Consider the following 230,686-nt stretch of genomic DNA (forward strand, 5'->3'; position numbering starts at 1 on the left):
ATATTTTCAAAATATTCTTTATCACAAAGTACTACCTTTTGTGACTCTGGATTGATTGATAGCGTTGCATACTCTGTTCCTATCCACAGGTAGTTTGCTTGAAGCATCAAGTTACAGAAATGCAACTCCTGACCTTGGGGTATGCCACATATATCTAGAGTTAAAACTACAAACTCTCGGCTGTTCTCTTCATGGTGATAGATATGCATATCAATATCATCCCAAGAAATACGACATGAATCTTCTACCGGCTCCATTAATGGTTGCTGTAAGTTAATTGATAAATCCTGGATCAGTCTTTGAAAATCTAAATTCACAGTGAGTACTCTTTATAAGATCTCTAAATAGTTAAACTTGTTTTTCATGAGCCCTCAGCCAACGAATAACATCAGCTACAGGTTCAACAAATTCATCGGTTATACTTTGATCAACGCCTATCTTAGAATATAGCGCCCTTGCTAAGGGTACATTTTCAATAATTGGGACATCATTCTTGCTTGCTAAAATTTTTATCTTCCAGGATAATATAAATTCACCTTTCATAGTTACATACGGAGGCCCCGTGCTTGTATAGGTCAGCATACATTCTTATGATCTATGCCGGCTTCGTCAATTAAAGACCTGGCACCATACTCTAAAATACCTCCTTTGAATTCAAATGATGATAATACTGGCTCCTGCTCTCTATCAACTTTCTTCAATATTTTCGAATTACTAATCGAAGCACTTGCTGACTCCGAAAGTTGTGACCTCAATGAAAGAAGGGCTATTCCCTTCTTTGTTATATCTAAAGAAAAGTGTATCGAAAACCTCTTGAACTCTTCTAGAGTTCCAGCTTCAGTAAACTCATCCTTGTTAATTGCGCTCGCCAGCTCAGAAACCCTACTCACATCCTTCACATTTAAAGAAGCTTTTGTCATTTTTTAATGTTCTAGCATCAATATCCTTTCGGGATAACTTTAGCTCTATTTTGGTTTAGATTCTTATATTTATGCAAAAATGATGAAAATTCTTTAAGGCTATTATCTATTGTCTGAAGCATTGATTCCCCTAAAGGGGGCAGCTCAACTTGACGTTGGATACTATCTATAGCCTTGGGATTTTCAACGATACGAGTGACAACAAGTGGCGGACCGTTATATGAGTTCATTTAGCCCCCTTAAGTATAACAAAATAAATTAATGGCTATGCGTACAATTAATTATCGTGCATTGCTGTCAAGCAACTCCTATTTTCCTGAAGCTTACTAAAATTATTCATTATCGTTTCTCTCTCTTCTGGAGAAAGACTTCGAGGATTCAAGCCCATATAGAAACATCCAGGCTCAAAAAATTCCACCTCGTATAACTCTAAATCATATTTCCGAACCGTATGCTCCATGTAATGCATCGAGTCCCAACTCTTGGTTGCAATAACATCTACATCGCCCTCTTTAAGCATGTCTATACACTTACTTATAGATTTACAGTCAACAAATGCAAAAGCATTTGGATGTAAATTTATCAAACTTGGATCAACTCTCAAGGACGAGTCATCAGCAACATGGCTTATAGTTTTTACTTTCGAAAAAACATCCCTGCCAGAAATATTTGCTAGGTTATACCTTTCCTTGAGAGTAAAGCAATTAATAGATGCCTCACCAATCAACCTTTTTCCCAGCTTGTTGCACCCCCTGATCTGAGATAATCCATTGACTAATGACAACATCATAATTACCTAACGCTAGCTTTCTTTGAAGATCTCTAGCTGATAGTTTGTCAATTGAAAAAGGGGCGAATCCTTCTAAGCAATTATATTTTTAAAACAAAACATCTGACGCTTTACTTGATATTACGCTTTCAACTTGCACTCCAATACTTAGTGTCGAACTTATCTCTGCATCACTTGTCTTTTGTACAGCACCACCTATTATTATAGAACCAAATAGACACGATAAAAAATATCTCAGGTACATTTTTGTCGAGCCTCAGATGGAGATATTCCATATTTTGACTTATACAGCTGGGTAAAGTACGACTGACTAGAAAAACCGCTCTCTAGGGCAATATCCACCAGTCTTCTATTGGTAGTACGAATTTGGATATCTGCGTGTCGGAGCCGCTTTTCGTTAATCCAGGCTTTTGGTGAATTTTCTTTATAAACTTGTCCAAACATTTTTTTAAAAGATGTCAAGCTCATGCCTATTTGCTTCGCATATGTAGCCACAGACCAGTTCTTCGTAGTGTTGGACTCCATGAATCTTCTAAATTTCTCATGTGTAGGATTAACCCTATTTAGCAGTTCGTCAGCAAGAATTTCCCCATGCTCACTATTTAGTTTCAAGAGAAGCAGTTCTTCCAGCTTAAGAGCATTTAACCCATCATTGTCTAATCGGCCTAGCAGCCTAAAGGAGTCCAAAGTTATTCTCGTTAGCTCACAGCTTGGAAAGATGATTGGGGAAGCATACTTGGGTAATGAGGACTCCACCATTTTAGCAGCCTGTTTCTTGAGAATAAGCGCATTGTCATACCTCTCATAGAACCTGGCTAACATTGCTTCACGAATACGAACGCAAATAGCTACAATATCCTGGGACTCACTTTTATTACTCAAATTAAAGTCTGTATCAGAACCAACAAGCCAAACCTGCCCAACTGATAACTCAAATTTGGACTGGTTATATGTAATACTTGCAGAACCGGCTACCATCAAGACTAAATTAATAACCGGTGCAAATATGAAGGCAGCAGATTTTCCTTGAGGAATTGAAATAGTAATCAATTCTATTAAATCACCACTATGGTGACTTTCAATAGTTATTTCCCGTTCTGAACAGCATACCTGCCCTTTACTCAAGGCAATATTCATACTTTCAACAACTCACTAAAATTATTTCTTTAAATATACCGCTCAAACTCAACATCTATACAATAGACTTTGATAGTGCGTTAATTGTTGTACTATTATGAGAGTGTAGATCATCAATCATAGATTGAAATGCACTATTTAGGTTATCGACTAAGTTTATCTGCGCATTATTAGGAAAAGTTTCTGAGGAAAATTTACTTAGCGGGGTTTGGTAGTCCCCTACACCTCTCCAATCAGCAATACTTGCGTTATTTTTGTATGATTTTTTCCAGGGCATGGGATTGTAAGCAGGGTCCAGAGTATTCAATTTCCTTTGCTCAAAATAGAGTCTTTCATGTAGGTCATACATTACGACCATTTCAATTTCGCCTTTTAGTGAAAGCTGCTCCTGAAACCAACTATCTACTGCATTTATCCTGCTTTTTAAATCTGTAACAGCTTTTTGTTTATCCACTAAATGTTCAACAAGTAGCCCATTCATCTCAAAAACAATTTTCTCTGGTGCAACCTCAATATCATTATGATAATATCTACCTGCATCATAGACCGAAAATACACCCGCGTTGATATCCGCCCTCATCTTATTTCGCAAAGCTTCTCTTGCCGCACGAACCTCCTCACTTATTTGCTCGGGTGCTTGATCATCCTGAGTATAGAGCTTCGCAATTGCATCCACATCTTGTTCGAATGCACCATTCGCATCAAACAGAAGTAACTTGGACCCTTCTGATAGCACAGCAATCATAGCTGTAGGCGAACTTCGAGTTTGACCTAGAATCTCACCTTCTGTTGCTTCACGTACATTCCCATCACTGTCATAGCGAAATTTCGATGCTCCAAAAAGCCAAACATCCCCACCACTATCAGATAGGTTAGTTTCTTCACTTTTGGTCGCTTTCATACTATTCTGGGAGGCCATACTAATAACCCTTAGGCTCGCCCCCAATTGATTCCGGTCATACTGTCTCCTTTGAGCCTACACCAGTTTTGTATACATCTTGTGCGAAATCTATATGTTATCGAGTGACCCAGTAAGAATTTTCGGTTTTGCTAAATGCCCCGGGGAAAATTCTTGTTTCAGTACAATATTTAGTAGCCATGTTACGTAGTATCAGAATTCACGCTTTAGATTTTCCTGTTTTTTTTTTTGATTTTAGACTTTTTTCCCTGTTTCGTGGCACAGTGCTTCATCTAGCTTAGCCCCCTCAATCACTCCACTAATATGTGTGTCTGACTTCGCGTATTAAGTGTCCTGCAAGGCTTAAAGTTTATTCTGCTTCACATCTATCGCTCTAAATTTGATTTAACTCATGCTGAAGTAGTACATTTTTTTGAAGCGAGACTTCCCAGTTTATTGTTCTTCGCTGGATATCTCTCAAAGTTATTTATGCTGACCTATTTAAGCCTCATTCAACTTAATCCTATTAAACCCTGTATCCATTTGATCTAGCGTTTGAAGTATCGTTTAATCTATCAGTTGATTGTTCTGTGCCCTTCCATTTCCGTTTTCAGCCCCGACTCAGTCATCGACCTCACAAACATCCACACCCTATCGGTGATCAACAATTGGGATCAGCTCTTTACGAGCTTCTGTCTGCTATACGGCCGATAGCTGAAAATTTTTATCACTCCTTGATTGCCCCGCCTCCCCGCCAAGTTATCAGTCTTGATGATGCGACTGATTTATACTCTACTTACTCAGCGTGACATCAATACTGTTCATGTGTTTCCATTTGGCAGGTTCTACAAAGATAATCTTAGCTTCCTTAATCTGCGGATTTCTTTATGATTTGTATTTAAAACTGTCACTCTCTATCATCAGTATCTCCATATGGATACCACATCAGCTGCCAGCTCTTTGGATTTGCATCACCTAAGGTGATTCTGGATACATCGGTATGGTAAAGCGGGAATATCTGAAAGAGACAATGGTGGGCTGGTACATAGCGTTTAGACCGAACAAGCTAAATCCCTTCCAGGTCAAATGTCACTTCGTAAAGTTGAAAAGAAAGAGATGCAGGTTAGGGTCACCCCTTCCGCTATATCAAGTGTCAGCTTGGCTACAATAATGCTCGATAACGCGGGTTGGTGAAAAATACTTGACACCTGTAATTACAGGTAGGCTTTACGATTTTATGGATAGGGAGAAAATATCTTGCTGCCTTGGGATATTGCGCCTGAAATCCGTACACAGAGGAATTCAGACAAAAACTTGGGAGATTTGTGCAAAAGTTAAAGCTATCTTCGTGAGAAGCCCAATTTTTATCCAGCCCAGGCTGGTCCGATAATAAGACCTCCTTAATCAGAAGTCTCTTCGAGAGTCTCTGAACAACTCCGCAATGTCTCTGCAGGCCTTGAATATTGCAGGGTTAAGCGTAGATCGCCGTGAATGGCTGTACAGCTGTGGCCTTTAAGACCTGCCCTTCGGGGCTTGCGTAGCGATTCACACTCCGCGCTGCGACTTATTGAAAGATCTAGCGATTCCTGCCAAGCCGCGCCTTGATTGTGAACCGCTCTGCATCCAGAGGTATCATGAAGTTGTTCAGAGGCACCTAATTCTTGATGGCGGAAGCCTCCCACGAAAGTTGCCGTAAAATATTTTGCGGAATATTGGTTAATCAACGCTAGAATTTTTTTTATTTAATCGATATATTTTTTACAAACTTGAAATTGGCATCTACTGTAACCAGAGGTACTAAAAATGACCAGAACTAATAATTTCGTCGAAGAATTCTAAAGCAGGAAAATCTGCATTTAGTTACCATAACTCAAGTAAATGACTTATAGGATTTTCACTCTATGATAACTAGGTTCCACCTATATATACCTTTTGTATGGATATAGAGGGCCGTAAATTGTTTTTTAATTTGTAAAATACCCGAGATCTTCATAGGATTAGCTTAGCAGGTCTTATAGTTAAGGTTTGAAATTACTACTTTATGTCTAAAATAACTCATGTAAACCAGACAATTAGCACAGGTAAAATAGATTCTAAGTACTCAGCTGACATTGCTGTCGACCAGTATCAGGGGGAGTTCTGCCATGTGCGTAAAGATATGCAAAGATTGATAGATATAAACTTTAATCGCTTACCTCTTTCCTCCCCCAATTTTATTACTGGGGGCGACGCGCCTATTGATGCAAGTACTTCTAAACGAGCACTAATTCGTTTTTTACAACAACTAAGTACAATAACAGGAGCGGCCAGCACTTTAAATATTGCAGAAAAACTCACTGAAGTTGTAAAAATTGTAGAGAATGTTGAAAATGATATTTTGCATAGCAAATCATAAGGGTAATTAGCACAACGGTCAATTTATTCAACCGTATATAGATTTACTACTTTTGATTACCCAAAAATCGCTGAACTGATTAATTTTATACCACCCTTAAAGAATCTAATAATTATGAACAGGATAAATTATGCTGTCCTTTAACTTTAGTCCACCTAAGATTTTCCATACAAGTAAACCATCCAAGAAATCTCTACAGTGCACACTAGAACCTAACACTGCATCAAGCTTTGAGAGACTTCGTAGATATACTTTTAAATCGTATATTATAGTTTTTGCTGATACCAATGGAGTATATAGTGGTTGTAGTGGTCTAATCCTTCCGGACACTTCGCTAAGATGGTAAAACTACCAAGCGAGGTGAAGTATGACAACAAAAGGTACACGTCGGCATTTCAAGCCGGAATTTAAGAAAGACGCCGTAGCGCTAGTCTCTGAGCAAGGGTATTCAATTTCTAAAGCAGCAGAGGTTGTAGGAACAACAGCCAATAACCTGCGACGCTGGATAAAGGAACTGAAGCAGGAAGAAGACGGTGTGAGGTTGGATGTAGGTGAGCGCGCAGAATTAGAGCGATTACGACGTGAAAATAAGCAGTTGCGGATGGAGAAAGAAATCCTAAAAAAGGCCAGCGCCTTCTTTGCGAAAGAAATGAAATAAAGTACAGCTTTATTGAAAAACAGCAAGGCAGCTTTCCTGTTAGGGTGCTCTGCCGGGTAATGCAAGTAAGTAAAACTGGTTATTACGATTGGTGTTGCCGTGGTAATAGCTCAATAGATGCTCAAACATGGCAACTATGCCATCGTTTGAAGGCCCTATTTGCAGAATCTAGACAGAGCCTGGGAAGTCGTCGGTTAATGAAGCTGTTACGTAAAGAAGGCTTTGAAGTCGGGCGCTATCGAGTCCGCAAGCTCATGAAAAAGCTAGGCTTGGCAGTAAAGCGTAAGAAGCGATTTACACTGACGACAGACAGTAAACATCACCTGCCGGTCGCAGAGAACCTTCTGAATAGGGAGTTCTCACCGAGCGCTAAAAATCAAGTTTGGACGACTGATATTACATATATTTGGACTTCGCAGGGCTGGTTGTACTTGGCGGTAGTGATTGATCTCTATTCGCGCCGGATTATTGGTTGGCATCTAGATCGCAAGATGGAAACGGCCCTGGTAACTCGTGCGTTGATGATGGCTGTCAATTTGCGTTCGCCCCCAAAAGGTCTCCTGCATCACTCTGATCGTGGCAGTCAGTATGCCAGCCATACCTACCAAACGTTATTGAGTCAGCATGGGATGGTGTGTTCAATGAGCCGTAAGGGAAATTGTTGGGACAACGCACCGACTGAACGTTTCTTCAGCAGCCTGAAGCGGGAGTGGGTAACGGGAAACCTTTATCCGACAAGGGAGGATGCGGTAGCAGATGTAAGAGCCTATATTGCTTATTACAACTCACGCAGAATACATACAACACTGGGAGACCTAGCCCCTATCGAATTTGAGAAATGTGCTTAAAGAAGTGTCCGGTTGGAGTTGACCACAACAGGTCAGCATATGGAAACCCCCTCAGAAATAACATCTTCTGCATCGATCGAAAAGCCACCCTCTCCGATACAAAAAAAATCAGCTTTACATAAGTGTGTAAATGATATTAAGAAGCGCGGAGCTTGGAACACCAAGCTTTTAGATATGCACCCATCTCTTTTGCCTCAATGTATAATAAGGCCTATCAATATAATTTCTCCTGGCTACAACCAGGTCTTGGCGATAGGTGAAGAGTTTTCTAGTTCGTCTGCAGTAAATTTATTCCTAGACAACAATCACTATCAACTAATTAACAATGTAGTCAAGAATCCATCAGATTTGATTGAGTTAGAAAAAGCAAAGCAGCTAGAATTAACTAATGCCCCAGAAGATGGAAATTGCTTATTTGCAGCAACAGCTAAATATTTAAATAACCTTCAGATTAATTATGCATCTCTTCGACAGAAACTTGGTGACTGGGTAGCAGATAATCCTAACCACTCATTAGCTCAAGGTTTTGTCATTAATGAAATTATTTAGTCTGCATTGCTGCGTTGTGTTTCCAATCTGTCCAGGAAGGCTTGCCTCCCTCTTTGATCCGTCAACCTTATACTCGAAATGAAACTTTCTCATGCATTGAGATTTACAAATCTGCGCCTCCTTTGAGCTAAGTAGAGATGAATTCTTTCACTGCATTTACAAAAACCTTAGAAGCCGGTTCACGCCCAAGCAAAAGGTGGCCATCGCTATTCAAACCCACGAACTTGCAATTTGGGATGCTTGCTGCAATATCAATCCCTTGCTGTATTGGTATTCTTTGATCACCCAGCGAGTGGATAACCAGTGTCGGTACAGTAACCATTTTAAGTTTATCGCGAACATCTATACTACCAAAAACTGAAAGAAATCGGGCTGCATTATTCGCTGATGTTGTAAGTCGCTGAAATTCGTCGAACCAATCTAACTCATCAGCTTTCGCGCTAGGCATAAAGGTGGACGAAAAGATGTGCCTGTATGCAGGGTTGTCTTGCCCCCAACCTGACTCTGTAAGTGTTATTATAGCTTCACGCTCTTTAATGATCTTATCAGTTGCCCCAGTCCGCCAACCTGCTGCATACCCTCCAAAAAGAATCAGCTTATTAACGCGCTCCGGATGGCGTACTGCATATTCAATAGAAACAGCTGCCCCTTGAGAAATCCCGAGTAAGGCGAACTTATCAACACCACTTGCTTCCACAACCGTCTCTAAATCAGTTACAAATGATTCAAATGAAATGGTATCCACATTCCAATCGGATAGACCATTTCCACGTTCATCATAGCGTATAAACTGGTGTTCAGCGGATAAAGCTTGGAACAAAGGGCTCCAAATTGGGGATTCCCAATCATACTCTAAGTGGCTTAACCAGTTCGCAGCTTTTATGATTGGAGTTCCCCTACCGATAGATGCGTAGGCAATTCGAGCACCATCTGATGCTTTACAAAATTTAACTTTCTGGCTCTTAATTAATGTACGTTCTAATGACTGCTTCTTAAATCCTTTTTCATAAGTTATCGCAAAGTTATTCTTTGGTGCCCATGATATGCCAGCCCTTTTAAATCTTTCTAAAAGTTTTGGGCGAATACTATCAGCCTCCTCAATACGCCCTAACATTTCTAGCTTGTTTAGTAATTGAGTTGCTGCGTTAGGATTAAATGGCTCTAGCGTTTCCCAATCTCGCGCCCACTTTAATTGCTCTGGAGGCGGGCTGTTTTTATGGGATGACAAGCGCGATAAGGTTTGCCCTCGCAAGCGTCCCACCTCCTCCCTCTCTGCTACTAACCACTGCTGAAAAAGCTCCTGATCAGGCAAATCTATACCGTCTAGGAAAGTCTCCTTTAGCTCATCATGAATTGACAGAAGCTCACTGTAAGATAACTCAGGAGCTTTAAGCTTTGAAGCTAGCTCCCTCACATCAATATGAATATCTTCCGTATTCATGCGAACCCTTTCTCGATCTGCATTTAAGCGCGCATTGTGCGGGTCATTCACAATAGGCCTGATCTTACTAAGAGACCACCTTAGCGATGCCCTAGGATCATCTGGCAGATCCCAGAAGAGCTCACACAAACGATCACGACGGTGTGGCCTTGAAGCCAATAACAAGAACGCGAGGATTGCTCGGGTTTTTTTGGAGCGAGGTAAACTTATCGCTGAACCATCATGGTAGACAGCCAACTCGCCAAACATTTGAATTGATATATTCACAACAACCTATTTACCAATTCTTGTACAAAGTCCTAAGGAGTCCCAAATTACCTCAGATCATCTTTGGGCTGAAGCGTAAAGCGCAACTCGCCACACCTAGCCTTAGCCCTTAAGAAGCGTCTATACAATCGTAGCAGCCATCAAAAAGACATATTTAATCCAAAGTAATTTTTTGACCCATTGGTTCTACTCGAATAGCTGACTACCCGTAATACCTATGAAAATATCCAGTTAGTGGCTTTCCTATTAGCCTGATATAAATATTTTGTACCACGAACTTGAGGAGCTCGGATGCTCCTGCCTGACTAAGAGCAGTCATCGTATGCTAGTAATAGATGGTACTAAAGTCACGTTAAAAAGGAAGAAACTACACATTGTCTATTTTTCATGCATTATTAGGCTTAAAGTATTATAGAAAGTCGAATATCTTGATTTTTATCTCCCTCTTACTACTCCGCGCATCAGACATGATCGATGATGTCTCAAAGAAAAGTTCTCAGAGTATTACTTTTTTGGCATCACTTACTTGATTGTTGTTAGATACAAAGAAACATTAATCAGGGGGCTCTGGATACGCCTAGACTTCCCGTCGGACCTCAAAGAATATCGGTGATAGGCTAAGCTTTAAAGGAAATAGCTTTTTAGTCATTGCAAGTGTTATTACGCTGGCCCTACGGCATCCTATGATCAATTCATAATCCGCAACAAGGCCTCCAAAAAACCTAATATTTTTAGAAAGCTATCCTCAGGCTGCACCCGCTCTGAGAGGCACTTGCATCACCTGTCCCCTCCCAGAAAAGTGGCCCAAAGGCTAACCTAAAACTATCTATGCCCTACCAAGCCAACTCCAAATGTGACCAGTCGGCCAACAACCTCTCTATGTATCTTCAGCACCCAACATCTATATATGGCACTATCTACCTTGGCACTCGTGCCCAGACCAATCATTGAAAAGAACCTATGGAACTAGAGTACGACTGTAGCGACCAACTGTTTCCGGAAAATAAGTTAAGTTTTTCTTCCGCTTTTGCAGTCGGGCCCCCATCATTGCGGTGGTGGGGGCGCTCCCAGTTATAGTAAGTCATTAGATAATGACTGATATCTCGGCGCGGCGGACCTCCAGAATGACTTTATACTACCGTTTTATGCCATACATGATCTTCCAGTGCTGCGCATCCTAACTGATCGTGGTACCGAGTATTGTGGCAAATTGGAACAGCACGATTATCAGTTATATCTAAGGAGCCTCTGAATAACTCCGTAATGCCTCTGCGGGTTTTGAAAGCTGCAGATGTTAGGCGCAGCTTGCCGCGAATGGCCGTAGCCCTTTGCAAAAGCTGCAACGCAGCAGATGCGGCCTTCAAGACCCGCCCTTCGGAGCTTGCAGAGCGATTCACACTCCGCGTTGCGACTTCTTGAAAGGTCTAGACATTCCTGCGAAGCCGCGCCTTGATTGTGAACCGCTCCGCATGCCAGGGGTATCACGGAGTTATTCAGAGGCTCTCTAAGTGTGAACGAAATAGAACACACTAAGACAAAAGCCAGGCATCCACAAATAAATGGGATCTGTGAATGCCTCCATAAAACCATTTTACAAGCGTTCTACCAACCTTCATACGCCGCAAGATCTATGGATCAATAGAAGAGTTACAAAAGGATCTGGACGAAGGCTCACATATTACAATAATTGGAGAACCCATCAGGGTAAATAGCACCTCCTGAAAAACCGGTAACTGTCAGATCAAACCTGAGCTACTATAGTTGAAGGGTAGGATCACTCGGACCCTTTTAGCTACCCGCAACTTTCTAATAGCGCTAGAAGATACCAGTCTCCCAAGCCACCAATAATAGTCCAATCTTGAGAACCTTAAACACCGACACATCAAGTTAATCGAGAATAGCCCTACATGCTCCTGTATCAGTGCGTACTTTACTCTTAGTGGTTCGCAAAGTACGCAGCTGCCTTTTTAGACACTCGCCCCCCTTACGCGCCTCCTGCAATTCCTTCGTGAGCCTGCGGACTACTGCACTTTCCTACTTGGAGTAGTCGATACCATTTAATCTATTGAGCTGCTTATCTGAGAGACGATTAAATTGACCGCGCCAGCTATAGATCTGCTGTGCACTGACACCCAGCTCGCGTGCCACAGAAGCCGTTGTCACTCCAGGCTTTTCCGCCCTTTTTACTGCCTCGATTCGGAATTCCTCTGTATACGCCTGAGTTCTTTTGTTTCCCATGATACAAGGCCGAAACCTAACTATACAGGGTGTCTACTTAACCTGGGTAAGTCTTATATCGAGCGCCGCTGAACTTGACCTACTAGCTATTAGTTAAAAAGTCTGATTGATTAAAAGCATTTAAAAAATATGGAAGCAACGAATAAAGTGTACCAATGGAAGGACTGTTTCTGAGCCTGGGATTTGAATGGATTCCTTCTCCAGGTTATACATTTATAAAATTAAAATCAGAACCTAATGGCTTACAGCAACTGTGAGCATTCCCACCGGCACAATGGGGATATCTCGCCTAGAGATGGAAAGTAAAATTAACATATTATCCGAAAATAGTTGCAATACACATCATTTAATCCTTAGATATTAATGATCCTTGATTTTAGATAATAAGTGTGGCTGGGAAAGTAGGGTTCAGTTGGTAGAGTCAGCACCTCTCCCGACTAGAAGATGGGCACTGATGGGAGTGTTTTGAAGAATAACTACAGGGGTCGAATATCCTCAAGTAATTTACATCTGTGGACGATCTATTGAGACCGAAGAACACACAACGCCTGGCTACTAGGAAAGACACAGTATAAACAGCCTGCACACTAGATAACAACTAAAATATTTTTCAGAAAAACTTGGAAGGAATTATTTTGGATTAAAGATGTGAGTTTTCGAACCAGAAAGCCCTTATTCATGCAGAGAAATAAATACCGATCTCTGTGATCCAAAAGTCAGAAACAGAGAGAAAGAATGGTAATTGGTACATGCATACCCCCAAAGGGAAGTGACCTATCCATTCATGAAAAATGCAGACATAAACGATAACCATAAAGAAAATTAAAAATAAAATTAAGACCCCTAGAAGCACTATATTCACAAAAAAGGTTAGGGGGGGCAACATTTCATCCATCGTCCGAACTCACACAGACAAAGTTGATGAACTTATACTAATGATCTGATCATTATTATTCACCCCAACACTCTACCTATGCTTTTTTCTTTTTCTAAAGTAGAAAGCATATCCATATCTCTTTGGTAAATACGAAAGTATTACCAGTCACAGACCGAAGACAATACGACCCCATGAAACTTTGAATATTAAGCAAACACTACCGCCACACATAAAGCACCCAAAGAAATAACAACTTGCTTTATAAAAGACCACCTTCGCCCCCCATTAAACAAATACAATCGATTACATTCCCAAAAAAAAAGACCAATATTGATAGAACCAGAAACCCCAAAATATATAGTTAAAACACCAATAAGAAACAACACCTAAAATAAAACATAATTACAATAATTACTGATTTTCATCCCCCACACGGGGACTTTCAGAGCAAGGAAAGGAAGGGGGTGGACATGTTTAATATATTTAAATTAATCAAGGAGGGACAACCATATGAGATAACACTGATACTGGCCAATAGATTCAAAATTCCTCTAAGCAACTGTATTAAAATTAATGATTATGTTACCAAAAGATTACTTAATTTTGAAAAAAATACCTCAATCGCTAGCTTATTTAAGCTGCATTATAATGACACTAAGCACTCAAAGTTTCGCGAAGGATTCCGATGGAGATGGGCTCGAAGATCATGTTGAACAACTAATAGGGTTAAACCCCAATAATTCCGATTCTGATCAAGATGGCATTCTTGATCCAGATGAATTTTATGAATTTAGAGATTTTATTGAGGCCGATACTGGTCGCACAATTAACCGGGATCATTTTCTAGTTAACCCATCTATCGATAGCGACGAAGACCAAATTACAGATTTCACTGAAGTCTACGGGTATTATAATGATGGAAACTTATTGAGAGGGGCACAAAGAGCTGTTCCCTCAGATATATGGCTAGATATGAGAGATAACTCCTCACATAATGTCATTTTAAACGGCATAACTATTCGAACTACAAGGTGGGCAATTAAAGCACTCGAAGCTGCTGGAAAGGTCACTACACAACAATTATCAAATCTCGATACAGGAGGCGAGCAAGACTTCAGAGTTCTCATCGTTGATGGGATGTACGATATTATCCGCTCCCATGTTATCAGTAAATTAGATGGACTTGGTGTTGCCAACCCGGAAACACATCAGGTAATTACCGGGTCTCCCCGCGAAGATGGAACCATCGCATCCGTAATGGCGGCGATCATGATCAATAGTGATTCTTTTGGCCCCGCTAGAGAAATCTTCTTTACAGACCCTTTTAGATACAGCACAGATTTTGACCCTTATAGTGACCGAGAAGAGGCAATTGGTATTTTTGGAGCCTCCCAACCGGTCCATGGAGCATCACACCCACTAATTGGAGCAATGCCACAACTTGTAACAACACTCGAGGGCATAACCCTTTATGATATGACTACAATTGGTGAATCTAACGGCACCGAAGTCGGCGAGGAAATCGGTGAGTATCAGACAAGGGAAAATAGTCAAACCAAAGAAAAACTATGGTTTGTTACATTAAACTTTGAAGGCAATGCTGGTACCGATGGCCTAAGCATCGGAGTAAATACCGGTGGGGGTTACGGTCAAAGCACCGGATGGTCCTCTAGTGAGGCAATAGAGACGGGCTCAAGCACATTTGAGTCTTTAAGCAGTGAAACTTCTACTGAAGTTTCAAATAGCTGCTTTTCCTCAATGGCACTGACTTTAAAGGTAACAAATACTGGGTCAGACGCGGCCTCTCAAATATTTCCATTCTGGGATATATATTTTGGCGATCAATTATGGGGAACCGTTGACTATGAAGGCAATGGGTTCTCACTAGCTGCTGGTCAGAGTGAGAGACTAGTTGTACTTGGAAGGAGTGAAGAAGGATCATGCTTAAGTGTGGAGGAAACAGATTACTTAGCGAATGGTGGTGCAGTTGGATTAGCCACAAATATTGCAAGTGCAAAAGTGACTCTCTTCAACAATGCTACAGGTCAACTCAATAACAATGCGGACTGGTCAGCCCTTATTAACTCATTCAATTCTGATCTCGCACGTATAAGTGTAAAAGGCGTGTCTGCGAACGGTAGTGACTTCAATCACAATATCTGGGTTCATGCCTATGATGAAGGTAGTTTATTACCAGACATGTCGGTAACCATTAAGGAAGCATTTGATATAGCCTATACCCAGCTAGACTGCAAGAACAGTGGCTATACAGATGCAGCCTTATGTTATCGTACTTCAGAAGGTGATTTTATTATTGGCGGCGACAATGATCGCGCATCCAGTTTTGAGTTCACATTTACAGATAGCAATTTTAACGTAATTAATGACCCAAATTTTGTAGAGCAACTAACCTCAAAAAATAACAGCTCTAATTTTTGGGATATACGATTGCCACCCAAAACAACTGTAACCATTACTCAACAAATCCCACTGTATCCAATAGTGAAAAACTATGATATTTTCCAGCTATATGGTGACAATGGAATTACTAATAATATAGAAGTGCACGCAGTCATTAATGATCATTTGGGAATAAAGAGTGTCGAGATATGCGATGGCAATCAATGTAACCCATTAAAACCCAAACTAGAATCCGGAGAACGAAGTAATAACTACTTCAAGTCTGTAAATAATATTTCCGATCTAGGTAACTTAACCCTGAAAGTAGAAAATACTTTAGGGAACATCTCAGAAACACCGGTTAGCCCCACGGCTGTAAAATATAGCAAAGAAACACAAAGAAGAATCACTTTTGCAGAAAACTATGCAATTAGCCTTAGTCAGCACCTTAAATACTATGAGGAAGAGATTAGCAGTACCGATAAAGATTACTATATAAGAATGGGATTAATATCAGATATTGACACCTTGCGAGAAAAAGTAGACGGCATCAATAATGATGCATTTTATCTTTCATCCGTATGTGATAATAACCTGAATACAATAACCCAGTGTTTCGACTCAATAGATAAATTCGATAAAACTTATCTGTCAGAAGAGCAAGTTCTTTTCAACTTGAACAAAATGCCAATTCGAAACCGATTACTAATGCCACGCGGTCAAACCCCTTCTTTTTCAGGTGATGTAGATTGTGCGATTCCCTCAAACTCCATCATTGTGGGAATGAAGGCCAAATCAGTAATTAGAGCTCCTGGTACGGATGCCAACCTCAAAATAGGTATATTTTCACGAGAAATCCTACCTACATATAAACCACAAGAGCCATTCTTTATTTTCAACTCAACTGTTGAATCATGTGATAAGTATAGCGGTAATGGCAATATGCATTTTTATGATTTTAATTTTGTAGATGGTGACAACACTAAAGCATATGCTTTCACCAATTTTGGCCTTGATGTTGATAATGGTCAAGTAAATAAACTTTGCGTGGGAAGGCACAAGGTAGACCTATCAAAAAAGGGACCTCTCACATCCACTGGAAGTCATTATAGTTCAATCTGTGGTAATAGTGATAGCTGGAGTGGCATCGAACGTAGAACGTCATCTACCCCAACAACTACGAGAGGACTGCCGTACCACTTAACTGCTGAAGCAGTACGTGCCACCGCAAAAAGTGCATCTTTTTATCGGGTTCAAATGTCTGAAATTGTTTTTGCCCAGCCCTACACTAGCGGGTTAACCAATGGTTACAGGTATCGAATTAAAAATGTTGAAACGGGAAATTATTTAGACAAGAGATCAGGAGACAATGATATTGTCGATATATCGCCGCGCAATGATGATGATCTTTCACAAATATGGATACTCGATGCCGTCAACCCACTCGAGTTTCGAATAATTTCTGCTAGCCAGAATACAATCCTTACTCAACCTAACTCATTAACGGAGAAATTTTTTACTAGGGCTATTCCCAACAATGACCAAGAGCTTGAATCAAATTATTCTCAACACTTTAGGCTCGAGTCACTTAGCGGGGGAGCAAATACTATTAAGTCTGTCTATATGAACAACAAATATATGTCAGCTGCTGGGAATCTATCAAATGCTTCAACAAGCACTAAATGGCTTTTTGAACGGGTAACTGATTAAATATTCTTATACCTCATTAAGCGCTTATGAGTTCGTTAACAAGAGGTTTCATAAGCGCATCTTAAAAAGGTGCTAGCAGCAAACTGATCTGACGAATTTGAATTCCCGATATAGTAACTAGCAACAGTTCTCTTGAGGCAGGGGCTAGTGATACAACCAGCCAGCACTATGGTGATACTATTGATTTATTTTTAACTGTGTAACTAATTGCTTTCCAACACTCAACACCTAAGTGTCTCATGAGTAAAATAATGACTGAAAACACCCTTAGTTGACTCACCCAGATGCCTATCAACATAATAGGCGGTTTTGGCTGAGCGCACCCCCTCTGTTCGAGGTTTTGACAACAACCACAGCGGTAATAACTCCACTCACCTTAAAGGGCAACATAGTAGAGTTGAAATAAGTGGTCTCAACTGTCAAACCGGATAATTTAAAAGTCAACTTGTTAATACAGGGCCAACCCATCTAACACAGATCGATAACCGGATTTTGGCTCAGTATGCACCCGCAATATCGTCAATACCCATGAGGAAACTGTGGATCTATATTTCTGCAGATTTTGCGCTATAGGGTACTAAGCTGCTTATGAAGTCGAGATAGGTCGGCACACACATCCTCTGGATTGGAAGTCCGCAGTTATCCATCTCAAAGAAATTGCGCTTCACGCTGCCCCAAAAAGCACTAAGCGTCAGTATGGAAGGCCAGAGGGTCCCTCTGATCTTATATCTCAGAGGAACAGTGGATGTTAAATTCTGGTTGTTCGTGTAGTATTCATCGAGTTGAAGGTATTTTCCGTAGCGACTGCAGGAGAATATCTTACATCACGTTGATTCGCATCAAGTATAAACTGGGGTAGGATTCATCGACAGACTTCGAGGCGGTTGCCGCTGGTCTAAAAAATAGCTCCGGGAATAAGCCACTCTCTGCTGAGAATTGAGGCAGCAATTACCCACAGACTAGCAAGTCCAAGAGCAGTACACTAGCCAAACTTTTATATTCTGTTTGGAAATCCGTACGGGATTCATAAATTAACTTATACAACGAATATACTAAAGCGCCACAACAGCATGATCGGATAAACTAAAAACACATAAATTTCAACCACCTAATGAACCTTCAATGCAGGGAATATATCGAAAAGTCGATAATTTTATCCAAAACTGGAAGCCGATCTTATACCGACTTATAATCGAGCGTAGAAAGCAGCTTACCGACTTCCAGCAATATATTAGCATGATTGATTAAATCTAATCATCAATCTCTACTTTATATACATTTCGTACCTAATGATATACTTCATAGCAAACTAATATGTCTAACCTCAACAATCTGAGAACCCTCATATTCAGCATCAATACTTATACGATCTCCGTGCTTCACACTAAGGCCTTTTATTTTCTTCTTATCTAAGAAAAAATAGTTTCCAGAAACCTCATCTTTAATCAAAAAAAGATGCTCAACCTTACTAAAGCTTTTATCTTCTACAGTGACTTCCTCTAGCTTTCCGACTATAAAATCTTCAGCCGTGACACTCACCGACAAAAAAATTGAAATCGCCATCAGTAGTATTCTAAACATAATTTACACCAAAAAAGATCTGTATTTAAAAATTAATTACTATATTTTACAGTAAATTTTGCAAACTTTCTCATAGCGTCCACCGATTCAAATTTAATAGACAGGCCATTCCTGGAGTCTGTGAAAGACTCACCGACCTTTACAATCGCCACATCATTATATGCCCCACCATCAGCATAGCTGATAAATAACTCATCCTCAATTTGGTAGGGATTCATTATGGGGTGGGAAGCATGATAGTTAACATAATAATATTCTTTTCCATGACTATGACCTTCACCTCCTATTTTTACTTGCTGAGGAAGATTTTTTGAAAGCTCTCCGGGACCAAGATAAATTGACTGAATTTCTATTTCTTGTAATCCACCCAGATATGGTGTGACTACCTTTGTATACTCAGGGAATTGCTCATACCACCCTAAAAATTCACGCTGGCCACTCCCAAATAGGTTAGACCACCCTAAGCCCATTATTCCTCTTCCCCCATAATAACTTTCAAGATTTCCATCGTTATTCTCATCAAAATTTGCATGGCCTAGTCCAAAGTTATGACCCACCTCATGCTTAATAGTGGCTAAGGCTGCAACTGGCCCGCCCTCTAACCCTACAAACGACCAGTTCCCCCAAGTTGCGGCCACTCCAGCCGCACCAAATATAGATATCGGATAAAGATATACTCGATGGTCCCATTTTGTTAAATCCAGAGGTTCATTATTTTCATCTAATAAATTTTCTCTGGCCCATTCGTCAGCTTCATCTCGAAAGGTCATACCTTTATCTGTATATCGACCACCAAGGTGTTGTCTATCGAGTAACTCCTGGTAGCTGAGCATGTCGCCATTTATTTCATCGGGCACATTGTAGATTACACAATCAATTGATGAGTTTTCCTGGCCAGAGGTTCCATAGCAATAATTATCTAGAGAGCTATCATTAACACGATGCCGTACAAAATTATGCTGACCTAAAGAGTTATAATAATACACTCTATTCATTGAATTTGGGTTATTAAAAACACTATTAGCCAAATCAGATATACCGAGACTATCTAAGGATGAATTGCCATCGAACTCCATGTAAACAAATACAATACTACTTTCCTTTACCTTTATCGTATTAATAGAAAGCAATACTACCTGAGAAGTATTATCGCTTAATGACAGACTTATCGTTTCAGTAGCTGACTCTCCTGAGGCAATATTTTCAACTCCATCATTAAGGCGGTACTCCCAGTCACCATTCTTATCTACACTAAATTCACCATATTCACCATCAATGGTATCTTCAGTAAATGTTGGGGCATTTCCGTCGACATCAGTAATAGTTACTGTTCCAGATAAGTACTCTGTATCGCCAACGACTAATGTACCAATTGGAGACTCTACGTTAAATTCGTATGGATCATCAAAACCTACAATAGTAATCGTAATAGGTGTTGTTTCACTACTTGAGTCAATACCTATAACAAAATTATCTCTGACAACTTCCTCTCCCTTAATTGGATCTGATAGAGCCTCATCAAGTACATACACCCAACTCCCATCTATACTTACTTCAATCTCCCCATATGCTCCCTGAAAACTGCCTTGAGCGAATTGAAGGCCGCTATTTGTATCACTGATGAGCTTTCCAGATATTTTCTCTTCGATATTTTCTGAAATTCTACCGGTTCCACCTGTTATTTGATACGAACCTCCGCCTCCAGAGTTACTACCACCTCCTGAGTTACTACCACCTCCTGAGTTATTGCCACCTCCTGAGTTATTGCCACTTCCTGAGTTATTGCCACCTCCTGCGCTATTGCCACTTCCAGCAGAACTTTCATCGGTAGCTTGGCCTGAGCTTTCCCCACCACCTCCACATGAGGCTATAAGAACAGACAACAAAATGCTAACGGCGATCTCTCGTATATTTTTCACATATTCTCCAAAGTACTATCTCTAGGGTTGTTTGGCTTTGTCCTACATTATTTTCTATAAACATAAACCTATCAGTAAGTAAATACTGCGAGTGTTATAGAAATAAAAACTTCAGATAGAACAATTAACCATCTATATACAACCCTTATATTGCGTATACAACCACTCATTCGACGTATATTGATTAAATGCTTATACCTGATGTCAAATGGTGAAGGCGTCATTATTTTATATAACCCATTATTTTCATTATTTTTTGGTCTGATAATTTTAGGAATTGGTCTTTATTGACGGGTATTTGGTATTTTTTCTTACTTTTGTGAACTTTATTCAGTTATCGATATCCTCGCCGGAACCCAACACCCCCTCATATATTCGAACTTATTCGATTATATATTCCACAACCGCTACACAATAAGTTTATCGACTCATGTTATTTAACCAGGGAATACTCCAGCTTATTTACATTGGTCTACTTTTCCACATTTTTATTTACATAACCACCATCTAGACAATATGGAAAAATCTTTACACGATGATTAATTTTTATTCCAAGGAATAACTACGATTCTTTATTCCACAAGTGGATCACCATGTGGCCTGGCAAATAATTCATTTGACGGCCATCCTCTTTTACTCGCTCCTGATCTACTGTTCAAAAGATCCATTACAAATTGATCCTGCTCGGCCATCACCTTATTAAAACCGGCATCCTTTGGGAAATATTTTCGCTCCAAGCCGTTTGTATTCTCACTGATTCTTCTCTACCAAGATAAATATGGGTGAACAAAGTAAAATATCTACTTCTAAGCAATCTACAATTGTTTCTTGTTCAGCGAATTCGAGACTACTATCAAAGGTAATCGTTTTGATTTTATCTTCGAAACTTACCTTGCGACTAATCGCTGCTTCAGCCAGCAAGTCTGATTGTTTACATATCAATGTAACAATAACAGTAAATAGTGTCTTGCGTTCAGGCATAGTCAGTAATTAACCGCGTCGATCACACCTATCGTAGCACTTGCCATGGGACTTTGATGCAATCCTAAGGTGCTTGTATTAGCTTCATAATTTTCCGATCTAAATAAATTTGTTGGTAGATCATCTCACCGTGTAACGACAACCCCGTACACCTCTTCATATAGCTTACGACTTGCTGTGGTCTGAGTTAGGGCCTCTATTTGTTTCCACATGCCATCAGTCACCCTCTGTGCTTTATACACTTGCTAGCGTCTTAGCGCTGCAAGCTTATGTTCTTGTCCCGGGCGATATCCTAAGTATTACACTGCAGCTTTTAGTCGATCATTGCGAGATACCTCTCTAACGGTTTTGCTATTGTTTTCTAAGAATGCATGGATGTTCTAAAACTGTAAATCTGGCATCGTTCGATCTCGCTCCGTTGGTAGCAGCTCATCATTTTCTTTCACTTGATTGAGATAGATTCCGGCTCTACCAACTGAGCCCACTCTTACCAATTACTCTTATTATCCGAAACCAACAATTTGTGTCATTGCAGGTATCAATTTAATTAAAGCAAAACAGTTTAATGGTTTCAAAACTTAGGGCGGGATCCTGTGGCGTACTGGGTATGCTTGATACGGCAGGTTCCTCTTTGTGATTACTAGAGTCAACACCAGAATGGATTGCGGGGGTATAGTGCTGGAGTCTCTTGGCTTTTAAATGTAGCTTATGAAGTGACCCACTAACCCCGGATACCATAATGACTTTATGCTTTCGGGCATTTTCATAGGTTGTAGAGTCCAAATGCGATAGGCCCGGATTTTGGTTGGCATTTCAGCGTATCGGGTGAACGCCTGGCGAGAACTCTTTATAGAAATATTAAAGGGGAGCTAGCGAAGGCAGACTCAAGGCCAGTCCACCACTTCAGCGACGCGGCTGTTGAGCGAAAAAATGAGGATGTGATTTTTTAGAGGTACCCTCGAGTATAAACAGCACGGCGGAGGGGATGTGCATATGGGATTGCTCCTATACCTTTCTGAAAACTGTAAGTATTAAGAATACCAGTAACCTGTTAATAATCATACAACTGTCTGTCGCATGCTAATCCCCCCCGCTTTAATGTGAGGGGGTATTAGAGTCGCGAGCAAAAATAATTAGTAAGTATAGATCTCTATCGCTGAGGATCCATCCGGGTCTACTGGGTATTCATATGCGCTAACAGCCAGCGTTTGCCCATCGCCACTGAGGCTGATAGTCGTTCCGAAAGAGTCACCCTGCTCAGTATTGCTACTCTTGAGATAAGCCTGCTGCTGCCAGGTATTGGCCTGCCGTGCAAACATGTAAGCTGCACCAGAGCTTATAGCACCATTATTGTGTTGATCACCATTGATACCTTGGGCACTGCTGCCCTCAAAAATAGCGCCAACAGCCAGAGTTTGGCCATCGGCACTGAGACTGATAGGGAACCCGAAATGATCACCCTGTTCAGTATTGCTGCCCTTGAGATAGGCTTGCTGCTGCCAGATATTGGCCTCTCGAACAAACACGTAAGCTGCGCCAGAGCTTATAGCATCATTGCTGTGTTGATTACCATTGATACCTTGGGCGCTGCTGTCCTCAAGATCAGCACCGACAGCCAGAGTTTGGCCATCGGCACTGAGGCTGATAGCCATTCCGAAAAAGTCATCCTGTTCAGTATTGCTGCCCTTGATATAGGCTTGCTGCTGCCAGATATTGGCCTCTCGTACAAATACGTAAGCTGCCCCAGCAAATGGGGCATCATTGTTGTGTTGATCGCCATTGATACCCTGGGCGCTGCTGTTCTCAGAAACAGCACCAACAGCCAGGGTTTGGCCATCGGCACTGAGGCTGATAGAGCTCCCGAATTCATCACGCTCTTCAGTATTGCTGCCCTTAAGATAGGCTTGCTGCTGCCAGATATTGGCCTCTCGTACAAATACGTAAGCTGCCCCAGCAATTGGGGCATCATTGTTATGTTGATCGCCATTGATACCTTGGGCGCTGCTGCTCTCAGAAACAGCACCAACAGCCAGAGTTTGGCCATCGGCACTGAGACTGATAGAGCTCCCGAAAGCGTCACCCTCTTCAGTATTACTACCCTTGAGATAGGCTTGCTGTTGCCAGGTATTGGCTTCTCGTACAAACACGTAAGCCGCCCCAGCAATTGGGGCATCATTGTTGTGTTGATCGCCATTGATACCTTGGGCGCTGCTACCCTCAAAATGAGCACCAACAGCCAGAGTTTGACCATCGGCACTGAGACTGATAGAGCTCCCGAATTCGTCACCCTCTTCAGTATTATTGCCTTTGAGATTGGCATCCTGCACCCACACTCCCCCTCTCTGATAAACAGGAAGACTGCATTTTCACTGTGATTAGCTACGGCCAGGGTGTGGCCATCACCACTGAGGCTGACAGAGAAGAGCTCTTCGGTATCATCGATCTTGAGGTAGCCAATGGCAGCGACCAATGCGTCGCTCACTGAGATAAGGTCTGAGTCACTGCACTGCTCCAATTCACCCTCCCCGTTACAAGCTTGTAGTAGGTACTGAGCATTTGCCCGCGCGTAGAGCGGCACTTCTAGCGTTATGGTTTCACTCCCCTGGGGAATATGCTCTGCGACAGGAGTAAACCCAGATAGCCCATCTGAGTTTTCCAGTAAATGGTAATGACTGGCGTTGCCGGTATCGGTCCAACTAAAGCGGAACAACTTAACGGGCTCAAAGCTTAGGGTGAAATCCTGTGGTGGATTAGGAATATCGGGTGTCTCTTCTACGGCAGGTGTCTCTTCTACGGCAGGTGTCTCTTCGTTGTTACTCTCGTTGCTACCGGACCCTCCACTGCTGCAAGCAGTAAGGAGGGAGAGGATAGTTATTATAAAGATGGCTTTAATGGACTGCGGGGGCATGGTGATAGGATCTCTACGCTTTTTAATACAACAGCTCAATTATTCATATCGCCCGTGCTGTTTCTTTAGGATTTGGGCATTTTTTATAGGTCACAGAGTCACAAAACTAATAAGACGGCACTGAGCAGTGGGGTCTTAGGTTCAATGTACCTGTCAAGATGATGATCCGAGGAGTTGGGTGCACACAGGCGCAATTCCCAGTCCGGGTATTGCTTACGGAAAACCAGCAGAACAGGTACAGGGCAGCAATTGTGGCAATGAGAGTGGAGTAGTGAACCCAGGCTGATTCTGCCCCACCGGGTAGAAAGTGTTTTTCTTCAACGCTGCGACGGCGATATAAAATTAGCGCATAAAAAATGACTGTCGCAATCACAAAGATGCGGGACCAACGGGTTTATTGTTCGTCAGATCCCACCTGGGCCACAAGACAGCACACCGCTGAATCAGCATAATCACAGTAAACAGACAGTGCTGCTGATGCGGCATTTTGTCAAACGGCTGACTGACTGTTGGAAATATGGTAGTAAGCATCAGTTGGATTAGTTCAGACCAAATCTGAACTACTACAGTTTAGTCGTCAGTGGGATCGATAGTTATCTTCTTACAGAGTTTTTTCCATATTGCCTGCATGTTAATTACGCTAAAGAAGTTATGAAACAGTTTCTAGGGGAAAGGAGCATCTGCGATATTTCATCTACAGATGCCTACCCCCTTAATTATTAGAGTCAATATTAGCTAAAATGAAAATTTCAAAGCTTAGGTATCAGCTATTACCTTCTAAATTTATGCACCTAAAAAATTTAGCAGCATATCCCCTCTTGTCCGATAATAATCTTCGTTCGCACCCTTTCCTGTATGCAGCACCCTAATATCATCCAATATTTTTTTCTTGTGCTTCACCACCGAGCCTACTATAGAAATCTTTCACCTCATGTGCGCAGTTTTCACCAAGCTTCCCTTTGTCCAGTAAAACTGCATTGAAGTGTATCAGAGATTCCTTTTCTTTATAGCTAATTTCTCCGCACAACTTATCTGCCAATGCACCCAAGTTATTACTTCGAAGGTTTACCAACAGCTTCAACTGCCGATCAGGAAATAATTGTTTGAAAATATTATGTTGCTGTTCAGGTTTCAGCTGGGTAGATAAAATTGCAGCGAGCGCAAGGTTTTGCTTATGGATCATCACAGACATCAGTGCTACTGAGCCATCAAAAAGATATGATACGAGCCCAAAGAATAGATTGTTATCGGATTTAATCCTATGAATAAAGCATGTATAGTTCCGTCTCAGGTACTTTCCATCGGTTGCGTTTAGATATCCATCAAAAATTTGACTGTTGTTCAAATTTTGACAAAGCTTGTCCGCGAGCTTATCCATTCCTGGGTCCCGACAGCCTCCAAGTAACTTCATTTGCTGGCCTGGATCTAGCTGTTCAATCATGCCATTCTGTTGATCGGAACTCACATGTGTAAGTAATAAGGCTGCACGGTGAGGACTTTTGTAAATTAATGTGGACATAACCGTAGGTTTTATGTCCCCTAGGCTTAGTGACTTAGTCTTTATTTGATTCGGACGGACGGCTTTGGGGCGTGATCAGTTTGTTTTCTGCCACAGAATCTAGTAAAAATTCGGCCGCAGAGATCGGCCCTGCGCGCTTCGATTAATCTTTTTCGACATGTATTACGCTCAGCGGATCGCTTACCTTGTGTATTATTTTTATGCTGAGGCGCTCCACTTGTTGCTCTTGTGCTACCGACTGAATTTACACCCATTGTTTTCACTTCTTCTTATGATGCTAATAATTTCTATATTTTATCTTGAGGAACCTCTAAATGCTTTATTTTATGGGCTTTAGTTTTTAACTCCTTGGTTTCAGATAATAATCCACCATATCCTTACCCCCCAATAAGCATGATCGTTATTGTAAAATACGGGGCATTCGTCCAGATACACCTGAAGACCCCCAACAAATCCATAGATAATCACCAAATAATGAAAACAGGCAGAATTCCTATAAACTAGTTATACCATAACGCATATAGTTATTATTTTGTTTCAGATGTCCGCTTTTAAGTGTCCCCCATCTCATTCATGTTCAATATTGCTCATATTCATATCCCCCTAATTTACTTCGATACCTCGCTTCCTAGACAGTTAGGATGTGCATCAATAGAATATTAGTTATTGGATGCAATAGTAATACAGGGTCCTTCAGAAGTTCCTCCACAGTAATGTGGTATTTTGATTGAATACATCCGATCATGAGGCAACTGCGCATAACTATTAATTAGGTTTCCTTAGCAATCCGGCATAATGAAGTATCCTATGGGCCTAGATAGCCTGGGTGCTGGGTACCGATGTCATCACAAGCTTCGTCATGCTGCTTTCGCGCTAAAGCCTGGATTTGCAATTAAGGTAAGATGAGCCTCTCCTTTAACACCTTTGCCTCAAGCTAATCGAAATTTGAAGCTCCCCAGGTCAAGCAGCCACAACCAGGTGCACTGTTATGCCCTAGACCCCATAATCGACTCAATGATATGAGCGCTAGTTTCTAAATCTTGGACATAAGTTGAAGACAGCCCAATAACGGGAAATAAACTTAGAGAATGCAGAAAAAAAGAAAATTGATGGGGGGAGCTCTGCTCAGCACAAAACAGGCAGCATTCAACGCGCCGCCGGCTTCTGCAATCTAACAATTTTTAGTCGTACATTGGGTTGCGAAGAATAGGGCAAACCGCATCTTCACTCTTAGCCATATAATGGCTCTTTGATGGTATTGCCATTTACAAAGTCGGCCTCATTGGGTACTGGATAAATATTTTTAGGTTTTAGGCGCTTTTCGACATAGGGTAATTAAAGGTAAGTTAAGGGGACCGGCCTCCAAGAGCCCCTGATAACCGAGGGAACCTTTAAATAATCTCACAATATCTCTACGGATTGTGATTACATTTAGCGGACTTACAGCAGTGGCGACCCATTACACCTAAATTAATTTCTATCGGTAACGGCGGGCAAGTTGCCGGCCTCCTATCCCGACAGCTGGATCGACTATTGTGCACACCAGTGAACTCACCCTCAACAAGTCGCGATTAAATCAGATTTATTCTTGCCATTTCATTACCTGAAACTCAACACTACTTACTCAAAACTAAAAATTATTACCAAGCGCTTATCTTGTAAGCATTAACATTCCATTGACCCGAGTAAGCTTGCCAACGTGACAAATAAGCATGGCGATAAAAAGCATCAAAAAAATTAAGAAAATCATTTTTTGATGGGAAGCGGTATTCACCATAGTTTGGGTCAAAGAACAGAGCACCAACCTCAGTGGGAATACGCTCATCCGCGATCCAAACAGCTATTGCATGTCCAGCACGCCGTGAACTAATAGAAACATATCCATAGGTTTCTTGAAAGCGTCCAAATGCATTTACAAGACATCTATTAACCGGTGGAATGGGGTTCGCAGGTGGCTGCGGATTGCCCGGTACTATTGGTGCAAGGTTTTGTAGGGCTAAATCTGCCCAACTAGTGCAATACTCATTCGCCTTAGTAAGACCATTGTGAATTAACCAATTATCGATATTATCCCTCTGCCTACCTCCCCCTTAGTCCAAAAATGAAAATCCTTTGCCACCTTGACTAATTCACCTGTATTAAGCGATCTATAAGTGGGATATCTTATTGGACCTAGAGTTATAGAGCATGGAGTTAATCCAAGCTTGTCTGGTAGGCTTTTATCATCTACCGCATGAGTCTTGATCCAGTGCGCACTGAGCGCGGCACATATTCCACGCGGACCATACTTGGCATAGTGCACCCAGCTCCGAGGTGAACTTTGCGAAAATCCCCAGGTTTTAACCCCTCTATGTGCTCTCGCAATTCTATTTACCCACATTATCTCTCCTTAAACCTGCTATCGTATTTCATTACTATGTCTCTGTGCCTAAGTACGCGGCTAAAGCGAAACTTGTAACCTGTTCCTATATTTAAGCCACCGCTACATCAAGTAATGAAGCGTTCCAAGGCACTCTCTACGCTAACCTAGAGATAAGACTTTACGCGCCGAGAGCGCAGATAACTTTAGATTGCAGGCTTAATTTTTTAGACTTTGGCCAAAACTTGTCTACATCCAAATGCAGGAAAACTAACTTGGTGAAGGTAGGTGGGAAAAAGAAAGTGACGGGAAAGTAACTGTGCCAAGCATCACAAAAACAGGCAGCAGTCACCGCGCCGCCTGCTTCTGCAATCTATCAATTCTTAGTCATGCATTGGGTTGCGAAGAATTGGGCAAACCGCGTCTTCATTCTTAGCCATATATTGCTGGTGGTACTCCTCGGCGTAGTAGAACGGTTGAGCCATGCTAATTTCGGTGGTGATTGACCCACGATCTTTGGCGTCCAACGCTTCTTGCACAGCCGCCCTGCTCGCTTCCGCCTCCTGTTTCTGGCCTTCGTTCAGACAGAAAACACAGGAACGGTACTGGGAGCCGATATCGTTACCCTGGCGCATACCCTGGGTTGGGTCATGGTGATCCCAAAAGACCCGCAGGAGTTCTGCGTAGCTCACCTTTTTGGGATCAAAGATTACTTTCACCACCTCTGCGTGCCCTGTACGGCCGGTGCAGACTTCATCGTAGTTCGGGTTTTCGGTGGCGCCATCAGTGTAGCCAACGGCAGTGGCAAACACACCATCCGTATCCCAGAACACATGCTCTGCGCCCCAGAAGCATCCCATACCAAAAATGGCGACTTCCAGGTGCTCAGGGAATGGCTCTTTAATGGTGTTGCCATTTACAAAGTGGGTGCCACTGATCTCCATCGGCTGGGGCCGACCGGGCAGCACCTGGTCCGCATCGGGTATCTGAAATTTGTCGTATTGCATACTGTTTTCTCAAGTGCAGGTATTTTCTTTTGTCAGGATAGCTCTAAGGCGCTTATCCTCCCAGATCAAGTAATATTAATCCGCGAATCAAGTAGTTAAGAGGACTCTATGATACGCAGAACAAACATTGGCAGATCAACACTATAAGGAGTCGTCATTGGCGCGCTTAATCTTACTGATTTTAATCGCCATCGGTGCCTGGTATCTCTGGCAAAAAATCAAATCTAGCTCACCGCAGGAGCGGCGCAAGCAGATTTTTATGGCCAGCATCGCCGGCGTCGCCGCAATAGTGGTTGTGCTGGCTATTACCGGGCGCCTGCATTGGGTAGGAGCAGCGCTGGTGCTCATTCTTCCTGTGTTGGGCCGCTTACTCAGTCAGCTCTCCCGTTATTTACCCTGGTTGATGCCACTGTTTGAAAAGTATTCAAACAGGCGCCCAAACCCAGGGGCCACTCAACATCCGCCGCCACACAACACCGAGGGCCCGCCACTCTCGGAACACGAAGCGCGCCGTATCCTTGGCGTTGATGCCGATGCTGGCAGAGATGAAATCATTAGTGCACACCGCAAATTAATCCAAAAACTCCACCCAGATCGCGGCGGCAACGATTACCTGGCATCGCGTATCAACGCCGCCAAGGAGTTGCTACTGAGCATTCTTGGTTAAACCTTACAAAGCAGGTGGATATACCTGGCCAATTGCCGATAGGGGTCCACCTGGGAGTATTCAAGCTCCTTTTCCACAATGGCCGACGCGGGCAACTTTTCCCGGATTGATGGCGTCATAAAGTCGTGGAAGCAGCGGATGCCGCTGTGACAAACCACGGAAAAGTCCGCTTCGGTCAACCAGTCTTCCACCCATTCCGGCAAAAGTGGATTCTGTGGAGTGAGGCTGCCAGGGTGGCCACCCCAGTTATCCCCTTCAATATTGCGGTCCAGCTGGCGAAAGCTGCCCCGCTGTAATAGACGGAACTCAAGGGCACGCCGATTGTAGAAAGTGAGCGAAAGATGCCCTCCAGGCTTTAACAGGCTGCGCAGCTGCTGCAATGCCTGTTGCGGCTGTTCCAACCATTCCAGCACAGCGTGGCAAATTACCAGGTCTGCGCCCTTTAACGCTTCTATTTGCGGCAGTTCTTGTAGGGGTTTATGCAGCAAGGTCATTTGCTTTTGCAGATGGCGCTGGCGAATTTCCGCATCTGCGAGTTCAAGCATCTGCGCAGAAATATCTGCGAGAAAAACCTCGTGCCCAGCCTCAGCCAGATCCATGGCAAAGTGGCCCTGGCCACCCCCAGCGTCAACGATTTTTAGAATGCGCTGCTCGCTCCCCAACAGCGGCGCCAGATCCCGGTTGAGCACTGCCAGGCGGATATCCCCTTTAAGGCCGCCATAGATACGGTTGCGAAAACGGTGAGCGAGATCGTCAAAGTTTCGATCTTTATGCAGGCTGTCACCCATCGGAGCCCTCACCTTGCAAAGCCTCATTGCATCGGCGGCGGTTCTCAGCGAATTTGCGCTGTAGCGCCTCTTCCATATCAACCCCCAGTACAGCGGCCAGTTTGCTCAAGTACATCTGAATATCCGCCAGTTCAGCGGCAACTTGCTCGGCCTTGTCGCCTGCCATTAGATTCTGGATATCTTTATCGCTGCACCATTGAAAGTGTCGCCCTAACTCTGCAACTTCCACAGATAGCGCCATGGCCAGGTTTTTTGGGGTATGCAGTGACTGCCAGCCGCGCATTTCAGCGACTTCATCAAAAGCCGCCAGGATTTCACGGTCTTTCATCAAATTTTTTCCTCTGCTGGCGCTCCAGCCCGCCCTCCCGGGCCGCCAAAATTGAATTCAGTGCGCGGGACAGAAACTCACGCCTGTATAAAACACAGACAACAAACAAATATCCGGCAACAAACAGGATTGGGTGTATAAACCAGCCCAGCACTGACATTGAGAAATAATAAGAGCGCAGACCGTAGTTGTAACTGTGGCCCGCATGGTCGATCACCTTGGCTGTACTGATGGCAAACCGGCGTCGCTCTTCCTCGGATAGATCACCAGTTTCCGGCGGCGGTGCTGCACCAATGAGTACATTGGCGAAGGAGTACTGGCGCAGTGACCAGGTAAAATTGAAAAAGGCGAAGATAAAAATCAGGATCAACAACATCACCTTGAGCTCAAACTGCTCAACGGTGGTGGGCTCCGCAAAAGGCAAACTGGTAAGCACTTCGATGGCGGCCTTGTTCGCCGTCAAAGCCGTCACTAAACCCGCCAGGATAAGAATACTGGTGGAGGCAAAAAAACCAATGACTCGCTCCAGGTTACTGAGAATAGCGGTATCGGCCATGCGCATATCCCTATCGAGCATACGCATCATCCATTCAACGCGGTACCACTGAAGGGATGAAGTAAGGCACCAGGTTTCTTTGGCTTTTTTCGCGCAAAAACAGTGTAACCCACCCATGTGATAAAAAAGCCAATGACACTGGCAATATCCAACCAGGACAACCTCTAATATCTCCGTGTTCGTCTACATTTATGCCGTAGCTTCGGCAAGCGAAGTCTTCGCCCTACTGGCATCCTTGTCAACACTGTCTTTCCGATGTGTGCAAGCGGTAGAATAGCGCCCTTTCGCCGGCAGCAGTGGCCGGCCAGAAAATTCATATAACTCCAGGGAGCTGTCTTTTGAGCAACTCACATCCTGCATTTGAACTGGTTACCAGCGCAGATATTGATTCTCTCGGCGTGCGCGTCGAGGAATACCGACACATTACGACCGGTGCCCAGCACCTGCACATCGCCGCAGACAACTCGGAAAATGTTTTCCTTGTCGCCCTGCGCACCGTGCCCGAAGACTCCACCGGTGTCGCCCATATTCTTGAACACACAGCCCTGTGCGGCAGTGACAAGTACCCGGTGCGCGATCCCTTCTTTATGATGATCCGGCGTTCACTCAATACCTTTATGAACGCCTTCACCAGTTCAGATTGGACCGCCTACCCGTTTGCCAGCCAGAACCGAAAGGATTTTGACAACCTTCTCGACGTCTATCTGGATGCGGTATTTTTTGCGCGCCTGGACCCGCTGGACTTTGCCCAGGAAGGCCATCGCCTGGAATTTGCCGAAGCGGATAATGCGAGCAGCGAGCTCGTCTACAAAGGTGTCGTGTTCAATGAGATGAAAGGCGCCATGAGCTCCGTCACCTCGCAGCTGTGGCACACCCTGAGCAAATATCTGTTCCCCACCACCACCTATCACTACAACTCCGGTGGCGAACCTACTGATATTCCAAAGCTGAGTTACGAGCAGCTGGTTGCCTTCTACCGCAGCCACTACCATCCCAGCAACGCCACCTTTATGACTTTCGGTGATATTCCCGCAGCGGAACACCAGGCCGCGTTTGAAGAAAAAGCGCTGCACAAGTTCGAGAAACTCGACAAGACCATTTCCGTTGGGCGCGAAGACCGCTACCAGGCGCCGCTGAAAGTCGAAGAGCACTACCCGTTAAATGGCGAGCCTCTGAAGGCCAAGACCCATATCGTATTGAGCTGGCTGCTGGGTGATGTCACCGATCTTGAAGAAGCCCTGACCGCACACCTGCTCGCCGGCGTACTGCTGGATAACAGCGCTTCACCTTTGATGAAGCTGCTGGAAACCACCGACCTGGGCACTTCCCCTTCTCCGCTGGTTGGCCTGGACGATTCCCAACGCGAACTGGTGTTTGTCTGTGGCATTGAGGGTAGCGAACGCGAAAGTGCCGACGAGCTTGAGCAACAAGTTCTCGACGTGCTGAGGGACGTGGCGGAAAACGGCATCCCCTACGAACAGGTAGAAGCCAGCTTGCACCAGCTGGAATTGCAACAGCGGGAGATTGGTGGCGACGGCTACCCCTTCGGCTTGCAATTGATTCTCACCGCATTGACCGGCGCCACTCACCGTGGCGATGCCATTGGCCTGCTGAATATCGATGCCACCCTGGAGCGACTGCGCGAGCAGATCAAAGATCCGAAGTTTATCGCCAATAAAGCCCGTGAACTTCTGCTGGAGAACCAGCACCGCGTACGTATGGTACTGAGTCCCGATGAGCAGCTGGCTGCGCGCCGCGAGCAGGCGGAGAAAGACCAGCTGGCGGAAATCAAAGCCGCTCTCAGCGAAAAAGAAAAAGCACAGATTGTCGAAACCGCCAAAGCCCTGGCCGATCGACAAAACCGCGAGGACGACGCTTCTATCCTGCCCAAGGTCGGCGTGGAAGATATTCCCGCAGAGCTTCCGGATGTCGAAGGCGAAGCAATAGACTTGGGCCCCCAGAAGTTGACCCGCTATAGCGCGGGCACCAACGGCCTGGTTTACCAACAAATGGTCTGCGCGCTGCCGGAATTCACCGAAACCGAAAAACAACTGCTGCCCTACTACTGCCAGGTACTGAGCGAAGTTGGCCTGGGTGAAAAAGACTACCTGGAAGTCCAGCAGTGGCAGACCAGCGTGGTTGGCGCCCTGCACGGTTTCACCAGCAGCCGTACTGCCATCGACAACCTGGATCTCTTGTCCGGCCACTTTATCCTGTCCGGTAAAGCGCTGGCTCGCAATCAGGGCGGCCTGACTGAACTGATGCAAGCCACTATGGAGCAGGTGCGTTTTGACGAGCACGCCCGCATCAAGGAGTTGCTACTGCAAACTCTCGCCCGCCGCGAACAGGGTGTTGTCGGCAACGGCCACGCCCTCGCCATGGCTGCCGCCAGCGCCGGCTACAACCGCGCCGCCTGGGAGAGCCATGCCAGCGGTGGTCTGCTGGGATTGCGCAACCTGCGAGCCCTGGTTGCCGGACTGGAAAAAGAGGAAGGCCTGCAAGACCTTTCCACCCAATTCCAGGCTATCCACCAGAAAATCCTCGCAGCACCGCGCCAGTTCCTGCTGGTGGGTGAAGAAGAGAAAATTGGCGATTTCAGCCAGACACTGATGCCACTGACCTCGACTTCCAGCATCGCCGCAGCCAACCCCGCTGCACCTTTCGAACGCAAACAAATCGAGGAACTCTGGGTTGCCAACAGCCAGGTGAACTTCTGTGCCAAGGCCTACGCTACTGTACCTATGTCCCACCCGGATGCGGCCCCGCTGTCGGTTTTGAGCGGCTTCCTGCGCAACGGCTTCCTGCATCGCACCATCCGCGAACAGGGCGGCGCCTATGGCGGCGGAGCCGGCCACGACAGCAATATCGGCGTATTCCGCTTCTACTCCTACCGCGATCCGCGTATGGGTGAAACCCTGGAGGACTTCGACGCATCCCTTAAGTGGTTGGCCGAAGAGAAGCACAAGGAAGAACAGGTTGAGGAAGCGATCCTCGGCGTCGTCGGCGGTCTGGATAAACCCGGCTCCCCCGCTGGTGAAGCCAAGAAGAACTTCCACTCGGGCCTTTACGGTCGCACCCACGAGACGCGCCAACAATTCCGCAAGCAGGTTACGGAAGTTACCCTGGAAGACCTGCAACGCGTCGGAGCCACCTATCTGGACCCGAGCAAGGCCAGTACCGCCATTGTTACCGGTCCCCAAGGTAGCGAAGCGGCAGCCAAACTCAACCTGAAGGAAGAGAAGCTCTAACTGGAGCTCGACGATTCCCCGGCAATTTGTCCGGGGAAGCTCTGCGGCGCCGGCCAAAAACCGGCGCCGATCTATCGCCGTTATCCTCTAGCGAAGTTCCAATGAGTAAACACGACAATATTTATGCAAACCCACTGGGCCAGGTAGCTGGCTTCGAGTTCGATCGCCTGGTGGTGCAAGTTTTTCCCGATATGATCAAGCGCTCCGTGCCCGGCTACACCACGATCGTAGCCATGATCGGCACGCTGGCAGAGCGCTACGCCCAAGCCGGAAGCCGCTGCTATGACCTGGGCAGTTCCCTGTGCGCGGCAACCCTGGCCATGCGCCATCGCATTCCCGCTGCCGACTGTGAGATCGTCGCTGTAGACAATTCGCAAGCCATGGTTGATCAGGCGCGCACGGTCCTCGAAGCCGATAGCGGTGAGGTTCCCGTTCAACTTATCTGCGACAACCTGCAAAACGTTGCTATCGAAAATGCCTCGGTCGTAGTGCTCAACTTCACTCTGCAATTTATTCCGGTGGAAGAGCGCGAAGAAATCCTGCAGAAAATCCACGATGGTTTACGCCCCGGCGGCATTCTGATTATTTCCGAGAAAGTGGACTTCGCCGATAAAGCCCATAACGAGTTAATGATCGAACTGCACCACTCCTTTAAAGCCGCCAACGGTTACAGCGCGCTGGAAATCGCACAGAAGCGCTCTGCCCTGGAGAATGTATTAATTCCGGAAACTCTGGATACCCACCGCACACGACTGAAAAATGTCGGCTTTACCAGTGTCGATGTCTGGTTCCAGTGTTTTAATTTTGCCTCTTTAATCGCCATCAAAGGCGCGCCGGAAAAGTAAGTACCCCGTGATCGACTACACCCAACTCTATCAAGGCCTGCAACACGTTCCCGCCCTGCGCACCTGGCTGGCCCAGCTGCCAACACAGGTGGCTGAAAACCTGAGCCCTCATCGCTGGGGCGACCTGCCCGATTGGCGCGCAGCGGTGGAAGCCCTACCGGAAATCACGCCCTCCGCTATCGAACTCAACAGCAAAGTCAGCGCGGGCACTGCCGCCGATGCCAGCCCGGAACAACTCGAAGCCCTGGAGCGGGAGCTGCGCAAATTACACCCCTGGCGCAAAGGCCCCTGGGAGTTATTTGGGCTGAATATTGATACTGAGTGGCGCTCCGATTGGAAATGGGATCGGGTACTTCCGCACTTGGCACCACTGAAAAATCGACTGGTGCTCGATGTGGGCTGTGGCAATGGGTACCACTGCTGGCGATCCTACGGTGCCGGCGCGCGCCGCGTAATCGGTATTGATCCTTCCGCCAAATTTGTCGCACAATTTTATGCGCTGAAAAAATACCTGGGCCAGGAAGCACCGGTGGATTTGTTACCCCTGGGTATTGAAGCGCTCCCGGCAAACTTGCGCGCTTTCGATACCACTTTTTCCATGGGGGTGCTCTATCACCGCCGCTCACCCATGGATCACCTGCGCGAATTGCGCGAGACCCTCCGCCCCGGCGGCCAGCTTGTACTGGAGACATTGGTTATCGACGGCGGACTCGGCGATTGCCTGGTACCCGAAGACCGCTATGCAAAGATGCGCAATGTGTGGTTTTTCCCCAGCTGCGCCACCCTGGAGAGCTGGCTGCGCAAGTGCGGTTTCCGCAACCCCAGGACCGTGGATTTGAACACCACCAGCCTGGAGGAACAGCGGCGCACCGACTGGATGCACTTCGAATCCCTGGCAGATTTTCTCGACCCGGAATCGCCAGACAAAACCGTGGAAGGTCACCCCGCGCCCAAGAGAGCGGTTTTGGTCGCGGAAGCGCCGTAGCTTGTCTACACGCATAAGGTCTGGGAACTCATAAATTCCGCAAAATTTGCTGCTAATAGAATTTTGTACGGAATGGGGAGCACCATCTTGATTGTTGCGACTCATAAGGCAAAGTGCGCCCCTAAATAGTGCAACTATATCCTTTAGGGAGGGCTGCCGCAGGATGCAGCCCGGCGCAGAGAATATTTATGAGTATTAGCGTTTTTGAGCTTTTCAAAATTGGGGTTGGCCCTTCCAGCTCCCACACGGTGGGCCCCATGGTCGCTGCCCGCCAATTCGTGCAGGATTTGCAAGACCGGGACCAACTGCCCCGCACAGACCGCGTACAAGTCCATTTATACGGCTCACTGGCCCTGACCGGGGTTGGTCACGGTACCGATATGGCGGTACTGATGGGGCTTCTGGGTCAATCTCCGGACACCATTGATGTCGACTCGATTGACGAGAAAATGGCGCAAATCCAGAGCGAGCGCCGCCTGCTATTAAACGGTGACCAGGATATCGAATTTATTCGCGAGCGCGACCTGGTTTTCCATATGGAGGAATTTCTTCCCCAGCACTCCAACGGAATGACCTGCCAGGCTTATGCTGGCGAAGAGCTGCTGTTCGAGCGCAGCTACTTCTCCATTGGCGGCGGCTTTGTGCTCTCAGAAGAAGATTTCGCTCATAAAGAGGAGATCGCTACCCTGCTGCCCTATGACTTCAGCAATGCGGAACAGCTGATGAAGATCTGTGATCATCACGGTTGGACCATTGCCGAGCTGGCCATGGAAAACGAAAAAGCCTTCCGCAGCGAGCAGGAGGTCAAAGACCGTTTGTGGAATATCTGGAAAGTAATGGATGCCTCTATTGAGCGAGGCTGCCACCAGAATGGCATCTTGCCCGGCGGCCTCAATGTTCGCCGCCGCGCTGCTGAACTCTACCGGGAGTTGAGCAAACAGAGTCCGGAAGAGCGCAACCACGGCCTCGCCATTCTCGACTGGGTTAGTCTATTTGCCCTCGCCGTCAATGAGGAAAATGCCGCGCGCGGGCGCATCGTCACCGCACCCACTAACGGTGCCGCCGGTGTGATTCCCGCCGTTATCGCCTACTACGTGGAATTTGTCCACGACAGCAATATTCACGGTGAATTGAAAGACCAGGTAGTGAAATTCCTGCTCACCGCCGGTGCTATCGGCATGCTGTTTAAAAAGAATGCCTCTATTTCTGCCGCTGAAGTGGGCTGCCAGGGAGAAATTGGCGTCGCCTGCTCCATGGCTTCCGCCGGCTTGGCTGCCGTAGAGGGCGGCACCAACCAGCAGATTGAAAACGCTGCTGAAATTGGAATGGAGCACAACCTCGGCCTTACCTGCGATCCAATCGGCGGGTTGGTGCAGGTCCCCTGTATCGAGCGCAACACCATGGGTGCAGTAAAAGCCATTAACGGCGCACGCCTGGCCCTGCGCGGTGATGGCGCTCATATCGTACCGCTGGACAGCGTTATCGAGACGATGCGTCAAACCGGTATCGATATGCAGAGCAAATACAAAGAGACCTCTCTCGGCGGGCTCGCAGTAAACGCTGTGAACTGCTGATATTTTTCGGCAGGAGCACAAATCCGCTCCTGCCGCTTACTTAGGGAGCCTCTGAATAACTCCATGATACCTCTGGCGTGCAGAGCGGTTCACAATCAAGGCGCGGCTTCGCAGGAATGTCTAGACCTTTCAAGAAGTCGCAACGCGGAGTGTGAATCGCTCTGCAAGCCCCGAAGGGCAGGCCTTGAAGGCCACAGCTGCTGCGTTGCAGCTCTTGCCAAGGGCTACGGCCATTCGCGGCGAGCTGCGCCTAACATCTGCAGCCTTCAAGACCCGCAGAGGCATTATGGAGTTATTCAGAGGCTCCTTAGCCCTAAAGATACCAAATTCTTTTTGTCGCATATCTCCAACGAACCCCCACCGGACTTTAAAAGTCACTGGTTAAATATCAGCGAGCGATGAGCCCCAACACCTGCCATGGTACCGGATGCAATCGCAAAGGTTCCGCTTTGCATCGGGTTGGATAAATCCCCAGCAGCAAAAACTCCCTTTACAGAAGTTTCCTTAAAGCCATCCACCTTCACAATCCGCCCGGTAAAAGACTCCTCCAGCTCCAACCCCAATTGATCGATAAACGGAGAGGTCAACTCCGCTTTGGGGCTCACGTAGAGACCCTCCAGTGGCAATTTGCGGCCATCCGCTAAAACAACTTCACGTAAACTATCCCCCTCTCCCTCCAACTGCGTAATCGGGGCTTCTTCCAGCATTACTCCACGAGCCAGCAGATGATCGAGCACTTCCCCCTGCGGATTAAACTGGCCCTGGGTAAACAAGGTAGTTGCGCCCCAATCGGGAATCATCGCCGCCTGGTGGAAAGACAGCTCACTGGTAGCCAGCACACCTAAAGGGCGATCACTCAGCTCATAACCGTGGCAATAGGGACAGTGAATCACACTCTTACCCCAGCGCTCTTTCACACCAGGGATATCCGGTAGCTGGTCCGTAATGCCGATTGCCAGAATTAGCCTCTTCGCTTTAAAGGTGGTACCTCCCTGTGCAGCAACAGCAAACCCCTCTTCATGAACATCCACAGTATCCGCAGTGTCTTCAACCACCTGGAAGCTCGAGTAAGCCTGTAGCTGGGAAAGCGCCGTGCTACGAATTTCCTCGGGCGTCTTACCATCCAGGCAAAATACTCCATGGGACGCTTTTGCAAAGCGGTTTCTAGGTCTTTTAGCATCCAGTACAACGACCTTACGCCTGCCTCGAACCAGCTGCATCGCCGCAGACAGACCGGCAAAACTTCCACCGATAATCAATACATCCGTATCCATAGCCACCCCTCCGATATCATGTAACTTTTATTGTTACACAAAAATTCAAAACCGTACAACACACGTAACAGCAAAAGTTTCGTGATAAACTGCAGGGTCGGAAACTTAGGTGAATTATGCGCAAAGACAGCCGATTATCCCGGGCACTTCATGTCCTTATCCATTTGAACATGACCGACAAGCCGGTTACCTCAGACAAGATGGCAGCTATGCTCCTCACCAATCCTGTGGTGGCTCGCAGAACTATGGCGCTATTGCGGGATCAGGGGTACGTGCGCTCCAGTAAAGGGCACAATGGGGGCTGGTCACTCGCGAAGCCCTTGGATGAAATTACACTTCTGGATATCCATAAAGCGCTGGGAGACAGCTCAGTTTTTACCATTGGCCTCACAGACGAACACACTAACTGCGTTATTGAACATGCCGTTAACGCCACATTAAAAGACGCAATGGATGAGGCAGAAAATATTTTGCTCACGCGATTTGGTGAGATCACTCTAGACCTGCTCGGGCGAGATTTCGAACCACCAGGAGCCTCGAAATAACTACTATAACCAGACGGCCAGCGAGGCTACGTTGCCTATAATGCCCCCCAAACACCCACTTCTGCCAGAAATTTAGCAAGCGACTTGCCCCTCAAATTGAAAGCCTGGAGGCTCATTAAATATTTTTTCCGTCAAGAGACTTTGGAAACCCCAGGTATTCCTTAAGAATAATAAAACTAAATTTATGGCATCCCTGTTATCTAGTTTACATAGCAGGCTGCAACTATCCAAATCGGAAAAATAGTATAAACATTTTCAAGGACCTTAGTATAAGTTAAATTATTTTGCAGCAAAAACCCAAACACACCCTTAAAAATCCCCACAAAGAAACTAGAACTTTGACCATTAAAACAATTAACCCCCCAAAACCAACCAAAATATGAGCAGACTCACCTAGCAATCACCCATTAAAAATGGCTTATAAAGATTTATTGTAAAATAGTCGCCAATAAGAGCCTCACCTAATAACTACAATATATCCTACCCTGCCAAACCTTAAGAAACCTAACTTTAGAAACCCGAATAAAATCAAATAAAAAACAGATAGTAAATTACCAATCATACTTTTAAGAAAAACGACTATTGAGACAGAATGCAAAATTGATGCGAGATCTAATTAGCCAGGAAACTTACTCGCCATCAATAACTTTCAAATCAATAAAGGAGATACAAATGATTAATTTTCGAAAATCGTATAAAATAAGCACTTTTACCGCAATTCTGTTTGTTGCATCCAACAGCGCAACTGCTGTCAATTGTGGTGATACTATTACAACCCCTACTGTACTTACAGAGAATCTTACCTGCCCGATAGACATAGATAACCAAAATGGTCTCATTGTTGAAGGTCCTTCAGGGAGTCTATATATGAATGGGTATACGCTAACATGCAATCTTGACAACCTCCCACTATTTACCGATGCAGCGGGTATTCGTATCACCGGCATGGCATCTCTTGTTACTGATGGAACGGTAAACAACTGCAATTATGGAATATTTGTAGTTGGCACTGGATTCCATACCATTTCAGATATGACAATCACTAACAGCTTAGAAGATGGCATAGATCTAAGAAGCGACAATAATACCGCCATAAAAAATCATATACAGTTCAGTGGTGAAGATGGTATCGACATGCAGGGAGATTTCAGTAGCGTTATACAGAATTATATTGAATTCAGTGACCGTGACGGCATTGAGGCCGATAATGATTTCGGTACAGTGGCTTTTAACTTCGTAACAGGCAGTCAGAGAGCTGGAATAGAGATGGAAGCCTCAGACAATAATACGATAGTACAAAATACAGTAATGAATAATGGTGATGGTATTTCCGGAGATTCTGGAGGGATTGTAATTACCAGTCAATCTTCATCTAATAACTTAATACTTGGGAATACTGCCGAGAACAATCTACCCTTCGACCTAAAGGATAGAATAGATCCAAACTGTACAGGCAGCAACCAATGGGTTGCCAATAATTTCGTAACTGCTGATCCAGCCTGTCTGGAATGAACTACCTGTATTTCGAAATCCAGCATCACCACTTATTAGAGGGGTGGTGATGCGGTTTTAAGTATTATTAAAGCGACACATTCTACCCAAATGAGGCAACAATCACCCACCTAACTAATCTTGAGTCAATAACAATACTAGGAGCTAAGTGTGACCAACTGCAGCAATGGATTCAATCGCCACTTCGCAAGCTCCCAAAGACTAAAAAATCGCGCAAAGCAGAGAGTTCCAAAATTCTCCTATGAGTACTTAATAGAGGGCTGTATGGATGATATTGGTTTATGCCGCAATCGCCAGGCATTCGATTCTGTAAAGTTCACTCCCCAATATATCCGTCCAAACTCTACTCCGAATTTAAACTGTGAGCTTCTTGGGAAGTTATACAGTGCTCCATTTGGCATAGCCCCCATAGGGCTACAGGGGCTTATGTGGCCAAATGCACCCGTCATACTCGCTAAAGCTGCATACGAGCACAATATCCCATTCATTCTCAGCACTGTATCCTCAGAAGCACTGGAGCGTATTTCTGAAGTCTCACAGGGAACAGCCTGGTACCAACTCTACAACCCAACAGATCCAGCTATTCTTTCTGACCTACTATCCCGACTAACCTCTGCCCAATACCAACATTTAGTCATTACCATTGATGTTCCTACATTTGGCTTACGCCCCAGAGACTTCCACAACGGATTGGCAATGCCACCGAAATTGAATGTAAAAAATATCTGGCAAGCGATACTCAGGCCAAATTGGAGCCTATCCACATTGCGATACGGTCTCCCTAAATTTAAAAATCTAGAGCCTTACATTGATACCGATAACAAAAAACTTGAACTAACTGAGTTTATGAACACCACAACTATGGGCCCACTGGATTTTGATAGTGTCAAACGTATAAGAGATCTATGGCCCCATAAACTTATTATTAAAGGGATAATGAGTGAACCCGATCTTCAACAAGCGATTAAACTCGGAGCGGATGGAGTCATTTTATCCAATCACGGTGCACGGCAACTTGATTTAGGCGAAGCGACTCTCCCCTTACTGGGACGGTTTTCCAGCTATCAGGATAGGATTTCCTTGGCTATCGATAGTGGAATAAGATCCGGTGTAGATATCGCAAGCGCTTGTGGCCTAGGGGCAAAGTTTTGCTTTCTGGGAAGATTTTTTATGTATAGCGTCTGTGCCCTTGGCAATGAAGGAGCTAATCATGCAATTTACCTACTTAAAGCTCAGTTAACTCAGGTTATGCAGCAAATCGGAGCTAGTAATCTTGAAGGCATTTGCGGCAAGGTAGAACTAACCAACAGATGAAAAGCTCAGGCAGTTCATCCCGCCGAGTCGTGTAAGCCGAAAGCTTATACTGTTACCGCATTTTCCAATTCTTTTGGATACCCTTCCCCCTAGAAATAGTGCTCTTCGGCCAATACGCTGGTCAATTCAATCAATGGTTTGCATAATTTTACTGGCCTTAAATGGCTGCCCCAAGCAAAACAAATCACCTCGCCCCAATGAACAGGGAATTAACCCCACTCCAGCTTTAAAGAATCGACAAACCTGTCGAAATAGCCCCGGCACAGCCCGCTCTACTAGCCGCACTATTTGCCAGGTATCATCGGTTGGATATGGGGTTTATACTACAGAACTACAGCTGTAATAGGTGGATTCGTGAAGAACATGAAGGAACTATGCCTTGCATTGGCTCAGAAGAGTTTACCAACTAGTGAAACCTCTCCCAGTTAATTAACAAATAGGTAAACCACCGCCTCAGGCGGTGAGACTAGACAAGGCTCCGCCGTTCCGGCGTGCAGAGTAAAATATGGCCTCCATGAACCGGCAAGTTCTTTAAGGGGGCCATATGCTAGATTGGCAGTGCCATGCTCACGTGAAACATTATTGCAGGTACCATGTGGCATTTGTGCCCAAGTATAGAAAGAATGCGTTATTTGGAGCATTGAGACATGAGATTGGAGCAATATTCCGAGACTTATGTCGTCAAAAAGGTATTGAGTTGGTCGAGGGGTACGCAATGAGGAATCACATTCATATGTTGTTAATGATTCCTCCAAGGTTAAGTGTTTCCAATACGGTTGGTTTTCTGAAAGGGAAATCTGCGATCCAGATATTTCGGAAGTACAGGCATGTGCAGAGAAATTTCACAGGAAGACACTTTTGGGCTCAGGGTTACTGAGTGAGCACAGTAGGTCTTGATGAGCAGATGATTCGAGAGTACATCAAGCATCAAGAGGTTGAAGAACGCCGGCAAGTGCAGATGCAACTGGCGGGGTTGTAAATAGCCCCCTCTGGGGGCTTTCACCATACCACCCGCTATGCGGGTGGTTGCTGATTCATCAAGACTAATTATCTCTCTCTATCATTAACTAGCTTAGCCTGATAAAAGTATGATTCATCGTATCTGTCACACCTAAAATAATCCCCCCAAAATAACACTTGCTGCAGATTATCTTTTGGTGACACACTGCCCCTCTGATAAATCACTCGCATACTCGTACATTTGCATAACAACTTCAGGACAAAACCCAGCTAAACGATAACCTTGAGTTTCAGCCAGCACTCCAACTATGCGATACTTCCGCCCCAAAAGAAGTGAAAAGAAAACAGGGAAGACCCATGACCAAATTCACACTAACTCTGGCAGCGGTTTTATTGGCTGGCTGTAGTTCAGTCACTCAGCTCTCGGAAAAAACGGCAGGGGAAATCAGACAGGCGGTATCTATCCAAGCTAGTGGGAAAAATTCTGGTACTCAGTTCTCAGGGCCGAAATTACAGGCCACTACTGATGGCTCTGACCTGAACCTCTACTACTACAACCTCCGCGCATTTGAACCCGCTACTAACGAATCAACGAAGTACCACCTACAGATCCATATCACCTATCGCAAGGCATGGCGTCACTATGATTCTGCGGAGTTAAATGGCGGACAGCCAGTAGAGACGGCTCCTATTAACAAAAATGTCCTTCAATGCGTAAGTGGCAATGAATGTATGCTTGAAGAAATTCTGGATATTGCTCTCACTGAGGAACAAATACTGGCTTCAGTGCGCAATCGAGATAAACTCAAACTTAAACTGAGAGCAAGATCCGGGCACAGCTCTACCATTGAGGTTCCAGCAACCTACTTGCTTGGTTTTTACGCTGCGGTTGCCAATTACGAGGGGTGACTACCCCTCTCCGTAGGCAATAAATGTTGACTAAGTGCTCTTTTGCGGGGTCTGAGAGCTTCCTGCCTGGCAATATGCCTGTGCCGTCTCCACCAGACCTTCACCTAAGGCCACTGGGGGGGTCCAGTCAAGCAACTCTTTGGTTTTAGTGATATCCACTTGTAGTGAACCGCACAAGCGCTCGGCAACTGCCCCCATTCCTATTAGCTTCAGCCCACTGGTGAGTACGAATTGGGGAAGAGGCAATAGTCGAGCATCACATCCCATGGCATGGGATAAACCACGCAACAAATCTGTTACCGATACATCCATATCATCGGATACCAGAAATACCTGGTTTGCCGCATTGGGATGAGAAATACAAACGCGGATCAGGTCGATCAAATTGCCGATAGATACCAAGCTTCGGCGATTATGAATAGCCCCTAGTGGCAGCGGGATCCCCTTGGTAAGCCAACGCATCATCGCTTGGAAGTTCGCCTTGACCCCAGGCCCATAGACCAGAGGTGGTCGGATAATAACAACTTCCATCTCCGTAGACTCAGCCAGCTCAAGCAGTGCGTCTTCGGCCTCCTTCTTTGAAATCCCATAGGGATCCGTAGGATCACATTGTTCATCCGCATTAAATGGTAAGCGGTTGTCGGTTGACTCCCCGTTAACCTTAATAGAACTAAGATAAATAAAACGTCTAGCACCGGATGAAGCCGCCTGCTGTGCCAGCTTGATAGTGCCTCCAACATTCACCCGACGGAATTCCTCCAGAGGGTTAGCGGAGGTCTCCTCCATTACATGGACGCGCGCAGCGGTGTGAATGACTGTATCTATATCGACAAGCGCCTGTGCCCAATCCGTATTGCTTGACAGGTCACCGATCTGAAAGCCACCCTCAACATCGCGGCGATACACCGGCAAAACCTGGTAACCGTCTTTGCGAAGCTGCGGCAAGAGTGCGGTTCCCACAAAGCCACTAGCGCCGGTTAGTAATATACGTCCTTTCAATGGGGGCCTATTTCTCAGCTGTAGAATTCACGTTAGTTTACACGGACCACTTTTTCGACACACCTTTATCTCGTCAACTACATAGTGAGCATGACAAACTATCCAAGCATCGCTGGCTATTAGAATTCTATTCAATACCACAAAGGCGTTCTTTGTCAGTAATAGCATTTTTAAGCCGAGCCCGGACATTCTTCAGGGCTCTCCCATGTGGAGCTTGAGTATCCGGCCTGCCCCAGCGGGCTTCCCAAGCCTCCCTGGCTTGTAAACAGGCTTTCGCTTGCTTGTACTTCCAATTCGCCTCCTCGCAAAGAGACAACCCTTTAGGTGACTGCCGATCGCAAATCTGGTGGTATTTTTTATGGGCTATCTTCTCCTGAAAGTTCTTGGCAGTAGCACCTTCAAAGTGGCGGATCGGTGGTGTTTGGATTTTTCTATCCGGGCGCACCTGCTTATCCATAGTACTTTCCAGATGGAGCATTCGAAAAAATGTAACTCCCAATAGCTCCTCATTAGCATATTGATCATCATTGGAGCTGGTTAATAGCCCTGGAGGATGGGGAGTTGCAAGAACAAGAAGTGGCACAGCCAGCATGAAAAGTAGCAACGTCAACAGCAACAAGAGTGGCCGCCCAGTCAAAATCTGTGTTGGCATTGAAGTCTGGAGCCTCCCTAAATAATCTACCTACGGCTGTGAATTCCGTACTGTGAAGGCCAAATGAACAACACACAGAAGTTTAGTGAACCACCTTATCACTCCCAAATAGCCTGAAGCTCAGGCACTAGCTATGAACTACTGTACCCAATAAGTCAACACAACAGGCAAAATAAAAATGCTCATAATAGTTGAGAGGAAAATAATACCGGATATCTTCGGGGTATCTTGGGGGCGATAAATAGATATCCAGAGGTAAGTACTAACAGCGCATGGCATCAGGGATTGCAGAATTAGCACCCCTCGCATAGCACCAGTAAAGTTAAACAAGTTTGTCAAAATAAGCGCGACGGCACCACCGAGAATTATATGCCCAATAGCAAAGACCAATCCAATCTTAGTATCACCCAGCTTAATTTGGGCCAAGCTATGTCCGAGGGTCAACAGCATTAGAGGAATTGCCATACCGCCCAAGATATTAAGAGAGGACATGACAGGCTTTGGTAAGCTAATATTGAAGATCAATGCGACTATAGAAAAAGCCACACTGTAAATGGCTGGGCTAAGCATAATTTCCTTGGCAGACCAACTACCCGAAGTTACTCCAGGAGCAACCACAAAGAAGAAAATCATTCCCACAACAACAAAAGCAATTCCGTATAGAACTCCCGCATGCCCAAATGCTAAGGCACATACTGCGAGGCCGATATTGCCTACATTATTCATACTAAGACAAGAAAAATAAGTACGTATATTTTTCCTAAATAAAGATAAGAGCAGAAAGGTTAGCACCGACATCAACGAATACATAAGAAAGGCTGCCAGCAGCATCCACAGGAACTTACCCAATACTATCTTCTGACCCAGCATTTGATCCAATATCAGCGCAGGATATCCAATATGGGCCATTAATTTGGATACCATTTTAGAATTTAATTCTTGCCTACCTGCCGCGAAGAGGTATCCAATGAGAACGCAGATAAATACGGGAATAACAACTTCAAATACGTTCTCAAATAGGGTTGTCATCGAACGTTAAACTCCCACTGCCCTACTTTTCAGTACAGTGCAACAAGTATCCTTTTAATGTGCTAATAGCATTAGCCCACCAGAACGCACCCACAGAAGTACGCTGGTGAAATTGCGATGTTCTGACGACCTTCTAGATGAAAAACCCTAATTATATATATCTATAAATTCAGCTGTAATTCTCTAAGGTTTAGAGTCGGAGTTATCCATATTTCAGCATCAAAGGCAGCAAAAAATTTTTCATTATAGGTCATCAGCTGATCTTGACAGTTCTCTTCAAAAATAAAAATTGCTGCACGCTTTCCTTGCTCCAAAAAGAAGTAGGAAGCCTCAGGATTGGCTGAGGCGATAAAATCATTCATCGCCACAGACATACTATCATCAGCAATGGACTTGTTGCCGGCCTTTGCCGGTATCAGGATTTTCATTAATAAGCGCATTTTGATCCTAGCAGTTGTTGAGGTTGCAGGATCAAAACATAGTCTTTTCACTGTCCAGCTGCGCTGTATTAAGCGACAATTCTCGGAGTATATCAGTGGTAATTTACAACCGATATTCAGTAAGTAGCCATTTCCTTCTTGCCAATAGTATTACTACCTGAAGGCGTCATCGAATCTCTACAACATTCCCCAGGGAAGGGAAAACATGACTTAGGTAGTCACCAAGTCACTGGGATCGCTCCCTTTCTTTGGCTTACGCTCAGTCCACTTAATCCATTTTAAGTCCTCTACCATAGTTGTATAGATGACCGGCACCAAAAATAGTGTTCCAAAAGTGGCCAAGATAAGGCCGCCAATTTGCGCAAAACATAATGGCCGCCAGAGGGGGCCTCCGTGAATAGCTAAGGGAATCAAGGCGAAGGTAGTCGCCGCAATAGTGATTAAAATGGGGCGCAGTCTAAGAATACCTGCATCAAGTAATGCCTGACGAAGCGAATCTCCTGCAGTATGACGCATCTCAATAAAATCAAATAGGACAATAATATGACTGACAATGACGCCTATTAGACTCACTATCCCTAAAAACGCCATAAATCCAAATGGCTGACCAGATATAAACAACGCTATTAGTGCACCCACCATACCTAATGGAACCGTGGCGAACACTACCAGAGGCTTTATCAAACTACTAAATTGGAATACCAAAGCAAGGTATATTGCACTGGAGGAAACAGCCATGATCATTAGTAATTGCAAGAATCCATGACGAGTACTGGCTGCATCTCCAGATATCTGCAATTGATATCCAGCAGGCAAAGAATTTGAGAGTTCTTTTAACTCTTTTTGAACACCAGACATAATATCTGATGAAATGAACCCGGAATATGGAAATGCATAAACAGTAATCGTTCGAAACTTTTCCAATCTATATATTCTTTCTGTCGAAAAGAGAATGGAAGTGGTTGCCACTTGTCGCAATGGAATATGAATATCGCTATCAGATGCGAATACATATAGATTATTGACATCCTCCAACTGTCCACGTTCCGCCAATCGAAGCTGAGCAACAATAGGTATTTCCTTATCTCCCTGACGCAAGGTATCCACTGTAGACCCAGTAAAACCTGAAGACGATGCCAGAGCGATATCAGCATTGGTTACGCCCGACATCTCAGCTCGATCTTCTAGCACATTCATATTCATTACTAGACTTTTTCCTGCCCAATCAGCGCGAACCACGCGAGCATAGGGAGACTTCTCAATAATTTCTTTAACTTTTTCAGCATATTCTCGCAGAAGTGCTATATCCTTCTCCTCCTCCAAAGACCCAACAGCAACTCGCCCAGAAACTCTTATCTCAACAGGGTGATCAACTGTACTTGTTTGTAGCTGGCGAACATCTAACTCCGCTCCAGGAATTCGTTCAGAAAGAGCAGCCTGGATAATTGGAACCAGAATAGGTGTCAGATACTTATCACTTAATCGAACGATAATCTGCCCATAATTGGATTGCTTTTGTTGAGGATTGGAGGTGTACCAAAAACGTGGCGCTCCACCACCTAAAGTGCTGCTAATCCCCTCCAATATGGGTCCGTCACTATTTTTTACATGCTCCCGCTGATACTCTTCGATAGTTTCTCTAATTATTTCCTCTGCGACCTTTGCTACATTATCCGTTGCATCAATACTCGCATCATTTTGCAACCAGATATCAACATAAAATAAATACTGAACATCAGCGGGAAAGAATGCATTCCTCAACTGGCTTTTTATAACAACACCCAATACAAGGATGCCTAAAGCAATTAATATAACAATCTTTCTGTTACTAATAGCCCAATCTGCTGTTCGGTAGTAGTGCCCGGTAAGCCCCTCTTTCCGCCGCACCTCCAAGCTGCGCTCCGTTTGGTCCGGCGGGCGTAATAACGTATTCCCAAGAAAAGGGATAAATGTCATGGAAACAATGCGGGATGCAACCAAAGCACAAACCATCACAATAGGAAGACTATGCAGAAAATCCCCCTGATTACCCGTTAGCAATAAAAACGGCAAATACGCAACAATATTTGTCAATGTCGCAAAGAAAATCGCCTTAGCCAGCAAAGTTGGGCCCAACCAAGCAGCAATAATAGAGGGTTTACCGGATGCCATTTGTCGTTTAATCGCGTCACTCGCAACTACTGGATCATCTACCAAAAGGCCCAGAGCTATTATTAACGCAGCAATTGACACCTGTTGAATATCAATCCCCAGCAGTTGCATAAATCCAAAGGTCATTGTCAGTGTTACTGGTATAGATATCATTAACAGTACAGCAGATCTCCAATCTGAAAACCCGATAAACGCAATTATCACCACTAAAATAATTGCCTCTATCAAAGCTTCTAGAAAGAGGCTTACACTCTCTCGCACTTGACGCGGCTGATCAGAAACTCTTTCAATAATAAGGTCTTTTGGTAAATCAACCTTAACCTTTTCCAAGACTGTGCTTACATTGCGACCAAGCTCGCCTATTTGTTTGCCATCCAACATCTGCACAGAGAGATTTATGCTGCGGCTACGCTGCCACTCTCCATTTTCATCTTTATTTACATAGTAATTTAACAGGGGCGGTGGTGCTTGATACCCCATAATAATATCGATAATTCCTCGCAAATATACCGGCGTTCCTGTATCACTCAAAGCTACCGGGACATTGGCAATTTCTTCATGGTTATTAAATTCACCACTGGGCATAATCGCGATACCCAGATCATCCGAAATAATGGTACCGCCGGGAATAGTTGTATTGCGGGCATTGAGAATAGGGGCAATCATGTCAGGTCGCAACCCATAGGAGGCCAGCCTTTCCTGCGAATACAGTAATTTTACTTCCTGAGTCAGCACACCAGTTCTTAGCACCCTTTTTACTTCCGGAATGGCCCTTATATTTGCTGCAATAAGATCAGAGAAATCATCAAGTTGACGATAGCTATATTTCGCACCTGCCACTTTCATTAAATTGTCACGAGTATTGGCCAGGTTACGAACTACGAAAGGGTCCCAAGCATCGGGAAAAAAGCGCTGGGCACTTAGCCTATCGGATAGGTAGAGCTTTGTAGCCGCTAGTATTTCACTGTTACTTTTATCAGATAAAAAATCCACCCCAAGGTAGCCAGCCCCATTTAATACTTCAAAATTCGTTCCGTATCCTTGGGCCTCCAGCCAGTTAGCAAAAATCCATAGGCCTGTAGCAGAGTACGTATCTGCTAAAGACAAAGGAAGGGCAACAACAATACTCACCCGTCCCTTACTATTTGACTCTTGCCCTCGAACCTCTGAAATACCTTCCCTAATATCCTCCGCACGTAATGTAATTTCAGTTGGCCCTGCACGGGGGCTAGCAACACTGAGTAATATAGCTGCAGTATCACCAAACTCCGAGTTCAGAGAAATTTTGCTAGCTCCAGATGGCAATTGCTGCTGAGCATCAATCAGCTTCAGATTAAGATCATTAAATGCCTTGGTAACATCGGTTTTCGGTGCCAACTGCGCTTGTACGATAGAGACACCATTTAATGTAAGGGACTTTATTGCAAAGGTCCTTGAGTCTGGCTCGTGAAGATATTCACTCTGCGCTATCGCCTCTTCAACTTTTCGAGTTACCAACTCTTCAACTCTTACTGCAGATTGTCCACGCCAATGAGTTGTTGCTACAGCAATACGCACAGGAATATCTGGATCTTTGCTTTTCGGCATAAAGAGATATGCAACTACCCCCCATATCAGGATAGTAACCAGTAATGCAGCGGAAATACTTGGATTGTCTACAAAAAAGCGGGCAGTATTGAAGCGGTGGTGACTTTCCGCCTCAATAATTTCCGCCTGTCTTTTTTCTTCCTGATCTGCCATTCCCTAGCCCTCAAGGCACGACAATTATGGCTTCCCCATCTCTGAGCTGGGCAGCACCGGTTGATACAACCTCCTCACCTTCGGTTAACCCTTGGATAATGACAATATCATTGCCAACTACTTGCCCCGGGAGAACTTTTCTTAGTTTTGCGCGCAAGACCTTCCCATCATTTTCCAGTACAAATACAGCGAACCCTTCAGATTTACCAGGATGGGCTACTAAACATGAGAGAGGTATAACGACCCTATCTGGAGGTATCGGTATTTTATCCAAGGCCAAAGACATAATCATTCCTACCCGTAATTGCGCCTTAGGGTTGTCAACGGTAACCGTAATCGCAAATACTCTGGTGCGGGGGTCAGCCATGGGCGAAACTTCAGTGATCATCCCCTTGAATGTAAGGTCTGGCAGAGACTCTGTGCGCAATGACACCACACTTCCCAGAGGCGCAAAACTCAACACTATGTCAGGCACTGAAAACACCACCTTAACTCGGGAGATGTCGGCCACAACGAAACCAACCGACTGCGAATGAACCAAAGTCCCCACTTCAATATTGCGCTGCAGGATAATTCCGGTAAGCGGGGAGCGCAGTACCGTATCTTGCAACTCTTCCTCTGCCCGATCTAAGTGGGCCTTGCTGCCAACCACCGAAGCCTGCGCAATTTCATACTCTTCCCTAGCTGAATCGTAATCAGGAGCGGTAATACTGGCAGTGGCAAAAAGCGCAGTTGCCCGTTTGTAATTGAGATCAGCTTTACGCCGTTCTGCCTCCGCTTTACTCACATTTGCAGCGGCCTCTACCACGCGATCTCTATATTGCTCGTCATCAATCTTAGCCAGTACTTCATGGCGTTTAACGTAGTCCCCTCCTTGCAGTAAACGCGTCTGCCCGAGCGCCTTTCGAGAGGGAATTACACGCACATAGCCTTCTGTACGAAATGCCACATCAACTTGCGTATAAGGATTGACGACTGCGGAGTAAGGATAACCAGCTGCTGCGTCTTGCGAGCGGGCAACAAAAACTTCCACCGGTGTGGGCTTTCTCTCCGGTGGTTGGCGGTGGCAACCACCGACGACCACTAATATAGCGATAATATAGAGGCTGATAACGCGCATTTATCACACCTCCCCCACCGACCGTTCATATTCAGCCAGTGTTCCCCATACAGACAGTACCGCTCGATTGTAGTCGCTATTCGCACGAAAAAGCTGTTTTTCCGCCTCCAGGACATCACTCAGGACGGCAGCTTGTTCGCGGTAACGATTTGTCATTACCCGTACTTTTTCCCGATAAGCGGCTTGTAATTCCCGCGCAACCCCTACAGACTCTTGGGAGGTACGCAGACGCCGCAGGCTTTCACGAACCTCTATTTCTATTCGATTTCGAACCTCTTCAGACTTTTTTTCCGCTTCGAGAATTTTATTGGCACGACTGGAAAGTTCATCCCGTTTCCGCCCCCAATCAAAAAATTCCCAGCGCATCTCCAGGGCAATGAAAGCTTCAGCATCGGGTATTAAACTGACGTCATAAAGCTTTAGGTATTCAATATTCAAATCTACTTCGGGGATATACTCGGACTTCTTCACATCGTAACTATATTCAGCCCGCTCAATCGACAGCTCTGATTCAGCGAGATCTGGACGCTGCTCAAAGGCAAGTCCTAAAGAGGTTTCGACATCGAACGCTAAATGATGTGGGTTTGGTAGACTCTGAATATTGAAGGGCGTTTCAACATCCCGGGCCATCAACGCATTGAGACGCTCCTTCGCTGTCGCCATCTCATCGATAAGGCGCTGGCGCTCCAGCCTGCGCTGGGCCAGGCGTGCTCGCACATCCAAAAGTTCATACTCAAGGGCAACTTGTTGTGCAACATAATTCCCTACAAGTTCACTCAAAGAAGTCAGGAAGATAATGGCTTCATCCACGGCCTGTAAATCACCAAGGATTCTGCCAATTTCAAAATACTGGATCTTGGTGAGGTAGCCTATATCCTGCTGCACCAAGCGAACCTTTTCCTCCGCCATTTCAGTGACAACGTAGCCCTCACAAATCTCTAGCTCTATTGTGTATAGCTGTGTGATAGGTTGGGTCGCGCTGACAGAGAAGGTCTTGGTCACACCTTCCTCTGATGTGATCTCTATATCCCTAGGAGGGATAGGGCCTATCGGAGAATTCTGCACAAAAACGCCACGATCAAAGGTGTACCTCTGGCGTGTTAGGTTATCGATTATCCCTGCATTCATTTCCAGCCGGGGATAGCGCTTTGTTTTTAATGCCTCGACGTCATCCCAAACCTCATTAACTTCAATCGCAGCCGCCTGAACCCGTAAATTAGCTGTCACTGCCAAATCGACGGCATCTTCCAGGGTCAAAACCGGCTCGCTGGCATAGCTCCAGGCTCCGCCGCCAGTCAGCAGTATTGCGAGCGCGCACTCGAACAACGGCCACCTCTATTTCCAGCAACAATTTAAATCTGCTCACTGCGCAAATAAATTTAGGATCGAGTAAGTATATCTGTTGACAGCCACTGGCCGGACTGCTGGCCCCAGACTGGCGGATTCCTATTTATCCCCTTGGACAATATTCATATTTTTAATAACTTAGTAAGTTTATATTCCACCGACTGGCGACTAGAGATTCATTTTCGAAAACACCAGCACCTCTTAGAGCGGGCAGCCCCCTCCCATCAGTTTTCCGAACAGAAACTGTGTAGACGCCATAAAGAAGCATCACCTGTCGTGATCCTTTAGCTAGGCTAGTTAATGGCGGCAATCAAAACCGTATTTCTTTGGTTCCGTGGAAAACCCTATGGCGGTGAAGTTTATTCCTCTATTGATTCTCGCGGTTTGCACTATCGCCGTGGCTGGGGTGTTGAGCTTATTGGTTTATTTTGACCTGGATGATCAGATTATTGAGCTGATGCAGTGGCTCAATGAGCAGGGCTGGCAGACAAGTTTGCTATTTATCTTAATTGTGGCCGCAGCAATCGTCTTTTTACTCCCTGGCGTCATTTTTACCATGGGGGCGGGGTTCGTATTTGGCGTTATAAAAGGAACTCTACTGGTTATTGCCGGCACCGTACTTGGGGCAACCCTCGCATTTCTTATCGCCCGCTACCTTCTTGGCGAGAAGCCCTCTCGGTGGGTTATGTCTCATATCAAGCCCGCGACTGTTGGCGAAGTGATTCGTCGCGAGGGCTGGCAAATGATTATGTTGACCCGACTGGTTCCCCTATTTCCCTTCAAGTTGTCGAACTACTTCTTTGGACTGACTCCAGTTCGACTGCGTGACTTTGTGATCGGAAATTTCCTTGGAATTATCCCCCTTACACTGCACAACGTTTACATCGGCTCCATCGCAGCAGATCTCACCTCCCTGGGCAAGGTTGAGGAACGCACTCCAGTTCAGTGGGGATTTTATATTGCCGGATTCGCCCTGGCCGTCATCGCACTAATCGGGCTCACTCGAATGGCTCGTCGTGCATTGAAAAGAATTATTAAAGAAGAGGACCTCTGATGCCTTGGATGAAATGGCTACCTTGGCGCTTCTTCGTACGCCGCTTTGCCACCGCTCACGGTTTCCTTGATCCACTCACATTGATGGCGCATCTACAGCGCTTTGCCGAGCCTTCAGAGGTGAGTGAACCCATCGAGCTGCTACGCGCAGGGGCGGTATTTCACGCTCGAGCACTGATCAACAGTAAAGTCATACAACACAACCTGGACTGGGTGTGGCCCTACTGGATTCAGCGCCAGTTCGACCCCTATGACAAGTCGTTTATCCCTCGGGCTTTTTCCATTAGCCACTGCAATTTGAGCCACCGCAATTGGACCGCTGTAGGTATACCCGACTGCGAAGAACTGCCGATTGTCGACCCCCGAGGCCTGCTTACACCTCACTACGATGGCTGGTCTATTGATGTCTGGGTCATCAGTGATAGCGGTGAAGAGCTAACGCCTTCCACCCTCGGCTTCTGCAACCAGCACCAGGAGCTGGGAGATGATATTGCGATAGTCACCGAATCCCATCGTCGGGGTCTGAAGTTGCACAATAGGGCCTCAGCAAGCCTGCTCCAAGGCCATCCCCGCTGTGTGCTTGAACTCAATGCCCAATGCCCGGGAGGCGGCTGGCTAATGGTGGTCTTGCGCCCCTGCAATCCTGAGGGCGTCAGCTTTGTTCACAAGGTTCGCCTGGGCGATAGCGGGCGCAATTGGCTTATTGAAGACAAGGCCGCCGTAGAGTTCAGCCAGCCGGTAGACAAACACCTGGCATCCAATTACAAGCGGGGCGATATCTACCTCCATCTCCGGGACAAGGAAAGCAATCGCGAGGGGCTCTGCGATATTGGCATGGCCTCTGCGGCCGCTATGTTTCGTATCGAAGACCGAAAATCCCGCAAGGTTGAAGTTGCTATTCCACTGGTTACAGAGGAGAGTAAACAGCGCTCTCCCCTGTGCTGGGAACACGTCCTGGAAGGTCACTGCGCCCTGACTGTTCCCGACGAAAAATTTCAGTTTCTCTACGACTCGGCAATACGCACCCTTATTCTCCACTCTCCCAAAGATGTCTACCCGGGGCCTTACACCTACAAGCGGTTTTGGTTTCGGGACGCGGCATTTATGATTCAATCGCTGCTTTATGCCGGACTGACAAACCGCGCAGAAAGAGCTCTGGAGCAATTTCCCCACCGGCAAAAGCGGGATGGTTTTTTCACTCCCAGGACGGCGAGTGGGACTCCAATGGTGAAGCCCTGTGGATCTTCAACCTCTATTGTGAATTAACCGGCAAACCCTTAAAGCAGCCGTGGTGTGAACCTGTCGTCAGGGGTGCCAAATGGATTATCAACAAGCGCCTTCCGAATGATGGCAGCCCCTGTGGGGGCCTGCTCCCTGCGGGATTCAGTGCAGAACACCTGGGGCCCAACGACTGCTACTACTGGGACGACTTCTGGGGCGTCGCCGGTCTGCAGAGTGCCGCCAGTATTTGCACGCGCGAAGGTATGGATGACAACGCCCATCGCTTCAATACCGCGGCCAGCGACTTCCAGAGCACTATTGATCAAAGCTTGCAGGATGCACAGGACCGTCTGGGCCGCCCCGCGATGCCAGCCTCACCAAACCGGCGCCTGGATGCCGGTGCCGTAGGATCGATCGCCGCAGGCTATCCCTTGCAACTCTACCCACCAGAGGACCCGAGGCTGGTAGATCTGGCGGAATACCTGATGGAAAAGTGCTTTGTGAGCGGCGGGTTTTTCCAGGACATGATCCATTCCGGTATTAACGCCTACCTCACTCTCCACATTGCCCAGGTATTGCTTCGCGCTGGAGATGCCCGCTGTATTGACCTTATGCGCAGTGTGGCAGAACTGGCATCGCCAACAGGGCAATGGCCAGAAGCCATCCACCCCCATTCTCTCGGCGGATGCATGGGGGATGGACAGCACGCCTGGGCAGCGGCTGAGTGGGTGGCGATGCAACGCAATTGCTTTGTCCGCGAAGAGCAGGACGCTTTGGTTCTCATCTCCGGGCTACCCCCCGAGTGGCTCAAAGGTACTGACTCAGATCAGCCCATCCGCTTTGGGCCCGCGCCCACCCGGTTTGGCTTGGTTACCCTGGAAATTCAACCAGGCTCCACGCCAACGGTCTCTTGGGCTGCCGATTGGCATGGGAAGCCCCCACCTATCGCCATTAAGGCCATCGGCTTCCGGCCAGTGCTGATCACCGACGAATCGCAGAGTGCGGAGTTGAGCCCCAAGTGAATATCGTGATGCTCACCAACACCTACTTGCCTCACGTGGGCGGCGTTGCGCACTCCGTCGCCGCGTTCAGTGAGGAATATCGCAAACGTGGGCACAAAGTACTGGTCATCGCACCCGAGTTCCCGCAAAAGTCTGACGATGAAGAACATGTTCTGAGAATTCACTCAATCCAGAATTTTAATGGCACCGACTTTTCCATGGCACTGCCATTCTCAGGCGTCTTGAATGATGCGCTGGATAAATTCCGTCCGGATATCCTTCATGCCCACCACCCTTTTCTCCTGGGACTGACAGCCCTACGTCTTTCGCGAGAGCGCGAGCTACCGCTCGTTTTTACCCATCACACATTGTACGAACACTACACCCACAACTTGATGGGAGATTCACAAGCACTCAAACGCTTTGTAATGGAAGTTGCCACCCGCTTCGCCAATAAAGCTAATCTGGTCCTGGCCCCAAGCCTGAGTGTTGTGAGACTTCTCCGGGAGCGAGGGGTACAAACTCCAATCGCGGAAGTCCCTACGGGAGTACACCCAGAGCAATACGCCCATGGAGAGGGAAGTAAGCTCAGGAAAAAACTGAAAATACCCGCATCAGCATTCTTGTTGGGACACTTGGGCCGCTTTGGGAAGGAAAAAAACCTGGTTTTTCTTTGTCAGGCCGTCGCCAAATTTTTACAGGAATATCCATTCGCACACTTTCTTCTCGCTGGCAGCGGCCCACTGGAAGATCAGCTTCAGCAGTTTTTTACCGACAAAAAATTAATGCAACGTGTACATATGCCAGGGAAAGTCATTGGTGATGCCCGCCGGGATATTTACAGCGCAATGGACACCTTTCTATTTACTTCCACCACTGAAACCCAAGGTCTAGTGCTGTCTGAGGCAATGGCCTCTGGAGTTCCCGTGATCGCCCTGGAAGCCAATGGATCGAGAGATATATTGAAGCAAGGTATTAACGGCTGCCTGGTAACCAAAGAATCGCTCAATGATTTTGTCGCCGCGATACGTTGGTTCCACAACCTGCCTGATGACCGCCGCCAGCAGATGATTAGGGAAGCCAGAATTACGGCCCAGGATTTTTCCATGAATAGTTGCGCCCAGCGAGCACTGGATCTCTATCAACCCCTCGTGCACTACAACTGGCCGCTTGATAACTCTATTTATGCGCGATGTATACGCACTGGAAAATTAATCACCATACAGTGGGAGATTTTCGAGGGCTTCACAGAAGCCGCAGGCGCAGCCTTGAATCAACCACCTAAGCGTTAAGTCCAGAAACTATGTTAAGCCGTATCGGACTATCAATCAGACGCTGGCGCCGCCGACTCAGTCGCAGCGAATGGATTACTCGCTTGCTCGGACTATCCACCAACCCAAACAGCCCCCATGCCCCAGGGCTAATTTTGATCCAGATTGACGGACTGGCCTACCCCGAACTTCTCAAAGCACTGGCACGAGGGCGAATGCCATTTCTGAAGCGGCTAATTAGAAAAGAACACTATCGCCTGGAGCATATGTACCCGGGAGTCCCCTCGACAACTCCTGCGGTGCAAGCCGAACTTTTTATGGAGTGCGCCAGGCCGTACCTGCATTTGGCTTCCTCGTCCACGAAACGCAAAAACTCGGACGGATGTACGATCCTGAGGTTGCCGCCCTGGTCGAAAAAAGAATTAAGACTCAACACCGCGATCCACTGTTGCGTGGGGGCAGCTGTTATCTCAGCCTATTTAAAGCCGGCACAAAAACCGGTGAAGCGCACTTCTGCCCCGCCGACCAGGGATGGGGCCCGGCCCTGCGCGAAGCCAGCCCCATGGCAATCGCCATTCTGATTGTCACCAATATTTGGAGCCTTGTTCGCACTACCGCGTTAATTTTGATCGAGCTGGTTTTATCTCTAGTCGATTGCGTGCGCGGGATAATCGGCGGCCAAAACCTACTTAAGGAATTGATGTTTATCCCCACAAGGGTCGGCATCACCATTCTCACTAGAGAGCTGTGCACCATGGGGGTGAAAGTTGATATCACCCGCGGCCTGCCGATTATATATATCAACCTGCTCGGTTACGATGAGCAGTCCCACCGGCGCGGGCCGCAATCGGCCTTTGCCCACTGGGTATTGAAGGGGATAGACAGTGCGATAGCCAAAATCTGGAAGGCCGCTCACGGCTCTGAGCGACGGCACTACGACGTATGGATTTTTTCAGACCACGGCCAGGAACAAACAGTGGCCTATGAAGAGGTCAACGGGCGCAGTCTTGGCGATGCCCTCTCGGAAGCTCTATCCAATTTACCTTCAGCGCCGAAGATCAAATCTACCACTATCCCCAAAAAGTCCGCTTCGAAAGAGCTCGACTGTTCGGCAGTGAGTGGATGGACAAAAGCAGCATCGAGGAGGAATCCACGCAAGAGGGCGATAGAACGCCTACTGCCATAGCGGCCCTGGGCCCAATCGCGATGCTGTACAACATTGATCTGAACGGTACCAGCCGGGCAGATGCCGCCAAAAGGATGGTGGAGCAAGCCAAAGTGCCCCTAGTGCTCTATCTGGAAGACCCATCCTCCCCCGCTTCCTCACCAGTGCATGGGTGGTGGAAAGATGGCCCCATCAAGCTTCCTGAAGACGGCCGCAAATTGATGGGGGACGAACACCCCTACCCGGTTGAAGCCGCAGAGGATATGGCCAGCCTGTGCCGGCACCCGGACTCTGGCGACTTTATGATGTACGGCTGGTGTGCTGGTATGCGGCAACCCATGACTTTCGCCATGGAAAATGGCAGTCACGGCGGCTCTGGCCCCAATGAGACCCATGCCTTCGCCCTGATGCCAGAGGATATCCAGCCCCCAGACCCCAGTCGGGGCTACTGGCGCCCGCAGGATCTGCGCTCCACAGCCCGCGCCTACCTCCGTGGCGCCCGCCCCATGAAGGTAGATAACCACAGGATGCCAAAAACTGTTTTGCGCATCATGACCTACAACGTGCACAGTTGCCGAGGGCTGGATGGCAAGCTCTCCCCACAGCGAATTGCCCGGGTAATTGCCCGCTATCGCCCGGATGTGGTGGCATTACAAGAACTGGATGTCATGCGCAAACGCACCGGAGGCCTCGACCAGGCCGAAAGACTTGCTCGCCTACTGGCAATGGACCTGCACTTCCAGCCCACTATAAATATGAAAGAGGAGCGCTACGGTGATGCGATCCTCACCCATCTCCCCGCCCGGCTCATCAAGAAAGGGATTTTGCCCGGCCCTCCCTCCGGCAAAGGGGGACTTTTTAACCCCGCTGCAGACGAACCGCGTGGAGCAGTTTGGGTGGAAATCGAAGCCAATGGCAAACCTATCCAGATTATCAACACCCACCTGGGGTTATCCCGTGCAGAGCGGCTGCGCCAGGTGGATGCCCTTCTCGGCCCCGAATGGCTCAGCAATCCCCGCTGCACCGGAGAGCGAGTGCTACTGGGAGACTTCAACGCGCTACCCAACTCTGCCGAGTGCAAGCGACTCGGAGGCTACCTCCGGGATGCCCAGGAACAGGCGCCCCGCCACAACCCCAAAGGGACCTTCCTAAAGGTCCGTATTGATCACATGTTCCTAAGTGCCGGACTCAATGTGAAACGGGTGCGGGTGCCCAGGACATCGCTGACCCGCCAAGCCTCAGATCACCTGCCATTGATCGTGGATATCGACCTACCCATCAAGGGTGGAAAGTAATCGATCTCGGTTTATCGAGCCCCACACTCTTCGCACCCTCCAACCCGAGCGATAACACTTGAAAAATGCCCCAGAGCCCCCACAATAAGCGGAGAATATTTGAATAAATCCTTTAAAAATATAGGGTTTTTGTGAATTCATAGAGACTGGCAGACGGACGCTAAAAGGGTTTTCCCGACTTGAAGGTCCCCACTGCGAGCTATATGATTCTTCTATCACTTAATAGCAGGAGTCGCTAAATGCAACCGCAAGCTTATACTCAAACCCGCGCACTGGATCGCTCGGAATCGGCGAAGGTGTTGCGCAATACCTATGCCCTACTGGCAATGACCGTTCTCTTCAGTGCCATTACCGCCGGTATTTCCATGTCTATTGGCATGGGTCGTGGCATGAGCCTGGTCTGCTCCCTCGGAGCCCTGGCCCTCATCTGGTTCGTATTACCGCGCACAGCAAACTCCGCCGCAGGCGTTGGTGTTGTATTCGCATTTACCGGCTTGCTGGGTGCCTCCATTGGCCCATTGCTTAACCACTACCTGGGCATGGCTGGCGGCGGTCAGATCGTTATGCAAGCCCTGGGCACCACTGCCCTGATCTTCTTTGCCCTGTCTGCCTACGTACTGACTACCCGCAAAGACTTCAGCTTTATGGGCGGCTTCCTGGCCGTTGGCTTGATCGCAGTACTGGTATGTTTCCTGGGCGTTATCATCGCTGGCTTCTTCGGCATCCACATGCCGCTGTTTAGCGTGGCCCTGAGCGGCGTTGTTGCCCTGCTGATGTCTGGCTTCATCCTGTACGACACCAGCCGCATCATCAATGGTGGCGAGACCAACTACCTGATGGCAACCGCCTCCCTGTACCTGAACATCTTCAACCTGTTCACCAGCCTGCTGCACATCCTTGGATTCGCATCCTCTGACGACTAAGCATAAGCATCAGCTTTGTTGAGCAAGTCACAATGCCCCGCACCGCGGGGCATTTTACTATTTGGCCCCCTATGAAGTTTTCCCTAGCCATCTACTCAGCCCCCCACAGCACCCAGTCTTCATCCAGTGCACTCCGGTTTGCCAAAGCCCTTCTAGAGCAAGGCCACGAAATTTATCGAGTGTTTTTCTACTGCGACGGCGTGCAAAACAGCAATGCCATTGCCGCACCTCCCCAGGACGAAACTGATCTGACTTCAGAGTGGCAGGCACTGGGCCACCAGCACCAATTGGACCTGGTAGTTTGTATTGCCGCTGCCCAACGTCGCGGCGTGCTGAATCAGAGAGAGGCCGAGCGTCTGGAAAGACCCACCGCCAACTTGGCAGAGGGTTTTGAGCTGGCTGGCCTCGGCCAACTCACCGACGCTGTCGCCAATTCCGATCGCCTGATTACCTTTGGAGGTTGAGCATTGAGCACTAAATCATTGGCCCTATGCCGCACCGCCCCCTACGGCAATGCCCTGGCACGAGAAGGTATCGAGGCCGTACTGGCAGCGGCGGCGATGGAACAGGACATGGACCTGCTATTTCTCGGCGATGGGGTATTCCAATTGCTGGACCAGCAATCACCTGCGGATATCGGCCAGAAAAGCCTGCGACGCAATTTGCAGGCTCTGCCGATGTTTGGCATTGAGCAGTTTTTCGTTTGTGAGAAAAGCCTCGCTGAACGCAATATCACCCTGGAGCAGATCCAGGTTGCCGGCGCAGAGACTAAAGCCGTAAAAGATACCGGCTCACTGATCGCCGCCTACCCCACCGTATTGAGCTTCTGATATGACTTTGCATATTGTCAGTAAATCCCCTTATACCAGCAGCGCCCTTAAGGAATGCCTGGGTGCTTTTACTCAGGATGACTCGCTCCTGCTCATTGAAGATGGTGTATATGCGCTGAGGCATGAGGCTCTGGAAACAGTGCCAAGTACCCAAATTTTCTGCCTTGAAGCAGATGCCACTGCCCGAGGCCAGCAGCAATTTGCAGTAAACATGGATAGGGTGGAAATGATCGATGATGCGCGCTGGGTACAGCTCTGTACCGAGCATCAACCCATAGTCAGCTGGTTTCGGTAACAAAAAATGAGCAACCTAGTAGTCAATGGCCAGGAAATCCCTTTGGACAAGGAGGGTTACCTGTGCAACCTCAGCGACTGGAGCCGGGACGCCGCCCTTCAGTTAGCCAGTGCTGAGGGCATCGAGTTAACTGAGGAACACTGGCAAGTTATTGAGCTGTTGCAAGAGTTCTACCGCGAGTTTGAACTCTCCCCCGCTATGCGCCCGCTGGTAAAATATATTGGCCAGCATCTCGGCGCAGAAAAGGGCCGCAGTATTTACTTGATGCAGCTCTTCCCCCCAAGCCCAGCTAAAGTGGCCAGTAAAATTGCCGGCTTACCTAAGCCGACCAACTGCTTGTAATCCCCTCGCAACACTTGGCCAGGTAAGCTAGAAACAACCTGGCCGGCAGACCACCTAAGTGAACTTAATCTAACCAACCTATAAGGCCAGCTCTCTTTCTTGAGTTATTTGCCCCTTGGGCTCAAATCCATATGTGCTGCAAACAACGCCCATGACTCAGGGTCCCAGCGATTTGCTAAACCTTACCGGGCAGAGGGCTTCCATCTCCAATCTTTTGCCGATTTAACTAGGCGCACGGGGTGTCCAAATCGTGTATCCCTAAAGCTCCAACAAACTCTTATCATCCACGTTAACCGTTGCCCCACAAAGTACCAAAGCCTCACGAAAAACTTCAAGACCGCGGTGAAATCCGGTTGGGCCTTCAGCGTGGCAGCGTAGCCGATTACCCTGCTGTTCAAATTCATAAAAAGTAGGACAACTATAGTTACACCAGTCGTCCAGCACTTTATCCATTAAAGCCAGGGAGTCTGGGTTAAGAGCTTCCAACCGCTCTTCGAGGTAAGCGCCCAACTGTCCATCACACAAACCTTGAATTAAAACTACCCAGTCTGACAATTGGGCCTGTGGGACACTGATATCAATAGCAAATTGATTATCACTCATACTCAGCAACCACTTCTTGCCAGATTTTTTTAATACTAGGGTCTACTGGGTTATTAGCGATATGATTATAAAAACGTTTTAAAAAATCTATTTGCTGTGATTGATCATCCAATATGACTTTCGGGTTAAAATCAAAATAATTATTCAAGAAGCGTCTTATAAAATATATACAATACTCAACAGCCTTGGAATCGGAATTGTTGAGGTCACCAAGAGCATCTAGACAAGAAAAAAGTAGTCTAGGCGCTCCATCAGGAGAGTTGGATAACCCTTACGCAAGTAACTCCCTATACATCCACACATTCGATCAAATAAATCATAAGGGTCAACATCCAACTCTACTACCTTCTGCTCTCTACCGATAGGGACCCGACTTTTAATCAATAACCGAAAATCTTTAGAGTGAAAATAATCAAAAAACCTTAACCGTGATTCCTGATCCCAAAAAAATTCCTCATAATCACTTGCTAAACTACTGTAAAAAAACCGCTTGAAAGCTTCAGACTTAACCCTCTCATCCATAAAAGCAAAGTCCCAGCCCTCTGCCTCTTGTAGTGGAAAATACAAAACCATAGACCCACTACGAGCTAACTCAAAATCTTCACATACCCCTGATAAAAAAGCATTTTTTATTTTTAAAACCCTTTCTCGGCGGTTGTCCTCTTTTAAAAATGCTTCAATGGGCTTCCAACGTTCTAAACGTTGAGATATCCACTGAGGGTCTTTTGTAAATTCTAAATCGGGCTGAATCAACATATCTAATCCTCTGCAACGGCCACATCAGCAACTTCACCAAAGCCTAGACTGGCTAAACTACTGATCACTTCGTTCGATAAAACCTGGCATTAGTCTTCTCCACATCCCACCGAAACCTGAGCTAAAAAATACTCCCGCACGTCATTTGGCAATACAGCTAACCATTCGATTAAAGCGGCATTGTCATCATCACCTTCCCGGCTAAACTCCCCCAAAAGCGCAGACCCTCTCGCACGGCATAGTATTCAATATTGCCGCCATCCCGCTCAATCACGCCATAAAGCTCTATATCTCTACCCTGCTCCACTAGCTTTTTTGCAAAATACATCCAGGCATCGGACAAACTATAAATCACTACACCATCAAAAGCCTCCTCTGCACCTTGCGTAGGCAGGGCTTCATTAACGAGGAGGGAATAGTCTAATTCCTCTAACGGTTCTTTAAACCCCGCTAATTGATAAAGCTCGGTCAGCGCTGACCAGCTAATACAATTGAAAGTTACCAATAGCTTGGGTAAAACCACTTTAGGATTCAGTATTAACAGCGTTCCATCAGCTTCCATAACCTAAGGATCCTCTGATCAACGAAGCATTTTTCCAGAATTAAGCTGAGCTGCTTGAAAAATTCACTTTATTACGCACAAACGCGTAATTTTCGCGTAATAGTCCCCTAATTTTTCATCTGAAACCCTCAATAGGTGGGTTTCAGGCGAACCACCCCTAGGCAGCCAAGTATTTTCTCCCTATTAATAAGTTGGTAAAGCCTGCCAGTAAGCACAGCCTCTCAGTATTTTTTACCAGTCCCCGATAGCGGACCTTGTCATAACCAAATACCCGTTTGATGTAGCGGAAGGGGTGCTCGACCTTCGCTCTTATCTGCGCCTTGATCTTTTCCGCTTTACGGAGTGCATCACGCCCTGGAAGAGTTTTTAGCTTGCTCGGCTTCATTGCTATATACCAATCCGCCTCCCGCTCTTTCAACTCTTCACGTTTCTCCGCACCAATGTACCCAGAGTCTCCCCAGATTCTTTTCTCCTCCCCGTGGAGAACTCGCTCTGTGGTTGTGACATCATGCGAATTCGCTGCTGTTGTATCTATGCTATGTATTACTCCGAGCACATCATCAACCCCGATATGCATTTTCATCCCAAAATGCCACTGATTGCCTTTCTTTGTTTGATGCATTTCCGGGTCACGTTCTTTCTTTTCATTCTTAGTTGAAGTTGGCGCAGAGATAATAGTGGCATCTACAATCGTGCCTTCACGCAGTACCATCCCATTCTCAGCAAGGTGTTTGTTGATTTCATCAAAAAGAGCTGCACCTAGCTGATTGAGCTCCAGTAAGTGGCGAAAGTTAAGAATCGTTGTTTCATCGGGAATTGGGCTACTCAAAGTCAATCCAGCAAAACTACGCATGGATTCAATTTCATACAGTGCATCTTCCATAGCGGGATCACTGAGATTGTAAAATAGCTGCATGCAATGAATACGAAGCATGACACTCAATGGATATGGCTGTCGGCCACGTTTACCTTGTGGGTAACAAGGAGTGATCTGAGCTTCTAGTCGCTGCCATGGGACGAGGGTTTCCATTTGAGAAAGAAACTTCTCTCGGCGAGTTATACGACGCTTTAGCTTATATTCTGCTTCGGCAAAGGTGACTTGGTGCATGATTCATCGTAGTCTTGATGGGTAGGTGAATATTACCAAATTGACTCAGAATTATTCAGAGGTTCCCTAACCCCCCTACTCTTCTTCCAAGGCTTCGGCGATAAAGCGCGGGAAATCTTCACCCAGCTTGTCACTATGAGCATCAAATACGTCAAAAAAGTTTTTAGCCACTGTCACTTTATAATCACGTTTTTTATCGGTCGGATCTATCAGACCATGGGCATTACGGATTAATTGTTTCATACGGGATTTAGCCGGCCCAATACGCACCGGCAACTCAGGGGATAGTGTCTGCCTGATCTTATAATTCTTGAAATCAAATAACCGGGCGTCTAATAATGGCGGCATGGCATCCATAAAGCGTGGTAGATATTCTAAATAGCTTCCAACACTGTTATTGTCCGTATCTTTTAACCAGCCCGTAAGGTTTCGCATAGCACAACTATAGGCAAAGCTTGCGTCAAGCGGGACTATCGGTTCTTTTATCGGAATCTCTATGTCTATAATTGAATCTGGGAGCCAAGTATCACCCCAAAAGTTCCAAACATAATAGGCATCATCTTGAGGGTGAGCATACTCCCCAATCCTCCCCTCCAATAAAGCTTGTTGCAAGTCAGCAACCTGGTAAGGCTTTAATGGGTTGTCTTTAAAATAACTAAAGTAGTCTTCCCAGCCGGCAATCGTTTTCTTTGGATACAGCGCAAGGTTACCAACATGATGAGGTTTAACCTTACGCCAATCAGTTTCATCAAATCCGTTATAGAAAAACGCCTTATCTTTTTGATTATAAACTTCTGCTCTTCCATCTTCCCGCTCAGAGGCCTCAATTCTGTCCCACTGAGCATTTCTATCGGTTTTAAACTGGTAATTGTCGAACATTTAGCCCTCTAAGATAAATTCTTCAGATGCGTCTTTTATCAATTCTGAGCCTAAGCCCTCAAGTGCATCTTTAATGGCATCAAAACTACAGTGGCAAACAACATTTTGGGACACCCATCAAACATAAAGTATAAACCACCAACACCATTGACAAAAGAGCGCAAGTCCACAAAACACTGGATATTCCCCCCATATCAATACGTTTGCAGTCGATAACTCTACCGCGAAGCACCCAAATATCTCTTGGCGCAACGCCTTATTACCACTGCCTATCCCGCTAAGTACAGCGAGCATTCCTCTGCGGCCGGGATAGTGTATCCGGCGAGAACCGACGCAAGTGGATTGAAAATCGTATGCATAATTTGGCTGAGATTTTTGCCCTGGACCTTGCCACCTATACAGTAATGAGCAACCACTAACATGTGGCACTCTACATTGACAAAAACTCTGCCGATAAGTGGTCTCTTTTTGAGGTGATTGATCGCTAGCAAAAATATTCAAGGCCTCTAATTTGGCCCGGCGCTATCTAAACGGCCATAGTTTGAACGCTACGAGCTTAAGACACTAGATCATGTCGCTTCGATATGGCGAGAACGCTTAACAGGTGTCAGCCGGTTCATGCGCTGTTTAAACGAGCCTATCGCTTACCAAGCTAATGCTGAAGACAAGTGCACGGGTCGCTGGAGCCTTAGCCAGTAAAGCTTCCCCCAACAATCTCTCTACAGGTCGTATCGCCCAGCAACAACCGGGCACTCTTAATGTAAACAAATTATTTAATATAATATTAGTTAATTATACTTTTAAACAACAAGATAGATTAAGGCTCTATAGAGCGCACTCAAATAGGACAAATCCTCTTCAAACACACGACAACCCCACTTAAAAAGAAAATATATTTTAATATAATTTTTATATAGCAATTAGACTGCAAACTTCACATGAACTTATAGCCTTAAATGCAAAATGACATTAGACTTGAACCAATAAACCTCAGAAATTAACCATTCAAAATTGCAGTAAGCCATCATGATTGACCGACGACTATTTATTAAGATGAGTTCCCTTTTGTTCGGAGGCTCCTTACTCACAAAAAAACAATAGCCTCGCAGAGCTTAGCCTATAGCTCGCTTCACATGCCTGATGAAAGTGGCCAACACAAAAGAACATGGATGGCTTTTGTTGCGAACAATTACATTTGGTCTCACAAGCAAATTCCTGAGGTGAAAAGAAATCTGGCATTAATTGCAAATACAATTGCCAACTATGAGCCTGTATCTATCCTGGTGAGCAGAAAAGACTTACACGAAGCGAAAACACTACTGGATTTAGATAGCTCAAATTATGAAATTGAGCTACACACTTTTGAAGTTGATGACTTGTGGCTCCGTGACACTGCCCCTATCTTCGTAAGATCCAGCTATGGAGAAAAAGTCGCTTTAAACTTCAATTTCAATGGTTGGGGCAACAAACAGGAGCACTCACTAGACAAACACGTCGCCAAGTATATCGCTAATCGATCTGGAGCAATCCACGAGAGAGCAAATATCGTACTGGAGGGTGGATGCTTTGAAGTCGACGGCAATGGCACCGCAATAATGACTGAGAGCTGCATTCTCAATGAAAATCGCAATCCAGGATGGTCAAAGTCTGATATTGAGGAGGAACTCAAGGTACTACTCGGATTACGGAAGATTATTTGGCTCAAAGGTATTAAGGGTAAGGATATAACAGATGGCCATACCGATTTTTATGCACGCTTTATTAAGCCAGGTGAAGTGATAGTTAGCCGGGATAATTATCAATCCTCCTATGACTATTGGGTTACTCGTGAAAACATCAAAACATTTAGCAATAGTGTCGACGCAGATGAAAACCCACTTAAACTGCATATTTTGGATACGCCAGAAATTATTAACGAAAGGTTTGGCACTAGAGACTTTGCCGCAGGCTATATTGGTTACTATATTTGTAACGGTGCAATAATCTCTCAAAAATTTGGTGATAAAAACGCAGACGCGAAAGCCAGAGCTATTTTACAAGAGGCCTTTCCAAATCATAATATTGAGCAAATAGCAATTGATGGAATTGCCTCTGGTGGTGGCAGTGTTCACTGTTCTACACAACAAGAAATAATAATTTAAGCATCAAGTTATCAGGCGTTCATCAAGCATAATGTATAGATCGCTAACATTATTGATAAAGAAGCACAAATCTGCAAAACACTAATACTCGAACAGCCAATGACTCCACCACAAAGCACCCAGATATCTCTTGACGCAACACCTTATTACCACTGCGTACCCCGCTGTGTACGACGAACATTCCTTTGCGGCCGGGATAGTGCATCTGGAAAAGATTATGATTATCGGCGTGAGTGGATTGAAAACCGTATACATAAGTTGGCTGAAGTTTTTTCCCTGGATATTGCCACCTATGCCGTAATGAGCAATCACTTCCATATGGTACTCTATATTGGCAAAAAATATTCACAGCCTCTAATTTGGCCCAGCGCAATCTAAACGGTGATGCTCTTGATCCCCACGAGCTTAAGGTACTAGAAAATGTTGCTTTGATATGGTGAGAACGCTTAACGGATATCAGCTGGTTTATGCACTGCTTAAATAAGTCTGCCGCTCGCCAAGCTAACACTGAAGACAAGTGCACAGGTCACTTTTGAAAAGGCCATTTAAGCTGGATCAAGGCGCTATCGCTGCCTACATGGCCTATATCGACCTCAACTCTATCAAAATGTTACACTAGTCGTGTAACTAAGTGCTCACCAGAAAGCAATACTCCCTCTCCATTAAACAAGTAAAAATTCAAGCATGTTAAAAGGGCTTTTACGAGTTCGATCTCTACAATTATTTGCAGTACTTCTTAATGTGATTGTTCCTGGTGCAGGCCTAATGCTGATCAGGCGTTGGCAAGCAGCACTTTTTACCCACGCTGCGCTCATTACTCTAATCGTTACTCTATGCTGGTCTCGATGGGTCTTTGAACCCTTTGAGATTGTAATATTTCTTACTCTGGCGGGACTGGTCTATTTAGCTTCTACTGGCTTGTGTCTCAGTATATCCACCTTCCCTTCAAATAGGCTTATTCGCCAGTTTTTGCACACTAGTATATTCACATTCGCTTGCCTACTCGGTCTTACTGCGGGATTTCTTTACAAAGATCGTTGGCTGGGTATACATATAAACTATGTACCGAGCATGTCCATGTACCCAACACTAAAACCGGGGCAGTTCATTGTATTGGATACTTGGATATATCAGGACAGAGCACCCCAACCAGATGATGTGGTGGTATTTCATAGGGGAAATAAAGGTCTCAGGCTTGTCAAACGTGTAGCTCTATGTGTAGTGGTCTAATCCTTCCGGACACTTCGCTAAGATGGTAAAACTACCAAGCGAGGTGAAGTATGACAACAAAAGGTACACGTCGGCATTTCAAGCCGGAATTTAAGAAAGACGCCGTAGCGCTAGTCTCTGAGCAAGGGTATTCAATTTCTAAAGCAGCAGAGGTTGTAGGAACAACAGCCAATAACCTGCGACGCTGGATAAAGGAACTGAAGCAGGAAGAAGACGGTGTGAGGTTGGATGTAGGTGAGCGCGCAGAATTAGAGCGATTACGACGTGAAAATAAGCAGTTGCGGATGGAGAAAGAAATCCTAAAAAAGGCCAGCGCCTTCTTTGCGAAAGAAATGAAATAAAGTACAGCTTTATTGAAAAACAGCAAGGCAGCTTTCCTGTTAGGGTGCTCTGCCGGGTAATGCAAGTAAGTAAAACTGGTTATTACGATTGGTGTTGCCGTGGTAATAGCTCAATAGATGCTCAAACATGGCAACTATGCCATCGTTTGAAGGCCCTATTTGCAGAATCTAGACAGAGCCTGGGAAGTCGTCGGTTAATGAAGCTGTTACGTAAAGAAGGCTTTGAAGTCGGGCGCTATCGAGTCCGCAAGCTCATGAAAAAGCTAGGCTTGGCAGTAAAGCGTAAGAAGCGATTTACACTGACGACAGACAGTAAACATCACCTGCCGGTCGCAGAGAACCTTCTGAATAGGGAGTTCTCACCGAGCGCTAAAAATCAAGTTTGGACGACTGATATTACATATATTTGGACTTCGCAGGGCTGGTTGTACTTGGCGGTAGTGATTGATCTCTATTCGCGCCGGATTATTGGTTGGCATCTAGATCGCAAGATGGAAACGGCCCTGGTAACTCGTGCGTTGATGATGGCTGTCAATTTGCGTTCGCCCCCAAAAGGTCTCCTGCATCACTCTGATCGTGGCAGTCAGTATGCCAGCCATACCTACCAAACGTTATTGAGTCAGCATGGGATGGTGTGTTCAATGAGCCGTAAGGGAAATTGTTGGGACAACGCACCGACTGAACGTTTCTTCAGCAGCCTGAAGCGGGAGTGGGTAACGGGAAACCTTTATCCGACAAGGGAGGATGCGGTAGCAGATGTAAGAGCCTATATTGCTTATTACAACTCACGCAGAATACATACAACACTGGGAGACCTAGCCCCTATCGAATTTGAGAAATGTGCTTAAAGAAGTGTCCGGTTGGAGTTGACCACAACAATGGCCAGATGGCAAGCTGCAGCACGAGGGTTTATGGTATGTATTAGGCGACAATCAAGGTGCCAGCCATGATAGCCGATACTTTGGAGGGATTCACACCGAGCAGCTTGCGGGGCAGGTTAAACTAGTACTACTAACCATTGATCACCAGCATCAGTTATTGTCAGACGACACCTTGCGGGTGGTGCATTAGCTTACAAGATTAACTCTTTCAGGGGGGGCGGGGCCAACCTCCCCTGCTTTGACCTTGGCTCACACAGTTTTGATCTATTCTACAAACTCACACTCCTCAAACACCTCTGGCATAAGCACTTTCATTGCACTTATTTTGATATCTTTCTTAATCTGTGGATGCCCCTAATCTATGCTAAGCAACATACTCTGCTTTAAGTTGAGTCAGCTGATTTTTATCCGTACACGAATAAAAACCTCTATCTTCAGCCCATTTTGAAAAACGTTTTTCCATAACGCTCAGATGCTCTTCAACCAACTCCTTCGATTGGCTACAGCCTGAATATTGAAATCGGATAATGCCATTAAAACTCGGCTCAGGAGTAAAGGGCCTATCCTGAAACCTCATCTCCATATAGTTGAAACTATAACGCTGGGCTTCATCTCGAGTATAGATTTCACCAAAACGTAGAGCGTCATCCAGACTTTCGCAGGCAATTCTGATAACAAGTTCTTTCTCAGCGGTATTATCTGGCGAGTAGTCTAACTTGATATCCATGTCAGGCTTCGATTCAAACTCCAGCACCTCATCTAAATGTTGAGGGTCAACTTCCAATACTGGGCCTTGAGCGACATACTGCGTATGAGTAACCAGAGAAAAATACTGCTTACCTGAGACCCTATCATGAAAGTCATGGCCTCCGACATAATAGCCTTCAGGAAGATCAATACGGCGCTGCAAAGTTAAACTATCTATATCGTAAATTAGAATCACTCTATCATCAAAATGACTGTAATAAATATAGGAGTCATCAATATAAATAGATGGACCCCAGCGCCGATTAAGCGGCACTGTGGTTTCGGTGTCAATTCGATTGATCAGCTCACCACTGACAGCATTAATCAGCAGAATCTCCTTCAACGAAACCACATAAAGTACAACCCCAACTAACTGATAGATATCAACAGCATTGGGCATCTCACGCTCCCATACCACGCTGCCATCTTCATCGTTTATCCCCACCAATACACCGCCACTAAAAGCATAGTGGCTACGCCCCTCAACCTGCTGACGGGACTCTACTTGCGGCCCAATAAATGTAACGATTGTACCCTCTACAAGTATCGGAAGATTAGCCCTCTTGGATACAAAGCTCGGTTTATAAGTCCATACATCTTCCAAAGCAGAGTCACATTTAAAGAATTGCTTTCTTTTAACATCAAAACCATATACAAAATTATTGATTAAAATATTAGAAACTGAACGCATCTCTTTTGAAGTAAAGGTCTTTGAGCAAACATCAAAAAGACCCAAGCTATTTTTAAATTTTTCTGGGCAATCTAAGATAGTAGCTACGAACCTATCTACCTCCCCATCCAAAGGGTAAGCAGGAAAAATAACACCCAAGAATTCCTGCGGCAGATTCAACCTCCCTTCAGAACCACCTAAAAACAAAGTTTGACCTGATGTAATGTGTCGCCTATAAACGCCACCAGAAATCGGATAAAAACGAAAACGCTGATCATCACTTAAATACTCTTCATAAGTGACCTCACCATTTTTCAACTTGAAATTCCCTCCCACTCCTGCTGCCAGGTACAGAGTGTCTTTCTTATTTGGATGACAGTGGACATGGGCTCTTTCACAAAAACTATATATCTTCATATTTTATCATCCGATTTTATAATATTTTTATATTCAAATATCTCAACAAATCTCTGTCCATCCGGGCCCTTACCATCAAGAGCGTCATAGAGTTCAGGAAGCACTTCATTAGTACACTGGCCTCTATCTAATTTATCTGTTAAATCTAAATTATCAAAATCCATAGCCAAATTGTCCTGGTGCTTAACAATCAGCCCTTTAATATGTTTGCACAACAAATTCTGGACACCCATCAAAGAAGAAGTATAAACCGCCAGCACCATTGACAAAAGAGTGTAAACCCACAAAATACTGGACATTCATCCAGCAAACACATACACAACCAATGACTCTACCGCGAAGCAGCCAGATATCTCTTGACGCAACACCCTATTATCACTGCGTATCCCGCTGTGTACGGCGAGCATTCCTTTGTGGTCGGGATACTGTATCTGGGAAAGATTATGATTATCGACGTGAGTGGATCGAAAACCGTATGCATAAGTTGGCTGAAGTTTTTGCCCTGGACCTTGCCGCCTATGCAGTAATGAGCAATCACTACCATGTGGTACTCTACATTGACAAAAAATCTGCCGATAAGTGGTCTCTTTTCGAGGTGATTACTCGCTGGCAAAAAATATTCAAGGCCTCTAATTTGGCCCAGCGCTATCTAAACGGCGATGCTCTTGATTCCTGCGAGCTTAAGGCACTAGAAGGTATCGTTTCGATATGGCGAGAACGCTTAATGGATATCAGCTGGTTTATGCGCTGCTTAAATGAAGCTATCGCTCGCCAGGCCAATGCTGAAGACAAGTGTACAGGCCGCTTTTGGGAGGGCCGGTTTAAGTCCCAGGCTTTGCTGGACGAAAGAGCCCTCGCCGCTTGTATGGCCTATGTAGACCTCAACCCTATCCGTGCCAATATCGCCAAGACTCCTGAAGATTCTGATCACACATCGATTCAACAACGTATTCGTGCAGCAATCTCAGGTGAGCAGCACAAAAGTTTGCTGCCGCTTGTGGGTGACGAGCGTCAAAATATGCCAAAGGGTTTACCCTTTCAGTTAGATCACTATCTGGAGCTAGTCGATTGGAGCGGGCGGCATCTAGACCCTAGAAAGCGCGGAGCCATCGCCGAAAATATCCCACCCATCCTCGAACGGCTGGGAATTTCATCTGAACACTGGCTTTATCTCAATCGAAACTTTGAAAGCCGCTTTAAAGCTTTGATAGGGTCTGCTGAGGCCGTACGACACGCTTGTAGGCGACTCAATAAACGTTGGGTACATGGCATAAGAGACTGTCGGTGCTACCTTTCTGCAACACCCTGCTAACTCCCCTCCACTCTCTCGATACTATTTTCCACTTTATCTAAAACCGCAGTTAGTCTAAGCCCAAGCATAACTCTTCAGCACTTCACATCTACTTAACTAGCAAACAGAAAGAAACAGATACTGGGACTAGCCCTAACAACACTGTTAACGCCTTTCGCCAATCTATGGGTGTCCTAAATTAATGTTTGGGAGGGCCGGTTTAAGTCCCAGGCTTTGCTGGACGAAAGAGCCCTCGCCGCTTGCATGGCCTATGTAGACCTCAACCCTATCCGTGCCAATATCGCCAAGACTCCTGAAGATTCTGATCACACATCGATTCAACAACGTATTCGTGCAGCAATCTCAGGTGAGCAGCACAAAAGTTTGCTGCCGCTTGTGGGTGACGAGCGTCAAAATATGCCAAAGGGTTTACCCTTTCAGTTAGATCACTATCTGGAGCTAGTCGATTGGAGCGGGCGGCATCTAGACCCTAGAAAGCGCGGAGCCATCGCCGAAAATATCCCACCCATCCTCGAACGGCTGGGAATTTCATCTGAACACTGGCTTTATCTCAATCGAAACTTTGAAAGCCGCTTTAAAGCTTTGATAGGGTCTGCTGAGGCCGTACGAAGCGCTTGTAATCAGCTGAATAAACGCTGGGTACACGGCATAAATGATTGTCGACGATATCTTTCTGCAACACCCTGCTAGCCCCCTCCGATTCTCTCGATACTGTTTTCCATACTTACCCATAACCGCAGTTTTTCTAAGGCCGGCATTGATCTTCAGCACTTCATCTCAACTTAACTAGCAAACAGAAAGAAACAGATACTGGGGCTAGCGCTAGCAACGCTGTTAACGCCTTTCTCCAATCTATGGGTGTCCTAAATTGATCGTACTTTTCTCTAATCTATGGGTGCCCAGAATAATTCTTAGTAATACTGAGCCTGCACCTTCCCCTGTCAACGCTTAACCCTGGCCGTTACCGGACAACGCCCATGACTCGGGGCCCCAGCGGTTTGCTAAACCTTACCGGGTAGAGGGCTTTCACCTCCAATCTTTTGCCGATTTATCTCGGCGCACTGGGTGTCCAAAACATTTCAATTGGCTATGAGGTAACAGATAATTTGCTCAATATTCTTATCAGTGTCATCCAGCCATTTTAGATTACTGAGCGGAAGTAAGTCTGACATATTGTCAGCTGTCAAGCGTTGCATTTCACCTTCTGTTTGCAAGTAAAAATAGCCTAGCCTAGAATCCTCCCCTGAGCTAGCGTCTTCTATTAACGGATCTTCTGCAGTATGCATAAAAACTATAGAAGCACCCATTTTCTCCAAGTTCTTTTTCAACGATAATAAGGAATATGGAGCCTCAAACCATTCCAGCCATAAATAATTTTTTCTCTCACCAATTTATCAGGTGGAAATAAAAGCTCAACTAATTGAAAAATCCGCTTCCAGCCCGGCTTCACATCTTCAGAAAATGCTGGGCGACCTTTTGATGGTAATAGTGAACTCAGAGCTTCGATGATTTTATCATCGTCCGCATGTAGCAAAAAAGTAATAGCTAAGCTCATTCTTCCTGATCGCTTATTGCGTTTTCCAAAGCTTCAGCTAATAGTGAAGGGGCATCATCAGCTTTAGCTACGGCAATTAACTTCCGTTTAAGCTCTAATCGATATGGACTTAACTCCGTATCATCGAGCCGCAACAAAACTTTGTACATATCCGACAAGGCATTTTTGTGAACAGGCGCCTTGACTAAATCGTGCAAGTCGCAATAGCGCACGCAATCCATAAAATAATCAAAGGTAAAACAACTGTAACTCCATTTATACTTAAATTCATCAGCAACCTCCCAGACTCGAGTAAAACCAACCATAAACCCCAATGGACTAACGGTAATCGCTCTTTGCTGAGAATTTTTCAGCATAAAATAATCTTTATTGAATAGAGCCTCAGCCACCATTTTTACCATTTTATCCCGCTCAGGAAAGCCATCCAGACAACCTGAAACATAACGTGCAGCACCATGCTGTTGTTCGCGCGCATAGCGTTTTGTAACGGCCTCACTCCAAAACTTTTGCACCTGATCAACTGTCTCAAATGGCATGTAAGAAATACGATGCTTGAACTCAAACTTAATTATTTCACGCTCACCAGTATCTTCATCCTCTAAAAAACTGACTGGTTCCTTGCCAAACACATAAAACTCTCCTAAGTACTTGTTCAGCGGAGAGCCTCCCGCCACTTCAACATAGCGACGCCAATTTTCTTTACGCTTTTCTATCCATTGTGGGTCATCGGTTTTCCATAAATACTGGAACTGACCATAAACTTCACAGTCTTTTTGATAACTTTGATCATAACCTGGCTTCATTCCACTATTTCCTCACAAAACAGATCATCAAATGGCTCATGAATTTCAAAGTTCACTAGAGTCTCTCGAACATCATCACCAATAGCACCAGCCAAACGACTTTGCACATCGTCTTCAATCTCCAACCACCAATCCGGAGTAACCTCATCAATACCCTGCAAAACATCGCCGACAGCCCCCATCTGATCGATGACTTTGTCTTGCACGTTCTTCCGTAATGCCTCTATCTCTGCTCTCGACATCTCGCCTGCATTTTAATAATTAGCAAACTCACTATTAGCAACTTATTCTGACAATTTCTTTGCTACGTCTTTGGCTTTATCCGCACCCACCTCAATAGTCAGCATATTCATTAGCGTGAATGGCGCTACGGTACTTTTATTTTTGCCCACCTGTTTATCCACATAATTATTCTCATGCTTTGATTTTTCGTATCCAACAGTGGTCTCAAAGGCATCCGCTTTCATTTCACCTGGAGCTTGGGTTAAAAAGCCTTGAACATTATCAAATCCGCTTGCCTTAATCTGTGAGTCCGTAACAATTCCTTCCTCATCAATCCAGGGTATATTACGATAAGTCGACACTGTCTTAGTTGACCAATGCCACTTACCATTTTTATCTCTCTCAAGTGGCTGATACTCTCGAGCTTTATCGTACTGTTTCCAGGTTTGTATCCAGGTGCGATTGGTAGCAGCACGTAGTCTTAAATTTTCTGCGCGATCTATCCTATAGCCCCCACGTGTAATAGGTACGGTTTGGAGCCATTCGCTCCTCAACTTTCCCTGTGTCGCCACATAATCCAAAAAATGTTGCTTATGAGCGTGAGGATATTGATCACTGACTTCGATTGCCAGATTCCAGGGTTCAATTTTTTCGATAGCAACCTTTTCTTTAAAACCTTTTTTCTTACGCCAGGACTTAAACTCAATCCCAACAAATTCTGGACACCCACCAAATAAGAAGTATAACCCGTCAACCTTATTGACAAAAGAGCGCAAACCCACAAAATACTGGATATTCATACATGCCAATGCGCGTGCAATCAATGACTCTACCGCGAAGAACCCAGATATCTCTTGAGGCAACACCTTATTACCACTGCGTATCCCGCTGTATACGGCGAGCATTCCTTTGTGGTCGGGATACTGTATCTGGGAAAGATTATGATTATCGGCGTGAGTGGATCGAAAATCGTATGCATAAGTTAGCTGAGGTTTTGCCCTGGATGTTGTCGCTTATGCAGTAATGAGTAATCACTACCATGTGGTACTCTACATTGACACAAAACTGCTGATAAGTGGTCTCTATTGGAGGTGATTACTCGCTGGCAAAAAATATTCAAAGCCTCTAGTTTGGCTCAGCGCTACCTTAAAGGCGATACCCTTGACTGCCGTGAGCTGAACACACTAAAAGAAATCACTTCAATATGGCGGAAACGCCTAACAGATATTAGCTGGTTTATGCGCTGCTTAAATGACTCTATCGCTCGCCAGGCTAATACTGAAGATAAGTGTAAAGACCGCTTTTGCGAGCGGTCAGATAAAATCCCCGGCTTTGCAATAAGAGTCCTCACTTCCTGCATGGCCGATGTAGATCTCAACCCCATTTGTGCCAATATCGCCAAAGATTCTGATTACACATCAAATCAATAGTGTATTCGCACAGTATTCACCGATTAACAACCCAAATGTTTACTATCGCTTGCAGGCGATGAGTGGGTGCCTTAATCGCTGCCCAAGGTGGGGCTATCGACTTATCTAAACTGGTTCAGTTTTTTTAAGCTCCCCTTTCATCCAAACGAACTGCTACAACTTTGTTTTCTCCAGCATTATCACTGAAGGTTTCTGCAAAAGCGCCTCCTATAATTTACTCTAAACATCACTAGACCGGCGCTCAATTGCTCTCGCCCCCATCTCAAGGCAATCATCAATGGTAAACATACGCTTCGGAATTATTGGCACAGGAAAAATCGCTGACTTTACCGCCCGAGCCATCAACCAGGCAGACAGTGCCAGCCTTTCCTCCGTCGCCAGCAGACGGCACACACGGGCCAAAGAGTTCGCCTGCGAACACGGGATTCCGAATGTCTACCCGGATTGGAGGTCACTGGTAGAGGCGGAAGATTCGGATGCCATTTACGTGGCTAGCCCCACCACCAGCCGCGAGGAAATCTGCTTCGCGGCACTGGCCAACCATAAGCATCTTCTCTGCGAAAAATCTTTTCTCAATACTGCCTCGGTCGACAAAATTGCCGCCAAGGCTCAGTCTGAAGGATTGGCATTTATGGATGCCACACATTTCACCCATCACCCCCGTACTGCCAAGATTATTCAGCAGCAAAAAAATTATCTGGGTCAAGTTAATAGAGTTCACAGCGCCTTTTTTGTCTCGATGATGGACCGCAACAATATTCGCTTTGATTCACACAAAGAACCCACTGGCGCAATCGGGGATATCGGCTGGTACAACATGCGTGCAATCGTCGAATATATGCGCCCTACAGGAGCAATAAAGACAGTTTCAGGAGCGATAAAGCGGGACTCAGAAACAGGGACCATTCTTAGCGGTGCGGGCCTGATTGAATTTGCCAGCGGGCAAACTTCAACTTTTGAGTTCGGATATGACTCAGGCGTTTGGCAAATGGACCTGGACATTCTGGGAGAAAGCGGCCTGATCCAGCTAGACGACTTTGTACTCGACTGGAGAGACAGCGCAGCCTTTTACAATCCTGAATATACGCCAGAATTTGTGGTTCGCCGGGGGCAGGCATCGCCAGATAAGTTCGAACACCAGCAAGTACCAATAGAGCAATCGCAGGCCGTACAGATGATCGAAAACTTCTGCTGCTTAACAGGACCAGATAATCAAGTTGACCGTATCCAGGCAATCGAGAGGGCCCGCGCAACCCAGTCATTGATCGACCAGTACTGCCAGGCAGTTGGCGTAGCCGTCTAGCTATCGCCACCAACGCGCGGTATTGAATCAGATATGCAGGATAACGTGCCGAGCCCCATGATGATGGCGGTGCTCCCAAAGGTAGATCCCCTGCCAGGTACCCAGCATCAGCCGCCCCTTTTGCACTGGAATGGACAAGCTGGTCGCAGTAAGGCTGCATTTGATATGGGCCGGCATATCATCTGGCCCTTCAAGGGTATGGGTATAAAGCGAGTCATTTTCCGGCACCAGTCGATTGAGCCAGCTCTCAAGGTCACGGCGCGCGCTGGGGTCGGCATTCTCCTGGATCAGTAAACTTGCAGAGGTGTGCTGTATAAAAAGCGTACACAAGCCTTCATCGAGGGACTGTTCACTGACCCAATCAACTACACTGCCGGTAAACTCGTGAAGCCCCTGCCCATGAACCGGAATTTTTATCTCACCTATTGCCATACGGTTTCCTATATAATTCGCGCCCGCTTTTTGTACTGACACCGCATTGTAATATGGCACTGTACCGCGTTAATACTGACGACTACCCACAACAGCTTCAAAACAAGGCCGAGCGCCTGCAAGAGGCTTACAGCAAGTTCACTGACCTGGAGCCGGAACTTTTCCCCTCCCCACCCATTCACTACCGTCTGCGCGCCGAATTCAAGGTGTGGCATGAGGGAGGTGTAGCCAATTACGCCATGTACCGCCAGGGTGAGTACAAGAAGCCCTTTATCATCGATGAGTTTACCGTCGGCTCTGAGCTGATGAACCAGTTGATGCCGAAGGTGCTGGCTGCTGTCAATAATAGCGAAGTCCTACGCAAACGCCTGTTCTCCGCCGAGTTTCTTACCACGCTGAATGGTGATGCGCTGATTACGCTGATCTACCACAAGAAACTGGATGAGACCTGGGAGCAGGAAGCCAAAGCACTCCAGGCACAGCTGGGATTCCCGATTTTGGGGCGCTCACGCAAGCAAAAAGTGGTTTTGGAACGTGACTTCGTTACCGAAAAACTGGATATCGATGGGAAAACTTACCAGTACAAACAGGTAGAAGGCAGCTTTACCCAACCCAATGGAGAGATCTGTCGTTCCATGATCCAGTGGGCGAGAAGTGCCTGCGGAGACAGTGATAGCGATCTGCTGGAGCTCTACTGTGGCAACGGCAATTTCACCATCCCGCTCAGCGAAAAATTCCGCAAGGTCCTGGCCACTGAAATCTCCAAGGTATCGGTAAATTCGGCCCAGGAGAATATCGCCAACAACCAGATCACCAATCTGGATATCGTACGCCTATCCAGTGAAGAGTTTACCCAGGCCATCGATAAGGTACGCCCCTTTCGCCGCCTTAAGGATATAGATCTGGATAGCTACGACTTCTCCACCGTCCTGGTTGATCCCCCCGAGCGGGTTTGGATGAAGACACCTGTGCGATGGTCGCCCGCTTCCCGAGAATCCTGTATATCTCCTGCAATCCGGAAACCCAATTGGAAAACCTGGAGTCGCTGACCAAAACCCATCGCATCGAGCGCTTCGCGCTCTTCGATCAGTTCCCCTATACCGACCATACTGAAACAGGTTTATTGTTGGTGAAGAAGTAATCGCTTCCGTTATTCCCCTACACCACCCCGGCGTGCTATTATTTCGGCGCGCTGGGAGCTTCTAAATAAGCTGCTCCCCATTAAGCGAATCTGCGATCCAAATTCAAGGCACCACAGCCCCGGCAGTGTTTTATAAACGCCTCTTCTATGCCCAGGGGCTCCTGGCAGCAAAAACAGTATCCCACTCTCATAGTCAAATGATTAGCAAAATTTTTGCTGTAGAGCATGGGCAGCTTAAGTTCCCTTCTCAGCGCCTTTACTAAGCTTGCAGTAATGCGCCCCTCAGGAAAATCCCGTGCTATTCCTTGAATGTTCGACAGAGTCTTAGCAGAAAACTCCCAAACTTCACCACAGTGGTCACAGGAAATTATCATTTTCCAATTTACTCCGCCTTTCCAAAGATACAATTATTTTAGTCCCAAAGGCTGAAGTATTTTTTCCATCTGTTTAAAGGAAAGGCGACACAGCAAAGAGGGAAACAATCTTTCCAGCCACCACAGCAACTTAAGTTTTGCTGGCACAACAATAATTTCTTTGTTCTTTGCTATTTGAGACAAAGCCTTTTCTGCAAAAGCACTAGCAGATATTGGCCCCAGAGGCTCGAACATTTCTGCCTGCTGTTGAGGAGGAATGGGGGTTGGCATCCGCCCATTGACGCCACCTCCCTGCAAAATCGGCGTTGATACTGCCCCGGGACACAAAACACTCACTCGAACACCGCAGGACTCAGCTTCAGGGCGAATAGCCTTTGATATTGTCACCACAGCACTCTTGGAGGCTGAGTAGGCGGCCATTGCTGGCGACGGAACTAAAGCCGCCATTGAGGCAGTATTGATAATATGGCCAGAGCCTTGACGCTTCATAACCTGGAAACCACATTGGAGCCCATGAATAACGCCAAACAAATTGATATCAATCGCCACTTTCCAATCTTCAAGATTATGATCGGAAAAATATCCACCCACCCCTATACCAGCATTGTTAAAAAGGAAATCTAACGGAGATATTTCACTAATGACCTGAAAAAATTGATCAAAGTTACGAACATCCAAGTGAACAAACGATGCTCTCCCACCGGACTCCTGTATTTGGCTGACAACCTGCGTAGCGAGGTCCTGCTGGATATCCGCGATAATGGCTTGAGCCCCAAGTGCTGCCAGTCGACAGGCCAAGGCCGCACCAATTCCAGAAGCACCACCGGTAATCAGTGCCGTCTTGCCACTGAAGTAAGATACCTGATCCATAAGCGCTTTCCCTTCCTTGCTTTTACCACTTTATATCCCAGTTTCTGCTATCATCGCGCCCGCAAAACCTAAGGGGTGGCCTTGCCTGAGATGTCCGGGGATCAAATTGGTCTGTCGCGACAAACCCTTGAACCTGATCCGGTTAATACCGGCGTAGGAATAGGTAGACAAAGCAAAACCTCCCCACGTCGCACTCCGGGTCTCTTTCACTGCCGTTATTCGAGAGAGAACCATGAAAAAACAGTTTCCCACCCACCCTATTGCCTGGTCTGTCAGCCTTGCCAGCAGCCTGTTCGCCGGTATCGCCACCGCCAATACCGCAGAGACTGGGCTTGAGGAAGTGGTGGTTACGGCACAGCTACGGGAAACCAACCTTTTGGAGCTTCCTTCCAGTGTTACCGTACTGGATGAAAGCGCGATCGATGCGCGGGGCGCGGCCAATCTGGACCAGCTTTTGAACATGGCGCCCAATGTGAATTTTTCGTCTGGCGCCTCCAGGGGACGATTTGTACAGATTCGCGGCATTGGTGAGCGCAGCCAGTTTATCGATCCAGTAAACCCCTCTGTTGGCCTGATCATAGACGGTATCGACTTTACTGGCCTGGGGCTCGCAGCCAGCACCCTGGATATCGATCAAGTGGAAATCCTGCGGGGCCCACAAGGCACAGTGTACGGCGCTAATGCCCTGGCCGGCCTGATCAACATGACCAGTGCAGCGCCCACCAGTGAGTCGACCACCAAGGTGTCCGCCGAGCTAAGTGAGTACAATGGACAGAGTCTGTCCGCGGCTACCAGTGGTTCTTTGAGCGATGCTCTTGGCTATCGATTGGCTGCCAGCAAACGCAAATCCGACGGCTATACCGAGAATGTGTACCTCAACCGCGATGACACCAGCAATATTGATGAGTCTGTACTGCGCGGTAAGCTGGCCTACTTCCCGTCCGACGATTTAAAGCTGGGCGTTACCCTCTTCTATATCGACGTTGATAACGGCTACGATGCTTTCTCTCTCTATAACACTCGCGAAACCCAATCTGACCAGCCCGGCTGGGATCGCCAGGAAACATTTGCCGGCGCATTGACTGCTCAATGGTCTGGCAACGAGAACTTTACCCTAGAAGGCACTCTCAGCCTCGCCGATTCAGATACAGAATATGGCTACGATGAGGATTGGAGCTATGTCGGCTTTCATTCCTGGGAATACAGCTCCACGGATAATTACCAGCGCGATAAAGACAATATCAGCATTGACCTTCGCGCACTCTCTACCGAAGAGTCCAAGTTATTCTGGGATCGCAGCCACTGGGTTGTAGGCCTTTATGGCCGCACGGAGCGGGAGGACCTTAATCGCAACCAGAGCTTCCGCAGCACTTTTGATACTGAAAACTCTGCCATCTACGGCCAGCTCTCTACGGAAATCACCCCTGCGATCAACTTGATCACCGGTCTGAGACTGGAAAGACGCGAAGCCGATTACTCAGATTCCTATAACATCGATGCAGATAATGGAGAAAACCTGTGGGGCGGCAATATCTCGCTGCAATACCATTACACCGACAACACCTTGCTCTACGCTACGATTTCCCGGGGCTATAAAGCCGGCGGTGTAAACGGCAGAATCATCTCAGAATCAATAAGCAACACTGAGATCAACAGTGACATGTTCGAGTTCGATACCGAACATATGCTCAACTATGAATTAGGTATTAAGGGCAGCTGGCTGGAGAATCGTTTGCAAGCCCAGGTTGCGGCTTTCTACCAGGATCGAGATGACGTTCAGGCCAAGGTTTCTATCTTTAACCCTGCCGACTACTCATTTAGTGACTACCTTGCCAATGCTGCCGGCGGAAGCACTACTGGTCTTGAGGTGGAACTGAACTATCAGGCTACCGACGCCCTGCGCTTTTTCGCCTCTGCTGGCTGGCTGAATGCAGAATTTAAAGACTACGAAAGCAGTTCCCATGTCGATGCCCGCGATGACTACGCAGGAACAGTGTTGGCTGCGGTTGATCTGGATGGCCGCGATATCGCTCACGCCCCCAACTACCAGTTCTTCACCGGTACAGAAATCGATCTGCTTCCCAACCTGATCTTGCGATTGGAGCTCGAGGGTAAAGACGAATTCTACTTCTCAAACAGCCACGACGAAAAATCCACAGCCTACGAACTGGTCAATGCTCGCCTGACCTACCAGGGAGATAACTGGGATGTTGCCCTGTGGGGAAGAAACCTGACTGACGAAGATTACTATGTGCGCGGGTTTTACTTCAGTAACCAATATGGCAACAACCCGGCCAATGGCTACGCAGCCGAGCCCTACTATCAGTATGGTGAGCCCCGAATTGCCGGGGTAACAGGCACCTACACCTTCTAATCACTCAGTGACTTTGGGGCAGCGCTTCGCTGCTCCAGAATCTCTATCAAGCGGGAAATTATGCAGCTCTCTGTCGAAATCAGTATGTATCCGTTAAAGGACGAGTACATCCCGGCTATTCAAGCGTTTATCGCACAGTTAAACAGCCACCCAGAACTCAAGGTAATCACCAATACAATGAGTACTCAGGTGTTTGGCGATTACGATCTGTTGATGGATGTGCTCAAGTTGGAAATGCGAAAATCCTACGAACAGTTTGGCCGCGCCATTTTTGTATGCAAGTTTATCGACGGCGACCTGGCCCCGGGAGAAGCGCATGTTTGACCAGGATATCAGCACCGCAATCAGCGCTTCGATTGCGGCCATGTCCCTCTGGGAAGTAGCCGCTGTAATACTGGCTCTGGCCTATTTGCTTCTAGCCATGAGGGAGAAAATCAGCTGCTGGTATGCCGCCTTTGTCAGTACGGCGATCTACCTGTTTCTGTTTTGGGATGTCAGCCTGTTAATGGAGTCTGCGCTACAGGTTTTCTATCTGCTGATGGCAGTTTATGGCTGGTGGCAATGGCGAAATCACCGCAACCAGCAGGACGATTTAAAAATCCATCGCTGGAGCGGAAAAACCCACTCAATAGTTATTGGCGCTACCCTGATACTGACTTTACTAATCGGCTACCTGCTGGATCGCAACACCAGTGCCGCCCTCCCCTACCTAGATTCATTCACGACACTGGGGGCAATTGTCACCACCTATATGGTCACCCGGAAGGTACTGGAGAACTGGCTTTACTGGATTGTCGTAGACGGTGCTTCAATCTATCTCTACCTGGACAGAGAACTCTACCTTACTGCCGTATTGTTTATGCTGTACCTGGTGCTGGTTGTGATTGGCTATTTCCAGTGGTTGGCCATTTTCCGAAAAGAGAAACAACAACCCGATAGCGCTCCTCAAACAATGGCAGCGGCATAGTGACCAACTGATATGAGCCAGGACTTGATCAACATCATCCCCAACGATTGGCATCATTGGAGCAAGGCCCGGCCCACGGTGGTCAGGGCCCTGGCTGGGGGGCTGACCAATAACGCCTTTCTGGTTGAGTCCGCTGATCAGCGGATGGTGCTGCGAATAAACTCCAGCATCAGTGATCAGCTCAATCTCGACAGGGCTGCTGAACAGCAGGCGCTGCAAGCTGCCACATATTCCGACAGCTGTGCCCCTTTGGTTTACTGTGACCCACATTACCGATATTTGGTGACCCGCTATATTGAAGGCACTCCCTGGGATAAAAATGTCGCCCACAGTTTGGAAAAACTTGCCGATCTGCTGCGCCGTATACACGGTTCCCCTGCAATTGATGCCCAATTAAACATCGGTGAGAAAATCTCAAGTTACAGGCAGTTTATCGACAAGCGAGCCAGTTATTTCCACTTGCTCGACACACTGCAAGAGAAACTTCCGCAATTAATTGATGCTGCTTATCGGATGGGCGACGAAATTTGCCTATGTCACAACGATCTAACGGTTGGCAACCTGATCTGGGCTCCCTCTGACAAGCTATACGCTATCGACTGGGAGTACGCGGCAATGGGGGATAAATTCTATGACCTCGCTGTTTTGGTAGAGGAACACAGCTTGAATCAGCGAGAGCAAAATAGTTTGCTGGAATGCTATCTTAATCGCACCGTGTCACCTGAGGACAATCAGCGTTTGGAGTTATGGCAGCTGATCTACGGTTACCTTTGTATTCTCTGGCACGGGGTACAATGGAGTAACCAAACCCAAAGGTCCCCGGAGCAAGGGAGATATATAGGGAAAAAAGCCCAGCAGTTATTGAAAGGCCTATCAGCTCACAGCCTCAGCTGAGTAATCCCTGCTAGAATAGGCCCAATCCCCAAGAAGCGACTTTCAGTCACTGCGGCGCAATCCAAGTTGCTTTCGAAGTTACTGTCGAAGTAATTCAACTAGGGCCCGACTCGGCTAAAATACCCCCCATTTTCACACCCCAAAAATAACCACAGAGGTACTCCTGTGATCAGATCATTTTTTGCAATACTACTTACCTTGATCGCAATCAACGCACAAGCGGTAGAGAAACCCGAGGGTTTTAAAACGATAGATGGGCTGTTTGCTGCGCTTTCAAACCTGGACCACCAGGCTATGCGAGACGGCGTCAGCGACGATTTTATACTCCTTGAGCACGGTGAAGTCTGGGATATTGAAGACCTTATCGCCGTAATGAAGCCCAATCCCTCAAAGCTGGAAAGAATCAACTACTTCAGCATTATCAAATTTGAAGAGCATGAGAACCTGCTGACCATCAATTACTGGACCAAGTCCATTTTTAAATCCGAGGATGGCAATAAAGAAGCGGTGTGGTTGGAAAGCGCCGTTGTTAAGAAAATCGATGGCAAGTGGCTAGTAGCCCAATTGCACTCAACCCGCCTGCCCGCAGAGAAATTCCCCAAAGACGTCCAGTTTGAGCAGCAAGTTCTATAATAAAGTGCCTTACAGGCCCTGATCGCACAGGGCCTGTATCCATTTGATCGCTCTCAGCCCCCCCAACTGGAACAACTACCGGATTTCAAAGCTTCCAAGTGCTAGTATGTGACTCTAAATCACATATTAGTCTCCAGTTCTACAGGGCCACTCAATGAAGCTTAAAGTTTACCTCTCCGGCGAAATCCACTCCGATTGGCGTGCGCAAATTATCGAAGGTTGCCAAAAAGAAGGGCTGGATATCTCCTTCTCTTCCGCAGTCACCAACCACGATGCCAGCGATGCCGCTGGTGATGGCCTGGGTGAGGAGCAGAACGCTTTCTGGAGGGATCACAAATCTGCCAAAGTTAACGCAATCCGAATCAAGCACCTGATTAAAAACTGTGATTTGGCGGTGATTCGATTTGGCGAGAAATACAAACAATGGAACGCCGCATTTGATGCCGGCTTTTGTGCAGCCTTAGGCAAGTCCTATATCACACTTCACGATGAATCCTTGGTGCACGCACTCAAGGAAGTGGACGGTGCCGCCCAGGCCTGGGCACAGACTCCCGCACAGGTTGTCGATATCCTGAAGTACTTAACCACTCAGGCCTAAAGAGCTTCTGGATAGCAAGCCGGCAGGCATCTACTGACAAAACTGCACAATCAATAGGTGCTGCCAGCTAAAAGCCGTAATTAAGGACACCGGCATAGTTCGGCCGAGAGGCTGCCTCTGCTGATGGGTTGTGCACTAGCTCGCCGCTACGATTGATCGCATAGATTTCTGCACCGCAGTGCTTGCAGAATGCCTTCTCCCGTAAAGCCCCCTCTTTAAAGTGGTATTTGCGCAGTGACTTTTCAGGATCGCTGATATGGATAGCGACTTCAGTATCAGCGTGCCCCCTTTGGCCCGCTGGTACAAACAGGGCATCTATAAGCTTGTTGAAATGAATCGCTCCACAATGACAAGTTAACGGATTCATAGCCTTATCTCCCTGGTCGATTAGTATGGGGAAGCAGTTTACTATTTACTTTAATTTAACAAAGGGGATATATTGAAAAGATCTTTTAGCTTTAAGGAAACAGTCTGTGCGCAGAGAGTACGACAAATACCACTTGATCAACGTTTTTTGCAGTGTTGTTGATCACGGTTCCTTAAGCAAAGCTGCCAAGCACTTGGGCCTGTCTACGCCCACCGTAAGCAAGACTCTCGCCCAACTTGAACAGGCCCTTGGCCAGGTATTACTCAATCGCACCACCCGGGCAATCGCTGTCACAGACGCCGGAAGGATTGCTTACCAGAAAGGGCAAAAAATAATCAGCTCATTCACCGAGCTGGAAGACCAGATTGCAGAGGCGGCAACGCTCACCCGAGGAAAATTAAAAATCACTTTTCCGGAAACCCTCGGCTTAAAAGTATTCAGTCATATCTGCAATGATTTCCAGAAAGCATTCCCCGATTTCAGCTTGGAGCTTATCTTCAGCCCCTATCACCTGGATTTAATCGAGGACGATATCGACATTGCTTTTCGCGTCTGGGAAACCCTGCCCGATTGCCAGTTTTACGCCCAGCCCCTATTTAGTATCCGCCCTATTTTTATTGCCGCACCGACCTATCTGGAAGAACACGGCTGCCCCAAATCCATTGCCGAGCTCAGCCAACACAACATCATGCTAACCCGCCTTGACGGCCTGGAAGATGGCTGGTCAATTGATGGGAAGTTCTATCAATTCAATGGAAATTTAATATCTAACAAAACTTTCCATACCCGAGCAGCCGCATTAAACGGGAATGGCATTGCCAAGCTTCCCTCCTATTTTTGCCAACGGGACATCAAAAAGGGGCGACTGGTAGAGGTACTCCCTGACCTGGAGCGAAAAGATAAAACTGTAGGTGCTATCTATAAAGTAAAGCGAAAAGATTCAAAGAAAATTGACGTGTTTTTGAACTTTGCACAAGAGCGCTTGCAGGAGTATGACTTTAGCCTGTTTGATGAGTGAGAATGTGCCGCTAAAGAACTCTGCAGCGATTAGAGATCCTCTGTGAAACACTCAGCTGTTTAGCACCACAATAGGTGGTACCATAGAACAATAATAAGCGGCTTGCTACTGGGGCTGAAGAGAGTGAAAACAATACTCTCGAAATACACTGTAGATACATCCCCTCTCCTTTATTGGTAAAGCCGCACAACAGTCATACATTGGAGATTGAAGTGACAATCACTAAAGAGGTCGAACAAGGCCAAGCTGTCTATTCCAAACCCGTACTTTGGCTTTATGATATGTGGGTTCTGGGCATATCAAACCGCTTTATTTGGAAGTGCCCAACTCCTGGAATACTAGAGCACTTCAATCGAAATATATCTTCCAACCACTTGGATGTAGGTGTCGGAACGGGCTACTTTATGGATAAGTGCCATTTCCCCTCCAACAAAGTCCGCCTCGCCCTGATGGACCTGAACCAAAACAGTCTGGATATCTCAGCGCAAAGAGTGGCTCGGTATAATCCAACACAGTTCCGCTGCAATGTCCTGGATAAAATTACTTTAGAGGCTGAAGTTTTTGATTCAATCTCCTTAAATTACCTATTTCACTGCCTTCCCGGCAAGCTGTCAGAAAAACTGGTTGCGCTAGATAATGTCGCAACCCTGCTATCGGAATCAGGCACCGTATTTGGTTCCACCATCTTGTCTGAAGGCGTACCGAAAAGTGGAGCTGCCAAGAAATTAATGGCTATCTACAATAAGAAAGGGATATTTTCTAATACCCAGGATTGTGAAGAGGACCTCAATAAATTCCTTGCCAGTCGATTTAAGGAGTACAAAATAGAAGTTCGCGGGTGTGTAGCACTATTCAGTGCGCGGCATAAAATCACTGGCTAGAGTATCTACAGGGCACTTATGAGGATGAAGTTCTCGTTTAAACTGGGGCTGAGAAATCCGCTGATATTCGTTACCTTGTCAGCTTTAGCAGTAGTTCCCAATTATTGCCTGGGCCTGCATTTCAGTGTGTTTGAAGATAAATTTGAGTGCATTGATATTCATAATTCTCTAAACTGTGCACGGTCAATCGAAAGTGGATTGAGTGATCAAGTCAACCATATCCAGCGGACGCAACCAGGGCACCTGACTATAGCCCTGAATAGCGAAAAATCACTGACGTACACAGACATCCTTCCCGCTAATAGCCCCGCAGAACATATAGCCTACTCTGCAATTGAGCAAATAACTGATAACCTGCTACTGATTCATCAACAGCTCTGGGAAGCACATTCCTATATTTTGCTCGACTTGAGAAACGGCCATGAATATTCTCTTGCCGGCTACCCTTTGCTGTCTCCACAAGGCGGCTACCTTTTTGTTGCCGAACAAGACCTGGATGCCGGTTTTAATGAAAATGCCTTACAGGTTTACAAGCTATCTGAAAATACTTTGGACTTACTATACGAGCTAAAGCCTGAAAACTGGGGACCAGAGCAAGCTTACTGGACAACAGAGAATGCGGTCTCTTTCATACAGAAGCAGCTTAACCCCAACTATTTTTCAAATGAAAATCAGCCCTTTTATATTGAGACTAAAGCTGTACTTTCTATTGCCCCTGATAGCCAACGTGTAAACATTCGATATTTTGATTAAAATACCCCTCTTTAATTTACCCGAAGTATCTTGGAGCTATTTTGACAGCCAATTCAGATCTCTCGATATTATTTGTTTGCCTCGGTAATATTTGTCGCTCTCCCTTAGCGGAAGCCGTTTTCCGCACCAAGGCACAGCAGGCGGGTATTCCTGTTTCCGTCGACTCCGCGGGTATCATCAGCTACCACGCGGGTAAGCGACCAGATCCCCGAACTTTGGCTATTGGTGAAGAAAATGGCTATTCGTTTGAAAATAGCTACGCTCGCCAGGTAGCCACTACCGACTTTACAAAATATGATCATATCTTTGCGATGGACAAAGATAACCTGGAAGCACTGCAATCCTTGCAGCCTGACTCATCAGAGGCCCAACTAGGGTTATTTTTATCAGTGTTGCAAGATTGTGATTTAGCTGAAGTACCCGATCCTTACTATGGTGGTATTGAAGGGTTTCAACATATTCTCCAGCTTATAGAACAAGCATCTGATACATTTATCGAGCAGCTTAAAAGCAGAGAATAAGCAAAGCCCCCACAAATTCTACCGAGCTTGTGGGGGAAACTTTCCTCTAAGGCAGACCTATCCCACATTCCCTTATCGGCTGCGGCTTCATAAGTACTCTGCAAAAAATCAAACAGCGCCTCATCAGGGGAGCGTGAAGCTCTCACCGCATCATAGGGCAGCAAGAACTCACCCAAATCTTTGGAATAGTAAGCTGAGGCGGGCGCCACCCTTGCTTCGGAAAATCCCTGGGGCTCTGGGTAAGTATATGAATAGAAGCAAGCGCCATCTACACCGCCGCCACCAGGCCAAAAACCGGCACTGCTAACCTCATGGGAGTAGGCTTCCCTGGCCACCCAATCGGGAAAATGTGGAACGCCTCCAGGGTGCGGAGGCGCCTCCCTGCCAGAAAAACGGGTAAGAGCTAAATCAAAACTTCCCCAAAAAAATGAATTGGACTGCACTTGCCAATAAAACGACTGCGAAATTCAGTGAAAACCCGATGAATTTGCACCAACGCCTGCCAAAGCTGTCTAGCATAATCCGGATCATACTCGTAGTTATCCTGATCCCTCTCAAAGGGTATCGCATCCGCCACTTCGGATGGCATAGTGTTAATCTCAACCGGTATACCTAGCTGCTTGAGTGCAGCCATCACTTCCCAGTAGAAATCAGAGACTGTGCGGGACTCCAAGGGTAATACCCATTCTCCCCCCTCAGTGGTCAATAGCTTCAGTACGTGATGATAGAAATCAAAGCCAATAGAAAACGACCGCCCTCCATAAGGGATAAGGGATGTCTCCAGCCCTCTGGCGGTAATATATAAAGGAACATGCCAGGAGTGATTGATCCAAGGGGTTTGTACCAGGCGAATCTTGCCAATAACCTGCATCCACATATGCAGGGTGGCAATCGTATTTACCGACTCAGCGTAGGGTAACTCTGGCCAGTCTTTACTCTCAGACCGATTCTTTAAGTTGCTCACTATACGTGCTCCATCTATCCTTTGACTCGCTCGATACCTAGTGCCTTCTGTTAACCGCCAAGCTTAGACCACTAAAAATACCCCGTCCGAAAAAAACTAAAAACAGATAAACAGCTCTCTTTTGATCATCATGAAAGACTACTTTAAATTCAGGCTCGACAGCCAAGCAACAAGTATTATCGAGACCCCATAGAGAACAGTAATGATAAGGGTTTCGATAGTGTTAATTTTTGTTAGCTGTCCTGACTTGTCAGACAACCAAGTATTAAAAGCTCTAGTTATCAGCGGCATCGCCACCCAAGTAAGCGACGCAACAATTAATAAGTTGATAAAGAAGTTAGTCGTCGCAAAAGGCCAACTCTCTACCAAAGGTAACAACCACATCGTAATAACCATAACTATCGGATATAACATCAATAAAATGAGCATGGCCATTTTCCACTGCGAGGGCGCGGTGTCTTGAGCTCGGCCACGAGCCCGAGAAAACCAATCCTCAAAGCCATGCCCTATCCGCTTTATTTTTACATCTTCAAAAAATCCTTCACCACGTTTTACCAATCGCTTATGCTCATCTGAATTAAGCCAGTTATCTAAATGCTTATTGGAGTCAAATCGAAATATTGCAACCCACTCCTCTTGAACCCCCTTTATTGGCTTAGTTAGACCAGCGCCCAAGAAGCCTGGATATTTTTTAAGTGCTTTATCAATTTCTTTCTGCCACTGCATATATTCACGAAAAAATTCAGGCTTCACTTTTTTGGATATCACAATCGTTACGGGCACTGTTAGTTGATCTGCACCAGCGATAACTTGAGATACTACTTCAACCGAGAATTTCTTCTCTAAAAAAGCAATTAGATCTTTTAGTAAATTATTTCCAAGAAACGTTTCAAGGTGAGCAACTGTATCAAATTGAAATATTTGAACCCACTCATTTTGGATATTAGAAACGGGCTCTAACAAATTCACCTCGAGCAGCCCATCACAATCTAGCGCAACATCCACCAGCTTCTGATGCCATGATCGATACTCATCCCCCAGGTACTTTGGCACCTCCTGAGACAATACAAGACAAGCACTGGAACCCTCTTCCATTATCTGGCAGCAGCCTCCGGCGGATGAACTAGAGATCAAAGTATTATGCAAGCAGAATGTATTTGTGTTCATTTTTGCGAACGAATGCTTTTGCTGAAAACTATCGCAACAAACAAACTTAGACGAAATGTCAGGACTGACATCAAGGGTAGCATTTGGGAAGTAACGCTCCGTACGAATGACGGAGCGGTCTGCAGAAGTGTCGCCTATTTGGGTGACACTTCCGCTAGAAAAATAAATGCGCGAGCAATCAGCTAGTCAGGCTTTCACTAACAACCAGTACTTTGCCGTCACGCCCGCCTGCCGCAGCTATTCGTACCGCTTCTTTAATTTCAGACAGAGGGTATGTGCCATGAACTGGTGCAGATAACTTACCTTCCGCTACAAGCTTTGTGATAGTGCCAAAAACTTCCTGTTGCCGCTCTGGGGATGCCGAGCCGAACCATTTGGCCAACCAGAACCCGCGCACGGTGATATCTTTAAAGATGATCATCCCCGGTGCGATAACGCAAGGTTCCCCACTAAGCGCGCCATAATTCACTAAGGTTGCGCCATTTGACAGAGCTTCGCCCATACGAGCAGTTGCCATTCCACCAACAGCATCAATGCCTAGCTTGATCTCAGCACCACCAGTAGCCTCAGCCACTCGCTTACCCAGGTGCTCACCATCCACGAGAACCACATCAGCGCCTGCGGCCTTCATCGGCTCAATCAAAGACTCACGGCGGACAACATTGATCACTTTCAGGCCCCGCAACTTGGCCAGGGTTGTCAGATAAGACCCCACACCGGAATTTGCGGCATTCTGAATAACCCAATCCCCCTCCTTGAGATCTACAAATTCGCTCAACAGCAAGTAAGCTGTTGGCGGATTAATCGTTATCATGGAAAGCTGTAGGGGGTCTACATTATTCGGGAGCGGAATCAGCCCCTGGGCATTGGCCACCATATGTGTAGCCCAGGTGCCGCTTCCTACCGGCAGGAGAACGACCTGGCCAATGGCTGGCGCGGTAACATTAGGTCCATGTTTGACGACCTTGGCAACACCTTCATTGCCTCCAACCGCAGGAAGAGGAGGCAACATCCCATAATCGCCCGTCAGGGTCAGAACATCTGAAGGGTTAATTGGAGCTGCCAGCATCTCCAGCAACACCTGCCCCTCTTGAAGTTCAGGGGTATCAAAGGACACCGCCTCAATAACATCCTGCGGCACTGGTCCGCGCTCTTGATATTCCGCCTTTAACATATCGCCGTATCCTTTTTCCGATTGATTATGAACAACGACCTTCACTCTGTACAAAATGTACCATGAACACTAGAGTTTGACGCTTATTAACAGTGGGGCCATTTAGCTTCCTCCTGATAAATCAAACCCATTTACAAATCGCCATTTGGATCTACTTATGTGTGGTTCAAGCTAGCAATTTCAAGTCAGCCACTTGAAGATACTAAAAAGGGAGAAGGGAAGAATACACCGCGCTTGGGACCCTATGAGGCATGGATGCCGATTAGGAGCTTACAGGGATGTATTCACAGCGTGTCTCGAGTGCGGTGTATTCTTTCCTTCCACCCCAGTAGTAAGTCCAATGAAGCAAATTGCAGCAGCGATAACAATAAGCAGAAAAGAAGTTAAATTAAGCAGGCCGAAGTAAATAACGGCACTTTTGTGTTCTACCCGATCAATTACCGCCTTAAGCACCGGGTCCGCAACAGCAAATGCAGGGTCAGGCTCTATCACAGAAGCTAGAATGGTATAATTCCTGCCCTTTATTGTTTCGAATACATGCAGTGTTTTTCCCATTGTTGACCCCCAAAATCCTGAGGCCTGTCACCGCTCTTACCCATTGCAACCTCGATCCCCTCCTCTAAAATTGCCCAATCGATAGCCAGCGTTTCAGAATGATCTTTATACTTTTCCTTATCAAGAAATTGAATACTCAACCGACAATTTTACTCGCGAAAATCAAGCACCCTTTCTGTCTGCAACTCCAGCTCGTAGGGCACACTTAGTTGCGATCGGAAGTTAAATTCACTTATCCCTTTTTTTGTAACATCAACAGGATACTCAACCGCTATCCATTTATATTTTTTATAGGAAACAGTTGCATATACCAGAATCAAAACCGCAACAACAACTAACACCAGCGCTGATTTAATGGTTAATCCCACACCTCCCCCAAGATACCTTCCTTAATACGTCACAGCTACACCCCTTGAGACCCAAGCAGAACCAAGAAAACACACAATGCAAGCCAAACTTACCATTTCGCAGTACCCAAAAGCAGGCAAGCCCATACTAAAAAGGGAGAAGGAAAGAATACACCGCGCTTGGGACCCTATGAGGCATGGATGCCGATTAGGAGCTTACAGGGATGTATTCACAGCGTGTCTCGAGTGCGGTGCATTCTTTCCTTCCACCCCAGTAGTAAGTTGCCAAGTAGCGCTCTCCAACACTGCTCAACGGACAATTATTTAAATTTATTAAAATAATCATCATGGAAAATAAAATATATAGCAAAACGTACCAGTTGGGAGTAGAGTCGTAGAGGCATCCCTAAAATAATCATTTAGATAGTTACAAGATGTATTTCAACAAAATTACAAAAAAAAATTTAATTTTCCAGGAATTCATCCTGCCTCGCTTGCAAAATATACAACCTGACCAAAGAGAACTTTTCAGTTCAAAAATTCTAAGCAAGTACAGAACACTATTATCAAAATCATATCGATTAATACCGTTAGCTTTATACTGCTTACGTATTAATTTCCACTTAAAAAACTTCAAAAAGTCACAATTTTTCTCAGCCACGATAATTCGTATTGCGAGCAGGACAGGAGAATAACAATGGGACTCTGCATTGACTCCAGTAATATCACGTTTATCACACAAGTAAGGGCTGCCCTGAATACTCTTGTCGGCGGTGTCGGTACCGCGCTTACCTATACACAGGAGCGATACCGAACAGGGGGGCGACATGTGCTGCGAATTACAGAGGGAGTTGGTATTTTGACTGCAGCTGGCTTGAGGGCAAACAGCACCACTCTGCTACGCCGACTAATTACCAGCCGCCACGACACCAGAATTACTGAGCACCACGCTCTCGGATTTCGTCCCGACCAGTGGCTGATGGATCAGGTATGGAGCGGCTTTAAGAGCTACCTCCCACTAGTAAGCCCGGACAGAGGCTTTATGGCCAAAGTGATGAGCAGCGGCTCCAGCGGCGTTGTAATGTGGAACAATACAGCCCTGCAAACCGCCAACCTGGCCAACAACGGCACCGTGGCAATGGGTAATTGCCCAAGCTATATCACCCTGGCCCATGAATTGGTCCACGCTGACCGCTGTAATCGCGGGCGATACCTGTCGGGAAGTGCAAATTCCACTTTCCTGGCCGATGAACGCCAGGCTCCCATGGGTAGAGTGCTCCGCCAGCAAAATGCTCCCTTAACCATGGCCCGCATTGCCAATGGCGGTCTAAATATTGTTTATAACAATATAACTATCCCAAACCGCAACAACCTGATCTCAACCAGGACTAGCGGCTGGATTTGGGTAGGTGGCTCCATGGAATTGCGTGAGGAGATCGCCACTGTCGGGCTCAGTGACGATGACGGTAATGTACCTACTGACCCGCTAGCCATTAACGAAAATATGATTCGGGCTGAACATGGCGTAGCCCAACGGATGAAGTATGGCCAGATCAGAAACCTGAACTAATCTCGCGCATATGGGCCCCGCCGGCACCAAAACCTGAGGCCGGTCCACCAAAGCAAACTGACAGATATGATCTGTACCTACTGCTAGCGGTATTAACTTATTTGATTTCTCTAGCAGTAGGTTTCTTGCCTTCCCCGCTTTGCATATTGCATCCGACCACAGCATGTCGTTATGCTTTGGCGGCTAGAATCACACCTTCCCTCTGTCTGGAAGGCACACAGAACACCTTGGTCAACATACAGCCAGATCATAACCATGATTGATTATGCCCTTATAAAACACGTCCACATGACCGCCGCAGCGCTCAGTATCCTGCTGTTTACCATCAGAGTGGGATTGGAGTTCAGCCACAACACGGGCTGGCGAAATGGCCCCCTGCGCTGGGTGCCACACCTCAACGACACTTTGCTGTTAGCTGCGGCTGCCGGACTGGTGGTTCTCGGCAGCTGGAACCCGGGTACATCACCCTGGCTAGGAGCGAAAGTAGCCCTGGTATTTGGCTACATTATTGCTGGCGTCTTTGCTTTGCGCCCCAACTTTTCCAAGCCAATCAGAATCACTGCCTGTGTACTTGCCTTCCTGCAAGTAGTCGCTATTTTCTATCTGGCGATGCACAAGCCCAGCTTGTAACTGGATGGCATTGAGCACTCTTGGTATCAACCTCAAATTGGAATCAACCCCAAACATCGTGCTCAATGCCTTTTATTTTAAATTTACTCCCATTGAACACCGGCTCACGCACCCCGGAAGACAACTGACTCTCGTAATCTGCCATTACCTTAAAGGCCACACCAGACAAAAGTAAGATAGCTATAAGGTTTGCCGATGCCATAAAACCCATCGAGACATCGGCCATACGCCAAAGAAAGACAAAGTTTTCCGCACTTCCCGTATCTGCCACCCAAGCCCCAAAAAGCACGAACATTAAAAACAATAGCCGATAACATAAAATGGATGTTCGGGTATGGTAGAGGTAATAAATATTGGTCTCGCCGTAATAGTAATTACCGATAATTGATGTAAAAGCAAAAAACATCAATGCCGTAGCAATAAAACTACTTCCCCAGGTACCCACCTCGCTCGCCAGTGCGTCTTGAACCAACTCAACCCCTTCCAAATTACCGACCATAAAGACATCTGCCACCAAGATAATGGCTGCCGTGGAAGTGCAGATAATAATGGTATCGAGAAATACCGATGCCATTTGCACGTATCCCTGCACCATTGGGTGTTTTACATCTGCAGCAGCAGCGACATTGGGCGAGGAGCCAAGTCCAGCTTCATTGGAAAACAGGCCCCGCTTGATTCCATTGGCCACCGCCGCACCAAAGGCCCCCGCCCCAGCCTCCTGAAACCCGAAGGCATTTGCCAGAATTTCCAACAGCACCCCAGGTAATTCAGCAATATTGGCGACCAACACATAGAATGCTACCAACAAGTAACCTATTGCCATAAAAGGGACAACAATACCGGCAAAGCGCGCAATTGAACGAATACCGCCAAAAACAATAATCCCGGCAAAGAGCGCAATAAAAAAACCCACCCATAAAGGGCTTACACCCCAAGCCCCATACAATGCGGCAGCCATCGTATTTGACTGCACAGCATTAAAGGTAAATCCGTAACAAATCATGAGAAAAACTGAAAAAGTCAGGGACAGCCATTTCCACTGTGGTCCCAGCCCCTTTTCAATATAATAGGCAGGCCCGCCGCGAAACGCCCCGGGAACATCGCCGCGCTCTTTGTAAGTTTGCGCGAGAGTATTCTCCACCAAACTGGTAGCCATCCCCAGCAAGGCCACCAGCCACATCCAAAACACCGCTCCGGGCCCGCCAGCGGTTATAGCCACAGCCACACCAGCAATATTCCCGGTGCCGATTCTCGCAGCTGCGCTAGTGGCAAATGCCTGAAATGCGGTTACTGAATTTTCATTTTCCTTATGGATGCCACGAATCATGACTTTGACCATATGACCAAAGTGACGAAATTGTATAAAGCGAGTGCGAATAGAAAAGTAGAGCCCCGCCGGCAGCAATCCTAAAATCAAGATTCCAAGCCACCAGATGCCACCGACGCCACCCCAGGCGAGCAAGTTTGCCCACTCTATTAGGGTAGTGAAATGATCCAGAAAATCTTGCATTACCTAACCCATTAACCGCTTATAGTTATAAATGCCGCCAGCCCGCTGGTAGTAAGATTAGCAGATATATGAAAAGTTAATTTTGAGCAGAAAATGGATCTGTAAAGATATATGACAGAGTTGGCGTAGAAATTATGCCAACCTCAAAACCTTCCTATTAACCTTGGAAGGTCTCAGAGAACGATATGTTACAACACTTTAAGCACAGCTAACTGCTAATTAGACTTAACAAGCTTTAAAGAATAAGATTTAGCAACTATAGCCACTTCAAAAGACTTTCAGTAAATCATCAAGAGCTTAAGAAGAACTGAATAGTAAAAAATTCATTCAATTAAACGAGAGCTACGTTCAACCAGAGGAAGCAGATCACAAGGTCTATTTGAATATTTCAATGCACTAAGCAAGGTTACATATTGGTGAGCTTTATTAGTTATATAGACGCTTTTTCACTCACTCCTTAGAAGCCCAAACCATGATTGAGCTTAACTCCCCAAGTGCCAGGACTGCCCTTTTATCATATTAAAAACCATCTATTTATATCAAAATTCAACCGCCTCAAAAGACATAATACTGAGGGGAAATACAAAACTAGTAAAATAAAATGATAACCAGAGAAGCTGTCAAATCCATGAGCCCTATTAATGCGCTGAAGATCATTCATTAAAACGACACTCCAACACCCTCAAGCGCGAAACCACTATAAAACTGACTTAGAAGACCAAATAAATATTTCGAATAAGAGTGGAAGTACCCTCACAGATCACATTTGAATTTCCTTCAATCTTCACTTTCTTCCCGGCCATTACAGAAGAAAGCAGCATTGAATATTGGGCCGCACCAGCTTCAGACGTCAAATAACCAGTCCACTGTCCACCACCACAAGTATCGTCAGACATATCTCCATCTAGTCTGACAATAAATCTATTACCTGAGGATGAGTCTGACTCAGGCGTTTTATGTACCTGTAGAAAATTAATCTCACCCTGCTCTTCAGGAAAGTCCGCAAAAACACTAGCAGAGAAAAAAATCAAAAATAACGAAAAAAATCTCACATTAACACTCCAATAAAAAATTATTATGCTTCTATCTACAAACGGGACAAAGTTAATTGTCCCGTTTAAAAAATCAGCAATACCTATCGCAATCTAAAATTACAAAAATCAGTTTGTCAACTGTAAAACCTGACCGTTTATACGGTGCGCTTAGCTTGATTCAATTTGCCTTACAGCTGTCGCACCACCTCTAGCCTAGACATATATCACTTTTACTTTTATTAATTATCTAATCAATAGAGAAAGCAATCTAATATTACCGCCAGCTGAACAGTTTTCATCATCGATTACCAGGTTTACTTCTTTTCCTGCTGAATGAGCGGTGAGAGCAATAGAAAGGATATGATCTAAATTCGGTGCATTTTCATCTGCCTGCACCATTGAGTTAGCATCACTACAATCAAGTGGATCAGGCATCTCATCCTTTAACATTAAGTTTACCCTTTTACTTCCCCATCCAAGAGAGATTTGCTCGATGCTTGTCCATCCGGAGTATTCTGCTGCATAGCTATTAGCACTCAGCAAACCTGCCACTATAATTGCTGCTAACTGACGTTTCACTATAAATCCTTATTCCTATTTTGGAATGATAACTGTTTCATTTGTACCAGTTATAATAACTTTGCCTCATTTTTTTACAAATGAGGTAAAATCCAACTTATCTATTTTATACACAGTGAATTTGTTCAGCAACTTATACGAAAGCAAATGTTAGAACCATATTGTAATTTTATAGATTCGAACCCCCTAACCACCTAACTAAACCTTAAGGTTAATACCCACTGACAGCGACTCTTGAAAGATTACAAATTAGCCCTGCGTTTTTAAGAGAGTAATCCATTTAATCGCAGTGAAATAGAAACGTCCAAATTCCATTGCACCTTTTTGGCGGACAGCTCTGTAGAAGATCAATTGATCTACTTGCTGTTGAGGCTGACGCTTTCACGTGCCAGGCCAGTCCCGAAGGTGATCGTGCAGCACTCTTTTAAGTCCCAGGATTTGGTGGATGTATATGCCCTTGCCAGCTGTATGACCGACCCATATCACCTTTTAACCAATAGGTGTCCTGAATTTTTCGCTTACTAAATCCTACTAATTTCCACCCAATATCCTAACACTATCTGTTCTGTTTTCATCCAAACCCACCGTTTCGAGCCCCAAGTAGAACTCCCCACGATTTCATAGCGCTTAACTCTAAACCAGAAAGAAATGGCCATTAGAATAGGCATCAGAAACAAAAACCAGAGAAGGCGACCCCGTCAAATCCGCCACTCGCAAAGTCTAACTATTACCTTTAAGAAGCTTTTAACCTTATTCGATTCGCCTTACAGTAATCGTTTAAAGCAGTAGATACTTTAAACTGTATAGATACCGGAAGCCCCATACTGAAAGCAGTCAAAAGAGTACTATAAGCCGCTGAACTGTTAACCGAATTCTGCTCAATGTAAAAGCCATCGGGGCAGCCTGCATTGGGCTCTGTACTTGGCACAATCGATATCGCCCACGCATTACTACCAGAAGGCCAAACATCTAACTTCTCAATCGTATCCGTATGAGTTACCCAGTCTTCAGCTAGCGCAGATGTACTCATTAAGAGTACTGCTAACATTGCAGTTATACTTCTTCTCATCAATATATCCTAAAAATCACTATAATAAAAAGGTGAGGCTTGCGTATCATAGCGCAATTTTGCACCTCTCCTACCCGGCACTCAACAATAAATTAAGCAGAATCAACGCTTCAATTAGAGTAGCAATCATCATAAGCTTTCTGTTTTAAAAGGCAAATACATTTTATTCACCATTCTATATAACTCACACAACAATTACCTTCTGGGTAGCTTGCTGCCCAAATCAAATATTTTCACATCGTTAAATTCACACTATTAACTTCAAATAGAGCTGATGCACCAACAATTAAAGGCATCAATACTTACACCAAATTCTGAGATGAATTAACACGGAACCAAAAGAAAAACAACGAACGTATTTCCGGACATCCATCAAAGAAGCATACTTGGTTTGCGATATCCAACTACATTACGAGCACAAATCTATAGACCTCAATATCGAACAAACAATCTACTTATATAGCACCAGTTAGTACTATCATCAAAATTAATTGTAACCTCTTTCCCTGCTGCCGCTCCTGCCAAAGCTGCACTAAACATCAATTTTAGCCCTTGTTGTGTAACACCATTCTCCCCCAGCACCACCCAATGGTGCTTTGGGTCATTACCATTAATACAAGCACTAGAATCGTCATCAAAAGTTACAACAAACCGACCATCCCCGTGAGGGTATACTTTCGTAATCGTTGAAGTAAACCAAACCTCCTCCGCAACTGCAGGAAATGAAAAAACAATTAGAAAAATAAAAGCATTTAACCTTAACATACAACCGCCCTAAACCCAGAAACTAAAAGCCAAAATAATTTACTGAAAAACCCCAACAAAGGCTGCGGGATTACAAGAATTACCGTACGCTCCACACCTTGACCATTTACCTACCAAAAGCCTATGTATTTACTAAATACAAAGCGAAAAAAATAACAACGCCTTGTCAGTTTTACTATATAGTTAAAGACTGCTCGCAAAATGCTAGCACCTTGCGAGTACAGCCCTCAATATTTAACAAACAATCTATTTATATAACAGGTGCTACTGCTACCATCAAAATTAATTCGAACTTCCTTCCCTGCTGCAGCTCCCGCTAAAGCCGCACTAAACATCAGGTTTAACCCTACCTCAGTCACACCATTCTCCCCAACTTTTACCCGATGGTACTTGGGGTCAATACCGCTTGGACAGCCGGGAGAGTCGTCGGCAAAAGTTATAACGAAATGACCATCTCCATGGGGATATACCCTTGTGATCGTTGAAGTAAACCAAACTTCCTCCGCAACAGCAGAAAAAGAAAGTAAAAACAAGCAAATAAAAGCTTTAAGCCTTAACACACTATCACCCTAAACTTACTAAATAAAACTAAAACAATTTACTTAAAGATTTCAATAAAGGCCGCGCGATTGCAAACTGAAGAGTCCTCATAGCTATATATAGAAACTTTTTTACCAGTGGTCAGCGCAGTAAGGGCAGCAGCGTAAGCCCGACTATGAATCTCCTCATTATTCCCTGCATTACCTGCCACTGATAACGGAAAGGTTATGGACTCACCGCTACACAAGCCATTACCATTAGCAGTCTTCACCGTAAACGACATACCATTTGCTGCGGTATTTGCGACTGCCGTAATCTCGACACTTTGGGCTATATATCCACCGGAAGCCCAACCATTTACCGAACACAGGGCGAAAAATTATAGCAACGCCTTCTTCATCACAATATTTCCTTTTTCTAAAGTTTCAACTTAAATAAAAATTTTTGCATACTACCACCATTCCCAGCACATTTATATCAATTAAGATTTATTGAACTCTAAACAACACCGTCGATTTAGCAGTAATTAGATAGACCCACTATCAATCTGCGCGGTGATACAAGCTCATTAGAATAATATACTAAGAAAGCCAGCAGGTATTCATACATCGCACCCAGGAACCATAAATGGAGAGCACATCTATATCCTGGGAGAAGCATAGAATTTATACCCACAATAGCTCCTCCTATACAACGACTGGCAAACCCAATTCTATTTGTGTGGCAATCTCGGAAAGGCAGGTAAAGATCCCCGACCGCCTGTTGGTAACGAGCGTCTAGGTATGCATAAATGATTATCCTTTCAGCTGGATCACTACTTGGAACTGGTGAACTGGAGTGGTCGACATTTAGCCCCAGAAAGCGCGGCACCATTTATGGAAATACTCCCCCTACTCTTAAACGGCTAGGCATCTCACCAAAGCACCGGCCCTAACCCAGCCGAAACTTTGAAAGCCGCTTCAAACGCCTAGCGGGAACAGCAGGAGCTGTTCGACAAGACTGGATCCTTTTCGATAAACGCTGAGCACAAAGTATAAACGATTGCCGGTGCTCCCTTTCTAGCACACCCTATTAATTTACACCCAACACCCTAACACTACCCCCTTCCGTTTTGATCCAACCCCTCCATTTCAAGCCTGAAGGAAGCTCCCTGTGACTTCATAGCACTTAGTACTGAATAAAATAAAACAATTACTAAAAATCGACCACAGCAGTTTGCTGGGGCTTACCGAGCAGGGGTGCCACTTCCAGTCTTTTCCCGTTTATCATGGCATGTTGGATTTCTGGATTGGCTCTTTAAACAACTCTTCATCCATCAGAAAAATCAGGACTCTCAGCTTTCTTTCAATCGAAGATGATAAACTCCTTGAGACCAAACCTCCCCCCATGACTGTGAGCAGGAAGAAAACTGATCCTCCCGAAACCATAGGGTCACCTCCTTTCCTGTCGCATGTGCAGTTGTTAGAAGGGTTAAAGCTGCCTTACAAGATTCTTCAGCAAACTCACCCACGGTCTCAGTAACCCTGCAAACTCCTACACTATAAAAATTAGTATCTCCAGTACTATCTTTTATACTAGCGTGAACATTTCCATTTGCAGCAACTTCTACTGTAGTAACATTGCCAGTACAGGTCTGGCCAGCAGAATAAGCGTTAACAGAGGCAAGAAGACACCCAAGCAATAAGTAATTTCCGTTATTCAAAATTCATCCCCAAAATATATATTTTCATCAGCATTCATCATAGTGAATTTATTGAGGCTATACGCCTCCAAATTAACTAAAGATTTATTATTTTGATTTTATATTACTATAGGTTTTTGGTAAACCACAGGCTCATAACAATTCATAGGCATACCAAGCATCGATTAGAATTCTCACTCAACCCCCAAATCAAACAATTCGTTACCGATTCATAGGGGGCACATCAAGCAATCCGATATTGCACTTACATAATGCAAGCGGTTATACACAGCCACCCTAACAAGCACCATATTAAAATTCCGGAAAACAACAAACAACCCCAATAAAAATGCACCCACCTTAACCCCACTTACGAAAGACAAAGAAATATTTATAGCTTCCCCGTTATATTACCCGCCACCAATAACCGCCCACATGATATCCTTACCTCAAAAATCACCACGCACGGACAGCATACATAATAGAAACAACGCAATAAGAGAACTCAAAACTAAGAAAAAAGATTAAATTAATAGCAATGATGCAGCCTTAACCATTACTTTCCTTATGACCAACTAAAAACTAGCGCCCCCATACCTTTGCGACACTATATCTCACATTAGAAAGAAAAGTACTTCTGCACAGTTATGAACCACGCTGAAACCCAGACTAGCACCTTTTGGGAAAGGCTATTCAAGATTTCCAGCATGGCCGAGCGTTCAGTTCAGAAAGCCTCACCAGATTACAATGAAGGAAGAAAGTGCGAAGAGTGAATTAGCCTAAAGCAAGAAGACTTATTGGATATCAGCTGGTACAAGCACAGCCTAATGAACCTATCATCACTAAGAATCTAGAGCTTAAATTTTATAGACGAGCCTAGATGCATCGAGAATGCACCTAGGCCGATAAGCTTATTTAAGCAACTTAATATGTGCTGCTCCACTACATATTGAGCTGTCAGAATAGCTATATATGCTGACTCTTTTCCCGGCAGTTAAGGCTGTAATGGCTAAGCTAAATGCTCTGTTATGAATACCTTCATCCCCGCCTTCGTTGCCTGCAGCACCAAGAGGAAAACCTATTGTTGTATCTTCACATGGATAATTTCCATCACCATCAGTCACAACCACTGAAAAGCTTTGGCCATTAGAATTGGTATTTGTAACAGCTGTTACCTCAACATCTGTAGCAATCCAACCTTTATCTGCAACTGCCTGCATGGAAAGCGCCATTAAGCTAGTGGCTATAATTTTCTTCATCATTACTTCCAGTGTAGTTTCTTAAATAGAAGTGAAAATCTTATTATTCTTGCCGGACAAGGTCAACTTGACTGCCCGGCGAGGTGGCTTATCTACCCCTAATCGCCACCAAGAAAACTAATGTTCTACTTAGCACAAACCCGCCTTCCAATAAGCTTACCCAAAGGAAGCGAACAGCGTCTACTTCTAGTTATTCAAAATATAAGAAGTCTCGACTAAATCACTACTTGGAGCTTATAGGCTGAAGTGGTCAACACTTAGGTTCCAGAAAGCGCGTCTCCATTTCTAAGGACGCCCCCTATACTCGAACGCCAGGGAGTACCACCAAAACACTGGTTGTATCTCAGCCGTAATTTTGAATACCGTTTTAATGGCCTGACTGGATCGCGACAAGCTTGCATCAAACTCGGGAAACGCTGGGTACACGGCATCAGCGATCGCTGACGCTACCATTCTGGAGCACCCTGCTGATTATTTTCTCCATCCCTAGCTACCCCCACTCCTCTTGGCTTTTACCTAAAGCCTCAATTTTTAAAGCCAAAACCTAATTCTTGCTCCTTTCAACCCACGGGCGTCCAGAAACACCTTCCACATCTCACCCAATTAAAACTAAGTTATAATCTTTCTAAAAATGAACTTAATGTTGACGGATTGGTAGCAGGGCTCACCAACCAAAAACCAATGCTTGAGAAATAAAAACAATCTTAGTTATAAGCGCCATGGAATTGAAACAAGGATCAAAGGCTTTCTCGAACCTACATGCACAACCAAGCAGACTAAATAGATGGGATGGCAAACGATATAAATTTGCACCTGCTAGCGCAGCGTAGTCAAAGTATTGTATCATACAGCCTCTACACTAACACCTTTATATTTTTTACAATTTACTACAAGGAAATCAAAATGAGAATTTTGGTAGTGATTTTGCTGGGATTTTATTCCGCATTCAGCAATGCTGAGTTTACTTATTCAGGAAAGATTTCCCAAATTCATACAGGCCCCCAATATACAAGCTCCGAAGATGAAGGAAAAGTCTTTATTGAAACTGAAGACGCTCCAACCGGAGAAGTAGCCTGCTCAACAAATACCAGTTTTTCATTTGCTTTCATAGGAACCACTGAAGAGGGGAAGATGTATTTAAGTATTCTTTTATCAGCACTGGCAGCAGGAAGAGATGTGGTAATAAAGAGCACAGATGACTGTAGTATTTATTCAAATGTTGCTGATTTAAGAAATCTGTCTATACATTAATTTAAGCAGCAAAGACAGGTTAGCATATTGATGTACTGGGGGATGGCTACTTCACCATCCCAATTAATACTATTAAAGTCACCTTAAGGCTGAGCGGGCTCAGTTCAGGCGGTACGACAACCTCGGTAAACTCTTAGTACAAGGTATAACCGACTAGTTACACTTTCTTATGTGGAACTTTTGAACCAATACAGTCGGCATATAGTCTCTAGAAAACGCGGTGCTATTGCCGGCAGCGCTCTTCCTGCCCACGAGTGATTGGGTATCAATTCCAAGCACGGGTTTTACTTCAATCAAAACTTGGAAGGCCGATTTACAGGTTGGGCGAGTTGAGTAGAGGCGGTGGAGAAAGCCAGCAGCCTCTTGCATTATACTAATCGCCCTTCAGCTAAACTTCTACTTAGATATAGAGCCCTACTTTTATTGCGAATACGCAAATACCCTCTAACTAGAATTTTCTCACCATTGAAGCTGGATGGGCTATTTATGACCTAAATTACGAAAACAAGCTTTACATGATTCAAACCACACCTATTCAAAGCTACCAATCCAAAACTTATAATTAAGAATCTACAAAAAATTACCGTGAAACCTTCCTACAACTTTCAATCTATGGGTGCCCCATGCCCTATTCATAGATGAATAGGCCATAAAATATAGGCACGAAAATAATCTTATTGGATTTTATTCAGTTTGTTTTAGTATCAAAGCTGCGTAGAATTGACAGATATTTATCGATATTTTGGCCGTAATTGAGTATGCCTGAATAGGCTCGCAGCCAAAAGATCAAGAAACCCAAGAGTTTTCTAAAACCCATCTCTCAAAGAAGAACGGTAGCGTGACGTAAGAGTAAGTAAAAGGCGCTGACCCAAGGTGCGGACACACCAGGGGCCAGCTAACCAAATTGATATCATACCTATCAAAGTGGCTCAGTGGATAATACGCTAGAAACCCGCTCGTCTTCAATAAAGTGGAGCAGATTCAGAGGCCTGAAGAGATTCTTCAAGCCCTGGCAGCGTTGCGTCTGTCTTTTCTTATTCTACGCTTACCGTTCTCGTGCACCGCCCTTCACTTCTGCCAGCCATTACTTATCAAGCATCCCCCATGCGGAAGATCCGCACACGATTTTAGTTTCTGTAGGAAATGACCATGTTGATTTTAAAGCGCCGGACCGGCGAGAACTTAAGAATTGGAACCAATATCTCAGTTACGGTGTTGGAGGTTAAGGGCAATCAAGTGAAGATAGGGATCAATGCCCCCAAATCCCTGCCTGTTTACCGCGAAGAGATTTATATGCGTATCAGAAGGAGTGGCCAGTGAGAAACTGAATATGCCGAAAGGACTGCCCTTTCGGCTGGATCACTATTTAGAACTAGTGGACTGGAGCAGTCGACATTTAGACCCCAGGAAGCGCGGCTCCACTTCTGAGAAGGCTCCCCCATACTCGAACGCCTGGGTATACCACCAAAATACTGGCTGCATCTCAGTCGTAATTTTTACAGCCGTTTTAAAGGCCTAGTGGGTTCAACAGCAGCCGCTCAACAAGCCTGTTTCCAGTTCGATAAGCGCTGAGTGTAAGCGACTGCCGGAGCTTCTTTTCTACCACACCCGGCTAATTTACACCGGTTTCCCAACACCTTCCCTTCTGCTTTAAGCCAAAATCACTATTCCGAGCTCCAAGCGAAACTCTTCAGGACCTCATGACGCTAAGCTCTGAACCAAGATGAAATAGCGGCTAAAGATCGACGCCAGCAATGCTGCTAGCGCCTCTCTCCAATCTATAGGTGTCTAGATTTGTCTACCTATGGGTGCTTGTAATCATCAACGGATGAGTCCAACTTTAAAAAAAAACGCAACGCCCGATCAAACTCAGGCAAATCAATTTTTAAATCTCTCAACATATAATCATCAACCCAAGCTAAGCTATATGTGGTCTGAAAGGAAAAGTAAACCTCACCAACCTTAACCTCTATGATTTTACATGTCGGGTGCAAACCGCCATCTACAGACTTTGTATAATCACCACTATAGAACCCCTCCTTTAAATCAAGGAATCTGTCCTTCAATACTGGGGTTGCAGGAAAACTCTTTCGCAAGATCTCCCCGCTCTCAATCCAAGCATGCATTACTCTATCATCTTTTATCGCAACAAACTGCCCATCAAAATAACCATAATCTGCCATTCCTTGCTCAATCAAGATATATGCATCAGCACCATTAAACTCTCCCAGTAATTTTCTAAATTCTTGCTGTACATTGGGAGACGGTAAAGTTCCCCAGTTTTTTTTGCAATCATTGAAAACGTCCGCAAAAGTAATCGGACTTACTATTAGGGTAAGTAGAAAAGACCACCGTAACAACAAGGCCAGCAGTCGCTCTGTTAACCTAGTCAACACTTTGTAATCCTTATTAATGCGGGGGTATCGCCTGACCATAACTATCTCTTTGCCAAGTTTTCCTAATCTCATTCATCGCACCGACTGTATCGATCTCCCACTGCTTGTCAGTACCATACTTTTCCGTAGAAACTCGATATTGCCGTAAAACACCTTCACCAAGTTCAACACTATGAATAATCTCATGAAAGAACACCTCCCTAAATGGCATTTGCACTTTTAGAGAATATTCATTTTGAGTTCCCCACACCCAAAGATTGCTTGCCTGTCTTTGATTAATCAAAATTACCGATGGCATTCCATCCTCAAAAAAACCACTTCCACTCGGCACAGGAACTACTTGTGTTTCACCCTGATGCATAGCAACTATTACAGGATGATCAATATTTGCAAGCCGTTGCATCCATGACGAGGCACTAGTTGTGTTGTATAGGGCACTATTTGAATTAAGTTCAGATAACCCGGCATTTATTTCTTGCCTTAGCTCACCTGGGACATTCCCATAAAAGTTAATAGTACCGTCTTTACAACCATCCGATACTTCGCACAAGCCCTCATATATTCTTTTCCCAAGGAAACGTACCGCATCAACATTCAACGAATCTGAAGCCCTAAAAGATGAATTCGGACCAAATAAGTGTACGGAAATGGATCTAAGGACTGAGCCATCAAACCCACCACCATTCTGATAATCACCCTGTGCCGAATACTCATAGAATTCAACACTATCGTTGTTATCCCTGGCAAAGGTCGCAGAAGAAGCCCCCTCCGGTGACTGGGCACCCCCTGCGCCTTGTGGAGCCCAGAAACCTTCATGGTCCGGATTCTGACCAATACTAAAACTATAATTGCCATTCGAATCAGCACCAACCTGGCAACGAGAGCTACAGATATCATACCAGAGCTCTTTAGCATCCTTCTTAAAATCCCCCCAGCTGTAATAACCGGTAGGGTCAGTCAAGGTCAGGGGATTGCCTTTTACATAGCTATAGCGGTTATAGCCCTGGGTATCCTCAACTCCATCAATCATGGGGTCCGCTTGCAGGAAGCGACCCAGATTGGGGTCATAGATACGGCCATTCATATGGATAATGCCGAGGGAGTCCACCATCTCGTGGCCGGTAAAGCCGTGAGTGGTGATCTCGTTCAGGCTATCCATCAGCTGGTAGTTGCTACCGATCAGGTCACTGATCTCCAGGGAGTCCCAATCGCTATCGCGGCGCTTACCCCAGGGATCGAAGGCCATACTCTGGCTTTCGAGCACACTGCCATTTTCATCCAGCACCACATCGGTAGAGCCAATATGGTCTGTGAGCAGATAGCGTTCCGTTAGGGATTGCTGCTCATAGGCACCGTTGGTTTCGTAGGTAAATACGGCACCGCCGGGCAGGTAGCGCTTCCAGTGGTAGCTTCCTTCAGACTGATAATGAATCCGCTCTACGCCACCCAAATAGAGGGTGGTAACCACCTCACCGTCGGAGCGGGTGTCGACACGCTGATAGCGGGCGCGATCCGGGCCATAGGTAAAGGCGGTGCTGTCACCACTCTGCGTATTGGTAATCAGGGACGGCTTATCGAAAGTGGTGTAGGTGAACGCCCTGCCGGTGCTGTCGGAAGTCAGGTTGCCATTGCTATCGTTGTAGGCGTAATCCACTCCGGCTGCTTTGGTAACCGCGTGGGGCTTGGCACTTTCATACAGATAGGCTGCACCATCTTTGCTGAGGATATTGCCGATACTGTCGTATTGATACTGGGTGCCAGTAGCGTCGGAGTTACAGCTACTGGTGCTGGTGGTATTGGCATTAACCTGTAACAGGCGGTTGAGGTTGTCGTAACAGAAGGATTCCTTCTTGCCAGTACGCTGGTTATTGCGGCTTACCAGATTGCCTACGGCATCCCAGCCGTAAGCCATTTGCTGAACGGTAGTCGCAGATGCGGAATTATCGGCCTTTTGCGATAACAGGCGTCCGGTGGCGCTATCGTAACCATTGTTGATACGCACTTTACCGCTATTAATGTCGGAATCCGTTACCTGGCCACGGCTATTGGAGCTAAGCACCCGGTAAACTTCACGCCCGGTATTCAGGTCGGTGACATATTCCAAAGCGCCGGTATTGGTGTAGTGCTCCTGGATACCACTGGTGATACCGTTTGCACCGTTGGACACTTCACCATCCAAAACATCGTACTGGTATTGGGGCCGGCCGAAGCTATCGTACCCCACACTTGACGCAAAAAACTCTTCATTCCCCACAGTGCCGAGGCCTGTTGCCACAGCGGTCTGCTGCCCCAGGGAGTTATATGAATAGATCGCACAATAGTGGGATGTGCCGGTATAGCACTGCTCATCATTGGCACTTGCTGACATGACGACAGCAGTCACTTTGCCGAGCGCATTGGCAACCGAAACACCAGCAGCATCTTTATCGTCGTAGTACCAACGGGTATGCCCCTCTTCACTGCCGGCGGCTGTGTAGTCGGTGCGACGCTGTGGGCGGCCGTAGTGATCGTACTCAGTGACCGTGCGCTGCTGTTTGCCATCTTCCTGCTCAACCAGGTCACCAAACGCATTGTAGGTGTAAGTCCAATCGCCCTTATCCGGGTCGGACATGGCCACTTTGCGGCCACGGGCATCGTATTTGGCGCTAATGGTAATACCCAGGTTTTCACCGGAGCGGCCGTGACTGATAACCTCTGTCACATTACCTACCGGGTCATACTGATATTCCACCGTGCCTTGGTAGTGATCCAGGATATAAACCGCTTCACCCAAGGCGTTGGTCTTTTTCGTGCGATTCTGGCTACCTGGGCTGGTGCTGGTGGAAACCACCAGATTATTTTCCAGGGTCAGCTCGGAATTACTCACCGTATTGCTATCCGGCAACTCTACGGAGGTGATTCTGGAGTTCAGGTCGTAGTAATTGGTTGTCCAGTATTCGGCAACGGTGCCCTTGGTATAAGGTTCACTTTGTCGCTCAACCCGGCCCAGTTCGTCGTATTCCGTATCGGTAACAATAATCTGGCTTTGGGTGAGGCCCGTGGATTCCTGGCGCAACTGGCGACCGAGCATATCGAAATAGGTCGTGGAATAAGCCCCTGTTTCACTGGTGGTCAACACATAGGTGGCGGCATCGCTATGACTACACTTTGAACCACTACAGATTCCATATTCGGTAGTTACCGAGGGAGCACCGTCCGTCGCCCTGTAAGTTTCACGCCCAAAGGCATCATATTCATAAGTCGTGGTTACATAGCTAGAAGCCGAGGCATCCAGGTAAGTTCGGGTCTTGGTGGGTAACCCCATATCATCGCGACTCACCACTTCAGAGAGTAAGCGATTATCAGAATCTCTTACCTTATCGACGTAGCGCTTATCCGCATCATATTCTGAGTAGCTTGTACGACTCGGCTCTGAGGCTTGCTCAGTTGCTTTTTTAGTTGTACTTAACCGATTTGCATAATCGTCGTAGGTGTAGGTCGTCGACAGCTTAATTTCAGCGGCGTCCTCACCACTGTATTCGGGCTCAATATGCTCTGCTTTTAGTAAGCCATACTGACTTCCGCCCTCCGGGTAGTACTCAAAAGATACTTCCCGAGTCTCAACATCACTGCCGCGAGTAGTGGTAATTTTAGTGCTGGTAACCCGTCCTTTTTCTCGGTACCAGGTCTCTCCATCGAACCCATTCTCTTGAACAACTTTTTGTACTACACCACCTGCAGCATTTTTGGTGCTTACCGTGGACTCTTCGAGATTGCCATAATCATCATAAGTGTTTTCAGTAAGCACGGTTTTGTACTTACTACCTGCGGCAGCGCCATCACTCTTGAGCAAGTAGAAAACTTCAGTAGATTCTTCGGTATACGGCCAATAGGGCGCTGTAGAGCCTCCACGCTTGGAGAGCGTATTGGCTTGACTATAGAGCAGCTTACCTTGAGGCGTGTATTTCTTAACACTCAAAGGCATCCCGATATAAGGGAATTCTTGAGCGAAAGTTGTTGTGGTATACCCAGTACGGCTATCTGTCGTAGTTATTTTTTCAAAACCCAAACTACCGCGACCACCGCCCTGGAAGCGCAAGCCTTCATACTTATAGGTTACTTGCTCAGTATTATTGGCGCTGGAAGCCGTGGGCATGGAAAACTCAAGCTGGGAGACTATGTAGCTGGTTCCACCAATATCAAATACGGGAGACCCGTAATCCAGCAGCGCAGCTCCCTGCCCTTTTACATAAACACTCGTATCCGTTAGCGGCTTATATGTGAAAGTGGATTCTTCGCCCAAACCACCATTTACCGCTTTAATAACATTGTTAGCTGTATAAGAAGCATTTGGTGCATAAAAGTTTACGTAGTGGTTGGTTGTGCCATCATAAATTCGTGCGTACTCCTGGAATCCATCGCCATTTAAATCGGCATAAGTTGCATGAATGCTATCACCAGAGCCAGCCGATATACTTGTTTCAATGACGCCATCAAAGCCGTTGCCATTCCACAACTTAACTTTTAACTGATCTCCAGGCCAAACGATATCGACAAAACCATCATGATTAAAATCAACCAGCTGAATTTTTTTTCCTGTAATTTCTGGCAAGGAAATATAGTTATCCAGGTCGCCATCATCCGATAAGGCATAAGACCAATCATCATTTTCATCCTTTAGGATCATATCCGTCAGGCCATCGTGATCAAGGTCTGCGGGAAGCCAAATATAGTTATGAGTATTAGCCTCCTCCTGGGTGGAACCTGAAAATGTACTCGTTGAAAGAGTAATTTTTCTCCAGTCTCTATAGGTTTTAATGCATTTACGAGTAAAGGGCACTAAAAACTCTGTACGACCATCCCCATCGGAATCAATAACCTCCATAGAGTGTAAATCACCAATCTCTATAGAATTTTCACAAACTTCGCTTGTTGAATTATCCGGTACAGCAATAGACTTACTAGGGCTGGTTGGATAGGAAACCATCCCGTTATTCCCTCTTTCAGCATAATAGAAGCTGATACCCTTTTTATCGGTATCCCGGATAATCAGATCACCTAGTCCATCACCAGTAATATCGGATAAAACACTTTGTGTACCCGCACCGGAAGGAATGATCACAGTTGCTGTCGAAGAAAACTTAGTGCCATCAAACAATCTTACGGCCCAACTGTTATCTTTCTGTCGATGAATAAAATCTAATTGACCATCACCATCGTAATCCAACAGATTCCAGTCATAACGTAGGTAGTAATAGGCTCTTATTGAATGGTTGGTGTCCTGAACATCCCATTTCTCGCCATCTGATAAAGCAACCTGCAGGTATCGCTCTTCATCATCGTTCTTATAGAACCAAATGTAGTCGTCCATTCCATCGCCATTTAGGTCCGCGACACGCCCAGGCTGGAACCTATTGGCATTGGAATGGAACTTTATTTTTGTATACTCCGTGGGATTAAATCCTGGAGCATCTACCACCTGCCAATCAAATGTAGTGGCCGCCGAACAACTATTTCCAACACACTGTTGGATACTGTACAGGCGACTTAGGGGAGGGTTTTCAGTGCTGGGCGACTCATATAAGTAGCCAAGGTTATACTCCCTAAAGCTAGCGCCATTATTAGTAATAGAGACTGCCTTAAGGCGACGTTTCAATGGGTAATCACCCACCATTAGGTTCGCGGGAACAAAGTCCAAGCGGCTTTCGTATTCAAACTGAATAACTGCATTTGCTTCAGAGCCTGCACCAAAAGCATACTCTATGCGGTCAATCCTGAAGCCACTACTATCTTCTATGTAATAGTATTCTATGGCGTTATTGCCCGAACTATCGTAAAGCTTATCGAGAACAAATGAGTCGCCGCCATTGTTAATAGTGTAGTAAGCGGTCTCACCACCTTTGGTCGTTACCTCAAATCCTGTAACACTGCCGCTGCCAGTAGCCTTAAAGCTGCGAAAGTCATTTAGTTCGGATGCATAAGTAGAATTAACGGATCCGTAGCTACCACCAGTGACAACCAAACGCTGCCCATCAACACAAAAGCGGTCTTTTTCACCAAGCAACACCTCTGAATCATCATGTACCAATGTACGATGGCAATAACGGATAATAGACAGGCCAGAGATTCCCCAACCTAACCCCATTAAGCCATTTCTACCTTGGCTGGAATAACCAAGGGACAGCTCGGGAGCATGACCGCCTGAACCTTGCGGAAGTTCTAGCTGTAAATTATAGGTTGCAGCTCCGGAAGGGGAGACTGCTGCAGCACCTGAGAGACTGCCAGCAATATTTGCACTTTCCAGCTCAGGTTCAATAAGTTCAGTTTCTGTAGTAGGCATGCCAGATACTGATAAGTAGGCGGTATCCGCTACTAGATTACTTCCAGATTCAATAACGAGATCATCCGCCCCATTACTATTGATATCATCAATATAAATACCGTTGCTACGATCGTTAACTAACTCTGCTAGAGTTTCATCCCTTAGGTCATCAGCTCCAGAGGGGTAGCTAAACTGATTAACCCCATAAACAATAAATGGGAACTCCCCGTCTAACTCACCTCGAAAAAGAAAATCAACCTGCCCATCATTATCAAAATCACCTACAAGGTAATCCGTCCCTAGGGTAAGCTGAACTGCATCAGCCAAAAGGGTTTCTGAAATATTGTCATATTCTAGATAGTGAGTATCGGGTCCAAACCAGGGCTTAACCTCCGAACCATATATAGTAAATATTGGGTTTGGTGGCAGCGTAATAGGAGTAGCTATATCTCCATGTAAAATAAGAAGCCTTTTGCTACTGTAAAAGTGATAATCCAAAAAACCGTCACTGTTGTAATCACCAACAAAAACAGCATACCCATAATTGTCCAGGGAAAAATCTAGGGCTGATACAGGCAAAGAAACTTCAACTTCTTCAGACTCCTGCCCGCTACTACAGACATAATTTCCAGTTCCGTAGGCACTAAATTTGCACGTCTTTACTAGAAATTCAATCGATCCGGTGTGCTGCAGATCAACACTAAGAGATTTCGGCTGATCAGCATCTACTTCATCTAAGTCCTGCCATTCACCGGCATTCACACGAAACTCTAAATCGTAGTAGTCAGCACCAGAAACTGAATTCCAGGTGAGATCTATTGAATCTCCGAGCGTACCCACTGTATCACTGACAGAAACACTGGAGGGGGATGATAGGGCTTTGAGTACTTCAGTGCTGCCACTGTCAGTTAAATTCCACCCTAGATCTGTTTCATCTATCAGGCGAACTGTAATGACATAATTATAAATCCCCTCTCCGTAGCCACTTACCTCAAGGTCATCTTCCCTTGTAAGCGTTACTTTTCGGATTTGCCCTACACCTTGCTTTGACTCAACGATTTCTGCACTGTCTATGAATGACCAATCAACTCTAACGGTATAATTACCAGTTGAGGACTGCGATGGAACAGAAATATAATTTTTTGCAGTTGCAACTGCGCTAGCTGCCATTAGGCATATAATTACTGCGAAGCGGGCTAGCCAACTAGAGCGCGCCCCACCAAATTCTGCCCATGAAACACAACTCTGCACAAAAACCCCCAACCCCAGCAAAAATTAACACTTGACGACAAATTAAGCGTTGAATGACAGTCTCTTATTTATTAGTTGAGACCATATTGACGAAAATACCTTAAGGAAAAGCATTTCATCTTGATATCCGCAAACCGCGCGCGAGCCTACCAGACTAAAGAAAAGAATTCTACCGGGGGAATGTAAAGATTGACCGAGCTTCAGCTATATAATTGATTTAATAAAAGAAAATAACAATCAATAGCCTAAAGACAAGGCCGCCGACATAAGGAGGGACTCTTTGGGATAAGTGAAAAACTTAAACAATATAAAGGCCAGCTCTATAAGCACTTCAACAAAAATATTAAACAGAGGGTGATTAATTCAAGAGGCGCCTAACACAAACCCGCAGATACCCTGACACAAATTCTTTCAGGTCCCCGGGCCGTAAAAAATATTTATCAAACCCGCTCAAAGATTTATGATACCCTCAACACATACGCACTCAATTGCAATCTGGCCTTTTAAACTACCCCGAAATAACTATGAAACTAAAAAAATCACAATCGGCATCCTGCTTTCCTTTATATCCACAGCCACAATCGCCGATTCCGGCTTTATTGTGCAAGGCGCCACAGTTACTAAGGTCTCATCAGGCGGAGAGAGTACTTTTGGGTTTAATGTCTCCGGCGGAACAGGGATTTGCGCCGACTCACGAATCAAATTTGATGTGACCGCGGTTAACAATAGTGTCGATGCAATGAATAGAGCCTATTCAGCATTAACTGCCGCATTAGTATCAAATAATAAAGTTGATATTTGGGCAACCGATACTACCGATTGTGATACTGCCTCATCTGTTGACATTCTAAGCTCTTAATCTTGGGGCCTCTGAAGCAGGCTGATCCTAACTGTACGCCAGGCGCGGCCAGTAAAACCTAGCTACAAGCCCACCCCAATCATAGATTATAAGAATATTTTTACTTATTGATAAGAACGAATATATTCCGGCCCCTTAACGGTGTCGCCCCATATTCCCAAATCAACCGCACTGCAACTACCTACATCTAGGTATTTGAGTTTTACTGTTTTTTGCGCAACAGCCGCGGCCATTATTGCAGAGACCCAAATTTTGCAGACCTCAACACTAATCTCATCATATTCTTCTTTTACATTACACATCCTTTGCGATTCATCAGAGCTATTCCTGATAGCAAGCCAAAAGCCATAAGTACATTTTTAAAGCTCACAAGAAAAGCCCCTTATATTTAAACATGAAATAATATTTAAATATAAGTAAATAGTCGATATGTAAATGGCCAAAAAAATAAGCTTTACTCGGCATTAAACTTTTTAAATAAAAATATAAAGAATAAAACTAGGGAAACTTCAAGTCATATTTATGAAAATACCAAAGAGTAGCCCGGCTCAAATCCCGGGCGCTCTAAAAAGCCAACACCACCTCTAACAAAAAATCTCCCGCGCCCGACTCGGTGACACCACCTTTCGCCCAGTCTCTTCAGCTACAGCCGCAAGAGCCTCAATCAATTGACCATTCCCTGAAGTCCGCTCTCCTCCCGGCAAGTAAAAGGTATCTTCAACTCCAGTGCGCAAATGGCCGCCCAATTCTGCAGTCTTGCGATGCACCGGCCAGATTTCCTCACGGCCGATCACTGTGCTCTGCCATAAGCAGCCGGGCTTCATATATTTTGGAATAATCTCCAGTAAATTGGGGTCGGCAGGCATACCTGAAGCCACTCCCATCACCAGGTTGTAGTTGGGCTTATCCACCATCCCTACATCCGCATACATTCCCACAGAGCGAACGATACCGATATCAAAGCACTCAAATTCCGGGCGGGTACCGGTCTCCCGACAAACTGCCAACAGCTCCTCTACCTTATCAACCGGGTTATCAAATACCATGGGTGGCCAAGCCCAGGTGCCGTTGGATCGCGCCTTTAAATAGTTCAGGCTTCCCGCATTACAGGCGGCAATTTCCGGCTTACCGGCACGCACACAACTCAAGGGGCCTTGCTGATCCCGTCCGATAGTGCCAGTTGAAAAATTTAGAATAACGCCAGGGCATTTATCGCGAATTGCATCGGCAATTTCCAAGGCTATTTGCGGGTCCCAGGTGGGTAAATGGCCTTTATTTTCCTCTTGCGCGCGGAAATGAACATGCATAACGGAAGCCCCCGCATCGTAGGCTTCACGGGCGGATTCCGCCATTTCCTTGGGGGTTACCGGGACCGGGTGCTGCTGGGGGTTGGTAAGCACTCCGGTTAGGGCGCAAGTAATCACCACTTCATCAGACATCGCTGGCTCTCCTGAATTATCTTTGTTAAGGCCGCTGTTTACAGGGCTATCCAGCGTGTGCGCGTCGCTCCGACAACACCAACTGATCGTAAAAGGACCAGAGCGAGTGGAAGAGCTGATTCTGGATAGTGCATCGACAAAATACAGCACCAAGCGCTTGCTTGGTTATACGAGACTATCATAGGGCCCCCGCCAAGGCACCTTGTTTCCCCGGATTCATCTCGGCAGAATGCGAAAAAACCCAATAAGGAAGTAAGTACCTCATGAGCGAGACTATCACTCCAACCATCGCCCCTTACGGCAGCTGGAAATCTGCAATCAACGCAGAACTTCTCGTGGAGGGCAGCGTTCGCCTGGCAGAAGCCAATTTAGTAGATGGCCGCTATTACTGGCTGGAGTCCCGCCCGTCTGAAAAAGGCAGGAATGTACTGGTGCAGTATTGTCCAAAAAATGGGCGCAGAGATCTCACCCCCGCCCCTATCGCCGTACGCACCAAAGCCCATGAATATGGAGGCGGCAGTTATCTTGTTTACGGTGACACCGCCTATTTCGTACTGGCAGAAGATCAGCGCATTTATCGTATGAAGCTCGACAATGCGATCCCCGAAGCAATCACCGCAGAAAATAGCTCCCGCTACGCCGATCTGATTATCGACCCCCTGAGAAATCGATTAATTTGTGTCGAGGAAGATACCAGTGGCCACCAACAGGGCGAGGAAACCCGTGCGCGCATTATCGCGGTAGACCTAAACAACCCACTGGCAAATCCGCCGACAATCCTTCAAGAAGGGGCAGACTTTTATTCGAACCCAACTCTGAATCCGGCCGGTGATCGACTCGCATTTCTGCGCTGGCACCACCCTAACCTCCCCTGGGACGCGACAGAACTCTGTATCGCCAAACTCGATCAGGCGGGAGATATCGGTGAAGTCACCCAAGTAGCCGGCGGTGAGAATGAATCCGTCTTTCAGCCCCAGTGGTCTCCTGAGGGCGAACTCTGCTATGTCTCTGATCGCAACAACTGGTGGAACCTATATAGGCTGGGACAAAGCGACCCCTTGTGGGAAAAAGAAGCAGAATTCGCCACTCCGCAGTGGGTATTTGGAATGTCCACTTACGGCTTTATTAGCCCCACAGAAATCCTCTGTACTTACACCCAGAATGGCACTTGGCACCTTGGAAAGGTCGACATAAAAAGCGGAGAGTATCAAACTCTTCCCCAGCCTTATTGTGATATCGAAAGCCTGCACTGTGAAAATGGCAACGGGGTGATGATTGCCGCAGGTGCAGAGAGTTTTCCCGCTGTTATTAGCTTTAACCAAAAGACGGGTAAAACGGAACAGATTGCCAGTAGCAATAGCAGCTCGCTGCCAACCGATTTGTTCTCCATCGCTCAAGCCGTCACTTTCCAAGTGGATAATCGCGCCGTACACGGGTTTTATTACCCACCCCACAACCCCAACTTCCAAGCACCTAGTGGCGATAAGCCACCGCTGATTGTATTTAGTCATGGAGGCCCCACCGGCGCTACATCAGCAGGCCTCAGCCTGAAAGTTCAATACTGGACAAGCCGGGGATTCGCCATTCTGGACGTAAACTACTCCGGCAGTACCGGCTATGGCCGCAAGTATCGGGACCGCCTCGCCGATAAATGGGGTATCTATGACGTGGAAGATGTCTGCGCCGGTGCAGAATACCTGGTAGAAGATGGGCTCGCCGACCCCAATCGCCTGCTGATCAAAGGTGGTAGTGCCGGCGGTTACACAGTCCTGGCGGCGTTAACCTACCACGATACCTTTAAAGCCGGTGCCAGCCATTATGGAATTGGAGAGTTGAGCAGCCTCGCCAAAGACACCCACAAGTTTGAGTCCCGCTACCTGGATAAACTGGTAGGGCCCTGGCCTTCCGCAGAAAAAGTCTACCTTCAGCGCTCCCCCATTAACGATGTGGAAAAGCTGAATTGCCCTGTGATTTTCTTCCAGGGCATGGAGGACAAGGTAGTACCACCCAACCAAGCCGAAACCATGGTGGATGCCCTGAGGGAGCGAGGTATCCCGGTGTCTTATATTACATTTGCCAATGAAGGGCATGGATTCCGCAGCGGCGACAGCATCAAGTTGGCCCTGGAGGGAGAGCTTGAATTCTACAGCCGCATATTTGATTTCCCGCTCGCGGAACCCGGCCCGGGAATTACCATCGAAAACCTATAATTAAATAATATTGTATTAGAAAGAGATTAAAAAAATACTATGGGAAGATGGAGACCGCCGCGTCCACGCGGCTCCCGCTACATCACCGCAGAGGGCGCGCAGCGTATGCGCGCCGAAGTTAAGCACCTCTGGGAGGAGGAGCGCCCCCGGGTAACCCAGGCAGTTAGCGACGCCGCCAAGCTGGGAGATCGCTCGGAAAACGCAGACTATATCTACGGTAAAAAAAGACTGCGGGAAATCGACAGCCGCGTGCGCTTTCTCACCAAGCGCCTGGAAGAGATTACTGTTGTAGATCGAATACCGGACGATAAGGAAAAGGTTTTTTTGGCGCCTGGGTAACACTTGAAGATGATGAGGGCGAGAGTGTTTGCTACCGCATTGTGGGACCCGATGAATTCGATGTAAAAGCAGGCTTGATATCCATGGACTCCCCCGTTGCCCGTGCTTTATTAGGGCGCAAGCTCGATGATGAAGTAGATATTCGTCAGGGAGAAAAGTGGAAGACTTTTTATATTACTGACATTCGTTACGAGGAGTAGTTTCGGCCTCCAGAGCCTATGAAGAGGTCGTACTTATAGAACTAAATACGACCTCTAAACAACCAAGCTGAGATAGTCATTATCATAATTTTACCAATCCATGCCGATACTTATACAACGCTTTCTCCTCCTCATAGTTTAATCGGCGCCTTGACACAGCCAGACAACACAAGATGTTTAGTAGTGGAAGTAAAAATATATAAATGGAAATCCCCCCTAAGCTCACCCAGATAGAGACGATCACCCCACTCAATAACCCAGGAATCACGCGGTAGGATGCTGTAACAGGCCGCCCCATAAACTTAACGAGGATACCGGCAATAAATCCTGGGATCACATAAACATACAAAGGGATAATACTGCGGGCAAATGAGAGTAAAACCAGCGTACTAAAAGTACCTAACAACACCGCGAATATCGAGAGGGGCATACTCTGCTCTTTCAGTAATCTCTCAATCAAAGAATGGTACTTACTGGTATTTAATTCACTTTTAGGGGCTTTATAAATATCATTCATAGGGCTTGTACACTTTCAGGGTCCGCCGAAGTGTGGCCATAGTATCTCAAGTCACCGTTTACCAAAACACTAGATGAAAATAATCTAGAATCGCTTACAAATACACGAATTGAAATGTGCCCATAGAAAATGCGATTTCAAACTTCACAAGTACAACCTGTTACTTATTCTGCTTATCATATCGAAGCCATCAGACCGCGCAAGAGTATCCATCGCCACCAAAAGCTAATTAAATGGTATGAGCCCCAAGTAAAAATCGATAGTCATTCTGTAACAACCTTAGAAGCGAACCTATACGCCCTTATAAAAAGCCAATAAAGGCTTACCCTTTTGGATAAGCCTTCAGTAAAACTAAAAAACTCTTTTTATAGATTATTATAATACTGAATCACACCAACAGTGCTTCCAGTAGAAAAAGCCGATTTAACCTGTTCGGAACTCATTCCAATGTTCAATTCTGCATTGTTCACGTTGAGCTCAATAAACAGGCTGCCCGCTTGGGAATAAGCATCATTCCACTCGGCCACGGCACCGTTAAGGTCATTGATAACAGCTGTATAGTTCGCCCCCTCTTCATCAGAGATCGCAGTTTGAATGTCACTTATCGCACCGGAAACATCACTTTCAAGCGTTTGCCACTCTTGTAACACGGCCTGTAAATTATCTTCAACTTGCTGGGTTTCTTCTGCTAGCTGCCCAAAGCTCTGAGACAACATTTGTAGAGTAGATACATCAGCAGTGATCAGGTCCATCTCTGCCTGTTTATCCTGAATACTCTTTTGATCGGCAACAATTTTTGCAGCATCCAGAGCAATAAAGGTTGATGCCACAGCAGCCACCGGCCCCATCACAAACCAGGTCAACAAGCCCTCAGGAAAAGCCACGATAGAAGCAACCGTCCCCAGAGAGATAGCAGTGGCATCGGCAATACCCAGAGCAACGATGCTGGCAGTCAGGGATTTGATATCTGCCTGTAAATTCTTGATATCCTGCTTTAGATCAGCAATTTTCTTCTCGTCAGCCTGGGAATCCTTTACAGAATTGTCGGCAATTGACTGCAATTGTGTCGCCATATCTGGCAGTTTATCTTGAAACCCTTGAATTGCCTTAATCGCACCACTGATAAAGGTTGAAACAATTCCCAGTTGCGAGGTAATTGAGTTCAAATCATTCTTGAGTATTTGCAGTGCAGAACTATTACTCGGGTCATTTTTGAGGATATTCGCTTGAGAAAGGGCATCCTGTAAAAGCTGGCTGATAACACTGTTATAGCTCTGTACTTCACCAGGCACATCCAGAAGCCTGGCTAGTACATTGTTTACCCAGTCCAAAGCATCTGCATTGGACTGTGTGTAGGCTGTTACAAAATCACTCCAATCCGGTGGATTTTGATTTAAAGTGGGCAAACTCGAGGACAACACACTGGTAACCAGAGTGTTAATTGCAACAACATTCTGTTTGTAAGTAATCTGAGTATCACGAATAGGTTCGGCACTTTTCTTAAACGCTTTGGCTAATGAAAGTTTCACCACCACTGGGCTGGACGTTTTCTTCGCCACCAAATCTAAGTCATCACTTACCTGTGACATATTTATTTCTCTCTTAATGAAAATTAAAGATGAAACCAGCGAAACGCCATGGAAAACACCTTTGTTGAACCGCGGCCAAATATATCAGGCTTTTTTATAATCAATGGGTTACTTCTTATAATGAATCGCAAACAAAAATATATTTATATTCACATTGCTGCTATTAAGGCGAACTCTTAAGGCAAATAACCGCCAAACAGAGTCACTCAACCAGGCAATTATCTCCGTCAAATGCTGCAACCAAGTCCAGAACACTTCCAACCTGTTTGTAGACCAGTAGCTTCCGACTATAAGAACCCAGCAGCCACGAGCCGCAGGCCACCCAGTAAGTGACTTCTCTTGAGGTAACACAGAAGACGCTTTGCGCATCAGATACACGCCAAAACAATCGTCCTTTGGAAAACCCCCTGCTCTCGAGTCTCAAAACGCCAATATTATTCTGTTTAGCCCATTGAAGAATTTGCGCCCTGAAAAACTCGGATCTAATCGGCATTAACAAATAGGGAACCACACCTAATAGGGCCAATAAGGCCACTATTACATTGTTCCCCAGAGAGGGGCTAAACACATAGGCCAGCTTCCCCAAAGTTACCGATATTATTAATACAATAAATGGACGCATATTCACTGCCGCCGATTTCAGTTCCCTTTAGAAAGAATGGCAGATAAATATGCAGAGACAAGATTAAGCTACAGGGCGATCGAGTGATCCCGAGTTGGCATGTCCGCGCTATAGCATATGAAACTAACAGGTAGAGATTGGTCGCATCGAGGCCAAACTCGTTAGAGCTTGACCCGCAGAGTGACTGCCTAACGATAGAGCAAATACACAATAAAGTACTGGAGCAATTTAGTTGCTCTCGATTAAACCCAACATTTCTTTTGCAACCAGTGCAGAAGAAGGTAAAAACATTGTAGAAACAATACGCTGATCAGATATTACATCATGCTTATCAGCAACATTATCCTTATTAATAATAATGGCTCCATTCTCACGAAGGCGTTCCTCTACCAAGAACGGTAATAAAGTACCCTGCTTAGCCCATGACTTCTCTTTTTCTGTAGAGTTCGGGAAACCGGCAACCTTCTTGCCCTTTACCATATAATGGCCATCTTTCAGTTTCACATCTGCAAACGCACCTGCCCCATGGCCACAGCTGCCCACAACTCCCCCTTTCTGGTAAATCCCACCCATAATATTAGGGAGCCTCTGAATAACTCCGTGATACCTCTGGCATGCAGAGCGGTTCACAATCAAGGCGCGGCTTCGCAGGAATGTCTAGACCTTTCAAGAAGTCGCAACGCGGAGTGTGAATCGCTCTGCAAGCCCCGAAGGGCGGGCCTTGAAGGCCACAGCTGCTGCGTTGCAGCTCTTGCCAAGGGCTACGGCCATTCGCGGCGAGCTGCGCCTAACATCTGCAGCCTTCAAGACCCGCAGAGGCATTATGGAGTTATTCAGAGGCTCCTTAGCAGCTCACGATTAGATGCCACATCAAATAAGGTTCCATAGCCTCCACCGATATAAACAGCTGCAAAATTCTCTATAACTACTTTCTCAGGCTTTAGTGAACTATTAGCCCGCTCTAAAAAACCTTCATGTTTGATGGTGTAACTACTAATCCCCAGTGGATCCATCATAAACGGGACCACCCCACCTTTTGGCGAAACAAAGTCCACGTCATACCCATGGGAAACAAAAACATGGTAAGGCGTAGCGTACTCCCACAAATTATTTCTCGCATCATGCTTCTCCGGATCACCCATATCCTGAAGATTAGAAGCAACGATTAGTATCCGCTTAGTCTCAGCTGCTTGTGAAGGTGTAATAAAGCCCATCACAAGAATTATCATAGAGCAGATAAGGCTACAGATTTTTGCCGTTTTTCCCACGTTCAACTTCCCCATTCGAATAACTTTGATACGAAATAGATAGATTACATGAGTAATGTACAACCTTGACATAAGATCGATAGTTTGCAGGAGAAAAGCGATATAGCGAGGTCAAACTACCCCTGAAGTAACAACGTCAACATTTCTATAGCGCCAAGCCTACTACCGCAAAGTTAACACCCTATTACCGAGCAGCCTTAATAGCTAGGGCAGCAACAACACCCCAGACCCAATTGAAAAACAACACCAGAACTGGTGTTAAAACTCCTAACTCAAATCCGGCAACACCCATCCCGGCCATTACTGGGAAAACCACAAACAATTGAAATGCAGAGGGAAACAAACTAAGAAGAGCCCCTTTTGAAAGCAACTTCGATGACCAGAACGGAAGAATAAACAACAGCCCCCACAAGCCACCCCAAACAATACGAGGATAAATCCACTCAGGAGATAGAGGAGGGGAAATTGATACGCCAAAAGCGGCATTAATCCCCAACTGGCCAAATAGCCACACCGCAATACTGTTTGCCAAAGCACCGAGACTTCCGGCTGCGAAGAATATCAGTAGGTTTTTCATCTCCCTCTCCTAGAGTTGTAGGGCCACTGCAATATTTACTCGCGAATCAAACCACAATATAGAAGAACCATCGTCACTCAACGGAAGATAGCCTAACGCGCGAATCACAGCCCCACCCGAGATGACAGAGTAACTTTTCTACTTTACCTACCCAGTAATACAAAGCATAAACCAGATTTATCTTGAGTACGCCTGCGTACCAATTAGACACAGCAGAAATGCCAGAAAAATTAGATAAAGCACTAGCCCCCTACTTCTCAAGAATGACTATTTGAAAAATACTTTCAATTTGAGAACCAGCAATATCCGCTGATCGTTTTTGCAACTAATCCCGAAAGAAAATAACTAGCTTCTCAAGCGCCAAATTTATGTAATAGATAGGTGGTACGATTGTATTTATTTTATAAATCAATTAAAACCAAATAGGAACTAGTACTTATGAAAGTGCCATCAGCAGGAGTGCTGTACCCGATCTTATTAGGATTGGCGATCCAGTCAGCGACATCTCAAGCCCAGTCCTTTGATGAGAGCGCCTATATTGACAGGCAGCTGCAATATATTGAGGAAGGTGTCACCTCTACCAACGATACTGCCGTCGTACTTCAGGCATACACCGGTGATGATCTCAACTGGGATGCGCTAAATAAGAACCTGGATGTACTCCGCAACGGCGGCAAGAAAAATTCTGACTTCACTCTCACCCGCCTAATCCGCATCTTATTCTTCCGCCCCGAAATCAAAAACGAACTCTTTGCCGCACTCGACGGCTATCACTTCTGGTTTAAAGAAGGCGGGACGGGTGACCATGTCTTTGCTTCAGAAAATCATATGATCATGTACACTTCTGCCCAATATCTCCTCCAGGAGAAATATGGGGCATTTGAGGACGACAGAACTTATAAGCGTCTAAAGCGTTATCTGGAAGTGAAGAACCAATATGGTTTCTATGAGTTTTACTCCCCCGTTTACTACCCCTATACCCTCTCGGCACTGTTAAACCTTGTAGACTTTGCAGAAGATGAGGAAATCCGTGAACTTGCAATCGGCGCTGCTCATCGCTTGCTGCAAGATATTTTATTGGTGACCAACGACCAGGGGATCAACTTCGCCGCAGCCGGGCGCAGTAATGACGGCTACCGCCGCAATGGGTCCGGAGGGAATATCAACCGGATTATCTACCTCCTAACAGGTCTGGGCAAAGAGTCAGTACGCACACCCAGCCCCGCCGGCGTTATGCTCGCCACATCCGGTTTGGAAATCACCGATGAGGTTTTCGAATATTTCGGTAAAGATCTCAACATAAATTATTCAGTCGGCCATTCGCTGGGGGATGCCAGAAACGAGATCTATGCAGACTTCCCCCGGGAAGAGCGCGTACCCTTCTATTGGAGCCAGGGAGCCTACTTCCACCCCGATGTCGCAGCGGATACCGCCTGGTTCGCCAGCAAATACCAACTCGAAGGTTATGAGGGGCTCAAAGCATTTGACCAGTTCCTGGGTCTATCGGAAGCAGCCGCCCCTGCGGCCGCCAAGGCGGGGGCTGTATTCAGCCGCAGCTCCGTCCTCTCCTCGGCCAACTTCTCCATGTACAAAGATGGCGGAGTCATGATGCACTCCATCCAGAATTATTGGGGAGGCCGCCAGGGCTACCAGCAAACCCCCTGGATAGCCACCACCGGTTCCCAATCTATCTGGGCAAAAGTCGGCGACGGCAATAGCACCATGCAAAACGACCACCTGCCGAAAATAAAGCAGGTAAACAATGTCGCCGTGATCCAATACAACCCCTACCCGGAGATAGAACTGTTTCACTCCGGCGGCTCCGATGTCGCACTACAGTGGCCCGAAGAGTTCGAGCAGGAGTCCCGCAGCGGTAACTGGAAGTTTGGTAGGGAAGATGATGGATACGTAGCCGTCCGCTACCCCTGTGGCAACGGTGACTCCAACACTGTGACCTGCGATTGGAACGAGCAGACCTGGGTCGTCATCATGGGAAGTGAAGAGCGCTACGGCAGCTTTGATGCTTTTAGACAGAAGGTGCTCAATGAAGTCAGTTACGATGCCGACTGGGAATGGCACGGCTCCTTCTGGAAAGGCACCTTGAAGTATGTGTACGATTCAGATGTAAAGTTTGATGGAACCGATATCAGCTTAACTTGGTAACACCTAATTAAGCTCACGGGAAGGGGATACCCCCTTCCCAGCCTCCCTGCACCCCCAACCAAATTACCCTCCACAGACTATCAACCCAACCTCCTTCCATCTGAACTTAGTTGACAGAGTCAACCAATATCAATAAAGTTGACACTATCAACCAGTTAGCATGGCGCCATGAAAGATACCGCAATCAATGAATCCCTCCACCAGCTTATTCATGCCTACAAACGGCGTTTGCGAGCTGGCATTCAGGAGCAGCAAATTGGCTTGCCGGTGAGCCATATACGGGTACTCAAAGGCGTCTTCAAATTTCCTTTAAGTACAGCCCGGTCAATTGCCCAACGGATGAATTTGGACAAAGCCCAAGTAACACGAGTGCTAAACGACCTGGTGCACTCAGGGTTAATCGAAAAGACCGACAACCCCAATGACCGGCGCAGCCAGTTTTTGACACTAACTACAGACGGAATAAGCACGCTGGAAAAAGTGAGCGGACAAGAAGCTGAAGTGGCCAGACAAATGACTCGCAACTTGAGTACTGAAGAGCTAGAAAACTTCGCCCGCATTGCCAGCGTTATGGTCGCCAATATGAAAGAGCACTCCACCCCTGACGAAAGGAGCTAAACCCTATGGCCGAGAAAGTTACCAGAGAATTGGTCGTTATTCGCAGGACACAAGTTACTGAAAATATGCTGCGCATCACTCTCGGTGGCGATGATCTAAAAACTCTCGCCCCCAACCAGGAAAGCGCCTATATCAAATTTCTGTTTCCACAAGCGGGAAGCGAGCGCCCGCTATTGCGAAGCTATACCATCAGACACCAACGTGAAACTGAAATTGATATCGACTTCGCCCTGCATGAACACGAAGGGCCCGCTCTAAGCTGGGCACTTAAAACACAGCCCGGCGATACGATCTTAACCCGCGGCCCCGGCCCCAAAAAAATGACCAATCCCGAGGCAGACTGGTTTTTACTATTGGGGGATATGACTGCACTGCCAGCTATCAGTGTAAACCTTGCGGAGCTACCCAAGGATGCAAAGGGTTACGCATTAATTGAGGTGTCCAGTGAAGCGGATATTCAGGAGCTGGAACACCCAGAGAACCTGCAAATCCAATGGATTATCAATCCGGCTCCATCCGGCGAGAAACTCCTGGAAAAATTACAGACACTAACCTGGCTCGATGGACAGGCCTCCGTATGGGCCGCCTGCGAATTCGACAGCATGCGCACCCTACGGCAATTCTTTAAGCAGGAAAGAGTAATCCCCAAAACCCATATTTATATCTCCAGTTACTGGAAAATTGGGCAGTCGGACGAAGGCCACAAACTCGCCAAGCGCATGGACAATGAAAAGATGGAAGGACAGGGATAACTTATAGATAGGCGGGAAGAGAAAGCCCTCTGATTGTAGGCTTTCCCTATTCAACAGAAGCAGGCTTATTTAACCGATACCAATAATTAGACAAAAAACCCCGAGCATCGAGTTTAGAAATCTGCCTGATAATTTCCGGGGCACCCGACCTACAGCGCCATTCATACATAGAGGCACGGCCAGCCACTACCGCAGGAACGGTCCCGGAACTTTGATTATCTTTGCAATATGAAATCATGGCACTACTCGGCTCCCGACTAGTGTCAGCTTTCTCATCACAGGGGAGATTAGCCCCAACAAAGCAGGCATAGACACTTCCATCCATACATCGCCAATAAGTCCCCCTCGCGACCCAATCTTCAGGTGCTTCTGCACCGAGATTGGCCGCTCTTCTGATACCATCAACGATTTCCTCTGGCATAGCTTGTCCGGCAAAGCGCTGAACTGGGTTGTCATCATTTACCACCACTGCACAGTAGTCGAAAGGACTAGTGAGAACGCTTACCTCTCCCACTTTTTTATCTTCAGAGTTAGCGTAATTTATTGCAGCAAAGAAGAATACAAAACCCAAAACTGCTGCACCCAAGTTTTTCTGCATAAACACTCTCCTTTAATAAAAACAAGCCTATCATCGAGCTGAAAATTCAATACAACTTAAATATCAAAGGCATCGACTTTAGTTTGATCAAGCCTAACCCCAAAGACCGAACAAAAAATGGTTACACACAATGTACTTTTTCAAACTGACAGTAAAAAACAACTACCATAAACCGGCGAATAAATCTAAAAGCGATACCCGAATAAATTTTAAAAATAAAAAATAGGGACACCTAAAAAAACAACCTAGAAAAAGGCAGAAAAACTGATATATTTCTTAAAAATTCGAACTGGAGACTCCCATTGAGCCAAGATCTGTCACCCTCTGCCAAAGGTGTACCCAACTTAGAATTGCCCCAATGGATTAATTGCCAAGAACGCTTGCCCGAACAGTCCGATGCGACCTCTCGCGGTTACGTCCGAGTTATATGGAAATCCACCAACAGCTCTAATGGTGTTATTACGCGCACCTGGGAAGTTGGCATGGACCACTATGAAAATGCCCACAATTATCTGGGCTGGATGCCTATCTCAATCATTGTTGAATCTACCGAAACCAATTAAAGCGAACAGTTCAGTTCTGACAGGTTTGAACTCTTCGACAGCAGCTATCTATTGATAGCTGCTGAGATTGAATAGCGCACCAGTAGCAGTTACAAATCCCTCACTCTAAAAAGGGGCAACCAGACAGGTCAGCCCCTCCAAACCAGATTGCATATCACTAATTGTCCTCACTTATCACTGAACAATAAACAACCAACTCAACTCCCCTAAAGAGACAGACTGCCCTACAACCCTTGACGCCACCCGGCAGCTGAATCACCATCCCCAACATTTAGCGCAACCCGGGTTTGGCCCGGTCTTATCTGGGAAGCTCTCGCACCATCGGGCAACCAATTCCCGACCATGCCCGACCAGCGAGCCACCCAAACAGATAGCAGCGTAAAACCGGGTAACAACGCCCGAGACAACACCTGTAGCAATGCCAGCGCAAACCGAATTCAACTGGGCCACAGTGCCCCAGCAGTACACCAAGGACAAGAAGCACCCCATGAGCAGCAATAGCGCCGCCGAACAGATCAGCCAGGACAGCATCAACAAGGCCCTGTGGAATGCCTGCGACACCTTTCGCGGCACCATCAGCGCCGATACCTACAAAGACTTTATCCTCACCATGCTGTTCCTCAAGTACATCTCCGATGTGTGGCAGGACCACTACGAGGAGTATGTGGAAACCTACGGCAACGAGCCGGAGCTGATCGAAGAGATGATGAAGAGCGAGCGCTTTGTACTGCCGCAGAGTGCCAGCTTCTACACCCTGTACGAGCACCGCCACGAGCCCGGCAATGGCGAGCGTATCGATCAGGCCCTGCACGCCATCGAAGAGGCCAACGGCACCAAGCTCAAGGACGCCGGCAAGAGCGTGTTCCAGGATATCTCCTTCAATACCGATAAGCTGGGCGAGGAAAAGCAGAAGAACACCATCTTGCGCCACCTGTTGGAAGACTTCGCCAAAACCGAGCTGAACCTGCGCCCCAGCCGCGTGGGTAACCTGGATGTGATCGGCAACGGCTACGAATACCTGATCAAGAACTTCGCCGCCAGCGGCGGCCAGAAGGCCGGCGAGTTCTACACCCCACCGGAAGTATCCGAGCTGATCGCCGAACTGCTCGACCCCCGCCCCGGCGACCGCATCTGCGATCCTACCTGCGGCTCCGCCTCCCTGCTGATGAAGTGCGGGCGCAAGGTGCGGGAACACCACGACAGCAAGCAGTACGAACTCTACGGCCAGGAAGCCATCGGCTCCACCTGGTCTCTGGCCAAGATGAATATGTTCCTGCACGGCGAGGACAACCACAAAATCGAATGGGGCGATACCATTCGCAACCCCAAGCTGCTGGACAAAAACGGCAACCTGGACCTGTTCGACATCGTCACCGCCAACCCGCCCTTCTCCCTGGACAAGTGGGGCCACGACGAAGCCGGCAACGATCCCTTCGGCCGCTTTAATCGCGGCGTACCGCCAAAAACCAAGGGGGACTACGCCTTTATCCTGCATATGGTCGAAACCCTCAATCCCAAGAGCGGGCGCATGGGCGTGGTAGTGCCCCACGGCGTGCTGTTCCGGGGTGCCGCCGAAGGCAAGATCCGCAAGCAGCTGATTGAGGAAAACCTGCTGGACGCCGTGATCGGCCTGCCGGAAAAACTTTTACGGCACCGGCATCCCCGCCGCCATCCTGATTTTCGCCCGCGACAAGCAGGACGACAGCGTGATGTTTATCGATGCCTCGCGGGAATTTAAAGCGGGCAAAAACCAGAACCTGCTCACCCAGGACAATATCGACAAGGTAGTGGCCACCTACCGCCAGGGCGTCGACCTGGACAAATACGCCTATGTAGCCAGCCTCAAGGAAATTCAGGATAACGACTACAACCTGAATATCCCCCGCTATGTGGATACCTTCGAGGAGGAGGAAGAGATCGACCTGCTGGCAGTGCGCGCCGAGCGGCAGCAGCTTAAGGCTCAGTTAAACGAGCTGGAGGGGGAAATGGAGCAGTATTTGCAGGAGTTGGGTTATGTCAATTAATGGTTGGATAGCAACCCAAATCGGTGACATAGCCAAATTTACCTCTGGCGGTACTCCGAGCAAACAAAATACGGAATTTTGGGGAGGTACAGAGCCTTGGATTTCAGGGAAGGATTTAAAATCTCATTACCTTAATAGCAGCATTGATACACTTACCCCACAGGGTTTTGCAAAAGCCAAAAAGGCACCTGAAGGAGCCTCATTAATTCTTGTAAGGGGTATGACCTTATTAAATGACTTTCCTGTAGGTTATGCGGAAAGGGAAGTAGCTTTTAATCAGGATTTGAAGGCATTAATTCCCACTAATGATGTAAATGGGCTTTTCCTGTCCTTCTTACTTGCGGGTGAAAAACACAAAATCCGACAACTTGTGAGCACCGCCGGTCACGGAACTGGTCGACTTGACACTAATTCTGTAAAAGAATACCCAGTTAACCTTCCACCACTCCCCGAAAAAAAAAAGATCGTCCAAATCCTATCCACCTGGGATAAGGCCATCGACACCAGCGAAAAACTGCTCGCCAACAGCCACCAGCAGAAAAAGGCCCTGATGCAGCAACTGCTCACCGGCAAAAAGCGCCTGCGGGATAAGCATGGGGTTCGGTTTAGTGGGGAGTGGCAACGTCATAAACTTGACAGTATCTTCACTAGGGTTACAACTAAAAATGCGGGGCAAAGCACAAATGTTGTTACGATATCAGGGCAACATGGCTTAATTCGCCAACAGGAATTTTTTAAAAAATCCGTTGCCTCATCGACGTTAGATGGCTACTTCTTATTAAAAAAAGGGCAATTTGCTTACAATAAAAGTTATTCAAATGGCTATCCAATGGGGGCAATAAAAAGGCTAAATCGCTATAAAGATGGGGTTGTAACAACGCTATACATTTGTTTTGAACTACAAAACAGCTCTACGGGAAATAGTGACTACTTTGAGCACTTTTTTGAATCAGGTATTCTCAATAAAGCACTCTCTCAAATTGCTCATGAAGGTGGAAGGGCTAACGGATTACTCAATGTAAAACCGGCAGATTTCTTTTCTCTTCAACTCTTAGTTCCTAGTATTCAGGAACAACAAAAAATCGCCGCAACCCTATCCAGCGCCGATCGGGAAATCGAAACTCTGCAACAAAAACTCGACTGCCTAAAGCGAGAGAAAAAAGCCCTGATGCAGCAGCTGCTCACCGGTAAGCGCCAGGTCCAAGTGGAGAATACCCAATGACATTTAGCGAAACCGTCGATCTCGATACGCCCATCAGTGAAGCCGATCTGGATTATATAGACGAAGTACTGCACAAATACGGCAACGACGACTCAATATTGGATATCTGCGAGCTGGACGGCTTTCTCACCGCCCTGGTCTCCGGCCCGGAAATGATTCCCCCCAGCCGCTGGTTCTCCGCCCTATGGGGCGGCCCCGGCAATGAGCCAGAGTGGGAGTCCGAGGAAGAGATGCAGCGCTTTATGGCGCTGCTGTTCCACCTGATGAACAGCAATGCCATGATGCTGGTGGAAACACCGGAAGAATTCCAGGCCTTATTTAACCTCTTTGAGAAAGAAGGCGAAGCCCCGGTTACCATCCCCGAGGAGTGGTGCTTCGGCTATATGCGCGCCGTCGACCTGGGCCAATGGCCCAGCCTGCCAGCAGAACTGGTTACCCATCTGCAAGCCATCGCCCTGCACGGCAGCGAGGAATACATCGATCAATTGAACACCCTCACAGCCACCGAACACCAGCAAACCGTCACCCAAATAGAACCCGCCGCCCGCGCCCTGCACCGCCACTGGCTGCAACAACGCGCCCCGGAACTCTCAACCAGCCCCCATCACACCAAGCCCAAAGCCGACCCAAAAACCGGCCGCAACGACCCCTGCCCCTGCGGCAGCGGTAAAAAATTTAAACGCTGCTGTTTGCATTAGCTCGCTAAAGACTGAAATTGAACAAAGGTACTTGCATTTACCGAACATTAGGTACAGTTTGGGGAAAAGTACAAAAGACCTACTGCCTGAGTCAAAGGAACAAGCCCTGCCCCAATGATAGCCAGTAGGCAGAAAGGGGCAGGGTCAAATAAATTCTAATCATTATCAAGGACGATCAATGAGTACTAAATTCACTGGATCTTTTGAAGAACTAAAACAAAAATTGTCCACTTTAGAGGGAGAGTGGGATGAGTCTCAACCCAATAAAAAAGTGTTCCGTCTCGGGCGTGGCTTGCTCAACTGGTATGTAACCACTGGTACTCTGCAATTCCAGGGTAAAGGCGCTGATAAAAGCCAACTCGAAAATAGAGTACCCATATTACTCTACCCTAATGAAGCACAGCCAGAACCTAAAACAGAGGAAACTACTGTTTCCGAGCTTACACTTGAACCCACGACTGATTCCTCAGCCCCACCCCATAACACAGAAACCAGTACACAGCCTGACCTTGAATACCGCTTCCTAACATCTGGAATCAATGAGGGGGAGTTAGTAATTGGCGTTGTCAGCGCAGTAGGAACCGAAACCAAGCGTGTTGTAGATCCACTGAAAGACCGCTTAGTAGGTTTCGGCTATAACGTAAGTGAAATCAGAGTCTCTTCAATTTTGCCTCCGGCCGACAGCGCAGATAACGAGTATGAGCGAATTCAGCACTTTATATCGGCAGGGGACGCTTTAAGAGAGCGGGCCAACAACAATGCCATACTCGCGGCAGGTGTCGCCAAAGAAATAGCCAACAATCGCTGCTCAGAAAACCAAAAGCGGGCATATATTGTCAATTCCCTCAAGCATCCACGAGAAGTAGAGCTTCTTAGGAAAATCTATGCAGATGGTTTTTACCTTATTGGCATTCATGCCGATGAAAAACGTCGCCGCAACTACCTGACCGAAGACAAGAGTTGCAATCAGGCCCAGGCTGAAGAACTTATTAAAACTGATGAAAATGAGACTATCGACCACGGCCAAAAAACCAGGGACACCTACCACCTGGCCGATTTTTTCCTAAACCTTGGCAACAATAATGATCAGGTAAAAAATAGGCTTCAACGTTTCCTTGAGCTTATTTTCTCCCACCCCTATAAAAACCCAACTTTTGATGAGTTTGCCATGTTTATGGCTTTTAACAGCTCTGTGCGCTCTGGGGATTTGTCCAGACAGGTCGGGGCCGTGATCAGTCGCGAAGAGCAGATTATCGCCACCGGCGCCAATGATGCACCAAAATCAGGAGGCGGTCTCTACTGGGCAAAAGAAGATCCAGAAACAGGAGAAATTAATGATCACCCGGACGGGAAGGACTACAAAAGAGACGGCGATTCCAATAAAAAAGCACAGGCTGAAATCATCGGGGACATCATTGACGCACTAGCTAACCAGGAACTGGTGAATCCTGAGAGGCAAAAAGACCTCGAAAAGATTCTGAAGGACAGTAAGATTTCTGACTTAACAGAATTTGGCCGAGTGGTACATGCCGAGATGGACGCCTTGCTTTCCTGTAGTCGCTCCGGTATTTCAACGATAGGCTCAACACTTTATTGCACAACTTTTCCTTGCCACAATTGCGCAAAACATATTGTTGCAAGTGGTGTGAAACGAGTAGTTTATGTGGAGCCCTACCCCAAAAGCCGAGCCCTTGATTTCCACTCGGAATCCATTCAACTGAAGTCGGAGTTCGATGCGTCGAGTGAAGAAAATCACCTTGTCACTTTTGAACCATTTATTGGTATCGGACCTCGCCGCTTTCTCGATTTATTCTCTATGAATTTGGGTGCCGGCTCTAAACTGCGTAGAAAAGATAAAGAGGGATCTACCATCGAATGGAGCAAAAAGTCTGCTCCGATTCGTACCCCACTAGTGCCGAAATCCTATGTTGAAATAGAGAAGGCCGCTGTGGCAATTTGGGATAATCACACTTAAAACGTCAAACCGAATTACTAACTGAATACGAAATAAGCTTTAGCAAAGATATGAGAGTCACTGGATGATGCAGTCTCCCCCCAGGTTTCAGGAAGAATACTCCGCAAAGATCCCCGCCCTGGCCCTGTTGTGCAATCTGGGCTGGTCGTTTTTACCCCCGCCGAGGCCAACCAAGCCCGTAGTGGGCGCCAGGATCAGGTAGTGCTCACGGAGATACTGCGCCGGGAGCTGGGCAAACGGACCTTCCATTTCGCCGGTAAAGAGCAGCCGCTCTCGCAAAAATCCATCGACCACCTGATTGGCATAGTGTGCAGCCCAGCGCTGAACAAAGGACCGCTTGCGGCCAACGAAGAGCTGTACAACCACCTGCTCTACGGCATTTCGGTCACCGAGTTTGTCGATGGCAAAAAAGCTACCCCCACGATTGCCCTGATCGACTGGCACACCATCGAAAACAATCACTTTGCCTTTACCGAGGAATTCAGCGTAACCCGTGCCAGCGGCGTAGAGAGCCGCCGCCCGGATATGGTGTGTTTCGTCAACGGTATTCCCCTGGTAGTGATCGAGGCCAAGCGCCCGGATGGCAAGAAAGGGCCCTCTATTGACGAGGGCATTTCCCAGAGTCTGCGCAACCAGCGCCACGATGAAATCCCACAACTGTTCGCGTACAGCCAACTTTTATTGTCAGTCAACGGCGCCGAGGGCCGCTACGGCACCTGTAACACACCGGCAAAATTCTGGGCGGCCTGGCGCGAGGAGGATATCGCCGATGAGACAATGCTTGCGATAAAAAACCGCCCCCTTTCCAGCGAACAAATCCAAACCCTGTTTAAACAGCGCTCCCCGGCGGACCTGGACTGGTACCAGACCCTGATCGCCGGCGGCGAGCTGGCCCTGGGCGGCCAGGATCGGTTGTTAATCAGCTTGCTATCGCCCCAGCGGCTGCTGGAGATGGTCCGTTACTTCACCCTGTTCGATAAAAAGGCCGGCAAAATTGTCGCCCGCTATCAGCAGGTATTCGGTATCAAACGACTGTTGGAGCGCATTGCCCAACGCGGCAATGACGGTGCGCGGGAGGGCGGCGTAATCTGGCATACCACTGGCTCCGGCAAATCCTTCACCATGGTGTTTTTAAGCAAGGCGCTGATCTTCCAGCCGAGCCTCAAACAGAGCCGCCTGGTTATTGTCACCGACCGGGTGGATCTGGAGCGCCAGCTCAGCAATACCTTTGCCAGCGGCGGCGAACTGGCAGGCAAGAAAGACAAGGAAGCGGCCATGGCTACTTCCGGCAAGCGTTTGGCCGAGCAGATTGGCAGCGGCAACGAGCGCATTATCTTTTCATTGGTGCAGAAATTTACTGGCGCCACCGCCCTGCCGGAGTGTCGCAACGACAGTACCGACCTAATTGTGCTGATCGACGAGGGCCACCGCAGCCAGGGCGGCGAAAACCATATCCGTATGCGCCAGGCCCTGCCCAATGCCGCCTTTGTGGCCTTTACCGGCACGCCCCTGCTGAAAGACGACAAAACCACCAATAAATTCGGTCCCATAGTCCATGCCTATACCATGCAGCGGGCGGTGGAGGATCGCACCGTAACCCCACTGCTGTACGAAGAGCGTATCCCGGACCTGAATGTAAACGAACGCGCAATTGACCGCTGGTTTGAGCGCATTACGGTGGGGTTAAGCGAGGAGCAGCAGGCAGATCTGAAACGCAAGTTTGCCCGCAAAGGGGAGATTTACACCGCCGACGACCGCATTCGACTGATTGCCACAGATATCGCCACCCACTTTGTTAAAAACATCGATGCGGGCTTAAAAGGCCAGCTGGCCTGCGATAGCAAGGCCGCCGCCATCCAATATAAAAAGTACCTGGATGAGGCCCAGCAGCACTGGCCAGAGGCGCAGAAATTTGAGTCGGCGGTAGTGATCAGTGCACCGGATACCCGCGAGGGCAACGAAGCGGTGGATGAGTCCTCCATGCCGGAGGTGGTGAAGTGGTGGAAGGACAATGTGGGCTCGCAAAATGAGCAACACTACACCCAGGGAGTGATTGAGCGCTTCGATAAAGACGATACCCTGAAACTGCTGATTGTAGTGGACAAGCTGCTAACCGGATTTGATGAGCCCAAAAATACGGTGCTGTATATCGATAAACCGCTCAAGGAACACAACCTGATCCAGGCGATCGCGCGGGTCAACCGCCTGCACCCGGATAAAAAATTCGGCCTGCTGATCGATTACCGGGGCATCCTGGCAGAGCTGGATACCACCATGCAGAAATACCAGAATCTGGCCGCGCGCACCCAGGGCGGTTACGACATCGACGATATCGCCGGGCTCTATAGCCCCATGAGCAGCGAGTACAAGCGCCTGCCCCTGCTGTATAAAAACCTTTGGGGCATTTTCGCCGGCGTAAAAAACAAGCAGGACACCGAGCAACTGCGCCAGGTGATAGTGCCAAAAACTGAACAGCGCAATGGTGAGCTGGTCGATGTGAACCGGAAAGTGCGCGAGGACTTCTACGAAGCTCTCACTGACTTCACCACCTGCCTGAAAGTAGCCTTGCAATCGGCCACCTTCTTCGAAGATAAAAGCTTTAGCGATAGTGACCGCAAGCACTACAAACAGACAATTAAAGAGTTCGCCAAACTACGCCAGTGGGCGCTACAGCAAACCGAAAAGTCTGTGGACTACGACCACTACGCGGCCCAGGTTAAAAACCTGTTGGATAAGCATGTGGTGGGGGTAGAAATCTTACAGCCCGAAGGCAAATACGAAGTCAATAAAATGGGCAAGGCGGAGCGGCCTGAAGATTGGGGGGAGGACAAAACCCGCAACGAAACCGATATTATCAAAACCCGCGTCACCCGTATGATCGAACAGGAGTTGCGCGACGATCCCTACGCCCAGGAAGCCTTTTCCAAGTTACTGCTACAAGCGATTGAGGAGGCGGAAAAACTGTTCGATCACCCACACAAGCAGTACTTACTGTTCGAAGCTTTGGAAGCACAGGTAAAAGCCCGCAACCTGGATGAAATACCCAATGCCTTTGCCGATAATCGCCACGCCCAGGCCTATTTTGGTGTATTCAAAAAAACCTGCCGGAGGTTTTCGCGGTAGGCGATAGCCAGATACAGGATAAGTGGATCAAACTGGCCTTCGAGATCGATACGATTGTTACCCAGTCCGTAATGGAACACTCCATCAGCCCGCAAAATATTGAGAAGGATATCCATAAAAAACTGATGCCCAAATTATTTCTGGAGTGTAAATCCATCGGCAGTGGTATGGTGCAGGCCAAGAAAATGGTGGAGATGATCCTACAGATCACCCGCGTTGGTTTAAGCGGAGACTAACCTCGGCATGAATGTGCCTATTTTTTCCCAAAAAAATAACCCCAACTTCCGGCAATTGAGCTTTGCCTATGGGGATGAACGCATCACGTTTGAATGCCAACCCCGCCCCCAGGCCAGTGGGCGAGTGCTGATCAAAGTACACCCAGACTGCCGTGTGGTGGTCAGCGCACCGGAACCTATCGATAACGATGCAGTATTAAAGGCGGTAAAAAAACGCGGGCGCTGGATTTACCAGCAGCTGCGGGATTTCCGCAAAGCGCTGGAATATATAACGCCACGGCAATATATCAGCGGCGAGAGCCACTACTACCTGGGCAAGCAATATCTGCTGAAAGTCATTGAATCTGAAGACACCCAACAACAGGTGAAATTACTGCGCGGCAAGCTGGAAGTATCTGTGCGGAAAAAAGATCCCGAAAGAGTGCGCCTGCTTTTGGCCGAATGGTACAAGGCGCGCGCTAAAGAAATTTTTTACCGCCGCCTGGATACACTGCTTGAGCAGACCCTTTGGGTTTCCGGGCGCCCGCCCCTGCGTATCCTCAGTATGAAAACCCAGTGGGGCAGCTGCTCCCCCAGGGACGTATTACCCTCAATCCCCACCTGGTAAAAGCACCGCGCCAGTGCATCGACTATGTCATTTTGCACGAGCTCTGCCATATCGCCGAACACAACCACAGCGAACGATTTTACCGTTTAATGAATCAAGTGATGCCCAGGTGGGAAGGCACGAAAAACAAACTGGATGCTATGGCGAATTTGATTCTGGATGATACCCTGCCTTTTTCACCTACAAGCGGATAAATTGTCTAAATTCTCTTGTAGATCGCTGTCACAGTACGGAAAGCCGACATGCAAAAATCACCCTGGGTTGAAAACGCCATCGCAAAAGCGGATGCACACTGGCAGGCATCCAAGTCCACCATTGAAGGAAAAGTATTCAGTGATGTACAGGACAACCAGGGCCTTCAGTATGTCGATATCGTGATGGAAGGTGGCGGTATGCTGGGGATCGCCCTGGTGGGATATACCTACATTTTGGAAAAGGCGGGAATTCGGTTTCGCAAAATTGCAGGAACCTCAGCGGGTGCCATCAATGCACTCTTCTTGGCAGCGGCCGGTACACCGAGCACTGGCAAGAGCGAAAAGCTCTTGGGTATCCTGGCCAATGCGGACTTTGCCAGTTTTGAAGATGGCGAGCGCTATGCGCGCAAAACGGTACAGCGGCTGCTCAAGGGCAAAGGCTTGATGAGTAGTTTGGCATTGCACCCCTTCGATTCTATCCGCACCTTGCGGCACCTGCTCAGACATAAGGGGCTAAATCCGGGAGATACCTTTACCCAGTGGTTACAAACGGAGTTGAAACAGCTGGGCATTACCAACACCGCACAGCTCAACCAGAGAATTAACCAGTTCCCACAGCTCCTCTACCGCGGCACACCAGATCACTTGATAGGTAGCGGCGAGGTTGCCCTGGTGGCAGCGGATATCACTACAGAGACCCGCGCGGTATTTCCAGCCAAGGCGCCGCTCTACTTCGATAATCCGAGCGCAGTAAACCCCGCAGAGTTTGTGCGTGCCTCCATGTCGGTACCCGGCTTCTTTAAGCCCTACACCGTAAAGGGCATCCCCCAGTTGAATGAGTGCAATACTGTCGCTGAGAATTGGCGCAGCATTAAAGGCATCGGTGATCCCAAACGTTTTTTCCGCGCTGGCTTTCCCAAAGATATTGAATTTGTTGACGGCGGCCTTGTCTCCAACTTCCCTTTCGATATCTTCCATAAACCCATAGGCACCCCCAAATTGCCAACCTTTGGGATCAAGTTGGAAGTGGATCTGTACCAGCCAAAATCAGATAAGGTAGGAAGGTTTGCGATGGGGCTGATCAGCACTTGTCGCAATATGCTCGACAACCATGTGCGTGCGAGCTTGAACGCGGAATACCATGCACTGGTAAAAGAAATCCCCATTAACCCTACCGATACCGGAGAAAACCCGCACTGGCTGGATTTTTCTATGCCGGACCACCACTGCGAACACCTGTTCCTATCTGGCGTCAATGCAGCAATTGAGTTTTTGAATCAGGGATTCCACTGGGAGGATTACTTGGTATTGCGCCAGCCGGACTCCTTCTATACCGGGGAAAAGCTGGCTTAAGTACAGGCCCGATGCGATAGTCGCAGCGGGCCCAGTACTCTCATTTAGAAAGAGCGACGACGGTAAGAGCGGTAATCTGCACGCCAGAAGTTACGCTCTAGCAGACGCTCTAAATGCTCGCGGCTCACCTTGGGCGCAACGCCATCCAATTGCGCTTGGGCAGCCACTGCCCTGGCAATATGCATGCTCACATCGCGAATATCATTCAGGTGTGGCAATAAGGCACCCTCGCCATCTTTCACCACCGGCGCCTGCTCTGCCAGGGCGTTGGATGCTGCCATCAACATACTGTCAGTCACTTTGGATGCACCGGAAGCAATCACGCCGAGGCCAATACCCGGGAATATATAGACATTGTTACACTGCGCTACCGCATAGTGATGGCCATCGATTTCTACCGCTGCAAAGGGACTGCCAGTAGCCACCAAAGCTTCGCCCTTGGTCCAGCTGAATATCTCAGTTGGAGTCGCTTCAGCACGGGAAGTGGGGTTTGACAGCGGCATCACCAAAGGACGGCGGTGCCCCTTATGTAATGCTTCGATTACTGGCTGGGTAAACAGGCCACCCTGCCCCGACACACCAATCAGGATGCTGGGCTCAACATTGCCGATCAATGTCTCAAGGTTCCAGCTGGACACTCCATCGTACTTGCTCGGGTCCTGGGCCAGAGCTGCTTGGAAGTCGTGTAGGCCTTTCATATCGGAAGTCACAAGCCCGTAGCGATCGAACATAAAGATCTGTTCGCGAGCCTCGGCATCGGATAGACCGGCCTGCACTTTTGCACTGATGATTTGCTCGGCAATACCACACCCTGCTGAGCCGGCACCCACTATCGTCACCTTCTGCGCGGCGAGGGTTTCTTGCCAGGTCTTACAGGCAGCCAGGATAGTACCCAGTGCTACAGAAGCCGTGCCCTGGATATCATCATTAAAACAGCACAGGCGATCGCGATAGCGCTCTAACAACGGCGTGGCATTGGTTTGGGCAAAATCCTCAAACTGAACCAATACCTTGGGCCAGCGACGTTTTACCGCTTCAATAAATTGCTCCAGGAATTCATCGTACTCTTCCTGGGAAATCCGCTCATGGCGCCACCCCATATACATGGGATCATTCAGCAAAGTGCGGTTATTGGTGCCAACATCCAAGGTGACAGGCAAGGTATAAGCCGGGCTGATACCGCCACAGGCGGTATACAGGGAGAGCTTGCCAATAGGGATACCCATGCCGCCGATACCCTGGTCACCCAACCCAAGTATCCGTTCGCCATCCGTCACCACAATAACTTTGACGTTCTCTTTAGTGGCGCTGCGCAGAATATCGTCGATATATTCCCGGTCCGGATAGGAGACAAATAATCCCCGGTGGTTGCGATAAATACTGGAAAACTCTTCACAAGCTGCACCTACAGTGGGGGTGTAGATAATCGGCAGCATCTCTTCCGTATGATGTTCGATCAGATAGAAGAACAACGTCTCGTTGTCGTCCTGGATTCCCCTCAGGTAGATATGTTTTTCCAAGCCAGTCTTACACTGCTGGAATTGGAGGTAAGCGCGCTTGGCTTGCTCTTCAATCGTCTCAACGGTATTCGGCAGAAGACCGACCAAATTAAACTCGAGACGCTCTTCCAAGCTAAATGCGCTGCCTTTATTGAGCAGTGGTATTTCCAGTAGGGAGGGGCCTGCGTGGGGGATGTAAAGTGGACGCTTTTCGTTGTTACTCATATGCCTGCTTTTGCCTATCGCCCGAAGCGATGATTATTGCGTAGCCATATTTCAATATGACTGAATTAGCCAACCATGTTCTTGAAGTTGCATAAATGTGCTAACTCAACTTGAGCCGAAGACTATCTATTGTGCCGATAGATAACAAGGCCCCCGGTGTGGCCCAATTCGCGAATAAACAGAGTCGCTCAACTATGCTAGCTGTAATTTATCTTCTCTTCGCAACGAATTCTTTTAAGTTAAAAAGCGATCCGACACATTCAGGAAATGGAGCCGCCATCGATGCACAAGAGCAAAGCTGGATTAACCCTGCTCCTCTTTATTCTTGTACTCAGCCTTTATAGTTGCAGTAAAAAGCCCGACGGAGATAAAAATACAAATTCAAACGCCCGACAGACAGAGGACGCCACTCCAGAAAAACAACGGCCGCTCACGGCGATGGCACCGGAGATAGAAGCGGAGCTGGAAGCCCAACGGGACAGCAATAAACGCATCGCTCGCAATGTCTATTTTGGCGATACACATGTCCATACTGGCTGGTCGGTAGATGCGGGGTTGGATGGCGCAATTCTTACTCCAGATGACGCCTATCGATTTGCCCTGGGAGAAACTGTTACCTCCAACAGCGGACTGAAAGCCAAGCTCAGCCGCCCTTACGACTGGTTCATGATCACCGATCATTCAGACGGTATGGGAGTTATCAGCGAGATCGTCGATGGCAATCCGGAAATGATGTCCAATGCCACCTTGAAAAAATGGCGCGAGGCATTAATTTCAGGCAGTGAAGAAGCGACCAATGAAGCAAAAAGTGAAGTCATCGTGCTTCAATCAGAAGGCAAACTGCCCGAGCAAGTAATGGACCCCAAATGGATGAAATCCGCCTGGGAAAAAACCGTTGAAGCCGCAGAGAAATATTACAAACCCGGAGAGTTTTCTACCTTTATCGCCTTTGAGTGGACAGTTAACGCCGATGGTGGCGACAACCTGCACCGCAATATTATTTTTCGTGATGGCGCAGACCGCACTAAGACCCTGCTCCCCCTAACCACCTTTGATACCGAAAACCCGGTAAAACTCTGGGAGTGGATGAAAGCCTACGAAGACAAAACCGGTGGCCGAATGCTCGCCATCCCCCACAACGGCAATATGTCTAATGGCCGTATGTTTATCGAGCGGCAGTTTGATGGCTCCGAACTCACTCCGAAGTGGGCACAAATGCGCGCCCGTTATGAACCCCTTTACGAGCTAGTACAGGTAAAGGGACAAAGTGAGTCCCACCCTGCCCTCTCCCCGGAAGATGAATTTGCCAACTGGGATCTGTGGGATAGAGGCAACCTGATCTTAAAGCCCAAGCCCCCCGGTGCCCTGCAATACGAGTACTGGAGGGAGGCACTGAAGTCTGGCCTTCGCCTGGAGGAGAAGCTGGGCACCAACCCTTTCGTGCTAGGCGCAAACGCAGCTACCGACACCCATACCGGGCTTTCGACACCGGACCAGGACAACTTCTTTGGCAAGTTCAAGACCCTGGAACCCAGCAACAAGGAGCGCTGGGCGTTTCCCCTGCTCAAGGGGGTTGGTGGAGAGTACTTCGGCTGGGAACAAGCTGCCTCAGGCGTTACGGGAGTCTGGGCCAACGAGAATACCCGGGAGGCAATATGGGATGCGATGTACCGCAAAGAGACTTTCGCCACCACAGGCCCCCGGATATCAGTTCGCTTCTTTGGAGGCTATGACTATAACGATGGGGATATTCACGGTGATCTGGTCGCCAATGGCTATAAAAAAGGCGTACCAATGGGCGGGAAACTACCTCAAGCCAGTGAGGGACAGGTACCGACATTCCTTATCGCAGCACTGAAAGACCCTGAGGGCGCCAACCTGGACCGTATCCAAATCATCAAGGGTTGGCTGGATAGCAGCGGACTCACCCGGGAAAAGATCTTTAATGTGAAATGGTCTGGAAGCCGTAAGCTGGATACCGAGGGAAAACTATCCCCAGTTGGGACTACTGTGGATATGAAGACGGCGGAATACACCAACTCCATCGGCTCCCCTCAGCTAATCGCGGTATTCAAAGATCCCGACTTTAACCCCAAGGAAAGAGCCGTCTACTACCTGCGCGCCCTGGAGATACCCACACCCCGATGGACTCTATTTGACAAGGTACGCTTCGGTATTGAAATGGATGAAAAAGTACCCCTTACCCAGCAGGGGCGAGCATTCAGCTCGCCAATTTGGTATTCACCCTAGAGTTAAGGAGCCTCTGAATAACTCCGTGATACCTCTGGCTTTCAGAGCGGTTCACAATCAAGGCGCGGCTTCGCAGGAATGTCTAGACCTTTCAAGAAGTCGCAACGCGGAGTGTGAATCGCTCTGCAAGCCCCGAAGGGCGGGCCTTGAAGGCCGCACCTGCTGCGTTGCAGCTCTTGTAAAGGGCTACGGCCATTCGCGGCGAGCTGCGCCTAACATCTGCAGCCTTCAAGACTCGCAGAGGCATTACGGAGTTATTCAGAGGCTCCTTAAATAGCCCGTATATATACGCGATTCAATTACTTGATGGATATGGCTATCTGAACCTCATTTCCATCCACATACCGCTCAAAATCTGTGGTGAAAGCTCGCTGATGGGGGCAATCCTCCACAGCGAAATAACTCCAAACCTCGCCCCACAAATCAATGGCGACCTGAGGCATTTCCCCTTTGGCGGAAAACATTAGGTATTTGCCGGGCAGTATTTGAATCGACTTGAAATCCTCAGACATATCCCTCGACAACATATCTGAACATGCATACACATCAAAAAAGCCGGTATGGTCAGATTCGTAGTTGGAGTAAACACCAAATACCTTAGGGTTGCCCCTTAATTTGGGGGCAGCCTCTGCGCCGAAGCGTTCCCACATTGGCGTTATCTTTGCTGTTTTCGGGTCAGACTCATTGGCGTTCTTAGTGCGGGTATAAAAACCCACTAATTCCAGGCCTTCTAATTCTCTAACTTCCATTTCTGTGGACCAATTATTTAGTTATTCGTAGAGTGCCGAATACTATAACAGCTCTCCGGGAACTGGCCAGGCGCACACGGTCACAAGAAATCACAAGTACCTTTTCAAGCTGACTTTACAGATTTCTGCCTTACCTCTGAAGGGGGTACCCATACATCGATTTATAGAGCTGGGTAAAATAAGATTGACTTGAGAATCCGCTCTCCAGAGCTATATCGACTAAACGCTTATTGGTAGTCTTCAACTGAATATCAGCATGTTGTAACCTACGTTCGTTAATCCAAGCCTTTGGTGACTCAGCTTTAAAGACTTGGCCAAACTTATTCTTGAATGATGTGAGACTCATCCCAATCTGTTTAGCATAATTTGCTACAGACCAGTGCTGAGTAGCATTTTCCTCCATAAATCGGCGGAAACGCTCGTTCACCGGATTAACCTGCCGAAGCAGCTCGTCAGCTAAGCGACAACCGCAAGCACCCTTCAGCTTTAAGAGAAGTAATTCTTCCAGCTTTAAATAATTCAAACTCTCATCATTTAACTTGCTAAATGCACTCAGTGAGTCCAAGGTAAAGCGTGTCAGATCGCACTTTGGAAAAACAAAAGGCCCACTTTTGGGGAACGTTGTCACGCTGGATGCAAGGGCATTCTTTGCTTTAATCAGTACGCGAGAGTGTCGCTCATAAAATCGTGTCAGCATGGCCGGGCTGATACTCGCACAGATGATTATTAGGTCTTCTCCCTCAGACAAATTATCAACTGTAACATGGCTCATTTCACCCGATAGCCAGATCTCCCCCGAAGCCATAGGGAATTCGCAAGCATCACTATTGATATCAGCAACACCTGAAATCACCATTGTCAGATTAAAATCTGAAAAAAACCCAATTGAAACATTTCCATTTGGTGAAACAAGTATCTTTTGAAACCGAAACAAGTCACCTAAATACTGACTTTCAAATAAGACATTTTGCCTTATGTGAGTGTCCAAATCCTTTTGGCGAGGGGCAATCATGGAATTCACCACTAAATTTACTTCTTCTGTATCTTTACGCTTCACCTGACTCAGCTGAAGCCAAGCTCCAATCACGACACTTTTGTTTCCACTGTGCTCAGGGAGCACTCATCAAGAGATCCGTGCACGGGGTGCGTGGTCACCAAGGGGGAGACAAAGCCGCTTTCGAGTTCAGCCATTAAAACCCACAATCGTTGAATTGAGCGTTTGAAGAATCATTTGAAAGGCGGATACAGCGAAACTATTTGCAGGACTAAAGTGCCAACCTCTTTAGGAAGGGCAACTTTATTAGCCAGGATAAGGGGAAGGTCTCATAAATTAACCTATAAACAGGAACATACAATCCTGCACTACTTAGCGGGCCCTTCCAAAATTCAATTATTCTTCATGCGCGACAAAGCAAGTAGACACCCCAATGCACCCTTTACATTTATTTACACTACCTTAAACGGAACAAGAGGAGTCTCTGAGAGTGAGGGATTGTGAGGTTTAAGCATCGCCTATTCTATTAGAAATAGTGTCACCATATGAAAATTACTGACTTAAAAACCCTAAGTATTCATTAGCAGCCCGGTGGTAATGAGAGACCTCAGGTATTTGGCAAAAGATATCTAAAACAGGCCCCATAACCATCTACTGGCTTTGTAAATTATGGAAAACCCAAACAATTTGCCTGATTAAGCCCCTCACTCTGGTGTAATCACCCAAAAACCGCTAGGTAATCACAAAGATACTGCCGGGTAATGCAGCTGTTAACTTAACTACCTTTAAACTTAATAAACATTTGATTTGTACCAGGTATGATTTTTTTCTAAAATGTGAGAAGATAGCTTTTAACAATATCCCTCGGCTCGTCATGACGGACTCTGCACCAAATAGGTGCCATGGAACCAAGTGGAATATTTATTGATAAATTGAGAGAAGTTTTATATATAAACTATGCAAGCGGATAAGGTCATACCCATACTTAACTTCTATTTTTCAATTATAGATTAGTATTTATTAAGATCTTTTCTGTTAACTCTTTAATTTGCCAGTATTAGTAATCAGCAAAACACCCTAAACCAATAAACTCTTAAGCCTTTGAGATTTATGTCAACTAGTTACTCTAAAGAATTAAATCGGCTTGCCCAACTTATGTGGGAGCAAGAAGCGGAGTTGGAGCTTAAGCCCCAGGAAGAGAAAGAAGCAGCCCCTGAAAAGTCCTCAGTCAACAACGCTCCTAATGACGTTTTTTGGGGCAAATGGAAAGGGCGATATATCGTGGTAATGCGCTATATATCTGGTAGAACAACCTCCAATGTTAAGCTCCCCAATATATATGCCGATGAGGCCGATGCCCGCTCTGCCGCCCTCGATATCATTCGAAAATTTCCAGAAGCATCTATTCGCTATCTTTCAGCTAAAGAACTGGCTGTTTACCTATAGCCAACCCTTAAGAGCTTTAGTTGTTGGTTTTTGAGCAGGGTGGCTGCACTGCAGAACCGCCCTCCCTCATATTATTTTTATAGGTCACACTATCGGCAATTAATGCTTTGATATAAATTGACGAACTTCCTCCACAAATACATTGGAGGCAGGCTCACGCCCCAGGAGTAAGTGACCGTCGCTATTGAGACCAACAAATCGAGCGCCAGGTATAGCAGAAGCAATTTCACAGCCCGTTTGAACAGGAATACGCTGGTCCCCTAGTGAATGGATCACTAAAGTGGGCACATTAATCTCTTTGAGCTTGTCCCGCACATCAATACTGCCAAAAACCGATAGGAAGCGAACAGCATTTTCCGGCGAAGTAGTCAGCCGCTGAAACTCATTAAACCACTCTAATTCGCTGGCATTCGCGCTTGGCATAAATGTCGTGGAAAAAATCTGCCGATAAGCAGGGTTATCCTGCCCCCAGCCCGTCGCTGTCAGGGTCATTACTGCTTCACGCTCTTTTATCGTGGCCTCACTGGCACCTATTCGCCAACCTGCGTGATAACCCCCAAACAAAATCAGCTGCCTAACACGCTCTGGGTGTCTTACTGCATATTCAATAGATACTGCCGCTCCTTGCGATATACCTAGCAAAGTAAAGTTATCAACTTCACAGGCATCGACAACTGTCTCAAGGTCTGTAACAAACGACTCAAAAGAGATATTTTCAACTTCCCAATCCGACAGGCCATTCCCACGCTCATCGTAACGAATAAACTGGTGGTCGACAGAAAGCTCCCGAAACAATGGACTCCATATCGGAGAGTCCCAGTCATGCTCTAAATGACTCAACCAGTTTGCGGCTTTAACTATAGGAAGCCCCTCTCCCATCTTGGCATAGGCAATACGCACACCATCGCTGGCCGTACAAAACTCAACCTTCTGTTGAGTTAGCAGTTTACGCCCCGTAGCTAAATCATCACCGGATTTCTGAACTACCGACTCACCAAGCCTGCAGGGCGACCATGTAATGCCTGCTTTGCGGAATCGGTCAGCAAGCCTTGTCCGTTCGAACTCCACTTCACTACTCAATCCCAATGAGCTCAACAAATGAAGTAACTGCGTTGCAGCGTTTGGGTTAAAGGGCTCCAATGCCACCCAGCTGCGGGCCCAAGTTAACTGGTCCGGTATAGGAACGCCCGGGTGAGAGGACAAGCGGGACAGCACCCTCCCTTGCAATTGAACAATCTCTTGACGTTCAGACAGCAACCACCGTTGAAATAGCTCTTGATCGGGCAGATCGATCCCATCCAGGAAAGGCTCCTGCAGCTGTCGATGGATATCTTCCAGCTCTGCTGCCAAAACGCCGGGGGAATCAAGCTTAAGTGCTATTTCGGCAACATCAATACAAATGCCTTCCGTATCCAAGCTGACACGCTCTCTATCAGCAATGAGGCGCTCTATTTCTGGGTCGTTGACAATGGATCGAATTTTACTCAAAGACCAGCGCAGGGAGGCACGCGGATCATCGGGCAGCTCCCAAAATATCTCACATAAGCGATCTCTCCTGTGAGGTCTCGCAGCCAACAGTAAGAAAGCCAAAAGTGCTCGAGTTTTTCTTGAAGGTGGTAGATTAACTGGGCTGCCATCTCGGGAGACCAGCAGGTCGCCCAGCATTTGGATTGAGATTCCCATTGATAAGTTATTAACCCCTGAAATGTAAGGTACTAGCATTTCTCAGAGAAAGGCGCCGGTGATTTTCTCAAGGATAATTGTTAGCTGTAAACACCGTTCGCGAAAGATGTGAAACCCTCTGCCAAAAACGCTTATTCCAAGATAGACAGCAATGAGAATACCAACGGCGCAGTGAAGCTTAAATCTGGCCAAGAAAGCACACTCCATTGGGCTTCTTTAGGGGTTAGAGTGGAATCGAAGAATTAGTCTGGCTCGATAGTCTTATCAGGAGATTCTGAAAATGCCCCAAATGGACCCCAGTGAAGGGCTAGATCCCCCAATATATAATGGGCATCTACAAGAAGTAGAGCAAACATATTGAGGAGCCGGACAACCGTATCGGAAAGGAGTTAAAAACCCATTTTCAAAATCAAAACCATGTCAGTATGGGCCTTATAGCCTAGGCCAATATTTGGAGCTTTGACTCACAAAAGGCCCTTAGAAACTCATACTAAAACAAACTTACGGAAGGGTTATCAATAAAGAATCGTATGAGCCAAAAGTAGAAGGGAGAGCGACTTCGCCAGGCTTACAACCTGTGAACACCCCGCCCAACTACCTAAAACACTTTGCAAATACGCAAGCGCTACCTTACAAGTCTCAACTATCTGTCACTGTGCACAAAGATATCAAATCCCAGAGCCCTTGAAGTTCTATACAATCTAGAATCACTGTGATAATGCTCATACCACTTTCTAAATTGTGCATATTTCAGAAACTTAAACTCACCCTTATTGGGGTCAAAAAAGTAGCTTACCTTATCCGCAGATGGCTCAATGCGAAATGCCATCGCATGCCCCCACCCAGTACCTGCAGTTCTCAACATACAGTGGATGGTATTAGACTGCTGCTTGAAGCAATCTTTGGATTCAAGAGCATCAAAAGACGCAGCAAACTGATCTTTCAACGAAGGACTTTTCTTCTTCTGTGCAATACCGCTACCCGCCTGCCCAATATTGCGAAACCCCTGAGATTCCAAATATTGTTTAGTCTCCTTAATCATCTCAAAAGATGTGCTAGGCCTACCCTCAGTTCCATTTGCAAACTTAAATCGATACATAGAGGCAAATCTCTGAGCGACCACGGCTATTTTTGTATCATCAATACTGCCACCGGTAGTTAACGCATCCTGAAGCCCCGACTGAAGGGCTTTACTGACCCAGCTAACTGACAGAGCCTCACAAATCCCACCCTTGGTATGCGGATGCTTTTTGGTAATTTTTGAATAGCTTCCCTGACTGAACTTCCAGGTTAACTGCCCACCGTAATTGGACGCACTTGCATCACTATTCAGTAAACTTGGCATTTTTTATCCTCACATCACAACCGAATATTCGGCTTTATTTATATTATCCGGGCTTTATGCAAGCAATGTGCAAATTTAGTGATTAATTATTATTAGAAAAAATATCACCCGAACATTTCCTTTAAAAACCACGACAAAATTCAAAGAATGCACCTCAACCGATCAACTCATCACAAGAAAGTGACAAACAAAACACTGAGGTATCACCCACCTTTAAGAGAACCTTAAAATTAAAACGCAGCTTAGCAATGACTATATTAGTTTGAATGGTCGAAAATATAACGTTTTCAACATGCTATATTTTTACAGACTACAAGTCCACGATAAGCGATCAATGTCGCCATCAGGCAAAACAACCACAAAATAATTACTGTTATTTAAAATTCACTATAGGCAACAAGGTATTTCGGTTTACTTAAGGGGCCTCTGAATAGAGACTGGTTTTAAATATACTTATCAGTACAGCAATTTGACTAAACACCCAGTTAATTTTAAATCAACACATTGATTTAATTACCCTCGGTAAACAGGCACCAATCCGTACCTTTCGCTACACCGCATAACGTACTCAAAAGAGACATAAACAAACGATCAGAAGTAAGAATCAATGAACTTGGATCAAAAAGGCTAAAGAGCCACTACATCGTGGCTCTTTTTTGTCTCGGAGGGATATTGCTACTGTTGTGCTCCATACACGCCAGGGGAAGTTTTAACCTAGGGCGGAAGGAGTAAATACTGGAAGCTCTGGAAGCAACATCAGTTACACGAGAGAATCTTAAGTATCCTGGCGAACCACTAAACTGCCAAAACCAATCAATAGGCCACCACTAAAACGCTGAACCCATCTTTGCATATTCTCACCAATGGAAGCCACTTTCCACTTCGACAACATAGTCGCAAGTGCCAGAAACCACAGGAATATTATTGATGCATGAAGTGAGACCAGCAGGAAAGCCTCATAGTAACTAGAGCTGCCAACTGAGATAAACTGCGGAAAGGCCGCGAGATAAAACATCGATACCTTGGGGTTAAGAATCTGGGTTAGAAAGCCCTCACCAAAATTTCGGTATGAGTTCCCAGGAGCTGCTGTAATTGGTGACAATTCATCCCCTGTATCCTTCACGGAAGATTTTGACAGCGTGGCTAATATCGTTTTCACACCCAAATAAACCAAGTAGGCAGCCCCAAGATATTTGATAATTGTATAAACCTCAGACGACTGCAATATAATCGCCGACAAGCCCAAAATTGAAATGGCACCATGGGCAAATGTTGCTGAAACCAGCCCAAAAATATTCTCTACTCCCGGCCTCAGCCCCCTACTAGCTACTGTTTTAAGAATCAGGACGCTGTTCGGCCCTGGTGAAATAACCAACAAAAGAGAGATTGCAGCAAATGCGAGGATTTCATTCATAACAATAAACACCTTAAAGAAAGCCAGTGGATAAGGGGTACATCTAAGGGGTATATCTAAGGAGGTCGCCGAGCCAAGGGTTGGCTCGGACTAAGGTCAATACAGGTAAGTTGCCGTACCGGTAGCAATCAATTCATCCGTGTCGTTAATCAACTCCATTCTCGTTACAACCAGCTTGTTACCGGTGCGCAGAATTGAGCCATGGCAAAGAAAGTGTTCTCCCCTGCCCGGCTTTAGGTAGTCAACACGCATGTCGACCGTACCCAGCTTTAATAGGCGGTCCACTTTTTCTTTCCAGTGCACATCTCCCAGATGCTGGTAGGCGGCGACCATTGCGGTCAAACCACCAACCGTATCCAGGGCGGTGGCAATTACGCCACCGTGCAGGATGTTCTTCCACACATTGCCGATCAACTGTGGGTTCAGTTCAAAGCCTGCGGAAAGTGTGAGCGCCTCCAGGTCCAGGTCGCGCATCTCAAGTCCAATTTGTTGATTAAAAGGAATCTGCTCAAAAAATTCCTTTACCAACGCCTGAAACTCACTGGGTGAGGGTTCTGTCATAGGCGGGCAACCCGGTTGAGCCCATCCAGCGCAGCACTGCGATATGCCTCTGCCATGGTGGGGTAGTTAAAGGTGGTATTAACGAAATAATCGATTGAATTATTCGGTGCTGGCTGTTTCATAATGGCCTGGCCAATATGCACAATCTCAGCTGCCTCTGCCCCAAAGCAGTGAATGCCCAGGATTTCGTGAGTCTCGATATGGAACAAAATCTTGAGCATGCCTACGCGCTCACCAGAAATCTGCGCCCGCGCAGTGTGCTTGAACAGTGCGCGGCCCACTTCGTAGGGTACTTTGGCTGCGGTTAGCTCTGATTCGGTTTTACCTACAGAGGAAATCTCTGGAAGGGTATAAATCCCGGTAGGCGCATCTTCAATTACTCGATGGCCACGGCCCGCAATCGCTGCTGCAACCGCACGCCCCTGGTCATAAGAGGCACTGGCAAGGCTCGGCCACCCAATCACATCACCTACCGCAAAGATATTTTCAATTTCGGTACAGTAGTGATCGTCAACGCTCAATTGTCCGCGATGGTTCGCTTCCAGGCCGACATTCTCCAGGCCGAGGGAGCTGGTGTTGCCAGTACGGCCATTACACCAGAGCAGTGCATCCGCATGAATACGTTTGCCAGACTGCATCTCCATAATTACGCCCTGCTCATTGGGCAGTACCCGCGCATACTCCTCCTGGTGGCGAACAGTCACGCCCATATCGCGCAGGTGATAGCTCAGTGCATCAGAAATCTCATCATCAAGAAATTCCAGCAGGCTGTTACGGGTATTAATCAAATCCACCTTAACGCCGAGGCCAGCGAAGATAGACGCGTATTCACAGCCGATAACACCAGCACCATAGATCATAATGGAGTGAGGGGTGTGCTGCATGTCCAGGATCATATCGCTGTCGTAGACCCGTTCGTGATCAAAGTCTACATCGGCGGGGCGATAAGGGCGTGAGCCAGTAGCAATAATAAATTTCTTCGCTGTAATAGTTTCCGCCGCACCATCGGGCATAAGCACCTCGACAGTATGTTCATCGCGGAACTTAGCTTCGCCGACGATCAGCTCAACCCGGTTGCGGGCATAAAATGAAGTGTGCATTTCCACCTGATAGGAAATGACTTTATTCACCGTCTGCATTACCTGGGGGAAAGTAAGGCGGCGGGGTTCACCCAATGCGCGAAAAACGCTCTGGGTGTTATAACGCATCAACTGTTTGACAGAGTGGCGCAGCGCCTTGGAGGGAATGGTACCTTTGTGAGTACAATTACCACCAACCACTTGGCGCTTTTCAATAACCGCAACGCGCATGCCCTTTTTTGCTGCGCTCATTGCGGCGGCCTCTCCAGCCGGGCCAGAACCAATTACTACCAGGTCAAACTTTTGCTCTGCCATTAAATGCTCTAATTCTATTTTCCAAACGGAGTCCACAGCGCGCTAACACCATTTACTCAATACTAAATATACGGTTATCGACACCACTTGTGCCAATGACATAAAACAACAAGCCCGTTGATCACGGGCTTGTTGGAGAAGGAAAGCTTACTTGCGTTTAGATGCGTCGTAAGCGAGATCTTCGGCAGTCATCTGCTGCTGTCTTTGCCTCTCCTGTTCCTTTTCACACTCATCGTCATCGCCACCACAGACTGTGCAATCCTGCTTCATGCCGATATTGTTGAGCCCGCCACAAGTTCCTTTTAACGGTTTGTTCTGAACCATGGCCCCGATCGCCATACCGGCAACAACGAGCAACATGGCCACAAAGGCAAATATGAAAATTGTCACTTCTCAGACCTCTCTACATAAGGTTTAAAGCCAGAGCTAGAACGCTCTTCGAAACCTGAATCAGTTTTCACCACCATAAAGACGGCTAGATTATCTCTTTCTGCCAGCGCCATGCCGGCATCAGCACCGAGGACATTGATCGCGGTAGCCAGACCATCGGCTTCAGCACAGGTTTCCGCAATAACGGTTACCGATGCCAACTTGTGCTTGATGGACCGCCCGGAGCGTGGGTCAATGCTATGGGAGTAACGAACACCATCCCTTTCGTAGTAGTTGCGATAGTCTCCACTAGTAGCTACTGCCTTCCCACTCACCGCAATTGGCTCCTGCACCATCTGCCCTGCCGCGCTGGGTACTTCAATGCCAATTACCCAGGTCTTACCCTTTGGATTCACACCCTTAGTTCGCAGTTCACCGCCAATCTCGACCAAGTAGTTTCGAATACCCAGGTCTTCCAATAGCTCGGCAACCCGATCAACGCCATGGCCCTTGGCAATCGCTGAAAGATCCACCTCAACGGGGCGGCTCTTGATAACAGTGTCTGGCTTACGGGTCAGGGTTAACGCATCGGAACCGACGACGGTTAGCAGATCGGCAATGTCTTTATCTGAGGGGATATGCTCCGGTTCGGGCTGGGGACCAAAACCCCACAAGTTGACCAGAGGGCCGACCGTCACCTCGAAAGCGCCCTCACTGCGGCGATAAATATCCAGGGACATTTCCAGTACATCTGCCAAGTGTTGGCTAACCGGGATCGCCTGCCCTACCGGGCTTTGGTTAAAGCGCATTAACTCAGAGTCGTCGATATAGGTCGACATCTCCTGGTTGACCTGCTGCAACTCATCGTCGATCAACTGCTGCAACTCACCCTGCTCCAGCCCAGAGGGCACCTGAACGACGGTGATGTGATAGCTGGTTCCCATGGTGCGGCCAGCCAACTGCCAGGACTCCGGCGAAGGAGCGCAAGCCGATAAAATTACAGCCGCCCAAAGCAAAAACAGGGCCGTAAAGACGGGCCCTGTTTTTGAGTTTGTCGGGCCTGTGATTGCTTTTAGCAAGCTAAGCCCTCCAATTATCCGCCGAAGTCATCCAGCAGGATATTTTCATCTTCTACACCCAAGTCCTTGAGCATATTGATGACTGCCGCGTTCATCATGGGCGGCCCACACATGTAGTACTCACAATCTTCCGGAGCCGGGTGGTCCTTCAGGTAGTTTTCATATACCACGTTGTGGATGAATCCGGTGTAACCCGTCCAATTGTCTTCCGGCTGTGGGTCGGACAGAGCCACATGCCACTGGAAGTTATCGAACTCGGAAGCCAGACCGTTGTAGTCATCTTCGTAGAACATCTCGCGCAGGGAGCGCGCACCGTACCAGAAGCTGATCTTACGGGTGGAATTCAGGCGCTTGAGCTGATCAAAGATGTGTGAACGCATTGGCGCCATACCGGCACCACCACCGATAAATACCATCTCGTTGTCAGTTTCCTTGGCGAAGAACTCACCAAAGGGACCGTACACCTTAATCTTGTCACCTGCCTTCAGGCTGAAAACGTAGGAAGACATCTGACCCGGCGGAATGCCCTCAGTACGGGGCGGCGGAGTCGCGATACGGATGTTGAACTTAACAACACCTTTCTCTTCCGGGTAGTTAGCCATGGAGTAAGCGCGAACCACAGGCTCGGTCACTTTGGACTCCAGCTTGAAGAAGCCAAAGTGCTCCCAGTCGCCACGGTACTGCTCTTCGACATCGAAGTCAGCAAACTTGACATGGTGAGCCGGAGCTTCCAGCTGTACGTAACCACCAGCGCGGAAGTCAACGTTTTCACCTTCGGGCAGACGCAGGGTCAGCTCCTTAATAAAGGTGGCCACGTTCGGGTTGGATTCCACAGTGCACTCCCACTGCTTAACACCAAACACCTCTTCCGGCACTTCGATTTCCATGTCTTGCTTAACCGCAACCTGACAGGAAAGACGCTTGCCTTCTTTTGCATCGCGCGGGGTAAAGTGAGCCGCTTCAGTCGGCAGCATATCGCCACCACCGGAATTCACCTTACAGATACACTGCGCACAGCTGCCGCCGCCACCACAGGCGGAGGCCAGGAACAGGTTGTTGGCAGCCAGGGTTTGCAGCAGCTTGCCGCCGGCCGGTACGGTGAGAGTCTTCTCACCGTTAACCAGGATGTTGACGTTGCCGGTGTTTACCAGGCGCGAGCGGGCCGCAAGGATCACCGCTACCAGCGCCAAAACGATGACGGTAAACATCGCTACGCCGAGGATAATTTCAATACTCATTCTATTGTTTTCCCCGCTTAGATATCGATGCCGCCGAAGGACATGAAGCCCAGGGACATCAGACCAACAGTTACGAAGGTGATACCCAGACCTTTCAGGCCATCCGGAACGTCACTGTACTTCAGCTTTTCACGAATACCGGCCAGAGCGGTAATCGCCAGTGCCCAGCCGAGGCCGGCACCGAAGCCATAGGCAACACTCTCGCCAAACGCGTACTCGCGCTCAACCATGAACAAGGAAGCACCCATGATGGCGCAGTTCACGGTAATCAGCGGCAGGAATACACCCAGCGCGTTGTAGAGAGCCGGTACATATTTATCCAGGAACATCTCCAGGATCTGTACCAGTGCCGCAATTACGCCGATGTAGGACAACAGGCCGAGGAAGCTCAGGTCCACGTCGGGGTAACCGGCCCAGGCCAGTGCACCGTCTTTCAGCAGGTAGGTGTAGATCAGGTTGTTCACAGGTACTGTCAGAGTCAGCACCACGATAACCGCAACACCCAGGCCAATAGCGGCCTCGATCTTCTTCGATACCGCCAGGAAGGTACACATACCGAGGAAGAAGGCCAGCGCCATGTTTTCAACGAAAACGGCGCGGATAATCAAAGAAATATAATGTTCCACGGATTAGGCCTCCTGCGCTTGGGAATTAGGCGCAATCTTGAACTCATCTTCTTCCACCTGTGCCGGTTTCCAGGCACGGATCGCCCAGATGAACAGGCCGATCAGGAAGAATGCACTCGGCGGCAACAGCAGCAGGCCGTTGGGGATATACCAACCACCGTTGCTCACGGTAGTCAGGATATCTACACCGAACAGTTTGCCGGCGCCGAAGAGTTCACGAACCACCGCGAGACCGATCAGGATCACACTGTATCCCAGACCGTTACCAAGACCGTCGAAGAAGCTGGGCAGCGGCGGGTTCTTCATAGCGAAGGCTTCCGCACGGCCCATTACGATACAGTTGGTAATGATCAGACCAACGAATACAGACAGCTGCTTGGAGATGTCGTAAGCCAGGGCCTTGATCAGCTGGTCCACCAGGATTACCAAAGAGGCAATCACGGTCATCTGTACAATGATACGGATGCTGTTCGGGATCTGTTTGCGGATCAGGGATACCGCAACGTTGGAACAGGCCACAACCGAGGTCAGTGCGATACACATTACCAGGGTAACCTGCAGCGAGCTGGTAACAGCCAGTGCAGAACAGATACCCAGGATCTGCAGCGCGATCGGGTTGTTGTTAAAAATCGGCTCTAGCAGAGTATCTTTAATTTTCATGCTTATGCCTCCCCTGCTTTCAGGTTTTTCAGGAAGGGACCATAACCCTGGTTACCCAACCAGAAGTTCACCAGGTTGCTAACGCCCTTACTGGTCAGAGTTGCACCAGACAGACCATCTACTTCGTGAATCGCGTCTGGGCTGTTGGGGTTAACCTGACCCTTGATCACTGCGATATCCACGTCGCCCTGGTTGTTGAAGACTTTCTTACCAATCCACTGGGCCTTCCAGTTGGGGTTGTCAACTTCACCACCCAGTCCCGGAGTTTCCTTGTGCTCGTAGAAGCCGAGGCCCGCTACGGTGTCGAGGTTGCTCTCCAGAGCGAGGAAGCCGTACAGGGTGCCCCACAGGCCATAACCGCGAATCGGCAGAATGATCTTGTCCAGCTTGCCGTCTTTCTCTACCAGGTATACCTCTTTGGTATTTTCCCGGCGGATAATTTTGGCAGTGTCCTCGTCAGCCGGCAGTTTTTCACTGTCAGACGGGATCTTGGCAGCAGCGCGACCGCTGCCACCAGCCGGAGCCTGATCGGTAAACTTACCGGTATTCAGGTCGACGTATTTGATTTTTACGTCGGCGAAGGCCTTTTCGACTTCCGCTTTATCAGCGTGAGAGTCTTTCAACAGACCGCCAGCCATCAGTACGTTGCGCTTCATGTCCAGCTCGGCATTCGCCTGCTGGGCAGGCTTCAGCATTACCGCAGCGGTGGATACCACTACGGAGCACACCAGGCACATTACCAGCGCGACAATCAGAGTACCGGTTACGGAATCTTTATTAGCCACGTGCCAACCTCCGTTTGATATTGGACTGCACCACAAAGTGGTCAAACAGCGGAGCGAACAGGTTGGCGAACAGGATCGCCAGCATCATGCCTTCCGGGAAGGCCGGGTTCACCACACGAATCAGGACAACCATCACCCCGATCAGGATGCCGTACCACCAGCGACCGGTGTTGGTCATCGCAGCGGATACAGGGTCCGTAGTCATAAAGATCAGACCGAAGGCAAAACCGCCCACTACCAGGTGCCAGTACCAGGGTACCTGGAACATCGGGTTGGTCTCGGAACCAATCATGTTAAACATGAAAGAGGTGGCCATCATACCCAGCAGGGTGCCAGCTACGATGCGCCAGCTGGCGATCTTCATACCCATCAGGATTACGCCGGCAATCAGGATAGCCAGGGTAGAAGTTTCACCAATGGAACCATGGATCTGACCGAAGAAAGCGTCGAACCAGGTTACCTGGCCAACAGCAGCATTGACGATACCGTTCTGGATACCTTCACTGGCCATAACAGACAGCGCGGTAGCACCGGTGTAACCGTCAACCGCAGTCCAAACCGCATCTCCAGACATTGCTGCCGGATAGGCAAAGAATACGAAGGCACGGCCGGTAAGAGCCGGGTTGAGGAAGTTCTTGCCGGTACCACCGAATACTTCCTTACCGATAACCACACCGAAGCTGATGCCCATAGCCACCATCCACAGAGGCAGATCCGGCGGACAGGTCAAGGCGAACAGGATGGAGGTTACAAAGAAGCCTTCGTTGACTTCGTGACCGCGCACCGCAGCAAACAGGACTTCCCAGATACCGCCCACAATAAAAGTGACCGCATAAATAGGCAGGAAGTACATAGCGCCGTAGACAAAGTTGTCCCACAGGCTAGCTGGGTTGTAGGAAGTCAGAGCGCCGATAATGGCGTGACGCCAGCCGGACAGATCCGGGTTGGTCATACCTTCCAGAATGGTGTTGGACTGGAAGCCGATATTCCACATACCGTAGAACGCCGGGATCATGGCACAAGCCCAAACAGTGATCATAATACGCTTCAGGTCGATACCGTCGCGCACGTGAGCAGTGGTTTTGGTCTTGTCTGCCGGCTGGAACAGACCGGTGTCAATCGCTTCAAACAGGGCGTAGAACTTTTCGAACTTACCGCCTTTGTGAAACTTGGGTTCGATCGAATCGAGGAATTTACGCAACATACTTACCCCTCCTTCTCAATACGGGTCAGGTTGTCCCGCAAAATGGGGCCGTACTCGTACTTGCCCGGGCACACAAAGGTGCACAACGCCAGATCTTCTTCGTCCAGCTCCAGTGCGCCCAGCCTCTGCGCCATTGCAGTATCGCCAACGATCAGGGAGCGCAGCAACTGAGTGGGCAGTACATCCAGCGGCATGACTTTCTCATAACTACCGACCGGTACCATGGCACGCTCAGAACCGTTGGTGCTGGTGGTGAAGTTGAACAGCTTGTTCTTCACCAGGCGCGACAGATAAATCGGGAATACAGAGAAACGCTTATTACCAGCACGCAGATAGTGCAGGAACGGACGCTCATCGCCCTCTTCCAGTACAGAAATCTGGTTGTGGTAGCGACCCAGGTAAGCCATCGGGCCAGCAGCGGTGCGGCCACCGAATACAGAGCCGGAGATGATGCGATCGTTATCGCCTTTCAGCTCATCAGAAGTCAGGGTTTCCAGACTGGCACCGAGGCGGGTGCGCAGCAGACGCGGCTGCTTGACCTGAGGGCCTGCCAGGGAAACGACACGATCGGTAAACAGCTTACCGGTGGTAAACAGTTTGCCTACAGCGATCACATCCTGGTAATTAATGGTAAATACACTGCGGTTGCCAGAAACTGGCTTCAGGTAGTGGATGTGGGTACCGGACAAGCCTGCCGGATGGGGGCCGGCAAAGGTTTCGCGGCGAATATTCGCTGCGCTCGGTACTGGAATATCCGCATCCGGAGCAGTACAGACGTAAGTGGTTTCTGCCAGCTTGGAAAGAATCTCAACGCCCTGGGAGAAGGCTTTGGGATTCTCAGCAATCACTACTTCTGGATTGGCTGCCAGAGGGTTGGTGTCCATCGCATTGATAAACACCGCTACCGGCTCAGCGTCCAGGGCGGGAACGCGGCTGAACGGGCGGGTGCGCAGTGCGGTCCACATGCCGGACTCAACCAGGTTTTCAACGACCTGTTCGCGAGTCAGACCAGACAGTTTATCTGCGCTGTAGCTTTGGAACTGTTCCGCTGCATCGCCGTCTATGCCAATCACGACGGATTGCAGAACACGACGAGCGCCACGGTTAATCGCAACAACACGACCGGCAGCAGGCGCTGTGTAGCGCACGCCTTCAGTTTTTTTGTCGCTAAACAACAGCTGACCAAGATTGACGCGATCCCCTACTGCCACTGCCATTGTCGGCTTCATCCCGTGATAATCGGGGCCGAGAACAGCAACGGTCTTGATCGCAGGTCCTTTTTGAATGACCTGCTCGGGCGCGCCGGATATGGGTAAGTCCAATCCCCGACGGATCTTTCTCATACGCCTATGCCTAAGTTTCTAGTTTAAAAAATTGCAATAGGACCCACCGTCCCATGCCTGGGATGACGGGTCCTATTGTGGAATTCCGTGCTGCGAGGGCTTATGCCGTATCACCCGTGAACCGGGAGGAAGGAAGCTGACTAATTGGTTGTGCGCGCTAACTTCTCGGCGCACGGCCGCCCCGCAAAATCGCGCGCATTATAAAGACGGGCCAGGATCTTTACCAGCCTGGAAAGTCGTTAAGTGGCACTAAGATCGGAAATTTCTGTTGAAAAAACAGGGATTTGGGGAGGCATGGCGCGGCGACTGGGACAGTCGCCGGAACCCCGCAGTCGGCTCTGGGTACCGACTGCGGCGAGGAGGCTTGACGCCTTAGTCTTCTTTGGGGAACTGCTTATAACGAACGCCAGCCATATCTTCCAGGCAGCGAACCACCTGACAGCTATAGCCGAACTCGTTGTCATACCAGCAGTAGAGCACAGCGTTCTTGCCATCCACGATAGTCGCAGTGGAATCGAATACGCAGGCAACGCGGGAGCCAACAAAATCGCTGGACACCACTTCCGGGGAGTTGGTGAAATCGATCTGCTGACGCAGCGGCGAGTGCAGTGCCACATCGCGCATATATTCGTTCAGCTCTTCCTTGGTGGTCTCTTTACCCAGGTTCAGGTTAAGGATCGCCATGGAAACATTAGGGGTCGGAACGCGAATTGCGTTGCCGGTGAGCTTACCTTTCAGCTCGGGCAGCGCTTTGGCAACCGCCTTGGCAGCACCGGTTTCAGTCAGAACCATATTCAGCGCTGCTGCGCGACCGCGACGCTCACCTTTGTGGTAGTTGTCGATCAGGTTCTGGTCGTTGGTGTAGGCGTGTACAGTTTCTACGTGGCCGTGCTCAACGCCGTAGCCATCCATCATCGCTTTCAGGACAGGCACGATGGCGTTAGTGGTACAGGAAGCGGCGGACAGTACCTTGTCTTCCGGCTTGATGTCGCTGCTGTTGATACCGTAAACGATATTCTTGATATCGCCCTTGCCCGGTGCGGTCAGCAGCACCTTGGAAGCGCCTGGGCTCTGCAGGTGCTGGCTCAGACCTTCTTCATCGCGCCATACACCGGTGCTGTCAACGATAATCGCATCGTCGATACCGTGCTGGGTGTAATCCACTTCCTGAGGGGAGTTGGCGTAGATGATCTTGATTTCGTTACCGTTACAGATCAGGGAGTTGGTCTCCTCGTCCACACGGATAGTGCCCTGGAAGGCGCCATGTACGGAGTCGCGACGCAGCAGAGAAGCGCGCTTCACCAAGTCGTTGGGGGCCTTGCCCTTGCGCAGTACGATAGCGCGCAGACGCAGAACATCACCACTACCAGCCTTGTCGATCAGCAGGCGGGCAACCAGACGGCCGATGCGACCAAAACCGTAGATCACAACATCTTTGGATTCGGGCAGAGGCTTGCCGGCACCCGCTGCGTCGGACAGCTCTTCACGTACAAACTCGTCCACAGACAAGCCGCGATCGTCGCGCATGTACTTGTTGGTCATGGTTCCCAGGTCGATATGTACGGGACCCAGCTCCATCTTGCAGATGGCTTCCAATACAGGGAAGGTTTCAAACTCGGAGAGTTCATTTTCCTCAACCTGACGCACGAAACGGTGCGCTTTCATAATGCTCAGCACTGAGCGATTAACCAGGTTGCGGCCGTACATATAAATACCGACGTTGCTCTCACGGTTGAGCTTTCCAATCATCGGAATCATGGATTCAGCCAGTGCTTCACGCTGTTTCCAGTCCTTGAAAAAGTCCGCGGGCTTCGGTCGCTTCTGAGTCACTATCGGACACCTCTGCAATGTATTTAGTAGGCAAGAAATACGGCCTTGAAACCACTCAGGACCGCATGGCTGCGCATTATAGTGTTCGCTTTACACTGCGCAACTGAGCAAAAAAGAGCCAAAAAAATGTAGTAAAACTACCTTTTTGTAGTCCACCCGAGCGACATTGCGCAATCCATAAAAAAGCGTAGTTGTTCCCGACTGGAAACACAGGCAGGGTTAACATTCCCTGCAAGCAAAACTGTTCGCGGCTACAATAGCCGACCTCGAAGACATCTCGAATGAATGCGCGGATATATAAGGAAAGATGACAGAAATACAGCCCCTGACCCCACCGAAGTTTCGCTCCTCCAGTGACCGACAATTTTGGGGACAACTGCATGGCGCAGCTGCCGCGCTCGCCATCCTCAACGCGGCACGCAATAACAAAGCGCCCACCCTGTTAATCACAAAGGACAGTCTCGAAGCGCACCGTTTAGAGGTGCAATTGAAATTTTTTAACAAAGCGCGGCGAGATAAGGGGGAAAACAGGGAGCTGGAAATTTTCCATTTTCCCGACTGGGAAATTCTCCCCTACGACACCTTCTCTCCCCACCAGGATATCATCTCGGATCGCCTTGCCACCCTCTACCAGCTGCCGAAAATGGGGGCTGGGATCGTCATAATCCCAGTCAGCACCCTGATGCACCGGCTACCGCCCTGCAATTATATTGCCGGCAATGCGCTGATATTGGAGGAGGGGCAGCAGTTTGATATCGATATCCAGCGGAGACTGCTGGAGCAGGCCGGCTACCACTGCGTAGACACCGTCTACGAACACGGCGAATTCGCTGTGCGTGGCTCACTGATGGATATTTTCCCAATGGGCAGCCCCCTGCCCTACCGCATCGATCTGTTCGACGATGAAATTGAATCCCTGCGCACCTTTGACCCGGAAACCCAACGCACCATCGACAAGGTGAAAACCATTCACCTTTTACCTGCACGGGAATTCCCTTTGCACAAGGCTGCCCTGTCAGGGTTTCTGCAAAATTGGCACGGTGAATTCGATAGCGATCCCAGCCAAGTGCCAATTTACCAGGATATCAGTGCAGGAATTGCCCCGGCGGGCATTGAGTACTACCTGCCCCTGTTCTTCGATGGCAACTGCTCAAGCCTGTTCGACTATCTGCCCGAGGGCAGCCAGGCATTTTTACAGGGAGATATCCAACAGCCGCTGGACAATTTCTGGCGCGAAGTCAGCAACCGCTATGAAAGTCGTCGCGGCGACCTGACCCGCCCCATATTGCCACCGCGCCAGATTTTACTGGAAATTGATGAGCTTAACGGTGCCCTGAAGTCCATGCCCCGGGCAATCTTCTCTGCGGAGAGTCTTCCGGAAGCCCAGGGCAACTGTAATTTTGACACTTCCGTACCCCCCTCACTGCCAGTAGATGGCAAGTCCGAACAACCCCTGGCTGCACTGGAAAGCTACCTGATGGAATACTCCGGTCGGGTGCTATTTTGTGCTGAAAGTAGCGGGCGTCGCGAAGCGCTGCTGGAGCTATTAAAGGGCATACGGCTCAGCCCTCCCAGCTTCCAAAGCTGGCAGGACTTCCTCGCAGCAAAGGACACTATCGGCATTACCGTAGCCCCCATCGATCAAGGGCTGCTGCTTAAGGACCCGCAAATCAACCTGATCGCAGAACCGCAGTTATTTGGTGAGCGGGTACTGCAGCAACGCCGCCGTAAAAAAGCCAAAGATGAAGCGGACAACGCGGTTAAAAACCTGGCTGAACTGCGCATGGGCACTCCCGTCGTTCACATTGATCACGGCGTAGGTCGTTATCGCGGCCTACAGCACCTGGAGATCGACGGGCAACCGGCAGAATTCCTGACCCTTGAATATGCCGACGATGCCAAGCTCTACGTACCGGTAGCCAGCCTGCACTTGATCAGCCGCTACTCCGGTGCCGATGAAGCCCTGGCCCCACTGCACAGAATGGGCAGTGAACAGTGGCAAAAAGCCAAACGCAAAGCCGCCGAGAAAGTCCGCGATGCAGCTGCGGAGCTCCTGGATATCTACGCCCGCCGCGAAGCCCGTATTGGCCATGCCTTCGATAACCCTCAATTGGCCTACCGAGAATTTTCCGCAGGTTTCCCCTTCGAGGAAACTCCAGATCAACAACAAGCCATCGAGGCAGTTCTGGGGGATATGCTCTCAGATAAGCCGATGGACCGACTGGTTTGCGGCGACGTGGGATTCGGTAAGACAGAAGTGGCCATGCGGGCTGCATTTGTCTCGGCCCACGCAGGTATGCAAGTGGCCATGCTGGTTCCCACCACCCTGTTGGCCCAGCAACACTATCAATCCTTCCAGGATCGCTTTGCCGATTGGCCGATCAATATCGAGGTGATCTCCCGCTTCCGCTCTGGCAAGGAAGTGGACAGCGTGAAAGAGAAGGTTGCCAGTGGCAAGGTGGATATCCTGGTTGGCACCCACAAGCTGTTGCAAAGCGATCTGGACTTTAAAAATCTCGGCCTGCTGATTATCGACGAAGAACACCGCTTTGGCGTCCGGCAGAAGGAGCGCCTCAAGAGCCTGCGCTCCGAGGTGGATATCCTCAACCTTACCGCCACCCCTATTCCCCGCACCCTAAATATGGCCATGGCCGGTATTCGCGATCTATCGGTGATCGCCACCCCACCAGCGCGGCGTCTCTCTGTGAAAACCTTCGTGCGCGAGCGCGATGATGCCTTGGTAAAAGAGGCTATCCTGCGGGAGATCTTACGCGGCGGTCAGGTGTATTTCCTGCACAACGAAGTCAAAAGCATTGAGCGAATCGCGCGGGAGCTACAGGAGATGATTCCCGAGGCCCGTATCGGCATAGGCCATGGCCAGATGCGCGAACGGGAGCTGGAACAGGTGATGAGCGACTTCTATCACAAGCGCTTTAATGTCCTGGTCTGTACCACCATCATCGAAACCGGTATCGACGTCCCCACAGCCAACACGATACTGATCGAGCGCGCAGACAAGTTCGGCCTGGCCCAGCTTCACCAGTTGCGCGGTCGCGTGGGGCGCTCGCACCACCAGGCCTACGCCTATCTACTGACTCCCAACAAGCGCTCCATGACCAATGACGCCGTGAAGCGCCTGGAAGCGATTAGCGAGGCCCAGGATTTAGGTGCAGGCTTTACCCTGGCTACCCACGACCTGGAAATTCGCGGTGCAGGCGAACTGCTAGGTGAGGAACAAAGCGGGCAGATTCAGAGTGTCGGCTTCAACTTGTATATGGAGATGCTCGACAAGGCAGTGAAGGCCATTCGCGAGGGCCGCACACCGAATATTGACGAACCCCTCGAATCCCCTGCGGTGGACGTCAATCTGCGGGTTGCTGCGCTGATTCCCGAGGACTACCTGCCCGATGTCCACGGCCGTCTGATCATGTACAAACGCATTGCCAATGCCACCGACGGGCAGCAACTGAAAGAACTTCAGGTAGAGATGATCGACCGTTTCGGGCTACTGCCGGAATCGGTAAAACACTTGTTCCGCACCACGGAGATCAAGTTAAAGGCCGAGAATATGGGCATCCGCAAACTTGAGGCCTCTGCGGCAAGAGGGCGTATCGAATTTGCGGAGAATACCCGTGTAGATCCGCTCACTTTGGTTAAGATGGTGCAAACCCAGCCGGGACGCTACCAGCTGGCCGGCGCCAACCAACTGAATTTCAGTCTCGATGAGGAGGGTACTGATCGCAAGCTCCAGGAAATTAACGAAGTTCTGGAAAAGCTTGCACAGTGATACCATCCGGCAGGCAGCAGCGGGAGCTGGCGGCAAAACTAATTAGTCTCCTACTCCCGCTTAAACGGCCTGTCGGCAATGACACCCTCGGCACCCAAATAGAATTGTTTAAGTGGTAAACCCATGAAAAGGATAATTAGCCTCTGCTCAACCCTGGCGCTCACGCTGGCAGCAACCAGTGCCCAGGCCGTCAACTACGCTGGCAATACTTTCGAAATAGAAATGATCGTATTCGAGCGCCCCCAGGGGATGGAAAGAACCGCAGAGACCTGGCCGACGGCACCCCGTCTTCAGTATCCATCAAAGTGGATCGACTTTGACACCCTGCGCACCCCAACTCAGCCAACAGAGGATGAGGTGCTATCGCTTGAAGACATCATCTCGAGCCCAGAAACGAGCGGCCCAGCCGATATTGAATCATCGGAGCTTGAGGGCGACGCATCTACTAGTTCGCAGAACTCTGAGCAAGCACAAAGAAACTTGCTGCTAAGACCTGTACCCAGGCTGCTGGACAACAAAGCCGCCGCAATTTCCAGGGCTGGTGACAGGGTCCTGTTTCACAAGGCCTGGCGCCAGGTTTTAAATACCAAGAGAAACTCTCCGGCCATTCTGATTGATGGCGGTAGCCAGCTCAGCGGCCACAGCCAGCTTGAGGGATCTATCACCCTGAGTGTCGCTCGCTATTTACATATCAGTACTAATTTGTGGCTCAGCGATTTTTATACGCAACCCGGGGAACACAGTATTCTTCTTCCTCAACGCCCACAAAATAAAATCGAAAAGCCGCTACAAATCCTAACCGGCAATTACAGTGATATTGAAAATTCATATTCACAAAATAACGGGTTTGATATCGAAAATAGTCAGGGCGCAATTAACACAACTGAGCCACTCACACTGGGCGAGCCGGAATTTATAAAAGAAGAGCCATTATATGTAGCCCATACTGCGAGACTGCAACACGAGAGACGTTTGCGTAGCGGACAACTTCATTATATCGACCACCCTGCATTTGGAATTCTTATTGAAGTGCGCACTGTAGCCAAACCCAAAGAAGATTCGCAAAATATGGATATGCTTAATTCCGACCAAGAAAAAGATAACCGCACGGAAAGTTAATTTATTTAAATAATCGACTTTCGCCAAAAGCCCCAGCAAATCTTGCCGGGGCTGTTATTTTAAATATACCTTTAAAACTCTTCACCTCAAACGAATTAATTTCACCATCACTGCAAGCACACCCCACCCAACCGATATTTAATCAATTTATCTTTAATCAAAATACAGCCAGCAAACAAGCAAATACCGCCACCCCACAACAACAAAAAAATTACTATCAGTAGGCCAATATTCCGGGAGTATTAAAGTAATAATTAGCACAGGGTATTGCGCACAATAAACTCACTCATATACACACAATTACATTGGGGGCTTTAGGCGGGGCGGGATATGACCAAACCTACAAAGAGGGACACAAATGCAACTTAAAGAAGAAAAGCCTATATCCACTGCAAAGTAGCAAACAAAAAAGCGGATCATAAAGATCCGCTTTTCAGAGGCGCTGACAGGGCCGGCGTCAATTGAGCCGCAGGACCCTACACGACAACAGTTCTTTCAACGAGTGATCTATAAATCACTCACAGGGAACAACATCTTCCGCCAGCAGTCCTTTGTCACCTTGTTGCATTTCGAACTCTACCGCCTGCCCCTCATTAAGGGTTTTGTAGCCCTCGCCGCGAATGCTGCGATAGTGAACGAAAATATCTTCAGTTCCTTCTCCACAGGTGATGAAGCCATAACCCCGTGCGTTATTAAACCACTTCACTGTACCTGTAACGCGATCACTCATTGAGAAAACCTCATTATTGTTATTGCGCCTACCTCTTTTACCTCACTGCTCAATTCGGCAAGAGGGGCAAACGCCACCCCATTGTTAACAAACTGCTCCATGCAGAATGCTATCTTGCTTAATCCGATGAGCATATACTCAAAGGACGTACCCTGATTCTTAGATAAAACAGCGCCAGTGTCTAGTTTTCTATGTGAAATAAATACTACGTTTTTCCCAATATGCGTAATTAACCGTCAAAATCTTCAATAGTGCTCAATTAGAAACTAATCATTTGTACCTTATTGCACTCCCATTCCTCAACTGTCTAACGCGGCCTCTCGCGTTAATGAAGGTATATCGGCAATATGTAATGTTGAGGTTGGGAATGCACAGGATGCCCCATATCCCTCAATTATTTTAAGAATCGTTAATAGAACATCCTGTTTTACTTCATGATAACGAACCCAATCGGTAGTGCGGGTAAACGTATATATAAAGAAATCCAAAGAAGAGGAAGCAAAACTATTAAAATTAACAATAAGCGTACGATTAGAATCAATTTCCGGATGTTCCTGTAACATATTTTTAACATCCGCCACGATTGCCGCCATATGATGGGCATCTTCATAACGAATACCAATCGTTTCAAAAATCCTACGATTTAACATACGGGAAGGATTTTCTACCGCAATCTGGGTGAAGATGCCATTGGGAACATAGACGGGTCGCATATCAAAAGTGCGGATTCTGGTCAGGCGCCAACCGATATCTTCCACGGTCCCCTCAATCTCCTTATCGGGGGAGCGAATCCAGTCGCCCACCGCAAAGGGCCGATCCAGATAGATCATCAGGCCGCCGAAAAAGTTTGCCAGCAGGTCCTTGGCCGCAAAACCGACAGCCAGTCCGCCAATACCACCAAATGCCAAAACACCGCTGACGCTATAACCCAGGAACTGCATGACCACAATTCCCGCCGTGATCACGATTGAGGCCCTGACCAGTTTGCCGATCGCACGTACCGTAGTGGCATCCATCGGCTTGCCCATATAGCGCGGATCGCACAGATTGTGTTCCACGCTGTGTGAGAATCGCCAGGCAAACCAGGCCATCACCAGGATCAAGCCTATTTCCCGCGTCGGTGCAGCCAGGGAGAATATCTCGGCTCCAGTGGCGTCCCCCGCTCGCTGGGCAGCGACAGTCAAGCCCAGCAGCCATACCAGTACCTGCCCGGGAGGGGAGAGTGCCCCAACCAAAGCATCATCCCAGGGATTAACCGTCTTTTCCGCCTTAATGGCCATGCGCTGCACAAACCGGCCAAATAACCAGGCCAACACCCCAGACGCAAGTACTATGAGGAAAACAGAAACTATCCAGACCCGGTTCTCACCAAGCCAGGACAACAGCACGCTCTCAACGGACTCCACTCGAACCCCTCCGCTTTAACCAACAATCAGTAATATCCGTACAGCACCTTCTCAATAGACGACAGATTTAAACAACTTATCTCAACGCATTATGGAAGCTAACCACTCCCTGGTTCTGTGCCACCGCGCACTCTTCTCAAGCTCCTCCCAGGAGCCGATCACCGGCCTGCCACCCATGGCCGACAACCGATGAGTAGACTCCGGTTTGGGCACAAAGGTATCCAGTGCCGCCAGCGCCTCAAAAGCGCCGACACGATTGTTGCATACGATACCCATATCACAACCGGCTTCCAGGGCTGCGCGAATCCTATCGCCATAGCCTCCGGCCGCACCCGCCCCTTCCATAGACAGATCATCACTAAAAATCACTCCATTGAATCCCAGCTGTCGCCGCAATACATCCTGTAGCCAATAGCGGGAGAATCCCACCGGCTGGCTATCAATGTTGATGAAGCGGATATGGGCCGGCATCACCGCGGTAAGTTCCTGGGTTCCAATACAATCGATAAACGGAAGTGCATCGGTTGCCAAGACCTGATCCAACGAGCGCTTATCCTCTGGCAACTCCACATGACTGTCTTCCAGCACGTGGCCATGCCCCGGAAAATGCTTGCCTGTCGTGGCCATTCCCGCTTCGCGCATCCCTTGGATAAAGGGGCGAGCCAGTGCGGTTAACTGGGCCGGATCGGGACAAAAACTCCGATCGCCGATCACCCTGCTGTGACTGTCATCCGCATCCAAAACCGGCGCGAAGCTAAAATCCACTCCTACAGCCAGCAACTCTGCGGCCAGCAGCCACCCCACATCCTGCAACTGCTCGTTACTGGCGACAGCACTAAGGGCCTGCATTGAGGGTATTCGCGTAAAGTCATCGCGAAACCGCTGAACCCTGCCACCCTCCTGATCTACCGCTAGCAGGATCTCTGGTCGCACCGCACGGATGGAGTTAACCAATTGGATAAGCTGCTGGCGATCCCGATAGTTTCTCGCAAAAAAGATCAGCCCGCCCACCATCGGATGCCGAAGCAACTCACAGTCTTCCTCGGTGAGTTCAAGCCCCTCGATATCCACCATGACCGGTCCGGGTGGTAAAGACATATTAAGTTCCTTATCGATTTAAGAGTGCGCCCACTAATTATCTACCTTCAACATGGCCGAAGCAGCGGGTACCAATCGCTCAAGAGTCTGGGTCAGGGTACTGTCAGAACCGAAATCCTCCCGCAGGATAGCCTCAATCGCATCGTGGCTCGACAGTGTGAAAATGGTCGCTCCCAGCATAAAGTAGAGGCGCCAATAGAAAGTTTCTGGGTCCAAGCCCGGTAACGCTTCAGCCAGCAATCCGGCAAAACGGCGGTAAGTATCCCCGTATCGAGATACGATAAATCGACGCAAATGCCCCTGGAACTGGGTATAGGCCAATCCTAAAAGACGCATAAATCGCTGTGGATCCTTTCCCTCCAGCCCAAGGCTTCCCAACCCAACTCGATACAGGCATTCGATCAGCTCCTCCACCCCCAGGGGCTGCCCCAGGGCAATACGGCGATCAAGCTCTTCTTCCAGAGCGTTAGTGAAAGGCGTTAGAAAGCGTTCAAATACCGCCTGTATCAATTCTTTCTTGGAGCCGAAATGGTAGTTAACTGCCGCCAGATTAACCCCGGCCGTGCTCGTAATTGTTCTCAATGAGGTTTCAGGAAAACCCCGTTCAGCAAACAGCACTTCCGCTGCATCGAGTATCCGGCTGACCGTATCTATCTGGCTCATAAGTATCAAACCACCATTTAAAACATACGTTTAATCGACGCCAGAGTAGCATATTCTCACTGATCTAGAGCCCGCCAGCTAAGCTCTCCACTCAGCAAGGTACAAGAGTAAAAATAACAGGGAAATGTATGTCAGGCGGTAAGATCAATACTGCAGGAGTTGATCTCCCGCCAACTTGTGCAAGTACGCCACCCCACCAGCCGGCATAGCCTTTTAGTCCGGAGGCAGCTTTAACAAAAATAACTTTGAAAATTTTTTCGGTATTTTAAGATCGCCCGAATAATTATTCCTTCACCTGCATATATTTCATAATCAGGGCCGCAGCCTCCTCCACACTATCAACGATATGAAAAAGGTCTAGATCACTGGCATCGATACAATCGCGCTCTAACACTGTATCTACCAACCAATCGTACAGCCCGCTCCAGTAACGCTTACCTACCAACACAATTGGGAAACGCCGCACTTTCTGCGTTTGCACCAAGGTAAGAGCTTCAAACAGCTCATCCAACGTGCCGTAGCCACCGGGAAGTCCAACGAATCCAAGTGCGTGTTTTACAAACATAAATTTCCGTACAAAAAAGTATCGGAAGTTCAAACTAATGTCCTGATATGGATTTGCCGCCTGTTCAAAAGGCAGCTCTATGTTTAACCCAATTGATGCGCCGGGCTGCCCGAAAGCCCCTCGGTTACAAGCCTCCATCAGCCCCGGCCCACCACCGGTAATCACGGGGATCCCTTCAGCCGCGAGCAACTCTCCCAACTTTACCCCCTGCTGATATTCAGGACTGTCCTCTGTAAATCTCGCCCCTCCAAACACTGTCACTGCACCACCTAACGCTATCAGCCGCTCTATCCCATCTACCAATTCAGACTGAATACGAAGCACTCTCCAGGCTTCCGGCATTTTTGCATCCAGCATTATTTTTCCCTCTTTGTCAGTTCCTTCAACGCTTTCTTCTCTCTTTACTTTCTCCATCAATGTAGCAGCTCACAAAGACTAAAACCTGAGGATTGCACGAACAACAAATCTGTATATAATTCCAGCAACTGTATATAAATACAGAAAACTAGGTAAATCTATGACCAATCTCACCGCTCGTCAGTCCCAGGTTCTCGACCTGATCAAGTCTTATCTGGATGAAACTGGCTACCCGCCAACGCGGGCAGAAATTGCCCAGGAACTCGGCTTCCGCTCACCCAATGCCGCCGAGGAACACCTGAAAGCGCTCGCCAGAAAAGGCGCCATTGAGATGGTTGCCGGCGCTTCCCGAGGCATTCGAATTCCGGATCACCAATCCGGCTTGCCGATTGTGGGTAGAGTAGCTGCGGGGAATCCCATACTCGCCAGCGAACATATTGAAGATTACTGCGACTTGCCCGCGAGCTTCTTCCATCCTCCCGCAGATTATTTGTTGAGGGTGCATGGTATGAGTATGCGAGATGCGGGCATTCTCGATGGAGACTTGCTGGCAGTGCAAAAGACCGAGCAAGTGCGCAATGGCCAAATCGTCGTTGCCCGTATCGATGACGAAGTCACAGTGAAACGCTTTCGCCGCAAGGGAAATCAGGCAACCGTTCAGTTGCTACCTGAAAATGATGACTTTGAGTTAATTCAAGTCGATATGAGAGATAAGAACTTTGTGATTGAGGGATTAGCCGTAGGGGTTATTCGCCAAACGCCTTAAGCCCCCAAAAACGACAACAGCGGCCATTGGCCGCTGTTGTTAAGACTCGAACTAACGCTGATGTTAGTGAATAGTATGATTTACCGGCATTAAATCGTCTTCTTCCTCGAAGTAACCAGCCTCAAGATCGTCTAGATTTTGTACGGCTTCAATACCCGCTTCCAACATAGCCCTTGCCACAGCAACCTTGTTCTTGCGCAGAAACTGAAGGCTTTCCGCAGAAAAAGAAATGCTTACCAAAGGGTCCTCTTTATGGCCAGCACGACGCAAAGCTACATCGCCATTAGCCAGCTCGATTATTTCAAAAGTTTCGGAGGACATTCGCTTTTCCTTCACGGCACAACAGTTTGCGCCCAGTGTACCACAGGCTTGCGATAAGTTTCATTCCTCCAATTTGAGAGGCTTCTGGCTCCTGACTTTCGAGGCAGTCTATTACCAGCACGCTGTATCAAAGGATTATCTAAACCACTGAAGAGATCACAAGAGAAGAGTGAATTGCTTTATACGTTACACAGGTTGTGTCGAGTGGGCCACAACTACCCCATTGTGGCCCACTCAAAGGACAGCGAACTTTCTCGCAGAGGTACGCCTAATATCTACAACCTTCAAAATTCGCAGAAATATTACGAACCTATTCAGAAGTTCACCGAGGTCGAGTAAGCGTATTAGTTAACATTCATCCAAGTGAGCGCGCTGCCTCACCACCAACTCACTCAGCGAGCGATGCCACTGAAGCAATAATTCTTTGGACAAAGGTGCAAACTCGGGCTTGGCAACTTCGTTGTGTAGCGGGATTAAATTAACCTGTTGCTGTTTTTCATCAGCACCCACAGATATTTTCTGCTGCTCTTCCCAGGCGTAAAGCATATGGGATAACCAACTCTGCGGGTCGCCGACCAGGCCGGACAGCTCACTGGCCTCTGCACTAGCCCTACCCTGAACGCCCAGCGCATCAATGATCAACTGCGGAGACTCCGGTTCGAATCCCAGCTGAAGTTGGGCTGCCTGCTCTGCAAGAAAAGCCCGATAGGCCTTGCACAACTGCATCAACGCTGCCTCTTCCAGCGCATCGCGCTGGAGAGGTAAGTCCCACGACTGTTGCAGCAACAGCTGGCTCTTGCGTAGAGCCGAAGTGACATGAATCGTGTAAGAGTTACTCATTACCTACTTCTTTGCCGCTGTCTTTTTAGCTGCCGGTTTCTTGCGCTTGGCAGCAGTGCTCTTGGTGGAGGCCTCTACTTTCCAACCACCATCGCGATAAAAAGCACGCCAACCGGTCGCCTTGCCCTCTTCCTCAGATTGAACATATTGCTCCTGGGTTTTGCGGCTAAATCGAACTACGGTATCCCGCCCACTGTCATCTTGAGTCGGTGCAGAGAATAGGAAGCTGTATTTTGGATCGATCTCACTCTGGTGAGGCAGCAGCTCTTTAACCAGGGGCGCACGGGTCTCACGGTTTTTCGGGAACTGGCTGGCAGCCAGGAATAGACCCGAGGCACCATCGCGTAGGATATAGTGATCCTCCACTTTGATACAGGCCAATTCCGGCATGGGAACCGGATCCATTTTCGGTGGCGCCGGCTGCCCATTTTTCAGCAGCTTGCGGGTGTTTTTACAGTCTTCATTGGTACAGCCGAAGTACTTGCCAAAGCGACCAGACTTCAACTGCATATCACTGCCACACTTATCGCACTCAATAATGGGGCCGTCATAGCCTTTAATTTTAAAAGTGCCCTGCTCAATCTCGTAGCCATTGCAATCCGGGTTATTGCCACAGATATGCAATTTACGCTGCTCATCTAACAGGTAGCTATCCATAGCCGTGCCGCACTTGCCGCAGCGGCGCTTCTCCCGCAGCAACCTGGATTCAGCTTCCTCGTCCTTATCCGCATCGACCGCCTCATCACCAGAAACCAGGTTCATGGTATTGGTACAACGCTCTTTTGGCGGCAGTGCGTATCCAGAGCACCCCAGGAATACACCGGTGGAGCCAGTGCGGATCTGCATATGGCGGCCACATTTGGTGCACTCGATATCGGTGTCTGTCGGCGTATTGCGACGCATACCTTCATCGGCAGACTGGGCTTTTTCCAGGCGCCCGGAAAAGTCCTGATAAAACTCATCGAGCAGTTGCTTCCAACCCTTATCGCCGTCGGCAACCGCATCCAGGGATTCCTCCAGGTTTGCGGTAAATCCGTAGTCCATCAGGTTCTTGAAGCTTTCGCTGAGACGGTCGGTAACAATATCCCCCATTTTCTCAGCGTAAAAACGACGGTTTTCCAAGCGGACATAACCGCGATCCTGGATCGTGGAAATAATGGAAGCATAGGTGGAGGGGCGTCCGATACCGCGCTTCTCCAGTTCCTTAACCAGGGCCGCTTCACTAAACCGCGCAGGCGGCTTGGTAAAGTGCTGCTTGGGATCCAGCTGTTGCAGGGATAGCTTTTCGCCTACCTTCACATCTGGAAGCACCAGATCTTCATCTTTTTTGCCGCTCGGTGGCGCAACTTTCAGGAAACCATCGAAACGAATTACTCGACCCCGCGCACGCAATTCAAAGTCACCTGCGCTGACCACGATTGAAGAGGAGGTAAATTGGGCAGGCGTCATCTGGCAGGCCACGAACTGCTGCCAAATCAGGTTGTATAACCTCTCCGCATCCCGCTCAACACCGGACAACATATTTGGGGCGATACGAACATCGGATGGGCGAATCGCTTCGTGCGCCTCTTGAGCGCCCTCTTTACTGCTGTAGTTATTGGGGCTCTCTGGAAGATACTTATCGCCGTAATTCTCGGCAATATAATCCCGTGCAGATTCCACAGCCTCTTTACTGAGATTGGTGGAATCTGTACGCATGTAGGTGATATGACCGGCTTCATACAAGCGCTGGGCCAGGGTCATGGTCTTCTTCACACTGAAGCCAAGGCGGTTACTGGCCGCCTGCTGCAAGGTGGAAGTAATAAATGGTGCGCTGGGCTTGGAGCTGGTTGGCTTATCGTCACGGGCGGAAACAACAAACTCACTGGACTGAAGCTGCTTGGCAGCACTCATTGCCAGCTCTTCGTTGGTAGGACGGAAAGCCTCACCAGCCTGCTTTTTCACTTCGAGGCGCAGCTTGGAAGCCTTTGCCGTCGCCGTATCGGCAAACAAGGTCCAGTACTCTTCCGGGATAAACGCGCGAATCTCCCGCTCCCGCTCAACTACGAGGCGGACCGCAACAGATTGCACACGACCCGCAGACAGGCCCCTGGCCACTTTTTCCCACAGTAGAGGGGACACCATATAGCCAACGATTCGATCGAGGAAACGGCGCGCTTGCTGGGCGTTTACCCGATTAATATTCAGACGGCCGGGATCTTTAAAGGCCTCCTGAATCGCAGACTTGGTAATTTCATTAAACACTACCCGGCGGTAGCGATCGTTATCGCCACCAATTGCTTCACGCAAATGCCAGGCAATTGCCTCTCCCTCGCGATCCAAGTCCGTTGCGAGATAGATATGATCGGCGCCTTCGGCGAGTTTTTGTAACTCACTCACCACTTTCTCTTTACCCGGCAGTATCTCGTAGTGGGCTTGCCACTCGTGATCCGGGTCGATCCCCATACGCTTAATCAGCTGATCGCGGTTTTTCTTCCGCTTATAAGCCTCTTTCGCCTCGGGGGAAAGCTTGCGTGTTTCCGCTGCACGACGGGCGCGCTCCTTTGCGTCAACCGGCTGTTTATTGCCCCCACCTGTGGGCAAATCGCGAATATGGCCGACACTGGACTTCACAACAAAGTCCTTGCCGAGATATTTATTGATGGTTTTCGCTTTGGCCGGTGATTCGACGATGACCAGTGATTTACCCATAAGCCTTTGATTTCAAATGAAAATTTACTGCTATTGCAAGTCTTTCAAGCCCTCTTATCGGGCTTGTGCTGCGCGAATATATAAGCCTCACTTCAAGCGCGGTCAAGCAAAGCTGACAATTTTCCACTCACAGTCACCAAAATTGGCACTGGGCAGTCCGCCTAAATGCGACTCAGTAGACGCTCTTTTACACCGCTATTACGGCAATCAAGACAGCCCCTCAGTCGCCGCGCGCGAACTCACTTTTCGAATAGCTTCTTCTATTAAGGGGGTGTACTCATCGAGCGACGCCATTAGTTTCTGGAAGGCTTGTTTGCCTCCTGACTCCGGCCACTGAATACCGAGACCCACTGGTGTTGCAGTAATCGCACAGGCGTCCCGAGGGATTTTTTCCAGTAGCTCGCGCAAATATTTCCATGCCCCTTGCGGAGCTGGCTGGCCATCAGCCCAATCCCAAACACCGGAAAAATTCAGCTCGTGCTCAATCCGTTGTTTATCCAAAACCCACCCCACACTCAGGCCTTTACGGTTCTGCCAGCGGTGATAATAGACAGCTGCAGTCCCATCACCCAACGCCGCAGGCAGCGCTTGGATTTGTACGGTAATGCCAGCCTGGGCCGCCCGGCTACGCAAATCTGCAAGACGGCTGTCACGGGCATTGGGCTTGAGCCACATCACCGGCCCCAGCACCAAAGCGATGGCAAATCCGACGATAATCACCGGCAACCAATCAGACATAACCACTCCTCATCAGTGGAAAAAAGTGACTATTGTGCGGTGTTCCGCGTGATCTATGTCAATCGGTTTTTTTTGCGGTAGACTCAAAATAGGTGTCACAAGGGTGTTTTTCACAGTCAATAAAAGGGATAGGAGCAGGTAAATTATGGCGAAATACCGACACATCCTCGTGGGCTTGGACCTGTCAAAAGAGTCTTCCCAGGTACTTGATAGGGCCGCTGATATGGCTGAAGCATTTGGTGCAGAGTTAAGCTTACTTCACGCCATTGAGCCCCTGACTTTTGCCTATGGCGGCGACATCCCAATGGACCTCTCCGAGGTACAGGACCAGCTACAGTCCCAGGCCAAGGAGCAATTGCAAAAAGCCGCCGATCGGCTGGATATCCCCGCAGATCGCCATCACGTAATACTCGGCCAGCCATCTACTGAGATTCATCGCTTAGCCAAAGATATCGAAGCCGACTTAATCATTATTGGCAGCCACGGTCGTCACGGCTTAGCGCTATTACTCGGCTCCACCGCTAACGGCGTTCTCCATGGCGCCAAATGCGACGTTCTGGCGATTCGGGTACATATGGAAGACGAGTAATCCTTCAAAATTGAGGGGAAGCCGCAATGATTGCAGCTTCCCCTTCAACTTAGTCGTCTCCCCCTCCAGCTCTGACCAGCGTTCAAATGCCTCTTCGAGCTGGGCCTGTCTTTCCGTCAGGGTGTTCAGCTTAGCCTGCACCAACGCCTGCTCCTGCTGATAAAAACTGGGGTCGGCAACCTCTTGCTCGATAGCCCCTATCTCTTCTTCCAAAGACTCAATTAAGGCGGGCAGGCTATCCAGCTCTCTTTGAAGCTTATAGCTCAGTTTCTTTTTCTTCGCTGGAGCCGCCTCCTGGGACTGGGGCTTTTCCTTTGGTTTACTAGCAGCTGGCTTAACTTCTTTCAGCTCAGCGACAAAGCTGCCACCTTGGCGCACAAAATCCCCATAACCACCCACGTATTCACGGATGCGGCCATCCCCCTCAAATGCGAGGCATGAGCCCACCACATTATCCAGGAAAGCACGGTCATGGCTCACGAGCAGAACCGTTCCGCCAAAGTCCAGGAGTAACTGTTCAAGCAGCTCCAGGGTTTCTACATCCAGGTCATTGGTGGGCTCGTCGAGCACCAAAATATTGGCGGGCTGGCTAAACAATTTTGCCAGCAAGGCGCGATTTCGCTCTCCACCACTCAAAGCGCTGACTTTAGTACGGGCTTTAACACCACTAAAAAGAAAATCAGCCAAATAAGACATTACGTGGCGGCTTTTACCACCAATAGTCACTGAGTCGCGCCCTTCTGCGACATTATCTAGCACAGTCAAATCGGGATTCAGCTGATCTCGGCGCTGATCGAAATAGGCCACTTGCTGCTTGGTACCCAGGCGCACACTCCCCCCTGGGACTTTAGCTCTCCCAGCAGCAATTTGATCAGGGTACTTTTGCCGACACCATTGGGGCCTATTAGGCCAACGCGGTCTCCACGCATCAGCGTGAATGATAAATCCCTAATCAACGGTTGCTCATCGGGGTAAGCAAAAGTGACGCCCTTCAACTCAGCGACCAATTTGCCGGACATCTCACCGCTATCCAGGGCCATCTTGGCTATACCCTGCTGGGACCGGCGCGTTTCCCTTTGGCGACGCAGTGCTTGAAGCGCTCTTACCCGCCCCTCATTACGGGTTCGGCGCGCTTTAATTCCCTGCCGAATCCAGGTTTCTTCCTGCGCCAATTTTTTGTCAAACAAGGCCTCGTTTTTTGCCTCTTCTTCGAGAAGCTTCTCTTTTTCTTCCTGGTAACGATCAAACTTGCAGCGAAAAGTCCGCAAGTGTCCTCGATCTAAATCCCATACACTGGTGGCCAAACGTTGTGCCAATGCACGATCATGGCTCACAAACAAAAGAGCTCCACGATAGCTGGCGAGGAAATTCTCAAGCCATTCGACTGCAGCAATATCCAGGTGGTTGGTTGGCTCATCCAGTATCAGCAGATCAGGCTCCACCACCAAGGCGCGAGCCAGAGCAGCACGACGCTGCCAGCCACCGGAAAGGTCGGCAACCTTTTCGTCTGCATCGAGCCCCAAACGATCTAATACACTGTCCACTTTCGGCAGCAGCTCCCAACCGTGAGCCGCTTCGATTTTGGCTTGTAGCTCTGCTGTGGGGGAGTCCCTGTACGCCGACAAAACAGCGCCTATTTCGCCCAACCCCATAGCCACATATCCGTATACAGAGTCGGCGTAATCGGCAGGTAACTCCTGCTCCAAAACCGCTTGAACCATACCGCTGGCACGAACAATCTCGCCGTTGTCCGCGTCAACTTGCCCCGCGATCAAGCGCAACAGGCTGGATTTCCCCTCCCCATTACGCCCCACAAGGCATATACGATCTCCACGCTCAACTTTTGCGCTGACATTGTCTGCCAGTACCTGGGTCCCGTAACGAAGACTGACCCCATCCAATAGAAGCAACATAAATAGGCACTACAATTATCAAACCCGAACCTCAATCCCGCTGATGAAAGAAGCGAAGTCGGCTCTTTCGGGTTCTGTGAAAAATCAGCTATTTTACGCGTTTTTACCGTATAGTCAGTCATAGCTGGAAACACACGTCCAACTGAGGTAATTGAGATGTCAGCTGACGCAAAAGGAATCGCGCTTCTTTCCGCCCTAATCATCACCTGTCTCTGCACAGCCGTGCCCACAAATGCACAACCTGTTCAGGCAACCGCTATCGCACCGGAAGTATCCGAAGATAATCGTGCGGCGCAGAGAGAAAAGCTGCGCCAGGCCCGGCAGGCGATAAAATACAGGGATCGACGGAAACTTCGAGCACTTAAAGCTGAGCTCAAAGATTATCCCCTCGCTGCTTATATTGACTATTGGGCGCTCAGTGAAAAACTGCACCAACTGCCCTTAAAAGAAGTTGATCAATTCCTGGAGAGCAACAGAGGCACGGCTATTGGCGACTGGATGATGGTCAGGTTGTTGCGCCAACTCGGTAGTCAAAAAAAGTTCTCGACTTACCTGCGCTATTACCAACCTTCGCAACACAGTCGCACCTCCCTCCGCTGCTATTACGCCGATGCCCTATCGCGCCGAGACGGCTATCAGGCAGAAACACAGCAGTTGATATCAGAACTCTGGCTTGTTGGGCGGTCCCAAGTCGAGGAGTGCGACCCCGTTTTTGCCCGCTGGATGAAAAACGGCGGCTTGACGCAGGAACTCGCTTGGAAGCGGCACCTGCTGGCAGTCGAAGAAGGCAATCTCGATTTGGCACGTTATATCGCCAGAAAAATGACGCCAGCCCAAGCAGAGAAAGCCAAACTTTTACGCTCGGTCCATCGCAACCCACAGATGCTTCTCACTGACACCAAGTTCGCCTACAACCCACTGGAATATCGCGATATCGTGTTGAACGGATTGCACCAATTGGCGAAAAAAGACGCTATCAAAGCGGAAACTGCCTGGCACCGCTATCAGGCCAGCTACTTGTTTTCCGATGCCCAGCAAGAAGCCATGTTCAAGCACTTGGCGCGTCAATTTGCTCGCCAGGATAATATGCAGCGCTTACAACAGCTGGTTGAACATCACACAGTGACCGATGGCCGCACCATCGAGTGGCTAGCCAGACAATCCCTACGTGAATTAAATTGGCAACAGGTCGCGTTCTGGATTGACCGCCTGCCTGAGGAGAAACAACAACTCGACCGGTGGATATATTGGAAAGCCCGCTCACTGGAAGAACTTTATGGCACAGGAAGTTCTGAAGCTTCCTCTCACCTTTACCGCAAAGCCGCCCGCAATCGCAGTTACTACGGTTTCCTTGCCGCTGATACCTTGGGGCAACAGTACAGCTTTGAGCACAGGCCGGCACCAATCACCCCCATTCAAGTGCAGGAGATGGCAAAGCGCCCCGAACTGCAGAGAGTCCGAGAATTACAAGCAATAGGCGAACTCTTCCATGCCCGAAGGGAATGGAGCTATGCCACAAGAGCTATGGACCACCAGGAATTGCTTGCGGCCGGCAAAGTAGCTAGCGCCTGGGGTTGGTACCACAAATCAATCCAGTCAGTGCTTGCGGCTGACTACCTCGACGACTTGGAACTGCGATTCCCACTCGCTTTTTCCGATATTGTTCACGATGTAAGCAAACAGGTCGGCGCCCAGAGCTCGGCTCTTGAACCTTATCTGATTTACGCTGTAGCACGACAAGAGAGCCACTTTAGCCACGATGCAAAATCCAGCTCCGGGGCCCTGGGACTTATGCAATTGCTCCCATCGACCGCAAAAGCTACTGCACGCAGAGCGGGGGTGCGCTATCGACGCAGCTGGGACCTTTTGAGCCCCAACACCAATATTGCGCTGGGCAGCTTTTACTTAAGTAGCTTACTTAACCGCTTTGACAATAACCGCTTTCTGGCAGCCGCCGCCTATAATGCCGGGCCAACCCGCGTAGCGGGATGGCTAAAAGAGACCCGAAAACAGCTGCCCTATGATGTGTGGATTGAAACCATTCCATTCCGGGAAACGCGTAATTATGTGCAAAATGTACTTGCCTATTCGGTAATTTACGCCTACCGAAGCGGCACCAAGCTGCAACTATTAAGGGAGAGTGAAGCTGCGAGCCGGCTGTAATTTAAAGCCGCTCCTTCAGCCAATCTTGCAATTGCACCTGGTCAAACGGCCAACCGCAAACATCGTCGGGGTCTCCAAGGCCAACCACCGGAATGCGGATAGAAAAGCGCTCCATTAACGCTTCATCCTCGGCGATATCCACCTCGCGAAGACGCAAGTTGAATTTTTCCAGCGCAGGCCAAATTTCAATTTTGGCTTTTTCGCACAGGCCGCAACCCAAAGTGGTGTAGAGCAAAAGCTCTTTTATATCGCTCATCCAAAAACCCCCTGGCTGCTGCCCCAGAGATATCCCGCAACACTTAGCGCAAGCCCCGCTATTAAAAGCCACGTTTTACTTTTAGCCTTTGGCTTATCGACTTCCCCAGGTACCTCCTCGGACAAACTGGGTTGCACTGCATAGGGGACTGTATCGGCTTCTCCAGAGATAGAGGTAGAACTGGGCAATTCGAACTCCGGCAAAGCCGGGCGTACAGCCGTTCGGTTGTTATCGTCAGCTGGGCCGACAATTGAAAAACTTAAAGTGTCGAGTCGAAGCTCATCTCCCCTGCGCACCCGACTCTCACTAACCTTTCTATTATTGACAAAAGTCCCATTTGCCGAACCTAAGTCAATAACGAACAGTAAGCCCTCCCTTACTTCGAGACGAGCGTGCCTACGCGAAAGATGAGAAAGCGAAAAAGTGATATCACACTCATCGGAGCGCCCAATTACCGCACTCTCTTTCACAGGGAACACCTTTCCTGCAATAGCCCGGTGATTGGCTCTTAGCGCCCAGGCAACACCCTGACTTGAAGCAGCCTTGGGAGGGGCAGACTTGAGCTTAGTTACCTTCGGGTCGATTACCTGGAGTAAACGGCTGCCCACTTTGACCTGATCGTTTATTTTTAACTGGCACGGTGTACCAGTTGGCTGACCATTAAGCAAGACACGGGCCGCGCCCGACAAATTGTGCAAAGTCAGAACATCGCCATTAACTGCAATTTTAAGGTGCGACTTCGCTACGGAATCATCGGTAATACACAAGTCACTACTCTGCGCCCGCCCCACAGTTACTCCCGGCGATACCAGCCATACGCTCTGGCTAAGATCATTGACATCACAAAGTTTGAGCATCGAAATCGCTCCTAAAGCCAAAATGGCCGTGTGAAATTGGCCAATTATTGAAGACAGTGAGCTTAACTAATGTTAAAAAGCAGCCGAAACACTCACTTTTATTGATAAAGTTGAGTTTATCATGGGCGATATCATTAGCGTGTGATTCGGTTTGCAGCTTAAAATGGCCCAAAGGTCTAGTATTTAACAGATTCAGCGATGACCTACAAAGTGATCGGCAACTTGAATAAGCCGAGAGCACAACAGGGAAGAGGCGTGTGATTACCGGAGGGTTATCACCGTTAGAAAGATTAAATAAATTACAGGTAGTTGCACGCCAGTGAGTGAAGCCAAAGTACGCGAAGTATCACGGCACAGCGGGATAGTTCAGCATAGCAAAGACGCTACACGCAGTGCCGGCGCAACCCATACCGGCTATAAGCGTGAACAGAACGAAGATGCCTATTGGGCTGCGGAAGACAAAGGTATCTGGGTTGTAGCCGATGGCCTTGGCGGTCACCACGCTGGTGAACTCGCGAGTAAAACTGTTGTTGAAGAAATCCAAAAGTCAGCGGAAACTGACAAGCACTACGAGCGTGCCTTGCAAAAAGCGCACGCCCTTTTACTGGGCGATGAACAAACCACAGCCAATATGGGCTCAACTGCGGTCGTTGTTGCTGAAGAGGGTGACTACTTTCATATCTACTGGGTTGGAGACAGCCGCGCTTACCTCTGGGCTCCCGAAGGCACAACAGGGAAGCTCACCCAACTAACCAGCGACCACTCCTACGTACAGATGTTGATGGATTCAGGCGCTATCAACTCCGAAGAAGCAGCAATTCACCCCAACCGGCATGTAATTACCCGATGTATCGGCGGTAGTACCAACCCCAAACTCGAAGTGGACCGAGTCTCCTATCGCTGGGCAGCAGGACAGAGACTACTCATCTGCAGTGATGGACTTAGTTCGGAAGTACCAACAAACTCAATCAACCAGATATTGACGGAAAACAGTGATACCCACAGAGCAACAGAACTTCTAATCGCTGCAGCATTGGATGCAGGAGGCAAAGATAATGTCACTGTTCAGGTCATAGATGCCCCATCCACAGCGCAACCTTCTTCTACCGCATCCCTCAACCCAATTAGCGAGCCCACCCTGCCCGGCTCCACACTCAGAAAGTATCGCCCCTTCATTCTCCTCTTCACAGTCGCCTTAGCCACCGCAGTTGCCTACGGACTTTCAACTCTGCTTTAAGATAGGGAAAGCACTTCATGGAAGTCGTCAATAGCGGCACCTCTTCACTGCAGATACCGGGCTACCGCATCCTCAAAAAGATCAATCAGGGGGGAATGTCCTCAGTCTACCTGGCTATACAGCGCAGTGTGGGCCGGCAGGTGGCACTAAAAGTTATGTCGCCAGTACTGAACGCTGATCCAATCTTCAGTGAGCGGTTCCAGCGGGAAGCAAATATCGTTGGGCAGCTGTCACACCCAAATATCGTCGGTATTCACGATATTGGCCGCTACCGCAGCCTGAACTACATCGCCATGGACTACATGCCAGGGGGCTCGGTTGCAGAGCGTTTAAGCAAAGGTGGGCTTGAGCCTCTTGAGGCGCTTAATGTTGTGCGCCAGATAGCCATGGCCCTAGACCACTCCCACAGCAAGGGGTATGTACATCGAGACCTGAAACCAGAGAATATCCTGTTTCGCGAAGACGGATCGGCCGTACTCAGTGATTTTGGGGTTGCCCGGGCTATCGCGAGAACCACCCGTATGACTAACAGCGGGATGGTTGTGGGAACCCCTCACTATATGAGCCCGGAACAAGCTCGCGGAGCAGCGGTTGACGGTCGTGCCGACCTGTATAGCCTTGGAGTTGTTTTCTATGAAATGCTCACGGGAGCCGTGCCCTATCAGGCAGACGAAGCCGTCGCCATAGCAATAAAGCACCTCACCGACCCAATTCCGCGACTGCCAGCCCGCTACGCACTTTATCAGGCTCTACTTGATCACTTCCTGGCCAAAGATCCGGATAAGCGATTTCAACGCGGACTGGATATCGCCGATGCCGCAGATGATTTGGTTGCAGCCCTCGCTGGAAAGCCGGCCAATCAAATCAGCCAGCTCAACAATTCAACTTTAAAAACTTCCAGCTTGGCAAAAGCACTTGTACTGACCATTTACGGCAGTGTGGCAGACCAACTCGGGAGAGTTGCTTCCAGTTGGAAACGGAAGGAAACGCCCGAGAAGCCAGAGCGTAAGGAGCAGGATACTGTTGTACGCCTGCGGCAGTTCCTCGCTGAGCCAACAAAACACAAGCGCTCCTGGCTTATGAGCAGCTTTATCGCTGTTGGCCTTACCTCAACCTGGGGCCTGTATAGCATCGTTGATCACAAGGCCGGCTGGCAACTTGGACTACCTATATTGGACGGCGCTGCCGATTTTACAGCTGCCACCCTACTAGGTACCGCGGAGCAGCCTGCCAATATTGCTCCAAATGCAAATACAGAGCCTGCGCCAACTGGATCAGCAGCAGATACCCTAGATTCACAGATACAAGTTACCCAGCTAAATCTACCCTCCACGCTCAATGCAGATGAACAACTACCCCTCAGTGGTAATCAGGCACTGATTGCCAAGAGTAATCTTGAGCCCCCAAAAGTACTCACGCCTGAGCCTGCAGAGCCAAGAGCAGAGAACCAACCCAAGCTGTACAGCCTAACGATTAACACAAAGCCTTCTGATGCCCGTGTGCGGATTATGAACATAGCCCCCGCTACCAGCCGGGGCTTGAATTGAGCCCAGGCAAATATGATGTGGAAGTGAGCAAGCGCGGCTTTAGTAAAATTCGCCAGTGGGTCTTGCTGGAAGAACAAAACCTCAAAGTGGAGGTCGAGCTGGAACCTGCCTACTTTATCGGCAAGCGATTTCAATCAGAGTTGTCCTCTGGTGGCCTGGGCCCGAAAATGGTCGCCGTGGGAGCAGGCAGCTTTACCATGGGCAATAACCAGCGGCGATTAGCCAGCCCTGCGCACAGGGTAAATGTAGAGGAGGACTTTGCTATATCCATATACGAGGTCACCTTTGCCGAGTACGATCGTTTTGCCGAGGCCACCGGAAGCGCCAAACCCAGCGATGCAGGCTGGGGGCGCGGAGATAGGCCGGTTGTTAATGTCTCCTGGCGGGATGCACAAAAGTACGTAAAGTGGCTATCAAAGGAGTCTGGCAAGCAGTACCGGCTGGCCAGTGAAGCCGAGTGGGAATACGCTGCTCGGGGAGGCAATTCACACCAATACTGGTGGGCTTCCAGCGACGCCCGAGGAAAAGCCAATTGTCGCAGAGGTTGCTCTAGTGAATTCACAAAGCTGTTCAGCATCAGTACAGCTCCCGTAGGTCATTATCAGGCGAACCCTTTTGGCCTTTTTGACACTGCAGGGAACGTGGCTGAGTGGGTGGAAGACTGTTACCAAGCTGGCTACGACCCCGCAAAAACCACATCAGCACCGGTGAAGATTAGCGGCTGCCAACTTCACACCGTGAGGGGTGGGTCGATGCGTGATAGCTCTAACAAGATATCTTCTGACTATCGAAAAGGCCTGAATGAAACAGCGCTCACCAAGGATGTTGGGATACGTGTTGTGATGGAACTTGATCAATAAAACCAAAATATTAGAAGGAACTTCAGTGCAACGATTACTACTCACCACCTCTTTAATCTTACTTACCGGCTGCAACGGCATAGAGATACGAACAAACGCAGACACATATATGTCTGACAAGGTTAAATCCGCATTGATTGAAGAGTATTCTTTAGCTGAGGTTCGCCGAAGCAACGGAACATTACTCGGCAGCGTATCAGCCAATAGCTGCCAAGCATTGCCCTCCGATGCAAAACCCGAGCCGGCAAGCATCAAAAAGTTACTAAAAATCAAAACCCATAATCTAGGTGGGAACGCCATAGTTTTTGAGAATTGCACTACACAAAACTCTGCTGGCTGCCTGAAATTTATCGAGTGCGACGGCCTCGCTTATATTGTTCCAAAGCACAACGAACAACAAGAAGCAGATACCCCACCATACACCCCCAATCACGCATTTTGATTTTGCACCGGCAAACCGACTAATTATAGAAGCTATTAGACAGCTCCCATAATATCTGCAGACCTGAGGTCTGCAGATATTACTTGCTGTGAATACGCTTAAACTAAAGCGCCAAAGCAAGTGTAGTCAGATTATTTTACCCGTAGCTCCCAAACATTGTGAATTTTCGGATTGCGCTGAAAATCCTTATCCAGAAGGTTCAGCTTCTCTACTGAGTATTCACTGGAAACATCCTCGTCCATCTTAAAGCTGCGCAAGTTGTTGGAAAACACCAAGCGACCTTGAGGCGACAACAGGGACATACACTGACGAATCAATTTCCCGTGATCCCTCTGAATATCTAATACCCCGCTCATCTTCGCAGAATTGGAGAAGCTCGGGGGGTCCATGAATATTAAATCGTAATGGCCTTTCCTGTTCTGTTGAGCAGATTCAAGCCACTGCAAACAATCGGCCTCGACCAACTGATGGCGATAAGGATCCATGTTATTAGCACGGAAATTTTGTCCCGCCCAGTTTTGATAGGTTCGCGACATATCGACACTAGTGCTCTGCTTGCAACCACCCAGAGCCGCTTGGACTGTCGCACTGGCGGTATAGCAGAAAAGGTTTAGGAATGTTTTACCGGCAGAAATCTCTCGCAGATATTTGCGCACCGGGCGATGATCCAGGAAAAGCCCTGTATCCAGGTAGCTCCACAGATCTACCGCCAACTCAGCACCATACTCCCCAACCCAGAGTTCCTTTCTGGATTCCGTCTGCTTCTGGTACTGACTTCCACTCTTACCTCCGCCCTTGTGGCTGTGGCGACGGCGTTCTTTAATACTGATATTCGCGCGAGGCAATTCGAGCACGGACTGAAGGGCCCTTAACAAATCGCGCAAGCGCCCCCGAGCTTTCTCTTCCTCGATAGTGGCCGGCGGACGATACTCCTGCAAATGCGCGTACACGGCGCCATCCAGGGTTTTATAGATATCGATCGCCGCAGCATACTCAGGCAAGTCCGCATCGTAGAGGCGGTAACAATCCACGCCACTCCTCGCGGCCCATTTACCTGTAGTGCGCAGATTTTTGCGCAAGCGATTTGCTACCATCTCCGCCTGGGGTGACAACTTCGGCCCAGCAGCTTCACTCGCCGCCGCCCCACTTTGCGCACGAACCTCAAACATCAGCAACTGACTGGGGATACTGCCATTGTATAGCTGGTACTGCTTATGAGAGCGTAAACCGGTGCCATAACCCAGTTCCGGATTGCCGGTAAACACACCGACCAACCAGCCCGGGAACTCCGCCTTTAACTGCCGCCCCAGTTCAAAATAGGTCTCCCGCAGAGCTTCCTGCTCACCCAAGCGCTCACCGTAGGGCGGGTTTGTCAAAACCAATCCCGCTTTGACTTCTCTATGGCTCGGTACCCTAAACCCTGCTACTGGGCGGCAACTCACTCGCACCTGGCGCTCCAGACCGGCCCGGGCAATATTAGCCTCAGCCGCAAACAAGACTTTCGCATCGGCATCGTAACCGCGAATCTCTGGCAGTTCGCGCGCCAGGCCAACGCCTTGACGCTGCAATGCCTCTTCGCGAAGCTCGTTCCAAATATCGCTTTGATGGTTCAGCCAGCGCTCAAAACCAAAGCTATCCCGCATTAATCCCGGTGCCATATCCGCAGCGATCATCGCCGCCTCCACCAGAATAGTGCCCGAGCCACACATCGGGTCGAGCAAGGCTCCACCCTGCTCAGCAATCTTTGGCCAGCCGGCTCGCAGCAACAGTGCTGCCGCAAGGTTCTCTTTCAGTGGGGCTGCACCGATATGGGTTCGGTAGCCACGGCGATGCAAGCTGTCACCGCTTAGATCGATGGCGATATCCAGCTTATCCCGGTGCAAGCGCAGGGCAACCGTCAAATCTGGATGATGTTTATCAATACTTGGACGGGCTCCCGACTGGCGGCGAAGGCGGTCGACAATGGCATCTTTTGCTTTTTGAGCACCGAACTGACTATTGCGGATCTCTCGATTGGTCCCAGAGAATTGCATCCACAGCTTGCCCGAGGGGCGAATGTGGAGCTCCCAGGGTTGCTCGGCAACTGCTTGGTACAGGTCCTCAGCTGTGGCTACATGCACCTGCGCCAAACGCAACATAATGCGGTTTGCCAAGCGACTCCACAGACAGCAGCGGTAAGCCAACTTCAGGGAGCCGGAAAAATACACTGCCGCCGGCTGCTCCCTTACAGACCCTGCACCCAGGTCGCGTAATTCATTAGCGAGCAGCCCCTCTATTCCCTTGGGACACGTAGCCGTAAACTCAAATTCTTCGGTTTGTAAATCTGTCAAAATACTTACTCATTAAGCTCCTCCTGTGGAGGAAGTTTTGTGCGCCAATAATGACCGCCCACTTAAAGCTGCCGGCAACGTCTGCGCCGCCAGTACGCACAAATAAAACCTGGGGCAAAACCTTTACCGCCCCCAACTAAGGAAATTGAGCATTATCGCCATGCCCAAAAGAGGACGATTATCCCATTTTGTGGCAGAAGAGAATACGCCCTGCCGTTAATTACTACCTGCCCCATAAGTCATACTGTCATCTAGAGATGTTTTCCGATTCCCACGTATCCACTTTACTCTTACTAATAAGGTGGATTGGGTCGGTCCGTTCAAAGGCTTATTTCCTTCACTAAAATTCATTGAGAGACACCCCAAAATAGAGCCGTTTGCGAACCTGCCGACAAACTGTCCACAGACCGACAAAGTAGAGGTGCCGTATACGATGAAACGCCAAAAACGAAATCACGCCGACAGGGCATTTTACAAGGGCTATTTGGCAGCCCTGAACAACAAGTCTATGGATAGCTGCCCATTTGTCGAAGAGGATCCTCATCAGGAGTGGATCAATGGTTGGCGTGAGGGGCGGGAAGATTACTGGAATGGCTTCGACAGAGTGACCAAGGCCCAAAAACTGGAGATTTATGGCGCCGTTTCTACCGACATCCAATACCCTGACGGGTGGAGCACCATTTAGAGATGGCGAGGGGGCTTATCGTCAAAAGCCCCCATTTTCCTAGCAGTCAGCAACTGATACAGCTTACCCTTGCTCTGTTCGGCGACGCTCCAAAGCAATTGCCTCTGCCGCCTCACGAATCAATTCAGGCCCCCGATAGATAAAACCGGTGTACATCTGTACGGCAGTCGCCCCAGCACGAATTTTTTCAGCCGCACTGTCACCATCAAAAATACCGCCAACCCCGATAATCGGGATCTGCTTGCTCAACTCTTTCGATAACAGCTCGATGACCTTGGTGGATTGCGCTCTCAGGGGTTTTCCGCTCAAACCGCCCTCTTCGCTACCATGGGGCAGCTTGGCGACTGAAGACTTATCGATCGTCGTATTGGTAGCGATCACCCCATCGATATCGTACTCACACAGCGCCTCGGCTATCTGCGCCACCGCATCGCCTTCCATATCCGGGGCAATCTTGACGGCAACAGGGACGTAGCGATCACTCTTTTGAGCCAGCTCCATCTGCTTGTCCTTGATGCTGCCCAGCAAGCGATTGAGACTGTCACCAAACTGGAGGTCACGTAGCCCTTTGGTATTGGGAGAAGAAACGTTGGCAGTGATGTAGTCGGCGTAGCGGTACACCTTCTCCATACACAGGCAGTAGTCATCGGCGGCCTTTTTCACTGGAGTATCAAAGTTCTTACCCACATTGATCCCCAAAACACCGCTATAACGGCGCTTTTTCACTCTTTCAATCAGGTAGTCAACACCGAGGTTGTTAAAACCCATACGGTTAATAATCGCATCGGCCTCTTCCACCCTAAACAGCCTTGGCAGCGGATTGCCGGGTTGGGGGCGCGGTGTCACGGTGCCCACTTCAACAAACCCGAATCCCAGGGCTCCGAAACCATTAAAGGCCTGCGCATTCTTATCCAGACCAGCGGCCAAACCAACCGGGTTGGGTAGGGTGAGCCCCATCAACTCGACCGGATCATCCGGGACCGACTTTTTGTACAGGGACATCAAACCGAGGCGCTCTGCAGCGCCAATGGCATCAATCGACAAATGGTGGGCCCGCTCAGGGTCAAGCGCAAACAGGGCTTTACGCAGTGTTGAATACATACCTTTCCTTACGTGGGGAGGCGAACCCTTCAGAAAAACGAAGGGCTCTATCTTGTGATGACGATACTACAGGGGCCTTTGAGCGGCCCCTGGGCTCTATTCCGCTACTGTTCTGCCAGAGTTTCCCGGTCCGCAGTGGCGTGGGCGAGATACATTAGCTCGCGCAAAGCCACAGTGAACATCGCAAAGTCACCGACAGAAGTAGACTTCAACTCGGCAATCATATTGTGCCAGCGTTGAATTGCGGGCGCCATGATAGCGCTCCAGCGGGACATTGCACCCTCTACATCAAGATTTTCAGCCTTGCCCAAGCGGAGAATGTTCACCGCCAGTGTCGACAACTGGCTGTCCAGGTCATCCATACTGGTCTCCCGGGCCTGCGCCTGCCAGAAGCTGTCTACCGGCAAGTCGACGATCAGATTGCCAAACCAGTGCAGGTTCAACTCATCCGACAACCTGAAGTAAACCGTGGCAACTTCCTCTACGGGCGTATCGCTAGCTCGCGCCGACTCAGAAATACCCAGTGCCGAGTAGAGGTAAGTGGGCGACGCCGACAGCAGGGCCAGGGCCTCTGGTACCCCTGCTTCCAGGAGTTTCTGGTAGCGCTGCTCCCATTCGTTAAGGGGCTCGCCACTTAAGACCTGCGGCAACGCTGTAATAACCCGCTGTACCGGCTCCTGGAACAGCTCGCAGTTGGTAGCTGGCTCCAACTCATTGCGGCGATTGCGCAGGAACCACCGGGTTGCCCGGCGCACACGGCCTATCATCGAGTTCAGCAGTTCTGTTTGCAGCTCCGCTGGCACCTTGTAGTCCAGCGCAGCCAGCTGCTCCTGGAAGTCGTGCATCTCGTACACATCACGAGCGCTGACATAAGCGGCAGTTACATCGTTCACATCGGCGCCAGTGGCTGTACCGATACGGTTGTAGAAGGTGATACCCATACTGTTAACCATCTCATTGGCGACCTGGGTAGCCACAATCTGGCGCAACAGCGGATGGTCATAGACTTGGTCGCGATAACGCTCGACCAATTTTTCCGGGAATGCAGACTCAACCGCAAAACGCACCCGCTCATTGTCGGTGATTTGTGCATTTTGCAGCTCTTCTTTCAACTTGACCTTCACGTATGAGATTAGAACCGATAATTCAGGGCGGGTCAGGGACTGCCCTTTGTGCTCGCGTTCAGAAATCTGCTCGTTATCAGGAATAAACTCCAGCGCGCGGTTCAATCGGCCGTCGTCTTCCAAAGTGTTGATGGTTCTGCGGTACTCGTCCAGGCGCTTGGCAACCTGATATTCCGCCACACTGAGGGCAAAAGTCTGCTCATAGTTATTGTGCAGCACCAATTCACCGACAGCATCGGTCATCCCATCCAGCAGCTCATTGCGCTGCTTTTCAGTCAAATCACCCTGGGCAACAACTTTATCCAGAAGGATCTTGATATTTACCTCGTGGTCAGAACAATCCACACCGGCCGCATTATCGATAAAGTCGGTGTTACAACGCCCGCCATTGAGAGCAAACTCAATACGCCCACGCTGGGTCATACCCAGGTTGCCGCCCTCGCCAAAGACTTTGGCACGCAACTCCCTACCATCAACGCGCAAGTGATCATTGGACTTGTCACCAACTTCGGAGTCCGTCTCGGCAGTAGCCTTAACATAAGTGCCAATACCGCCATTCCAGATCAGATCCACCGGCGCTCTGAGCAAGGCACTAATCAGCTCGTTGGGGTTCAGTTGATCCTGTTTGATATCAAACGCTTCTTTCATTTCAGGCGTTATAGCAATGGCCTTGGCGCGACGCTCGAAGATACCGCCACCTTTGGAAATTAATTTACGCTCGTAATCCCTCCAGCTCGACCGGGGCAAGTCGAACAAACGCTGACGCTCTTTAAAGCTGGATTCTGCATCCGGATTGGGGTCCACAAAAATATGCAGGTGGTTAAAGGCTGCTTTCAGGCAGATATGCTCAGACAACAGCATGCCGTTACCAAAAACATCTCCGCCCATATCGCCAATACCGACAACAGAGAAGTTTTCTTTCTGGACATCCACCCCCATCTCACGGAAGTGGCGCTGCACCGATACCCAGGCTCCACGGGCTGTAATGCCCATTTTCTTATGGTCGTATCCCTGGCTGCCACCGGAGGCGAAAGCGTCGCCCATCCAGAAGCCATACTCCCCGGCAATGCCGTTGGCAATATCTGAGAAAGTTGCCGTCCCTTTATCCGCAGCTACTACCAGGTAGGGGTCATCCTCATCCCGACGAACAACATATTTGGGCGGTACAACTTCGCCATCTTTTAGATTGTCAGTGATATCCAAAAGGCCACGAATAAAGGTTTTGTAGCAGGAGACTCCCTCTTCCATCATGGCTTCGCGGCTGCCATCGGTAGGCGGACGTCGAACGACAAATCCACCTTTTGCACCACTGGGTACAATAACTGCATTTTTCACCGCTTGGGCTTTTACCAGGCCCAGAACTTCTGTGCGGAAATCTTCCAGTCGGTCAGACCAACGCAGGCCTCCACGAGCGACTTTACTGCCGCGCAAGTGCACACCTTCCACGCGAGGGGAGTAAACAAAAATCTCAAACTCCGGGCGGGGTTCAGGAATGCCGGGAATATCCCGGGGACTGAATTTGATCGAAATATAATCCTTGGGCTGCCCTTCATCATCCACCTGGAAGAAGTTAGTGCGCAGGGTCGCCAGGATTAATTCCAAATAACGGCGCAGAACCAAATCTTCATTCAGGTTATCAACCGTATCCAAACCATCGTGAATTTTAGCGATCAAGCGCTCGACACGGGGCTGCTCCTGCTTACCAGTGCTTAAACGGGGATCGAACATCGCCCTAAACAAGGCTACCAGGTTGCGGGTGATATCCACGTGGCTGGCCAGGGTAGCGGCAATATAGCTCTGGCTGGCACCGGACTTGGTTTGCTTCAGGTAACGGGCGTAGGCACGAAGCATGGATACTTCGCGCCAGTTAAGGCGGGCGGCCAGCACCAGGCGATTGAAGGCATCGCTTTCCGCTGTGTGATTCCAGATCGCCGCGAACGCATCCTGGAACAGGCCACGGGATGCCTGCGCATCAATTTTGGTGGGCAGACCAAATTCCAGATGGAATTCGTGCATCCACACATCGGTATAGCCACGGGGGCGAATCGTATAGGGGAATTCACCAATAACCCGCAAGCCCAGATTTTCCAGCACGGGAATCACGTCGGAGAGCGTCAGGCCGCTGCCCCAGTTGAATACCTTGAACCGCAGACTGCCCTGAGCGGCCCCCACCGGCTGGTAGAAACTCATTGCTACCCGGTTATCTTCACTGAGGCTCTGAACGGCTGCTACATCCTGCACCGCAATACGAGGCTCAAAGTCTTCACGGTATCCCGCCGGGAAGGCGCGGCCAAAAGTACGATAGAGACGGCTGCCCTCTTCTTCCCCGCTATTTTCAATTAGTGATCTTTGGAAAACATCTTCCCAGGAGCGGGTAATATCCACAATTTGCGCCTCCAGCAGCGCGACATCAAAATCAACAGGCTCATCAGGGGACACGCGGAAAACAAAATGAACCCGCGCGAGAATGGATTCGGAGAAGAAAGTGGTGAAGTCCGAGTCCTTCGCATTAATCGCTTTGGCAATATGCGCGCAAATCACCTCGCGCACATCACTGTTAAACAGCTCACGGGGAACGTATACCGTGGCAGTAACGAATTTACCAAAGGGGTCGCGACGCATAAACAGGCGAAGGTGAGCCCGCTCATTTAACTGCAGCACCCCCATTACCACGTCAAACAGCTCTTTGGTGCTGCCCTGGAAAAGTTCATCCCTTGGGAAGGTATCGAGAATCCGGCGCAGGGCTTTGCCATCGTGCCCCTGCCCGGAGAGACCGCTAGACTCTATGATCGAGGCCATCTTGCGGCGAATAATCGGAATTTTCGCCGGGCTCTCGGTGTAAACCGGCGAGGTGTAAAGCCCCATAAACGCCGCTTCACCAATCACCTCACCATCGGTGTTGTAGCGCTTAATCATCACGTAGTCCGAATAGGCCGTGCGGTGCACCCGAGACTTAACGGAGGACTTGGCAAATGTCAGGTAATTGGGCCCTTGGTAGAAACGCTGCTTGCCCTCACTAAAAGAGGTTTCCAGCATCGGCGCAGCTTCTTCCAGCTTTTTGAAAATACCGAGCCTGCGGTCTTCAACTTCATTGAGGATTTTTTTATCCCCGACAACACTGAACTCGTATTCGCGATACCCCAGGAAGGTGAAGTTACCGTCGCGCATCCACTGCAAAAATGCACTGGCTTCCAATAGGTTGGTGTCTTCGTCTGGAAGTCCCGCCTGTAACTGCCCCTCCATTGCGCTGCAGGTTTCCAGCATCGGGACATAGTCGTCCACTACCAGCTCCACATCGCCGAGTACGTCTTTTAAGCCAGTCATCATGCCTGAAGCGAACTCAGATGAAGTGTCGTGATTAATCTCGACATAAATCATCGCTTCGTTCGTAATGCGCTTCCCTTTTGCCTGCGGCTTTTCACCCAGTAACTCTTCCTCTGGCGGCAACAGGCGAGTCAGTTTCCCCTTGGCATCGCGCTCGACTCGAACTACCGTACTCTTTATCGAATGAGTCACTGTATTTCGGCGATTGATCTCCATGCGAATGGAGTCCACCAGAAATGGCATATCCCGCTGCAGCACACCAATGACCGTATGCGAGCACTCCCAACCATCGTCTTCGAGGCGGGGGTTAAAAACCTTCACCTTGGGTAGGCCGCCCGGGCGCTGTTGAATAAAGTTCCACCAGGTGTATATGCAGCCATAGACGTCAACAAGACGACGACCGGCCAGATCCTCTAATGGGTACTGATTGAGGAACTGCTGGGCAAAAGCCACAACGGGTTCGGCTTCGCTGGTCAGCTTGTCACGAATCAGCTCGCAAATCTGCGCAACTAATTCTTCACGGCTGTCGGTAATAACCGTCGCCATATTCACGGGGAACCTCCCAATCTCATTTTTGTCACATCGAATCCAAACACTGTAGATCCGAAAAGGTCATCATCTCAGCCCATACGCAGCTGCAGGGTCGAGTCCTAAAAATTACACTTTCAGTCAGACAGTGAGGAGAAGTCCATTCCACCTCAGAATCTAGTCGGCTCGGCAGAGGCCTACGTCTCAAGAGTTGCCTCTTCATTTGGTGCCGCTAAAATCATCAGTCGCCACCTTCTCGGCGGCGACTATATATAGATGGTAGAAAGCCAGCCAGGTCCGTGCGGCGGCTAAATTCTCAGAAGAAGAGATACTATGGAAGCAAACCAGACTATTAGGGATCATATCGCCGCTTTGGGCGATTGGTTGGAAGAGCAGATTATCGGTCAAGAGAGATTGGTTAACCGATTGCTGATCGCCATGCTGGCCGATGGCCACCTTTTGGTGGAGGGAGCGCCAGGCCTGGCCAAAACCAAGGCCATTAAAACACTGGGCGAAGCTATTGAGGGTGACTTCCATCGCGTTCAATTTACGCCAGATCTGCTTCCGGCGGATATTACCGGCACCGACATTTACCGGCCGGAAACCGGAGAGTTCCATTTTCAACCAGGTCCAGTGTTTCACAACCTGATACTGGCCGATGAGATTAACCGCGCGCCAGCCAAAGTTCAGTCGGCGCTGCTCGAAGCTATGGCAGAACGGCAGATCAGTGTCGGCCGAAAAACTTATCCCCTTCCCCAGTTATTTTTGGTAATGGCTACCCAAAACCCTATTGAGCAGGAAGGGACTTATCCTCTGCCAGAGGCACAATTAGATAGATTCCTAATGCAGGTAAATCTTGCCTATCCCAATGCGGAGGCGGAAGCAAAAATCCTGCGCCTGGCCAGATCCGAGGCTAGCCTTGGCGAAAATCGCCCCACTGAAATTATCAGCCAAGAAACCATTCTTCAGGCGCGCAACCAAATTCTGGAAATGCAGATGGTTGAGGCCGTGGAAACCTATACTGTCCAACTTGTCATTGCTACTCGCGAGCCGGCGAAGTATGACAGCGAGCTGGCGTCATGGCTAGATTTTGGTGCAAGTCCGAGAGCAACAATTGCATTGGATCGCTGCGCGCGCGCTCACGCTTGGCTCGCCGGGCGCGATTATGTCACCCCAGATGATGTGATGAATGTCGCTCCCGATATTTTACGCCACCGACTCCTGTTGAGTTTTGAGGCGGAAGCGGCGGGAATTACTACCGACCAGGTAATTGAGCGATTACTTCAACAGGTGCCTGCGATCTGATGTCCGCTGAAGCATCCCCAACTGAGCTCGAACTGCGCGGGGCTTATCCCGAAGTAACGCCGTTGGTACAAATGCGCTACGCCGCACGGCAGTTGCAATTATTCAAACCGCGCCTGGCCCGCAGTGATCAGGCCGGCAGCCTGCTCACTCGCTACCGCGGCCGCGGCATGAATTTTGAGGAAGTGCGGAACTACCAGGCCGGCGATGATGTACGCTCCATTGACTGGCGCGTAACAGCTCGAACCGGCCAAACCCACACCAAACTTTACCAAGAGGAGCGCGAACGCCCGGTAGTTATCCTGTTGGATTTGCGCTCGCCGATGTTTTTTGGCAGCCAAAGAGCATTTAAATCGGTGACGGCAAGCGGCATCGCTGCGGCGCTGGGTTGGGCTGGTTTACAGCACAGCGATCGGATCGGGGCGCTACTTTTCTCCGACCGGGAAATAGACACAGTGCGCCCGCGCCGCAGCCACCACGCCGTACTTTCGATGATTCACAGTACGGTTGCCCGCGCTGCGGAACTGAGCAGCCCCGTCCCCGAACAGGGCAGCCAAACACTAAAAACATTGCTGGAGGAAGCGCGAAGAATCGCACGCCCTGGAAGTGCGCTCTTTTTAATCAGTGATTGCCATGATCTCGACGAGAGCTGCTCGCAGCCACTCTACCTTTTATCCCGCCATGCCGACCTGCAGGTGCTGAGGGTATCGGACCCGCTGGAGCAACATCTGCCCGGCCAATCCCTCACTATATCTGACGGTCGCCAGCGCACATTCCTTCATGCCGGCAATCGGCCGGTTCACGAACATTTTGCCGAAAAGCAAGCCCGAGCCCGCGCCGAGGTTGAACAACTGTGCCGACGTTATCGGCTGCCGTTGCTGGACTTTGATAACACCCAACCGCTTATTCCAGCACTGATGTCCGTCTACGGCTCGCGGCAAAGAAATAATGGCTGGCAAAATACGAGAAGGCCCAAGTAGTAATGAGTTTGAAAGTGCAGAAAAAGCTAGTCGCCAATGTTTTGGCGAACCAAGGAGCGAAGGCAAAACGCACTGGCAATTTAATTGAGGGCCAGTCGTGATAAAAGGAAGTCTTCTGGCAAAACAAATGCAATCCCCAACACCGCAAGCGCCTTCGCCCGAGGCCCAGGAATTGTTATCGCAACTCCGCGATATACAAGAGCCCAATGCGGTTAATTGGTGGCCACCCGCTCCAGGCTGGTGGATGTTGGCCGTATTAATTCTTGTCTGTGTGGCCGCCGCTGTCCTATGGTGGCGGCAGCGGCGCAAAAAAGTTGAACGCAATCGCTATCGTGTCGAAGCAGCTTCACTGCTCGCCGCAGTAAATACTGAGGAGGCGGATGCAGTACCAGAAATTAATGAAATACTTAAGCGAGTGGCAGTTACAACCTATAGCCGTACAGAGTGCGGCAATCTTATCGGCACAGCATGGGTCGAATTCCTGAAAAAGTCAGCCCCACTCGAGTGCCCCTCTGATGCGCAACAAGCACTCGTCGAAAACCTCTATCGCGGCAGCTGTGACCCAGACAAAAACCGAGTGCTACAGGAATATGCCATTTTATGGGTGAAGCAGCACGGACAACCCACAAAAAACAGCCCACAACACCAGGGCGGGGAGGCCGCGCATGTTTGAATTCGCCTGGCCATGGGTTTTCTTTTTAGCCCCATTCCCGCTACTCGCCCGCTGGCTGCTACCCCGCTCCAAACCCATGAGCAGCGCCCTGAAGGTACCATTTTATTCGGAGCTATCCCAACGCGGCGGCGGCGAACAAAGCAATCTGCTCAATCTGTTTTTGCTGATTCTGATCTGGCTGCTTTTAATTAGCGCCGCAGCCCGCCCCCGGTGGTATGGGGAGCCGATATCTCAACCCAGCAGCGCAAGGGATCTCCTTATTGCCGTAGATATTTCAGGCAGCATGGAAACGCCCGATATGGTAATTAATGGCCGACCGGCGATGCGTATCAATGCAGTAAAACAAGTGGTTGGTGACTTTGTTGAACGGCGCAAAGGTGACCGTTTGGGGCTGGTACTGTTTGGTACTCGCGCCTACCTGCAAGCCCCACTTACCTACGACAGAGAGACGGTAGAAACTCTACTAAAAGAGGCCCAGATCGGCTTTGCTGGACAGGGAACTGCCATCGGCGATGCCATTGGGTTATCGGTCAAACGCCTGACCCAACGCCCCGCAGAGCAACGCGTGCTGATACTCCTCACCGATGGCGCCAACACTGCGGGGGAAGTCTCCCCGCTCAAAGCTGCCGAGCTGGCACAACAAGCGGGCATTACGGTTTACACCATCGGTGTAGGTGCCGACGAAATGGTTCAACCTGGCCTTCTGGGGAGCCGTTTTGGCAGCCGTAGAATTAACCCTTCGCGAGATCTCGACAGCAAGACACTCAAGGAAATTGCCGACAAAACCGGAGGCCGCTATTTCCGCGCCCACAATCCGCAGGAGCTGGCAGAAATCTATGCCGAACTGGATAAATTAGAACCTGTCGAACAAGAAGCGGAAAGTTACCGCCCCATGAAGTCCCTGTTCACCTGGCCCCTTAGTATCGCCCTACTGCTGGCTGGAATTTGGGCCCTGATTCCCCTGGCGAGCAATTTTCAGCTCCCTGCCAGACGAGAAGAGGTAAGTCGTAACAATGGAGGTCAAGCCCAGTGAATATGCTCGACCTAATCCAATCCTTCCACTTCCTTCGCCCTGGGGTTCTGTGGCTGCTAATTCCCGCAGCACTACTCTGTTGGGGGTTAGCAAAGATGGTGCTCAACAGCGCTCAACTGCAAAAGGTCATAGACCCAGATCTGCTGCCCCACCTTCTACTGCGCGGTGGCAGTAAAAGACCCTGGTTATTCGCATTAATATTTGCGCTGCTGGTCGCGATGATTATCGCTCTGGCCGGCCCTGCCTGGCGCAAGCTGCCAACCCCGGTGTACAGCAACCAGGATGCCCTGGTCATACTGCTAGACTTGTCACCGTCCATGATGGCGACAGATCTCTCACCCAATCGACTAACCCGCGCCCGCCTTAAAATTTTGGATATTTTGCGCCAGAGAAAAGACGGCCTCACCGCACTCGTCGCCTATGCTGGAGAAGCCCATGTCGTCACCCCTCTTACCGAGGACACGGCTACAATCGCCAATCTGGTACCCGCGTTATCGCCCTCAATCATGCCAGTCCCCGGCAGCAATATCGAAATGGCCGTCGATACCGGGATTCGCCTGTTAAAGGATGGAGCCGCAGGACGCGGGCAATTACTTGCCGTTACCGACGGCATAGACTCAATGGCCGCCGATGAGGTCGCCAAAGATCTGTCCAACGCAAAAGTTGAAATGAGCATACTCGCCGTGGGCAGCGGCGAGGGCAGCCCCATCCCACGGGGGAATACCGGTGGATTTGTGACTGATAGTAAAGGGGCCATCGTCATCTCCAATTTCGATGCCAGTGAGCTTCGCCAGCTCGCCCAGTCCAGCGGGGGGCGTTTTGCCAAAATTACGGTAAATGACAGCGATATCGACTATTTACTGCCTCAAACTGACAGCCCGCAACAAGCGCAGCTCACTGAAAGGGAGTTCGACCAATGGCGGGATGAAGGGCCGCTATTACTCCTTTTAATACTACCTTTTGCAGCCCTACTCTTCCGTCGGGGAGCTCTGGCATGCGCCCTGCCCTTACTACTACTAACTGGAATTTCAAGTGAAAGCCAGGCTATTGAGTGGCAGGATTTATGGCAACGCAAAGACCAGCAGGGCCAGCGCCTACTGGAAGAGGGACAGCCGGCAGAGGCCGCGCAAGAATTTCACAACCCCGAATGGAAAGGCACTGCCAACTATCGCGCAGGCAATTACGCAGAGGCCCAGGAGAATTTCGCCCAAAGTAATAATTCACAGAGCTTGTACAATCTTGGCAACAGCCTGGTGCAACAGGGGGACTACGATAAAGCTATCGAGGCTTACGATGAAGCCCTGCAAAAGCAGCCCGAGTTTGCCGATGCCGAGCACAATCGAGAAATTGCTGAAAAGCTGAAAGAGCTGCAAGAAAAACAGCAGCAATCCCAACAGCAGTCCGGTGAACAGCAGCAAAGCGAGCAGGAACAGAACCAGCAAGACCAGCAGCAGAGCCAGGAACAACAGCAAAACCAAGAGCAGCAAGCTGAGAACAACGAACAGCAGTCCAGCGAGCAGCAACAACAGGGCAATAATCAACAGCCCTCTGGTTCACCAGAGCCCTCTGAGCAACAGCCCCAAGGTGAGGAGCAGCAGGGCTCCCAAGAAAAGGGCCAGGAAGAGCAGGAGAGCGAACAACAACAGCAAGGCGAACAACAGGGTGAAGAACAGCCGCTGCAAGGGGAATCGCAACCTACTGGCGCTGAAGAAAGCCCTCTCGACCAGGAAACCCAACAAGCCCTGGACCAATGGCTCCGTCAAATTCCCGATGATCCAGCCGGCCTGATGCGCGAGAAGTTCAAATACGAGAGCCTGCAAAGGCGCCGTGCCTATCGCAGCGGAGAGTGGGAGCCACCGGAAAATGGGGCGACACAAAGATGGTAAAGAACAGTAGAACAATGTCGCTGGATTCAAGGACACTGATTTCAAAAATGCCTATGGACGCAATCATTAACAACCGAATAAAACTTTGGAGCCTCCCACTCAGCCACGCCTTCGCTTTGCTACTTCTTGCAATAGCACTTTGTCTGTCGACACCGGTTTTAGCAAGCGATCTCAGCGCAACGGTCGATAGAGATAAGATTGGAATTGATGAGACAGTCAATTTACGTGTGCGCTATTCAGGAGACAAAAGTGGTGGACAACCGGACTTTGACTTGTTGGAACAGGATTTCGATATTCTCTCACGCCAACAGTCCAACCAGTATCGCGTTATCAATGGCCGTGCAGAGAGTTTTGTCGAGTGGGTACTGGCGCTAGCCCCCAAACGGGAAGGCAAACTGTTTATCCCCTCTTTTAACTATCAAGGAGAGGTTTCCGATGCGGTTCCCGTCACGGTCACCGAGGCGCAAAGTGGACCTAACGGCGGTGAAAAGCAGGCTTTTCTGGAAGTAACACTCGACAAGGAAAAGGTCTATGTCCAAGAGCAACTGCTGGTAAAAATTCGCCTGTACACCACTATCGGCTTACACGATATCGCAACAGAACCTCTCAAGGTTGCCGGCGCTCATGCAGAAAAAGTCGATGAGCAGCGATATGAGCGCAAGCTCAATGATGTGAGCCATGCGGTTTACGAAGTTACCTACGCCGTTTTCCCTGATAGCTCAGGCAAGCTCAGCATCCCCGCACTAACCTACGTGGCCATCGCTGGGCGCAGGGACCCCTTCTCCCTATTTAATCGCAACAGCCAAAGGCTTCGACTTCGCTCCCAAGAGAAGTCTATCGAAGTGCTGCCAAAACCCGCTGACTACTCTGGCAGCCAATGGCTGCCCGCTGCCAGTCTCGGCATTGTTCAAAGCTGGAGCCAGGACCCGGACACCTTTGCCGTAGGCGAACCTATTACCCGAATTCTTACCGTACGTGCCGAAGGGCTCAGGGCCGCACAGTTGCCCCCACTTCCCAAACTCAACGTGGATGGCCTTAAAACTTACCCCGATCAACCGCAACAAGAAGACCAGGTTGGGCCCAACGGCGTTACCGGAAGCCGTATTGAGACAACCGCGATTGTGGCTACACAACCCGGGGACTACGAGCTTCCTCCCGTCACTGTGACCTGGTGGGATACAAAAAGCCAACGACAACGCACCACTCAACTACCGGCATTCCGCTTCTCAGTTTCCGGTACTGCTGCTGCAGTAACCAGCGACAATGAAACCAGTGCTAAAGTACCTCAGTCAGCTACACCCACCGAACAAGTCGGTACTGTGAGCCATTTTTGGCGCAACCTGGCTATTATCGCGATTGCCTCTCACTTACTGTGGGTCCTGTACTTTTTCTTTCAGAGGCGCAAACCCGCCCAGCAAATACCGAGCAACCACACCCAGGCTCCCAACTTACAACGTGAAACCCGTGCCCTTAAAAAAGCTCTGGAGAGTGAGAACCCCATCCATATCCAGCAAGCCACTTTAAAGTGGCTTACTGCAAAGTGGCCGCAAGTAAATGGTAAGAGCTTGGCTGAGACCGCGAGGCAACTGAACATCCCCGAGCTGGATCAGCTCCAAGCAGTTCTGGACGCCGCTATTTACAAGTCACCGGCTAGTCCTTTGGACATCAATAAGGTGAAAGCAATAGTCGACTTACTAGTGAACGCGAAACCTGAAAGTGAACCCAGTGAAACGGATAGCGCCCTGCCCTCACTGTTCTCTTAACAGGAGCCACTTCAAATCAAACAGGGAAAGGTTGGCCTTCACCGCCTATGGGTAAGGCCAATTCCTGTGTATTCGAGCAGTTTAAGAGGTACTTTAAATAGAATCAGGAAAAAGTTTGTGTAGATATGATTTTCTTTGCAAGCCCTAACAATTTCCAGATTTTGATGAATCCGCCCCCAAACGCCCTGGGAACTAACACCCCCTTCACGCATTTTCACAATACATTTTGGCAAGCGCCTGAAGCTGATTTTATCCCGATGAAGAAAACGAGCTAGCAATTCAAAATCTGCTGCAACACGGTAGTTGGTTTTATATAAACCTAGCTTTTTATAACAGTCACGCCGTACAAAAAATGTAGGGTGGGGTGGCATCCAGCCCCAGCGAAATTTAGACACCCTAAATTTACTGGAGCCATAAAAACGCACTCTTTGGCTTAAGTTATTGCGAGCCACAATCTCCAGGTCTGCATAGACAGATTGGGCTCCCGAAACTAAAAATTCATTAACAACATTTGAAATTACACGACTATCAGAATAGACATCATCAGAGTTAATTGTGCCGACTATATCGCCAGACGCCAGGCATATGCCTTTATTCATAGCATCATAAATACCTGAGTCTTTTTCAGACACAACTGCCGCGACTTGGCCTTTAAACTCAGATATTATCTCTAGCGTGCCATCAGTAGAGCCACCATCAATAATTATATGCTCAATATTTGCATAATCTTGAGCCAACACGGATAGTATTGTGTCGCGAATAGTGTCAGCACTATTTAGACAAACCGTTATCAGGCTTATTTTTATCACAAAAAGTCTCAAGTTGTCGTTTCGTGAAAAGTAAAACCTCTCTTGAGAACTTTAGTACAAATTACAATATCTGACATTCGATCAACGTAAAATACTTCTATACCAGTCGTATGTTTTCTTTAACCCTACCCCCAAGGAAGTCTGGGAATCCCACCCCAACTTCGATAGCTTTGAGGTGTCTAGCAACTTCCGCGGCACACCATCAGGCATTGACCTGTCAAATGTAATATTTCCCTCAAACCCAATGATCCCGGCGATTAAATAAGCCAGCTCCTTAACAGTGCAATCCACCCCAGTACCCACATTTAAGTGGGAGCACATAGGCTCTGTCACGGATCGATATACTCGATCTTCCAAACCCATTACAAACACCAACGCATCAACCATATCCTCTACATACAGAAATTCTCGTCGAACATCACCACTCCCCCAAATCCTGACATTCTGCACCCCTTCATTTTTGGCCTTATGGAAACGATGTATTAATGCAGGGATAACGTGTGAATTTGCAGAGTCAAAGTTATCATATGGACCATAAAGGTTTGTCGGCATAACACTGCGATAGTTACGTCCATACTGCCTTGAGTACGACTCGCACAACTTAATTCCGGCAATCTTGGCAATAGCGTAAGGCTCGTTAGTCGTCTCCAACCTGCCCCCAAGCAGGTCCTGCTCCCGTATCGGCTGGGGGAATCCCTTGGATAAATACAAGACGACCCAATAAACAGCAAATTTTGGATATCGGCCTTGTGAGCCTGATGGATTACATTGCACTGAATCATCAGATTCTGGTAAATAAAATCAGCTGGGAGCTTGCTATTCGCCAATATGCCCCCCACTTTTGCCGCAGCCAAATAAACAGTATCAATCGACTCCGAATTAAAAAAATCAGAAACAGCATCAGCATCTGTCAAGTCCAGCGAATCTCGAGGGCAAGTAATGACTTCACAGTTTTTTAGCGGTCTCAGCCTCTGAATTAATGCCGAACCAACCATGCCCCGATGACCTGCGACAAAAACTCTCTGGGAGTATTTCACTAACTACTCCTCAAAAATAGGCTCAGTGCGATAACCATTCCCAGCCAACAACAAATTCCGCTTCGCTTCCCTCAAATCATACTTAACCATCTCCCCAACTAAATCTTTCAAGGTTGTTTTAGGTGCCCATCCCAGTTCTTGCCGAGCCAATGAGGCGTCACCTATTAGTGACACCACCTCTGTCGGGCGAAAATAACGAGAGTCCACTTTAACAATTACATCTCCACATTTAACTGCTGGAGCATCTTCTCCCACAATTGAAGCAACAACACCTACCTCTTTCTGCCCCTCTCCATGAAACTCTATCGCTATCCCCAACTCTTGAGCACAATTACGAACAAAATCCCTAACGGAGTATTGCAGCCCTGTAGAGATGATAAAATCCTTAGGACTTTCTTGCTGCAACATCAACCATTGCATTTCAACATAGTCTCTAGCATGCCCCCAGTCCCTCAGTGCATTCAGCTCCCCCAAATACAAGCAACGCTCTAAACCTTGGGCAACATTTGCCAAACCCCGGGTTATCTTTCGAGTAACAAAAGTTTCACCACGCCGTGATGACTCGTGATTAAATAAGATTCCATTGCAAGCATATAAGCCATAGGCCTCGCGGAAATTGACCGCAGTCCAATAAGCAAACAATTTTGCAATTGAGTATGGAGAGCGAGGATAGAAAGGAGTGTTTTCATTCTGAGGGGAAGCTTTGGCAGCACCGTAAAGCTCCGATGTTGAGGCTTGGTAAAACCTGGTTTTATCCAACCCCAGAAGACGCATCCCCTCAAGTATTCTGAGGGTTCCAAGCCCGTTCACATTTGCAGTATATTCAGGGCATTCAAAACTGACCGCAACATGTGACTGAGCACCCAAATTATAGATCTCATCAGGCCGCACCTCCTGAAGAATTCGGGTCAAATTGCTCGTATCGGTAAGGTCTCCATAGTGAAGAAAAAACCTTCTACTATCATCTTGCGGCCCTTGGTACAAGTGATCTATGCGGCTCGTATTAAATGAAGAGGACCTTCTTTTAACCCCATGAACCTCGTATCCTTTCGCCAATAAAAATTCAGCTAAATAAGAGCCATCCTGGCCTGTCACACCGGTTATTAGTGCTTTTTTCATTTAAAAATGCCTTACCTAATTATTGCCTTTATCATTCAACTCCAACAAGTAAACTAAAGTTAAAAGTTCAACATCTTTTTAACGGCGCTCCGGAGCCCCTCCCGCCATCAACTTAACAAGCTCAAAAATTTCAACAAACCATAATTTAAACTGAACCAAAATTGAAAATAGCCTAAACCTTAAGGGGTACTCACTCCGACTCAAGAAATAAAATACAGATCTTAATGGAGGAAAAAAAGTACGTACAATCACACCAAATCTTCCAATACCATGATTACTAGAATATTGACCTCCTTTCACTCTCCTAGCCTTGACCGCTAACCCCGACCAAGAACCTCTCACTCTATGAGCCACAATTGCTTGCGAAAGGTAGACCAGTCTCCCACCGTGCGCTCTCGCTCGATGACAAAAATCAAAATCACCACCGGAGTATAATTTTTCATCGAAAGCGCCCACTTGCTCAGCAAATTGCTTCCGCACAGCAAGATTAGCAGTTGCAGCCACTCCAACCTGTACATATTGCTCCTGAGGAATGCCTTTCAAACAATCATACATTTGATAAACGTCACAATCTGAAATATTTTCTGCGGATATAATTCGCCCAGCAAACAAGGTTCTTTGGTGATTACTTTCGAGAAGCGCAGAGTTAATTTTTTCAACCCAGCAAGGTTTTGGCAGGCAGTCTGCATCAGTAAAGAGGAGCCACTCTCCTCTTGCAAACTTCACCCCTAAGTTTCTAGCAGCATAAGACCCAGGTACGTAGCACCTGAGAACCCTCAGGGAAAAGGAGTAATTTCTCGCTAGAAAAGCAACAGGGGGGTCGTTTGCAACTAAAATCAGCTCAAATTCTGACTTTGCAAACGATTGATTTTCCAATTGAGATAAGAGCCCCCCAATAAAACACCAATGTTGATACACGGGAACAATTATTGAGAACTTTGGCTCCATTTGAGCATCCTTGCTCAATCCATCACATTATTTTTCAACCAAAAATAAATACAACTCTAACATTTAGCACAACATTTTAATTGAGCAAGTACGGAAAATAATAAGCAGTAGCTAATCACGCCAAAATTTAGCAAAGGGTCCAAAAAAATGTCATCTGGAAAGCAGAGGCCAGCTAGAAGCCTTCCCAACTTACCCTATCCCGCTATCACTCAGCAGAGAATTTATAGCCTAATTACATTACAGGTTTAGGCATGACACATAGAAAAGCTACAAAGAGTGTTACCCTCCTCATGTCCGACGAGCTTGGTAAGAACCTTCAAGAACAGACAACGTTTTAGCCGCAGACCTCTCCCAACAAAACATATTCAATCTAGCGAGAGCATTTCTCTGTAAACGCTCCACCAGCGCTTGTTCAGTTGTTAGCTTTACTAACCCCCTAGCCATACCCTCAACATCTAAAGGATTTACCAAAAGCGCAGCATCACCTGCAACTTCCTTCATCGCCCCGCAGTTCGAGGTTAAAACAGGCGTGCCTTGACTAAAAGCCTCAACAATTGGAAGCCCGAACCCTTCATATAGAGAAGGGATAAGCAATGCTCTAGCATTACTATAGAGATCGGGAAGCTGAGCATCCTCAACGTACCCTAAAATCTCAACTTTTTCGCTTAGCCCTAGCCTCTCGACAACCTCTTCAACCTTCACCCCCCCCATCCTTTGCCGCCACACAACTTCAAAGGTAAAGCCTCTTTTGCAATTCTCGTATATTGACTATACGCCTCTAACAAACGCTGCAAGTTCTTACGGGGCTCTAGGGTACCCACAAATAAAAAGTAATCTCCCCGGCGGAGTCTGAAGCAAGGTGACTTAAGAAATGGAGCTTCAGGAATAACAACAACTTTGTCCCTACAGTAACTGAAAGAGCCCAAAATTTCCTCTCCAGTACTCTCCGACACAGCAATCACGTTATCAGCCAATCGCAATGAAGGAGGCATTAACAACCGCTCAAGCTGTAAGCCCAGTCGAGACATGGTTTGCGGAAACTTCTGCCATACCAGATCATGTATCGTAACCACTTTGGAAATACGTACAGGTAAGAAAAGGGGCAGATGATGGCGAGGAGACCAGAACACATCAATACGATCAAGCCTAGCCCAAACTGGAAATACAACCTGTGCAAATGGGGAGCTGAGGCTTCCCCAGCGAACACTACCACACCTAACCGTAATGTTATCTGCGCTTGAGAAGCTCCCCATCAGAGGCTTATGGCTGTAAAGATACCAATGATGCTCACTTTCACACATGCGATCGAACAAGGCCCGTGTATAACGGCCTATCCCCGTTGTCGACTCAGAAAGTGGCCTGGCATCGAGAGCAATCCTAGCCATTCAAGCTTCTCTATCTTCAAGAACATTTTGATACAATCGCTGGTACGAAGAAACCATCTTTTCCGCAGTAAACAACGCTTCAAAACGGCGTCGCCCTGCCTGCCCCATATCAGAGGCTTTGTTCGGCTCACGCCATAGCTTATCCATCGCCTCACGCAAGGCGTCGGGGGCAGCGGGCTCGACTACATACCCGGTTTCGCCATCTGAATTAACATAGCTGGTACCGGTCCCTATCTCACAAGACACAAGGGGCTTCCCGTTCATTAACCCTTCTACCAATGTTACACCGAAGGCCTCTGAACGCAGATGAGAAGGAAAGACTACCGCTCTACATAGCGACATGAGGGCCATTTTTTCCTCATCACTAACAAATCCAGCAAAGATAACATTGTCGGCACCTACCCCTTCAGCTAGAGCTTTCAAGTGCTCCATCTCCGGCCCTTTACCAGCTATAACGACTTTATATTCTTGGCCGGCTGCAGCCCTAACCAAGTAATCCAGGCCCTTATAGTACCGAAGAACACCCACAAACAGCATAAAGTCACGACCAAACCGAGAGACAATTGACTCAACAGTCTGACTGCTTGGGGGTGGGTAGTTTTCTTCAGATATGCCGAGCGGAATCACTTCAACCTTCTCTCTATACCTAGACAGCACAGGGCTAGTATCTACATAAGCTTGAGACGTGGCTACTATCCGGTCAGCGCGACTGAGAAAATATCTCATTAAAGGCCTATAAACGGCCCCCAAAAAGCGCTGTCGAACAATATCGGAGTGATAAGTAATTACTAAAGGCCGTGAACGACCAGCCAATAAGTAACTGATATCTCCAAATGGCCATGGGAAGTGAAAATGGAGGATATCTGGAGACTTTCTAAATAGTCGTAACAATAGCCCAGGACCAACACAACAGGACGCAATTGAAAACCACCTTTTGGAAGAACTAACATTGACACCTGAATATACTGATTGCCCACTAGGCACTTGCGACAGTGTTAAAACTTCACCTCCTGTTCCACGAGCAACCTCAAGAATAACCTGCTCCACCCCCTTGACTTTCCGGGAAAAATGTGCGGTAGCACTGTAGTGATTTAATCGAGGCTCCCAGCCCACCCCCTACTCTTTCAAAATCCACCAATAGGTCACCGACGTACATTATGACTGCCCAACCTACAACTTACGCCTGTAGGCTACTGTTTTTAAACAAAATATTGTATATTTAGCATTTCTCCAAGGTTAACAATGGAACTCTGATATGACAACAGCAATACACTGTACATGTTGGCAAAACCATTAGTTCTCTGTCTCTGGGACACTCTGAAAGAAAGAGCTCTTCTCTAGATGTTAAAAAACTATTTAAGCATTATTTGGATTCGTGGTACTGGTGCACTTAAGGCTGACTCCGAGAACTCCTACCTCGGATCACTTTGGTGGGTGCTCGAACCCATCCTTTTGACAGCACTTTTTTACCTCGCCTTTTCCACAGGGCTTAAAGGTGGCGGTAAAGGCACAGACTTCATTTATTTCTTGCTCTGTGCGTTAATCCCCTTCAAGTGGACCTCTTCTTCAATAACTGGTAGTGGAACCTCGATTAGTAGCAACAAAGGTATTCTTAGTCAATTCTACCTACCCAAGTGGATATTCCCAACCACCGTAAACCTATCTATGCTTTTGCGCTTTTCAATTGTCTTCCCGCTTTTGTGTTTGTTTTTTGTACTTAGCGGGTTTAATCTAAGTATAAATTGGATTTTTTTACTGCCAATTATAGTTTGTCAGGTGTTTATTAACTTAGGTCTTAGCTTTATAACTGCCGCTATTGTACCCTTAGTTCCAGATACGAAGCACATTATTAGCCTGGGCGTGACGACCATCTTATTTACCTCGGGTATATTTTTTGATATCAACAGCCGCCCGGAAGCAATTCAAGAAATTTTGCACCTCAATCCCTTCGTCAGCATATTTGACAGCTATCGCGCTATTCTAATCCGGGGTGAAAGCTTGAATAGCACAGAACTTCTGTACCCATATTGTTTTGCTGCTGCATCCTTTCTTTTAGGCTTAGGAATCTTACAAAAATTTGATAGGCACTACCCAAGGACGCTCTTATGAAAGATAAAGTACTCGCCTTTAATGAAGTTGGCGTTTGCTTTCGTAGACGCTTAACCCCTTTTCTAAAAAGGAATATGTCCTTGAAGATCTTAATTTTGAACTATTTAAGGGCGAAACACTTGGTGTAATTGGCCGCAATGGTGCGGGAAAATCAACCCTTTTGAAGCTTTTGGCAGGCATCATCAAACCTGACAAAGGCCATATTTCACGGTCAAAAGGATTAAGATCTCAATTGCTATCTTTAAACCTAGGCTTTAATAAGAATCTCAGTGGTTATGACAATACTGTAATGGCTCTAGTTACGCAGGGTATGCCTATTAGCGTCGCAAAATCTCTAGTCTCAGAGATTGCACAGTTTGGAGAAATAACACACCTAATGAACCAACCTGTAGGAACCTACTCTGCAGGGGAAAGAGCTCGACTTGGCTTTTCAATTGCAATTCGCACCAACCCAGAGATTTTATTGCTAGATGAAATTTTAGGTGTCGGAGATAAAAAATTTAAAGAAAGATCATCCCACGAGCTGAAAAAAGAGTTCGATCTAACCAAACAGTTGTTTTGGTATCCCATTCAACTAGAACTTTAAAGAAATTTTGTGACCGCACCCTCTGGATTGATCAAGGTAAAGTAAAGATGCTCGGTTCCACTCAGAATGTATTAGATTCCTACTCTTTAGAGACTGAATCAATATGAAGATATACGTCCATATTGGGTCGGACAAAACCGGAACCACATCTATTCAAAATACTTTAACCAGAAGCCGTAACGCACTAAAAAAATGCGGAATACTTTATCCCCAGTTAGAGAAAGCACCACACCAAGAAATTTTGGCAAGAGAACTCCTATCGGGAAATAAGGGACCTGGCTGGGAAGCTTTTGAGAAACATTTGAAGAGTAGTAACGAGAATGTCATTCTTAGCTCTGAAATGCTTTGCGGAGTTGGCGAAGCAGATATCCTGAGACTCAAAGATTGGCTGAATAGCCACGAGGTTAAAATAATCGCGTATATAAGAAAATCTGACGAATATCTAGAGTCAGGTGCAATGCAACGACTTAAGAGCTGCAAATCAAGAGTTGATTTTTTTCGCTTATACCGAAAGTTAAAATGGCTTCCTGCAATATTTAATCCTCTAGTCTACATTTCTGGATTCAAACCTTTATTCGTATTTAGGTGGTCAAAGGTGTTTGGTAAAGAAAATCTATATGTACGTCCCTACTGTAAGTCGCAGTGGGTAGACGGCAATTTAATATCAGACTTCATGAGTACATTAGGCTTTTCTTCACAAGTTAAAAACCTGAGGCAAATGCCACTCAAAAAAAATATAACGCCGAATATATATACGATTTTTGCTATGTCTACTTTCGCAACCACCTCACGCCCTTCGATGAGGCATCAGTTTTCTGAAGTGATGACCCAAAAATATGGGCAGGTAATGAAGCAACCCGTTAGCAGTCGCTTTAAGAGATATATGGCTTTAGCTATATCAAACATTATACTTAAGCGGGTAAGCAGCGAATTTAATTGCCCTCCTCCAGTTAAGAAAAAATTGTTAGCCGGCTTTGCACCAGGAGAATCATCTATTGCCGGCAAATCCCAACAGCTTCTACTTGAGTTTTCAATACATCAAAAAAAGCAAGTTAATCGATTAAGGAGAAAACTTGCACTTAAAGATGCTCAGCAGCCCCAACCATAACTTATTGCAAAAGTTTGATTTATATACCAATTGGCTCAAGGGCCCAACAATAATGGCTAATAATTGCAAAAATAAACGCATTCTGTTTTTTACAATGCAGTATGGCCCGGGCTACACTCAAGGTACAGAAAGGTATATAAGGAATATAACAAGCGGGCTCAGAGATATAGGTTGTGACATTATAATTGCAGCTGGTGATCCAGAAAAAAAGACTACGAATATATATAGTTCGGAGCTTGCAGGCAAAACTACATTAATTAAGATTCCAACAAAAGGATGGGGCGCACTTGATGGAGCACCTGTAGATTATTACAAAAAGCTGCTGCGTGAGGTTCAACCTGACATCATTCACATGGTGAACCCTGCCCATATTGGAGTTAATGCACTAATAGCTGCAAGAGCCCTTCAGCTACCTTACTTTATCACAGTAACTGACTTCTGGTGGCTATGCCCAAAACATACCTTGACATTAAGCGATGGTAGATTCTGCTCAGGCTTCAGAAAATCAACTGAGTGCTTAAAGTGCATTGCTTCAACACACTCAAATAAAATTATAAAAAAAATATCAACACGAACTGGTTTCAACGTTTTAGCTCAAGGCGCCATCCTGGGTAACAACCTCCTGAAATTTGGTGGCATTACTAAATGGCCGAAGAGAAATAGGTTGCTCCATCAAATTCTAAGTAACGCCCAAAAGGTTATCTGCCTTTCCAAGACAGGAAAATCTCGCCTAGAGAACTTTTTTAGAATTAACAATACCACTTACCTACCAACTGGACTTTCATCCGATTGGTTCTTACCCCCCACTGCAAAGAAAAGCATAGATTCATGTATTAGAATTGGATTTTTGGGTGCGATTGCGCCACATAAGGGAGTGCATCTACTTGTAGAGGCGATGTCCCAACTAGCATATAAGGACGTTGTGTTGAGTGTCGCTGGGAGAGTACATGACAAAGACTATGCCAACTTATTATTTAAAAGTAGCACAAATATAGAGTATTTAGGGGAAGTTGATGAAAAGAGCACCATCTCTTTTCTAGACTCCTTAGATTTGCTAGTAATACCAAGTACTAGTCCCGAAAACCAACCGCAAGTTCTACTTGAAGCCGGCGCAAGAGGGATACCCACAATTTCGAGTAACAGCCCAGGCTGCGCTGAACTATTGGAGGCCAAGCTAACATTCCCAATGAATGACTCAAATTCACTGACTCATCTTATCCAGAAATTTTTGGACAATCCTTCCTATTTTACGCCTCCAGAAAAACCTCTTTCTGTGGCAGAGGTCACGGCTAAGACCTGTAATATCTACTCGGCTAGGAAGCCTATCTTTAGTACAATTTCAAAAATTAATCTTTAAGGCCCAATAAAAGTTATGAAAAAAATACTTTTTTATGAGCCAATGCCAGACATTCTGCGGGCAGAACAGGTATGTGCGCTTGCACAACAAGAAATAAAAGAAGGCAATCAAGTTTTTCTCATAGTCGAAGAAGAAGTTCAGCTGCTTTTTCGAAACGCGCAGAACACCCCTCACACAGTTTGCTGTATAAACATTATAAAATCCATAGTTACCGAATCTGGCGTTCCATTTTTCGCCCTCCCAAGAAATGCGGCATTAAGAAAACTTTTTAATGACTCACCTGAGGCAACCCTGAAAAAAATACAGCAATATAGAAAAGCCGCATATGGGGATATTATTGCCGATTACAACCCTGATCTCATTATCCTCTGGAATGGACTAGTACACTACCAGCAAGACTTTATCTCTTTAACAAGAGCGTTAAACCCAAGACAAGAATATCGCTACATTGAAGCCGGCTGGTTTCCTCAAAAAGGAACTTACTATCAAGATGACAGAGGTGTTAATGCAGAAAGCTCAATCGCTTTTACATGCCCCATCAAAATTTCGACCAGAGAGAGGGAATCGATAAACAACTGGAAGAATAAATACTATACTCAACATGGCAAACACAGGATTAAAGACTGCGGCTATATATTTGTTCCACTTCAACTGGAAACAGATACAAATATTACTATGTTTTCCCCCTTCAAAACAATGGCCGAGTTCATAGAATGGGTAATCAAGAATACCGATGAAACACTAAAGATTATAATAAGGCCACACCCCATTTATCCTGCTATTCCCAAATTAAATGTAAAAGACATCCCAAATAGAGTTTCATTTGATAGCGAGACACCCATTTATAAACTATTAGCTGAATGCAGTGCAGTTATAGGAATTAATAGCACCGTGTTATTGGAAAGCCTGATTTATAACAAGCCTACATACGCACTTGGAAGTGGATTATTTAATTCCTCAGAAGCCATCATCAAACAAAATATTGACACCCCCATAGAACTAAATAGCGGTGAAAATTTAAAATATGAAAGTGATGCTCTTCTGTATTTTTTATTGAAAAAACAGAACAGCATCCCCCTTTTCAAAAAAACTGATAGCAAAACAAACACACCTTCGCCATATGGCAGATTATCTATACTAATTGCAAGGATATATCTGACATTAAGGAGAAAACTAAACACGAAGTAAGAGTTGCCGAGCACACTCTTTTAGCATGGAATACAACTCCTTTGAGCATATAGAAATTTATTGCGATATTACTTTAATACACTATGCAGAAGTACTGGCACCTTAATTATAGACTCCTTTAGTATCACTCCACTATAAACTTTCAACTTATTCCTAGGGGCTGGGGTCCCACTGAAACACGCTACTTTTTTTACCGTGGTCTGGATTACAGAATTTCTACAAACAACTAAACGATGCTAACGGTTGCGAAATCCCTGCAGATGGAGAGTGTTTTTATACTGTCACGATCCCCTTCCTATTTGAGTACCTTTCCCTCCACTCAGTATTTTTATGGCAACAGGTAAGCATACCTAGATTGCCAATATAAGTGACACACGCCTGCCCGCTAGAAATTCTAGTGAGCTCAAGTAATTTAGAGTTTTTTTGGGCAAGTGTTTATTCGAAACACTGCATCGTCAATACGGCTTTTGGGTATCTTACCAATTTTCATACCTTTCGGGAAGAAACGTCTCAAAGGGCCATTCGTATTTTCATTTAATCCATGCTCCCAGGAGTAATAAGGCTTTGCAAAATATATTTTGCACCCCAGTTTCTGCGCAATCGATTGATGACTAGCAAACTCACCTCCGTTATCGAAGGTTATCGTTTTACATATTGCCTGATACGGCTTCAGCATCTGCTTGATTGCCCGACTTACTGTCCTCTTACTCTTGTTGGGCACCCTACGAGTGAGCAACAATTTAGAGATTCGCTCAACTAAATTCACAAGATAGCTATCTTGGTCGTAAACCGTATCGCCCTCTCAGTGACCGAACTCGGTATTTCCATCAACAATCCTAGGCCGTTCTTCAATATCAATACGCTCCGGAATGAGCTTTGTTCCTGCCTCAGAACCTGTACGCTTTCGGTAGACTTTGCCTTTTCGTGGAAGCCGCAACCTCCAACCAAGCTGAGCTATCCAGCGATAAATAGTAGAACAACTGACCGTTTCTCTCATTTCTCAAGCTTCATCCGACCAGCAACTTGGTCGGAACTAGCGTTTTTTAGCTGATGGTCGATTTACACCTTCATGGCGAAATCAAACTTGGTATACTTACGAGCCCCATATCGCCTCCATAACGCTTGGCGATGAGCGCTATCGCGCAATAAGGATGAAAGCGATTAAGCTCTAGGGAGATAGTTTTGTTGGAGCGATTGAGGTGTAGTGCAATGGCTCGAGCCGAATAGCCCTGTCCATTGAGGACTTCGATTGTAGTGGTCAACTATTACCGGACAGTAAGTTAAGTTTTTCTTCCGCTTTTGCAGGTGGTAATCCGTCATTGTGTTGATGGGGACGCTCCCAGTTGTAGTAAGTCATCAAGTAATAGCTGATGTCTCGGCTCGCTTCTGTGATGGCGTTGTAACCGAGAGAGGGTATCCATTCACTTTTCAGACTCCGAAACACTCTTTCCATTGGTGCATTATCCCAGCAATTTCCACGTCAACTCATGCTCTGGGCCATTCGGTAGCGCCACAACCGTTGGCGGAACCGATGACTGGTATACTGACAGCCTTGATCCGAGTGGAACATAACTCCATCGGGCTTTCCTCGATGCTCCCAGGCCATTTCCAATGCTTTTGTCGTTAATGCCGTATCTGGGTGCCCTGAGAGAGCCTATCCAACGATACGGCGAGCATATAAGTCTATAACGGTAGCTAGGTAACACCAGTTTGAGCCAGCCCAGATATAGGTAATATCGCCACACCAAACTTGATTGGGTTTCTCTACATTAAACCGGCGGTCAAGTTTATTGGGTATATCTAAGTTCTCTACGATTGCTCTCTTATATTTATGAGAACCTGGTTGCTTACATACCAAACCCGCCTCACTCATGAGTTTTCGGACTTTAAAGCGTCCAATTGGTATCTCCTGCTCACAAAGTAAAGTTACGATTGTGCGGATTCCAGCAGAGCCTCGGCTGCGCTCGAAGAGCTCAATGACTTTAGAGCGAAGCTGCATTCTGGGTATATCTTTGGAAGGGTTGTTGATCGGCACTACTCGTTCAGAATGGATACTTCACTATCAGAAACTTGAAAAGGTTTAGGTGTCCGCATAATAGATACATTAAACGGATGGTTCGCCATTAGTTACATTACTTTCTGCATGGACCACTAGCTGTTTCACCCAGCGACGGATAGCCGTTGTACCAAAATCCAGCGATCGGGCCGCTTCAGGGATTGAATAGCTTTGATTTACAACTAGGCGGGCAGCATCTAATTTAAATTCGGGAAAAAAGGATCGACGCTGTCTACTCATTGAACACCTCTATCTTCGGTGGCAACTTTACCACCTAAATTGGTGTCCAGGTTTAGTAGACCACTACAAAACCCTAGCTATTTTTTAAAGGTTCTTTAAAATTATTTGTCTAAGCAAGTGGCAGGGCTTATAAATCACTATCCAGCGAAACAGGATAGGGAAATTACTAGGTAAGCTATTACATTTATACTTACGTAAAAATCCAAATAGCCAATACAACCTCTTAAAATATACAAAGAGGACTTGAGAGCCCTCAGCTTCTACAAAGCCTCATTTATACAAGCTCTGTAGAAGCACCAACCTAACTTATTCTATCAATCAGAAATCGTAACCAAATAATGTTACATCAGAAGAAAATCTATCTCCCACCTTGTTTTTTGTGGCTCGCGTATAATATTCACCATAATACCTATGCTTTTTAGAGTTACTAATAAGCATCTCAGGCAAATCCTTCCCCACAAAACCCTCAATAATTTTTGCACAGCTTTTCCAGTGAGAGTTTAAATTCTCCATTCTTAAAATTAAATTTGGCATCAACCTACCATCATGAAAGATCAGAGAAGTTTGTGAGCGCAGATGTATATCAAGATCCTGATCCTTAGTGACACTGATTATATCAACATACTCCTCAAAGGGCATACCAGTATACATACCTAGCTTAAGTAACGGAGGGTGAATATTAGCCCTACAAACTTTATCGTTATAACTAGATACAAGCCTGTCCCAAGGATTTCGCACAACAGTAAACACAAATAAGCCATCAATTTTCTTTGATAGCGCCTTCGAGCTTTTATAATTGAAAGGATATTTCTCTCTATTGTGGATATTTTTTGCCTTGACAGCTTCAGAAAAGTCAACACCTACTAGAGGAGCCAAAACCTTTTTCACACTCGAATTAGCTGCTTTAGGAATCCCAATATATGCAAACGAGTAGCTTTCAAAAAGTATCGTGTTGCTATGACTTACACCGTCCATAAATTACCGCCTGTACTCGCCATGAACTATCAATGAATATATATTAATAATATCTTTTTTGATCTGCCCTCGATCACTCAGCATTTTCTTAAAATTCCTTCTTATAAATCCATTCCCTGTTTTAACATTAACATAATCATATTCTTGGCCTAAACTACCACTTAGAGTTCCGTTAGCCTGCTTCCAAAGCCCTGGGACCTGGCCATTCCCGACAACATACTCCAAACTTCTGCCGCTATACTTGTTCTCAAATGTGACCTCTTTAAACATTACAATATCTTGACGTTCAGGGCTCTCGATTAGCTCTAAGTAAGGCCCTATCGATTCATATGGCTCAAGTACAAACTCAACTCCCAGCCTACAAATCGTCTCCTCCAGATCTAAGCAAAACTCAACCACCCCTTGGTGCAAGTTAGCAGAAAATCCAGATCGGACTTCATCCCCTTCAAAAGGTAAAAACTCAGCCTCAACCTTTCTTTCACTTGTAAACTTACACCTAACAAATGACTGCTCCTTACTTAAGAACGCCAACTCAAACATGACCAAATTTTTTCGGTAAGGATGTTCTGGGCTGTTTATATCCATAAACTCTCCCAGATACCCTGAAGCGCTCATCCCTCTATCAATTATGTTGGACTGAACTCCAGCATATGTAACAAAATAATATCCTTTAAGATTCTCGATACCCATGAACCTAGAAATATAATTTTGTAATGTGCCATTATGCCCGATATCAATGATAGAGCACTTTTCACCATCAAAAGCACTAGAATTACTATAGTATTCCTTGAGGGCAGCCCGCTCTCTCTCAGCAACATCCAACAAGTGTTTTTCGCAAAGACGTAAAACTTCCCCTAACTTTTCAATATCGGATTCACTTGCAGATTTCACCTGCTTTTGGTGCTTAAAAATACTCCTAACTACAGGGCCTACAACCTCAGGATCTAGACCATAGCGGGCAGACAATAGAGTTACTGGGTCAACTGGAGAGAAGTTATTTTTCAGTATACCCAATGCATCATCTAGAGTGTGTATTGAAACAACACTCAAACTACGCCTAGAGGCATATAGATAATGCGTCTTAACACCTGCTTTCCCTGTTTTTTTCAGAAGATTATCGACGACATCTTTAACTACATGGCCATCACGTGACAAAAAGACTAAGTCAGTCACACCATCTTCCGACGCCTTACCTAAAATCCACTTAGCAAAACCATATATAAACAGGCCGACTGAACGATATCCCAGCTCAATCGCACTACCACCACCCACAGTTCTGCTTATCGTTTTAGTCAAGAAACTATCATTTCTTTGAGCTAACAAGCCTTTGAAAATTGAGTTTGAAATCTCATCCGATAGGTAAGCTTTGCTAGAAAGCCTACTAGATCGCTTGAAAAAATCCTCAATACTAGGCAGATGAATCCCTTGTACTCCATGAAGATTTGCTTTTTCAACATCTGAGATTTTATTATCGCCAATATGAACTACTGCTTTAGGTGAAACCTCAAGAGCCTCAATTACTTGAGGGAAAATATTCCCAGTATATTTAGTTAACCCCACCTCTGAAGAACTAAATAACCTGAAATAGCCTTTGTAACCGAATTCTAACAGCAGCTCTTCTATCAGCTCTACAGGATAATAGGTGTCCGTTACAATGATAACCTTTTTGCCCTTAGCCAAGGCGTAATCAAATAGCTTCTTACCGACAGGTCTTACACTTAAACACTTCAAATCAAGTGCAAACTCCCCTCTTTCAAGCTCCTTTCCAGAGGTCTGTAGTTCACTCCAGACTTCTTCCCTAAGAAGCACATCATACCTATCTCGCAGTAAGACTTCCTCTTTTAACCCGCTACTTTCAGCATTTCGTCGGCTTATATTCCTCGCTTTAGAAAAGCTACGAGCAGTTGCTAGTTGATGCTCACAAACCTGCTTAGAAAACAGATCAATGAGGTCTCCAGGCTTTTCTAGGCAACGGAAAACCAAAGTGTCAAAGAGATCAAAGGAAACAAAATCAACCTTATCAATCGACAACTTTATGCTATCTATATCAAAAGCCTGAAACTGCTGGCCAGAAGCTTTAATTGACGCTGCAGCGCCCTCTACACTTCCAGTAGATTTCCTTTTATTTAGCTGAGGGAGAGTCTTGGCAATTTTTGCAACTTTATTATCAAGGGCTCGCACAGTTCTCCGCAAGTTCTCCAATTTATTTATCTCTGGATAACTCCAATAGAACCCGAGCATATCCCTTAGGTTTTCCCCTGAAGTCAAATACTCAACGTTTGGGGCAGAGGTTGTCGCAATTACTGGAGAAAGCACCTCGGACCAAAAGCGAGGGTTAACTATACTTTTGAATATCGTCACATAGCTCCTGGTTGAATACTTCTCATACAGCTCCAATACAGGTCTATGCAGGAATTCTACTTCTTTCTCAAAATACTTTGCTTCACATGCGACAGAAGAAGAAATGGTAAGTACTTTCTTCACATCAGGATGAGCTAAAAGGTGATACGCGGGATAGCTAGTCAAACTAATATTAGAGCTGCTCTTAATATACTCCAGAATACTTTCATCACCACGCTTAACATATGGATGGCGACTATATAACACTTCGGCATATTCATTTGACGCCTTATCCAACCTATCAATAAAATCTATTGCCGTAAGCATCTTGCCATTTTTAGCAACAGCCTTGTCATATAAAGTCTGTCCAATAAACAGGGCGGTGTTTGGTTTTATACTGACCTTATCGAGAACTCGCCGCCAGCCTTTATAGGTAGATATCTTATATTTAGTGGCATACTGATATAAATATTCTTCATTTAGCTCATATTTTTTCAGAGCTTGAAAGACTTCTTTTTTAGATGATGATACCCCAAATAATATATCATCCAAATATCTACATGGATGCAACCAGATGTCAACATATGCAATGTCAGCGCGGATTAAAACATCTCGAGTTTGCTCTGAAAGCTCATACCCGACAACCAGGGCATCGCCCAAACACTCTTTCAAGTACTGAAGGGAGTCAGTATTTATAGAGCTAGCATCATAGTGGTATTGCAGCTCCTGTATATCGAGAGAAATACCAGATTTCTTGAAAAAAACCGAACGATTGAAAGTAGCCCCACCAAAAAAATCGCTTCTAAGAGCTGCCGGGCAAATACCAGTACTTAGCTCTATAGGTCTTTTTAGCAAATCAAAAAACCACCGAAGATTTGAGTCTTGCTCATCTTCACGGGTCATTAAGAAATCTGATGAAATATAAACATTCATATATTGCTGCAACTTCAATTTAATATTTAATAATGAACTTAATACACAACACGCTTTATAGCTCTAAGTATTTGACGTGCACATCATAAATCAATTTCATTCAGCCCAACCAAGCTTGGATCTGCATGTTTCATAGAAGTTATGATCTATAGGATGTATCAAGGTAAGCCTATGGGGCTTTTTATGTATTCGAATAATATCACCAGGCTCAGTAACCACTTGATCATGACCATCACACGTGACGTAAGGCCTAGCTATACTCTGCCCGCCGACAATCAATTTAAATTCGCTACTTCCTTCCACGACAATAGGGCGACTGCTAAGCGTATGCGGGTTAAGTGGAACCAGGACAATCGCATCTAGCTTAGGATGCATTATTGGCCCCCCCGGACAAAGCATATGCTGTAGAGCCCGTAGGTGTGGAGATGATTAACCCATCAGACCGTTGCGTATAAACAAACTGCGAGTCTATATATAAATCAAACTCTATCATTCGAATAAATTCGCCGGGGTGCAACACCACATCATTTAGTGCAGAACCTTTACCGATAGGCTTGCCATCACGAGTAACAGACATATCTAATAAAAAACGGCTCTCGGCCATGTATTTACCTGACAAAACCTCCCCAACTTTCTGTTCAACCTGATCAGGTGTAATATCTGTTAGAAAACCTAAACGACCACGATTTATACCTAAAAGAGGAACACTATATCGCGCTAAGGCCCTTGCTGCCCCGAGAAGACTCCCATCCCCTCCAACTACAATTACAAGATCACACTGCTCTCCTAACCGCTCTCTTGATGAAACAAGCGCACTATAACCAGAAACAAATACAGCTGTGCCTTCCTCCAAAATAACGGTATAACCAGCTCCCTCGAGATAAGCAATTAAGCGTCTTAAAGAGATAACAGTACTTTCACTTTCCGCTCTCCCAATTAACCCGACATTCTGAAATTCCGACACATCTCCCCCGTGGCGCTTTGGTCGCCGTATCTTTGCAAATACAACAACTATCTCTAGCTGCCAGCCGCTTAGCTAAAAGCAACTGGCGCTCAACTCCCTATTATGCCGTAGACGTGCAAATGAGTCGAACCGACCAGCAGTTCTTATGTGATTGAAAGGTCAATGATGACTAGGTTACTGTATTTTCACTGATATCCACGGCAACCCTGTAAGCCGCCAGAGTGAATCAAAAGCACCCTGCTGCCCCTGCCAAGCTTACCTGCCTTTGAACAAATAGACAGCGCCAGAAATAACTTACCTGTATACACGGGGTCTAGAGGGATTCCAGTCCCCCTCTCAAACTTATCAATAAATCCCCTTAAGCTTATTGGGAACTTCCCGTATCCCCCACAGTGAAGCCCCCTAATAATGTAAAACCACTCCCGATCGCTAAGTTCTGCCGACTTACATCATGGGCAATTTCACGGTCGAGCAAACTTGTCGATGTTCCCCCAAGCTGATCCAACCACAGAGAAGCACTAGACTGTATGCTGCCACCAGCCTTAAGTACCTCAACACCAACAACTGGAATCCGCTCCAGGCCAGCAATCAATCCGGCAAAGGTGGCTCCAGTTCCGCAGGCAACCCAAGCTTGATCAAACTTTACCGGTGAAGTCTCCTTTATCACCTGACCCAATAGTTTTGCCCCTTTCACTCCAAGCAGCCCTGCTCCCCCTCCGGGACAAACGACAAAGATTCCGCGTCTATTCCAATTTCACGAAGAAATTCAACCTCTTGCCTGCGGCGATATTGGGCTCTTGTCACAAAAACTAAACGCATTCCCAATCGCTCAGCATCCTGCAGAGTCGCACTGAGACTGGGCGGTCTTTCCCCCTGATAATCCCCAATGTAGAGAAACCAAAGCGAGCCCCTGCTGCGGCCGTTGCGTGGATATGATTAGACCAAGCCCCACCGCAAGTCGCTATTGTCTTCACCCCCCTCCCTAGCGTCAAGTAAACTAAAAATCAGCTTGTACGCCTTGTTTCCGGAAAGCAAAGGGTCAAGCTGGTCATCTCTACGGACCCATAACTCGACTCCTGGAAATAAATGACTACCGACACGATCATAACGAACCTTCACAGCTGCCTTAGTAAAAACTTCCAAGTCCAAGTGCTCAAGAAACCCCATAAAACCCACCAGAAAACCAGTTAAACTATTTTTCCCGCCAATTTACCAGATCGCACATCTCCAGGTATGCAATAGTCACAAGAGCACTCACGGACAACAACTTATGAAGCCAGCTCATATTTGAAGAACGAGGCAACAAGAGAAGAAGGGGCTCGATAAAGAGCCGGAAATATTGAGAGGGAACAGCAGCTACAGCCAGACACAAAAAAAGCCCTCACATGTGAGGGCTTTTTTTGTGTCTGGCGGACCGGACGGGACTCGAACCCGCGACCTCCGGCGTGACAGGCCGGCATTCTAACCAACTGAACTACCGGTCCTCGGTAGTAAACTTCCTCTAAGGAAGTTGGTGGGTGGTACAGGGGTCGAACCTGTGACCTACGGCTTGTAAGGCCGTCGCTCTCCCAACTGAGCTAACCACCCTGTGCTCTTTGTTTCAGGGGCCGTGCCCCCTTGAGCGAGGCGCATATTACCCGACTGTAGATTCCTGTCAACAATTTTCACGCCAAATAATCACGTCCGATTAATTTCCATCCGATTCGTCTGGTAAAGAGACAGGAACCCCCTCATTTCCGCTTCTTCAGTACTTGCCCCCTGCAAGACCTTACCCTGCCGGTAGTCTGGGTCTAACAGATGCCCAGCTATCTTCACTGGGATCCCCCTCGGTATCAGCTGCTCTTTTGGGCGGGCCAAGTCTTGCTCGTTGTAATTACACACACCGGTAGGAAATATTCTCTTTAGATCTGCCACACGACTGGAAATTTCTTCAGTGAATGGACCGTAGACCCCCTTCGCCAACGCCCGCTCAACCGGCTGTAAAGCGCATTTAAAGACATCATCGGTCACCGGTGCCCCCGCCACTTGCCTTGATGTACTATGGATCGGGTATACCCTCATACACTTCCCGGGAGCCTGGCTATTCCAAGGCCCATTCCAGACCTTGTCTCCAGACGCCAGCAAATTTCCTTCCTTGTCAAAGCATCGGTCATTGGCGTCATCCGGGCGGTTCTCCACTACACCTTTACCTGGGTTTTCTATGATGCTCTGCATCCAACGGTCAACTAAATCCAGCGCCTCATGCAGCGGGTTGTAGCCTTTGTCACTCATCCAAATCAGTTGATTCTCCGCATGTCCACGGGCACGCCGAATACGCTCGCGTGCAGAAAAAGAGGCAGAGCTGTGGTGCATATCAGGCTCTTTATCGAGGTAGTGCCGCAAATCAATAATGGGGATCTCTACATCCCCCAGGAATACGTGCCCGGAACGATATATTCCATTAATAGCCTCCAGACTTGCGCGGCTGCGCTTCGCCGGCTTTTGGAGTGTTCCCATATTGAGGTTTTGCTCGCTCCAAAGGGACAAGCGAACCGGAAACATATTCCCATTCATAAACCACAACTGCTCTTGGCTCTGGTCTTCTGGTGCTTTCCAGCCACCTACAGCAGCATTGACACGTAAAAATGTATCTATATTGATTTCGCCGTTCACCAGGGCTTTCAGGCCGTACTGCACCCCCTCATTGTCCCAAGAACTATTTGCGTACCCTGATGCGTTTGCACCATAAAACTGGCGAAGGTCCTCCCAGTGCGTCCAATGCACTTTTGGGACAACCTCAGCAGCGAAACTCTTAGCAAAGTGAACAAAGTT

At 47.6% G+C, this 230,686-nt stretch carries 187 protein-coding genes, 2 tRNA genes, 15 pseudogenes and 1 riboswitch (2 of these 205 running past the window's edge); of the genes and pseudogenes, 89 read left to right on the forward strand and 115 right to left on the reverse strand.

Annotated features, from left to right (window positions below; all coding sequences use genetic code 11):
• The 7 genes from QT397_17030 to QT397_17060 all read right to left on the reverse strand — a co-directional run.
• Positions 1 to 317, reverse strand: partial view of a type III secretion system chaperone gene (locus QT397_17030; protein WNZ54586.1) — the 5' portion only. It extends 151 nt beyond the left edge of the window; 317 of the gene's 468 nt are visible here — the first part of the coding sequence; its start codon is at positions 315 to 317; its stop codon lies beyond the left edge, outside the window.
• 31 nt (positions 318 to 348) lie between these two features.
• Entirely contained in the window at positions 349 to 543 is a 195-nt protein-coding gene (locus QT397_17035) for an EscU/YscU/HrcU family type III secretion system export apparatus switch protein (GenBank protein ID WNZ54587.1), read from the reverse strand.
• 32 nt (positions 544 to 575) lie between these two features.
• Complete coding sequence (locus tag QT397_17040) at positions 576 to 920, reverse strand: hypothetical protein (GenBank protein ID WNZ54588.1); 345 nt, start codon at positions 918 to 920, stop codon at positions 576 to 578.
• 17 nt (positions 921 to 937) lie between these two features.
• The gene (locus QT397_17045) at positions 938 to 1,150 is read right to left on the reverse strand and encodes a hypothetical protein (protein ID WNZ54589.1); all 213 of its coding nucleotides are present in this window, start codon (positions 1,148 to 1,150) and stop codon (positions 938 to 940) included.
• A gap of 47 nt (positions 1,151 to 1,197) precedes the next feature.
• Positions 1,198 to 1,647, reverse strand: coding sequence for a hypothetical protein (locus QT397_17050; protein WNZ54590.1), 450 nt, complete (start codon positions 1,645 to 1,647; stop codon positions 1,198 to 1,200).
• A gap of 297 nt (positions 1,648 to 1,944) precedes the next feature.
• A complete protein-coding gene (locus QT397_17055; GenBank protein WNZ54591.1) occupies positions 1,945 to 2,847 on the reverse strand; it encodes a helix-turn-helix transcriptional regulator in 903 nt (300 codons plus the stop codon).
• 55 nt (positions 2,848 to 2,902) lie between these two features.
• Positions 2,903 to 3,748 carry a hypothetical protein gene (locus QT397_17060; protein ID WNZ54592.1) on the reverse strand — a complete coding sequence of 282 codons (846 nt, stop codon included), beginning with the start codon at positions 3,746 to 3,748 and terminating at the stop codon, positions 2,903 to 2,905.
• Between the two features lie 2,143 nt (positions 3,749 to 5,891).
• On the opposite strand from QT397_17060, the gene QT397_17065 reads away from it, so the two are divergent.
• The 3 genes from QT397_17065 to QT397_17075 all read left to right on the forward strand — a co-directional run bounded on the left by QT397_17065 (position 5,892) and on the right by QT397_17075 (position 8,195).
• Positions 5,892 to 6,140 (forward strand): hypothetical protein, encoded by a 249-nt coding sequence (locus tag QT397_17065; protein WNZ54593.1) that lies wholly within the window; start codon positions 5,892 to 5,894, stop codon positions 6,138 to 6,140.
• Between the two features lie 367 nt (positions 6,141 to 6,507).
• A protein-coding gene (locus tag QT397_17070; protein ID WNZ54594.1) for an IS3 family transposase occupies positions 6,508 to 7,646 on the forward strand; the annotation gives its coding sequence in 2 pieces (ribosomal slippage) (positions 6,508 to 6,757 and positions 6,757 to 7,646; 1,140 coding nt in all).
• Positions 7,647 to 7,685: 39 nt separating this feature from the next.
• Positions 7,686 to 8,195, forward strand: coding sequence for a hypothetical protein (locus tag QT397_17075; protein WNZ54595.1), 510 nt, complete (start codon positions 7,686 to 7,688; stop codon positions 8,193 to 8,195).
• 127 nt (positions 8,196 to 8,322) lie between these two features.
• On the opposite strand, the gene QT397_17080 is transcribed toward QT397_17075, so the two are convergent.
• Positions 8,323 to 9,636, reverse strand: a complete 1,314-nt coding sequence (locus QT397_17080; protein WNZ54596.1) for an alpha/beta hydrolase — start codon at positions 9,634 to 9,636, stop codon at positions 8,323 to 8,325.
• Between the two features lie 1,369 nt (positions 9,637 to 11,005).
• On the opposite strand from QT397_17080, the pseudogene QT397_17085 reads away from it, so the two are divergent.
• Positions 11,006 to 11,143: pseudogene (locus tag QT397_17085) on the forward strand (IS481 family transposase).
• Between the two features lie 252 nt (positions 11,144 to 11,395).
• A pseudogene (locus tag QT397_17090) lies at positions 11,396 to 11,612 on the forward strand (integrase core domain-containing protein).
• A gap of 325 nt (positions 11,613 to 11,937) precedes the next feature.
• Here the strand turns inward: QT397_17090 and QT397_17095 are convergent.
• Positions 11,938 to 12,141, reverse strand: coding sequence for a transposase (locus QT397_17095; protein WNZ54597.1), 204 nt, complete (start codon positions 12,139 to 12,141; stop codon positions 11,938 to 11,940).
• Between the two features lie 1,525 nt (positions 12,142 to 13,666).
• On the opposite strand from QT397_17095, the gene QT397_17100 reads away from it, so the two are divergent.
• Complete coding sequence (locus tag QT397_17100; protein ID WNZ54598.1) at positions 13,667 to 17,128, forward strand: hypothetical protein; 3,462 nt, start codon at positions 13,667 to 13,669, stop codon at positions 17,126 to 17,128.
• Between the two features lie 1,299 nt (positions 17,129 to 18,427).
• Here QT397_17100 and QT397_17105 read toward each other — a convergent pair.
• The 6 genes from QT397_17105 to msrA form a co-directional block, all read right to left on the reverse strand.
• Positions 18,428 to 18,709 carry a hypothetical protein gene (locus QT397_17105; GenBank protein WNZ54599.1) on the reverse strand — a complete coding sequence of 94 codons (282 nt, stop codon included), beginning with the start codon at positions 18,707 to 18,709 and terminating at the stop codon, positions 18,428 to 18,430.
• A 32-nt stretch (positions 18,710 to 18,741) separates the two neighbouring features.
• Complete coding sequence (locus QT397_17110) at positions 18,742 to 20,628, reverse strand: VCBS domain-containing protein (protein WNZ54600.1); 1,887 nt, start codon at positions 20,626 to 20,628, stop codon at positions 18,742 to 18,744.
• Positions 20,629 to 21,378: 750 nt separating this feature from the next.
• A complete protein-coding gene (locus tag QT397_17115; protein WNZ54601.1) occupies positions 21,379 to 21,609 on the reverse strand; it encodes a hypothetical protein in 231 nt (76 codons plus the stop codon).
• 1,133 nt (positions 21,610 to 22,742) lie between these two features.
• Positions 22,743 to 23,936, reverse strand: a complete 1,194-nt coding sequence (locus QT397_17120; protein WNZ54602.1) for a hypothetical protein — start codon at positions 23,934 to 23,936, stop codon at positions 22,743 to 22,745.
• A 1,452-nt stretch (positions 23,937 to 25,388) separates the two neighbouring features.
• Entirely contained in the window at positions 25,389 to 26,036 is a 648-nt protein-coding gene (locus QT397_17125) for a hypothetical protein (protein WNZ54603.1), read from the reverse strand.
• Between the two features lie 2,742 nt (positions 26,037 to 28,778).
• On the reverse strand, positions 28,779 to 29,402 hold the full coding sequence (gene msrA, locus QT397_17130) for a peptide-methionine (S)-S-oxide reductase MsrA (GenBank protein WNZ54604.1): 624 nt from the start codon (positions 29,400 to 29,402) through the stop codon (positions 28,779 to 28,781).
• 157 nt (positions 29,403 to 29,559) lie between these two features.
• Here msrA and QT397_17135 point away from each other — a divergent pair, with 157 nt between their 5' ends.
• On the forward strand, positions 29,560 to 30,069 hold the full coding sequence (locus tag QT397_17135) for a DnaJ domain-containing protein (protein ID WNZ54605.1): 510 nt from the start codon (positions 29,560 to 29,562) through the stop codon (positions 30,067 to 30,069).
• Here QT397_17135 and QT397_17140 read toward each other — a convergent pair.
• Genes QT397_17140 through QT397_17150 form a run of 3 tightly spaced genes read right to left on the reverse strand, consistent with a single transcriptional unit; the run spans position 30,066 to position 31,858 of the window.
• The gene (locus QT397_17140; protein WNZ54606.1) at positions 30,066 to 30,857 is read right to left on the reverse strand and encodes a methyltransferase; all 792 of its coding nucleotides are present in this window, start codon (positions 30,855 to 30,857) and stop codon (positions 30,066 to 30,068) included. The two genes, QT397_17135 and QT397_17140, sit on opposite strands and share 4 nt — an antisense overlap.
• On the reverse strand, positions 30,850 to 31,185 hold the full coding sequence (locus QT397_17145) for a nucleotide pyrophosphohydrolase (GenBank protein WNZ54607.1): 336 nt from the start codon (positions 31,183 to 31,185) through the stop codon (positions 30,850 to 30,852). The genes QT397_17140 and QT397_17145 overlap by 8 nt, the downstream gene beginning before the upstream one ends.
• On the reverse strand, positions 31,172 to 31,858 hold the full coding sequence (locus QT397_17150) for a DUF599 domain-containing protein (protein ID WNZ54608.1): 687 nt from the start codon (positions 31,856 to 31,858) through the stop codon (positions 31,172 to 31,174). Before QT397_17150 ends, QT397_17145 begins: the two co-directional genes overlap by 14 nt.
• Before the next feature lie 221 nt (positions 31,859 to 32,079).
• Between QT397_17150 and QT397_17155 the strand changes: the two genes are divergently transcribed.
• From QT397_17155 to QT397_17170, 4 genes are all read left to right on the forward strand, one after another.
• On the forward strand, positions 32,080 to 34,989 hold the full coding sequence (locus QT397_17155; protein ID WNZ54609.1) for an insulinase family protein: 2,910 nt from the start codon (positions 32,080 to 32,082) through the stop codon (positions 34,987 to 34,989).
• A gap of 101 nt (positions 34,990 to 35,090) precedes the next feature.
• Positions 35,091 to 35,834: a carboxy-S-adenosyl-L-methionine synthase CmoA gene (gene cmoA, locus QT397_17160; GenBank protein ID WNZ54610.1), complete on the forward strand. Its 744-nt coding sequence runs from the start codon at positions 35,091 to 35,093 to the stop codon at positions 35,832 to 35,834.
• 7 nt (positions 35,835 to 35,841) lie between these two features.
• Entirely contained in the window at positions 35,842 to 36,819 is a 978-nt protein-coding gene (gene cmoB, locus QT397_17165) for a tRNA 5-methoxyuridine(34)/uridine 5-oxyacetic acid(34) synthase CmoB (protein ID WNZ54611.1), read from the forward strand.
• A gap of 188 nt (positions 36,820 to 37,007) precedes the next feature.
• On the forward strand, positions 37,008 to 38,393 hold the full coding sequence (locus QT397_17170; GenBank protein WNZ54612.1) for an L-serine ammonia-lyase: 1,386 nt from the start codon (positions 37,008 to 37,010) through the stop codon (positions 38,391 to 38,393).
• A 374-nt stretch (positions 38,394 to 38,767) separates the two neighbouring features.
• On the opposite strand, the gene QT397_17175 is transcribed toward QT397_17170, so the two are convergent.
• Positions 38,768 to 39,667 (reverse strand): NAD(P)/FAD-dependent oxidoreductase, encoded by a 900-nt coding sequence (locus tag QT397_17175; protein WNZ54613.1) that lies wholly within the window; start codon positions 39,665 to 39,667, stop codon positions 38,768 to 38,770.
• A gap of 116 nt (positions 39,668 to 39,783) precedes the next feature.
• Here QT397_17175 and QT397_17180 point away from each other — a divergent pair, with 116 nt between their 5' ends.
• The 5 genes and pseudogenes from QT397_17180 to QT397_17200 all read left to right on the forward strand — a co-directional run bounded on the left by QT397_17180 (position 39,784) and on the right by QT397_17200 (position 44,907).
• Complete coding sequence (locus QT397_17180) at positions 39,784 to 40,212, forward strand: Rrf2 family transcriptional regulator (protein ID WNZ54614.1); 429 nt, start codon at positions 39,784 to 39,786, stop codon at positions 40,210 to 40,212.
• 672 nt (positions 40,213 to 40,884) lie between these two features.
• Complete coding sequence (locus QT397_17185; GenBank protein WNZ54615.1) at positions 40,885 to 41,724, forward strand: right-handed parallel beta-helix repeat-containing protein; 840 nt, start codon at positions 40,885 to 40,887, stop codon at positions 41,722 to 41,724.
• A gap of 150 nt (positions 41,725 to 41,874) precedes the next feature.
• Complete coding sequence (locus tag QT397_17190; protein WNZ54616.1) at positions 41,875 to 43,038, forward strand: alpha-hydroxy acid oxidase; 1,164 nt, start codon at positions 41,875 to 41,877, stop codon at positions 43,036 to 43,038.
• Between the two features lie 544 nt (positions 43,039 to 43,582).
• A pseudogene (gene tnpA / locus QT397_17195) lies at positions 43,583 to 44,017 on the forward strand (IS200/IS605 family transposase).
• A 338-nt stretch (positions 44,018 to 44,355) separates the two neighbouring features.
• On the forward strand, positions 44,356 to 44,907 hold the full coding sequence (locus tag QT397_17200; GenBank protein WNZ54617.1) for a hypothetical protein: 552 nt from the start codon (positions 44,356 to 44,358) through the stop codon (positions 44,905 to 44,907).
• Between the two features lie 30 nt (positions 44,908 to 44,937).
• Here the strand turns inward: QT397_17200 and QT397_17205 are convergent, their stop codons facing one another.
• The 7 genes from QT397_17205 to QT397_17235 form a co-directional block, all read right to left on the reverse strand.
• Entirely contained in the window at positions 44,938 to 45,906 is a 969-nt protein-coding gene (locus QT397_17205; GenBank protein WNZ54618.1) for an SDR family oxidoreductase, read from the reverse strand.
• Positions 45,907 to 46,033: 127 nt separating this feature from the next.
• Complete coding sequence (locus tag QT397_17210; protein ID WNZ54619.1) at positions 46,034 to 46,558, reverse strand: hypothetical protein; 525 nt, start codon at positions 46,556 to 46,558, stop codon at positions 46,034 to 46,036.
• 138 nt (positions 46,559 to 46,696) lie between these two features.
• On the reverse strand, positions 46,697 to 47,587 hold the full coding sequence (locus QT397_17215; GenBank protein WNZ54620.1) for a hypothetical protein: 891 nt from the start codon (positions 47,585 to 47,587) through the stop codon (positions 46,697 to 46,699).
• A gap of 161 nt (positions 47,588 to 47,748) precedes the next feature.
• Complete coding sequence (locus tag QT397_17220) at positions 47,749 to 48,078, reverse strand: hypothetical protein (GenBank protein ID WNZ54621.1); 330 nt, start codon at positions 48,076 to 48,078, stop codon at positions 47,749 to 47,751.
• Between the two features lie 159 nt (positions 48,079 to 48,237).
• Positions 48,238 to 51,918 (reverse strand): efflux RND transporter permease subunit, encoded by a 3,681-nt coding sequence (locus tag QT397_17225; GenBank protein WNZ54622.1) that lies wholly within the window; start codon positions 51,916 to 51,918, stop codon positions 48,238 to 48,240.
• Between the two features lie 10 nt (positions 51,919 to 51,928).
• Positions 51,929 to 53,038: an efflux RND transporter periplasmic adaptor subunit gene (locus QT397_17230; GenBank protein ID WNZ54623.1), complete on the reverse strand. Its 1,110-nt coding sequence runs from the start codon at positions 53,036 to 53,038 to the stop codon at positions 51,929 to 51,931.
• Between the two features lie 3 nt (positions 53,039 to 53,041).
• Positions 53,042 to 54,364, reverse strand: a complete 1,323-nt coding sequence (locus QT397_17235; protein ID WNZ54624.1) for a TolC family protein — start codon at positions 54,362 to 54,364, stop codon at positions 53,042 to 53,044.
• Between the two features lie 367 nt (positions 54,365 to 54,731).
• On the opposite strand from QT397_17235, the gene QT397_17240 reads away from it, so the two are divergent.
• Positions 54,732 to 55,439, forward strand: coding sequence for a TVP38/TMEM64 family protein (locus tag QT397_17240; GenBank protein WNZ54625.1), 708 nt, complete (start codon positions 54,732 to 54,734; stop codon positions 55,437 to 55,439).
• Complete coding sequence (locus QT397_17245) at positions 55,439 to 56,704, forward strand: hypothetical protein (protein WNZ54626.1); 1,266 nt, start codon at positions 55,439 to 55,441, stop codon at positions 56,702 to 56,704. The genes QT397_17240 and QT397_17245 overlap by 1 nt, the downstream gene beginning before the upstream one ends.
• A gap of 11 nt (positions 56,705 to 56,715) precedes the next feature.
• Here QT397_17245 and QT397_17250 read toward each other — a convergent pair whose 3' ends face one another.
• Positions 56,716 to 56,940 carry a hypothetical protein gene (locus QT397_17250; GenBank protein WNZ54627.1) on the reverse strand — a complete coding sequence of 75 codons (225 nt, stop codon included), beginning with the start codon at positions 56,938 to 56,940 and terminating at the stop codon, positions 56,716 to 56,718.
• Here QT397_17250 and QT397_17255 point away from each other — a divergent pair.
• The 10 genes and pseudogenes from QT397_17255 to QT397_17300 all read left to right on the forward strand — a co-directional run bounded on the left by QT397_17255 (position 56,923) and on the right by QT397_17300 (position 63,781).
• Positions 56,923 to 57,681 carry a hypothetical protein gene (locus tag QT397_17255; GenBank protein ID WNZ54628.1) on the forward strand — a complete coding sequence of 253 codons (759 nt, stop codon included), beginning with the start codon at positions 56,923 to 56,925 and terminating at the stop codon, positions 57,679 to 57,681. The genes QT397_17250 and QT397_17255 overlap by 18 nt on opposite strands.
• On the forward strand, positions 57,678 to 58,952 hold the full coding sequence (locus QT397_17260; GenBank protein WNZ54629.1) for a glycosyltransferase: 1,275 nt from the start codon (positions 57,678 to 57,680) through the stop codon (positions 58,950 to 58,952). The genes QT397_17255 and QT397_17260 overlap by 4 nt, the downstream gene beginning before the upstream one ends.
• An 11-nt stretch (positions 58,953 to 58,963) precedes the next feature.
• A pseudogene (locus QT397_17265) lies at positions 58,964 to 59,173 on the forward strand (hypothetical protein).
• A gap of 80 nt (positions 59,174 to 59,253) precedes the next feature.
• Complete coding sequence (locus QT397_17270) at positions 59,254 to 60,117, forward strand: alkaline phosphatase family protein (protein ID WNZ54630.1); 864 nt, start codon at positions 59,254 to 59,256, stop codon at positions 60,115 to 60,117.
• Positions 60,054 to 61,391, forward strand: coding sequence for an endonuclease/exonuclease/phosphatase family protein (locus tag QT397_17275; GenBank protein ID WNZ54631.1), 1,338 nt, complete (start codon positions 60,054 to 60,056; stop codon positions 61,389 to 61,391). Before QT397_17270 ends, QT397_17275 begins: the two co-directional genes overlap by 64 nt.
• Positions 61,392 to 61,630: 239 nt before the next feature.
• Positions 61,631 to 62,314, forward strand: a complete 684-nt coding sequence (locus QT397_17280; GenBank protein WNZ54632.1) for a Bax inhibitor-1/YccA family protein — start codon at positions 61,631 to 61,633, stop codon at positions 62,312 to 62,314.
• 71 nt (positions 62,315 to 62,385) lie between these two features.
• A complete protein-coding gene (gene tusD / locus QT397_17285) occupies positions 62,386 to 62,778 on the forward strand; it encodes a sulfurtransferase complex subunit TusD (GenBank protein WNZ54633.1) in 393 nt (130 codons plus the stop codon).
• Between the two features lie 3 nt (positions 62,779 to 62,781).
• A complete protein-coding gene (gene tusC, locus QT397_17290; protein ID WNZ54634.1) occupies positions 62,782 to 63,144 on the forward strand; it encodes a sulfurtransferase complex subunit TusC in 363 nt (120 codons plus the stop codon).
• A 1-nt stretch (position 63,145) separates the two neighbouring features.
• Complete coding sequence (tusB, locus tag QT397_17295; GenBank protein WNZ54635.1) at positions 63,146 to 63,439, forward strand: sulfurtransferase complex subunit TusB; 294 nt, start codon at positions 63,146 to 63,148, stop codon at positions 63,437 to 63,439.
• A gap of 6 nt (positions 63,440 to 63,445) precedes the next feature.
• The gene (locus tag QT397_17300; GenBank protein ID WNZ54636.1) at positions 63,446 to 63,781 is read left to right on the forward strand and encodes a TusE/DsrC/DsvC family sulfur relay protein; all 336 of its coding nucleotides are present in this window, start codon (positions 63,446 to 63,448) and stop codon (positions 63,779 to 63,781) included.
• 258 nt (positions 63,782 to 64,039) lie between these two features.
• On the opposite strand, the gene QT397_17305 is transcribed toward QT397_17300, so the two are convergent.
• From QT397_17305 to QT397_17330, 6 genes and pseudogenes are all read right to left on the reverse strand, one after another.
• Positions 64,040 to 64,384: a hypothetical protein gene (locus QT397_17305; GenBank protein ID WNZ54637.1), complete on the reverse strand. Its 345-nt coding sequence runs from the start codon at positions 64,382 to 64,384 to the stop codon at positions 64,040 to 64,042.
• Positions 64,377 to 64,532, reverse strand: a complete 156-nt coding sequence (locus QT397_17310; protein WNZ54638.1) for a hypothetical protein — start codon at positions 64,530 to 64,532, stop codon at positions 64,377 to 64,379. Before QT397_17310 ends, QT397_17305 begins: the two co-directional genes overlap by 8 nt.
• A 71-nt stretch (positions 64,533 to 64,603) precedes the next feature.
• Positions 64,604 to 65,140 carry a hypothetical protein gene (locus QT397_17315; GenBank protein WNZ54639.1) on the reverse strand — a complete coding sequence of 179 codons (537 nt, stop codon included), beginning with the start codon at positions 65,138 to 65,140 and terminating at the stop codon, positions 64,604 to 64,606.
• Between the two features lie 169 nt (positions 65,141 to 65,309).
• A complete protein-coding gene (locus QT397_17320; protein WNZ54640.1) occupies positions 65,310 to 65,702 on the reverse strand; it encodes a hypothetical protein in 393 nt (130 codons plus the stop codon).
• Positions 65,703 to 65,830: 128 nt separating this feature from the next.
• Positions 65,831 to 66,810: pseudogene (locus QT397_17325) on the reverse strand (IS5 family transposase).
• Positions 66,811 to 66,885: 75 nt separating this feature from the next.
• A complete protein-coding gene (locus QT397_17330; protein WNZ54641.1) occupies positions 66,886 to 67,689 on the reverse strand; it encodes a hypothetical protein in 804 nt (267 codons plus the stop codon).
• A gap of 1,133 nt (positions 67,690 to 68,822) precedes the next feature.
• Between QT397_17330 and QT397_17335 the strand changes: the two genes are divergently transcribed.
• From QT397_17335 to QT397_17345, 3 genes are all read left to right on the forward strand, one after another.
• Positions 68,823 to 69,830 carry an agmatine deiminase family protein gene (locus QT397_17335; GenBank protein WNZ54642.1) on the forward strand — a complete coding sequence of 336 codons (1,008 nt, stop codon included), beginning with the start codon at positions 68,823 to 68,825 and terminating at the stop codon, positions 69,828 to 69,830.
• A 99-nt stretch (positions 69,831 to 69,929) separates the two neighbouring features.
• Complete coding sequence (locus tag QT397_17340) at positions 69,930 to 70,208, forward strand: hypothetical protein (protein WNZ54643.1); 279 nt, start codon at positions 69,930 to 69,932, stop codon at positions 70,206 to 70,208.
• Between the two features lie 902 nt (positions 70,209 to 71,110).
• Positions 71,111 to 72,249, forward strand: a protein-coding gene (locus QT397_17345; protein ID WNZ54644.1) for an IS3 family transposase whose coding sequence is annotated in 2 segments (ribosomal slippage) — positions 71,111 to 71,360 and positions 71,360 to 72,249 — 1,140 coding nt in all. Because the reading frame shifts where the segments join, the coding sequence is not laid out codon by codon here.
• A 397-nt stretch (positions 72,250 to 72,646) separates the two neighbouring features.
• Here the strand turns inward: QT397_17345 and QT397_17350 are convergent.
• Entirely contained in the window at positions 72,647 to 74,116 is a 1,470-nt protein-coding gene (locus QT397_17350; GenBank protein ID WNZ54645.1) for a hypothetical protein, read from the reverse strand.
• Positions 74,113 to 74,415, reverse strand: a complete 303-nt coding sequence (locus QT397_17355) for a hypothetical protein (GenBank protein WNZ54646.1) — start codon at positions 74,413 to 74,415, stop codon at positions 74,113 to 74,115. The genes QT397_17350 and QT397_17355 overlap by 4 nt, the downstream gene beginning before the upstream one ends.
• A 26-nt stretch (positions 74,416 to 74,441) precedes the next feature.
• On the opposite strand from QT397_17355, the gene QT397_17360 reads away from it, so the two are divergent.
• Both QT397_17360 and QT397_17365 read left to right on the forward strand, forming a co-directional pair.
• Complete coding sequence (locus QT397_17360) at positions 74,442 to 75,428, forward strand: transposase (GenBank protein WNZ54647.1); 987 nt, start codon at positions 74,442 to 74,444, stop codon at positions 75,426 to 75,428.
• A gap of 213 nt (positions 75,429 to 75,641) precedes the next feature.
• The gene (locus QT397_17365) at positions 75,642 to 76,118 is read left to right on the forward strand and encodes a hypothetical protein (protein WNZ54648.1); all 477 of its coding nucleotides are present in this window, start codon (positions 75,642 to 75,644) and stop codon (positions 76,116 to 76,118) included.
• A gap of 389 nt (positions 76,119 to 76,507) precedes the next feature.
• On the opposite strand, the gene QT397_17370 is transcribed toward QT397_17365, so the two are convergent.
• From QT397_17370 to QT397_17390, 5 genes are read right to left on the reverse strand one after another with little or no spacing between them, the layout of a single operon-like run.
• Complete coding sequence (locus QT397_17370; protein ID WNZ54649.1) at positions 76,508 to 76,735, reverse strand: hypothetical protein; 228 nt, start codon at positions 76,733 to 76,735, stop codon at positions 76,508 to 76,510.
• A 17-nt stretch (positions 76,736 to 76,752) separates the two neighbouring features.
• Complete coding sequence (locus QT397_17375) at positions 76,753 to 76,983, reverse strand: hypothetical protein (GenBank protein WNZ54650.1); 231 nt, start codon at positions 76,981 to 76,983, stop codon at positions 76,753 to 76,755.
• Entirely contained in the window at positions 76,980 to 77,786 is an 807-nt protein-coding gene (locus tag QT397_17380) for a hypothetical protein (GenBank protein ID WNZ54651.1), read from the reverse strand. Before QT397_17380 ends, QT397_17375 begins: the two co-directional genes overlap by 4 nt.
• A complete protein-coding gene (locus tag QT397_17385) occupies positions 77,783 to 78,028 on the reverse strand; it encodes a hypothetical protein (protein ID WNZ54652.1) in 246 nt (81 codons plus the stop codon). The genes QT397_17380 and QT397_17385 overlap by 4 nt, the downstream gene beginning before the upstream one ends.
• A 42-nt stretch (positions 78,029 to 78,070) precedes the next feature.
• Positions 78,071 to 78,832 (reverse strand): hypothetical protein, encoded by a 762-nt coding sequence (locus QT397_17390; GenBank protein ID WNZ54653.1) that lies wholly within the window; start codon positions 78,830 to 78,832, stop codon positions 78,071 to 78,073.
• Positions 78,833 to 79,093: 261 nt separating this feature from the next.
• Here QT397_17390 and QT397_17395 point away from each other — a divergent pair, with 261 nt between their 5' ends.
• Together QT397_17395 and QT397_17400 are read left to right on the forward strand one after the other, a co-directional pair.
• Positions 79,094 to 79,438 carry a hypothetical protein gene (locus tag QT397_17395; GenBank protein ID WNZ54654.1) on the forward strand — a complete coding sequence of 115 codons (345 nt, stop codon included), beginning with the start codon at positions 79,094 to 79,096 and terminating at the stop codon, positions 79,436 to 79,438.
• A gap of 277 nt (positions 79,439 to 79,715) precedes the next feature.
• Positions 79,716 to 80,741, forward strand: a complete 1,026-nt coding sequence (locus tag QT397_17400; protein WNZ54655.1) for a Gfo/Idh/MocA family oxidoreductase — start codon at positions 79,716 to 79,718, stop codon at positions 80,739 to 80,741.
• A 27-nt stretch (positions 80,742 to 80,768) separates the two neighbouring features.
• On the opposite strand, the gene QT397_17405 is transcribed toward QT397_17400, so the two are convergent.
• On the reverse strand, positions 80,769 to 81,173 hold the full coding sequence (locus tag QT397_17405) for a secondary thiamine-phosphate synthase enzyme YjbQ (protein ID WNZ54656.1): 405 nt from the start codon (positions 81,171 to 81,173) through the stop codon (positions 80,769 to 80,771).
• Between the two features lie 53 nt (positions 81,174 to 81,226).
• On the opposite strand from QT397_17405, the pseudogene trmA reads away from it, so the two are divergent.
• Positions 81,227 to 82,314, forward strand: a pseudogene (trmA, locus tag QT397_17410) (tRNA (uridine(54)-C5)-methyltransferase TrmA).
• A gap of 407 nt (positions 82,315 to 82,721) precedes the next feature.
• Here the strand turns inward: trmA and QT397_17415 are convergent.
• Positions 82,722 to 83,558, reverse strand: coding sequence for an SDR family NAD(P)-dependent oxidoreductase (locus QT397_17415; protein WNZ54657.1), 837 nt, complete (start codon positions 83,556 to 83,558; stop codon positions 82,722 to 82,724).
• A 61-nt stretch (positions 83,559 to 83,619) separates the two neighbouring features.
• A riboswitch (TPP riboswitch) is annotated at positions 83,620 to 83,735 on the forward strand.
• Positions 83,736 to 83,790: 55 nt separating this feature from the next.
• Between QT397_17415 and QT397_17420 the strand changes: the two genes are divergently transcribed.
• The 6 genes from QT397_17420 (at position 83,791) to QT397_17445 (ending at position 89,024) form a co-directional block, all read left to right on the forward strand.
• Positions 83,791 to 85,932, forward strand: coding sequence for a TonB-dependent receptor (locus tag QT397_17420; GenBank protein WNZ54658.1), 2,142 nt, complete (start codon positions 83,791 to 83,793; stop codon positions 85,930 to 85,932).
• A 60-nt stretch (positions 85,933 to 85,992) separates the two neighbouring features.
• Complete coding sequence (locus tag QT397_17425; protein WNZ54659.1) at positions 85,993 to 86,256, forward strand: hypothetical protein; 264 nt, start codon at positions 85,993 to 85,995, stop codon at positions 86,254 to 86,256.
• Positions 86,249 to 86,899, forward strand: a complete 651-nt coding sequence (gene pnuC / locus QT397_17430; protein WNZ54660.1) for a nicotinamide riboside transporter PnuC — start codon at positions 86,249 to 86,251, stop codon at positions 86,897 to 86,899. The genes QT397_17425 and pnuC overlap by 8 nt, the downstream gene beginning before the upstream one ends.
• Before the next feature lie 12 nt (positions 86,900 to 86,911).
• A complete protein-coding gene (locus tag QT397_17435; protein ID WNZ54661.1) occupies positions 86,912 to 87,793 on the forward strand; it encodes a choline/ethanolamine kinase family protein in 882 nt (293 codons plus the stop codon).
• Between the two features lie 165 nt (positions 87,794 to 87,958).
• Complete coding sequence (locus QT397_17440) at positions 87,959 to 88,426, forward strand: nuclear transport factor 2 family protein (protein ID WNZ54662.1); 468 nt, start codon at positions 87,959 to 87,961, stop codon at positions 88,424 to 88,426.
• 154 nt (positions 88,427 to 88,580) lie between these two features.
• Positions 88,581 to 89,024: a YtoQ family protein gene (locus QT397_17445; GenBank protein WNZ54663.1), complete on the forward strand. Its 444-nt coding sequence runs from the start codon at positions 88,581 to 88,583 to the stop codon at positions 89,022 to 89,024.
• Between the two features lie 67 nt (positions 89,025 to 89,091).
• On the opposite strand, the gene QT397_17450 is transcribed toward QT397_17445, so the two are convergent.
• Positions 89,092 to 89,391: a hypothetical protein gene (locus QT397_17450; GenBank protein ID WNZ54664.1), complete on the reverse strand. Its 300-nt coding sequence runs from the start codon at positions 89,389 to 89,391 to the stop codon at positions 89,092 to 89,094.
• 106 nt (positions 89,392 to 89,497) lie between these two features.
• Here QT397_17450 and QT397_17455 point away from each other — a divergent pair, with 106 nt between their 5' ends.
• From QT397_17455 to QT397_17470, 4 genes are all read left to right on the forward strand, one after another.
• Complete coding sequence (locus QT397_17455; protein ID WNZ54665.1) at positions 89,498 to 90,409, forward strand: LysR family transcriptional regulator; 912 nt, start codon at positions 89,498 to 89,500, stop codon at positions 90,407 to 90,409.
• 212 nt (positions 90,410 to 90,621) lie between these two features.
• Positions 90,622 to 91,290 (forward strand): class I SAM-dependent methyltransferase, encoded by a 669-nt coding sequence (locus QT397_17460; GenBank protein WNZ54666.1) that lies wholly within the window; start codon positions 90,622 to 90,624, stop codon positions 91,288 to 91,290.
• A 126-nt stretch (positions 91,291 to 91,416) separates the two neighbouring features.
• Positions 91,417 to 92,043 (forward strand): hypothetical protein, encoded by a 627-nt coding sequence (locus QT397_17465; GenBank protein ID WNZ54667.1) that lies wholly within the window; start codon positions 91,417 to 91,419, stop codon positions 92,041 to 92,043.
• Between the two features lie 41 nt (positions 92,044 to 92,084).
• Positions 92,085 to 92,564 (forward strand): low molecular weight protein-tyrosine-phosphatase, encoded by a 480-nt coding sequence (locus QT397_17470; protein WNZ54668.1) that lies wholly within the window; start codon positions 92,085 to 92,087, stop codon positions 92,562 to 92,564.
• Between the two features lie 403 nt (positions 92,565 to 92,967).
• On the opposite strand, the gene QT397_17475 is transcribed toward QT397_17470, so the two are convergent.
• The 5 genes from QT397_17475 to QT397_17495 form a co-directional block, all read right to left on the reverse strand.
• Positions 92,968 to 93,528: a DUF5996 family protein gene (locus QT397_17475; protein WNZ54669.1), complete on the reverse strand. Its 561-nt coding sequence runs from the start codon at positions 93,526 to 93,528 to the stop codon at positions 92,968 to 92,970.
• Between the two features lie 138 nt (positions 93,529 to 93,666).
• A complete protein-coding gene (locus QT397_17480; GenBank protein ID WNZ54670.1) occupies positions 93,667 to 94,623 on the reverse strand; it encodes an antibiotic biosynthesis monooxygenase in 957 nt (318 codons plus the stop codon).
• Between the two features lie 250 nt (positions 94,624 to 94,873).
• Positions 94,874 to 95,869: a zinc-dependent alcohol dehydrogenase family protein gene (locus QT397_17485; GenBank protein ID WNZ54671.1), complete on the reverse strand. Its 996-nt coding sequence runs from the start codon at positions 95,867 to 95,869 to the stop codon at positions 94,874 to 94,876.
• Between the two features lie 270 nt (positions 95,870 to 96,139).
• A complete protein-coding gene (locus QT397_17490; GenBank protein ID WNZ54672.1) occupies positions 96,140 to 96,424 on the reverse strand; it encodes a hypothetical protein in 285 nt (94 codons plus the stop codon).
• A 149-nt stretch (positions 96,425 to 96,573) separates the two neighbouring features.
• On the reverse strand, positions 96,574 to 96,792 hold the full coding sequence (locus QT397_17495) for a hypothetical protein (protein WNZ54673.1): 219 nt from the start codon (positions 96,790 to 96,792) through the stop codon (positions 96,574 to 96,576).
• A 676-nt stretch (positions 96,793 to 97,468) separates the two neighbouring features.
• Here QT397_17495 and QT397_17500 point away from each other — a divergent pair.
• Positions 97,469 to 98,341, forward strand: coding sequence for a M91 family zinc metallopeptidase (locus QT397_17500; GenBank protein ID WNZ54674.1), 873 nt, complete (start codon positions 97,469 to 97,471; stop codon positions 98,339 to 98,341).
• A gap of 255 nt (positions 98,342 to 98,596) precedes the next feature.
• Positions 98,597 to 98,971 carry a SirB2 family protein gene (locus QT397_17505; protein ID WNZ54675.1) on the forward strand — a complete coding sequence of 125 codons (375 nt, stop codon included), beginning with the start codon at positions 98,597 to 98,599 and terminating at the stop codon, positions 98,969 to 98,971.
• A 43-nt stretch (positions 98,972 to 99,014) separates the two neighbouring features.
• Here the strand turns inward: QT397_17505 and QT397_17510 are convergent, their stop codons facing one another.
• From QT397_17510 to QT397_17550, 9 genes are all read right to left on the reverse strand, one after another.
• Complete coding sequence (locus QT397_17510) at positions 99,015 to 100,481, reverse strand: alanine/glycine:cation symporter family protein (GenBank protein ID WNZ54676.1); 1,467 nt, start codon at positions 100,479 to 100,481, stop codon at positions 99,015 to 99,017.
• 710 nt (positions 100,482 to 101,191) lie between these two features.
• Positions 101,192 to 101,533, reverse strand: a complete 342-nt coding sequence (locus tag QT397_17515; protein WNZ54677.1) for a hypothetical protein — start codon at positions 101,531 to 101,533, stop codon at positions 101,192 to 101,194.
• A gap of 225 nt (positions 101,534 to 101,758) precedes the next feature.
• Positions 101,759 to 102,094, reverse strand: a complete 336-nt coding sequence (locus QT397_17520) for a hypothetical protein (protein ID WNZ54678.1) — start codon at positions 102,092 to 102,094, stop codon at positions 101,759 to 101,761.
• Positions 102,095 to 102,827: 733 nt separating this feature from the next.
• Entirely contained in the window at positions 102,828 to 103,163 is a 336-nt protein-coding gene (locus QT397_17525; GenBank protein ID WNZ54679.1) for a hypothetical protein, read from the reverse strand.
• Positions 103,164 to 103,595: 432 nt separating this feature from the next.
• Entirely contained in the window at positions 103,596 to 103,928 is a 333-nt protein-coding gene (locus tag QT397_17530; GenBank protein ID WNZ54680.1) for a response regulator receiver protein, read from the reverse strand.
• A 227-nt stretch (positions 103,929 to 104,155) separates the two neighbouring features.
• Positions 104,156 to 104,488, reverse strand: a complete 333-nt coding sequence (locus QT397_17535; protein WNZ54681.1) for a response regulator receiver protein — start codon at positions 104,486 to 104,488, stop codon at positions 104,156 to 104,158.
• 38 nt (positions 104,489 to 104,526) lie between these two features.
• Entirely contained in the window at positions 104,527 to 104,838 is a 312-nt protein-coding gene (locus tag QT397_17540; protein WNZ58554.1) for a DUF5992 family protein, read from the reverse strand.
• Positions 104,839 to 105,801: 963 nt separating this feature from the next.
• A complete protein-coding gene (locus QT397_17545) occupies positions 105,802 to 106,170 on the reverse strand; it encodes a hypothetical protein (GenBank protein WNZ54682.1) in 369 nt (122 codons plus the stop codon).
• Between the two features lie 890 nt (positions 106,171 to 107,060).
• The gene (locus QT397_17550) at positions 107,061 to 107,411 is read right to left on the reverse strand and encodes a DUF5992 family protein (GenBank protein ID WNZ54683.1); all 351 of its coding nucleotides are present in this window, start codon (positions 107,409 to 107,411) and stop codon (positions 107,061 to 107,063) included.
• 900 nt (positions 107,412 to 108,311) lie between these two features.
• On the opposite strand from QT397_17550, the gene QT397_17555 reads away from it, so the two are divergent.
• Together QT397_17555 and csrA are read left to right on the forward strand one after the other, a co-directional pair.
• Positions 108,312 to 108,659: a hypothetical protein gene (locus QT397_17555; GenBank protein ID WNZ54684.1), complete on the forward strand. Its 348-nt coding sequence runs from the start codon at positions 108,312 to 108,314 to the stop codon at positions 108,657 to 108,659.
• Between the two features lie 1,149 nt (positions 108,660 to 109,808).
• The gene (csrA, locus tag QT397_17560; protein ID WNZ54685.1) at positions 109,809 to 109,979 is read left to right on the forward strand and encodes a carbon storage regulator CsrA; all 171 of its coding nucleotides are present in this window, start codon (positions 109,809 to 109,811) and stop codon (positions 109,977 to 109,979) included.
• Positions 109,980 to 110,461: 482 nt separating this feature from the next.
• Here the strand turns inward: csrA and QT397_17565 are convergent, their stop codons facing one another.
• Together QT397_17565 and QT397_17570 are read right to left on the reverse strand one after the other, a co-directional pair.
• The gene (locus QT397_17565; GenBank protein ID WNZ54686.1) at positions 110,462 to 111,055 is read right to left on the reverse strand and encodes a hypothetical protein; all 594 of its coding nucleotides are present in this window, start codon (positions 111,053 to 111,055) and stop codon (positions 110,462 to 110,464) included.
• A 13-nt stretch (positions 111,056 to 111,068) separates the two neighbouring features.
• Positions 111,069 to 118,526, reverse strand: coding sequence for an RHS repeat-associated core domain-containing protein (locus QT397_17570; GenBank protein WNZ54687.1), 7,458 nt, complete (start codon positions 118,524 to 118,526; stop codon positions 111,069 to 111,071).
• 541 nt (positions 118,527 to 119,067) lie between these two features.
• Between QT397_17570 and QT397_17575 the strand changes: the two genes are divergently transcribed.
• Positions 119,068 to 119,466, forward strand: coding sequence for a DUF5992 family protein (locus QT397_17575; protein ID WNZ54688.1), 399 nt, complete (start codon positions 119,068 to 119,070; stop codon positions 119,464 to 119,466).
• A gap of 584 nt (positions 119,467 to 120,050) precedes the next feature.
• Here QT397_17575 and QT397_17580 read toward each other — a convergent pair.
• Positions 120,051 to 120,905, reverse strand: coding sequence for a 3-keto-5-aminohexanoate cleavage protein (locus tag QT397_17580; protein WNZ54689.1), 855 nt, complete (start codon positions 120,903 to 120,905; stop codon positions 120,051 to 120,053).
• Between the two features lie 263 nt (positions 120,906 to 121,168).
• On the opposite strand from QT397_17580, the gene QT397_17585 reads away from it, so the two are divergent.
• Together QT397_17585 and greB are read left to right on the forward strand one after the other, a co-directional pair.
• Positions 121,169 to 123,115 (forward strand): S9 family peptidase, encoded by a 1,947-nt coding sequence (locus tag QT397_17585; GenBank protein ID WNZ54690.1) that lies wholly within the window; start codon positions 121,169 to 121,171, stop codon positions 123,113 to 123,115.
• Between the two features lie 39 nt (positions 123,116 to 123,154).
• Positions 123,155 to 123,654: pseudogene (gene greB / locus QT397_17590) on the forward strand (transcription elongation factor GreB).
• A gap of 82 nt (positions 123,655 to 123,736) precedes the next feature.
• Here the strand turns inward: greB and QT397_17595 are convergent.
• The 5 genes from QT397_17595 to QT397_17615 form a co-directional block, all read right to left on the reverse strand.
• Positions 123,737 to 124,171, reverse strand: a complete 435-nt coding sequence (locus QT397_17595) for a hypothetical protein (protein ID WNZ54691.1) — start codon at positions 124,169 to 124,171, stop codon at positions 123,737 to 123,739.
• 365 nt (positions 124,172 to 124,536) lie between these two features.
• Positions 124,537 to 125,760, reverse strand: coding sequence for an enterotoxin (HBL) (locus QT397_17600; GenBank protein ID WNZ54692.1), 1,224 nt, complete (start codon positions 125,758 to 125,760; stop codon positions 124,537 to 124,539).
• Between the two features lie 850 nt (positions 125,761 to 126,610).
• Positions 126,611 to 126,955 carry a hypothetical protein gene (locus QT397_17605; protein WNZ54693.1) on the reverse strand — a complete coding sequence of 115 codons (345 nt, stop codon included), beginning with the start codon at positions 126,953 to 126,955 and terminating at the stop codon, positions 126,611 to 126,613.
• Positions 126,956 to 127,215: 260 nt separating this feature from the next.
• Positions 127,216 to 127,650: a hypothetical protein gene (locus tag QT397_17610; protein ID WNZ54694.1), complete on the reverse strand. Its 435-nt coding sequence runs from the start codon at positions 127,648 to 127,650 to the stop codon at positions 127,216 to 127,218.
• 184 nt (positions 127,651 to 127,834) lie between these two features.
• Entirely contained in the window at positions 127,835 to 128,227 is a 393-nt protein-coding gene (locus QT397_17615) for a hypothetical protein (protein ID WNZ54695.1), read from the reverse strand.
• Between the two features lie 438 nt (positions 128,228 to 128,665).
• Between QT397_17615 and QT397_17620 the strand changes: the two genes are divergently transcribed.
• The 3 genes from QT397_17620 to QT397_17630 all read left to right on the forward strand — a co-directional run bounded on the left by QT397_17620 (position 128,666) and on the right by QT397_17630 (position 131,760).
• Positions 128,666 to 130,390 carry a hypothetical protein gene (locus tag QT397_17620; GenBank protein WNZ54696.1) on the forward strand — a complete coding sequence of 575 codons (1,725 nt, stop codon included), beginning with the start codon at positions 128,666 to 128,668 and terminating at the stop codon, positions 130,388 to 130,390.
• A 168-nt stretch (positions 130,391 to 130,558) separates the two neighbouring features.
• Positions 130,559 to 131,008 carry a MarR family transcriptional regulator gene (locus QT397_17625; protein ID WNZ54697.1) on the forward strand — a complete coding sequence of 150 codons (450 nt, stop codon included), beginning with the start codon at positions 130,559 to 130,561 and terminating at the stop codon, positions 131,006 to 131,008.
• A 5-nt stretch (positions 131,009 to 131,013) separates the two neighbouring features.
• Positions 131,014 to 131,760: a siderophore-interacting protein gene (locus tag QT397_17630; GenBank protein WNZ54698.1), complete on the forward strand. Its 747-nt coding sequence runs from the start codon at positions 131,014 to 131,016 to the stop codon at positions 131,758 to 131,760.
• Positions 131,761 to 131,806: 46 nt separating this feature from the next.
• Here the strand turns inward: QT397_17630 and QT397_17635 are convergent, their stop codons facing one another.
• Positions 131,807 to 132,358: a hypothetical protein gene (locus QT397_17635; protein ID WNZ54699.1), complete on the reverse strand. Its 552-nt coding sequence runs from the start codon at positions 132,356 to 132,358 to the stop codon at positions 131,807 to 131,809.
• 302 nt (positions 132,359 to 132,660) lie between these two features.
• Here QT397_17635 and QT397_17640 point away from each other — a divergent pair, with 302 nt between their 5' ends.
• The 10 genes and pseudogenes from QT397_17640 to QT397_17685 all read left to right on the forward strand — a co-directional run bounded on the left by QT397_17640 (position 132,661) and on the right by QT397_17685 (position 144,353).
• A complete protein-coding gene (locus tag QT397_17640; protein ID WNZ54700.1) occupies positions 132,661 to 132,921 on the forward strand; it encodes a DUF551 domain-containing protein in 261 nt (86 codons plus the stop codon).
• Between the two features lie 342 nt (positions 132,922 to 133,263).
• Positions 133,264 to 133,422 (forward strand): hypothetical protein, encoded by a 159-nt coding sequence (locus tag QT397_17645; protein WNZ54701.1) that lies wholly within the window; start codon positions 133,264 to 133,266, stop codon positions 133,420 to 133,422.
• Positions 133,409 to 134,945: pseudogene (locus tag QT397_17650) on the forward strand (type I restriction-modification system subunit M). Before QT397_17645 ends, QT397_17650 begins: the two are co-directional and overlap by 14 nt.
• Entirely contained in the window at positions 134,935 to 136,167 is a 1,233-nt protein-coding gene (locus QT397_17655) for a restriction endonuclease subunit S (GenBank protein WNZ54702.1), read from the forward strand. The pseudogene QT397_17650 and the gene QT397_17655 overlap by 11 nt, the downstream one beginning before the upstream one ends.
• Positions 136,164 to 136,865 (forward strand): UPF0149 family protein, encoded by a 702-nt coding sequence (locus QT397_17660; GenBank protein ID WNZ54703.1) that lies wholly within the window; start codon positions 136,164 to 136,166, stop codon positions 136,863 to 136,865. Before QT397_17655 ends, QT397_17660 begins: the two co-directional genes overlap by 4 nt.
• 178 nt (positions 136,866 to 137,043) lie before the next feature.
• Positions 137,044 to 138,840, forward strand: coding sequence for an anti-phage dCTP deaminase (locus QT397_17665; GenBank protein ID WNZ54704.1), 1,797 nt, complete (start codon positions 137,044 to 137,046; stop codon positions 138,838 to 138,840).
• 129 nt (positions 138,841 to 138,969) lie between these two features.
• Positions 138,970 to 141,963 carry a type I restriction endonuclease subunit R gene (locus QT397_17670; protein ID WNZ54705.1) on the forward strand — a complete coding sequence of 998 codons (2,994 nt, stop codon included), beginning with the start codon at positions 138,970 to 138,972 and terminating at the stop codon, positions 141,961 to 141,963.
• A 71-nt stretch (positions 141,964 to 142,034) separates the two neighbouring features.
• Entirely contained in the window at positions 142,035 to 142,199 is a 165-nt protein-coding gene (locus QT397_17675; GenBank protein WNZ54706.1) for a hypothetical protein, read from the forward strand.
• A 7-nt stretch (positions 142,200 to 142,206) separates the two neighbouring features.
• A pseudogene (locus tag QT397_17680) lies at positions 142,207 to 143,000 on the forward strand (SprT family zinc-dependent metalloprotease).
• Between the two features lie 48 nt (positions 143,001 to 143,048).
• Positions 143,049 to 144,353 (forward strand): patatin-like phospholipase family protein, encoded by a 1,305-nt coding sequence (locus tag QT397_17685; GenBank protein ID WNZ54707.1) that lies wholly within the window; start codon positions 143,049 to 143,051, stop codon positions 144,351 to 144,353.
• Positions 144,354 to 144,397: 44 nt separating this feature from the next.
• On the opposite strand, the gene QT397_17690 is transcribed toward QT397_17685, so the two are convergent.
• A complete protein-coding gene (locus tag QT397_17690) occupies positions 144,398 to 146,077 on the reverse strand; it encodes an NAD-dependent malic enzyme (protein WNZ54708.1) in 1,680 nt (559 codons plus the stop codon).
• Positions 146,078 to 146,359: 282 nt separating this feature from the next.
• Between QT397_17690 and QT397_17695 the strand changes: the two genes are divergently transcribed.
• Positions 146,360 to 148,327, forward strand: a complete 1,968-nt coding sequence (locus QT397_17695) for a DUF3604 domain-containing protein (protein WNZ54709.1) — start codon at positions 146,360 to 146,362, stop codon at positions 148,325 to 148,327.
• Positions 148,328 to 148,626: 299 nt separating this feature from the next.
• On the opposite strand, the gene QT397_17700 is transcribed toward QT397_17695, so the two are convergent.
• Both QT397_17700 and QT397_17705 read right to left on the reverse strand, forming a co-directional pair.
• Entirely contained in the window at positions 148,627 to 149,076 is a 450-nt protein-coding gene (locus QT397_17700) for an effector binding domain-containing protein (GenBank protein ID WNZ54710.1), read from the reverse strand.
• Between the two features lie 130 nt (positions 149,077 to 149,206).
• The gene (locus QT397_17705; protein ID WNZ54711.1) at positions 149,207 to 150,133 is read right to left on the reverse strand and encodes an AraC family transcriptional regulator; all 927 of its coding nucleotides are present in this window, start codon (positions 150,131 to 150,133) and stop codon (positions 149,207 to 149,209) included.
• A 1,047-nt stretch (positions 150,134 to 151,180) separates the two neighbouring features.
• Here QT397_17705 and QT397_17710 point away from each other — a divergent pair.
• Positions 151,181 to 151,516 (forward strand): hypothetical protein, encoded by a 336-nt coding sequence (locus QT397_17710; GenBank protein ID WNZ54712.1) that lies wholly within the window; start codon positions 151,181 to 151,183, stop codon positions 151,514 to 151,516.
• Positions 151,517 to 151,615: 99 nt separating this feature from the next.
• Here the strand turns inward: QT397_17710 and QT397_17715 are convergent, their stop codons facing one another.
• From QT397_17715 to QT397_17780, 14 genes are all read right to left on the reverse strand, one after another.
• A complete protein-coding gene (locus QT397_17715; GenBank protein ID WNZ54713.1) occupies positions 151,616 to 153,199 on the reverse strand; it encodes an alpha/beta fold hydrolase in 1,584 nt (527 codons plus the stop codon).
• A gap of 643 nt (positions 153,200 to 153,842) precedes the next feature.
• Positions 153,843 to 154,544, reverse strand: a complete 702-nt coding sequence (locus tag QT397_17720; GenBank protein WNZ54714.1) for a YopT-type cysteine protease domain-containing protein — start codon at positions 154,542 to 154,544, stop codon at positions 153,843 to 153,845.
• A gap of 775 nt (positions 154,545 to 155,319) precedes the next feature.
• Positions 155,320 to 155,958, reverse strand: coding sequence for a LysE family translocator (locus QT397_17725; protein ID WNZ54715.1), 639 nt, complete (start codon positions 155,956 to 155,958; stop codon positions 155,320 to 155,322).
• Positions 155,959 to 156,054: 96 nt separating this feature from the next.
• Positions 156,055 to 156,519 (reverse strand): thioesterase family protein, encoded by a 465-nt coding sequence (locus QT397_17730; protein WNZ54716.1) that lies wholly within the window; start codon positions 156,517 to 156,519, stop codon positions 156,055 to 156,057.
• On the reverse strand, positions 156,516 to 157,913 hold the full coding sequence (gene sthA / locus QT397_17735) for a Si-specific NAD(P)(+) transhydrogenase (protein ID WNZ54717.1): 1,398 nt from the start codon (positions 157,911 to 157,913) through the stop codon (positions 156,516 to 156,518). The genes QT397_17730 and sthA overlap by 4 nt, the downstream gene beginning before the upstream one ends.
• A gap of 147 nt (positions 157,914 to 158,060) precedes the next feature.
• On the reverse strand, positions 158,061 to 158,303 hold the full coding sequence (gene nqrM / locus QT397_17740; protein WNZ54718.1) for a (Na+)-NQR maturation NqrM: 243 nt from the start codon (positions 158,301 to 158,303) through the stop codon (positions 158,061 to 158,063).
• Positions 158,300 to 159,361 (reverse strand): FAD:protein FMN transferase, encoded by a 1,062-nt coding sequence (locus QT397_17745; GenBank protein ID WNZ54719.1) that lies wholly within the window; start codon positions 159,359 to 159,361, stop codon positions 158,300 to 158,302. The genes nqrM and QT397_17745 overlap by 4 nt, the downstream gene beginning before the upstream one ends.
• Before the next feature lie 14 nt (positions 159,362 to 159,375).
• Positions 159,376 to 160,599: an NADH:ubiquinone reductase (Na(+)-transporting) subunit F gene (gene nqrF, locus QT397_17750; protein WNZ54720.1), complete on the reverse strand. Its 1,224-nt coding sequence runs from the start codon at positions 160,597 to 160,599 to the stop codon at positions 159,376 to 159,378.
• 17 nt (positions 160,600 to 160,616) lie between these two features.
• Positions 160,617 to 161,225 carry an NADH:ubiquinone reductase (Na(+)-transporting) subunit E gene (nqrE, locus tag QT397_17755; protein WNZ54721.1) on the reverse strand — a complete coding sequence of 203 codons (609 nt, stop codon included), beginning with the start codon at positions 161,223 to 161,225 and terminating at the stop codon, positions 160,617 to 160,619.
• Positions 161,226 to 161,228: 3 nt separating this feature from the next.
• Positions 161,229 to 161,885 carry an NADH:ubiquinone reductase (Na(+)-transporting) subunit D gene (locus tag QT397_17760; protein ID WNZ54722.1) on the reverse strand — a complete coding sequence of 219 codons (657 nt, stop codon included), beginning with the start codon at positions 161,883 to 161,885 and terminating at the stop codon, positions 161,229 to 161,231.
• 2 nt (positions 161,886 to 161,887) lie between these two features.
• Positions 161,888 to 162,670: a Na(+)-translocating NADH-quinone reductase subunit C gene (locus tag QT397_17765; protein ID WNZ54723.1), complete on the reverse strand. Its 783-nt coding sequence runs from the start codon at positions 162,668 to 162,670 to the stop codon at positions 161,888 to 161,890.
• Positions 162,663 to 163,874, reverse strand: coding sequence for an NADH:ubiquinone reductase (Na(+)-transporting) subunit B (locus QT397_17770; protein ID WNZ54724.1), 1,212 nt, complete (start codon positions 163,872 to 163,874; stop codon positions 162,663 to 162,665). The genes QT397_17765 and QT397_17770 overlap by 8 nt, the downstream gene beginning before the upstream one ends.
• A gap of 2 nt (positions 163,875 to 163,876) precedes the next feature.
• On the reverse strand, positions 163,877 to 165,217 hold the full coding sequence (locus QT397_17775) for a Na(+)-translocating NADH-quinone reductase subunit A (protein ID WNZ54725.1): 1,341 nt from the start codon (positions 165,215 to 165,217) through the stop codon (positions 163,877 to 163,879).
• A gap of 372 nt (positions 165,218 to 165,589) precedes the next feature.
• Positions 165,590 to 167,047 carry a glyceraldehyde-3-phosphate dehydrogenase gene (locus tag QT397_17780; GenBank protein ID WNZ54726.1) on the reverse strand — a complete coding sequence of 486 codons (1,458 nt, stop codon included), beginning with the start codon at positions 167,045 to 167,047 and terminating at the stop codon, positions 165,590 to 165,592.
• Positions 167,048 to 167,354: 307 nt separating this feature from the next.
• On the opposite strand from QT397_17780, the gene mfd reads away from it, so the two are divergent.
• Together mfd and QT397_17790 are read left to right on the forward strand one after the other, a co-directional pair.
• Positions 167,355 to 170,834 (forward strand): transcription-repair coupling factor, encoded by a 3,480-nt coding sequence (gene mfd / locus QT397_17785; protein WNZ54727.1) that lies wholly within the window; start codon positions 167,355 to 167,357, stop codon positions 170,832 to 170,834.
• A gap of 123 nt (positions 170,835 to 170,957) precedes the next feature.
• Positions 170,958 to 171,953: a CsiV family protein gene (locus QT397_17790; protein ID WNZ54728.1), complete on the forward strand. Its 996-nt coding sequence runs from the start codon at positions 170,958 to 170,960 to the stop codon at positions 171,951 to 171,953.
• 514 nt (positions 171,954 to 172,467) lie between these two features.
• Here QT397_17790 and QT397_17795 read toward each other — a convergent pair.
• The 5 genes from QT397_17795 to QT397_17815 form a co-directional block, all read right to left on the reverse strand.
• Positions 172,468 to 172,683 (reverse strand): cold shock domain-containing protein, encoded by a 216-nt coding sequence (locus QT397_17795; protein ID WNZ54729.1) that lies wholly within the window; start codon positions 172,681 to 172,683, stop codon positions 172,468 to 172,470.
• A 299-nt stretch (positions 172,684 to 172,982) separates the two neighbouring features.
• Positions 172,983 to 174,089, reverse strand: coding sequence for a mechanosensitive ion channel family protein (locus QT397_17800; protein ID WNZ54730.1), 1,107 nt, complete (start codon positions 174,087 to 174,089; stop codon positions 172,983 to 172,985).
• Between the two features lie 81 nt (positions 174,090 to 174,170).
• Positions 174,171 to 175,187, reverse strand: coding sequence for a beta-N-acetylhexosaminidase (gene nagZ / locus QT397_17805; protein WNZ54731.1), 1,017 nt, complete (start codon positions 175,185 to 175,187; stop codon positions 174,171 to 174,173).
• Positions 175,188 to 175,220: 33 nt separating this feature from the next.
• The gene (locus QT397_17810) at positions 175,221 to 175,850 is read right to left on the reverse strand and encodes a TetR/AcrR family transcriptional regulator (GenBank protein ID WNZ54732.1); all 630 of its coding nucleotides are present in this window, start codon (positions 175,848 to 175,850) and stop codon (positions 175,221 to 175,223) included.
• Positions 175,851 to 176,133: 283 nt separating this feature from the next.
• Positions 176,134 to 176,772: a TIGR00730 family Rossman fold protein gene (locus QT397_17815; protein ID WNZ58555.1), complete on the reverse strand. Its 639-nt coding sequence runs from the start codon at positions 176,770 to 176,772 to the stop codon at positions 176,134 to 176,136.
• Positions 176,773 to 176,932: 160 nt separating this feature from the next.
• Between QT397_17815 and lexA the strand changes: the two genes are divergently transcribed.
• On the forward strand, positions 176,933 to 177,538 hold the full coding sequence (lexA, locus tag QT397_17820) for a transcriptional repressor LexA (protein ID WNZ54733.1): 606 nt from the start codon (positions 176,933 to 176,935) through the stop codon (positions 177,536 to 177,538).
• A gap of 63 nt (positions 177,539 to 177,601) precedes the next feature.
• Here lexA and QT397_17825 read toward each other — a convergent pair whose 3' ends face one another.
• The 4 genes from QT397_17825 to QT397_17840 all read right to left on the reverse strand — a co-directional run bounded on the left by QT397_17825 (position 177,602) and on the right by QT397_17840 (position 182,128).
• The gene (locus tag QT397_17825) at positions 177,602 to 177,859 is read right to left on the reverse strand and encodes a hypothetical protein (GenBank protein WNZ54734.1); all 258 of its coding nucleotides are present in this window, start codon (positions 177,857 to 177,859) and stop codon (positions 177,602 to 177,604) included.
• A 348-nt stretch (positions 177,860 to 178,207) separates the two neighbouring features.
• Positions 178,208 to 178,699 (reverse strand): hypothetical protein, encoded by a 492-nt coding sequence (locus tag QT397_17830; protein WNZ54735.1) that lies wholly within the window; start codon positions 178,697 to 178,699, stop codon positions 178,208 to 178,210.
• Between the two features lie 3 nt (positions 178,700 to 178,702).
• Positions 178,703 to 181,390 (reverse strand): type I DNA topoisomerase, encoded by a 2,688-nt coding sequence (topA, locus tag QT397_17835; GenBank protein ID WNZ54736.1) that lies wholly within the window; start codon positions 181,388 to 181,390, stop codon positions 178,703 to 178,705.
• Between the two features lie 207 nt (positions 181,391 to 181,597).
• Positions 181,598 to 182,128, reverse strand: coding sequence for a hypothetical protein (locus QT397_17840; protein ID WNZ54737.1), 531 nt, complete (start codon positions 182,126 to 182,128; stop codon positions 181,598 to 181,600).
• 145 nt (positions 182,129 to 182,273) lie between these two features.
• Between QT397_17840 and QT397_17845 the strand changes: the two genes are divergently transcribed.
• The gene (locus QT397_17845; GenBank protein ID WNZ54738.1) at positions 182,274 to 182,717 is read left to right on the forward strand and encodes a universal stress protein; all 444 of its coding nucleotides are present in this window, start codon (positions 182,274 to 182,276) and stop codon (positions 182,715 to 182,717) included.
• 63 nt (positions 182,718 to 182,780) lie between these two features.
• Here QT397_17845 and QT397_17850 read toward each other — a convergent pair.
• Positions 182,781 to 184,630 (reverse strand): annotated as a pseudogene (locus QT397_17850) (ATP-binding cassette domain-containing protein).
• A 156-nt stretch (positions 184,631 to 184,786) separates the two neighbouring features.
• Here QT397_17850 and QT397_17855 point away from each other — a divergent pair.
• A complete protein-coding gene (locus QT397_17855; GenBank protein ID WNZ54739.1) occupies positions 184,787 to 186,793 on the forward strand; it encodes a transglycosylase SLT domain-containing protein in 2,007 nt (668 codons plus the stop codon).
• A 1-nt stretch (position 186,794) separates the two neighbouring features.
• On the opposite strand, the gene QT397_17860 is transcribed toward QT397_17855, so the two are convergent.
• Both QT397_17860 and QT397_17865 read right to left on the reverse strand, forming a co-directional pair.
• The gene (locus tag QT397_17860; protein WNZ54740.1) at positions 186,795 to 187,049 is read right to left on the reverse strand and encodes a glutaredoxin family protein; all 255 of its coding nucleotides are present in this window, start codon (positions 187,047 to 187,049) and stop codon (positions 186,795 to 186,797) included.
• On the reverse strand, positions 187,046 to 187,906 hold the full coding sequence (locus tag QT397_17865; GenBank protein WNZ54741.1) for an FHA domain-containing protein: 861 nt from the start codon (positions 187,904 to 187,906) through the stop codon (positions 187,046 to 187,048). The genes QT397_17860 and QT397_17865 overlap by 4 nt, the downstream gene beginning before the upstream one ends.
• Positions 187,907 to 188,225: 319 nt before the next feature.
• On the opposite strand from QT397_17865, the gene QT397_17870 reads away from it, so the two are divergent.
• From QT397_17870 to rcsF, 4 genes are all read left to right on the forward strand, one after another.
• Positions 188,226 to 189,143 carry a protein phosphatase 2C domain-containing protein gene (locus tag QT397_17870; GenBank protein WNZ54742.1) on the forward strand — a complete coding sequence of 306 codons (918 nt, stop codon included), beginning with the start codon at positions 188,226 to 188,228 and terminating at the stop codon, positions 189,141 to 189,143.
• A 17-nt stretch (positions 189,144 to 189,160) separates the two neighbouring features.
• Positions 189,161 to 190,690: a serine/threonine-protein kinase gene (locus QT397_17875; protein WNZ54743.1), complete on the forward strand. Its 1,530-nt coding sequence runs from the start codon at positions 189,161 to 189,163 to the stop codon at positions 190,688 to 190,690.
• Entirely contained in the window at positions 190,687 to 191,550 is an 864-nt protein-coding gene (locus QT397_17880) for an SUMF1/EgtB/PvdO family nonheme iron enzyme (protein WNZ54744.1), read from the forward strand. The genes QT397_17875 and QT397_17880 overlap by 4 nt, the downstream gene beginning before the upstream one ends.
• A gap of 109 nt (positions 191,551 to 191,659) precedes the next feature.
• Entirely contained in the window at positions 191,660 to 191,992 is a 333-nt protein-coding gene (rcsF, locus tag QT397_17885; protein WNZ54745.1) for an Rcs stress response system protein RcsF, read from the forward strand.
• Positions 191,993 to 192,123: 131 nt separating this feature from the next.
• Here rcsF and rlmKL read toward each other — a convergent pair whose 3' ends face one another.
• Positions 192,124 to 194,322 (reverse strand): bifunctional 23S rRNA (guanine(2069)-N(7))-methyltransferase RlmK/23S rRNA (guanine(2445)-N(2))-methyltransferase RlmL, encoded by a 2,199-nt coding sequence (rlmKL, locus tag QT397_17890; GenBank protein ID WNZ54746.1) that lies wholly within the window; start codon positions 194,320 to 194,322, stop codon positions 192,124 to 192,126.
• 433 nt (positions 194,323 to 194,755) lie between these two features.
• Here rlmKL and QT397_17895 point away from each other — a divergent pair, with 433 nt between their 5' ends.
• Positions 194,756 to 195,007 carry a ribosome modulation factor gene (locus QT397_17895; protein ID WNZ54747.1) on the forward strand — a complete coding sequence of 84 codons (252 nt, stop codon included), beginning with the start codon at positions 194,756 to 194,758 and terminating at the stop codon, positions 195,005 to 195,007.
• 63 nt (positions 195,008 to 195,070) lie between these two features.
• Here the strand turns inward: QT397_17895 and QT397_17900 are convergent, their stop codons facing one another.
• Entirely contained in the window at positions 195,071 to 196,108 is a 1,038-nt protein-coding gene (locus QT397_17900; protein ID WNZ54748.1) for a quinone-dependent dihydroorotate dehydrogenase, read from the reverse strand.
• Positions 196,109 to 196,212: 104 nt separating this feature from the next.
• Positions 196,213 to 201,102 carry an NAD-glutamate dehydrogenase gene (locus tag QT397_17905; GenBank protein WNZ58556.1) on the reverse strand — a complete coding sequence of 1,630 codons (4,890 nt, stop codon included), beginning with the start codon at positions 201,100 to 201,102 and terminating at the stop codon, positions 196,213 to 196,215.
• Between the two features lie 315 nt (positions 201,103 to 201,417).
• Between QT397_17905 and QT397_17910 the strand changes: the two genes are divergently transcribed.
• From QT397_17910 to QT397_17935, 6 genes are all read left to right on the forward strand, one after another.
• Positions 201,418 to 202,389 (forward strand): MoxR family ATPase, encoded by a 972-nt coding sequence (locus tag QT397_17910; GenBank protein WNZ54749.1) that lies wholly within the window; start codon positions 201,418 to 201,420, stop codon positions 202,387 to 202,389.
• Entirely contained in the window at positions 202,389 to 203,366 is a 978-nt protein-coding gene (locus QT397_17915; protein WNZ54750.1) for a DUF58 domain-containing protein, read from the forward strand. The genes QT397_17910 and QT397_17915 overlap by 1 nt, the downstream gene beginning before the upstream one ends.
• A 127-nt stretch (positions 203,367 to 203,493) precedes the next feature.
• Positions 203,494 to 204,039, forward strand: a complete 546-nt coding sequence (locus QT397_17920) for a DUF4381 domain-containing protein (protein ID WNZ54751.1) — start codon at positions 203,494 to 203,496, stop codon at positions 204,037 to 204,039.
• Entirely contained in the window at positions 204,032 to 205,072 is a 1,041-nt protein-coding gene (locus QT397_17925; GenBank protein WNZ54752.1) for a VWA domain-containing protein, read from the forward strand. The genes QT397_17920 and QT397_17925 overlap by 8 nt, the downstream gene beginning before the upstream one ends.
• Positions 205,073 to 205,074: 2 nt before the next feature.
• Positions 205,075 to 206,958 (forward strand): VWA domain-containing protein, encoded by a 1,884-nt coding sequence (locus QT397_17930; GenBank protein WNZ58557.1) that lies wholly within the window; start codon positions 205,075 to 205,077, stop codon positions 206,956 to 206,958.
• The gene (locus tag QT397_17935) at positions 206,952 to 208,721 is read left to right on the forward strand and encodes a BatD family protein (protein WNZ54753.1); all 1,770 of its coding nucleotides are present in this window, start codon (positions 206,952 to 206,954) and stop codon (positions 208,719 to 208,721) included. Before QT397_17930 ends, QT397_17935 begins: the two co-directional genes overlap by 7 nt.
• Positions 208,722 to 208,759: 38 nt before the next feature.
• Here QT397_17935 and QT397_17940 read toward each other — a convergent pair whose 3' ends face one another.
• From QT397_17940 to QT397_17975, 8 genes and pseudogenes are all read right to left on the reverse strand, one after another.
• Positions 208,760 to 209,530: a glycosyltransferase family 2 protein gene (locus QT397_17940; GenBank protein ID WNZ54754.1), complete on the reverse strand. Its 771-nt coding sequence runs from the start codon at positions 209,528 to 209,530 to the stop codon at positions 208,760 to 208,762.
• An 81-nt stretch (positions 209,531 to 209,611) separates the two neighbouring features.
• The gene (locus QT397_17945; GenBank protein WNZ54755.1) at positions 209,612 to 210,241 is read right to left on the reverse strand and encodes an NAD-dependent epimerase/dehydratase family protein; all 630 of its coding nucleotides are present in this window, start codon (positions 210,239 to 210,241) and stop codon (positions 209,612 to 209,614) included.
• Positions 210,242 to 210,273: 32 nt separating this feature from the next.
• A pseudogene (locus tag QT397_17950) lies at positions 210,274 to 210,525 on the reverse strand (NAD-dependent epimerase/dehydratase family protein).
• A 45-nt stretch (positions 210,526 to 210,570) separates the two neighbouring features.
• Entirely contained in the window at positions 210,571 to 211,686 is a 1,116-nt protein-coding gene (gene gmd / locus QT397_17955; protein ID WNZ54756.1) for a GDP-mannose 4,6-dehydratase, read from the reverse strand.
• A 78-nt stretch (positions 211,687 to 211,764) separates the two neighbouring features.
• Positions 211,765 to 212,634, reverse strand: a complete 870-nt coding sequence (locus QT397_17960) for a glycosyltransferase (protein WNZ54757.1) — start codon at positions 212,632 to 212,634, stop codon at positions 211,765 to 211,767.
• Positions 212,635 to 212,922: 288 nt separating this feature from the next.
• On the reverse strand, positions 212,923 to 213,336 hold the full coding sequence (locus tag QT397_17965; GenBank protein WNZ54758.1) for a glycosyltransferase family 1 protein: 414 nt from the start codon (positions 213,334 to 213,336) through the stop codon (positions 212,923 to 212,925).
• Positions 213,333 to 214,019, reverse strand: coding sequence for a glycosyltransferase (locus tag QT397_17970; GenBank protein ID WNZ54759.1), 687 nt, complete (start codon positions 214,017 to 214,019; stop codon positions 213,333 to 213,335). Before QT397_17970 ends, QT397_17965 begins: the two co-directional genes overlap by 4 nt.
• Positions 214,020 to 215,003, reverse strand: coding sequence for a glycosyltransferase (locus tag QT397_17975; GenBank protein ID WNZ58558.1), 984 nt, complete (start codon positions 215,001 to 215,003; stop codon positions 214,020 to 214,022). It lies immediately after the preceding gene.
• Between the two features lie 357 nt (positions 215,004 to 215,360).
• Here QT397_17975 and QT397_17980 point away from each other — a divergent pair, with 357 nt between their 5' ends.
• The 5 genes and pseudogenes from QT397_17980 to QT397_18000 all read left to right on the forward strand — a co-directional run bounded on the left by QT397_17980 (position 215,361) and on the right by QT397_18000 (position 220,367).
• Positions 215,361 to 216,128, forward strand: coding sequence for an ABC transporter permease (locus QT397_17980; GenBank protein WNZ54760.1), 768 nt, complete (start codon positions 215,361 to 215,363; stop codon positions 216,126 to 216,128).
• A 91-nt stretch (positions 216,129 to 216,219) separates the two neighbouring features.
• Positions 216,220 to 216,714, forward strand: a pseudogene (locus QT397_17985) (ATP-binding cassette domain-containing protein).
• 103 nt (positions 216,715 to 216,817) lie between these two features.
• On the forward strand, positions 216,818 to 217,822 hold the full coding sequence (locus tag QT397_17990; GenBank protein WNZ54761.1) for a hypothetical protein: 1,005 nt from the start codon (positions 216,818 to 216,820) through the stop codon (positions 217,820 to 217,822).
• The gene (locus QT397_17995) at positions 217,788 to 219,179 is read left to right on the forward strand and encodes a glycosyltransferase (protein ID WNZ54762.1); all 1,392 of its coding nucleotides are present in this window, start codon (positions 217,788 to 217,790) and stop codon (positions 219,177 to 219,179) included. The genes QT397_17990 and QT397_17995 overlap by 35 nt, the downstream gene beginning before the upstream one ends.
• 15 nt (positions 219,180 to 219,194) lie before the next feature.
• Positions 219,195 to 220,367, forward strand: a complete 1,173-nt coding sequence (locus QT397_18000) for a hypothetical protein (protein WNZ54763.1) — start codon at positions 219,195 to 219,197, stop codon at positions 220,365 to 220,367.
• Between the two features lie 350 nt (positions 220,368 to 220,717).
• On the opposite strand, the pseudogene QT397_18005 reads toward QT397_18000, so the two are convergent.
• The 9 genes and pseudogenes from QT397_18005 to QT397_18045 all read right to left on the reverse strand — a co-directional run.
• Positions 220,718 to 221,402: pseudogene (locus QT397_18005) on the reverse strand (IS30 family transposase).
• Between the two features lie 223 nt (positions 221,403 to 221,625).
• Positions 221,626 to 222,663 (reverse strand): annotated as a pseudogene (locus QT397_18010) (IS3 family transposase).
• A gap of 318 nt (positions 222,664 to 222,981) precedes the next feature.
• Positions 222,982 to 223,638 (reverse strand): sulfotransferase family protein, encoded by a 657-nt coding sequence (locus QT397_18015; GenBank protein ID WNZ54764.1) that lies wholly within the window; start codon positions 223,636 to 223,638, stop codon positions 222,982 to 222,984.
• A 3-nt stretch (positions 223,639 to 223,641) separates the two neighbouring features.
• Positions 223,642 to 226,911, reverse strand: coding sequence for an HAD-IA family hydrolase (locus QT397_18020; protein ID WNZ54765.1), 3,270 nt, complete (start codon positions 226,909 to 226,911; stop codon positions 223,642 to 223,644).
• A 96-nt stretch (positions 226,912 to 227,007) separates the two neighbouring features.
• Positions 227,008 to 227,875: pseudogene (locus QT397_18025) on the reverse strand (NAD(+) kinase).
• Between the two features lie 364 nt (positions 227,876 to 228,239).
• The gene (locus QT397_18030) at positions 228,240 to 228,569 is read right to left on the reverse strand and encodes a hypothetical protein (protein ID WNZ54766.1); all 330 of its coding nucleotides are present in this window, start codon (positions 228,567 to 228,569) and stop codon (positions 228,240 to 228,242) included.
• A 713-nt stretch (positions 228,570 to 229,282) separates the two neighbouring features.
• A tRNA-Asp gene (locus tag QT397_18035) sits at positions 229,283 to 229,359 on the reverse strand.
• 27 nt (positions 229,360 to 229,386) lie between these two features.
• A tRNA-Val gene (locus tag QT397_18040) sits at positions 229,387 to 229,462 on the reverse strand.
• Positions 229,463 to 229,552: 90 nt separating this feature from the next.
• Positions 229,553 to 230,686, reverse strand: the end of a protein-coding gene (locus QT397_18045) for a DUF6351 family protein (GenBank protein WNZ54767.1). Its footprint extends 1,242 nt past the window's final position; 1,134 of the gene's 2,376 nt are visible here — the last part of the coding sequence; its start codon lies beyond the right edge, outside the window; its stop codon occupies positions 229,553 to 229,555.

The organism is Microbulbifer sp. MKSA007, from assembly GCA_032615215.1.
In the GTDB taxonomy this organism is placed as follows: domain Bacteria; phylum Pseudomonadota; class Gammaproteobacteria; order Pseudomonadales; family Cellvibrionaceae; genus Microbulbifer.

Excerpts from the sequence above, each read along its gene's own strand:
- QT397_17035 (WNZ54587.1), bottom strand. The coding sequence starts at position 543 with ATGAAAGGTGAATTTATATTATCCTGGAAGATAAAAATTTTAGCAAGC.
- QT397_17040 (WNZ54588.1), bottom strand. The coding sequence starts at position 920 with ATGACAAAAGCTTCTTTAAATGTGAAGGATGTGAGTAGGGTTTCTGAG.
- QT397_17045 (WNZ54589.1), bottom strand. The coding sequence starts at position 1,150 with ATGAACTCATATAACGGTCCGCCACTTGTTGTCACTCGTATCGTTGAA.
- QT397_17055 (WNZ54591.1), bottom strand. The coding sequence starts at position 2,847 with ATGAATATTGCCTTGAGTAAAGGGCAGGTATGCTGTTCAGAACGGGAA.
- QT397_17060 (WNZ54592.1), bottom strand. The coding sequence starts at position 3,748 with ATGAAAGCGACCAAAAGTGAAGAAACTAACCTATCTGATAGTGGTGGG.
- QT397_17075 (WNZ54595.1), top strand. The coding sequence starts at position 7,686 with ATGGAAACCCCCTCAGAAATAACATCTTCTGCATCGATCGAAAAGCCA.
- QT397_17080 (WNZ54596.1), bottom strand. The coding sequence starts at position 9,636 with ATGAATACGGAAGATATTCATATTGATGTGAGGGAGCTAGCTTCAAAG.
- QT397_17095 (WNZ54597.1), bottom strand. The coding sequence starts at position 12,141 with ATGGGAAACAAAAGAACTCAGGCGTATACAGAGGAATTCCGAATCGAG.
- QT397_17100 (WNZ54598.1), top strand. The coding sequence starts at position 13,667 with ATGACACTAAGCACTCAAAGTTTCGCGAAGGATTCCGATGGAGATGGG.
- QT397_17105 (WNZ54599.1), bottom strand. The coding sequence starts at position 18,709 with ATGTTTAGAATACTACTGATGGCGATTTCAATTTTTTTGTCGGTGAGT.
- QT397_17115 (WNZ54601.1), bottom strand. The coding sequence starts at position 21,609 with ATGCCTGAACGCAAGACACTATTTACTGTTATTGTTACATTGATATGT.
- QT397_17125 (WNZ54603.1), bottom strand. The coding sequence starts at position 26,036 with ATGTCCACATTAATTTACAAAAGTCCTCACCGTGCAGCCTTATTACTT.
- msrA (WNZ54604.1), bottom strand. The coding sequence starts at position 29,402 with ATGCAATACGACAAATTTCAGATACCCGATGCGGACCAGGTGCTGCCC.
- QT397_17140 (WNZ54606.1), bottom strand. The coding sequence starts at position 30,857 with ATGGGTGACAGCCTGCATAAAGATCGAAACTTTGACGATCTCGCTCAC.
- QT397_17145 (WNZ54607.1), bottom strand. The coding sequence starts at position 31,185 with ATGAAAGACCGTGAAATCCTGGCGGCTTTTGATGAAGTCGCTGAAATG.
- QT397_17150 (WNZ54608.1), bottom strand. The coding sequence starts at position 31,858 with ATGGGTGGGTTACACTGTTTTTGCGCGAAAAAAGCCAAAGAAACCTGG.
- cmoA (WNZ54610.1), top strand. The coding sequence starts at position 35,091 with ATGAGTAAACACGACAATATTTATGCAAACCCACTGGGCCAGGTAGCT.
- QT397_17170 (WNZ54612.1), top strand. The coding sequence starts at position 37,008 with ATGAGTATTAGCGTTTTTGAGCTTTTCAAAATTGGGGTTGGCCCTTCC.
- QT397_17175 (WNZ54613.1), bottom strand. The coding sequence starts at position 39,667 with ATGGATACGGATGTATTGATTATCGGTGGAAGTTTTGCCGGTCTGTCT.
- QT397_17180 (WNZ54614.1), top strand. The coding sequence starts at position 39,784 with ATGCGCAAAGACAGCCGATTATCCCGGGCACTTCATGTCCTTATCCAT.
- QT397_17185 (WNZ54615.1), top strand. The coding sequence starts at position 40,885 with ATGATTAATTTTCGAAAATCGTATAAAATAAGCACTTTTACCGCAATT.
- QT397_17200 (WNZ54617.1), top strand. The coding sequence starts at position 44,356 with ATGACCAAATTCACACTAACTCTGGCAGCGGTTTTATTGGCTGGCTGT.
- QT397_17210 (WNZ54619.1), bottom strand. The coding sequence starts at position 46,558 with ATGCCAACACAGATTTTGACTGGGCGGCCACTCTTGTTGCTGTTGACG.
- QT397_17215 (WNZ54620.1), bottom strand. The coding sequence starts at position 47,587 with ATGACAACCCTATTTGAGAACGTATTTGAAGTTGTTATTCCCGTATTT.
- QT397_17225 (WNZ54622.1), bottom strand. The coding sequence starts at position 51,918 with ATGGCAGATCAGGAAGAAAAAAGACAGGCGGAAATTATTGAGGCGGAA.
- QT397_17230 (WNZ54623.1), bottom strand. The coding sequence starts at position 53,038 with ATGCGCGTTATCAGCCTCTATATTATCGCTATATTAGTGGTCGTCGGT.
- QT397_17240 (WNZ54625.1), top strand. The coding sequence starts at position 54,732 with ATGGCGGTGAAGTTTATTCCTCTATTGATTCTCGCGGTTTGCACTATC.
- QT397_17245 (WNZ54626.1), top strand. The coding sequence starts at position 55,439 with ATGCCTTGGATGAAATGGCTACCTTGGCGCTTCTTCGTACGCCGCTTT.
- QT397_17255 (WNZ54628.1), top strand. The coding sequence starts at position 56,923 with ATGGATGACAACGCCCATCGCTTCAATACCGCGGCCAGCGACTTCCAG.
- QT397_17250 (WNZ54627.1), bottom strand. The coding sequence starts at position 56,940 with ATGGGCGTTGTCATCCATACCTTCGCGCGTGCAAATACTGGCGGCACT.
- QT397_17275 (WNZ54631.1), top strand. The coding sequence starts at position 60,054 with ATGGACAAAAGCAGCATCGAGGAGGAATCCACGCAAGAGGGCGATAGA.
- QT397_17280 (WNZ54632.1), top strand. The coding sequence starts at position 61,631 with ATGCAACCGCAAGCTTATACTCAAACCCGCGCACTGGATCGCTCGGAA.
- tusD (WNZ54633.1), top strand. The coding sequence starts at position 62,386 with ATGAAGTTTTCCCTAGCCATCTACTCAGCCCCCCACAGCACCCAGTCT.
- tusB (WNZ54635.1), top strand. The coding sequence starts at position 63,146 with ATGACTTTGCATATTGTCAGTAAATCCCCTTATACCAGCAGCGCCCTT.
- QT397_17300 (WNZ54636.1), top strand. The coding sequence starts at position 63,446 with ATGAGCAACCTAGTAGTCAATGGCCAGGAAATCCCTTTGGACAAGGAG.
- QT397_17305 (WNZ54637.1), bottom strand. The coding sequence starts at position 64,384 with ATGAGTGATAATCAATTTGCTATTGATATCAGTGTCCCACAGGCCCAA.
- QT397_17315 (WNZ54639.1), bottom strand. The coding sequence starts at position 65,140 with ATGTTGATTCAGCCCGATTTAGAATTTACAAAAGACCCTCAGTGGATA.
- QT397_17320 (WNZ54640.1), bottom strand. The coding sequence starts at position 65,702 with ATGGAAGCTGATGGAACGCTGTTAATACTGAATCCTAAAGTGGTTTTA.
- QT397_17330 (WNZ54641.1), bottom strand. The coding sequence starts at position 67,689 with ATGTTCGACAATTACCAGTTTAAAACCGATAGAAATGCTCAGTGGGAC.
- QT397_17335 (WNZ54642.1), top strand. The coding sequence starts at position 68,823 with ATGCCTGATGAAAGTGGCCAACACAAAAGAACATGGATGGCTTTTGTT.
- QT397_17340 (WNZ54643.1), top strand. The coding sequence starts at position 69,930 with ATGACTCCACCACAAAGCACCCAGATATCTCTTGACGCAACACCTTAT.
- QT397_17350 (WNZ54645.1), bottom strand. The coding sequence starts at position 74,116 with ATGAAGATATATAGTTTTTGTGAAAGAGCCCATGTCCACTGTCATCCA.
- QT397_17355 (WNZ54646.1), bottom strand. The coding sequence starts at position 74,415 with ATGTCCAGTATTTTGTGGGTTTACACTCTTTTGTCAATGGTGCTGGCG.
- QT397_17360 (WNZ54647.1), top strand. The coding sequence starts at position 74,442 with ATGACTCTACCGCGAAGCAGCCAGATATCTCTTGACGCAACACCCTAT.
- QT397_17370 (WNZ54649.1), bottom strand. The coding sequence starts at position 76,735 with ATGGGTGCTTCTATAGTTTTTATGCATACTGCAGAAGATCCGTTAATA.
- QT397_17375 (WNZ54650.1), bottom strand. The coding sequence starts at position 76,983 with ATGAGCTTAGCTATTACTTTTTTGCTACATGCGGACGATGATAAAATC.
- QT397_17380 (WNZ54651.1), bottom strand. The coding sequence starts at position 77,786 with ATGAAGCCAGGTTATGATCAAAGTTATCAAAAAGACTGTGAAGTTTAT.
- QT397_17385 (WNZ54652.1), bottom strand. The coding sequence starts at position 78,028 with ATGTCGAGAGCAGAGATAGAGGCATTACGGAAGAACGTGCAAGACAAA.
- QT397_17400 (WNZ54655.1), top strand. The coding sequence starts at position 79,716 with ATGGTAAACATACGCTTCGGAATTATTGGCACAGGAAAAATCGCTGAC.
- QT397_17405 (WNZ54656.1), bottom strand. The coding sequence starts at position 81,173 with ATGGCAATAGGTGAGATAAAAATTCCGGTTCATGGGCAGGGGCTTCAC.
- QT397_17415 (WNZ54657.1), bottom strand. The coding sequence starts at position 83,558 with ATGGATCAGGTATCTTACTTCAGTGGCAAGACGGCACTGATTACCGGT.
- QT397_17420 (WNZ54658.1), top strand. The coding sequence starts at position 83,791 with ATGAAAAAACAGTTTCCCACCCACCCTATTGCCTGGTCTGTCAGCCTT.
- QT397_17425 (WNZ54659.1), top strand. The coding sequence starts at position 85,993 with ATGCAGCTCTCTGTCGAAATCAGTATGTATCCGTTAAAGGACGAGTAC.
- pnuC (WNZ54660.1), top strand. The coding sequence starts at position 86,249 with ATGTTTGACCAGGATATCAGCACCGCAATCAGCGCTTCGATTGCGGCC.
- QT397_17435 (WNZ54661.1), top strand. The coding sequence starts at position 86,912 with ATGAGCCAGGACTTGATCAACATCATCCCCAACGATTGGCATCATTGG.
- QT397_17445 (WNZ54663.1), top strand. The coding sequence starts at position 88,581 with ATGAAGCTTAAAGTTTACCTCTCCGGCGAAATCCACTCCGATTGGCGT.
- QT397_17450 (WNZ54664.1), bottom strand. The coding sequence starts at position 89,391 with ATGAATCCGTTAACTTGTCATTGTGGAGCGATTCATTTCAACAAGCTT.
- QT397_17480 (WNZ54670.1), bottom strand. The coding sequence starts at position 94,623 with ATGGAAGAGGGTTCCAGTGCTTGTCTTGTATTGTCTCAGGAGGTGCCA.
- QT397_17485 (WNZ54671.1), bottom strand. The coding sequence starts at position 95,869 with ATGTTAAAGGCGGAATATCAAGAGCGCGGACCAGTGCCGCAGGATGTT.
- QT397_17490 (WNZ54672.1), bottom strand. The coding sequence starts at position 96,424 with ATGGGAAAAACACTGCATGTATTCGAAACAATAAAGGGCAGGAATTAT.
- QT397_17500 (WNZ54674.1), top strand. The coding sequence starts at position 97,469 with ATGGGACTCTGCATTGACTCCAGTAATATCACGTTTATCACACAAGTA.
- QT397_17505 (WNZ54675.1), top strand. The coding sequence starts at position 98,597 with ATGATTGATTATGCCCTTATAAAACACGTCCACATGACCGCCGCAGCG.
- QT397_17510 (WNZ54676.1), bottom strand. The coding sequence starts at position 100,481 with ATGCAAGATTTTCTGGATCATTTCACTACCCTAATAGAGTGGGCAAAC.
- QT397_17525 (WNZ54679.1), bottom strand. The coding sequence starts at position 103,163 with ATGAGAAGAAGTATAACTGCAATGTTAGCAGTACTCTTAATGAGTACA.
- QT397_17530 (WNZ54680.1), bottom strand. The coding sequence starts at position 103,928 with ATGTTAAGGTTAAATGCTTTTATTTTTCTAATTGTTTTTTCATTTCCT.
- QT397_17550 (WNZ54683.1), bottom strand. The coding sequence starts at position 107,411 with ATGATGAAGAAAATTATAGCCACTAGCTTAATGGCGCTTTCCATGCAG.
- QT397_17555 (WNZ54684.1), top strand. The coding sequence starts at position 108,312 with ATGAGAATTTTGGTAGTGATTTTGCTGGGATTTTATTCCGCATTCAGC.
- csrA (WNZ54685.1), top strand. The coding sequence starts at position 109,809 with ATGTTGATTTTAAAGCGCCGGACCGGCGAGAACTTAAGAATTGGAACC.
- QT397_17570 (WNZ54687.1), bottom strand. The coding sequence starts at position 118,526 with ATGGCAGCTAGCGCAGTTGCAACTGCAAAAAATTATATTTCTGTTCCA.
- QT397_17575 (WNZ54688.1), top strand. The coding sequence starts at position 119,068 with ATGATACCCTCAACACATACGCACTCAATTGCAATCTGGCCTTTTAAA.
- QT397_17580 (WNZ54689.1), bottom strand. The coding sequence starts at position 120,905 with ATGTCTGATGAAGTGGTGATTACTTGCGCCCTAACCGGAGTGCTTACC.
- QT397_17585 (WNZ54690.1), top strand. The coding sequence starts at position 121,169 with ATGAGCGAGACTATCACTCCAACCATCGCCCCTTACGGCAGCTGGAAA.
- QT397_17595 (WNZ54691.1), bottom strand. The coding sequence starts at position 124,171 with ATGAATGATATTTATAAAGCCCCTAAAAGTGAATTAAATACCAGTAAG.
- QT397_17600 (WNZ54692.1), bottom strand. The coding sequence starts at position 125,760 with ATGTCACAGGTAAGTGATGACTTAGATTTGGTGGCGAAGAAAACGTCC.
- QT397_17605 (WNZ54693.1), bottom strand. The coding sequence starts at position 126,955 with ATGGGTGGGATTTACCAGAAAGGGGGAGTTGTGGGCAGCTGTGGCCAT.
- QT397_17615 (WNZ54695.1), bottom strand. The coding sequence starts at position 128,227 with ATGAAAAACCTACTGATATTCTTCGCAGCCGGAAGTCTCGGTGCTTTG.
- QT397_17620 (WNZ54696.1), top strand. The coding sequence starts at position 128,666 with ATGAAAGTGCCATCAGCAGGAGTGCTGTACCCGATCTTATTAGGATTG.
- QT397_17625 (WNZ54697.1), top strand. The coding sequence starts at position 130,559 with ATGAAAGATACCGCAATCAATGAATCCCTCCACCAGCTTATTCATGCC.
- QT397_17630 (WNZ54698.1), top strand. The coding sequence starts at position 131,014 with ATGGCCGAGAAAGTTACCAGAGAATTGGTCGTTATTCGCAGGACACAA.
- QT397_17635 (WNZ54699.1), bottom strand. The coding sequence starts at position 132,358 with ATGCAGAAAAACTTGGGTGCAGCAGTTTTGGGTTTTGTATTCTTCTTT.
- QT397_17645 (WNZ54701.1), top strand. The coding sequence starts at position 133,264 with ATGCCCGACCAGCGAGCCACCCAAACAGATAGCAGCGTAAAACCGGGT.
- QT397_17655 (WNZ54702.1), top strand. The coding sequence starts at position 134,935 with ATGTCAATTAATGGTTGGATAGCAACCCAAATCGGTGACATAGCCAAA.
- QT397_17660 (WNZ54703.1), top strand. The coding sequence starts at position 136,164 with ATGACATTTAGCGAAACCGTCGATCTCGATACGCCCATCAGTGAAGCC.
- QT397_17665 (WNZ54704.1), top strand. The coding sequence starts at position 137,044 with ATGAGTACTAAATTCACTGGATCTTTTGAAGAACTAAAACAAAAATTG.
- QT397_17675 (WNZ54706.1), top strand. The coding sequence starts at position 142,035 with ATGGAACACTCCATCAGCCCGCAAAATATTGAGAAGGATATCCATAAA.
- QT397_17685 (WNZ54707.1), top strand. The coding sequence starts at position 143,049 with ATGCAAAAATCACCCTGGGTTGAAAACGCCATCGCAAAAGCGGATGCA.
- QT397_17690 (WNZ54708.1), bottom strand. The coding sequence starts at position 146,077 with ATGAGTAACAACGAAAAGCGTCCACTTTACATCCCCCACGCAGGCCCC.
- QT397_17695 (WNZ54709.1), top strand. The coding sequence starts at position 146,360 with ATGCACAAGAGCAAAGCTGGATTAACCCTGCTCCTCTTTATTCTTGTA.
- QT397_17700 (WNZ54710.1), bottom strand. The coding sequence starts at position 149,076 with ATGGAAGTTAGAGAATTAGAAGGCCTGGAATTAGTGGGTTTTTATACC.
- QT397_17710 (WNZ54712.1), top strand. The coding sequence starts at position 151,181 with ATGTCAACTAGTTACTCTAAAGAATTAAATCGGCTTGCCCAACTTATG.
- QT397_17715 (WNZ54713.1), bottom strand. The coding sequence starts at position 153,199 with ATGGGAATCTCAATCCAAATGCTGGGCGACCTGCTGGTCTCCCGAGAT.
- QT397_17720 (WNZ54714.1), bottom strand. The coding sequence starts at position 154,544 with ATGCCAAGTTTACTGAATAGTGATGCAAGTGCGTCCAATTACGGTGGG.
- QT397_17725 (WNZ54715.1), bottom strand. The coding sequence starts at position 155,958 with ATGAATGAAATCCTCGCATTTGCTGCAATCTCTCTTTTGTTGGTTATT.
- QT397_17730 (WNZ54716.1), bottom strand. The coding sequence starts at position 156,519 with ATGACAGAACCCTCACCCAGTGAGTTTCAGGCGTTGGTAAAGGAATTT.
- sthA (WNZ54717.1), bottom strand. The coding sequence starts at position 157,913 with ATGGCAGAGCAAAAGTTTGACCTGGTAGTAATTGGTTCTGGCCCGGCT.
- nqrF (WNZ54720.1), bottom strand. The coding sequence starts at position 160,599 with ATGAGTATTGAAATTATCCTCGGCGTAGCGATGTTTACCGTCATCGTT.
- QT397_17760 (WNZ54722.1), bottom strand. The coding sequence starts at position 161,885 with ATGAAAATTAAAGATACTCTGCTAGAGCCGATTTTTAACAACAACCCG.
- QT397_17770 (WNZ54724.1), bottom strand. The coding sequence starts at position 163,874 with ATGTTGCGTAAATTCCTCGATTCGATCGAACCCAAGTTTCACAAAGGC.
- QT397_17775 (WNZ54725.1), bottom strand. The coding sequence starts at position 165,217 with ATGAGAAAGATCCGTCGGGGATTGGACTTACCCATATCCGGCGCGCCC.
- mfd (WNZ54727.1), top strand. The coding sequence starts at position 167,355 with ATGACAGAAATACAGCCCCTGACCCCACCGAAGTTTCGCTCCTCCAGT.
- QT397_17790 (WNZ54728.1), top strand. The coding sequence starts at position 170,958 with ATGAAAAGGATAATTAGCCTCTGCTCAACCCTGGCGCTCACGCTGGCA.
- QT397_17795 (WNZ54729.1), bottom strand. The coding sequence starts at position 172,683 with ATGAGTGATCGCGTTACAGGTACAGTGAAGTGGTTTAATAACGCACGG.
- nagZ (WNZ54731.1), bottom strand. The coding sequence starts at position 175,187 with ATGTCTTTACCACCCGGACCGGTCATGGTGGATATCGAGGGGCTTGAA.
- QT397_17810 (WNZ54732.1), bottom strand. The coding sequence starts at position 175,850 with ATGAGCCAGATAGATACGGTCAGCCGGATACTCGATGCAGCGGAAGTG.
- QT397_17815 (WNZ58555.1), bottom strand. The coding sequence starts at position 176,772 with ATGCTGGATGCAAAAATGCCGGAAGCCTGGAGAGTGCTTCGTATTCAG.
- lexA (WNZ54733.1), top strand. The coding sequence starts at position 176,933 with ATGACCAATCTCACCGCTCGTCAGTCCCAGGTTCTCGACCTGATCAAG.
- QT397_17825 (WNZ54734.1), bottom strand. The coding sequence starts at position 177,859 with ATGTCCTCCGAAACTTTTGAAATAATCGAGCTGGCTAATGGCGATGTA.
- QT397_17830 (WNZ54735.1), bottom strand. The coding sequence starts at position 178,699 with ATGAGTAACTCTTACACGATTCATGTCACTTCGGCTCTACGCAAGAGC.
- topA (WNZ54736.1), bottom strand. The coding sequence starts at position 181,390 with ATGGGTAAATCACTGGTCATCGTCGAATCACCGGCCAAAGCGAAAACC.
- QT397_17840 (WNZ54737.1), bottom strand. The coding sequence starts at position 182,128 with ATGTCTGATTGGTTGCCGGTGATTATCGTCGGATTTGCCATCGCTTTG.
- QT397_17845 (WNZ54738.1), top strand. The coding sequence starts at position 182,274 with ATGGCGAAATACCGACACATCCTCGTGGGCTTGGACCTGTCAAAAGAG.
- QT397_17855 (WNZ54739.1), top strand. The coding sequence starts at position 184,787 with ATGTCAGCTGACGCAAAAGGAATCGCGCTTCTTTCCGCCCTAATCATC.
- QT397_17860 (WNZ54740.1), bottom strand. The coding sequence starts at position 187,049 with ATGAGCGATATAAAAGAGCTTTTGCTCTACACCACTTTGGGTTGCGGC.
- QT397_17865 (WNZ54741.1), bottom strand. The coding sequence starts at position 187,906 with ATGCTCAAACTTTGTGATGTCAATGATCTTAGCCAGAGCGTATGGCTG.
- QT397_17875 (WNZ54743.1), top strand. The coding sequence starts at position 189,161 with ATGGAAGTCGTCAATAGCGGCACCTCTTCACTGCAGATACCGGGCTAC.
- rcsF (WNZ54745.1), top strand. The coding sequence starts at position 191,660 with ATGTCTGACAAGGTTAAATCCGCATTGATTGAAGAGTATTCTTTAGCT.
- QT397_17895 (WNZ54747.1), top strand. The coding sequence starts at position 194,756 with ATGAAACGCCAAAAACGAAATCACGCCGACAGGGCATTTTACAAGGGC.
- QT397_17900 (WNZ54748.1), bottom strand. The coding sequence starts at position 196,108 with ATGTATTCAACACTGCGTAAAGCCCTGTTTGCGCTTGACCCTGAGCGG.
- QT397_17905 (WNZ58556.1), bottom strand. The coding sequence starts at position 201,102 with ATGGCGACGGTTATTACCGACAGCCGTGAAGAATTAGTTGCGCAGATT.
- QT397_17910 (WNZ54749.1), top strand. The coding sequence starts at position 201,418 with ATGGAAGCAAACCAGACTATTAGGGATCATATCGCCGCTTTGGGCGAT.
- QT397_17915 (WNZ54750.1), top strand. The coding sequence starts at position 202,389 with ATGTCCGCTGAAGCATCCCCAACTGAGCTCGAACTGCGCGGGGCTTAT.
- QT397_17920 (WNZ54751.1), top strand. The coding sequence starts at position 203,494 with ATGCAATCCCCAACACCGCAAGCGCCTTCGCCCGAGGCCCAGGAATTG.
- QT397_17925 (WNZ54752.1), top strand. The coding sequence starts at position 204,032 with ATGTTTGAATTCGCCTGGCCATGGGTTTTCTTTTTAGCCCCATTCCCG.
- QT397_17930 (WNZ58557.1), top strand. The coding sequence starts at position 205,075 with ATGCTCGACCTAATCCAATCCTTCCACTTCCTTCGCCCTGGGGTTCTG.
- QT397_17935 (WNZ54753.1), top strand. The coding sequence starts at position 206,952 with ATGGTAAAGAACAGTAGAACAATGTCGCTGGATTCAAGGACACTGATT.
- gmd (WNZ54756.1), bottom strand. The coding sequence starts at position 211,686 with ATGAAAAAAGCACTAATAACCGGTGTGACAGGCCAGGATGGCTCTTAT.
- QT397_17960 (WNZ54757.1), bottom strand. The coding sequence starts at position 212,634 with ATGGAGCCAAAGTTCTCAATAATTGTTCCCGTGTATCAACATTGGTGT.
- QT397_17970 (WNZ54759.1), bottom strand. The coding sequence starts at position 214,019 with ATGGCTAGGATTGCTCTCGATGCCAGGCCACTTTCTGAGTCGACAACG.
- QT397_17980 (WNZ54760.1), top strand. The coding sequence starts at position 215,361 with ATGTTAAAAAACTATTTAAGCATTATTTGGATTCGTGGTACTGGTGCA.
- QT397_17990 (WNZ54761.1), top strand. The coding sequence starts at position 216,818 with ATGAAGATATACGTCCATATTGGGTCGGACAAAACCGGAACCACATCT.
- QT397_18000 (WNZ54763.1), top strand. The coding sequence starts at position 219,195 with ATGAAAAAAATACTTTTTTATGAGCCAATGCCAGACATTCTGCGGGCA.
- QT397_18015 (WNZ54764.1), bottom strand. The coding sequence starts at position 223,638 with ATGGACGGTGTAAGTCATAGCAACACGATACTTTTTGAAAGCTACTCG.
- QT397_18020 (WNZ54765.1), bottom strand. The coding sequence starts at position 226,911 with ATGAATGTTTATATTTCATCAGATTTCTTAATGACCCGTGAAGATGAG.